This is a genomic window from Sphingomonas sp. Leaf32 (genome assembly GCF_001421765.1).
Classification (GTDB): Bacteria; Pseudomonadota; Alphaproteobacteria; order Sphingomonadales; family Sphingomonadaceae; genus Sphingomonas.
Window position 1 is genome coordinate 1 of sequence record NZ_LMLA01000009.1, and the last position, 230,686, is coordinate 230,686.

199 protein-coding genes, 1 pseudogene and 1 CRISPR repeat array (1 of these 201 cut by a window edge) are annotated in these 230,686 nt (G+C 67.2%); of the genes and pseudogenes, 86 read left to right on the plus strand and 114 right to left on the minus strand.

Annotated features, from left to right (window positions below):
* Positions 1–479: 479 nt before the first annotated feature.
* The 3 genes from ASE83_RS12205 to ASE83_RS12215 are packed head-to-tail and all read right to left on the minus strand — an operon-like array spanning position 480 to position 4,613.
* Positions 480–2,024: a DHA2 family efflux MFS transporter permease subunit gene (locus ASE83_RS12205; protein WP_055790316.1), complete on the minus strand. Its 1,545-nt coding sequence runs from the start codon at positions 2,022–2,024 to the stop codon at positions 480–482.
* Between the two features lie 19 nt (positions 2,025–2,043).
* Entirely contained in the window at positions 2,044–3,207 is a 1,164-nt protein-coding gene (locus tag ASE83_RS12210) for an HlyD family secretion protein (RefSeq protein ID WP_055790319.1), read from the minus strand.
* An 11-nt stretch (positions 3,208–3,218) separates the two neighbouring features.
* Positions 3,219–4,613 (minus strand): efflux transporter outer membrane subunit, encoded by a 1,395-nt coding sequence (locus ASE83_RS12215; RefSeq protein ID WP_055790322.1) that lies wholly within the window; start codon positions 4,611–4,613, stop codon positions 3,219–3,221.
* A 152-nt stretch (positions 4,614–4,765) separates the two neighbouring features.
* Here ASE83_RS12215 and ASE83_RS12220 point away from each other — a divergent pair, with 152 nt between their 5' ends.
* Entirely contained in the window at positions 4,766–5,359 is a 594-nt protein-coding gene (locus ASE83_RS12220; protein ID WP_055790324.1) for a TetR/AcrR family transcriptional regulator, read from the plus strand.
* 195 nt (positions 5,360–5,554) lie between these two features.
* On the opposite strand, the gene ASE83_RS12225 is transcribed toward ASE83_RS12220, so the two are convergent.
* The gene (locus ASE83_RS12225; RefSeq protein WP_200923825.1) at positions 5,555–6,643 is read right to left on the minus strand and encodes an AraC family transcriptional regulator; all 1,089 of its coding nucleotides are present in this window, start codon (positions 6,641–6,643) and stop codon (positions 5,555–5,557) included.
* 62 nt (positions 6,644–6,705) lie between these two features.
* Between ASE83_RS12225 and ASE83_RS12230 the strand changes: the two genes are divergently transcribed.
* The 7 genes from ASE83_RS12230 to ASE83_RS18215 all read left to right on the plus strand — a co-directional run bounded on the left by ASE83_RS12230 (position 6,706) and on the right by ASE83_RS18215 (position 12,947).
* Positions 6,706–7,449 carry an SDR family oxidoreductase gene (locus ASE83_RS12230; RefSeq protein WP_055790327.1) on the plus strand — a complete coding sequence of 248 codons (744 nt, stop codon included), beginning with the start codon at positions 6,706–6,708 and terminating at the stop codon, positions 7,447–7,449.
* Positions 7,450–7,595: 146 nt separating this feature from the next.
* Positions 7,596–8,708 carry an alpha/beta hydrolase gene (locus tag ASE83_RS12235; RefSeq protein ID WP_082443324.1) on the plus strand — a complete coding sequence of 371 codons (1,113 nt, stop codon included), beginning with the start codon at positions 7,596–7,598 and terminating at the stop codon, positions 8,706–8,708.
* 168 nt (positions 8,709–8,876) lie between these two features.
* Entirely contained in the window at positions 8,877–9,425 is a 549-nt protein-coding gene (locus ASE83_RS18210; RefSeq protein ID WP_082443325.1) for a kinase inhibitor, read from the plus strand.
* Between the two features lie 192 nt (positions 9,426–9,617).
* Complete coding sequence (locus ASE83_RS12240; RefSeq protein WP_055790330.1) at positions 9,618–10,385, plus strand: glucose 1-dehydrogenase; 768 nt, start codon at positions 9,618–9,620, stop codon at positions 10,383–10,385.
* An 84-nt stretch (positions 10,386–10,469) separates the two neighbouring features.
* Positions 10,470–10,913, plus strand: a complete 444-nt coding sequence (locus tag ASE83_RS12245) for a VOC family protein (protein WP_055790333.1) — start codon at positions 10,470–10,472, stop codon at positions 10,911–10,913.
* Positions 10,914–11,011: 98 nt separating this feature from the next.
* A complete protein-coding gene (locus ASE83_RS12250) occupies positions 11,012–12,070 on the plus strand; it encodes an aldo/keto reductase (RefSeq protein WP_055790336.1) in 1,059 nt (352 codons plus the stop codon).
* Positions 12,071–12,650: 580 nt separating this feature from the next.
* On the plus strand, positions 12,651–12,947 hold the full coding sequence (locus ASE83_RS18215) for a helix-turn-helix transcriptional regulator (protein WP_082443326.1): 297 nt from the start codon (positions 12,651–12,653) through the stop codon (positions 12,945–12,947).
* On the opposite strand, the gene ASE83_RS12255 is transcribed toward ASE83_RS18215, so the two are convergent.
* The 36 genes from ASE83_RS12255 to ASE83_RS12430 form a co-directional block, all read right to left on the minus strand.
* Positions 12,901–14,157 carry a tyrosine-type recombinase/integrase gene (locus ASE83_RS12255; RefSeq protein WP_055790339.1) on the minus strand — a complete coding sequence of 419 codons (1,257 nt, stop codon included), beginning with the start codon at positions 14,155–14,157 and terminating at the stop codon, positions 12,901–12,903. The genes ASE83_RS18215 and ASE83_RS12255 overlap by 47 nt on opposite strands.
* A gap of 291 nt (positions 14,158–14,448) precedes the next feature.
* Positions 14,449–16,005 carry a glutamine-hydrolyzing GMP synthase gene (guaA, locus tag ASE83_RS12260; protein WP_055790342.1) on the minus strand — a complete coding sequence of 519 codons (1,557 nt, stop codon included), beginning with the start codon at positions 16,003–16,005 and terminating at the stop codon, positions 14,449–14,451.
* Between the two features lie 228 nt (positions 16,006–16,233).
* The gene (locus ASE83_RS12265) at positions 16,234–18,357 is read right to left on the minus strand and encodes a prolyl oligopeptidase family serine peptidase (protein ID WP_055790345.1); all 2,124 of its coding nucleotides are present in this window, start codon (positions 18,355–18,357) and stop codon (positions 16,234–16,236) included.
* A 163-nt stretch (positions 18,358–18,520) separates the two neighbouring features.
* Positions 18,521–18,943: a 50S ribosomal protein L17 gene (rplQ, locus tag ASE83_RS12270; protein WP_055790348.1), complete on the minus strand. Its 423-nt coding sequence runs from the start codon at positions 18,941–18,943 to the stop codon at positions 18,521–18,523.
* A gap of 231 nt (positions 18,944–19,174) precedes the next feature.
* Entirely contained in the window at positions 19,175–20,239 is a 1,065-nt protein-coding gene (locus tag ASE83_RS12275) for a DNA-directed RNA polymerase subunit alpha (RefSeq protein ID WP_055790351.1), read from the minus strand.
* A 93-nt stretch (positions 20,240–20,332) separates the two neighbouring features.
* A complete protein-coding gene (gene rpsK, locus ASE83_RS12280) occupies positions 20,333–20,722 on the minus strand; it encodes a 30S ribosomal protein S11 (protein WP_055763349.1) in 390 nt (129 codons plus the stop codon).
* A gap of 106 nt (positions 20,723–20,828) precedes the next feature.
* Positions 20,829–21,197: a 30S ribosomal protein S13 gene (rpsM, locus tag ASE83_RS12285; RefSeq protein WP_055756875.1), complete on the minus strand. Its 369-nt coding sequence runs from the start codon at positions 21,195–21,197 to the stop codon at positions 20,829–20,831.
* 348 nt (positions 21,198–21,545) lie between these two features.
* Positions 21,546–22,190, minus strand: a complete 645-nt coding sequence (locus tag ASE83_RS12290) for an adenylate kinase (protein WP_055790354.1) — start codon at positions 22,188–22,190, stop codon at positions 21,546–21,548.
* A gap of 25 nt (positions 22,191–22,215) precedes the next feature.
* Positions 22,216–23,583, minus strand: a complete 1,368-nt coding sequence (gene secY, locus ASE83_RS12295; RefSeq protein WP_055790359.1) for a preprotein translocase subunit SecY — start codon at positions 23,581–23,583, stop codon at positions 22,216–22,218.
* A gap of 234 nt (positions 23,584–23,817) precedes the next feature.
* Positions 23,818–24,348: a 50S ribosomal protein L15 gene (gene rplO / locus ASE83_RS12300; RefSeq protein WP_055790363.1), complete on the minus strand. Its 531-nt coding sequence runs from the start codon at positions 24,346–24,348 to the stop codon at positions 23,818–23,820.
* Positions 24,349–24,446: 98 nt separating this feature from the next.
* Positions 24,447–24,623, minus strand: coding sequence for a 50S ribosomal protein L30 (gene rpmD, locus ASE83_RS12305; RefSeq protein ID WP_055790366.1), 177 nt, complete (start codon positions 24,621–24,623; stop codon positions 24,447–24,449).
* Positions 24,624–24,629: 6 nt separating this feature from the next.
* Positions 24,630–25,361: a 30S ribosomal protein S5 gene (rpsE, locus tag ASE83_RS12310; RefSeq protein WP_055790369.1), complete on the minus strand. Its 732-nt coding sequence runs from the start codon at positions 25,359–25,361 to the stop codon at positions 24,630–24,632.
* A 3-nt stretch (positions 25,362–25,364) separates the two neighbouring features.
* On the minus strand, positions 25,365–25,721 hold the full coding sequence (rplR, locus tag ASE83_RS12315; RefSeq protein WP_055790371.1) for a 50S ribosomal protein L18: 357 nt from the start codon (positions 25,719–25,721) through the stop codon (positions 25,365–25,367).
* A complete protein-coding gene (gene rplF, locus ASE83_RS12320) occupies positions 25,721–26,254 on the minus strand; it encodes a 50S ribosomal protein L6 (protein WP_055790375.1) in 534 nt (177 codons plus the stop codon). The genes rplR and rplF overlap by 1 nt, the downstream gene beginning before the upstream one ends.
* Positions 26,254–26,649 (minus strand): 30S ribosomal protein S8, encoded by a 396-nt coding sequence (gene rpsH / locus ASE83_RS12325; RefSeq protein ID WP_033921102.1) that lies wholly within the window; start codon positions 26,647–26,649, stop codon positions 26,254–26,256. The genes rplF and rpsH overlap by 1 nt, the downstream gene beginning before the upstream one ends.
* 12 nt (positions 26,650–26,661) lie before the next feature.
* The gene (gene rpsN / locus ASE83_RS12330; RefSeq protein WP_055790378.1) at positions 26,662–26,967 is read right to left on the minus strand and encodes a 30S ribosomal protein S14; all 306 of its coding nucleotides are present in this window, start codon (positions 26,965–26,967) and stop codon (positions 26,662–26,664) included.
* A gap of 59 nt (positions 26,968–27,026) precedes the next feature.
* Positions 27,027–27,611: a 50S ribosomal protein L5 gene (rplE, locus tag ASE83_RS12335; RefSeq protein ID WP_055790382.1), complete on the minus strand. Its 585-nt coding sequence runs from the start codon at positions 27,609–27,611 to the stop codon at positions 27,027–27,029.
* Entirely contained in the window at positions 27,604–27,918 is a 315-nt protein-coding gene (gene rplX, locus ASE83_RS12340; RefSeq protein WP_055790384.1) for a 50S ribosomal protein L24, read from the minus strand. The genes rplE and rplX overlap by 8 nt, the downstream gene beginning before the upstream one ends.
* Positions 27,918–28,286: a 50S ribosomal protein L14 gene (gene rplN / locus ASE83_RS12345; RefSeq protein ID WP_055790388.1), complete on the minus strand. Its 369-nt coding sequence runs from the start codon at positions 28,284–28,286 to the stop codon at positions 27,918–27,920. The genes rplX and rplN overlap by 1 nt, the downstream gene beginning before the upstream one ends.
* A gap of 214 nt (positions 28,287–28,500) precedes the next feature.
* Positions 28,501–28,773, minus strand: coding sequence for a 30S ribosomal protein S17 (gene rpsQ / locus ASE83_RS12350; RefSeq protein WP_055763313.1), 273 nt, complete (start codon positions 28,771–28,773; stop codon positions 28,501–28,503).
* An 11-nt stretch (positions 28,774–28,784) separates the two neighbouring features.
* Positions 28,785–28,988 (minus strand): 50S ribosomal protein L29, encoded by a 204-nt coding sequence (rpmC, locus tag ASE83_RS12355; protein WP_055790392.1) that lies wholly within the window; start codon positions 28,986–28,988, stop codon positions 28,785–28,787.
* Positions 28,989–28,990: 2 nt separating this feature from the next.
* Positions 28,991–29,422, minus strand: coding sequence for a 50S ribosomal protein L16 (rplP, locus tag ASE83_RS12360; protein WP_055790394.1), 432 nt, complete (start codon positions 29,420–29,422; stop codon positions 28,991–28,993).
* 12 nt (positions 29,423–29,434) lie between these two features.
* A complete protein-coding gene (rpsC, locus tag ASE83_RS12365) occupies positions 29,435–30,145 on the minus strand; it encodes a 30S ribosomal protein S3 (RefSeq protein WP_055790395.1) in 711 nt (236 codons plus the stop codon).
* On the minus strand, positions 30,145–30,522 hold the full coding sequence (gene rplV, locus ASE83_RS12370; RefSeq protein WP_055790398.1) for a 50S ribosomal protein L22: 378 nt from the start codon (positions 30,520–30,522) through the stop codon (positions 30,145–30,147). The genes rpsC and rplV overlap by 1 nt, the downstream gene beginning before the upstream one ends.
* Complete coding sequence (gene rpsS, locus ASE83_RS12375) at positions 30,522–30,800, minus strand: 30S ribosomal protein S19 (protein WP_055763302.1); 279 nt, start codon at positions 30,798–30,800, stop codon at positions 30,522–30,524. Before rpsS ends, rplV begins: the two co-directional genes overlap by 1 nt.
* Before the next feature lie 3 nt (positions 30,801–30,803).
* Positions 30,804–31,655 (minus strand): 50S ribosomal protein L2, encoded by an 852-nt coding sequence (rplB, locus tag ASE83_RS12380; protein ID WP_055763299.1) that lies wholly within the window; start codon positions 31,653–31,655, stop codon positions 30,804–30,806.
* Between the two features lies 1 nt (position 31,656).
* Positions 31,657–31,971 carry a 50S ribosomal protein L23 gene (locus ASE83_RS12385; protein WP_055790401.1) on the minus strand — a complete coding sequence of 105 codons (315 nt, stop codon included), beginning with the start codon at positions 31,969–31,971 and terminating at the stop codon, positions 31,657–31,659.
* Positions 31,964–32,590, minus strand: coding sequence for a 50S ribosomal protein L4 (rplD, locus tag ASE83_RS12390; RefSeq protein ID WP_055790404.1), 627 nt, complete (start codon positions 32,588–32,590; stop codon positions 31,964–31,966). The genes ASE83_RS12385 and rplD overlap by 8 nt, the downstream gene beginning before the upstream one ends.
* Positions 32,591–32,593: 3 nt before the next feature.
* A complete protein-coding gene (gene rplC, locus ASE83_RS12395) occupies positions 32,594–33,319 on the minus strand; it encodes a 50S ribosomal protein L3 (protein ID WP_055790407.1) in 726 nt (241 codons plus the stop codon).
* Positions 33,320–33,641: 322 nt separating this feature from the next.
* Positions 33,642–33,950 carry a 30S ribosomal protein S10 gene (gene rpsJ / locus ASE83_RS12400; RefSeq protein ID WP_033921125.1) on the minus strand — a complete coding sequence of 103 codons (309 nt, stop codon included), beginning with the start codon at positions 33,948–33,950 and terminating at the stop codon, positions 33,642–33,644.
* A 153-nt stretch (positions 33,951–34,103) separates the two neighbouring features.
* A complete protein-coding gene (tuf, locus tag ASE83_RS12405) occupies positions 34,104–35,297 on the minus strand; it encodes an elongation factor Tu (RefSeq protein WP_055790411.1) in 1,194 nt (397 codons plus the stop codon).
* A gap of 204 nt (positions 35,298–35,501) precedes the next feature.
* Positions 35,502–37,595, minus strand: a complete 2,094-nt coding sequence (gene fusA, locus ASE83_RS12410) for an elongation factor G (RefSeq protein WP_055790414.1) — start codon at positions 37,593–37,595, stop codon at positions 35,502–35,504.
* A 95-nt stretch (positions 37,596–37,690) separates the two neighbouring features.
* A complete protein-coding gene (gene rpsG / locus ASE83_RS12415; protein WP_055763657.1) occupies positions 37,691–38,161 on the minus strand; it encodes a 30S ribosomal protein S7 in 471 nt (156 codons plus the stop codon).
* Positions 38,162–38,258: 97 nt separating this feature from the next.
* Complete coding sequence (rpsL, locus tag ASE83_RS12420) at positions 38,259–38,630, minus strand: 30S ribosomal protein S12 (protein WP_055757399.1); 372 nt, start codon at positions 38,628–38,630, stop codon at positions 38,259–38,261.
* Between the two features lie 286 nt (positions 38,631–38,916).
* A complete protein-coding gene (locus ASE83_RS12425) occupies positions 38,917–39,189 on the minus strand; it encodes a hypothetical protein (protein ID WP_055790417.1) in 273 nt (90 codons plus the stop codon).
* A 58-nt stretch (positions 39,190–39,247) separates the two neighbouring features.
* Positions 39,248–39,679, minus strand: a complete 432-nt coding sequence (locus ASE83_RS12430) for an MAPEG family protein (RefSeq protein ID WP_055790421.1) — start codon at positions 39,677–39,679, stop codon at positions 39,248–39,250.
* Between the two features lie 73 nt (positions 39,680–39,752).
* Between ASE83_RS12430 and ASE83_RS12435 the strand changes: the two genes are divergently transcribed.
* Positions 39,753–40,208, plus strand: coding sequence for a GFA family protein (locus ASE83_RS12435; protein WP_055790424.1), 456 nt, complete (start codon positions 39,753–39,755; stop codon positions 40,206–40,208).
* 40 nt (positions 40,209–40,248) lie between these two features.
* Positions 40,249–40,896, plus strand: a complete 648-nt coding sequence (locus ASE83_RS12440) for a peptidylprolyl isomerase (RefSeq protein ID WP_055790428.1) — start codon at positions 40,249–40,251, stop codon at positions 40,894–40,896.
* 130 nt (positions 40,897–41,026) lie between these two features.
* Here ASE83_RS12440 and ASE83_RS12445 read toward each other — a convergent pair whose 3' ends face one another.
* The 4 genes from ASE83_RS12445 to ASE83_RS12460 form a co-directional block, all read right to left on the minus strand.
* Positions 41,027–41,650 (minus strand): glutathione S-transferase family protein, encoded by a 624-nt coding sequence (locus ASE83_RS12445; protein WP_055790431.1) that lies wholly within the window; start codon positions 41,648–41,650, stop codon positions 41,027–41,029.
* 45 nt (positions 41,651–41,695) lie between these two features.
* Positions 41,696–42,574: a dienelactone hydrolase family protein gene (locus tag ASE83_RS12450; protein ID WP_235513235.1), complete on the minus strand. Its 879-nt coding sequence runs from the start codon at positions 42,572–42,574 to the stop codon at positions 41,696–41,698.
* A gap of 108 nt (positions 42,575–42,682) precedes the next feature.
* The gene (locus ASE83_RS12455) at positions 42,683–43,342 is read right to left on the minus strand and encodes a DUF1013 domain-containing protein (RefSeq protein ID WP_200921902.1); all 660 of its coding nucleotides are present in this window, start codon (positions 43,340–43,342) and stop codon (positions 42,683–42,685) included.
* A gap of 127 nt (positions 43,343–43,469) precedes the next feature.
* The gene (locus tag ASE83_RS12460; protein WP_235513236.1) at positions 43,470–44,468 is read right to left on the minus strand and encodes an NAD(P)H-quinone oxidoreductase; all 999 of its coding nucleotides are present in this window, start codon (positions 44,466–44,468) and stop codon (positions 43,470–43,472) included.
* A gap of 65 nt (positions 44,469–44,533) precedes the next feature.
* Between ASE83_RS12460 and ASE83_RS12465 the strand changes: the two genes are divergently transcribed.
* The 3 genes from ASE83_RS12465 to ASE83_RS12475 all read left to right on the plus strand — a co-directional run bounded on the left by ASE83_RS12465 (position 44,534) and on the right by ASE83_RS12475 (position 48,188).
* Positions 44,534–44,731, plus strand: a complete 198-nt coding sequence (locus ASE83_RS12465; RefSeq protein WP_055790440.1) for a DUF1192 domain-containing protein — start codon at positions 44,534–44,536, stop codon at positions 44,729–44,731.
* Between the two features lie 110 nt (positions 44,732–44,841).
* On the plus strand, positions 44,842–47,160 hold the full coding sequence (clpA, locus tag ASE83_RS12470) for an ATP-dependent Clp protease ATP-binding subunit ClpA (protein WP_055790445.1): 2,319 nt from the start codon (positions 44,842–44,844) through the stop codon (positions 47,158–47,160).
* A gap of 122 nt (positions 47,161–47,282) precedes the next feature.
* Positions 47,283–48,188: a GGDEF domain-containing protein gene (locus tag ASE83_RS12475; RefSeq protein WP_200921896.1), complete on the plus strand. Its 906-nt coding sequence runs from the start codon at positions 47,283–47,285 to the stop codon at positions 48,186–48,188.
* A 43-nt stretch (positions 48,189–48,231) separates the two neighbouring features.
* On the opposite strand, the gene pal is transcribed toward ASE83_RS12475, so the two are convergent.
* The 14 genes from pal to ASE83_RS12545 form a co-directional block, all read right to left on the minus strand.
* Positions 48,232–48,759: a peptidoglycan-associated lipoprotein Pal gene (pal, locus tag ASE83_RS12480; RefSeq protein ID WP_055790448.1), complete on the minus strand. Its 528-nt coding sequence runs from the start codon at positions 48,757–48,759 to the stop codon at positions 48,232–48,234.
* 74 nt (positions 48,760–48,833) lie between these two features.
* Positions 48,834–50,156 carry a Tol-Pal system beta propeller repeat protein TolB gene (gene tolB, locus ASE83_RS12485; protein ID WP_082443328.1) on the minus strand — a complete coding sequence of 441 codons (1,323 nt, stop codon included), beginning with the start codon at positions 50,154–50,156 and terminating at the stop codon, positions 48,834–48,836.
* 13 nt (positions 50,157–50,169) lie between these two features.
* The gene (locus tag ASE83_RS12490) at positions 50,170–51,183 is read right to left on the minus strand and encodes a hypothetical protein (protein ID WP_055790455.1); all 1,014 of its coding nucleotides are present in this window, start codon (positions 51,181–51,183) and stop codon (positions 50,170–50,172) included.
* Between the two features lie 4 nt (positions 51,184–51,187).
* Positions 51,188–51,619 carry an ExbD/TolR family protein gene (locus ASE83_RS12495; protein WP_055790458.1) on the minus strand — a complete coding sequence of 144 codons (432 nt, stop codon included), beginning with the start codon at positions 51,617–51,619 and terminating at the stop codon, positions 51,188–51,190.
* Positions 51,620–51,622: 3 nt separating this feature from the next.
* Positions 51,623–52,312 carry a protein TolQ gene (gene tolQ, locus ASE83_RS12500; RefSeq protein WP_443024319.1) on the minus strand — a complete coding sequence of 230 codons (690 nt, stop codon included), beginning with the start codon at positions 52,310–52,312 and terminating at the stop codon, positions 51,623–51,625.
* On the minus strand, positions 52,312–52,770 hold the full coding sequence (gene ybgC / locus ASE83_RS12505; protein WP_055790464.1) for a tol-pal system-associated acyl-CoA thioesterase: 459 nt from the start codon (positions 52,768–52,770) through the stop codon (positions 52,312–52,314). The genes tolQ and ybgC overlap by 1 nt, the downstream gene beginning before the upstream one ends.
* Before the next feature lie 80 nt (positions 52,771–52,850).
* Positions 52,851–53,189, minus strand: coding sequence for a hypothetical protein (locus ASE83_RS12510; RefSeq protein WP_055790467.1), 339 nt, complete (start codon positions 53,187–53,189; stop codon positions 52,851–52,853).
* A complete protein-coding gene (gene ruvB, locus ASE83_RS12515) occupies positions 53,189–54,208 on the minus strand; it encodes a Holliday junction branch migration DNA helicase RuvB (RefSeq protein ID WP_055790472.1) in 1,020 nt (339 codons plus the stop codon). The genes ASE83_RS12510 and ruvB overlap by 1 nt, the downstream gene beginning before the upstream one ends.
* Positions 54,209–54,373: 165 nt before the next feature.
* A complete protein-coding gene (ruvA, locus tag ASE83_RS12520; protein WP_055790475.1) occupies positions 54,374–54,976 on the minus strand; it encodes a Holliday junction branch migration protein RuvA in 603 nt (200 codons plus the stop codon).
* A 169-nt stretch (positions 54,977–55,145) separates the two neighbouring features.
* Entirely contained in the window at positions 55,146–55,661 is a 516-nt protein-coding gene (gene ruvC / locus ASE83_RS12525; protein WP_443024316.1) for a crossover junction endodeoxyribonuclease RuvC, read from the minus strand.
* A 31-nt stretch (positions 55,662–55,692) separates the two neighbouring features.
* Positions 55,693–56,436 (minus strand): YebC/PmpR family DNA-binding transcriptional regulator, encoded by a 744-nt coding sequence (locus ASE83_RS12530; RefSeq protein ID WP_055763231.1) that lies wholly within the window; start codon positions 56,434–56,436, stop codon positions 55,693–55,695.
* A gap of 28 nt (positions 56,437–56,464) precedes the next feature.
* Entirely contained in the window at positions 56,465–56,998 is a 534-nt protein-coding gene (locus ASE83_RS12535; RefSeq protein WP_055790480.1) for a DUF1003 domain-containing protein, read from the minus strand.
* A 24-nt stretch (positions 56,999–57,022) separates the two neighbouring features.
* Complete coding sequence (locus ASE83_RS12540; RefSeq protein ID WP_055790484.1) at positions 57,023–57,259, minus strand: DUF2312 domain-containing protein; 237 nt, start codon at positions 57,257–57,259, stop codon at positions 57,023–57,025.
* A gap of 71 nt (positions 57,260–57,330) precedes the next feature.
* Positions 57,331–57,696, minus strand: coding sequence for a DUF1244 domain-containing protein (locus ASE83_RS12545; RefSeq protein ID WP_055790488.1), 366 nt, complete (start codon positions 57,694–57,696; stop codon positions 57,331–57,333).
* 72 nt (positions 57,697–57,768) lie between these two features.
* Between ASE83_RS12545 and pyk the strand changes: the two genes are divergently transcribed.
* Positions 57,769–59,235: a pyruvate kinase gene (gene pyk, locus ASE83_RS12550; RefSeq protein WP_055790492.1), complete on the plus strand. Its 1,467-nt coding sequence runs from the start codon at positions 57,769–57,771 to the stop codon at positions 59,233–59,235.
* Between the two features lie 123 nt (positions 59,236–59,358).
* Here pyk and ASE83_RS12555 read toward each other — a convergent pair whose 3' ends face one another.
* From ASE83_RS12555 to ASE83_RS12570, 4 genes are all read right to left on the minus strand, one after another.
* Positions 59,359–60,153: a transglutaminase family protein gene (locus ASE83_RS12555; RefSeq protein ID WP_055790496.1), complete on the minus strand. Its 795-nt coding sequence runs from the start codon at positions 60,151–60,153 to the stop codon at positions 59,359–59,361.
* Positions 60,153–61,085, minus strand: a complete 933-nt coding sequence (locus tag ASE83_RS12560) for an alpha-E domain-containing protein (protein WP_200921903.1) — start codon at positions 61,083–61,085, stop codon at positions 60,153–60,155. The genes ASE83_RS12555 and ASE83_RS12560 overlap by 1 nt, the downstream gene beginning before the upstream one ends.
* Before the next feature lie 7 nt (positions 61,086–61,092).
* A complete protein-coding gene (locus ASE83_RS12565; RefSeq protein WP_055790501.1) occupies positions 61,093–62,574 on the minus strand; it encodes a circularly permuted type 2 ATP-grasp protein in 1,482 nt (493 codons plus the stop codon).
* 78 nt (positions 62,575–62,652) lie between these two features.
* Positions 62,653–64,668 carry a protein-disulfide reductase DsbD family protein gene (locus ASE83_RS12570; protein ID WP_055790505.1) on the minus strand — a complete coding sequence of 672 codons (2,016 nt, stop codon included), beginning with the start codon at positions 64,666–64,668 and terminating at the stop codon, positions 62,653–62,655.
* Positions 64,669–64,721: 53 nt separating this feature from the next.
* Between ASE83_RS12570 and ASE83_RS12575 the strand changes: the two genes are divergently transcribed.
* Positions 64,722–66,392 carry an alkaline phosphatase family protein gene (locus tag ASE83_RS12575; RefSeq protein ID WP_055790508.1) on the plus strand — a complete coding sequence of 557 codons (1,671 nt, stop codon included), beginning with the start codon at positions 64,722–64,724 and terminating at the stop codon, positions 66,390–66,392.
* Positions 66,393–66,472: 80 nt separating this feature from the next.
* Here the strand turns inward: ASE83_RS12575 and ASE83_RS12580 are convergent, their stop codons facing one another.
* The 5 genes from ASE83_RS12580 to ASE83_RS12600 form a co-directional block, all read right to left on the minus strand.
* A complete protein-coding gene (locus ASE83_RS12580; protein ID WP_055790511.1) occupies positions 66,473–67,699 on the minus strand; it encodes a hypothetical protein in 1,227 nt (408 codons plus the stop codon).
* A 564-nt stretch (positions 67,700–68,263) separates the two neighbouring features.
* Entirely contained in the window at positions 68,264–69,205 is a 942-nt protein-coding gene (locus ASE83_RS12585) for a right-handed parallel beta-helix repeat-containing protein (protein ID WP_055790514.1), read from the minus strand.
* 88 nt (positions 69,206–69,293) lie between these two features.
* On the minus strand, positions 69,294–69,572 hold the full coding sequence (locus ASE83_RS12590) for an integration host factor subunit beta (RefSeq protein ID WP_055791172.1): 279 nt from the start codon (positions 69,570–69,572) through the stop codon (positions 69,294–69,296).
* Positions 69,573–69,741: 169 nt separating this feature from the next.
* Positions 69,742–71,445, minus strand: a complete 1,704-nt coding sequence (rpsA, locus tag ASE83_RS12595; protein WP_055763195.1) for a 30S ribosomal protein S1 — start codon at positions 71,443–71,445, stop codon at positions 69,742–69,744.
* 505 nt (positions 71,446–71,950) lie between these two features.
* Positions 71,951–73,627, minus strand: coding sequence for a DEAD/DEAH box helicase (locus ASE83_RS12600; protein ID WP_055790519.1), 1,677 nt, complete (start codon positions 73,625–73,627; stop codon positions 71,951–71,953).
* Between the two features lie 166 nt (positions 73,628–73,793).
* Between ASE83_RS12600 and msrB the strand changes: the two genes are divergently transcribed.
* A complete protein-coding gene (msrB, locus tag ASE83_RS12605; RefSeq protein ID WP_082443329.1) occupies positions 73,794–74,279 on the plus strand; it encodes a peptide-methionine (R)-S-oxide reductase MsrB in 486 nt (161 codons plus the stop codon).
* Positions 74,280–74,341: 62 nt separating this feature from the next.
* On the opposite strand, the gene ASE83_RS12610 is transcribed toward msrB, so the two are convergent.
* The gene (locus ASE83_RS12610) at positions 74,342–74,920 is read right to left on the minus strand and encodes a CHAP domain-containing protein (RefSeq protein ID WP_055790522.1); all 579 of its coding nucleotides are present in this window, start codon (positions 74,918–74,920) and stop codon (positions 74,342–74,344) included.
* 340 nt (positions 74,921–75,260) lie between these two features.
* Between ASE83_RS12610 and ASE83_RS12615 the strand changes: the two genes are divergently transcribed.
* Positions 75,261–75,812, plus strand: a complete 552-nt coding sequence (locus tag ASE83_RS12615) for a hypothetical protein (RefSeq protein WP_055790525.1) — start codon at positions 75,261–75,263, stop codon at positions 75,810–75,812.
* Between the two features lie 14 nt (positions 75,813–75,826).
* On the opposite strand, the gene ASE83_RS12620 is transcribed toward ASE83_RS12615, so the two are convergent.
* From ASE83_RS12620 to ASE83_RS12635, 4 genes are read right to left on the minus strand one after another with little or no spacing between them, the layout of a single operon-like run.
* On the minus strand, positions 75,827–76,564 hold the full coding sequence (locus tag ASE83_RS12620) for an extensin-like domain-containing protein (RefSeq protein WP_055790528.1): 738 nt from the start codon (positions 76,562–76,564) through the stop codon (positions 75,827–75,829).
* Entirely contained in the window at positions 76,561–77,274 is a 714-nt protein-coding gene (locus ASE83_RS12625; protein WP_055790530.1) for an NUDIX domain-containing protein, read from the minus strand. Before ASE83_RS12625 ends, ASE83_RS12620 begins: the two co-directional genes overlap by 4 nt.
* A complete protein-coding gene (locus tag ASE83_RS12630; protein WP_055790533.1) occupies positions 77,274–78,509 on the minus strand; it encodes a hypothetical protein in 1,236 nt (411 codons plus the stop codon). The genes ASE83_RS12625 and ASE83_RS12630 overlap by 1 nt, the downstream gene beginning before the upstream one ends.
* 8 nt (positions 78,510–78,517) lie before the next feature.
* Positions 78,518–79,846, minus strand: a complete 1,329-nt coding sequence (locus tag ASE83_RS12635; RefSeq protein ID WP_055790537.1) for an MFS transporter — start codon at positions 79,844–79,846, stop codon at positions 78,518–78,520.
* Positions 79,847–79,979: 133 nt separating this feature from the next.
* Here ASE83_RS12635 and cyoA point away from each other — a divergent pair, with 133 nt between their 5' ends.
* The 10 genes from cyoA (at position 79,980) to ASE83_RS12685 (ending at position 89,569) form a co-directional block, all read left to right on the plus strand.
* Positions 79,980–81,125, plus strand: a complete 1,146-nt coding sequence (gene cyoA / locus ASE83_RS12640; RefSeq protein WP_200921897.1) for a ubiquinol oxidase subunit II — start codon at positions 79,980–79,982, stop codon at positions 81,123–81,125.
* 11 nt (positions 81,126–81,136) lie between these two features.
* The gene (cyoB, locus tag ASE83_RS12645) at positions 81,137–83,137 is read left to right on the plus strand and encodes a cytochrome o ubiquinol oxidase subunit I (RefSeq protein ID WP_055790540.1); all 2,001 of its coding nucleotides are present in this window, start codon (positions 81,137–81,139) and stop codon (positions 83,135–83,137) included.
* Between the two features lie 3 nt (positions 83,138–83,140).
* Complete coding sequence (gene cyoC / locus ASE83_RS12650) at positions 83,141–83,770, plus strand: cytochrome o ubiquinol oxidase subunit III (RefSeq protein WP_055790543.1); 630 nt, start codon at positions 83,141–83,143, stop codon at positions 83,768–83,770.
* A complete protein-coding gene (cyoD, locus tag ASE83_RS12655; RefSeq protein WP_055790546.1) occupies positions 83,770–84,153 on the plus strand; it encodes a cytochrome o ubiquinol oxidase subunit IV in 384 nt (127 codons plus the stop codon). The genes cyoC and cyoD overlap by 1 nt, the downstream gene beginning before the upstream one ends.
* The gene (locus ASE83_RS12660; RefSeq protein ID WP_055790550.1) at positions 84,150–84,848 is read left to right on the plus strand and encodes an SURF1 family protein; all 699 of its coding nucleotides are present in this window, start codon (positions 84,150–84,152) and stop codon (positions 84,846–84,848) included. Before cyoD ends, ASE83_RS12660 begins: the two co-directional genes overlap by 4 nt.
* A 10-nt stretch (positions 84,849–84,858) precedes the next feature.
* The gene (locus ASE83_RS12665) at positions 84,859–86,157 is read left to right on the plus strand and encodes an ATP-binding protein (RefSeq protein ID WP_055791179.1); all 1,299 of its coding nucleotides are present in this window, start codon (positions 84,859–84,861) and stop codon (positions 86,155–86,157) included.
* Positions 86,154–86,684, plus strand: coding sequence for a response regulator transcription factor (locus ASE83_RS12670; RefSeq protein WP_055790553.1), 531 nt, complete (start codon positions 86,154–86,156; stop codon positions 86,682–86,684). Before ASE83_RS12665 ends, ASE83_RS12670 begins: the two co-directional genes overlap by 4 nt.
* A gap of 117 nt (positions 86,685–86,801) precedes the next feature.
* Entirely contained in the window at positions 86,802–88,301 is a 1,500-nt protein-coding gene (locus ASE83_RS12675; protein WP_082443330.1) for a L,D-transpeptidase family protein, read from the plus strand.
* Between the two features lie 10 nt (positions 88,302–88,311).
* On the plus strand, positions 88,312–88,689 hold the full coding sequence (locus tag ASE83_RS12680; RefSeq protein WP_156353096.1) for a hypothetical protein: 378 nt from the start codon (positions 88,312–88,314) through the stop codon (positions 88,687–88,689).
* A gap of 508 nt (positions 88,690–89,197) precedes the next feature.
* A complete protein-coding gene (locus tag ASE83_RS12685) occupies positions 89,198–89,569 on the plus strand; it encodes a DUF6869 domain-containing protein (protein ID WP_055899642.1) in 372 nt (123 codons plus the stop codon).
* A gap of 78 nt (positions 89,570–89,647) precedes the next feature.
* Here the strand turns inward: ASE83_RS12685 and ASE83_RS18820 are convergent, their stop codons facing one another.
* The 5 genes from ASE83_RS18820 to ASE83_RS12705 form a co-directional block, all read right to left on the minus strand.
* Positions 89,648–89,815, minus strand: a complete 168-nt coding sequence (locus ASE83_RS18820) for a hypothetical protein (RefSeq protein ID WP_200921898.1) — start codon at positions 89,813–89,815, stop codon at positions 89,648–89,650.
* 191 nt (positions 89,816–90,006) lie between these two features.
* The gene (locus ASE83_RS12690; protein WP_055790561.1) at positions 90,007–90,270 is read right to left on the minus strand and encodes a hypothetical protein; all 264 of its coding nucleotides are present in this window, start codon (positions 90,268–90,270) and stop codon (positions 90,007–90,009) included.
* Positions 90,271–90,331: 61 nt separating this feature from the next.
* Entirely contained in the window at positions 90,332–91,795 is a 1,464-nt protein-coding gene (locus ASE83_RS12695; RefSeq protein ID WP_443024317.1) for an efflux transporter outer membrane subunit, read from the minus strand.
* 2 nt (positions 91,796–91,797) lie between these two features.
* Positions 91,798–95,001 carry an efflux RND transporter permease subunit gene (locus ASE83_RS12700; RefSeq protein WP_055790566.1) on the minus strand — a complete coding sequence of 1,068 codons (3,204 nt, stop codon included), beginning with the start codon at positions 94,999–95,001 and terminating at the stop codon, positions 91,798–91,800.
* Positions 95,002–95,007: 6 nt separating this feature from the next.
* Positions 95,008–96,195, minus strand: a complete 1,188-nt coding sequence (locus ASE83_RS12705) for an efflux RND transporter periplasmic adaptor subunit (RefSeq protein WP_235515987.1) — start codon at positions 96,193–96,195, stop codon at positions 95,008–95,010.
* A 117-nt stretch (positions 96,196–96,312) separates the two neighbouring features.
* Between ASE83_RS12705 and ASE83_RS12710 the strand changes: the two genes are divergently transcribed.
* Positions 96,313–96,984 (plus strand): TetR/AcrR family transcriptional regulator, encoded by a 672-nt coding sequence (locus ASE83_RS12710; RefSeq protein WP_162236616.1) that lies wholly within the window; start codon positions 96,313–96,315, stop codon positions 96,982–96,984.
* A gap of 80 nt (positions 96,985–97,064) precedes the next feature.
* Here the strand turns inward: ASE83_RS12710 and ASE83_RS12715 are convergent, their stop codons facing one another.
* Genes ASE83_RS12715 through ASE83_RS12730 form a run of 4 tightly spaced genes read right to left on the minus strand, consistent with a single transcriptional unit; the run spans position 97,065 to position 101,759 of the window.
* Positions 97,065–97,580, minus strand: coding sequence for a GNAT family N-acetyltransferase (locus tag ASE83_RS12715; RefSeq protein ID WP_235513237.1), 516 nt, complete (start codon positions 97,578–97,580; stop codon positions 97,065–97,067).
* Positions 97,577–98,935, minus strand: coding sequence for an efflux transporter outer membrane subunit (locus tag ASE83_RS12720; RefSeq protein ID WP_055790579.1), 1,359 nt, complete (start codon positions 98,933–98,935; stop codon positions 97,577–97,579). Before ASE83_RS12720 ends, ASE83_RS12715 begins: the two co-directional genes overlap by 4 nt.
* Positions 98,932–100,080 (minus strand): HlyD family secretion protein, encoded by a 1,149-nt coding sequence (locus ASE83_RS12725; RefSeq protein ID WP_055790582.1) that lies wholly within the window; start codon positions 100,078–100,080, stop codon positions 98,932–98,934. The genes ASE83_RS12720 and ASE83_RS12725 overlap by 4 nt, the downstream gene beginning before the upstream one ends.
* Positions 100,077–101,759 (minus strand): MFS transporter, encoded by a 1,683-nt coding sequence (locus ASE83_RS12730; protein ID WP_055790585.1) that lies wholly within the window; start codon positions 101,757–101,759, stop codon positions 100,077–100,079. Before ASE83_RS12730 ends, ASE83_RS12725 begins: the two co-directional genes overlap by 4 nt.
* A gap of 136 nt (positions 101,760–101,895) precedes the next feature.
* On the opposite strand from ASE83_RS12730, the gene ASE83_RS12735 reads away from it, so the two are divergent.
* From ASE83_RS12735 to ASE83_RS12760, 6 genes are all read left to right on the plus strand, one after another.
* Positions 101,896–103,668, plus strand: a complete 1,773-nt coding sequence (locus ASE83_RS12735) for a M14 family metallopeptidase (RefSeq protein ID WP_082443347.1) — start codon at positions 101,896–101,898, stop codon at positions 103,666–103,668.
* Between the two features lie 204 nt (positions 103,669–103,872).
* Positions 103,873–104,583, plus strand: coding sequence for a response regulator (locus tag ASE83_RS12740; RefSeq protein WP_055763130.1), 711 nt, complete (start codon positions 103,873–103,875; stop codon positions 104,581–104,583).
* A complete protein-coding gene (locus tag ASE83_RS12745) occupies positions 104,580–105,917 on the plus strand; it encodes an ATP-binding protein (protein WP_055790593.1) in 1,338 nt (445 codons plus the stop codon). Before ASE83_RS12740 ends, ASE83_RS12745 begins: the two co-directional genes overlap by 4 nt.
* A gap of 99 nt (positions 105,918–106,016) precedes the next feature.
* Positions 106,017–106,712 (plus strand): carbonic anhydrase, encoded by a 696-nt coding sequence (locus ASE83_RS12750; protein WP_055790598.1) that lies wholly within the window; start codon positions 106,017–106,019, stop codon positions 106,710–106,712.
* Between the two features lie 124 nt (positions 106,713–106,836).
* A complete protein-coding gene (locus ASE83_RS12755) occupies positions 106,837–108,429 on the plus strand; it encodes a SulP family inorganic anion transporter (RefSeq protein WP_055790603.1) in 1,593 nt (530 codons plus the stop codon).
* Positions 108,426–109,061: a carbonic anhydrase gene (locus tag ASE83_RS12760; RefSeq protein ID WP_055790606.1), complete on the plus strand. Its 636-nt coding sequence runs from the start codon at positions 108,426–108,428 to the stop codon at positions 109,059–109,061. Before ASE83_RS12755 ends, ASE83_RS12760 begins: the two co-directional genes overlap by 4 nt.
* A gap of 265 nt (positions 109,062–109,326) precedes the next feature.
* Here ASE83_RS12760 and ASE83_RS12765 read toward each other — a convergent pair whose 3' ends face one another.
* Both ASE83_RS12765 and ASE83_RS12770 read right to left on the minus strand, forming a co-directional pair.
* Positions 109,327–110,130: an SDR family NAD(P)-dependent oxidoreductase gene (locus ASE83_RS12765; RefSeq protein ID WP_055790610.1), complete on the minus strand. Its 804-nt coding sequence runs from the start codon at positions 110,128–110,130 to the stop codon at positions 109,327–109,329.
* Positions 110,131–110,327: 197 nt separating this feature from the next.
* Positions 110,328–112,154, minus strand: a complete 1,827-nt coding sequence (locus ASE83_RS12770; RefSeq protein ID WP_055790613.1) for a glycoside hydrolase family 15 protein — start codon at positions 112,152–112,154, stop codon at positions 110,328–110,330.
* Positions 112,155–112,257: 103 nt separating this feature from the next.
* Here ASE83_RS12770 and ASE83_RS12775 point away from each other — a divergent pair, with 103 nt between their 5' ends.
* Complete coding sequence (locus ASE83_RS12775) at positions 112,258–113,388, plus strand: Gfo/Idh/MocA family protein (RefSeq protein WP_055790616.1); 1,131 nt, start codon at positions 112,258–112,260, stop codon at positions 113,386–113,388.
* A gap of 150 nt (positions 113,389–113,538) precedes the next feature.
* On the opposite strand, the gene ASE83_RS12780 is transcribed toward ASE83_RS12775, so the two are convergent.
* On the minus strand, positions 113,539–114,546 hold the full coding sequence (locus tag ASE83_RS12780) for a zinc-dependent alcohol dehydrogenase family protein (RefSeq protein WP_055790619.1): 1,008 nt from the start codon (positions 114,544–114,546) through the stop codon (positions 113,539–113,541).
* Positions 114,543–115,064: a lactoylglutathione lyase gene (gloA, locus tag ASE83_RS12785; protein ID WP_055790622.1), complete on the minus strand. Its 522-nt coding sequence runs from the start codon at positions 115,062–115,064 to the stop codon at positions 114,543–114,545. The genes ASE83_RS12780 and gloA overlap by 4 nt, the downstream gene beginning before the upstream one ends.
* 138 nt (positions 115,065–115,202) lie before the next feature.
* Here gloA and ASE83_RS12790 point away from each other — a divergent pair, with 138 nt between their 5' ends.
* Positions 115,203–117,593 carry a M1 family metallopeptidase gene (locus ASE83_RS12790; RefSeq protein WP_055790624.1) on the plus strand — a complete coding sequence of 797 codons (2,391 nt, stop codon included), beginning with the start codon at positions 115,203–115,205 and terminating at the stop codon, positions 117,591–117,593.
* Positions 117,590–118,066, plus strand: coding sequence for a DUF6702 family protein (locus ASE83_RS12795; protein ID WP_055790626.1), 477 nt, complete (start codon positions 117,590–117,592; stop codon positions 118,064–118,066). The genes ASE83_RS12790 and ASE83_RS12795 overlap by 4 nt, the downstream gene beginning before the upstream one ends.
* 239 nt (positions 118,067–118,305) lie before the next feature.
* Here the strand turns inward: ASE83_RS12795 and ASE83_RS12800 are convergent, their stop codons facing one another.
* The gene (locus tag ASE83_RS12800; RefSeq protein ID WP_156353102.1) at positions 118,306–118,731 is read right to left on the minus strand and encodes a TlpA family protein disulfide reductase; all 426 of its coding nucleotides are present in this window, start codon (positions 118,729–118,731) and stop codon (positions 118,306–118,308) included.
* Positions 118,732–118,793: 62 nt separating this feature from the next.
* Here ASE83_RS12800 and ASE83_RS12805 point away from each other — a divergent pair, with 62 nt between their 5' ends.
* A complete protein-coding gene (locus ASE83_RS12805; RefSeq protein ID WP_055790632.1) occupies positions 118,794–120,761 on the plus strand; it encodes an energy transducer TonB in 1,968 nt (655 codons plus the stop codon).
* On the opposite strand, the gene ASE83_RS12810 is transcribed toward ASE83_RS12805, so the two are convergent.
* Both ASE83_RS12810 and ASE83_RS12815 read right to left on the minus strand, forming a co-directional pair.
* Positions 120,739–122,100 (minus strand): sensor histidine kinase, encoded by a 1,362-nt coding sequence (locus tag ASE83_RS12810; RefSeq protein WP_235513239.1) that lies wholly within the window; start codon positions 122,098–122,100, stop codon positions 120,739–120,741. The two genes, ASE83_RS12805 and ASE83_RS12810, sit on opposite strands and share 23 nt — an antisense overlap.
* Positions 122,097–122,762, minus strand: a complete 666-nt coding sequence (locus tag ASE83_RS12815) for a response regulator transcription factor (RefSeq protein WP_055790639.1) — start codon at positions 122,760–122,762, stop codon at positions 122,097–122,099. Before ASE83_RS12815 ends, ASE83_RS12810 begins: the two co-directional genes overlap by 4 nt.
* 252 nt (positions 122,763–123,014) lie before the next feature.
* Here ASE83_RS12815 and ASE83_RS18825 point away from each other — a divergent pair, with 252 nt between their 5' ends.
* The gene (locus ASE83_RS18825; protein ID WP_055790642.1) at positions 123,015–123,596 is read left to right on the plus strand and encodes a hypothetical protein; all 582 of its coding nucleotides are present in this window, start codon (positions 123,015–123,017) and stop codon (positions 123,594–123,596) included.
* A 571-nt stretch (positions 123,597–124,167) separates the two neighbouring features.
* Entirely contained in the window at positions 124,168–125,439 is a 1,272-nt protein-coding gene (locus ASE83_RS12825) for an Hsp70 family protein (protein ID WP_055790646.1), read from the plus strand.
* Between the two features lie 172 nt (positions 125,440–125,611).
* Here ASE83_RS12825 and treF read toward each other — a convergent pair whose 3' ends face one another.
* The gene (treF, locus tag ASE83_RS12830; protein ID WP_082443333.1) at positions 125,612–127,183 is read right to left on the minus strand and encodes an alpha,alpha-trehalase TreF; all 1,572 of its coding nucleotides are present in this window, start codon (positions 127,181–127,183) and stop codon (positions 125,612–125,614) included.
* A 60-nt stretch (positions 127,184–127,243) separates the two neighbouring features.
* Positions 127,244–128,245: a fumarylacetoacetate hydrolase family protein gene (locus ASE83_RS12835; RefSeq protein ID WP_055790650.1), complete on the minus strand. Its 1,002-nt coding sequence runs from the start codon at positions 128,243–128,245 to the stop codon at positions 127,244–127,246.
* Positions 128,246–128,369: 124 nt separating this feature from the next.
* Between ASE83_RS12835 and ASE83_RS12840 the strand changes: the two genes are divergently transcribed.
* Complete coding sequence (locus ASE83_RS12840; RefSeq protein ID WP_055790653.1) at positions 128,370–128,819, plus strand: hemerythrin domain-containing protein; 450 nt, start codon at positions 128,370–128,372, stop codon at positions 128,817–128,819.
* A 37-nt stretch (positions 128,820–128,856) separates the two neighbouring features.
* A complete protein-coding gene (locus tag ASE83_RS12845; RefSeq protein ID WP_055791192.1) occupies positions 128,857–130,146 on the plus strand; it encodes an adenylosuccinate synthase in 1,290 nt (429 codons plus the stop codon).
* Positions 130,147–130,448: 302 nt separating this feature from the next.
* On the opposite strand, the gene ASE83_RS12850 is transcribed toward ASE83_RS12845, so the two are convergent.
* From ASE83_RS12850 to ASE83_RS12875, 6 genes are all read right to left on the minus strand, one after another.
* The gene (locus ASE83_RS12850) at positions 130,449–130,751 is read right to left on the minus strand and encodes a hypothetical protein (RefSeq protein ID WP_055790656.1); all 303 of its coding nucleotides are present in this window, start codon (positions 130,749–130,751) and stop codon (positions 130,449–130,451) included.
* Between the two features lie 557 nt (positions 130,752–131,308).
* Positions 131,309–132,376 (minus strand): chorismate synthase, encoded by a 1,068-nt coding sequence (gene aroC / locus ASE83_RS12855; protein WP_055790657.1) that lies wholly within the window; start codon positions 132,374–132,376, stop codon positions 131,309–131,311.
* The gene (locus tag ASE83_RS12860) at positions 132,373–132,888 is read right to left on the minus strand and encodes a GNAT family N-acetyltransferase (protein ID WP_055790660.1); all 516 of its coding nucleotides are present in this window, start codon (positions 132,886–132,888) and stop codon (positions 132,373–132,375) included. Before ASE83_RS12860 ends, aroC begins: the two co-directional genes overlap by 4 nt.
* Positions 132,889–132,893: 5 nt before the next feature.
* Positions 132,894–133,697 (minus strand): enoyl-ACP reductase FabI, encoded by an 804-nt coding sequence (fabI, locus tag ASE83_RS12865; protein WP_055790662.1) that lies wholly within the window; start codon positions 133,695–133,697, stop codon positions 132,894–132,896.
* On the minus strand, positions 133,694–134,635 hold the full coding sequence (locus ASE83_RS12870; RefSeq protein WP_055790665.1) for a YihY/virulence factor BrkB family protein: 942 nt from the start codon (positions 134,633–134,635) through the stop codon (positions 133,694–133,696). Before ASE83_RS12870 ends, fabI begins: the two co-directional genes overlap by 4 nt.
* Before the next feature lie 31 nt (positions 134,636–134,666).
* Positions 134,667–135,611 carry a DnaJ C-terminal domain-containing protein gene (locus tag ASE83_RS12875; protein WP_055790668.1) on the minus strand — a complete coding sequence of 315 codons (945 nt, stop codon included), beginning with the start codon at positions 135,609–135,611 and terminating at the stop codon, positions 134,667–134,669.
* 385 nt (positions 135,612–135,996) lie between these two features.
* Here ASE83_RS12875 and ASE83_RS12880 point away from each other — a divergent pair, with 385 nt between their 5' ends.
* A complete protein-coding gene (locus tag ASE83_RS12880) occupies positions 135,997–136,689 on the plus strand; it encodes a DUF4197 domain-containing protein (protein WP_055790671.1) in 693 nt (230 codons plus the stop codon).
* Between the two features lie 46 nt (positions 136,690–136,735).
* Positions 136,736–138,274: a flavin-containing monooxygenase gene (locus ASE83_RS12885; RefSeq protein WP_055790673.1), complete on the plus strand. Its 1,539-nt coding sequence runs from the start codon at positions 136,736–136,738 to the stop codon at positions 138,272–138,274.
* 132 nt (positions 138,275–138,406) lie between these two features.
* Here ASE83_RS12885 and ASE83_RS12890 read toward each other — a convergent pair whose 3' ends face one another.
* The 4 genes from ASE83_RS12890 to ASE83_RS12905 all read right to left on the minus strand — a co-directional run bounded on the left by ASE83_RS12890 (position 138,407) and on the right by ASE83_RS12905 (position 147,108).
* Entirely contained in the window at positions 138,407–141,439 is a 3,033-nt protein-coding gene (locus tag ASE83_RS12890; protein ID WP_055790676.1) for a ligand-binding sensor domain-containing diguanylate cyclase, read from the minus strand.
* Positions 141,440–141,477: 38 nt separating this feature from the next.
* Positions 141,478–142,353 (minus strand): BadF/BadG/BcrA/BcrD ATPase family protein, encoded by an 876-nt coding sequence (locus ASE83_RS12895; protein WP_055791197.1) that lies wholly within the window; start codon positions 142,351–142,353, stop codon positions 141,478–141,480.
* The gene (gene dld / locus ASE83_RS12900; RefSeq protein ID WP_055790680.1) at positions 142,350–144,044 is read right to left on the minus strand and encodes a D-lactate dehydrogenase; all 1,695 of its coding nucleotides are present in this window, start codon (positions 144,042–144,044) and stop codon (positions 142,350–142,352) included. The genes ASE83_RS12895 and dld overlap by 4 nt, the downstream gene beginning before the upstream one ends.
* Before the next feature lie 148 nt (positions 144,045–144,192).
* Entirely contained in the window at positions 144,193–147,108 is a 2,916-nt protein-coding gene (locus ASE83_RS12905) for a TonB-dependent receptor plug domain-containing protein (protein ID WP_235513240.1), read from the minus strand.
* A 456-nt stretch (positions 147,109–147,564) separates the two neighbouring features.
* Between ASE83_RS12905 and ASE83_RS12910 the strand changes: the two genes are divergently transcribed.
* From ASE83_RS12910 to ASE83_RS12935, 6 genes are all read left to right on the plus strand, one after another.
* Positions 147,565–149,913 carry a penicillin acylase family protein gene (locus ASE83_RS12910; protein ID WP_055791200.1) on the plus strand — a complete coding sequence of 783 codons (2,349 nt, stop codon included), beginning with the start codon at positions 147,565–147,567 and terminating at the stop codon, positions 149,911–149,913.
* Entirely contained in the window at positions 149,910–151,508 is a 1,599-nt protein-coding gene (locus ASE83_RS12915; protein ID WP_055790686.1) for an N-acyl-D-amino-acid deacylase family protein, read from the plus strand. Before ASE83_RS12910 ends, ASE83_RS12915 begins: the two co-directional genes overlap by 4 nt.
* A gap of 350 nt (positions 151,509–151,858) precedes the next feature.
* Positions 151,859–152,896 carry an N-acetyltransferase DgcN gene (gene dgcN, locus ASE83_RS12920; protein ID WP_055790690.1) on the plus strand — a complete coding sequence of 346 codons (1,038 nt, stop codon included), beginning with the start codon at positions 151,859–151,861 and terminating at the stop codon, positions 152,894–152,896.
* The gene (gene dgcA / locus ASE83_RS12925) at positions 152,854–153,840 is read left to right on the plus strand and encodes an N-acetyl-D-Glu racemase DgcA (protein ID WP_055790693.1); all 987 of its coding nucleotides are present in this window, start codon (positions 152,854–152,856) and stop codon (positions 153,838–153,840) included. Before dgcN ends, dgcA begins: the two co-directional genes overlap by 43 nt.
* Positions 153,840–155,078 (plus strand): dicarboxylate/amino acid:cation symporter, encoded by a 1,239-nt coding sequence (locus ASE83_RS12930; RefSeq protein WP_055790697.1) that lies wholly within the window; start codon positions 153,840–153,842, stop codon positions 155,076–155,078. Before dgcA ends, ASE83_RS12930 begins: the two co-directional genes overlap by 1 nt.
* Positions 155,075–155,959 (plus strand): LysR family transcriptional regulator, encoded by an 885-nt coding sequence (locus tag ASE83_RS12935; RefSeq protein WP_055790700.1) that lies wholly within the window; start codon positions 155,075–155,077, stop codon positions 155,957–155,959. Before ASE83_RS12930 ends, ASE83_RS12935 begins: the two co-directional genes overlap by 4 nt.
* Positions 155,960–156,301: 342 nt before the next feature.
* Here the strand turns inward: ASE83_RS12935 and ASE83_RS12940 are convergent, their stop codons facing one another.
* From ASE83_RS12940 to cas3, 3 genes are all read right to left on the minus strand, one after another.
* Positions 156,302–157,315 (minus strand): serine hydrolase domain-containing protein, encoded by a 1,014-nt coding sequence (locus tag ASE83_RS12940; protein ID WP_055790702.1) that lies wholly within the window; start codon positions 157,313–157,315, stop codon positions 156,302–156,304.
* The gene (locus tag ASE83_RS12945) at positions 157,312–158,814 is read right to left on the minus strand and encodes a hypothetical protein (protein WP_055790705.1); all 1,503 of its coding nucleotides are present in this window, start codon (positions 158,812–158,814) and stop codon (positions 157,312–157,314) included. Before ASE83_RS12945 ends, ASE83_RS12940 begins: the two co-directional genes overlap by 4 nt.
* Positions 158,815–158,911: 97 nt before the next feature.
* Complete coding sequence (cas3, locus tag ASE83_RS12950) at positions 158,912–161,449, minus strand: CRISPR-associated helicase Cas3' (RefSeq protein ID WP_162236617.1); 2,538 nt, start codon at positions 161,447–161,449, stop codon at positions 158,912–158,914.
* 267 nt (positions 161,450–161,716) lie between these two features.
* Here cas3 and drmD point away from each other — a divergent pair, with 267 nt between their 5' ends.
* From drmD to cas2e, 11 genes are read left to right on the plus strand one after another with little or no spacing between them, the layout of a single operon-like run.
* Positions 161,717–164,917: a DISARM system SNF2-like helicase DrmD gene (gene drmD, locus ASE83_RS12955; protein WP_055790710.1), complete on the plus strand. Its 3,201-nt coding sequence runs from the start codon at positions 161,717–161,719 to the stop codon at positions 164,915–164,917.
* On the plus strand, positions 164,914–168,750 hold the full coding sequence (locus tag ASE83_RS12960; RefSeq protein ID WP_235513241.1) for an Eco57I restriction-modification methylase domain-containing protein: 3,837 nt from the start codon (positions 164,914–164,916) through the stop codon (positions 168,748–168,750). Before drmD ends, ASE83_RS12960 begins: the two co-directional genes overlap by 4 nt.
* Complete coding sequence (drmA, locus tag ASE83_RS12965; protein WP_055790713.1) at positions 168,747–172,196, plus strand: DISARM system helicase DrmA; 3,450 nt, start codon at positions 168,747–168,749, stop codon at positions 172,194–172,196. Before ASE83_RS12960 ends, drmA begins: the two co-directional genes overlap by 4 nt.
* Positions 172,193–174,061, plus strand: coding sequence for a DUF1998 domain-containing protein (drmB, locus tag ASE83_RS12970; protein ID WP_055790716.1), 1,869 nt, complete (start codon positions 172,193–172,195; stop codon positions 174,059–174,061). The genes drmA and drmB overlap by 4 nt, the downstream gene beginning before the upstream one ends.
* Positions 174,062–174,112: 51 nt before the next feature.
* Positions 174,113–175,603 carry a hypothetical protein gene (locus ASE83_RS12975; protein WP_055790719.1) on the plus strand — a complete coding sequence of 497 codons (1,491 nt, stop codon included), beginning with the start codon at positions 174,113–174,115 and terminating at the stop codon, positions 175,601–175,603.
* Positions 175,593–176,132 carry a type I-E CRISPR-associated protein Cse2/CasB gene (locus tag ASE83_RS12980; RefSeq protein WP_055790723.1) on the plus strand — a complete coding sequence of 180 codons (540 nt, stop codon included), beginning with the start codon at positions 175,593–175,595 and terminating at the stop codon, positions 176,130–176,132. Before ASE83_RS12975 ends, ASE83_RS12980 begins: the two co-directional genes overlap by 11 nt.
* A gap of 11 nt (positions 176,133–176,143) precedes the next feature.
* Positions 176,144–177,358, plus strand: coding sequence for a type I-E CRISPR-associated protein Cas7/Cse4/CasC (cas7e, locus tag ASE83_RS12985; RefSeq protein WP_055790726.1), 1,215 nt, complete (start codon positions 176,144–176,146; stop codon positions 177,356–177,358).
* Entirely contained in the window at positions 177,355–178,086 is a 732-nt protein-coding gene (cas5e, locus tag ASE83_RS12990) for a type I-E CRISPR-associated protein Cas5/CasD (protein WP_200921899.1), read from the plus strand. The genes cas7e and cas5e overlap by 4 nt, the downstream gene beginning before the upstream one ends.
* Entirely contained in the window at positions 178,083–178,853 is a 771-nt protein-coding gene (locus ASE83_RS12995) for a type I-E CRISPR-associated protein Cas6/Cse3/CasE (protein WP_055790731.1), read from the plus strand. The genes cas5e and ASE83_RS12995 overlap by 4 nt, the downstream gene beginning before the upstream one ends.
* On the plus strand, positions 178,854–179,735 hold the full coding sequence (gene cas1e, locus ASE83_RS13000) for a type I-E CRISPR-associated endonuclease Cas1e (protein WP_055790735.1): 882 nt from the start codon (positions 178,854–178,856) through the stop codon (positions 179,733–179,735). It abuts the gene before it with no gap.
* Entirely contained in the window at positions 179,735–180,046 is a 312-nt protein-coding gene (gene cas2e, locus ASE83_RS13005) for a type I-E CRISPR-associated endoribonuclease Cas2e (RefSeq protein ID WP_055790738.1), read from the plus strand. Before cas1e ends, cas2e begins: the two co-directional genes overlap by 1 nt.
* Positions 180,047–180,106: 60 nt before the next feature.
* Positions 180,107–184,771: direct repeats of the CRISPR family, unit length 29 nt; unit sequence GTCTCCCCCGCACCCGCGGGGATCACCCC.
* A gap of 107 nt (positions 184,772–184,878) precedes the next feature.
* Here the strand turns inward: cas2e and ASE83_RS13010 are convergent.
* Positions 184,879–185,958, minus strand: coding sequence for a beta-N-acetylglucosaminidase domain-containing protein (locus ASE83_RS13010; protein ID WP_055790741.1), 1,080 nt, complete (start codon positions 185,956–185,958; stop codon positions 184,879–184,881).
* 283 nt (positions 185,959–186,241) lie between these two features.
* Here ASE83_RS13010 and ASE83_RS13015 point away from each other — a divergent pair, with 283 nt between their 5' ends.
* The 5 genes from ASE83_RS13015 to ASE83_RS13035 all read left to right on the plus strand — a co-directional run bounded on the left by ASE83_RS13015 (position 186,242) and on the right by ASE83_RS13035 (position 192,890).
* Positions 186,242–186,691, plus strand: coding sequence for a hypothetical protein (locus ASE83_RS13015; RefSeq protein ID WP_156353104.1), 450 nt, complete (start codon positions 186,242–186,244; stop codon positions 186,689–186,691).
* 280 nt (positions 186,692–186,971) lie between these two features.
* A complete protein-coding gene (locus ASE83_RS13020) occupies positions 186,972–189,716 on the plus strand; it encodes a TonB-dependent receptor domain-containing protein (RefSeq protein ID WP_055790748.1) in 2,745 nt (914 codons plus the stop codon).
* Positions 189,717–189,721: 5 nt separating this feature from the next.
* On the plus strand, positions 189,722–191,284 hold the full coding sequence (locus ASE83_RS13025) for a sodium:solute symporter (protein WP_055790751.1): 1,563 nt from the start codon (positions 189,722–189,724) through the stop codon (positions 191,282–191,284).
* Entirely contained in the window at positions 191,281–192,162 is an 882-nt protein-coding gene (locus ASE83_RS13030) for an N-acetylmuramic acid 6-phosphate etherase (RefSeq protein ID WP_055790752.1), read from the plus strand. Before ASE83_RS13025 ends, ASE83_RS13030 begins: the two co-directional genes overlap by 4 nt.
* The gene (locus tag ASE83_RS13035; RefSeq protein ID WP_055790756.1) at positions 192,162–192,890 is read left to right on the plus strand and encodes a GntR family transcriptional regulator; all 729 of its coding nucleotides are present in this window, start codon (positions 192,162–192,164) and stop codon (positions 192,888–192,890) included. Before ASE83_RS13030 ends, ASE83_RS13035 begins: the two co-directional genes overlap by 1 nt.
* Before the next feature lie 269 nt (positions 192,891–193,159).
* Here ASE83_RS13035 and ASE83_RS13040 read toward each other — a convergent pair whose 3' ends face one another.
* Positions 193,160–193,870, minus strand: coding sequence for a DUF1826 domain-containing protein (locus ASE83_RS13040; protein ID WP_082443336.1), 711 nt, complete (start codon positions 193,868–193,870; stop codon positions 193,160–193,162).
* 426 nt (positions 193,871–194,296) lie between these two features.
* Here ASE83_RS13040 and ASE83_RS13045 point away from each other — a divergent pair, with 426 nt between their 5' ends.
* The 8 genes and pseudogenes from ASE83_RS13045 to ASE83_RS13075 all read left to right on the plus strand — a co-directional run bounded on the left by ASE83_RS13045 (position 194,297) and on the right by ASE83_RS13075 (position 205,049).
* Complete coding sequence (locus ASE83_RS13045; RefSeq protein WP_055790762.1) at positions 194,297–195,496, plus strand: FAD-dependent oxidoreductase; 1,200 nt, start codon at positions 194,297–194,299, stop codon at positions 195,494–195,496.
* A 91-nt stretch (positions 195,497–195,587) separates the two neighbouring features.
* Positions 195,588–196,484 (plus strand): fatty acid desaturase, encoded by an 897-nt coding sequence (locus ASE83_RS13050; RefSeq protein WP_055790765.1) that lies wholly within the window; start codon positions 195,588–195,590, stop codon positions 196,482–196,484.
* Positions 196,481–197,281, plus strand: coding sequence for a phosphate/phosphite/phosphonate ABC transporter substrate-binding protein (locus tag ASE83_RS13055; protein WP_235513243.1), 801 nt, complete (start codon positions 196,481–196,483; stop codon positions 197,279–197,281). Before ASE83_RS13050 ends, ASE83_RS13055 begins: the two co-directional genes overlap by 4 nt.
* A 175-nt stretch (positions 197,282–197,456) precedes the next feature.
* The gene (gene lldD / locus ASE83_RS13060) at positions 197,457–198,590 is read left to right on the plus strand and encodes an FMN-dependent L-lactate dehydrogenase LldD (RefSeq protein WP_055790768.1); all 1,134 of its coding nucleotides are present in this window, start codon (positions 197,457–197,459) and stop codon (positions 198,588–198,590) included.
* Positions 198,591–199,049: 459 nt separating this feature from the next.
* On the plus strand, positions 199,050–202,079 hold the full coding sequence (locus ASE83_RS13065) for a TonB-dependent receptor domain-containing protein (protein WP_235513244.1): 3,030 nt from the start codon (positions 199,050–199,052) through the stop codon (positions 202,077–202,079).
* A gap of 349 nt (positions 202,080–202,428) precedes the next feature.
* Positions 202,429–203,307: pseudogene (locus tag ASE83_RS13070) on the plus strand (MFS transporter); the annotation flags it as partial.
* A 97-nt stretch (positions 203,308–203,404) separates the two neighbouring features.
* Positions 203,405–203,677, plus strand: a complete 273-nt coding sequence (locus ASE83_RS18965; RefSeq protein WP_235513245.1) for an MFS transporter — start codon at positions 203,405–203,407, stop codon at positions 203,675–203,677.
* A 121-nt stretch (positions 203,678–203,798) separates the two neighbouring features.
* Positions 203,799–205,049, plus strand: a complete 1,251-nt coding sequence (locus tag ASE83_RS13075; protein ID WP_055791213.1) for an arsenic transporter — start codon at positions 203,799–203,801, stop codon at positions 205,047–205,049.
* A 33-nt stretch (positions 205,050–205,082) separates the two neighbouring features.
* Here the strand turns inward: ASE83_RS13075 and ASE83_RS13080 are convergent, their stop codons facing one another.
* The 3 genes from ASE83_RS13080 to ASE83_RS13090 form a co-directional block, all read right to left on the minus strand.
* On the minus strand, positions 205,083–205,700 hold the full coding sequence (locus ASE83_RS13080) for a glutathione S-transferase family protein (protein WP_082443338.1): 618 nt from the start codon (positions 205,698–205,700) through the stop codon (positions 205,083–205,085).
* Positions 205,701–205,726: 26 nt separating this feature from the next.
* Positions 205,727–205,999, minus strand: a complete 273-nt coding sequence (locus ASE83_RS13085; protein ID WP_235513246.1) for a hypothetical protein — start codon at positions 205,997–205,999, stop codon at positions 205,727–205,729.
* Between the two features lie 70 nt (positions 206,000–206,069).
* The gene (locus tag ASE83_RS13090) at positions 206,070–206,390 is read right to left on the minus strand and encodes a hypothetical protein (RefSeq protein ID WP_055790770.1); all 321 of its coding nucleotides are present in this window, start codon (positions 206,388–206,390) and stop codon (positions 206,070–206,072) included.
* A 108-nt stretch (positions 206,391–206,498) separates the two neighbouring features.
* Between ASE83_RS13090 and ASE83_RS13095 the strand changes: the two genes are divergently transcribed.
* A complete protein-coding gene (locus ASE83_RS13095; protein ID WP_443024318.1) occupies positions 206,499–206,912 on the plus strand; it encodes a DUF427 domain-containing protein in 414 nt (137 codons plus the stop codon).
* 424 nt (positions 206,913–207,336) lie between these two features.
* Here the strand turns inward: ASE83_RS13095 and rtcA are convergent, their stop codons facing one another.
* Positions 207,337–208,350 carry an RNA 3'-terminal phosphate cyclase gene (gene rtcA / locus ASE83_RS13100; protein WP_055791224.1) on the minus strand — a complete coding sequence of 338 codons (1,014 nt, stop codon included), beginning with the start codon at positions 208,348–208,350 and terminating at the stop codon, positions 207,337–207,339.
* Positions 208,351–208,377: 27 nt separating this feature from the next.
* Entirely contained in the window at positions 208,378–209,604 is a 1,227-nt protein-coding gene (locus ASE83_RS13105) for an RtcB family protein (protein WP_055790773.1), read from the minus strand.
* 256 nt (positions 209,605–209,860) lie between these two features.
* On the opposite strand from ASE83_RS13105, the gene rtcR reads away from it, so the two are divergent.
* Positions 209,861–211,453, plus strand: a complete 1,593-nt coding sequence (gene rtcR, locus ASE83_RS13110) for an RNA repair transcriptional activator RtcR (RefSeq protein ID WP_055791225.1) — start codon at positions 209,861–209,863, stop codon at positions 211,451–211,453.
* Positions 211,454–211,499: 46 nt separating this feature from the next.
* On the opposite strand, the gene ASE83_RS13115 is transcribed toward rtcR, so the two are convergent.
* Positions 211,500–211,811, minus strand: a complete 312-nt coding sequence (locus tag ASE83_RS13115) for an ArsR/SmtB family transcription factor (protein ID WP_055791228.1) — start codon at positions 211,809–211,811, stop codon at positions 211,500–211,502.
* A gap of 131 nt (positions 211,812–211,942) precedes the next feature.
* On the opposite strand from ASE83_RS13115, the gene ASE83_RS13120 reads away from it, so the two are divergent.
* The 10 genes from ASE83_RS13120 (at position 211,943) to pelF (ending at position 226,935) form a co-directional block, all read left to right on the plus strand.
* A complete protein-coding gene (locus ASE83_RS13120) occupies positions 211,943–212,677 on the plus strand; it encodes an SDR family oxidoreductase (protein WP_055790775.1) in 735 nt (244 codons plus the stop codon).
* A gap of 220 nt (positions 212,678–212,897) precedes the next feature.
* Complete coding sequence (locus ASE83_RS13125; RefSeq protein ID WP_055790778.1) at positions 212,898–214,025, plus strand: metallophosphoesterase; 1,128 nt, start codon at positions 212,898–212,900, stop codon at positions 214,023–214,025.
* Positions 214,026–214,763: 738 nt separating this feature from the next.
* Positions 214,764–218,120 (plus strand): M10 family metallopeptidase C-terminal domain-containing protein, encoded by a 3,357-nt coding sequence (locus ASE83_RS13130; RefSeq protein ID WP_082443339.1) that lies wholly within the window; start codon positions 214,764–214,766, stop codon positions 218,118–218,120.
* Positions 218,121–218,229: 109 nt separating this feature from the next.
* Positions 218,230–219,627, plus strand: a complete 1,398-nt coding sequence (gene pelG / locus ASE83_RS13135; protein WP_055790783.1) for an exopolysaccharide Pel transporter PelG — start codon at positions 218,230–218,232, stop codon at positions 219,625–219,627.
* A 44-nt stretch (positions 219,628–219,671) separates the two neighbouring features.
* Complete coding sequence (locus ASE83_RS13140) at positions 219,672–220,493, plus strand: endo alpha-1,4 polygalactosaminidase (RefSeq protein ID WP_235513247.1); 822 nt, start codon at positions 219,672–219,674, stop codon at positions 220,491–220,493.
* Positions 220,490–222,220 (plus strand): hypothetical protein, encoded by a 1,731-nt coding sequence (locus tag ASE83_RS13145; RefSeq protein ID WP_055790788.1) that lies wholly within the window; start codon positions 220,490–220,492, stop codon positions 222,218–222,220. The genes ASE83_RS13140 and ASE83_RS13145 overlap by 4 nt, the downstream gene beginning before the upstream one ends.
* Entirely contained in the window at positions 222,217–223,695 is a 1,479-nt protein-coding gene (locus ASE83_RS13150; RefSeq protein WP_055790791.1) for a hypothetical protein, read from the plus strand. The genes ASE83_RS13145 and ASE83_RS13150 overlap by 4 nt, the downstream gene beginning before the upstream one ends.
* Positions 223,692–224,633 (plus strand): hypothetical protein, encoded by a 942-nt coding sequence (locus ASE83_RS13155; protein WP_055790794.1) that lies wholly within the window; start codon positions 223,692–223,694, stop codon positions 224,631–224,633. Before ASE83_RS13150 ends, ASE83_RS13155 begins: the two co-directional genes overlap by 4 nt.
* Positions 224,630–225,469: a hypothetical protein gene (locus tag ASE83_RS13160; protein WP_055790796.1), complete on the plus strand. Its 840-nt coding sequence runs from the start codon at positions 224,630–224,632 to the stop codon at positions 225,467–225,469. The genes ASE83_RS13155 and ASE83_RS13160 overlap by 4 nt, the downstream gene beginning before the upstream one ends.
* Positions 225,466–226,935 (plus strand): GT4 family glycosyltransferase PelF, encoded by a 1,470-nt coding sequence (gene pelF / locus ASE83_RS13165; RefSeq protein ID WP_055791232.1) that lies wholly within the window; start codon positions 225,466–225,468, stop codon positions 226,933–226,935. Before ASE83_RS13160 ends, pelF begins: the two co-directional genes overlap by 4 nt.
* 30 nt (positions 226,936–226,965) lie before the next feature.
* Here pelF and ASE83_RS13170 read toward each other — a convergent pair whose 3' ends face one another.
* The 3 genes in view from ASE83_RS13170 to ASE83_RS13180 are tightly spaced (each overlapping or abutting the next) and all read right to left on the minus strand, a layout consistent with a single transcriptional unit that may run on beyond the window.
* The gene (locus ASE83_RS13170) at positions 226,966–228,522 is read right to left on the minus strand and encodes a TolC family outer membrane protein (RefSeq protein ID WP_055790799.1); all 1,557 of its coding nucleotides are present in this window, start codon (positions 228,520–228,522) and stop codon (positions 226,966–226,968) included.
* Complete coding sequence (locus tag ASE83_RS13175; RefSeq protein ID WP_055790802.1) at positions 228,512–229,888, minus strand: HlyD family type I secretion periplasmic adaptor subunit; 1,377 nt, start codon at positions 229,886–229,888, stop codon at positions 228,512–228,514. Before ASE83_RS13175 ends, ASE83_RS13170 begins: the two co-directional genes overlap by 11 nt.
* Positions 229,888–230,686 carry the end of a type I secretion system permease/ATPase gene (locus ASE83_RS13180; RefSeq protein ID WP_055790805.1) on the minus strand. 956 nt of this gene lie beyond the right edge of the window, so only the last 799 of its 1,755 coding nucleotides appear in the window; its start codon lies off the right edge, out of view; it ends in the stop codon at positions 229,888–229,890. The genes ASE83_RS13175 and ASE83_RS13180 overlap by 1 nt, the downstream gene beginning before the upstream one ends.

Sequence of the window (230,686 nt, forward strand, 5' to 3'; positions counted from 1 at the left end):
CCACGCCCAATTGCGGGACGCGCCAGAGGCACGCCTCGAGGTCCAGTCGGTGCACGTCCCGTAGAAACAGGCGTGCTGATTTTGTCCACGCCGCCTAGCGACGACCTTCGCGGGCCTCACCTTCCTCCCGATCGCCGGGGATGAGGACATCGTGCCCTGCACCGCCGTTTGGACCACCAACAATTCAAACCCAGCTCTGCATCGGTTTCTGGAGATCGCGCGCGAGACCGCCACACGGAGCGCCGCCGACGAGCGCAAGCTGCGTTCGGAGTAAACCTGAGGGCGCTCAGCAAACTTACGGCGAACCATTGAGGTCCCCAAATACGGGGTCGCGAGTAGGCCAGTTGCGCCCCAGTAAATCGATTTCGCCTCCATCGCCGCACACCCTTCGGTAAGTTTGATTTCAACGGCCTTCTAGACGCCGACATGCGGTGCGCGTCACCACCGACCCCGCCAAGCGCTGTCTTCGCGCCTTTCGCTCAATGAGCGGCACTGGTGTCAATCGGCCCCTTGGGCTTGGGGGCGAACCAGATGAGCGTCGCCGCCAGAGCAAAGCATAGACCGACGACGGCAAACACATTGAGCGTCGCCAGCATCACGCTCTGCCCCTCTACAATGTTGGTCAGCATGGCAGTCGCCGTCTCCCGAGACATGCCCCCAGAGACCAAGCCGTCGAGCGTTTCCCCACCCTGTGTCATGGCCCCTGCTAGTTCGGCTTGGTTCTCGCGCGCTGCGTGCGCCCAACCGGTTTGCACGAGCGAAGCGGCGAAGGCGCCGGCGATGGTGCGCATGAAGTTGGAAATGCCGGCAGCGTCGGCCTGTTCTTCCGTATTCACGCTGGCCATGCACAGGCCGGTCACGGGAACGAAGAACATCATCATGAACAGGCCGGTCAGCAGCATCGGCCACGCCATTTGCATGAAGGTGATGTCCGGCGTGAAGCCGGTTCGCCAAAGCGATATGCCGGCGAGTCCCATGATCCCGAGAAAGATGATCAAACGAGCGTCGAGCTTGGCGACGACCTGCCCCACGATCGGCGCCGTGAGGACGGCAAGTACGCCCATCAAACCGGTCGCGTAGCCGGCCCAGGTTGCCGTATAGCCCATATTCTGTTGGAGCCAGAGCGGGATGATCACAACCATCGCGAAGAAGGCGCCATAACCCAGCGCGTAGGTGGTCGACCCCGCCGCAAAACCGCGATGTCTGAACACCCGCAGGTTTACTATCGGCTCCTTTTCCGTCAGCTCCCAGATCAGAAATGCAACGAAGCCAACCGCGGCGATGACCGCCAGCCAGCGAATTTCCGCCGCCGCGAACCAGTCGTGATTACGGCCCTCGTCGAGCAGTATCTGGAGAGCGGCGATCCACACGACCAGCAGACCGAGCCCGACCGCATCGATTCGCGCCCTCACGGTAGGCTCTGCGCGACCCCGCAGCAGAACGAGCAGGCCTGCACCGCCCATCGCTGCGAGCGGCACGTTGATGAAAAAGATCCATTCCCAACCGATATTGTCCGAAATGACACCGCCTAGGATCGGCCCTGCGACGGGCGCGATGGTGGTCGTCATCGCCCAGATGATCGTCGCTGTCGTTGCCCTCTCGGACGGGAAGATGCGCAGCAGCAGCGTTTGCGACAACGGCATGATGGTGCCGCCGGCAAAACCCAGCAAAATACGCCCGGCAATCAGCATCCCCAACGATGTCGACAGACCGCACAGAAACGACAGGATTCCAAAGGCCAGATAGGAAACGATGAACACGCGCTGCGCGCCGAAGCGTCGCGCCAGCCAACCAGTCAGCGGCACCGTGATCGCCTCTGCGACCGCATAGGACGTGATCACCCAACTGGCCTGCGACGCCGACACGCCCAGGCCGCCGGCAATATGGGGAATGGAGACGTTGGCGATGGTGGTGTCGAGCACGACGAGGAAATTGCCGAGGCCAATCAGGATCGCGGCCGTGATCAGCTTTGCGCCGGTCAACGGTTGCGCCGCCGCGCCCTGATGCTGGTGAGTATCGGCCATGAGCGATCACTCCAACCGATCAGCGGGAAAGGTCGATATCGGCCGTCATCGACAGGCCGACCCGCAGCGGGTGCTCGGCGAGTTGTCGAGGGTCGAGCCTTATCCGCACAGGCAGACGTTGGACGACCTTGATCCAGTTGCCCGTCGCATTCTGCGCAGGGACGACAGCGAAGGCGGAGCCGGTCCCCCCAGAGAACCCGACAACGGTCCCACGATACTCGACGTCGTCGCCATAGAGATCCGATGTCAATTTGACGGCCTGGCCGGGCCTGACCTTGGCGAGCTGACCTTCTTTGAAATTGGCATCCACGTAAGTGGAGCCGATCGGCACCACCACCATCAGCATTGCGCCCGGCGCGACGCGCTGACCGACCTGCACCTGACGGCGTGAAACGATCCCATCGACCGGTGATCGCAGCACGGTACGGGTCAGGTCCACGCGGGCTTGATCTCGCGTGGCGCGGGCTCCCAACACTTCGGGATTATCGTCGACAGCGGTCTTGTCGATCAACACCCGGTTGGCGTCGCGGCTGCCGATCGCCGAGGTGCGATTGGCGGAAGCCTGGACGCGCGCGGCTCGCGCCGCTTTCACGTTGGCGACGGCCGTACTGTACGCGCCGCGCGCCGAGCTGACCTCCTCGCCCGAGACCGAACCTGAGGCCGCAAGCGCTTCCCGACGGTTGAGATCGATCGACGCCTTCTGCATGTCCGCCATCGCGGCGGAAAGTTGCGCGTCCGCGCGGGTCTCATCGGCCGCCCGTGCATCGATCTGCGCGCTGAGACCGCTATCGTTGGCGATAAGGCCCCGTACCCGCCGTTCGGTTTGCGCCAGGTCCGCCTCGGCTCGCGCCAGTACGAGGCGAGCGTCGGTATCGTCGAGCCGAACCAATATGTCGCCGCGCTTGACCGTCAGCGCATCGTCCACCAGCACCTCACGAACCGCGCCGCCCACCAGCGGCGTCACCTGAGCGACGTTCGCCCCGACATAGGCGTTGTCCGTTTCGATGTGGTCGGCGACAATCAGCCAGTCATAGGCCGTGTACCCCGCCCCTAGAATCGCGACGGTCGCCCCCAGGCCGATGAAGAGGCGTTTGCGCTTACTGTGCCGTTTCGCGTCGGCCGCATCATCTTCGGGGATGGCGACGCGTGTATCTAGCTCGCCGCTGTTGGTCTCGTCTGACATCAGTATCCCTTTCAGGAACGAAAGCCGCCGCCGAGCGCCCGGATCAGCGCGACGTCGAGGGCGAAAGAACGGGTTTTCATGGAGGTGACGCTGCGGCGGGTCGCGATAAGCGCATCTTCGGCGGTGAGTACGTCCAGGTAGGTGGCAAGCCCGCCGCGGTAGCGGTTGGTCGCCACTCGCCAGGCGACGGTAGCGGCACGATCGGCCTCCTCGGCGCGATCGAGCCGCTGCTGGAGCGCCCGGTCGCTTCCGATCGCATCTGCCACTTCGCGCAACGCCTGAGCGAGTGCCCCGTCATATTGCGCGACCGCAGCGTGATAATCCGCTTCGGCTGCGCGGTACTGACCGCGCAAGCGCCCACCGTCGAAGATTGGCAGACTGATCGCGGGACCGACCGTGCCAAATTCCGAGCCTGACTTGAACACATTGCCGATGCCGAGCGCCTGCAGACCGATCACGCCGGCAAGGTTCACGTTCGGGTAAAAGGATGCCTTCGCTTGCTTGATCCGGCTCGCGGCAGCCTCGCTGCGCAGACGCGCCGCAAGCACATCCGGACGCCGCCCGATCAGCTCGGCCGGGAGGTTTGACGGCACGCCCGCATTGGTGGGGATCGTAAGCGACGGTCTGGTGATCTCCATCCCACGATCCGGGCCTGCCCCAATCAGAACAGCGATGCGGTTACGCGAAAGCGTAAGCGCCTCGTCCAGGCTGGCGCGTTCTCCTTGGGCTGTGGCCAATGCCGACTGGGCACGCTCGATGGCGCCATCATGCTCAAGCCCCTGCGTGCGGCGTTCCCGCATCAGCGCCAGCGTCCTGGTCCGCACCTCGATGGCATGTTCAGCGGCATCTCGTTCGGCATAGAGCCCGGCCAGATCCACATAGGCACCAGCGACCCCGGCCGAGACGGCAAGCCGCGCGGCGGCGGCTTCCATCCGCGCCGCCTGAGCTTCGGAACGCGCAGCGGCCAGGGCCGCCCTGTTGCGCCCCCAGAAGTCCAGTTCCCAGTCGAGCCGCAACGAACCCTGCCCGTAGTCGGGCCACCCCTTGGGCGCGAAGGCTTCGGGAACGAGATAATTATAGCTCTGCTTGGTCGCGCCGCCTTCGGCGCTCCCATTCAGGGATGGCAGCAGTACGTTGCGCGTTTGACGGACCAGCGCCTCGGCTCGGGCGTAGCGGGCTTCGGCGACCCGCAGATCGGAAGCCCCTTCCAGTCCTTCTGTAATCAATGCCGTAAGTTGAGGATCGGCGAAGTCCGTCCACCAACCCTCCCCCGGCCATTCTTGTTGTCCCGATGGCGAGCCCAGCATGCGCGCGATGCTCGGCGCGGGGATGACGCGCGGCGCGGGCGCCATTTCGGGAACGGCGGCGCATCCACCCAGCAGCAGACTCGCGATCAAACTGAGCATCGTGGATAGCCCGCTGTATCGCGCTAAGCGATGCAAGAATCTCACAGGAAAACGCGCCTCCGATTAATAACCGTACTGTACGGTCGGTTAAGCGCTTGTGCTTGTCATTGTCAATCCTAAACCGTACAGGTCTGTACAGGCAGGAGGCCGGAATGAGAGTGAAGTCGGACGAGCGCCGCGATGCGATCCTTCGCGCCGCGACAGAGATATTCCTGGATATCGGCTACGCCAACGCCAGCATGGCGATGATCTCTACCCGCATCGGCGGGTCGAAAAGCACGCTGTACGGCTACTTTAAGTCCAAAGAGGAGTTGTTCGCCGCCGCGATGATGGCCGTGATGGAAGAGCAAGCGCAGCAGATCGTTGCTTTGCTCGATATCTCCGAGCCCGATACGCGATTGGCGCTTTGTAGGTTCGGTAAGGCTCTTTTAGCGATGCTCATGGCACCGGATACCGTCGCCATAATGCGCGCAGCGATCGCCGAAGGTGGAAATTCCAAGCTGGGCGCACTGCTATATGAACAGGGCGCGGCTGCCGGATGGAAGGAGATGGCCGCCTACATCGTCCACCTCCAGGAGAGGGGTTCGCTCCGCCCGGCTGATCCGCTGGTTGCGGCAGCCCACCTCAAGGGTCTCCTCGAGACGGGGTTCGTTGACCCATTGTTGTTCGGGGCCGAACCTTGGTTCGAGCCGGACGAGGCAGTGGCTGCCGCCGTCGATGCTTTCCTAAAGATGTATGGAAGCTGATCATTCTGATCGGCTTCGTGTTACGAGTCTAGAGCGGCACTCCCAGGCGTGCTCACTGGCAACTCAATCCCCTACGCTAACCACGCAATGATGCGCTGGTGCCATGCGCGAAAGAGACCGCGCTGAATATCAGCTCGAAGGCTGCGTTGATGGCCTGGCGCCCGGCGGCTAAGATTTGCAAGCGAGCCGCGCGACTCAGTTCGTCATAGCGAGGCGCCGACGCACCTTGCCCGCGCGTTCTCGCAAGGTTCCAATGTCGCGTTTCGGAGGCGCGCCGAAGAGCCGGTTATATTCGCGGCTGAATTGGGACGGGCTCTCATAGCCGACCTGAAATGCGGCGCTGGCTGCGTCTATACCCTCATTCAGCATCATTCGCCGCGCCTCGTTCAGCCGCATCCACTTCTGATATTGCAGCGGGCTCATCGCAGTGAGCTGCCGGAAGTGATGGTGAAGAGTGGATGTACTCATTTGCACATGGGCCGCGAGTCCTTCGATACGCAGCGGCCCAGCATAGTTCACCTTGATCCAGTCGATGGCTCTGGCGATGCGTTGGCTGTGGCTTCCGACCGCTGCGATCTGCAACAGGCGCGGCGCAACATCGCTCTTTAACAGACGAAAATGGATCTCCCGCTCGATGAGCGGCGCGAGAACTGGGATTTCATCTGGCCTATCGAGCAAGGCGAGCAAGCGGTCGAACGGCTCCAGCAACGCCGGGGTGACCGTCCCGAGAGCGGCGCTTCCATCAGTACCGCGATCCCGTGAGGCAGGGAGGCGCACATGCCCCGCAAGCTCGGTAATGACGCGCAGGTCGAGCCGCAGCGCCAAGCCTAAGCAGGGCTTGTCAGGGCTTGCCTGCAGGACCTGTGAGCTTCCGGGCAGATCGAGCGAAGCAATCAGGAAGCGGGCGACGTCGTAGGTATAGGCCTGATCGCCGATCAGCAGTTGTTTGGCGCCCTGGGCGACGAAAACGATGCTAGGCTCGATGAGGCACGGATTGGGTTCAGTGAGCTTCTCGCGTCGGAAAAACGTGAGGTAGGGTATCGCTGTCGCGCAGTCCTCGTTGCCCACGGTCCGGCGCCCGATCACGTCAGCCAACTGGTCCAGAAGAGCGTTCTGTGCGCGCGGCGACACGTCGAACAATTCTTGATCTGACATGGAATCCTCCGGGCGCTTCATGCAGCCCTTGTATTCCAGACTCCTCCTTCTGTCTGGAAGAAAATCGGCGCGCCGGACAATCAGGCAAGAAAATGGCCGGATCGTTCTACCGCACCCGGCATCGACCATGAAAAGATGCAATCTCTGTAGATTTCTGGCGATTGTCGGTCGCCGCACAACGGAGGTTCGAAATGATCAAGGACAAGGTCGTCATTATCACCGGGGCTTCATCGGGTATTGGCGAGGCCACCGCGAAGCTGCTCGCGAGCAAGGGCGCCAAGGTCGTCTTGGGCGCGCGGCGCGACGACAAGCTCAAGCAGATCGTCGCCGAGATCGAAGCAGGCGGCGGCGAGGCGTCCTATCGGGAACTGGACGTGACGAAGCAGGCCGACAACGACGCGATCGTCAGCCTGGCCAAGGAACGCTTCGGTCGGGTGGACGCCATCTTCCTCAACGCCGGCATCATGCCGAATTCGCAGCTCTCCGCGCTCAAGACCGATGACTGGCACCAGATGGTGGATGTCAACATCAAGGGCGTGCTCAACGGCGTCGCGGCGGTATTGCCGACATTCACCGAACAGAAATTCGGTCACGTCATCACGACATCCTCGGTTGCCGGCCTCAAAGCCTACCCGGGCGGCGCAGTCTATGGCGGCACCAAGTGGTTCGTGCGCGACTTCATGGAGGTCCTGCGGATGGAATCGGCCCTCGAGGGGACGAACATCCGCACCGCTACGATCTATCCCGCCGCCATCAACACCGAACTGCTGAATGCGATTAGCGACCAAACTACCGCCGAGGCGGCGCAGAAGGTCTACGCGCAGTACGGGATTTCCCCCGAGCGGATCGCCGACATCGTCGCGTTCGCGATCGACGCGCCTGAAGACACGACGATCAACGAAATCACCGTGGGTCCGGCCAATCAGCCCTGGTGACGGCACAGGACGCCGTCCCGCGGAGCCGGGATATCCCTGTCGGACAACGGCGTGCCTCCATCGCTCATCATGACAAACCGTCAGTTGAGCAAGTTGCAACTCTCAGCCGTCGCAAAGACGTGCAAATGACCAAGAGGTAACTCGGCATGACGCAGCAAAAAGATACCGAAAGAGGCTCGGCTTCTGTCCTCGAAGTGGACGCAGACCGGCGCAACCTGCTGAAGGCAACGGCCGCTGGTGTGACCGCGCTGGGGTTCACGTCAATGTTCAACGTCAGCGATGCGGAGGCACAAGACATGTCGAACGGTGCTGCGAACTTCTACAAGAGCGACACGGCGACGCTTGAGAAGGTCACCTTCAAGAGTGCGTACAATACCAATGTCGTCGCCAATCAGCATGTGGCGAAAACCCTGGACCGGAACGCCAAGCATCCCGCGATCATCGTGAGCCACCCGATGGGCGCTGTGAAAGAGCAGAGCGCCAACCTCTACGCCGCCAAAATGGCGGAGCAGGGCTTCGTCACACTCGCGATCGATCTGCCCTTCTGGGGCGAAAGCGACGGGCAACCGCGTCAGGCCGTCTCCCCGGATTTCTACGCGGAAGCGTATAGCGCCGCTGCGGACTATCTCGGCACTTTACCGTTCGTCGATCGTGAACGCATCGGCGTGATCGGCATCTGCGGCAGTGGCGGTTTTGCGCTGAGCGCGGCCAAGATCGACCCGCGCCTGAAGGCGATCGCTACGGTTAGCATGTACGATCATGGCACGCTGTACCGCAAAGGCCTCGGCGGCAAGCAGACGCCGGAACAGTTTCAGGCGTTTCTCGCCGAGGGCGCTCAGCAACGGGTCGCGGAAGCGGCCGGCGCGCCGGTGCGCTACACAGCCGGAGCTCCGACCGAGCTTACCGGCAACGCCATCGGCGACGAGTTCTACGATTTCTATCGGACGTCACGTGGCGAGGTGACCCCAGCCTACGCATCGCCGAAGACAAGCTCGATGCCGACGATGGTGACGAACGTGAAGTTCGTGAATTTCTATCCGCTCGAAAATCTCGACACGGTGTCGCCTCGGCCCCTGCTTTTCATCGCCGGCGACCAGGCGCATTCGAAGGAATTCAGCGAGCTGGCTTTCGGCAAGGCGGCCGAGCCGAAGGAACTGCATTGGGTCAGGGGTGCCGGGCACGTTGACCTTTATGATCGCGTGAACCTCATCCCCTTCGACAAGCTCAAGTCGTTCTTCGATCAGCACCTGAGCGCCTGAGGAATAGGCCGGCTTTAGCGATCTCCGCCAGAGCCGGCCGAAAGATCGACATGGCGTCGCTGAGATGACCGCAAGCTCTTACGAAGTGGCAGCCGAAACTGTCGTTCAGGCGGTCGGCCCGAATATCGGCTGCCGCCCTGCGGGCCTGACTACCCAAAAGGTGCACAAATGAAAAAACTAGTCCTCAGCGTTGCTGTGTCTCTATTTCCTCTGGCCGTTCAGGCGCAGGAATTCCGGCTTACGAGCAGCGATGTACGTAGCGGCGAACAGATCGCGCATGCCTATGTCCTCAATGGTTCCGGATGTTCCGGTCAGGACATGTCTCCCGAGCTTTCCTGGTCTGGCGAACCCGAGGGCACCAAGAGCTTCGCGGTTACGATGTTCGATTCCGATGCCCCTACCGGAAGCGGCTGGTGGCATTGGACCATGGTGAACATCCCCAGGGGCGTTCACAACCTGCCGACCGATGCAGGCAACAAGAGCGGAACAAATGCACCTCCGGGAGCCGTACAGGGAAGAACGGACTTCGGCGGGCCCGGCTACGGCGGGGCGTGCCCTCCGGCTGGAGACCAAACCCATCACTATCACTTCAAAGTCTGGGCGTTGAAGGTCGAGCAGCTGCCGGTCGATAGCGAGTCTAGCGGGGCGTTGGTAGGTTATATGCTGAATACCAACAGCATCGCGAGTGCCGAACTCGTTCCCGTTTCTACGCGATAGGGATTGTGCGCCGACGCCCGCCCGTGCTTGCGCCCGGTAATATCCGACTCGCCTTCGGGGATGTTCAGCGGGTTGCCCTGGCAGCGCTCGGCAAACTGACAATCGAGGATTTCTCCCTGATCGGCGAGCCCATCAGCGGGAGATGTGGATGTCCGGACGGACGTCCCCCCTTATTTGATAGGATTGAACGACATGAACCCAACCTATGATTTCCAGGGCAAGGTTGCCCTCGTGACGGGCGCCAGTGCCGGCATGGGGCTCGCAACAGCTCGTGCCTTTGCCGAAGCCGGAGCGGCAGTCGTACTGGCCGACATCAGGGAAGAAGGCGTGAGCGCGGCAGCCAGGGTTTTGGTCGCCGCTGGAGGTCGGGCGATAGCGGTGCGCTGCGACACCCGCGACGACGATCAGGTGGCCATGATGGTTGGGCGCGCCGTCAACGAGTTCGGCCGCCTCGACTTCGCCTTCAACAACGCCGGCGTCATGGCAAAGGTGGCCCCGCTGGCAGAAAGCACCCGCGACGATTGGGATCGGGTGATTGGCGTGAATCTGCGCGGCGTTTGGAACTGCATGAAGCATCAGTTGCGCCAGATGCAGCAGCAGGGCGGCGGCGCGATCGTCAACAACGCGTCGGTCGGCGGGGAAAAGGGCGACCCAGGTGTCAGCCCCTACACGGCGTCCAAGCATGGCGTGATCGGCCTGACCCGGACAGCCGCACTCGAATACGTCCGGCTTGGCATCCGCGTGAACGCGGTGAACCCCGGCGTGGTCGACACCCAGATCGCCCGTGATGTCGTCAGGGGCGACGACCAGGCCTACGCAGAGATGGTGGGCAAGGTTCCGATGGGACGCGCCGGCACGTCCGAGGAGATCGCGGCCGCGGTCCTGTGGCTATGCAGCCCAGGCGCCAGCTACGTGGTCGGCCAGGCCGTTACCGTGGACGGCGGACTGACGGTCGGCTGACCGCTTCTGCTTTGCCCACGATCACCGAACACGGATGCCTCTCACCGGAGGGGCGGCATGGCCCGACCATACAGGAGCCCGGACATGATCCACGACTTTCTTCATATCAGTATCACATGCCGCGATCTGGAGCGGACGATCCGTTTCTACGAGGCGCTCGGCCTCAAGACGATCAAGCGGTTCGGCGAAGTCCAGGAGCAGGGAATTGCTGACGCTTTCCGGCTGCCTACCGCGCGTCTGGCCGTCGCCTATCTCGCCGCCTCCACCGAGGAGGGCCGGATGTTCATCGACTTGGTGCAATGGCTCGATCCCGCAGCGGCCGGCGAAGCGTATCCCGCTCTGAACAATGTGGGCCTCAATCGTTTCGCGCTGCGCGTCTCCGACATGGACGCCACTATCGCGGCGGCAAAGGACAGAGGCGTCACTTTCCTTACCGATGAGCCGCAGAGCGTCGGCGACGAAGGAATGCGGTTCATCGTCGCCACTGATCCTGACGGCGTGTTTGTCCAGCTTATTGAGGGCTTCTGAGGGACGCCTGATGTCTTCCCGCGTTTGCACCTGAAAATGCCCCGCAGCTTGTCTGTGCCAATTGTCAGTCCGTCTGACCCACCTGAGGAGAAGTAGACATGCAATATCGCCAGCTTGGCCGTTCAGGCCTGAGAGTATCGACGCTCATTCTCGGAACGATGTCGTTCGGCGGCAAAGGGATGTTCGGGATGGTCGCCGACAACGGGGTCGCAGAAGCCCGCCGCCAGATCGACATGCTGCTCGACGCCGGCGTCAACATGGTCGATACGGCGGACATCTATTCGATGGGCGAGTCCGAGAGAATCGTCGGCGAAGCGCTCAAGGGCAAGCGCGATCAGGTGCTGATCGCCTCGAAGGTCCGGTCCCCGGTCGGCGAAGGGCCGAACGAAGGCGGCCTGTCGCGCCACCATATCAAGCGCGGATGCGAGGCGAGCCTGAAGCGGCTGGGCACCGACCACCTCGATCTCTACTGGGCGCACGAGTGGGACGGCGCCACGCCGCTGGAAGAAACCCTGCGCGCGTTCGAGGACCTCCGGACCGAGGGCAAGATCAACTATTTCGGCATCTCGAACTGGGCCGGATGGCACCTCATGAAGGCGCTCGGCATCTCTGAGCGCGAAGGCCTCATCCGCCCGGTCGCGCAGCAGATCTACTACTCTCTCCAGTCACGCGAGGCCGAATATGAGCTCATGCCGATCAGCGTCGATCAGGACGTCTCGATCGTTGCCTGGTCGCCGCTTGCCGCCGGCCTGCTGGGAGGCAAGTTCACGCGCGACAACCCTAGGCCGGAAGGCACCCGCCAGGTCGCAGGTTGGCCGGAACCTCCAATGCGCGATTGGGAAGCGCTGTGGCGGATCGTCGACGAACTGACCGCGATTGCCAACGAGCGTAAGGCAACCCCGGCGCAAGTCGCGCTGGCTTGGCTGCTGACGCGCCCCGGCGTCGCGGCGTTGGTCATCGGGGCGCGCAATGAGGTGCAGCTTTCCGAAAACCTGGTCGCTGCGGACATCACACTGTCGCCCGAGGAAGTGCGCCGGCTGGAAGAAGTCAGCCGCCCCCCGCTCCTTTATCCATATTGGCACCAGAAGGCGAACGCGACTGAGCGCCTGTCTGCGGCGGATCACGCCCTGCTGGACCAGCATCCTAAACCGTACTGACGAGGCACTAGCCGCCGTCAGCGCTGCGTTCGTGCCAATCGATCAACGGGCGGCACTCGCGTCGATCGGCTGTTGGGCTTGGATGCGAACCAGATCAGGTCGTGACCACGAAATGATGTCCCGCGGAGCACGGGGCGGCTACGGCCTTACTTTTACGTTGAGGGACTCGGCCCGCGACCTCCACGTTGATTGCGGGGACGCTGTAATATCGAAAGTGAATGGCTTAGGCGCGATCACGCGGTCTGCAGCCGAAGGCCGCGCTACGGCGCAGCGCGCTGAACTTCAGCGCTTCTTGAGTGAATGGTGCGGGTGGTCGGAATCGAACCGACACTCCTTGCGGAACCGGATTTTGAAGGGAGTCGCGTTTACAAAAAAGCGGTGCCGTTGCCCTAGTCGGCGCTTCATCAGATCCTGATTTCCGTGATCCACGCACCTGTGCGGCACCTAGTACAACGACGATGTCACCGTCCGATGTGTACGCCATAGCCCTCTATTTCCCGATTGATTGTCGTGAGGGCTTCCACCGTTCGCGACCTATTGCTTTCTATCTCCTCACCCGCACATCAAGAGGAGTTGCAACATGAACGCGACGGCCAACCCACACATCGAAAAAACGATCAGACGACAGCAGTTGGGTGAGATAGTGCCGTTAGCTGACAGCACGATCTACGAAATGGAACAGCGGGGGGAATTTCCGCGACGCTTCGCTTTGACCCCACGATGCGTGGTTTGGGATCTGGGCGAGGTTCAGGCATGGCTCGCGGCCCGTCGCTCAAAACCAATTCTCCGTGCGCCCGGCCCCGACGTGAAACAACGTCGAGCCCGCCCGGTCAAAGAGCAGGATCGGGCGCCAGGATCGGCATCGACGGCGGGATGAGCGTTGGCACGTACTTCTTGCCATCGACCCAGGCGACCAAAATGTCCGACCACTCCTGCATCATGTGCCTTCGCTGTACCTCATACTCGGCTTTGTTGTAGACGCCGCGCGACGAGCGCCCGTCCTCATGCGCCAGGCACTTTTCGATCCAGTCGCTGTTAAAGCCGAGCTCGTTCAGCAGAGTCGAACCTGTCCGCCGCAGATCGTGCACCGTAAACGGCTCCAACGGCAAACCTTCCGCCTTCGCCCGTTCGACAACTGCGTAGGTAACCCGATTGAAGGTGGCGCGCGACATCGGGGCATCTGCGTCGTACCGCGACGGCAGAAGGTATCTTGAATTTCCCGCACAGGTCTTCAGGGCAATCATGATGTCGAGCACTTGGCGCGACAGGTAGACGTTATGCGGTTTCGAGCGCTTCATCCGTTCCTTCGGAATCGTCCAAACCGCATTCTCGAAGTCAACTTCGTCCCAAACCGCGTCCTGCAGTTCGCTCTTCCGCACCATCGTTAGGAGATAGAGCCGCATTCCCAGACGGATCGTAGGAAGCGTGGCGACGTGTTCGAGTTGCTTCAGCATCACCCGAATTTCAGAGGGCGAAAGCGAGCGGTCCTTCGGCACAAAAGTGGCGATTGATGCCGGCCCCACTTCGTCGGCTGGGTTGGCGACCTTTTCACCATGCAGGATCGCGAAGCCGTAGATCTGCTTGAGGATATCTCGCACATGGATAGCCGTCGCCGGGGCACCACGTTCAACGATACCGCCGCAATGGGCTCTTAGATCGTCTGGCGTGATCTCAGTCAGGAGACGATTTCGCCAGACGGGCAAAAGCTCTCGCTCGAAGATGGAACGCCGCATGGCACGCGTGCTGTCTGCCATCGGCGCGGCGGTGAGCCACTTCTCCCCGAACTCTCCGAAGCTCTTGGCCTCTTTCAGGCGGCGCTTATCGCGCTGCTTCTCGATCGCAGGCGATCGCCCTTCGCCGACGGCACGCCTCGCGTCGATACACTTCTCTCGGGCCCGGGCAAGCGAGATGCCGTCGCGCCCGTACCTGCCCAGGTAGACTGTCTCCCGACGGCCGTTGAGCCTGTAGTCTAGGCGAAATGAGATCGCACCACTGGGCATGACACGGACATACATGCCGTCACGGTCAGCAACTTTGTAAATCTTCTCTTTTGGTTTCAATGCCTTAAGGGCGGCGTCCGTCAGCATCCCTACTGCCTCCTGAAAAGTACCGTCAGTACAAATTCGAGGCTCAGAGACGGATATTCACCATTTATTTCAATGTTTAATACGAAAAAAGTACCGTCACGAGCCTCCTTGCCCCTGACGGTACTTTCAAAAACGCGGCTAAGCAATATGCCCGATGTCCGTCAGGCGGACCGCCAACGACAAACTCTACCCACCGATAGCTGCCAATCGTTATCGACAGGAATTATTTTTGTTTTCAGTCACTTAGATCGTATCATGGCGTAGTTTCGGCGGCGTTCGGATAGGCATAAATCATTCCCACTCGATCGTGCCGGGCGGCTTGCTGGTATAGTCGTAGGTGACGCGGTTGATGCCCTTCACCTCGTTGATGATCCGGGTCGCCACGCGCGGCAGGAAGTCGCCGGGGAACTGGAATGCCTGCGCCGTCATGCCGTCGGTCGAGGTGACCGCACGCAGCGCCAGCACATTGTCGTAGGTCCGCCCGTCGCCCATCACGCCGACCGAGCGCACCGGCAACAGCACCGCGAACGCCTGCCAGATCGTGTCGTACAGCCCGGCGGTGCGGATTTCGTCGAGGTAGATCGCGTCCGCCTTGCGCAAGATGTCGCAGCGCTCGCGCGTCACTTCGCCCGGAATACGGATGGCAAGGCCTGGTCCGGGGAACGGGTGGCGACCGACGAACACGTCGGGCAAGCCTAGTTCGCGACCCAGCGCGCGGACCTCATCCTTGAACAGTTCGCGAAGCGGTTCGACCAGCGCCATGTTCATGCGTTCGGGCAGGCCGCCGACATTGTGGTGGCTCTTGATCGTGACCGATGGACCGCCGGTGAAGCTGACGCTCTCGATCACGTCCGGGTACAGCGTGCCTTGCGCTAGGAACTGCGCGCCGCCGATCTTCTTCGCCTCGCCCTCGAACACGTCGATGAAGGTCTTGCCGATGAACTTGCGCTTGGCTTCGGGGTCGGTGACGCCGGCCAGCCCGTCCATGAACAGGTCCTGCGCGTCCACATGGACCAGCGGGATGTTGTAGTGGCCGCGGAACAGGCTGACGACCTGTTCGGCCTCCCCGGCGCGCAGGATGCCGCCATCGACGAAGACGCAGGTCAGCTGATCGCCGATCGCTTCGTGGATTAGCAGCGCGGCGACCGACGAGTCGACCCCGCCCGACAGGCCGCAGATGACCTTGCCGTCGCCGACCTGCGCGCGGATCTCGGCGATCTTGGCGTCGCGGAATTCGGCCATCGTCCAGTCGCCGGCAAGGCCGCAGACGTGGCGGGCGAAGTTTGCGATCAGCTTGCCGCCATCGGGGGTATGGACGACCTCCGGGTGGAACTGCGCGCCATAATAGCGGCGCTCGTCATCGGCGACGATGGCATAGGGCGCGCCCGGGCTGGTCGCGACCGTGCGGAAGCCCGGGGCGAGTTCGGTGACCTTGTCGCCATGGCTCATCCACACCTGATGGCGTTCGGCCTTTTGCCACAGCCCGTCGAACATCGCGCAGTCGTCGCCGACCTCGATATAGGCCTCGCCGAACTCGCCCGAATTGCCCTTCTCGACCTTTCCACCCAACTGCGCGGTCATCACCTGCTGGCCATAGCAGATGCCGAACACCGGCACTCCCGAATCGAAGATCGCCTGCGGTGCGCGGGGGGAACCGTCGTCGCAGACCGATGCCGGACCGCCCGACAGGATCACGCCCTTGGGCTGCATCCGTGCAAAGGCTTCCTCGGCCTTCTGGAACGGGGCGATTTCGGAATAGACGCCGGCCTCGCGTACGCGACGCGCGATCAGCTGCGTCACCTGGCTGCCGAAGTCGACGATCAGGATGGAATCGGGGGTCTCGTTCATGCCCCCCGATAGCAGAGCGTCGCGCGGGTGCCAGCCCCCTGGGTGGCGAGGTTGGAAGAAGGGGTCGGTTTCACGCGAAGGCGCGGAGACGCGGAGTGGTTGCGCTGGTGGCGATCGACCGCGAACGGGAGCCTTAGCGCCTGTCGCCACGGGGTGAAGGCCGCTGAGGCGGCGGGAGGGCGCTTCTATCGCCCCCTCCCGCGCCCCTGCGTAAAAACGACCTTCCCTTTAGCCGATCGGCTTCACCGCCAGCCCGGTCCATTTGGCGATGAACGCCCACAGATCGGCGGTTTCCTCGATCACCTTGTCGGTCGGCTTGCCCGAGCCGTGGCCGGCGCGGGTTTCGATGCGGACCAGATGCGGCTTCGGCCCGATGTCCTTCGCCTGGAGCATCGCGGTGTACTTGAACGTATGGCCCGGCACCACGCGGTCGTCAGTGTCGGCGGTGGTCGCTAGGATCGCCGGATAGGTCACGCCGGCCTTCACATTGTGATAGGGCGAATAGGTCAGCAGGTTGCGGAAATCGGCTTCCTTCGCCGGGACGCCATAATCGTCGACCCAGTAGCGCCCGGCGGTGAACCGGTCGAAGCGCAGCATGTCCATGACACCCACCGCCGGCAGCGCGGCGGCGAACAGGTCGGGGCGCTGGTTGACGACTGCGCCGACCAGCAGGCCGCCGTTCGATCCGCCCTGGATCGCCAGCTGGCCCTTGCCCGTCACCCCCTGCGCGATCAGGTCCTCGCCCGCAGAGATGAAGTCGTCGAAGACATTCTGCTTGTTCAGCAGCTTGCCGCCGTCATGCCATTCCTTGCCATATTCGCTGCCGCCGCGAATGTTCGCGACCGCCAGCACGCCGCCCTGCTCCAGCCACGCGATGCGGCCCGGCGAGAAGCCCGGCAGGATCGGCACGTTGAACCCGCCATAGGCGTAGAGCAGCGTCGGCGCGGGCCTGGTCACGTCCTTGCGCTTGACGATGAACATCGGAACCTTCGTCCCGTCCTTCGACGTGTAGAAGCGCTGGCGGACGTCGTACTGCGCCGGGTCGAACGCGACCTTGGGGCTGGCCCATGGCGTGGCCTGCCGCGTCGCGACGTCGTAGCGATAGATGGTGGTCGGCGTCGCGAAGCTGGAAAAGGCGAAGAAGCCTTCGTTGTTGTCCAGCTCACCGCCAACGCCGCCGACCGTGCCGATGCCGGGCAGTTCGATCGCGCCATCGGGCTTGCCGTCCAGCGTGAAGCGCTTTACCTCGGTCTTCGCATCGACCAGATAGGCCGCCATGATCCGGCCGCCGACCAGCGACGCGCCGTTCAGCACCGCCTTGTCCTGCGCCACCAGTTCCTTTGGCTGCGGGTTCGAAGCAGCCATGTCGAGCGTCACGATGCGCAGGCGCGGGGCGCCCTGCGTCGTGGTCAGGTACAGCGTGCTGTCCTTCGTGCCCACCGTGTTCCAGTCGACATTGTCCGTGTTGACGATCGTGCGGGGCTTGTCATTCGGCTTGGTCAGGTCGGCAACGGCAATCTCGGTATGGTCGCCCGGACCGCTGGTCGAGATGATGAGCCAGCGGCCGTCATCGGTGATGCCCGGATAGAAGGTGAAGCGCGGCTGGTCGGGGCGTTCGTAGATCAGCCGGTCGGCGCTCTGCGGCGTGCCGAGCTTATGGAAATAGATTTTCGCGTTCAGATTTTGGCTTTGGAACTCCTGCCCCTTTTCCGGGGTCGGGAAGCGGGCATAATAAAAGCCTGAGCCGTCCTTCACCCACGACGCCGACAGGCCGTACTTCACCCAGTCGATCTGGTCGTCGAGTACCTTGCCCGTATCGGCGTCGAGCACGCGCAGCTTGCGCCAGTCGCTGCCGCCGTCCTGAATCGAATAGAGCAGCCGCTTGCCGTCCTTCGACGGCGCCCATTCGGCGAGCGCGGTCGCACCGTCCTTCGCCCAGCCATTCGGGTCGATCAGCACCCGCCCCTGCCCGTTCAGGCTGTCGCGGACGTACAGCACCGACTGATTCTGCAGCCCCGAATTGCGGCTGTAGAAATAGCGACCGCCCTCACGATGCGGTACGCCGAAGCGTTCATAGTCGAACAGCCGGGTCAGCCGGTTCTTGAAGATATCGCGGCCGGGCAGCGTCGCCAGATAGGCGTCGGTGACCTTGTTTTCCGCTGCGACCCACGCGGCGACCTCCTGGTCGCCCCGGACGTCGTTCTCCAGCCAGCGATAGGGATCGGCGACCTTCACGCCGAACTGTTCGTCGACCTGGTCGACGGTGCGGGTCTGCGGATAGGCGACGGTCTGGGCAAGGGCAGTCGTGCTGGTCATCAGGCACGCGATCGCGGCAAAGGCATGGCGGTACATCGTTGCTCCATGGGGCTTGCCGGACGGTATCCGGCGTTACCGGTACGATACGCTAGACGTGCGCCCGCGCAACCCCGTGGAGACAATGTTACCCGCCCCCACGCAAAAGGGCGGCCGTACCGAAGTACGACCGCCCTTCCGTGTCACGCGAGCGAAACGCCGATCAGGCGGCTTCGTCGAAATCCTCGTCGTTCAGGACCGGACCCGAGTCCTGGCCCTTGGCCGACACGTCGCGGTCGACGAATTCGATGATCGCCATCGGCGAGGCGTCCGACGCACGGATGCCGGCCTTGATGATGCGGGTATAGCCGCCGTTACGATCGGCATAGCGGGTCGCCAGCACGTCAAACAGCTTCACCAGCTGGACATCGTCGAGCAGACGGGCGTGCGCGAGACGGCGGTTCGACAGACCGCCCTTCTTCGCCAGCGTGATCAGCTTTTCGATGTACGGACGCAGTTCCTTCGCCTTGGCGACGGTGGTGGTGATCTGCTCGTGCTTGATGAGCGCGGCCGACATGTTGCGGAACAGGGCCAGACGATGGGCCGAGGTACGCTGCAGCTTACGGCCGCCGACGCGATGACGCATGGGTATTTCCTTCGTTCGTTAAGGGGCCGTGTCACGGAATCCCCAGAGCTGGTGGCTGTTGGAGGCCGCCACCGGTTCGCCTGTTCGCGGCAAAGTTCACTAAGTTCACACTTGCCGCTATTTCGTTTGCCGGGTCGGACACGGGCAAAGCCCGTGTCGTCGGACGGCCTAGAAGGCCGCCGGCCGGGCTGGTTTTGTCTCCGGGGCAGGCTCGCCTGCCCCGGTGCAAAATCAGCCCATAATTTCCTGTTCGAGCTTCTTCGCCATCTCTTCGATGTTCTCGGGCGGCCATCCGGGGATGTCCATGCCGAGACGAAGGCCCATCGACGACAGCACTTCCTTGATTTCGTTCAGCGACTTGCGGCCGAAATTGGGAGTGCGCAGCATCTCGGCTTCGGTCTTCTGAACCAGATCGCCGATATAGATGATGTTATCGTTCTTGAGGCAGTTGGCCGAACGGACCGAGAGTTCCAGCTCGTCGACCTTCTTGAGCAGGTAGCGGTTGATCTGGGCGGTATCGCCCTGACCTTCGCTCTGCGGTGCTGCGACCTGCGTGCCGGTGGCGGCAGCGCGGGGCAGCGTCGAGTCATCGAAGTGGACGAACAGCGCCAGCTGGTCCTGCAGGATGCGACCGGCATAGGCCAGCGCGTCCTCAGGGGTCACGGTACCGTCGGTTTCGATCGTCAGCGTCAGCTTGTCGTAATCGAGTTCCTGCCCGACGCGGGTGTTCTCGACCTTGTAGCTGACCTGGCGCACCGGCGAATACAGCGCATCGACGGGGATCAGGCCGATCGGCGCATCGGCCGGACGGTTGCCGGCGGCGGGGACATAGCCCTTACCGACGTCCGCGGTCAGTTCCATGTTGAGCGTCGCACCATCGTCGAGATGGCACAGCACCAGTTCCGGATTCATGACTTCGATGTCGCCGGTAACGGCGATGTCGCCGGCCTTCACTTCGGCCGGACCGGTGACGGACAGCTGCAGACGCTTCGGGCCTTCGCCCTGCATCCGCAGCGCGATCTGCTTCACGTTCAGCACCATGTCGGTCACGTCCTCACGGACGCCGGCAAGGCTGGAAAATTCGTGAAGGACGTTCTCGATCTTGATCGAGGTGACGGCGGCGCCCTGCAGCGACGACAGTAGCACGCGGCGCAGCGCGTTGCCGAGCGTCAGGCCAAAGCCCCGCTCCAGCGGTTCGGCCACGAAGGTCGAACGGCGCTTGGGATCGCCGCCCGGCTTCTTCTCGAGGCCGCTCGGCTTCTTGAGTTCCTGCCAGTTCTTAGCGTTGACGGACACGGGCTTCCCCTAGCTTGGCGGCGCGGAAAGGACGGGTCCGCGCCATGAAAGAACGGCCCCGCCGGACGAACCCGGCGGGGCAGCAGGCACGGATCAGACGCGGCGGCGCTTCGACGGGCGCACGCCATTGTGCGGGATCGAGGTCACGTCGCGGATAGACGTGATCTGGAAACCCACCGCCTGCAGTGCGCGCAGTGCCGATTCACGACCCGATCCCGGGCCCTTCACTTCGACTTCGAGGGTGCGCACGCCATGGTCGGCGGCCTTGCGGCCGGCGTCCTCGGCAGCGACCTGCGCGGCGTACGGGGTCGACTTGCGCGAGCCCTTGAAGCCCATCATGCCGGCCGACGACCAGCTGATCGCATTGCCCTGCGCATCGGTGATGGTGATCATGGTGTTGTTGAAGCTGGCGTTCACATGCGCGACGCCGGCGGTGATGTTCTTGCGCTCGCGACGGCGAAGGCGCTGCGGTTCACGTGCCATTTGTGGAAATCCTGACCTGTATAGCGTGGTACGGAGGCCGGGAGGCTGTCAGCCTCGAACCTGCCTCCGGCGGAGAAGAAGAAAAAACGATCCCCCGGATCGTTTTTTACTTCTTCTTACCCGCGATCGGCTTCGCCTTGCCCTTACGGGTGCGCGCATTGGTGTGCGTGCGCTGGCCGCGGACCGGCAGCCCCTTGCGGTGACGCAGGCCACGATAGCAGGCGAGATCCATCAGACGCTTGATGTTCATCGCGGTCTGGCGACGCAGGTCACCTTCCACGGTGTGGCTGGCGTCGATCGCTTCGCGGATCTGGAGGACTTCCTGGTCGCTCAGGTCCTGCACGCGACGCTCGGCGGCGATGCCCAGCTGATCGGTCAACTGCTTGGCCTTGGCCGGACCGATGCCGTGAATGTACTGCAGCGCAATGATGACGCGCTTGTTGGTCGGGATATTAACACCCGCGATACGTGCCATGAACTAAATTCTCCCAGCTCCACGAGGCGCCGCATGGCAGCGGCTCCTCATCTCGTAGCGTTGAAACCCGTCACGCGCGATGGCGGCGAACGCGCAAAAGCGCCGCCGTAACCGGTATGTCGGGGTGGATCGCTGATACGGACCGATTCCCACCCTGTCAACCGGTGGGCGGAACCAAATTCGGGATAAGGCGTGAGCGGGGCCGGCACAGCATGCCCTCTGCCAATATACGTCACCCCAGCGCAGGCTGGGGTCTCCATGGGGCGGGCCGAGCGCTCTCCAACGGGGAGACCCCGGCCTGCGCCGGGGTGACGGGCCTTGGTTGACGGAGCGACACTCGCCCGCCCCTTACTTGTCGAGAATCGCCGCGATCTGCGTCGTGACATCGTCCATGTCGGCCATGCCATCGACCCGGTGGACCAGCCCGCGCGCTTCGTAGAGCGGCAGGATCGGTGCGGTCTTCGCACGATATTCCACCATGCGGGTGCGCACGGTTTCCTCGTTATCGTCGGGACGGCGCTTGAACTCGGTCGCGCCGCACGCATCGCATACGCCGGCAACCGCGGGCTGCTTGAACGTGTCGTGATAGCCTGCACCACAATTGGCGCAGGTGAAGCGGCCGACGATCCGTTCGACCAGCGCATCCTCGTCGACGACCAGCTCGATCACATGCGTCAACTGACGCCCGCGATGTTCGAGCAGAAGGTCGAGCGCGTCGGCCTGTGCGGCGGTGCGCGGATAGCCGTCGAAGATCGCGCCCTGGTCGCCCAGCTGGTCGAGCCGCTCGCCGATCAGCGCGGACACGATCGCGTCGGACACCAGTTCGCCGGCATCCATCACCGCCTTCGCCTGCACGCCCACCGGGCTGCCGGCCTTGACCGCCGCGCGCAGCATGTCGCCCGTCGACAGCTGCACCATGCCACGCGCCGTTTCGAGCCGCGCGGCCTGGGTGCCTTTGCCCGCCCCCGGCGGTCCGAGAAGGATGATATCCATAGCTGCCCCCTTAGTTCCGTTACACTCAGCCGCGCAGGCGTCCGCCCTTCAGCTTCGCCTTCTTGATGAGGTCGCCATACTGGTGCGCCAGCAGGTGCGACTGGATCTGAGTCACCGTGTCCATCGTGACGTTGACCACGATGAGCAGGCTGGTGCCGCCGAGATAGAAGGGAATCGACAGCGCCGATACCAGATATTCGGGCAACAGGCAGATGATGACCAGATACGCCGCGCCGATCACGGTGATGCGGGTCAGGACATAGTCGAAATAATTCTCGGTATTCTTGCCCGGGCGGATGCCGGGGATGAACCCGCCATAGCGCTTCAGATTGTCGGCGGTCTCTTCGGGATTGAAGACGATCGCGGTGTAGAAGAACGAGAAGAAGACGATACCCGCGCCATAGAGCAACATGTAAAGCGGCTGGCCATGCGCCAGATACTGGTTGAGCGACAGGATGAAGTCGCCCCAGCGGCTGTCGCCCGCCGTCGCCTTGCCGGCGAACTGGGTGATGGTCACCGGCATCAGCAGCAGCGACGACGCGAAGATCGGCGGGATGACGCCCGCGGTATTGATCTTCAGCGGCAGGTGGCTGCGATCCGCCTGCACGCCGCGCGCCGTCTGGCGCTTGGGGTACTGGATCAGGATGCGCCGCTGCGCGCGCTCCATAAAGCAGATGAACAGCACAAGGCCGGCGACCGCGACGATGATGCCGATCAGCGTCAGCGGGTTCATCGTACCCGAACGGCTGCCCTCGAATAACTGAAGCAGCGTCGTCGGCAGATGCGCGACGATGCCGGCCATGATGATGAGCGAAATGCCGTTGCCAATGCCGCGGCTGGTGATCTGCTCACCCAGCCACATCAGGAACATCGTGCCGCCGATCAACGAGATGACCGCCGCGACGCGGAAGGTCATGCCCGGTTCGATCACCGCCTGCGCGCCGGCCGAGGCGCCGAACGCCTCCAGCCCGACGGCGATGGTATAGCCCTGGATCGCGGTCAGCAGCACCGTGCCGTAGCGGGTATACTGGTTGAGCTTCTTGCGGCCCGACTCGCCTTCCTTCTTGATGGCGGCGAGCTGCGGGCTGAGCGAGGTCGCGAGCTGCACGACGATCGACGCGGTGATGTAGGGCATGACGCCCAGCGCAACGACCGACATGCGCGTCAGCGCACCGCCCGAAAAGGTGTTGAAAAAGTCGAGAACGCCGCCCTGCGTCTGGTTCGCGAGCAGGCCGAGCTGCGTCGGGTCGATGCCCGGCAGCGGCACATAGCTCAGCATACGGAACACGATCAGTGCCCCAAGCGTAAACCACAGGCGCTTCTTGAGTTCGGTCGCCTGACCGAATTTCGACAGGTTGAGATTGGTCGCAAGACCGTCTGAGGCGGCTGCCATGGATATGTCCCGAATGATGCTGGCGGGCCATCAGCCCACCCCCCGGGCGACCATATAGGGGTTGCAACGGGGATGTCTAAGGGGGAGCGACACCTTGTCGCGCCACCCGTTCATGCCGAGTAGGGACTGAGCGAAATCGAAGGCCCGTATCGAAGTACGCCACCATGGGCGATCCTTCGATACGCCGCTTCGACTTCGCTCAGCAGCGACTCAGGCTGAACGGCAGTCCCGCAATTACGCGTGCGCAGCCTTCTTGGCGGCGAGCGTCTTGCCCTTCTTGGCAGCGGCCTTTTCGTGCGCGGGCACGACTTCGATGACCGACACCGAACCGCCGGCCTTTTCGACCGCTTCGATCGCCGACTTCGACGCACCGGCAACCGTGAAGGTCAGCTTGGCGGTCAGTTCGCCCTTGGCGAGCAGACGCACGCCGTCCTTGCCGCCACGGGCCAGGTTCGCGGCCTTCAGTGCGGCGTGGTCGAGGGTCGCGCCGGCTTCGATCTTGCCGGCGTCGATCGCCTTCTGGATCGCGCCGAGGTTCACTTCGGCATAGTCCTTGGCGAAGATGTTGTTAAAGCCGCGCTTCGGGATGCGCATGTGGAGCGGCATCTGGCCGCCCTCGAACCCGGCGATCGAGACGCCTTCGCGGCTCTTCTGGCCCTTCTGGCCACGGCCGGCGGTCTTGCCCTTGCCCGAGCCGATGCCGCGTCCGACGCGCATCTTGCTCTTGCGGGCGCCGGCATTGTCGCGAATTTCGTTGAGTTTCATGGTCTGCACTCGCTTTCGCTATGTTCGCGCTGAATAAATGAGGAAGGGGGCCGCTTAGCCCCCTTCCCCGCATTTGTCACCGGTAAAGGTAGAGGGCCTCAGCCTTCGACCGACACCATGTGCTGCACCTTGCGGATCATGCCGCGCACCTCGGGGGTGTCGGTCAGCTCCACGGTCTTGTGCATCTTGTTAAGGCCGAGACCGATCAGCGTCGCGCGCTGGTCCTTGGTCCGGCGGATCGGCGACCCGGTCTGGGTGATCTTGACGGTTGCCATCGCTCGTTACTCCACGATCGCCGCGGCGTCAGCCTCGGCGGTCTGCGATCCGCCACGACCCAGCAGGTCGGCGATCTTCTTGCCGCGACGCTGAGCCACCGCCTTCGGCGACGACTGGTCGTTCAGCGCCTCGAAGGTCGCACGGATCATGTTGTACGGGTTCGACGTGCCGACCGACTTGGTCACGACGTCGGCCACGCCCAGCGATTCGAAGATGGCGCGCATCGGGCCACCTGCGATGATGCCGGTACCGGCAGGCGCCGAACGCACCGTCACGCGACCGGCACCGAAGTGGCCGTTGCCGTCGTGATGCAGGGTGCGACCGTCCTTGAGCGGAACGCGGACCATCGCCTTCTTGGCAGCGGCGGTCGCCTTCGAGATGGCTTCCGGCACTTCGCGTGCCTTGCCATGTCCGAAGCCCACGCGACCCTTGCCGTCGCCGACGACGACCAGTGCAGCGAAGCCGAAGCGCTTGCCGCCCTTGACGGTCTTCGACACGCGGTTGATGTGGACGAGCTTTTCGATCAGCTCTTCGCCGCCATCATCCTGGCCGCCACGACGGTCGTCGCGACGTCCGCCACGGTTGCCGTCACGACCACCGCGACCGCCGCCGCCGGGACCACCCGGACCGCCGCGACCGCGACCGCCACGGGGACCACGGCCCTGCGGCTGCTCGCCACCCGGCGCTGCCGACACGTCGGCGGCGGGGGTTTCGGCCTGATTGTTTTCGTCAGCCATGTCTTAGAACTCCAATCCGGCTTCGCGGGCGGCCTCGGCCAGCGCCTTGACGCGGCCGTGGAACAGGAAGCCGCCACGGTCGAACACGACCTGCGTCACGCCGGCGGCCTTCGCCGCTTCCGCAACGCGGGTACCGACGCCCTTTGCGGCATCGACATTCGCGCCCGAGGTGCCACGCACGTCCTTTTCCAGGGTCGATGCCGAAGCAACGGTGCGACCCGCTGCATCGTCGATGACCTGGGCGTAGATGTGCTTGCCCGAACGATGGATCGACAGCCGCGCACGGCCGCCCGAACGCGCCTTCAGCGCGGTGCGATTGCGCCGACGGCGCTTCTCGAAGAGGGAGAGACCCTTGGTCATTACTTCTTCTTCCCTTCCTTGCGGAAGATGAACTCGCCGTCGTACTTGATGCCCTTGCCCTTGTACGGCTCGGGCTTACGCCAACGACGGATCTCGGCAGCGATCTGACCGACCTTCTGCTTGTCGATCCCGCTGATTTCGATCGTGGTCTGGTCCGGCGTCTTGATCTCGATGCCTTCCGGCACGTCGATGTTGACGTCGTGGCTGTATCCGAGCTGCAGCTTCAGGTTCTTGCCCTGCGCCGCGGCACGATAGCCGACACCGGTGATCAGCAGCTTCTTGGTGAAGCCGGTGGTCACGCCGGTGACCAGGTTCTGCACGAGCGTGCGCTGCATCCCCCAGAACGCGCGCGCGCGCTTGGTGTCGTTCGCCGGCTGCACCGAGATGGTGTCGCCTTCGACGGCATAGGCGATGTCGTCCGCCAGCGGCAGCGTCAGCGTGCCCTTGGGACCTTTGACGCTCAGCTCGCGCCCTGCGATGTTGGCGGTGACGCCGGCCGGAACCGGGACTGCCTTCTTACCGATGCGGCTCATCAGAAGACCTCCGCGAGGACTTCGCCACCAACATTCTGTTCGCGCGCTTCTGCGTCGGACAGAACGCCACGCGGCGTCGAAACGATGGTGATGCCAAGGCCGTTGCGCACCTTCGGCAGTTCCTGCGAACCCGAATAGACGCGGCGGCCGGGCTTCGAGACGCGCGCGACGTGCTTGATCGCGGGCTGGCCTTCGAAATACTTCAGCTCGATGCGGATGCCGGCCGCGGGGCCCATCTGCTCTTCGCTGTAGCCACGGATATAGCCCTCGCGCTGCAACACGTCGAGGACACGGGCCCGCAACTTGCTGGCGGGCGTCAAGACGGAGTCCTTGCGCGCGCGCTGGCCGTTGCGGATGCGGGTGAGCATGTCACCCAGGGGATCGGTCAATGCCATGCTGTGTGTTCCTTACCAGCTCGACTTCGTGACGCCGGGGATCAGGCCCTTATTGGCCAGTTCACGCAGCATGACGCGGGCGAGACGGAACTTGCGATAATAGCCGCGGGGACGACCCGTCAGCTCGCAACGGTTGCGGATGCGGGTCGGATTCCCGTTGCGGGGAATCTCGGCCATCTTCAGCCGCGCGATCAGGCGCTCGGTTTCGTCAAGCGACTGGTCGGCTGCGATCGCCTTCAGCTTCGCATATTTGGGCGCGTACTTCTTTACGAGCGCGCGCCGACGCTCGTTCTTGTTCACGGAACTCAGTTTCGCCATGGACTTAAGCTCTCTCTAGTAAAGCATAGACCGCTCCCCGGCGAAGGGGAGCGGGCTGGTTATGCCGCCTTCTTTTCCTCGGCGTCCGCTTCCTGCGGGAAGGGGAAACCGAAGAGCCGCAGAAGCTCGCGAGCCTCGTCATCGGTCTTGGCGGTGGTGGTTACGATCACATCCATGCCGCGCACCTTGTCGATGCGGTCATAGTTGATTTCGGGGAACACGATCTGTTCCTTGATGCCGCAGGCATAGTTGCCACGGCCGTCGAACGACTTCGGGTTCAGGCCACGAAAGTCGCGGACGCGGGGAAGCGCGATGGTGATGAAGCGATCGAGGAACTCGTACATCCGCTGGCGACGCAGCGTGACCTTGCAGCCGATCGCCATGCCTTCGCGCAGCTTGAACTGCGCGATCGACTTCTTAGCCTTGGTGACGACAGGCTTCTGGCCCGCGATCAGCTCCATTTCGGAACTGGCCTGCTCGACCTTCTTCTTGTCCTGCGTCGCTTCGCCCACGCCCATGTTCAGGACGATCTTTTCGATCCGGGGCACTTCGAGCGCGTTCTTGTAACCGAACTTCTCGGTCATCGCCTTCACGATGCGATCGTCATAGATCGACTTCATGCGCGGCGTGTAATTATCAGCCATTGATGACCTCCCCGCCCTTCACGGCGACCCGGACCTTCTTGCCATCGCGCACTTCGAAGCGCACGCGGGTCGGCTTGCCGTCGACGACGTGCGCAACCTTGCTCACGTGCATCGGCGCTTCCGAACGCACCAGACCGCCCTGCGGGTCGGCCTGGTTCGGCTTCTTGTGGCGAACAGCGATGTTGACGCCGGCGACGACGACCTTGCCATCCTTGGGCAGCGACTGAGTGACCTGGCCGGTCTTGCCCTTGTCCTTGCCCGACAGGACGATCACGGTGTCGCCCTTCTTGATCTTTGCGGAAGCCATTACAGCACCTCAGGGGCGAGCGAGATGATCTTCATGAAGCCCTTCGAGCGCAGCTCGCGGACCACCGGGCCAAAGATACGGGTGCCGATCGGCTCCTCGTTCTTGTTGACCAGCACGGCGGCATTGCCGTCGAAGCGGATCACCGAACCGTCGGTACGACGGATGTCCTTGGCGGTGCGAACGATGACGGCGCGGTGCACGTCACCCTTCTTCACGCGGCCGCGCGGAGCGGCTTCCTTGATGCTGACGACGATGACGTCGCCCACACCCGCCACACGGCGCTTGGACCCACCAAGCACCTTGATGCACTGCACCCGCTTCGCGCCGCTGTTGTCAGCGACGTCGAGATTGGATTGCATCTGAATCATGGATGCGATTCCTTACCCTATGGGGCCGATTCCGACCGGACCCCGCCTGCTAAAAATGAACCCCCGGCTGCGGGCGTACCGCGCCGGGGGGAGCGGCCCATTAACCGCCCCATGGCGAAAAGGCAAGCCTTCCCGCGAATGTTCGTACCATCCGGGTCCGACCCCGGAATTGCGTGGGGTGGCGACGCCATAGGCGCCCCACCCCAGCAAAGGCTTACGCCTCGGCTGCGACTTCCGCCGGCGTCGCGTGGGTGTTCACCCGCTCGATCACCTTCCAGGTCTTCAGCTTCGAGATCGGCGCGGTCTCTTCGATGCGCACGGTCTCGCCTTCACGATACTCATTGCCCTCGTCATGGGCATGATACTTCTTCGAACGGCGGATGATCTTGCCATAGAGGGGGTGCTTGACCTTCCGCTCTACCTTCACCACCACCGTCTTGTCGGTCTTGTCCGAGACGATCATCCCGGTCAGCACACGCTTCGGCATGTCTCTCGTCCTTACTTGTCGGACGAGCGCGAACGCTCGCCCTGCAGCGTCTTGATCCGCGCGATGTCGCGACGGACTTCCTTCACGCGGGTCGGCTTTTCCAGCTGGCTGGTCGCCGCCTGGAAACGGAGGTTGAACGCCTCACGCTTCAGGCTGGTCAGTTCCTCGACCAGCTGGTCGTCGCTCTTGGCGCGAAGATCGGTTGCCTTCGTCATTCTCAACCCTCCAGGTGCGAGGTGTCGCCCAGACGGGCAACGACCTTGACCGCGATCGGCAGCTTCATCGCGGCGCGCGAGAACGCCTCCGCAGCGAGCGGGCCGGGCACGCCGTCCAGTTCGAACAGGATGCGACCCGGCTTGACGCGGGCGACCCAGAATTCGGGCGAACCCTTGCCCGAGCCCATGCGGACTTCGGCAGGCTTCGACGACACCGGCAGATCCGGGAAAATCCGGATCCACAAGCGGCCCTGGCGCTTGATGTGACGCGTGATCGCGCGGCGAGCCGCCTCGATCTGGCGGGCGGTGATCCGCTCCGGCTCCATCGCCTTCAGGCCATACGACCCGAAGTTCAGCGACGTACCGCCCTTGGCATCGCCATGGATGCGGCCCTTGAAGGCCTTGCGGAACTTGGTGCGCTTTGGTTGCAGCATCTCAAATCATCCTTAGCGGCGGTGATCGTCGCGCGCGGGGCGCACGCCGGAGGTCTGGGCCTCCATCATCAGCCTGTCCTGCGCCATCGGGTCATGGCCGAGGATCTCACCCTTGAAGATCCAGACCTTGACGCCGCAGACGCCATACGCGGTGTGCGCCTGGGCCTCGGCATAGTCGAGGTTGGCACGCAGCGTGTGGAGCGGAACGCGACCTTCGCGATAGCCTTCCGAACGGGCGATTTCCGCACCGCCCAGACGACCGCCGCAAGCGACGCGGATGCCGTCGGCACCCAGGCGCATCGCCGACTGCACCGCACGCTTCATGGCGCGGCGGAAGGCGATACGACGCTCGAGCTGATCGGCAATACCCTGCGCGACGAGCTTCGCATCGATTTCCGGCTTGCGGATTTCGACGATGTTCAGCGACACTTCGGAACCGGTCATCGAACCCAGCTTCCGACGAAGCTTTTCGATGTCGGTGCCCTTCTTGCCGATGATGACGCCCGGACGAGCCGCGAAGATCGAGATGCGGCACAGCTTCGCCGGACGCTCGATGACCACCTTGGAGATCGCGGCCTGCGGCAGCGTCTTCATGATGTACTGGCGGATCTTCAGATCCTCCAGCAGCAGACGGCCATAGTCGGCGCCTTCGGCATACCAACGGCTGTCCCAGGTGCGGTTGATCTGCAGACGCAGACCGATGGGATTGGACTTGTGACCCATTACGCTTCCTCCACCTCGGACACGACGATGCGCACGCGGCTGAACGGCTTCAGGATGCGCGTCGACTTGCCGCGACCACGGGTCGCGAAACGCTTCATCGTGATCGACTTGCCGACCGAGGCTTCCTTGACGACGAGTGCGTCGACGTCGAGGTTGTGGTTGTTTTCCGCATTCGCGATCGCCGAAGCGAGGCACTTGCGGACATCGACCGCCATCGCCTTCTTCGAGAAGGCAAGGATGTTCATCGCTTCACCGGCCTTGCGGTTGCGGATCAGCGCGGCGACGAGGTTCAGCTTCTGGGCCGAGCCGCGGACCTGAGTCGCGACCGCCAGGGCTTCCTTGTCACCGACGCGGCGGGGTGCTGCCTGCTTGCTCATCAGCGCTTGCCCTTCTTGTCGGCGGCGTGGCCGGGGAAGAAGCGCGTCGGCGCGAACTCGCCGAGCTTCATGCCCACCATGTCTTCGTTGACCGAAACCGGCACGAACTTGCGGCCATTATAGACGTTGAACGTCAGGCCGACGAACTGCGGGAGAATGGTCGAGCGGCGCGACCAGGTCTTGATCGGGCCGGCACGGGTGCCGGCGTCCTGCGCCACTTCCGCCTTCTTCAGCAGATTGAGGTCCACGAACGGACCCTTCCATACGGAACGAGCCATCGCTTAGCCCTTCTTCTTCGCGTGACGGCTACGGATAATCATCTTGTCCGTCGCCTTGTTGTGCCGCGTGCGCGCGCCCTTGGTCGGCTTGCCCCACGGAGTGACCGGATGACGGCCGCCCGAGGTCCGGCCTTCACCACCGCCGTGCGGGTGGTCGACCGGGTTCTTGGCGACACCGCGCGTCAGCGGGCGGATGCCCTTCCAGCGGTTGCGGCCGGCCTTGCCCAGATTCTGGTTCTGATTGTCGGGGTTCGACACCGCACCGATCGTCGCCATGCAGGCGGCGTGGATGTAGCGCTGTTCACCCGAGTTCAGGCGGACAATGACCATGCCCTTGTCGCGGCCGACGACCTGCACGTACGTGCCAGCCGAACGGGCGATCTGACCGCCCTTGCCCGGCTTCATCTCGATGTTGTGGACGATCGTGCCGACCGGCACCTGGCCCAGTTCCATCGCGTTGCCCGGCTTCACGTCGGTCTTCTTGCCCGCGATCACCTTGTCGCCGACGTTCAGACGCTGCGGCGCGATGATGTAGGCGACGCGGTCCTTGCCCGCTTCGTCCGCACCATAGTTGATGAGCGCGATGAAGGCGGTGCGGTTGGGATCATATTCGATCCGGTCCACGGTGCCCTCGACGTCCCACAAGCGACGCTTGAAGTCGATGATGCGGTAGCGCTGCTTGTGACCGCCGGCAATGCCGCGCGAGGTCACATGGCCCTTGTTGTTGCGACCGCCGGTCTTGGTCTTGCCTTCGGTCAGCGCCTTGACCGGACGGCCCTTGTACAGCGCCGAACGGTCGATCAGGACCAGGCCACGCTGCGACGGCGTGGTCGGATTATATTGCTTGAGTGCCATGTTACTTGGCCCCCTCGGTAATGTCGATCGACTGGCCTTCGGCCAGGGTCACGATCGCCTTCTTGAAGTCCGACCGGGTGTAGGGCGCGCCCTTCCACTTCTTGGTCTTGCCCTTGGTCACGATCGTGTTGACGCCGGTGACGGTGACGTTGAACAGCGCTTCGACCGCTGCCTTGATCTCCGGCTTCGACGCCTTGTTCGCGACCTTGAACACGACCGCATTATGCTCGGAGAGCATGGTCGCCTTCTCGGTGATGTGCGGGCTGAGGACAACGTCGTAGTGACGGATGTCGATAGCCGACTGCTGCTTAGCCATGGAAACGGGCCTCCAGCTTTTCGACGGCGGCGCGGGTCAGCACCAGCGTGTCGTGCTTCAGGATGTCATAGACGTTGGCGCCACCGGCGGGCAGGACATTGACCTGACGCAGGTTGCGGGCGGCCAGCGCGAAGCTGTTCTCGACGGCGTCGCCATCGATAACCAGCGACGTCTTGCCGAAGCCGAGCTTCGACAGGTTGCCGAGCAGGACCTGGGTCTTGCCGTCGGCCACCGTCAGCTCGTCCAGAACGACCAGCGAACCCGCCTTGGCATGGCTCGACAGCGCCATCTTCAGGCCCAGTGCGCGAACCTTCTTGTTCAGCCCCGGGTTGAAGTCGCGGACGCGGGCGCCGTGCGCCTTACCACCGCCGATGAACACCGGTGCGCGGCGATCGCCGTGACGGGCGACACCGCCGCCCTTCTGGCGGCCCAGCTTCTTGCCCGAACGGGCGACGTCGGCGCGCTCGCGCGTACCGCGCGCAGTGCCGCGACGCTTTTCGAGCTGCCACGTCACGACCCGGTGCAGGATGTCCGCACGCGGATCGAGGCCGAACACCTCGTCGTTCAGCTCGATATCACCGCTTTCGACGGCGTCGAGGGTCTGTACCTTGACCTTCATGGATCAGCCCTCCTGGCCGTCGGTCGCTGCCGGTGCGGCCGCGTCGTTGCTGTTGGCGCTCTTCAGGCCGGCGGGATACGGCGCGTCGGCATGGCGCGCGACCTTCACCGCGTCCTTGACCGTCAGCCAGCTACCCTTGTGACCGGGGACCGAACCCTTGATGAAGATCAGCCCACGCTCGACGTCGGTCGACACGACCTGCAGATTCTGCTGCGTGCGGTTCCGGTCGCCCATGTGGCCGGCCATCTTCTTGTTCTTGAAGACCTTGCCCGGATCCTGACGCTGACCGGTCGAACCGTGCGAACGGTGCGAGACCGAGACGCCGTGCGTCGCGCGCAGACCGCCGAAGTTCCAACGCTTCATGGCGCCCGCAAAGCCCTTGCCCTGCGTGCGACCCGAAACGTCGACCAGCTGGCCGGCGACATAGTGGTCGGCCGAGATCGTCGCACCGACATCGAGCAGCGCGTCATCATTGACGCGGAACTCGACGACGCGCGCCTTCGGGGTCACTTCGGCCTTGCCGAAATGGCCGCGCTGCGGCTTGGCGACGTTCTTCGCCTTGGCAGTGCCGGCGCCGAGCTGCACCGCGACGTAGCCGTCCCGATCCTTCTCACGACGGGCAACGACCTGCACGTCTTCCAGCTGCAGGACGGTGACGGGCACGTGGCGCCCATCGTCCTGGAACAACCGGGTCATTCCCATTTTCTTCGCGATCACACCAGTACGCATGACCAACTCCTCCAACAGAGGCTCGTCTTGACGACGAGCTTGCCTAACGAAAAAGGCTCCGGTGCGCGGTCACCCGCCTCCGAAGCCCCAGCCCTTGCGATCTGCACGCCCCCGCCAGGGCCAGACATCGCCGATATTCCCCACCGAAGGGTCGCATCGACGATAGCGGGGACGCGGACAACGGCATCTGCCCGGGAGCGTCTTGCCGTTCGGTATCCCTGTGGTTGCTTTCCCGGCCTCTACCGCTGGGGCTCGGAACGAACCGGCGGGAAGCGAAAGCGCGACGCAGGGCGGAATCACCCTACGTCGCGGAAGCCGGCTATTACGCCAGCTTGATCTCTACGTCCACCCCTGCCGCGAGGTCGAGCTTCATGAGCGCGTCGACGGTCTGCGGGGTCGGCTGCACGATGTCGAGCAGACGCTTATAGGTACGGGTCTCGAACTGCTCGCGCGACTTCTTGTCGATGTGCGGGCCGCGGTTGACCGTGAACTTGTCGATGTGCGTGGGCAGCGGAATCGGTCCACGGATCAGGGCGCCGGTGCGACGTGCGGTGTCGGCGATGTCGCCGGCCGCTTGGTCGAGCACGCGATGGTCGAACGCCTTCAGGCGAATACGGATATTGTTGTCCATGGTCCTACCGATGCGAAAGAGCGGGCCGTTGGGACGGCTCTTGATTAACAACGAATGGCTTAGTGGATACCCCAGCTACAAGCGAGGTGCCCTCATTAAATAGCAAATGGCGGCCCCCGTCGCCGGGGACCGCCACCTGTTCGAGTCGCTATATTACTTGTCGATGCCGCTGACAACCCCTGCGCCGACGGTACGACCGCCTTCACGGATGGTGAAGCGCTGGCCGACGTCCATGGCGATCGGTGCGATCAGCTTCACGCCCAGCGCGACTTCGTCGCCCGGCATGACCATTTCGGTGCCTTCCGGCAATTCGATGGTGCCGGTGACGTCCGTGGTGCGGAAGTAGAACTGCGGACGATAGTTGGCGAAGAACGGCGTGTGACGGCCACCTTCGTCCTTCGACAGCACGTACACCGACGACTGGAAGTCGGTGTGCGGCGTGATCGAACCCGGCTTCGCCAGAACCTGGCCACGCTCCACTTCGTCACGGGCGACGCCGCGGATCAGCGCGCCGATGTTGTCGCCGGCCTGACCCTGATCGAGCAGCTTGCGGAACATTTCGACGCCGGTCACGACGGTCTTGCGGACCGATTCGTGGATGCCGACGATTTCGACTTCTTCGCCGACCTTCACGATGCCGGTTTCGACGCGGCCGGTGACCACGGTGCCACGACCCGAGATCGAGAACACGTCTTCGATCGGCATCATGAACGGCTTGTCCAGCGGACGCTCCGGCTGCGGGATCGACTCGTCGACCGCTGCCATCAGCGCGAGAACCGCTTCCTTGCCGAACGTGTCGTTCGAACCCGACAGCGCGCAGGTGGCCGAGCCACGGATGATCGGAATGTTGTCGCCGTCGAATTCACGCTTCGACAGTTCTTCGCGGATTTCCATTTCGACGAGTTCGAGGATTTCCTCGTCGTCGACCAGATCGACCTTGTTCAGGAAGACGACCATGGTGGGAACGCCGACCTGCTTGGCGAGCAGGATGTGCTCCTTGGTCTGCGGCATCGGGCCGTCGGTGGCCGACACGACCAGGATCGCGCCGTCCATCTGCGCCGCGCCCGTGATCATGTTTTTCACATAATCGGCGTGGCCCGGGCAATCGACGTGGGCGTAGTGACGGTTGGCGGTCTCATACTCGACGTGGGCGGTCGAGATGGTGATGCCGCGCTCGCGCTCTTCCGGCGCCTTGTCGATGTTGGCGAAGTCGACGGCGACGCCGCCCGACGTTTCGGCCAGCACCTTCGTGATCGCGGCGGTCAGCGAGGTCTTGCCGTGGTCGACGTGACCGATGGTGCCGATGTTGAGGTGCGGCTTGTTCCGCTCGAATTTTGCCTTAGCCATTTTCCTACCTTCTGATTCGAATTCGGTGCCGCCGGGGCCACGCGAACGCGGCCCTTTAGCGGGTGTTTGGGGGGATTGCCAGCCCCCGTGCGGGGGAGCCGACAAGGGAGTAAATCCCTTGTCGTCGGTCGGGACGGTCTTGCGACCGCCCCGCCGGCCGGCCTTTCGGCGTCTCGGAGCTAAGCTGGCTTAGCTCCGTGCGCCTCAGGCCATCTTCGCCTTGACCTCGTCCGCGACGTTCTGCGGCACTTCATCATAGTGCGAGAACTGCATCGAGTATTGCGCGCGGCCCTGCGTGAACGAGCGGAGCTGGTTCACATAGCCGAACATGTTGGCGAGCGGGACCATCGCTTCGACGGTCTGCGCGTTGCCGCGGCTGTCGGTGCCCTGGATCTGGCCACGACGGCTGTTCATGTCGCCGATGACGTCGCCCAGATAGTCTTCCGGGGTCACGACCTCGACCTTCATGATCGGCTCGAGCAGCTTGATGCCGGCCTTCTGGGCCGCTTCGCGCATCGCGCCACGGGCGCAGATTTCGAAGGCCAGCGCCGACGAGTCGACGTCGTGGTACTTGCCGTCGATCAGGTGCACTTCGAAGTCGATGATCGGGAAGCCGATCAGCGATCCGGTCTGTGCCGTCTCGCGCATACCCTTTTCCACCGACGGGATATATTCGCGCGGGATGTTGCCGCCCTTGATCTCGTCGAAGAACTGGTAGCCCGTGCCGCGCTCGCCCGGAATGACCTTCACCTTCACTTCGCCGAACTGACCAGAGCCACCCGACTGCTTCTTGTGGGTGTAGGTCAGCTCGACCGGCTTGGCGAGATATTCGCGATACGCCACCTGCGGCGCACCGACGTTCGCCTCGACCTTGAATTCGCGCTTCATGCGATCGACGAGGATTTCGAGGTGGAGTTCACCCATGCCCTTGATGATCGTCTGACCCGATTCATGGTCGGTCGACACGCGGAACGAAGGGTCCTCGGCAGCCAGGCGGTTGAGCGCGATGCCCATCTTTTCCTGGTCGGCCTTGGTCTTCGGCTCCACCGACAGCTCGATGACGGGTTCGGGGAACTCCATCCGCTCGAGGATGATCGGGTTCGAAGCGTCGCACAGCGTATCGCCGGTCGTCGTTTCCTTCAGACCCGCGATGGCGACAATGTCACCGGCGCGCGCCTCGTCGATGTCCTCACGCGAGTTCGCGTGCATGAGGAGCATACGGCCGATCTTTTCCTTCTTGTCCTTCACCGAGTTCAGGTAGCCACCCTTGGTGAGGGTACCCGAATAGATGCGGGCGAAGGTGAGCGAGCCGACGAACGGATCGTTCATGATCTTGAACGCCAGCAGCGACATCGGCGCGTCGTCGGCGGCCGGACGCGAGTCCGGGGTCTCGCCGTCGAGCTTCACGCCCTGCACGTCCGGAATGTCCAGCGGCGAAGGCAGATAGTCGACGACGGCGTCGAGCAGCGGCTGCACACCCTTGTTCTTGAACGCCGAGCCGCAGACGATCGGCACGAAGTTCATCGCCAGCGTGCCCTTGCGGATCAGCTTCTTCAGATCGGCGACCGACGGTTCATTGCCTTCGAGATAGGCTTCCATCAGGTCGTCGTCCTGCTCGACGGCCATTTCGATCAGCTCGCTACGATACTTCGCGGCCTTCTCGGCCATGTCGGCCGGAATGTCCTGATATTCGAACTTCGCGCCCAGCGACTCTTCGAGCCAGATGATCGCGCGGTTCTCGACCAGGTCGACGAGGCCCTTGAAGCCGCCTTCGATGCCGATCGGGAGATACAGGACCGCCGGACGCGCACCGAGGCGCTCGATGATCGAGTCGACGCAGAAATAGAAGTCGGCGCCGGTGCGGTCGAGCTTGTTGACGAAGCACATGCGCGGCACGCCGTACTTGTCGGCCTGACGCCACACGGTTTCCGACTGCGGCTCCACGCCGGCAACGCCGTCGAAACAGGCGACCGCACCGTCGAGCACGCGCAGCGAACGCTCGACTTCGATCGTGAAGTCGACGTGGCCGGGGGTGTCGATGATGTTGATGAGGTGCTCTTCACCCTTGCCCTCTTCGGCGCGCCACTTGCAGGTGGTCGCCGCCGAGGTGATGGTGATGCCGCGTTCCTGCTCCTGCTCCATCCAGTCCATGGTGGCGGTGCCTTCGTGCACTTCGCCGATCTTGTAGGACTTGCCGGTGTAGTAAAGAATACGCTCGGTGGTGGTCGTCTTGCCGGCGTCGATGTGCGCCATGATGCCGATGTTACGATACCGTTCGAGCGGATGGCTGCGGGCCATGATCGTGCTTCCTTAGCAATGTGGGGAGCGAGGCATGACGCCCGCTCCCCACGATATAGGCGGTTAGATCAGCGGTGAAAAGCCACCGCCGACGCTTACCAGCGGTAGTGCGAGAAGGCGCGGTTCGCTTCCGCCATGCGGTGCGTGTCTTCGCGCTTCTTCACCGCGTTGCCGCGGTTGTTGGCGGCGTCCATCAGCTCGCCCGACAGGCGCGCCGACATGGTGTTCTCGCTGCGGTTGCGGGCCGAGGCGATCAGCCAGCGGATGGCGAGCGCCTGGGCACGTTCGAAGCGGACTTCGACCGGGACCTGATAGGTCGCACCACCGACGCGGCGCGAACGCACTTCGATGTTCGGCTTCACATTGTTCAGCGCATCGTGGAACACGCCCAGCGGGTCGCGCTTCGCGCGGCTCTCGACGGTTTCGAATGCCGAATAGACGATGCCTTCGGCGACGGACTTCTTGCCGTCCAGCATCACCGAATTCATGAACTTGGTCAGAACCTCATCCCCGTATACGGGATCAGGCAGGATTTCCCGCTTTTCGGGACGACGACGACGAGCCATCAGATATTCCTTCAATCTTCAGCCGGTTCCGGAACCCGTCCGGGGCTTACTGGGGGTAGATGGACCTCAGGCCGCGCAGGTCATGCGCGGCACGGGATCACTTCGGACGCTTGGCGCCGTACTTCGAACGCGACTGGCGGCGATCCTTGACACCCTGCGTATCGAGCACGCCGCGCAGGACGTGGTAGCGAACGCCGGGAAGATCGCGCACACGACCGCCGCGGATCAGCACGACCGAGTGCTCCTGGAGGTTGTGGCCTTCACCCGGAATGTAGCTGATGACTTCGCGCTGGTTGGTCAGGCGAACCTTGGCCACCTTGCGCAGTGCCGAGTTCGGCTTCTTCGGGGTCGTCGTGTAGACGCGGGTGCAGACACCGCGCTTCTGCGGGTTCTGGTCCATCGCAGGGACCTTCGACTTGGCCTTCTGCGGTTCGCGGCCCTTACGGACCAGCTGGTTGATCGTCGGCATGAAGCCCTTCACCTTATCTTGCGGTTACTTTGCCGGAGCCGTTCCTGTCAGAAATGCGCAAAGGCCACGTGGGCGAGAACCCTCGGGGCCGATGTCTCCAGCAATGTTCAGCTCTTTGAACCCACATGCAGGCCGATGACGGCTACGACGCCGACCCAGCGGGACGCGCGGCCTATACCGATACGCCCCCGATTGGTCAATGGCACGGGGCGGACCAGGCGATGCGCAAGCGGGCGACGAGGCCCTGCCCCGCCGCCCGCCCATCTTCCGACGGAGTTGGTCGCGATCAGTTGGCGCTGTTCCCCATCGTGGCGTTCATCGCGTCAGGGGTATTGCCCATCATCGCGTCGCCCGCCGTCGTCACCGAGTTCGCCTCGGTTTCCATCGGGTTGATCGCGATCATTTCGTTGCCGACCTCGCCATCGTTGCGGAAAGCGGCGTTGGCATAAACGTCGTTCGAGACGACGTTGGCGTCGTTGGTCGTCGTGATTTCCTGCCCGCCACAGGCGCCCAGCAACGCGACGAGGGGTAGAGCGGCAGCGGCGGCGAAACGGGTCATGACTTGTCTCCAGCGGTTTGCGACTCCAACGTCGTTCTCGGCACCCCGTTCCGGTCCGTCAGCGCGCCGAAAAACCGATGTCGACCGCGAAGCCGATCCACATCGCGCCCAGCACGGCGTTCGACACGAGAAACAGGACGAAGCGCAGCCGTATCCGCCCGGCAATATGGGCGAGGCTGTGTCCCGCACGCGCCGCGACATAGAACCAGGCGAGCGTGACCTGCGTCAGCGTCGCGAGGCCGGTGACCAGCAGCAGCGGCACCAGCGCGAAATACAGCGCCGGCATCTCGAACAGATTCGCCAGATTGGCGGCGGGCCGCTCGACCGGGCGGAAATAGGCGCGAGTCGCGTCGCAGTCGGCAAGGTCGGCCGCACGGGGCCGTTGCCGCCGCATATGCCCGATCCGCGCCTGCAACAGCGTGATGCCGACCAGGAAGATCAATGCGACCAGCGCGAAGCTGGGCCACAGGATCGCCCGCGTCATCATCATCGCCCGGTCCCTTTTGCCTCGTCTGCGGACTCGTCTATACCCGGAACAGCTTTCCCGCCAACGGAGCCATGCCATGCCCCCTGCCCTGCCGATCGAAGGCGGCTGTCGTTGCGGGCGGGTACGCCTGCGGATCGACGCCGCGCCGATGATGACCATGGCCTGCCATTGTCGCGGGTGCCGGCAGATGTCGGGCAGCGCCTTTTCACTGAACGTCGCCGTCCCGAGCGCCGCGCTGTGCGTCGTCGGCGACACGGTGATCGGCGGACTGCAAGGCGATCAAATCCGTCATCACCATTGCGACCATTGCAAGAGTTGGCTGTTCACCCGCATCGATCCCGATCCGGGCTTTGCCAATGTCCGCGTCGGCGCGCTGGACCGACCGGAAGCTTTTGCCCCGTTCATCGAAACATGGACCGACGAGGCCTTGCTCTGGGCAGGAACGCCGGCACGGCACCGCTATCCGGGGTTTCCGCCGTCCGAGGCGTTCGGACCGCTGCTCGCCGAATATGCCGCGCTCCACGCCGACTGACGCGCTTTCGCCCGGCGGGTTCGGGCGTTAGGAAGCGTCGATGCGTATCCTGTTTGCCCTGTTTATGCTGGCCTTCGCCGTACCGGCATCCGCCCAGTCCGCCACTCGCGCCACGCCCGGCTATGTCCGGGTGAAGATCGACACCAATGTCGGATCGATCATCGTTGCGCTGGACGTCCGGCGCGCCCCCGCGACGTCGAAGAACTTCCTCGCCTATGTCGACGATGGCCGGTTCGACGATACCGATTTCTACCGCTCGGCGCGGCGCAAGGCCGATCCGAAGCTCGGCTTCGTGCAGGGCGGCATCCGCACCGATGCCCGCCGCATCCTGCCGCCCTTCGCGCATGAGCGCACCGACAGGACCGGCGTGAAACATGTCGACGGCGCGATTTCGATGGCGCGGCGGCCCGAGGCCAATTCGGCGGGCGGCAATTTCGTGCTGCTGGTGGGGGCGATGCCCAGCATGGACGCGAAAGGCGACTTTGCCGGCTATGCCGCGTTCGGACGGGTCGTCGGCGGCATGGATGTGGTGAAGCGCATCCTTGCCAAGCCGACCGGCGGCGGATCGGACGCGATGAAGGGACAGATGATCCTTGATCCGATCCGCATCCTCCGCGCCCGCCGCATGGATGGCAAGTCGCAGCCGACCGGCGGGCCGAAAGTGTGGTTGATCGGCGTGCGGCGGTAAGGTTGCTGCCGAAAATCGTCGTTATCCCGGCCTTGGTTCGGGGTCGCGCGGTTCACCGATCCCAGCAAAAGGACAAGCGCGACCGCAGCTCAAGGCCGGGGGTTTGCGGTTCAGGCCCCTCGACGACCCGCTACGCCGCCTGCATCTCCGCCATCGCCGCATCGTCCAGTTCACTTGCCCGGACATGCGCCGGGCGGTCGGCCAGTCGGGCGAGATAGGCCATGAACGCGTCCTGTTTGGGCAACGTCCCGAACTGCATACCCCACATCACATGCGATCCGACATAGACATCGGCGGCAGTGAAGCGATCGCCCGCGATATAGGGATGGGCCGAAACCGCCGCCTCCAGCACCGCGACGACCCGGTCATAATCACCATAGCCGACCATCCGCTGCTGATCCTCGCCGGGAACGACCCCCAGCGACCGGTTGGTGATCGCCTGCTCCAGCGGCCCCGCCGCGAAGAACATCCAGCGATGATAGTCGGCGCGCTCGTCCGCCGTAGGTCCAAGCCCCGCCTCGGGAAAGGCATCCGCCAGATAGGCGCAGATCGCGGCGCATTCGGTGACGACCCGCCCGTCATGGACGATCGCCGGCACCTTCGCCATCGGGTTGATCGCCAGATAGGCATCGGCCTTCATCGAACCGCCATAGCCGAGCATTTCGACGGCGTAATCGGCACCGACCTCCTCCAGCATCCAGCGCGCGATCCGCCCGCGCGACATCGGGTTGGTGTAGAGCGTCAGTCCGGCCATCTTGCTTCTCCCCTCGATTCGTTGGAACAAAGGTGGAACATCCTCCTATTTCGCGTCAAGTTCATGACGCAGGAAAGTTATGGTCCTGTCCCAGGCGAGCGTCGCGGCGGCGGCATTGTAGCGCGCTGCCGAGCTATCGTTGTTGAACGCGTGGTCGACCCCCGGATAGACATGGATGGTCGCCCGCTTACCCGCCTTGCGCAGCGCGTCGCCCCAGGGCAGCGCGGTGGCGTTCACCCGGGCGTCCTTTTCGGCGAGTTGCAGCATCAGCGCGGCGCGGACCTTGGGCGCTTCGGCCGGATCGGGTGCCGGGCCGTAATAGCTGACCCCGGCGGTAAGCGCCGGATCGGCCACCGCCAGTCGGTTGACGAACGCCCCGCCCCAGCAGAAGCCGACCGCGCCAGTGGGCCGGCCCTTGCGCTCGCCCCGCGCCTTGGCAAGGAACGCCTTGGCCTGCGCGAGCGCAAGGTCATAGTCGATCGTGCCGATCATCGCACGCGCCTTGTCCTCGTCGGCCGGAGTGCCGCCCTGCGGCGCGAGCAGATCGGGGGCGATAACGCGGAAACCCGCCAGCGCGACGCGCCGGGCGACATCCTCGATATGCGCGTTCAGCCCGCGATTTTCGTGGATGACCAGCACCAGCGGCAAGTTGCGCTGGCCCTTGGGCGCAGAGAAATAGGCGGTGGCGGGATGGCCAGCTTCGGCACCGCTGACCTTGGCTACATCGAGCCGGGGGTCGTTGGCGGCGACCTGCTGCGCGGCGGCGGGCGATGCGGCGATGCCGGCGATCAGGATTTCGGCGGCGGCGGCCGATCCGGTGAGCGCGACCATCTGCGCCATGAAGGTCCGGCGGTCGTGATGCTCATGCGTGAAGGCGTCGTACAGCGCGATGGCGCTGGCGTTCAGGTCGTCGGACATCGGCATGGCACTCCGCTGTGGAAGTGCGCAGCCTAACCCTTTGCCACCGATACGCAAACGGCCCGGCCACCTTGCGATGGCCGGGCCGGCAATGCGCGAACCGACCTGGCCGGTTCAGCGCTTGAACGGATCGAAGAAGCTCGACGGCTCCGCCGTTTCGCCGCGCTCGGCCAGTTCGGCGTCGCGCGCGGCCTGGGTACGTTCGTTGCGGAGCTGTTCGATCAGCGCCTCGCGATCGCCCTCCAGACGGGTGTCGGTCGGGGCCTCGATACCGGCGGCCTTCGCCGCCTTGCCGACCAGTGCGTCCAGCTCGCGCTGCGAGCACAGGCCCAGCGTCACCGGGTCCTTCGGCGTGATGTTGCCGATGTTCCAGTGCGTCCGGTCGCGGATCGCGGCGATGGTGGTGCGGGTCGTGCCGATCAGCTTGCCGATCGCGCCGTCCGAGATTTCCGGGTGGTTGCGGATGATCCAGGCGATGCCGTCCGGCTTGTCCTGCCGCTTGCTGACCGGCGTATAGCGCGGCCCCTTGGTCCGGCGGACCTGTTCCGGCCCCTTCATCATGATGAGGCGATAGTCGGGGTTCTTCTGCCCCTTCTCGATCTCTTCCATCGTCAGTTCGTGCGCGCGCACCGGATCGCGGCCGGTCAGCTTGGTCGCGGCGGTGTCGTCGGCGATCGCCTGCACCTCGAGGACGTGCAGACCGCAGAAATCGGCGATCTGCGGAAAGGACAAGGCGGTATTGTCGACCAGCCAGGAAGCGGTCGCGTGCGGCATCAGCGGCTGGGCCACGACGGGTCTCCGAAATAGAAAGGGCCGCCCAAACCGGGCGGCCACGTTGGATACGGACTTAGGACAGGTCGTCGCAAAGGGCAAGCGCCGGGGCGCCGGTCGTGTCCGCTTCCTATTCCAGCGTCAGGACGATCTTGCCCACATGGTCGCCCGCTTCCATCCGGCGATGCGCGTCGGCGGCCTGTTCCAGCGGGAAGCAGCGGTCCATCACCGGGCGCAGCCGACCGGCGGCGACATGTGGCCAGACGGTGCGCGACAGTTCGTCGGCGACCATTTCCTTGAACCCCACGTCGCGCGGGCGCAGCGTCGATCCGGTCAGCGTCAGGCGGCGGCGCATGATGTCCCAGATGGGAATAGTGGCGGTCGCCCCGCCCTGGACCGCGATCGACACGTGGCGACCATCTTCGCCCAGGCACTTGATATTCCGCGGCACATAGTCGCCGCCGACCATGTCCAGCACGACGCTGACGCCCTTGCCCTGCGTAATCTCGGCCACCCGCTCGACGAAATCCTCGGTGCGGTAGTTGATGGCCTGCGCCGCGCCCAGATCGCGCGCCGCCTTCGCCTTCGCGTCGCTGCCGACCGTCACGATCACCTCGATACCGAACAGCTTGCCCAGCAGGATCGCCATGGTGCCGATGCCGCTGGTGCCACCATGGACCAGCACGGTGTCGCCCTCCGCCGCATAGCCGCGCTCGAACAAATTGGTCCACACGGTGAACAGCGTCTCGGGCAGCGCGGCCGCCTCCGCCATCGACAGGCCATCGGGCACCGGCAGGCACTGTCCGGCGGATACCGCGACATATTCGGCATAACCACCGCCGGCGAGCAACGCGCACACCGGCTGGCCGATCAGGTGGCCGTCGGCATCGTCGCCGACCGCGACGACATGACCCGCCACCTCCAGGCCGGGGATGCTAGGCGCTCCGGGCGGCGGGGCATAGCCGCCGGTGCGCTGCAGGACGTCGGGGCGATTCACCCCGGCGGCGGCCACGCGGATCAACACTTCGCCCGGCGCAGGGCGAGGCGTCGGCCGCTCGACCACGACCAGCACGTCGGGGCCGCCCGGCTCCGTCGGATCGATCGCACGCATCGCCGCTGGTACGTCCATAACGCTCATCCCCCTGTGTCCGGCGTTATTGACATCGCCAGCGACAGGGTCAACGCTGCATCGCCATGGAACCCGACGAAAATGTTAACCATCTTCGTGGCAACCTGCTGCCCATGTTGCTCGCCGAGGATCTGGACCCGCTGTCGGTCGATGAACTGACGAAGCGTATCGCCGCGCTGGAGGGCGAGATCGCCCGCTGCCGCGCGCGGATCGACCGCGCGAGCAGCCACCGCGCCAGCGCCGACGCGCTGTTCCGGTCATGAGATGTTCCGCCCCGCTTGATGCCGGCGGGCGGCATACCGACATTGGTGGAGACCCGGGTGACCGGGACGCAGGGCCGGCGCGTTCTCGCCGGCCGACCGGAGTGAACTGAATGCCATCCTTCGCATCCGCACTGGAATCCACGCTGCACAAGGCGCTCGAGGCCGCATCCTCGCGCCGGCACGAATATGCGACCCTCGAACATCTGCTGTTCGCGCTGACCGACGATGTCGACGCGGCCAAGGTGATGACCGGGTGCGGCGTCGACCTCGACGAGCTGCGCGCGACCGTCGCTCATTATCTCGACACCGAACTCGACACGTTCAAACTGGACGCCGCGACCGATCCGTCGCCGACCAGCAGCTTCCAGCGGGTCGTGCAGCGCGCGATCCTCCACGTCCAGTCGTCGGGCCGTGACGAGGTTACCGGCGCCAACGTGCTGGTCGCGATGTTCAGCGAGCGCGAGACCTATGCCGTCTATTTCCTGCAACAGCAGGACATGAGCCGCCTCGACGCGGTCAGCTTCATCAGCCACGGCGTCGGCAAGGGCGGATCGACCGCTACCGAAACCCCGGCACCCAAGGGAGCCGAGGAGAAGGAAAGCCCGAAGGCTGCAGACAAGGGCAAGAACGAGAGCGCGCTCAAGCAGTTCTGCGTCGACCTGAACGAAAAGGCCAAGGTCGGAAAGGTCGATCCGCTGATCGGGCGTTCGGCCGAGGTCGACCGCACGGTGCAGATCCTGTGCCGCCGCTCGAAGAACAACCCGCTCTATGTCGGCGATCCCGGCGTCGGCAAGACCGCGATCGCGGAAGGCCTCGCGCGCAAGATCGTCGAGGGCGACGTGCCCGAGGTGCTGTTGCCCGCAGTCATCTATTCGCTCGACATGGGCGCGCTGCTGGCCGGCACCCGCTATCGCGGTGATTTCGAGGAGCGGCTGAAGCAGGTCGTGACCGAGCTGGAAAAGCTGCCCCACGCGGTGCTGTTCATCGATGAAATCCACACCGTCATCGGTGCCGGCGCGACCAGCGGCGGGGCGATGGACGCGTCGAACCTGCTCAAGCCCGCGCTGTCGGGCGGCCAGATTCGCTGCATCGGATCGACCACCTACAAGGAGTTCCGCAACCACTTCGAAAAGGATCGCGCGCTGCTGCGCCGGTTCCAGAAGATCGACGTGAACGAACCCTCGGTCGAGGACACGATCAAGATCCTGACCGGCCTGCGCAGCGCGTTCGAGGAGCATCACAAGGTCAAGTATACCCCTGATTCGATCAAGTCGGCGGTGGAATTGTCCGCACGCTACATCAACGACCGCAAGCTGCCGGACAAGGCGATCGACGTGATCGACGAAGTCGGCGCGATGCAGATGCTGGTGCCCGCGCCGAAGCGGAAGAAGACGATCACGTCGAAGGAGATCGAACAGGTCATCGCGACGATGGCGCGCATCCCGCCGAAGACGGTATCGACCGACGATACGCGCGTGCTCGCCAATCTCGAACTCGACCTGAAGCGGGTGGTGTTCGGGCAGGATGACGCGATCAAGGCGCTGTCCGCGGCGATCAAACTGTCGCGCGCGGGTCTCCGCGATCCCGACAAGCCGATCGGCAACTATCTGTTCACCGGCCCGACCGGCGTCGGCAAGACCGAGGTCGCGCGGCAATTGTCGGAGATCATGGGCATTCCGCTCCAGCGGTTCGACATGTCCGAATATATGGAGCGCCACTCGGTCAGCCGGCTGATCGGTGCCCCCCCGGGCTATGTCGGCTACGACCAGGGCGGTCTGCTGACCGACGCCATCGATCAGCAGCCGCACTGCGTCCTGCTGCTCGACGAGATCGAGAAGGCGCATCCGGACCTGTTCAACATCCTGTTGCAGGTGATGGACAACGGCAAGCTGACCGATCACCACGGCAAGACCGTCGATTTCCGCAACGTCATTCTCATCATGACGACCAATGCGGGTGCGTCGGATATGGCCAAGGAATCGATCGGTTTCGGCCAGATCGACCGCGAGGATGTGCAGGAGGAAGCGGTGAAGAAGCTCTTCACCCCCGAATTCCGCAACCGCCTCGATGCGATCGTGCCGTTCGGTTATCTGCCGCCCGAAGTCGTCGCGCGGGTGGTGGACAAGTTCATCCTCCAGCTCGAACTGCAGCTCGCCGATCGCGGCGTCCATATCCGCCTCGACGAGCCGGCGCGGACGTGGCTGACCGACAAGGGTTATGACAAGCTGTACGGCGCACGCCCGATGGGCCGCCTGATCCAGGACAAGATCAAGCAGCCGCTGGCCGAGGAACTGTTGTTCGGCAAGCTGGTCCATGGCGGCGAAGTGAATGTCGCGTTGAAGGACGGCGCGCTGACCTTCGAGATCACCCCCGCCGCGCCCAAGAAACCGCGCAAGGGTGGCAAGGCCAAGGCGTCGGCCGAAGCCTGATCGATCCTGCACCTGGGGCCGCGACCGTCATGGTCGCGGCCCTTCCTTAATCAATATCTCACGCATTGTGGCATAACGGTCGACACGCGCTTGCGCGCAGTCCCGTCTCTGCCGAAAGCAACATGCCGCCAGCCCTTGCCCGACTGATCGAAACGTTCGACCACGCCGCGGCGATGGTCGCGTTGTACGATCCCGCAGGGCGCATCCTCTTCGCCAACCCGTCCTATCGCCGTGCCTTCTTTCTCGATCCCGACGAGACGCCCGACTGGATCGACCTGATGCGCCGCAACCATGCCCATCGGCGCGGCCCGGTCGTCTCGCACGACGATTTCGAGGCATGGCTGTCGTCGTCGCTGTCGCGGCGGGGCAAGGTGCCGATGCTGTCGATCGAAACCGACATGCACGACGGCAGCTGGCTGCATATCGTCGAACAGACGATGCCCGACGGCCACATTCTGTTCGTCGCACTCGACATCACCCGGATGCGGCAGTCGGAACGCGTGTTGCGACAGGAACGCGACATCGCGCTCAAGAGCGCGTCGACCGATCCGCTGACCGGCATCTCCAATCGCGGGCATATCATGGCCTTGATGGGCGACCGGATCGAACGACGGCGCGCGATACCGCCGCGCAGCACGGTCGCGGTGCTGGTCGATCTCGACCATTTCAAGCGCGTCAACGACCGCTTCGGCCATGTCGGCGGCGATCAGGTGCTGCGTGAATTCGCCCGCATCGTCCGCGCCGATCTGCGCACCTGCGACGGGTTCGGTCGTATCGGGGGCGAGGAATTTCTGATCCTGTTCCCCGGCATGACGATCGCCAAGGCCTGCCGCGCGGTCGACCGACTGCGCGCGCGGATAAGCGACCACATGGTGATCCCGGAAGACGCGGCCTTCCGGATCGATTTTTCCGCCGGGCTGACCGACGTCCGGATCGGCGACACGGTATCCAGCGTCTATAGTCGGGTCGACCGCGCGCTCTACTTCGCCAAGTCCGAAGGACGGGGCACCCTGCGATTGGCAAGCTGACCGCCCGCCCGACCGCGCATCGCGACCGGGCGGGCGCGTGCCGCTACTGCAATACCACCGTCACGGCGCGACGGTTCTGCGCCCAGGCGGCCTCGTCCGATCCCAGCGCCAACGGACGTTCCTTGCCATAGCTGATCGTCGTGATCCGCGACGGCGAGATGCCACGCGTCGCGAGGTAGCTCGACGCGGCATTGGCGCGACGGTCGCCCAGCGCGAGGTTGTACTCGCGGGTGCCGCGTTCGTCGGCATGGCCCTCGATCGTGACGCGGACATTGGGATAACGCGTCAGCCACTGCGCCTGGCTGTCGAGAATCTGCCGCGCGGTTGCGTCGATGTCATACTGGTCGAGGCCGAAATTGATCGTATCGCTGGCAACCGACTGCTGGAAATCGGCACGCGATCCCGGCACGACGCCGTTGGTGCCGGTCCCGGTGCCCGTGCCGCCGGTGCCGGCGTTCGGATCGACGGTCTGCCCCGGTGCGGGGGGCAGTACCGCTGGGCGCTTCTTCGCACAGCCGGCGGTCGCCAGCAGGCCGATAGCGACGAACATCGTCGCGGAAATCTTGGTCATGATAAACCTCCCTTGGTCGTTGCGCCTTCCGCTACAATGCCCCTGTAGCGGAAATGGCCCCCGTTGGTGAAAGGTCAGGGGCGTAGCGGCCCCCAGCTCGGGTCCGATCCGTCGAGCGCGGTCGGAATGCGGCGGATGTTCGCGCCGGTCAGATCGACCGACCAGATCTGTGCCCGGCCCGACCCCTGCGCGCTGCGGAAGAAGGTGAGCACGCGGCCGTTGGGCGACCAGCTCGGCCCTTCGTCACCCCACGCATCGCTCAACAGCTTCTCGCCACTGCCGCCGGGCGACATGATGCCGATGCGGAAAGCTCCGCCACCCTGGCGAGTAAAGGCGATCAGGTCGCCGCGCGGGCTCCAGACCGGCGTCGCATAGCGCCCGCCGCCGAAGCTGATCCGCGTCTGGTTCGATCCGTCGGCATTCATCACGTAGAGCTGCTGCGAGCCTGAGCGATCGCTTTCGAACACGATCTTCGAGCCATCCGGCGAATAGCTGCCGCCGGTGTCGATGCCCGGCGCATTGGTCAGCCGTTGTGGGCTGCCGCCCGATGCGGCCACGCGGTAGATGTCGGTATTGCCCGCCTGCGCCATCGAGAACAGGACATAGCGGCCATCAGGCGAGAAGCGCGGCGCGAAGGTCAGCGACGCATTCTGCACCAGCAACCGCTGCCGCCCGCTGTCGAGGTCGAGGACATAGATCGCCGGCCGCTCGTTGGCGTAGGACATATACACGATCGACTGCTGGTTCGGCGCGAACCGCGGCGTCAGCACGATCGATTGGCCGTTGGTCAGGAAGCGGTGGTTCGCCCCGTCCTGGTCCATGATCGCCAGCCGCTTGATCCGGTTGCCCTTCGGCCCCGTTTCGCTGACATAGACGATGCGGCTGTCGAAATAGGCGCTTTCGCCCGACAGGCGGGTATAGACCGCATCGGCGCATTTGTGCGCGGCGCGACGCCATTCGGCGGGTGCCACGTTGAACCCCTGCCGCGTCAGCTCGGTCCGCCCAAACGTATCGTAGAGATAGCAACCGATGGTCAGCGTGCCGTTCGCTTCGGCGCGGACATAGCCCTGCACCAGCGCCTGCGCGTTGCTCCACGCGGCATAATCGGGCGCCTGCACCTGCGCCATCGCGACCGGCGGCAGGCCGGCGGGGCCGGCGGGCTTGAACAGCCCCGAGTTGCGCAGATCGGTGGCGACGATCTCCGCGAGTTGCCGCCCCAGCGCGTCGGTCGATCCGGCGGGCGTGGACGCCACCTGCGGCGTCGGCATCACCGGCACCGCGATCGGCAGCGGTTCGGAAATGCCGCCCTCGATATCCACCTCGACCTGCGCGAACGCCGCAGGGGCAGCGAGCAGGCTGGCGAGCACCGCCCCCAAGGCCATCGTGACTTTACGCATACATCCCCTCCGGTCAGCCGGGCAGCTTGTAGTTGATGATGATGTCTTTCCACCCGCCGTCATACAGCTCGGCGGGCAGTTCGTACGGCGCGCATTGGGTCAACGCCGCGATCGCCAGTTCGGACACACGCTGCGCATAGCGGCGGTTTTCGTCGTCGATCCCCGTCTGGCCACGCAGTTCGGGCCTGGCGGCAAAGGTGCCGTCCGAGCGCATCTGCAACCGGATGCGCGAGCGGATCTGGTTCGCGCCGGGGCCGGGGTTCGGAATCTTGTTGGCGCAAGGTTGCACCTGCCGCTGGATCGCACTGGCCAGCCCCGCCACCGACTGCGCGCTGACCGCCGTCCCGCGCGGGGTCTGCGCCTTGCCGGGGGCCGGCGTGTCGGCGATGCCCTTCAGGAAATCGTTGCCCAGCCGGCCACCGCGCGGGCGCTGTGCCGTCGCCTGGGCGTTGGCGCCCTCCCCTCGCGTCGTCGCCGGCTTGGCGGCGGGCTTGGCCGGCGCGGCGGCGGGTTTGGCCGGCGCTGCCTTGGGCGGAGCCTTTGCCACGGCGGTCGGCCGCGCCGGCGCCGGACGCGCCGGTTGCCGTGCCGGAGCGGGCCGGGGTTCGGGCTTCGGAGCCGGGGCAGGTTTGGGTGCCGGCTTGGGCACCGGTTTCGGTACGGGCTTCGGCGCGGGCACCGGCTTCGGGGCGGGGCGGGGTTCCGGGCGCGGTGCAGGCTGCGGCCGGGGAGCCGGCGCAGGCGGTGCGGGTTCGGGTTCCGGGGCCGGCTCCGGCTCGCTTGCCGGTTCGCTGGGCGCGGCATCCTCAGGCGGGCCGGTTTCGGGCGCTTGGCTGATCGCGGGGGCGTCGGTCTGTTCCGGCGCGCTCTGTTCGGCCGCCACCTCTTCGGCGAAGCTGACGTCCATCGGCTCGGTCTTGAGCTTCAACGGGTTCGGCGTGGCGAGAAACCCGACCGACAGCAGGCCGAACAGGACGGCATGTCCCGCGACCGCTACGCCAAGCCCGATCTTCTCCGCCTTCTGCATGGGCTTATTGCGCCACGCTGATGAGCGATACGCGGTTCAGCCCGGCACGGTTGAGTTCGCCCAGCACCGCGTTGACCCGACCATAATCGAGGCTGCGGTCGGCGCGCAGCATCACCTGCCGCGGCTCGGTCGCCCCGGCACCCGCGGCTGCGATCTTTTCCAGTTCGCCGGGCAGGTTGTCGGCCGATACTTCGAGATCGTCGATGAAGGTCCGCCCCTCCGCATCCATCGACAGCGTGACCGGCTGCTGCGTCTGTTCGACCGCCTTTGCGCGGCTGTCGGGCAGGTTCACCGGCACGCCGGCGGTCATCAACGGCGCGGTCACCATGAAGATGATGAGCAGCACCAGCATCACGTCGACGAGCGGCGTGACATTGATCTCCGCCATCGGCGCGCGACGCCCTTTTCCCTTTGCCGAGGGCAAGTTGATGCCCATGGCTCAGACGCCTTCGAGCTGGCGCGACAGCGTGGCGTGGAACGCATCGGCGAAGCGGTTCAGCCGCGCCTCGATCCGGTTCACGCGGTGACTGAAGCGGTTATAGGCGATGACCGCGGGGATGGCGGCGAACAGGCCGATGGCGGTCGCGAACAGCGCCTCGGCGATGCCCGGCGCGACGACGGCCAACGAGGTATTCTGCTCGGACGCGATGGCGGTGAACGAGCGCATGATGCCCCAGACGGTGCCGAACAGCCCCACGAACGGCGCGACCGACCCGACCGTCGCCAGCACGTTCAGCCGGTCGGCCAGCGTCTCGCTCTCATCCGCGACGCTCGACGCCATGGCGGTGGCAAGGCGTTCGCGCGTGCCGTCGCGATCGATCTGCTTCGACGCGGTCGACCGGCGCCATTCGCGCACACCGGACGAAAACACGCGGGCGATGGCGGTGTCGCGCGATCCCTGCAACCGGTGGAACGCGTCGATGTCCTCCGCCTGTTCGAACTCGACTTCGAACCGGTCGATGTCGCGGCGGACCTTGCGGGCGCGCACCAGGAAGCCGACGATGATCGCCCAGGTCCAGATGCTCGCCGCCAGCAGGCCCAGCATCACCGCCTTCACCACCCAATCGGCTTGCAGGAAGAGCGCGACCGGCGACATGGTCGCGGCGTCGGTGTTCACGAAAACGTCCATCATGCCCCTTTATCGGTTGCGACCAGCGCGGCGAAGGTGTCGACCCACGCCGCCGGCTGACGACGCGGCCGCCCGTTGGGGGCCACGAACGCGACCTCCACCCGTGCCGACGCCAGTAGAAGATCGTCGCGGATGACTGATTGCTGAATGTCGACCGCCGCCGCCCGCACCCGCTCGACCGTGCTGACCACGACCAGCGCGTCGTTCAGTCGCGCGGGCGCCCGCCAGTCGATCTGCATCGACCGCACGGCATAGGCACCCTCGCCCGCTTCCTGCGCGGCACGCTGATCGATGCCGGCCAGTCGAAGCATGTCGCTGCGCGCCCGTTCGAGGTAACGGAGGTAATTCGCGTGGTAGACGACGCCCGACAGGTCGGTGTCCTCGAAATAAATCCGCAACGGAAAGCGATGCGTGCCGCCGACGAAGCGGCCGCCGGCCGGCTGGTCGGGGTCGGTCATGACCACGGCTTTAACCATTGGCGGCGGTCGGGGAAAGGGGTGACCGGATTAACCCGGAGCTATGGGGTGCGCCGCGCCCATCAGTCGTTGCGGGTAACGGTCACGTTGTTACGCCCCGCCGACCGGATCAACTGCAGGATCGCGCCGACCTGCCGTGCGGACGCCATTGCACCGCCCCGGACGGCCAGCGTCAGCGGCTGGTCATGGTCGGGCAAGGCGCGCAGGGCCGAGACGAAGGCCGAAGCGGCATCGGGCAGGACGAAGGTTTCACCGGTCAGCGTCACCGAACAGCTGGCGTCGGCGGCGAACGCGGCATCGATCACCAGTTGCTCGGCCGGGGCGGCAATCCGCCCCGCCTGTCGCGGACCGATCGCCGCCGATGCCAGCAAATTGCCGCGTTGCCTGCCGTTTCGTTCCATCAATCGAACAACCCATCCTGCACGCCCGCCGGCGGCTCGAACCCCAGATGCTTCCATCCGCCCGCGTTCAGGCAACGGCCGCGCGCGGTGCGGGCGATCATGCCGATCTGGATCAGATACGGCTCGATCACTTCCTCGATCGTGTCGCGCGGTTCGCTGAGGCCCGCCGCCAGCGTCTCCACGCCCACCGGCCCCCCGCGATAGACGTCGGCGATCATCGTCAGGTAGCGGCGATCCATCGCGTCCAGCCCCTTGGCGTCGACCTCCAGCCGGTTGAGCGCGGCGTCGGCGGTGCGGGCATCGACGATCTCGACGCCGGCGACATTCGCGAAATCGCGTACCCGGCGCAGCAGGCGGCCGGCGATGCGCGGCGTGCCGCGCGCACGACGGGCGACTTCGGTCGCGCCGTCCTTGGCGATGCCCAGGCCGAGCAAGCCGGCGGCCCGGCTGACGACGCGGGTGAGTTCGTCGACGGTGTAGAATTGCAGGCGGACCGGAATGCCGAAACGGTCGCGCAACGGCGTGGTCAGCAACCCCTGCCGCGTGGTCGCGCCAACCAGCGTGAAGCGCGGCAGGTCGATGCGGACGCTACGCGCGGACGGCCCCTCCCCGATCATCAGGTCGAGCGCGCGGTCCTCCATCGCCGGATAGAGAACCTCCTCGACCGCGGGATTTAGGCGATGGATTTCGTCGATGAACAACACGTCGCCGTCTTCGAGATTGGTGAGCAGCGCCGCCAGATCCCCCGACTTGGCGATGACCGGGCCGGAGGTGGCGCGGAAGCCCACGCCCATTTCCCGCGCGACGATCTGCGCCAGCGTGGTCTTGCCAAGACCAGGAGGGCCGAAGAACAGCACATGGTCGAGGACATCACCCCGCCCGCGCGCGGCATCGATGAACACGCGCAGATTCTCGCGCGCCGCCTGCTGCCCGACGAATTCGTCGAGCGCTTTCGGGCGGAGCGCAGCGTCGACGTCCTCGGGACGGCGAAGCGGGGTGGTCATACGGTCGTCGGTCACCCGCGTTCCCTAGACGTTCGCGTTCGGCATGGAAAGCGCCTCCCCGGTACGGGGAGCGGGACCAGCGCAGCTGGTGGAGGTGGTGTCCACACACGCAACCGTACCGTATGCGGCTAGCCCGCTCCACCAGCTTCGCTGGTCCCCCTCCCCGTGCCGGGGAGGATGTCAGGTGCGGGACGCCTTGCGCAGCGCCAGCCGCACCAGCGCATCCAAGCCGACGCCCGGCCCCAGTTCCTCGGCCGCCTTGCCGACCGCCGTGGCCGCTTCGGCGGGGCGAAAGCCAAGGTTCAAGAGCGCCGATACCGCGTCGCCTTCCACCCCGTCCCCGCCTGCCGCCGGCGCCACCGCGCCCGGACCGATGGCGATGCCGCCGACTTTGTCCTTCAATTCCATCGCGATGCGCTGCGCCAGCTTCGGGCCGACGCCGTTGGCGCGCGCGATGCTCGCCTTGTCGCCGCGCGCGATCGCCGTGCGGACCTCTTCGGGTGACAGGGTAGACAGGATGCCCAGCGCAACCCGAGCGCCGACGCCCTGCACGCCAGTCAGCAGGCGGAACCAGTCGCGCTCATCCGCGCTCGCGAAGCCGACGAGGCGGATGAAATCCTCCGCGACCAGCATTTCGGTATGAATCGTGACGCTGCCACCGACCGGTCCCAGCGCCTGCAACGTCCGTGACGACGCGCCGACCAGATAGCCGACGCCGTTCACGTCAATGACGGCATGGTCGATGCCGGAGACGGAGAGCGTACCTTTGAGATGGGCGATCATGGTGTGCCTGTCTGAAATGGGTGGCATTGCCGGCGATGCGCTCGCATCTCCATGTCGTCACCCCGGACCTGTTCCGGGGTCCACCGCGGCGCAAATGTCTCCGTCGGTGCGTTCGCGGAACGGTGGACCCCGGAACAGGTCCGGGGTGACGGTAGGGGATGGGGCCGCGTCACGCCCCGATCCCGGTCGAGCGCCGCGCCCTTGCCTGCGCGCTCGCCAGATGGTGCGCGTGAGTGATCGCCACCGCCAGCGCATCGGCGGCATCGGGGCCGGACAGCTTCACGCCGGGCAGCAGGTGGCCGACCATCGCCTGGATTTGTTTCTTGTCCGCGCCGCCGGTGCCGACCACCGCCTTCTTGACGATGCTCGGATGATATTCGCCGATCGCAAGGCCGGCGGTCGAGGCGGATAGGAGCACGACACCACGAGCCTGCCCCAGCTTCAGCGTCGATTGCGCGTTGCTGTTGCCCAACACCTCCTCGACCGCCGCGCCGTCGGGGCGTTCGGTGCGGATCACCTCGCCCAGCGCACCGAACAACAGCGCGAGGCGACGGGGAAGCTGCATCGACGGGTCGGTGCGGATCTGGCCGTTGGCGATATGCGACAACCGGTTGCCATCGGCGCGGATCATGCCCCAGCCGGTCGTGCCGAGACCGGGGTCGAGGCCGAGGATCAGCAAGAGCATCCTCCCCGTGCAGCGGGGAGGAATTGTTCGGTCAACCCAGCTTCTCCATCACTTCGTCGGACACTTCGTAATTGCCCCACACCGTCTGGACGTCGTCATCGTCGTCCAGCGCGTCGAGCAGTTTGAACAGCGTCGCGGCATCGTCCTCGCCGACCGACACCATCGTCTGCGGCCGCCAGGCGAGCTTGGCGCCTTCGGCCTCGCCCAGCACCGGCTCTAGCGCCTTGGCGACTTCGTGCAGGTCGCCCTGTGCGGTCCAGATTTCGTGGCCGTCCTCGCTCGACGTCACGTCCTCGGCGCCGGCTTCCAGCGCGGCCTCGAACACCTTTTCGGCGTCGCCGGCCTTGGCGGGATAGTTGATGAGGCCGACCCGGTCGAACCCGTGGCTGACCGACCCGGCGGTGCCGAGATTGCCGCCGTTCTTCGACACGGCGGTGCGCACGTTGGTCGCGGTGCGGTTGCGGTTGTCGGACAGCGCCTCGATGATGAGCGAAACCCCTGCCGGGCCGAAGCCTTCGTAGCGGATTTCCTCGTAATTCTCCATGTCGCCCTTCGACGCCTTGTCGACCGCGCGCTGGATATTGTCCTTGGGCATCGACTGCGCCTTGGCGGCGTTGATCGCCGCGCGCAGGCGCGGGTTCATGTCGGGATCGGGCAGGCCCATCTTCGCCGCGACGGTGATTTCGCGGCTGAGCTTGCTGAACATGCCCGACCGCTTCTTATCCTGCGCACCCTTGCGGTGCATGATGTTCTTGAATTTGCTATGGCCTGCCATCGGTGCCTCTTTAGGTTCGGGTCCGCTCTTAAGCGGACGGCGCGCGTTGCGCCAGCGCGTCGATCTTCGCCTCCAGCGCCGCCAGCCGGTCGATCACGTCGCTGTCCAGCTTGGCGTGCAACGCGAGGATGTCGATCTCTGCGCGCAAATTGGTTTCATAGTCCAGCCGCGCCGCCAGCCGGTCCTTTTCCGACTGCCGGTTCTGGCTCATCATGATGACCGGTGCCTGGATCGCGGCCAGCGTCGACAGCATCAGGTTGAGAAAGATGTAGGGATAAGGGTCGAACGCCATGCCGAAGTGCGACAGCACGTCGGAATTGAGCAGCATCCACCCCAGCAGTACCGCCGTGAAGGCGATGATGAACCCCCACGACCCGCCGACCGCCGCGACGCGGTCCGCCAGTCGATCGCCATAGGTCGACCGCGCGTCCGATTCGTCGGCGGCGTCGCGGGTGACGGGGGTGCCGCGTTCGATCGCGGACAGGACATGGGCCTCTTCCTCGCCCTGCGGGTCCCCATGCCCTTTCAGCAGGCGGGTCGCGATGTGAAAGACGCTGGCCATGTCCCTGCCCCCGTTGTGTCGGTGTTAGATGCCGAGCGCCTGCTTGTACGTTTCGAGCAGCATGTCCGCTTCGTCGCGGTGATGCTTTTCCATGCGGCGCAGGCGGATGATCGTGCGCATGGTCTTGATGTCGAACCCGGTCGACTTGGCTTCGGCATAGACATCCTTGATGTCGTCGCTGATGCCCTTCTTTTCTTCTTCCAGGCGCTCGATGCGTTCGATGAGCAGGCGGAGCTGTTCCGCCGAGACGTTGTCGGTCATGGATTCCCTTACGATGGTCAAGAATTCGTGAACGGGCGCGCCTAGCCGATCCGGGCGCGCGCCTCAACCGATCAGCGGGGTTCGGTCATCGCCGGTGGGTCGCTGGCCGGGAAGCTGTCGTCCAGTGCCTCGTCCAGCGCGGCGTCGGTCCGGTTCTTCGCCACGCTTTCGTCCATGCGTGCGATCTGTTCGGCGGTCGCGGGCAACTGGTGAGTCGCCTTCCACTGCGCATAGGGCATGCCGTACACCGCCTCGCGGCCCTGCTCCTTCGACAGCCCGGCCGCCTCGCCCAGCCAGTCGCCCAAGCAGTTGCGGCAAAAGCCGGCCAGTCCCATCAGGTCGACATTCTGCGCATCGGTACGATGCTGAAGGTGCCGGATCAGGCGGCGGAAGGCGGCAGCTTGTGCCGCGTCGTCAATTAAATCGATTGTTGCCATCTGATGGCCCTCCAAGGTTGAACCTTTGTGAATAAGCACTAGAGGCAGGCGCGCAACGCCCGGAGAGTGATTATGACCAAGGCCATCAGCCCCCGTTCGCGCAAGGTTCGCGTCCTCGCCACGCTCGGCCCTGCGAGCAACACGTACGAAATGATCGCGAAGCTGTACGAAGCGGGCGCCGATGCGTTCCGCGTCAACATGAGCCATGGCGACCAGCAGTCGAAGGTCGCGGTGATCGAGGCGATTCGCGCGCTGGAAAAGCAATATGGCCGCCCGACGACCATCCTCGCCGATCTGCAGGGCCCGAAGCTGCGCGTCGGTCGCTTCGCCGAAGGGCGCGTGATGCTCGAAGCCGGGCAGCGCTTCACGCTCGACCGGTCGGACGAACCCGGCGATGCGAATCGCGTCCAGTTGCCCCATCCCGAAATCTTTGCCGCGATCGCCCGCGATGCCCGCCTGCTGCTCGACGACGGCAAGCTGGTGCTGCGCGTCCTCGACCATGACGACGACAAGATCGTCACCGAAGTAGTGGTCGGCGGCGCGCTGTCGAATTCGAAGGGGCTGAACGTCCCCGACGTCGTACTGCCGATGGCGGCGTTGACGCCCAAGGATATTTCGGACCTGCACTTCGCGGTCGACCAGGGCGTGGACTGGATCGCGCTGTCGTTCGTGCAGCGCCCGGAGGATCTGGCCGAGGCGCGCAAGCTGATTCAGGGCAAGGCCGCGCTGCTCGCCAAGATCGAGAAGCCGTCGGCCGTCGCACGGCTGGAGGAGATCGTCGAACAGTGCGACGGCGTGATGGTCGCGCGCGGCGATCTGGGCGTCGAACTGCCGCCGCAGTCGGTGCCGCCGTTGCAGAAGCGCATCGTCGAGACTGCCCGTCGCCTCGGCCGCCCGGTGGTGGTCGCGACGCAGATGCTCGAATCGATGATTACCTCGCCCTCGCCGACCCGCGCGGAAGTGTCGGACGTCGCCACCGCCGTCTATGACGGCGCGGACGCGATCATGTTGTCGGCGGAAAGCGCCGCGGGCAGCTGGCCGGTCGAATCGGTCGCGATGATGAACGACATCTCGCACGCCGTGGAGCGCGATCCCGCCCATGGCGACCGCGTCCACTTCACCGTGCTGCGCCCCGACCCCACCACCGCCGACGCGCTGGCCGAAGCCGCCAAGAACATCGCCGCCACGGTCGATGCGAAGGCGATCCTGTGCTTCACCAAGTCGGGCTCGACCGCACGCCGCATCGCGCGCGAGCGTCCCGCCGTGCCGATCATGGTGCTGACGCCGCAGATCGACACCGCCCGCCGCCTCGGCCTGCTGTGGGGCGTCCATGCCGTGCACACCCGCGACGTCGAATCGTTCGAAGAGATGGTGGCAAAGGCCAAGCGCATGGTCCTGCGCCACAACATCGCCTCGCCCGGCGACCGCGTCGTCGTCTGCGCCGGCGTTCCGTTCGGCACGCCGGGTTCGACCAACGTGCTTCACGTCGTGCAGATCGTCGGCGACGAGCTGAAGAACTATCGCGGGCAGGAAGCCTAAGTCCAAAATCCTCCCCGGCACGGGGAGGGGGACCGGCCGCAAGATGGTGGAGGGGGGCTTCCGCAGGCGCTGCGCTCCGCCGCCGCTACGCGGCGGTCCCCCTCCCCGTATCGGGGAGGATTTCTACTCCGCCTCGCTGCCCTCGACCCGGACGTCGACGTCCAGTTCTTCGTCACCCGCGCCCATCCGTACGCCGGCGATCGGCGCCGCACCCGCTGCATCCAGCGCGACCGCCACGCGGATGTGGTCCAGTCCCGACCGCCCGCCCGTCGCCGGATCGAACGCGTACCAGCCGCCCGAAACATATGCCTCGACCCAGGCATGGGGGGCGGCGGTTCGCCGTTCGTCGTCGCCCGACAGGCTGTACCCGGAGACATAGCGGGCCGGCACGCCTCGCGCCCGGGCGGCGGCAAGGAATATCTGCGCCATGTCGCGTGGCCCCAGCCGGGCGTCGCCCACCGCCTCGACCGCCGGACGGATCGTCGGGGTCGGCCGCCGGTCGAGCGGCCAGCGAGCGTGGATCGCGGCGGCCAGCTTGGTCATCGCCGCCAGATCGTCGCCCTGTACCAGTTCCTCGATCACCGCATCGGCGCGGGTCAACGGCGTCACGCGGCGGAACAGTTCAGGCGGAAACGGCTCGTCGGTGCCCTCGATCGGACCGTCGGCTTCGGTCAGCAGCGCTTCGCCCGACACGGTCAGTACCAGCGTCTCGAACGGTCCCTCGGCATAGAGCATCCGGGTGATGTTGCCGTACCCATCGAACCCTTCCCGCAGCCGCGCGTCGCAATCGACGTCGATGCGCCAGTTCACCACCGTCTGGTGGCTGGTGTCGCCCGGAAACAGCCGCAGCAGCTGGACGATACGCGCCTGCGGCTCGGTGAAGCGGTAGCGCGTTTCGTGGTGGACCGACAGCCGCATCAGATGAAGCGGAACTGGCGGGCGATCGCGGCGTCGAGCATCGCATTCTCCCGGATGAAGGCGTTCAGATATTCATGCAGGCCGCTGACGATCACCTCATGCGCGCGCGTCTTCTGCATCCGTGCCAGCCGCGCGCGGGCCATGCGGTCGGCCTCTCCCTGGAACCCGGTGCGCTTGCCGAGCATGTTCAGCATCTCGACCGTTTCGTCGACACAGGCGGCCAGACTGCGTGGCACCTCGCCGCGGGACAGCAGCAGTTCGATGACGTTGGCTGGCTTCAACCCCTCGCTATAGAGCCAGCGATAGGCGGTGACGGCGGACACCGTCTGCAGGATCGTCGTCCATTGATCGCGGTCGATCGCACCGCCGATTCGTTCGCCTTCGGGCAGCAGCAGGTGATATTTGACGTCGATCAGGCGCGCGGTGTTGTCGGCGCGCTCGATCGCCGCGCCCAGTTGCACGAACCACGTCGCCTCGTTCTTCATCATGCGCTGGACCGCGCCTTCGAACCCGCGTGCCTCGGCCTTGATCGCCTCGACCAGGTTGAGGATGTCCTCACCCTCCTCCGCACCCGGCGCGTTGAACACGATCCACGCGCGGTTGATCGCGGTCCATGCGTCGCGGGTCAGCGCGGTGCGCACCGCCTTCGCATTGTTGCGCGCCATGTCGAGGCACCACAGGATCGATCCGGCATGGCTGCGGTCGCAGGTCAGGAAGCGGGCGACCGATGCCTGCCCGACCGCCTGCCCGGTCGCGGCGAAGCTGTCCTCGGTATAGCTGACCGCCAGCGCGCTGGCCCATGCCGCGTCGCCGCCCGGACGCGATGACAGCGCATCCAGCCGCACCGTCGCCTCGACCAGCCGCGCGAGGAAGTCGGCGCGTTCGACGTAGCGACCCAGCCAGTAGAGCGACGCGGCGGTACGCGAGAGCATCGCCATGTCAGCGCCCTCCCTGGCTCTGGGTCATGCCGCCCAGCGATTGCGACTGGACCGGACCGTCGTCCATCAGCACGAAACTGTCCTTGGTCCCGCCGCCCTGGCTGGAATTGACGACCAGCGATCCTTCCTTCAGCGCGACCCGGGTCAGGCCGCCGGGCACCACCTGCACCGTGTCCGCACCGGTCAGCACGAACGGGCGGAAGTCGACATGGCGCGGGGCAAGGCCTGCTTCGGTCAGCGTCGGCACGGTGGACAGCGCAAGAGTGGGCTGCGCGATGTAGCGCTGCGGCTCGGCGATCAGCGCGCGGCGGAAATCCTCGATCTCCGCCTTCGACGCGGTCGGGCCGACCAGCATTCCGTAGCCGCCCGACCCGTCGACCAGCTTCACCACCACCTCGTCCAGATGGTCGAGGACATATTTCAGCGCGTCCGGCTCGCGGCAGCGCCACGTCTCGACATTGGGAAGCAACGGCTCGCTTTCCGAGTAGAAGCGGACGATTTCGGGCATGTAGCTGTAGATCGCCTTGTCGTCGGCGATGCCGTTGCCCGGCGCGTTGACCAGCGCGACATTGCCCGCGCGATAGGCGGCGATCAGCCCCGGCACGCCCAGCAGCGATTCGGGGCGGAACACCACCGGATCGATGAAGTCGTCGTCGATCCGGCGATAGATGACATCGACCCGCACCCGCCCGGCGATGGTCTGCATCCACACCACATCGTCGTCGACCAGCAGATCGGCCGGCTCGACCAGTTCGACGCCCATCGAATCGGCGAGGAAGCTGTGTTCGTAATAGGCCGAATTGAAATGGCCCGGCGTCAGCACGACGCAGGTCGGGTGGGCACCGGCACCCGGCGGGGCGACCGACCGCATCGTTTCCAGCAGCTTGTCGGGGTAGCTGTCGACCGCCGCGACGCGGAAATTGCGGAACAGTTCGGGGCACAGCCGGATCATCGCCTCGCGATTTTCCAGCATGTATGACACGCCCGACGGGGTGCGGGCATTGTCCTCCAGCACATAGAATTCGTCCGGGCCGGTGCGGACCAGATCGATGCCGCAGATATGCGCCCACACCCCATGCGGCGGGCGGATGCCGGCGATTTCCGGCCGGAACTGCGCATTGCCGAAGATCAGGTCGGGCGGCAGCACCCCCGCCTTCAGGATGCGCCGCTCGCCATAAATGTCGTCGAGAAAGGCGTTGATCGCCTGCGTCCGCTGGATCAGCCCCCTGGACAGCCGCGCCCATTCGTCGGCCATGAACACGCGCGGCACGATGTCGAACGGGATGATCCGCTCCGCCGCCTCGCTGTCGCCATAGACGGCAAAGGTGATGCCCAGTTGGCGAAAAGTGGCTTCGGCGGATTGCAGGCGGCGTTTCAACTCGTGGGACGGCACCTCGCGCATCCATCGTGCCAGTGCCGCAAGGTCGGTGCGCGGATGATCCGGCCCGCCATGTCCCCAGATTTCGTCGAACGCCTGCCCCATTCAATCCCCAACGCCGCCTGACGGATAATGGTCCCCATGCTGCGCTGCGAAATCGACACTGGCAAGCGGCTACGCGCGCTATCGTACCAATTCGGTCAAGGTTGCAGGGGTCAACACCTGCGGCAGCACGCGCGCGTCCTGTTTGCCCGGAGCGTACCACAGATATAGCGGCACGCCGGCGCGGTTATGCCTCTCGATGAAGCGACCCAGCGTCGGGTCGCCATCGGTCCAGTCGCCCACCAGCACCTTCACCCCGCCCTTGGCAAAGGCATCGGCGACTGCCTGCGTCTCGATCGCAGCGCGTTCGTTGACCTTGCAGGTCAGGCACCAGTCGGCGGTGAAATAGGCGAAGACCGGCTTGCCCTCCGCGCGCAGCGCCGCCAGTCGCGCCTCGCTGAACGGTTCGGCGCCGGCGATGCCGGTCGGTGCGGCGCCGGCGGGCGGCGCGCGCTGAACCAGCGCCGCACTCGCCACCGCCAGCACCAGCGCGGCGATCCCCGGCCACCATGCCCGGTCGCGCCCGCGCAACTGCCGCCGCCCGGTCCACCACAGCCCCAGTCCGGCGAGCAGCAACGCGCCGAGCCCCAGCGCCATGCCGTCGACGCCCGCCTGCCGCCCCAATATCCACGCCAGCGCCAGCGCGGTCAGAAACATCGGCACCGACAGCCCCTTGCGGAACACATCCATCCACGCACCCGGTTTCGGCAGGCGGCGGCGGAGCGCCGGCACGAAGCCCAACAGCAGGAACGGCAGCGCCAGTCCCAGCCCCAACCCGGCGAACACCGCCATCGCCGCGACCGGCGGCAGCACCAGCGCCGACCCCAGCGCCGCGCCCATGAACGGCCCGGTGCACGGCGTCGCGACGAACGCGGCCAGCGCCCCGGTGGCGAACGCCCCGCCCCGCCCCTTGCGCGTGCCGACCTGCGGCGTGGGCAGTTCGAACAGCCCGGCCAGGTTCAGCGCGATCCCGCCGGTCAGGACCAGCAGCAGCAGCACGACGCGCGGATCGGTCAGCTGGAACGCCCATCCCGCCGCCACGCCCGCGGCGCGGATCGCGAGCAATATGCCGCCCAGCGCCATGCAGGTGACGACCGCCCCGGCGGTATAGGCCACCCCCTCCGCCCGCGCATGGGCCGCCGATTCGCCCGAGCGGGCAAGGCTCAGCGCCTTGAGGCTGAGGATCGGGAAGACGCAGGGCATGATGTTGAGCAGCAACCCGCCCAGCAGCGCCCCGGCAAAGGCGACCATCGCGGCGCGGATCGGGGCCGGTTCGGCAGCGGCGGGCACTACGCCCGGCGTCGCGCGGATCGCGAAGCCCTGCCGCGATCCGGTCGCCAGCACCCCCTCGATCACCGCCGGCTTGCCTATGCCCTTCGTCTCGATGACCAGCGCATCGCCGTCGCGGCGGATGGTCTGCGGAGCGTCGTAATCGATCGCATTTTCGGTCTCGGCGAAGAAATAGGCGTCTCCGACCGCCTGCGACGCCGGGAACGGCACACGCAGCCGCAGCGGCTCACCCGCCTGGAACGATGCCGGCGACCCCAGCGGCCGGGGCAACGCGCGCCGCCAGCGGTCGAACTCGTCGCGGCGTTCCGATGCGATCGCGCCATCGCCGATGGTCAGTTCGGTCGCGAGGTCCGCCTTTTCCGGTACGCAGATTTCGCGGGTGCAGACCAGATAGTCGATCGACAGGCGCACCGGCACTTTGGCTCCCGTCGCCAACCCGGCGGGAAGCTGCAATTCGGTCAGGATCGTCCAGGGCCGCTCATAGACATAGTTGATGATCCCGGCGACGCTCAGCCGCTCGGGCACCGGATAGCGCAAGGTGCCGATCCGCGCCCCCGCCGGCAGGGTCCAGTCGAGCCGCGGCTGGGTGCCTACCGCGCCGGGATTCTTCCAATATCCGTGCCAGCCCGTATCGGGCACCGACACCAGCGCCAGCGCCACGCGCGATCCCGCCGCCGGGGTATCGCTTTCCGCGACGATCCGCATCCGGACGTGCCGCTGCCCCGGCACCTGCGCCGCCACCGGCAGTGCCGCGAGGAATGCCGAAAGGACGGCGATGAGTCGCCATAGCGTTCTTGCCGGTGTCATGTACGGCGGGTAGCGGAGTTTCGAGACGGATGCACCGTCCGCGGAGTTCCTCGATGCGTTTCCTGACCCTTGCCGCGCTGCTGCTCGGCACCGCCGTCCCCGCCATGGCACAGACCACCGCGCCCGCCCCGGCAGCCACCGATATGCCGGTACCGCCGACCTATCCGACGACGGCCCCCAAGCTGATCGTCGCCATCTCGGTCGACCAGTTCTCCGCCGACCTGTTCGCCGAATATCGCGCGCGGTTCACCGGTGGCTTCGTGCGGATGATGCAGGGGGCGGTGTTCCCGTCAGGCTATCAGAGCCATGCCGCGACCGAGACCTGCCCCGGTCATTCGACGATCCTGACCGGCGCACGGCCGGCACGCACCGGCATCATCGCCAACGACTGGATCGACCAGCGCAGCACGACCCGCCCCGACCACAAGGTCTATTGCGCGGAGGATGAACGGGTCAGCGGGTCGACCTTCAAGGACTATACCGTGTCCGACGTCCACCTGATGGTGCCGACGCTCGGCGAGCGGATGAAGGCCGCCGACCCGCGTACCCGCGTCGTCTCGGTCGCGGGCAAGGACCGCGCGGCGGTGATGATGGGCGGACACAAGGTCGACGAACTGTGGTGGTTCGGCAAGGACGGCTTCACCAGCTATGCCGGGCGCACGATGCCGCCGGTGGTCGCGCGCGCCAATGCCGCCGTGGCGAAGCGGATCGCGACCGCCCAGCCGGCGATGACGCTGCCGACCTTCTGCCAGCCGCTCGCGCGGGCGGTATCGGTCGCCGGCAAGACGATCGGCACCGGTCGCTTCGCACGAGAGGCGGGCGACGTGAACAATTTCCGCCGCTCGCCCGAATATGACGCTGCCGTCCTGGCGCTTGCCGCCGGGCTGATTCAGGACATGAAGCTGGGCCAGGGACCGCAAACCGACATCATCTCAATCGGCGCATCGGCGACCGACTATGTCGGGCACGGCTATGGCACCGAAGGCAGCGAGATGTGCCTGCAGCTGACCTCGCTCGACCAGAGTCTGGGTGAGTTCTTCAAGGTGCTCGACGCGACCGGCGTGGATTATCAGGTCGTGCTGACCGCCGACCATGGCGGCAGCGACGCCAGCGAGCGCCATGCGCACCACGCCATCCCCGATGCCGTGCGCCAGGACGGCGAACTGACGGTCGAGGGCGTCGGCAAGGCGATCGGGCAGAAGCTGGGGATCGCCGGCCCGGTCCTGTTCGGCGGGGTGAACGGCGATGTGTGGTATGACATCAAGTTGACCCCGGCGCAGCGCGCGGCGGTGGAGCGCGAGGCGATCGCGATGTTCATGGCGCATCCGCAGACACAGGCGGTCTTCACCCGCGCGCAGGTGACGGCGGCGACCGTGCCGAACACCCCGCCCGAAACCTGGAGCCTGGTAGAGCGTGCGCGTGCGTCCTATTATCCCCCGCGCTCGGGCGACCTACTGGTGGCGATGAAGCCGCGCGTGCTGACGCTGCCGCATCCGGTAGTCGGCAGCGCGGTCGCGACTCACGGCAGCTTCTGGGACTACGACCGGCGTGTGCCGATCCTGTTCTGGCGCAAGGGTGCCGGCGGGTTCGAGGAGCCGTTCGGCGTCGAGACGGTCGACATCCTGCCAACGCTGGCGGCGACGATCGGGCTGGCGGTGCCGAAGGGCGAGATCGACGGCCGCTGCCTCGACCTCAACCCCGGTGACGGATCGACCTGCCGCTGATCCCGCCGTTCGGTCGAGCAGCGTCGAGCAAGATCGAAAAGCGTCCCGTCGAGAACTCCGCTCGACGGGACGTGCCATCCTCAGGGTAGCCGCAGCAACGCCGTCGCCGCCGACGCCGGATCGGCGCGCTCCGCCAGCGAGGTGACGATCGCCGCCGCCGTGCGCGGTACCTTACCCGCAAACGCCACCCGGCCGTTGACCGTCACCCGCACCGGTTTGTCGAGATCGACCAGCCGGTCCGACAGCCGCAGCGTCAGTCCGGCGGGCACCGCACCGTCGATCGTGATCGCCTGCCCCTCGACCCGCGCGTCGACCCGGTCGCCCGCCTTCGCACTCGCCGCGTCGGGAATGTGCAGCCAGTAGAACCGGTCATGGGTCACGTCGTCCTGCACCCACACGATCCGCTTCGGCCACGGGTTGCGGGTGAACTGCGCCATCCACGGCAGCGCCTCGGCATCCTTGCGGTTCATCCAGTGCGGCAGCCCCGGATAGATGCGGGTCATCGACACATAGCCGCCCGGATCGGCGGCGTGCAGCTTCGCCAGTTCGGCGCTCTTTTCCGCCGCGATCCGGTTGCGGTCATAGGCGGCGTCGGCCCCGCCCATGAAGATGCCGAACGGCAGGTTCCGCAGGCCCGCCACGCCCGCCTCATTCGGATGGCCCGCCATCATCGATGCCGCCGCGAAGCGATCCGCCATGCGCGGCGCCAATTGCCATACGCCATCGCCACCCGCCGAATAGCCGAGCAGATAGACCCGGTTCGGATCGACACCATTGATCGCCACCTGCGCATCGATCAGCCGCTGGAACAGTGGGTCGATATGCGCCTCATGCCACAGATTCCACGTATCGGTCGGCGCGCGCGGGGCAAGATAGATGCCCTCGGCCGGTTCGTAGAGCCGGATCTGGTTGCGCCATTGCTGGTCGTTCACCGCCGGCGCGGCATTGCCGCCGCCATGCATCGAAATCCAAAGGCTACGCTTTCCGAACGGTGCGTTACCGAATTGTCGGCTGTCCCAGCGCAAGGTCTTGTCGCCGAGCGTGATCGCCTTGGCGGCAACAGCATCGCGGTCTGCCGCCGCCACCTGCTGCATCCGGTCGGCGGCAAGCAGCGCCAGCACCCGGTCGGCATCCGCGCGGCCGAGCGGCCGGTTCAGGATCGCGGCATCGGCGCGACGGGCACCCGATGGCACGTCGATCCAGCGCGAAACTTCGGTGACGGCACGCGACGGCCGGGCCTGTGGCGCGGCAACCGCCGTGGTGGTGACGGCCAAGGCCGCCAGCGATGTGCTGAAAATGGTGCGCATATGCGAACACGCTAACCGGATCGGCGTGCTGTTCGAAGCGAAATCGTGTCGTGACTGGGACTGACGACCGGAGCGACTCGGGATGGATCGGCATTCAATGTGCGAGTGCGCGATGTTCGCGCGAGGCCGCGAAGTGAAGAAAGAAGATGTTCGCGCGGAGGCGCGGAGGACGCAGAGAACCGCGCGTTACGCAAAGCGGTACTCGCTTCATCGGCGCTACGATATCGGGCCGACCGGTAATCGACCCTGCGATCAGCCCCGTGCGCGATACCTCTGCGTCCTCCGCGCCTCCGCGCGAAAATCCGACTTCCTGGGGTTTCGCGATTGTCGCTTGGACATCTCGCACCGGCGTATAATGTCGATCCGGCCTCGGAGTGATCGACATTCACCGGTCTATCGTCCCCCCGGACTTGTTCCGGGGTCCACGGCGCGGTAATCGGTGCGGCGTGAGCCTCTATCGACCACGACAGCGGCTCGGTGGACCCCGGAACAAGTCCGGGGGGACGGAGAGGCTGGAGGCAGCGATCAGGAACGACACCAGACGTAGCTGAATGTCGACCCGTCCTAGCGCGTTTCGAACTTGCGAACGCCCGGCCCCAGCCGGTTCGCCCCGACCGCTACCCCGTCGCCGGTATAGTCGGCGACGAACGCCGGGCTCTTGTTCATGCCGGGGGCCAGCCGCGCATCGTTGTCCTCGACCCGCAACCCGCGCGCCGGGAAGGTGTGCTTCTCCGCCCCGACGACGATGAAGCCGGTCCAGTTCTCCTTCGCCTTGCCCTGGACGAAGGTATTGCGCGCGATCAGCCCGGTGGCCCCTTCGGGCAGGTCGATCATATAGTTGGTCTTGCTGCCCCGGCTGTCGTCAAAGCTGGAATCGGTGATCTCGATCCGGGGCGCGCGGATCTTGACATAATGACCGCCGGTGCCGCGTTCGAAGCGTGAGCGAGTGATGGTGATCGACCCGTTATTGCCGAGATAAACCGCGTGCGAACAATCGACCGTCTCGTCGCATTGGCCGAGGCCGGCAAAGGTCGACCGGTCGATGCGGATACGCTGCTGCCCGTCGGGATTGCCGCCGAGAATCCCTTCCTGGCTGTCGAGGAAGGTCGAATTGGTGACGGTCAGGTCCCCGATTTCGGTACGGATGCCCGCGCCATTGCCGTCGGGCACGCGGATGCGGCGGAACACGATGCCGTCGACCGTCGATCGCCGCCCGCGCAGGACGAACGTCGCCTTTTCCTCACACGCCCCGCCATCGAAAATGACCGTGCCGGGGGTGCGCGCGCGATAGGTGATGTCGCCGCCGGTCTGGACCGTACAGTCGCGATAGGTGCCCGGCGCGATCAGGATCGTGGCGGTGCCGTCGCGCACCGCACTCACAGCCGCATCGATCGTCGCAAACCCCTCGCCGGTCTGTTCGATCACGAACGGCGCGCCGCGCTGCTGCGCCGGAAGCGGAGCGGCCAACAGCACCATCGCGAGGGGCAGTAAATGGCGAGCGTTCATCGGCCGGTCCTCTATCGGTTCCGGCCCTGACATGCGCCAGCGGGACCCTGCACGGAAGGGGGCAAATCCGTCCCGGTGCGGTACGCCGTCAGACGTTGAGGCGCGCGCGCATTTCCTTACCCGGCTTGAAATAGGGAACGCGCTTCGCATCCACGTCCACCGCCTCGCCGGTGCGCGGGTTGCGACCGGTGCGGGCGTCGCGCGCACGGGTCGAAAAAGCACCGAAGCCGCGGAGTTCGACACGCCCACCGCTGCGCAACTGTTCGGTGATCGCATCGAAGAAGGTCGCGACGATCCGCTCGACATCCCGCAGCGGCAGTTCCGGATTTTCCTGTGCCACGTGCTGAACCAGTTCCGATCGGATCATCATTTCCCCCGGTAATTCAAAACCATGCGCCGGAACGGTCCGTTCCGCGCATTCGGTTTCCCTAACCTATGTCTATCGAGCCCCACAATCCGCCTTTCGAATGAACGCAAAAACGGGGCGCTCCGATCTGGAGCACCCCGTCCCTGATCCCACCAGATGGCGGTTAGGCTTACTTCTGTTCGCCGCGCGCCTTCAGCGCCTCGCCCAGAATGTCGCCCAGCGACGCGCCCGAGTCGGACGAACCGTACTGCGCAACCGCCTGCTTCTCTTCGGCGATCTGCATCGCCTTGATCGAGAAGGTCGGCTTCTTCGAACGATCGAAGCCGGTGACCATCGCGTCGAACTTCTGGCCGACCTGGAAACGCTCCGGACGCTGTTCGTCGCGGTCGCGGCCGAGATCGGTGCGCTTGATGAAGCCGGTCGCGCCATCGTCGCCCTGCTGCACTTCGAGGCCCGCGTCGCGGACTTCGAGCACGGTGACGGTGACGATCGCGTTCTTGTTCAGGCGATCACCCGCCTGCGCCGTGACCGGACCACCACGCTCCAGCTGCTTCATGCCGAGCGAGATGCGCTCCTTGTCCGGCTCGACCGCCAGCACGACGGCCTGAACCGTCTCGCCCTTGCGGTGCAGGTTGAGCGCGTCTTCGCCCGAGATGCCCCATGCGATGTCCGACATGTGGACCATGCCGTCGACGTCGCCGTCCAGGCCGATGAACAGGCCGAATTCGGTGGCGTTCTTGACTTCGCCCTCGACGGTCGAACCGACGGGGTGATCTTCCGCGAACTTCTCCCACGGATTGGCCTGCGCCTGCTTGAGGCCCAGCGAGATGCGGCGCTTGTCCTGATCGACCTCGAGGACGATCACGTCGACTTCCTGCGAGGTCGAGACGATCTTGCCCGGATGGACGTTCTTCTTGGTCCAGCTCATTTCCGATACGTGGACCAGACCTTCGATGCCCGGCTCCAGTTCGACGAACGCACCATATTCGGTGATGTTCGTGACGCGGCCCGACAGCTTCGCGCCGACCGGATACTTGGCGCCGGCGCCATCCCACGGATCGCTCTCAAGCTGCTTCATGCCGAGCGAGATGCGCTGCGTGTCGCGGTTGATGCGGATGATCTGAACGCGGACGGTGTCGCCGATGTTCAGCACTTCCGACGGATGCCCGACGCGCTTGTACGACAGGTCGGTGACGTGCAGCAGGCCGTCGATGCCGCCCAGATCAACGAACGCACCGTAATCGGTGATGTTCTTGACCACGCCGTCGATAACCTGGCCTTCGGCCAGCGACTGGATCAGGCCCGAACGCTGCTCGGCGCGGGTTTCTTCCAGCACGGCGCGGCGCGACACGACGATGTTGCCGCGCTTGCGGTCCATCTTCAGAATCTGGAACGGCTGCGGAATGTCCATCAGCGGGGTGACGTCGCGCACCGGGCGGATGTCGACCTGCGAACCCGGCAGGAACGCCACGGCGCCCGACAGGTCGACGGTGAAGCCGCCCTTCACGCGACCGAAGATCACGCCTTCGACGCGCGCGGTCTTGGCGAATTCGGTTTCCAGCTTGTCCCACGCGGCTTCGCGACGGGCGCGGTCGCGGCTCAGCATCGCTTCGCCGTTCGCATTCTCGACGCGGTCGACATAGACTTCGACTTCGTCGCCGACCTTCAGGTCCGCCTTCTGGCCCGGCGCCGCGAATTCGCGCAGCGGCACGCGGCCTTCCGACTTCAGACCGACGTCGATGACCGCCAGGTCGTTCTCGATGCCGGTGACGGTACCGATGACGACGCGGCCTTCGAAGCTTTCCGAAGCACCGAACATGTCGTCGAGCATCGACGCGAAATCGTCACGGGTGGGATTTGCCATGCTGGCCATATAAATCTTGGTTCCTGAACGTACTGATTTCCGGCCGGCCGGTTGTCTCCGGCGGTCTTTGACCGGGATTGCCGCGCGCGCCGAATACGACACGCGGCATTCGGCGACCCCGTCGTCACGAAAGGCTTGCCCCGGCTATGCGGAATGGGCGCGCAAGCACCCGGCCTTCGCGAGTCTGTGCTCGTCGAACCGGCGCGCCATACGCCTTTTGGGCGGAGGGTGCAACGGTTCGAGGTTCGCGCTCGGGTAGAAGAAGGGATTGGTTCACGCGAAGGCGCGGAGACGCGGAGAAGAAAGTAGAAAGTAGAATTCGCACAGAGGCGCAGGGCGGTTGTGATCCGGGCGACTGTCCCTTCTCCGGCGAAGCCTTTCGGAGTCGCTGCAAAGAGCGATGACGGCCGCTGGCGCGGCGGACCACTGCTAAAGGCGACACCCCTCCGCGCCTCCGCGCAAAATCTAGCTTCTTACTATCTCCGCGCCCCCGCGCCTTCGCGTGAAAACCAGATCACCCGCGACGCTGCGGCCGATACGGCTTGGCCGCATGACGCGGCGGCGCGCCGGTGGTGCGACGCTGCGGAGCAGCGGGCGGACCGGCCATTTGTTCGAACATCAGGTCGTCGTCGGGCGTGGCCGTCCGCTTGACCGATGCGATGAACTTGCCCGCGATCGCCTTCGGAATTTCGAACGCCGACTCGTCGTTGGCGATGCGGATCGCGCCGATCTCGCCCTTGGTGATGTGTCCGCGACGGCACAGCAGCGGCAGCAGCCAGCGCGGGTCGGCATTGTGCCGGCGGCCCACGTTCATGCGGAACCACACCGTGTCCTCGAACCCCGGACGCGGCCCTTCCGGCCGTTCGCGGCGTTCGGGTGCGCCACCGGCCGACAGTTCCTCAGGCGCCGGCAGCTTGGCGCGATAGGCACGCACCAGCAGCGCGGCGATGTCTTCCGGCGTCTTTTCGGTCAGCAAACGCGCGCCCAGCTCGACATCGGCCTCGTCGAACTCGACCGGCTCGGCCAGCTTCGCGAGCAGGCGTTCGCGATCCGCCGCGTGGATTTCCTCCGGCGTCGGGACACCGATCCATTCGGCGTTGATCTTGGCATCGCGCAGCAGCCCTTCGACGCGGCGACGGCGCTGGAACGGCACGATCAGTGCCGCGATCCCCTTCTTGCCCGCACGGCCGGTACGACCCGAACGGTGCTGCAACGCCTCGGCATCGCGCGGCAGTTCGACATGGACGACGAGGCTGAGCGACGGCAGATCGATGCCGCGCGCGGCGACGTCGGTCGCGACGCAGACGCGAGCGCGGCGGTCGCGCAGCGCCTGCAACGCATGGTTGCGTTCCGACTGCGAATGCTCACCCGACAATGCGACGGCATCGAACCCGCGCTCGACCAGGTTGGCGTGCAGGTGGCGCACCGCTTCGCGCGTGGCGCAGAACAGGAAGGCGGTATCCGGCTCGTGCAACCGCAGCAGGTTGACGACCGCGTTCTCGATGTCGTTCGGCGCGACGGTCATCGCCTGATAGCTGATGTCGCCGTGACCGCGCTCCGCCTCGCGCGTGTCGATGCGGAACGCGTCCTTCTGGTAGCGCTTGGCCAGCGCCACGATCGGCTTGGCCAGCGTAGCCGAGAACAACAGCGTGCGGCGCTCGGCCGGCGTCCCGTCGAGAATCCCCTCAAGGTCCTCGCGGAAGCCCATGTCGAGCATTTCGTCGGCTTCGTCGAGGATCGCGACCTTAAGCGCCGACAGGTCGAGCGCACCCCGCTCGAGGTGATCGCGCAGACGGCCGGGCGTGCCGACGACGATATGCGCGCCGTGGCTCAGGTTGCGGCGTTCGCGGGCGGCATCCATCCCGCCGACGCACGACACGATACGCGCACCAGTCGGGCCATAAAGCCACAGTAGTTCGCGCGCGACCTGCAGCGCCAGTTCGCGGGTCGGCGCGATGGCCAGCGCCAGCGGCGTGCCGGCGCGCGGCATCTTGTCGTCGGCGTCGAGCAGGTCGCGTGCCATGGCGAGGCCGAAGGCGACGGTCTTGCCCGAACCGGTCTGCGCGGACACCAGCAGGTCGCGTCCTTCGGCATCGGGCGTGAGGACAGCCGCCTGGACGGCGGTCGGGGCTTCATAACCACGCGCGGAGAGCGCCGCGGCGAGCGGTTCGGGTAACGTCGAAAAAGGCATGGGGTGCCAGATGGCTCCAAATTGCGGCCACGGCAAGGCCAAGCGTATCGTTTACCATGCAACCCGTACGCGAATATGGCAAAAGATTTTCGTTTGTCGGCTTCCGTACCCCGATATTGCCGCCCCGGCACCCTGTTCCCACATCGGGTTCGAAGGGATTCGCGCCATGTCGATCGATCGCCGCCGCCTGCTCGAACTCACCGGAATGTCCGCGCTCGCCGCGCTGATCGGTTGCGCACCCGAAGCCAGCGAGGCCGCACCGGCCTTTCCGTTCAGGCTGAGCGACGCCCAGTGGGAGGCCCGCCTGACCCCGGCGCAATACAATGTGCTGCGGCAGGAAGGGACCGAGCGCCCGTACAGCAGCCCGCTGAACGACGAAAAGCGCAAGGGCGTGTTCGCCTGCGCCGGCTGCAGCCAGCCGCTGTTCCTGTCGTCGACGAAGTTCGAAAGCGGCACCGGCTGGCCCAGCTTCTATGCGCCGCGCTCCGGCGCCGTCGTGAACCGGACCGACCGATCGCTAATGATGACGCGGACCGAAGTGGTGTGCAGCCGCTGTGGCGGGCACCTCGGCCATGTATTCGACGACGGGCCGCCGCCCACCGGCAAGCGCTACTGCATGAACGGCGTTGCGATGACGTTCCGCCCCGCCTGAATGGCAAAAAGCCCGCCACACATCGTGTAGCGTGCCTTTTTACGAGCGCTTGCGGAAAACGATCAGTCGTTGAGCGCGACGACCATCCGCGCCTGCGCCGACTGGCCGCTGGCACCGCCCTGCGTCGGAGCCGGCGGATCGGTCTTCACGATCACCAGCGGCGCGCCCAGTTCGCTGCCGCGCGGCGCGTGCTTGGCATAGATGAAGCCGTTGGCGGGATAGGCCGAGGTGCCGAGGCCACCGAGCGGACCGAACCACACCTTCACTTCGCTCCAGTCGCCCGCCGCCGATACGTCGATCGCTCGGACGTCATGTTCGACGCCGCCGCGGCGCGACCAGTTGGCGTGGGTCAGCAGCACTTCGCGGTCACTGACGACCTTCGACACCATGGCGACATGGCCGAGACGCATCTTCGAGGTTGCAGCGAAGGAGAGGACGGCGCCTTCCTTGGGAGAATGGCCGCGTTCGTACTTGCCGGCGGCCTGACCCCACCAGGTATGGGCGTTACCGAAGATTTCGACGCCCGAAATCTCGCGTGCATAGGGGGCGCATTGCCAGAAGCGGGCCTGGGCCGGAGCCACCATCGCCAGAGCGCACGAAACCACCAGCGCGAAACGCGCTGCCACAGCACCAAACTTCATCTGACCCCCACGGCCCCACGAATGTGTTGAGCGGCATTGAGCAGGGTTTGCAGGCGGCGGAAACCCCACCGGCGACCAAATGGGAACCAATTCCGACGAACCGTGTTTGCGCGGCGATGACCGGCGGATGAACCGAATGCCGCCGGTCGTTTACCTGCCCCCGCCGCCCGATTTCACCGCGATGCCGGATGCGACGAACCGTGTGACACGGATGTTGCATCGCAGCACCGAACCTGTTCCGATGTGTCGTCAGTCGGGATTGCCGTGTTTCGTTCAGCAAGCCGTTAACCATTGTTCGGCAATATCCGGTTGGTTGTAATCTTGGGCGGGGAGTTCAGAGATGGCGATTGCACGCAGGCCGGCCGAAGGCGCGATGACGCTGGCGGAGATGAAAGAGTTCGCGACCTTTTCCTCGGCGACGCAGCGTTATATCCGCCGCTCGCTCGACATCGGGCTGGACCGCGACGACGCGATGCGCCGCTGGTCGCGCGACGTGGTGGAGGCCGCCAGCATCCGCGCGCAGGCCCGCATCTATGATCGTTTGCCCGACATCCGCGCCTGCATTCCCGAAGACAGCGGGCTGGACGCGATCGAGCCGTTCATGACGCCGCTGCTGACCGTCACCGCCTTCGACCTGGGGCAAGGGCGGCTGACGACCTTCGGTGCCTATCGCTTCCTCTATGAACGGCTGGTCGGGCCGGAGTCGCGCCCGTGGCTGCCCGCCGCCTTCTGCGCTTCGGCCGCGCTGCCGCACCTGCACCCCGAATTGCGGCGCAAGCTGCTGCAGTCGCTCAGCGAAGCGGCGGCGACCGCGTCGGGCTGGTCGATGCGGCAACCCGCCTTCTATCCGGCTTGGGTCGAAAAGGTCGAAGCCGGCGCGCCGATGCACTGATCGACCGGGCGGGGTCAGCGACAGGCCCCGCCATAGCCGCGCTTCGCCTGATCGAAGTGGAAATGGTCGCGGTGCGCGGCGTTATAGTCGGGCGACAACACGGTCGAGAACACGCCGCACGCGCCGTCGCGCACCTCGCGCAGGAACGCGGCCCTGGCGGCATCGTCGCGCCCCTGCCCCTCCGTCCAGTCGCCGACGACGCTTACCCGCCGCCCGTCGCGCAGCACGAACGCGGCGATGTCCAGCGCGTTGGCGGTCGCATGTTCGCTGAACGCGCCGGTGTCACGGCCGTAGAGGCGACGGCAGTTATAGCTACCGAAATTCTCGATCGCGGTCACCGGTTCGCCGAAATGCTTTTGCGCGGCGGGCTGCACGACCTGCCACTCCCATAGCGCCATCGCCGTCGCCACCCGGCACGACACGCCGACATCGGGGGTGATGGCGATGCCGCGCGACCCGCCCCCGCGCATCCGCACCGCATCGTCATAGCCGCACTGCCCAGCCCCGTCGCGCGGCGGCAACGCGGTGTAGCGCACGCCTGCCGCATCGAGCAGCGTCCGGCACCCGGCGAAATCCCCCGCCAGATCGCCGATCTTGCTCCGGGTGAACATGCCGATCGGCTGCGACAGGTCGAGCGGCGTCCACGGCACGTCCTGCGGGCGGCTACGGGTAAAGGCATAGAGCGCAAAGGCGATCGCGGCGAGGATGGCCAGCCAGACGAGGGTACGGATGCCGACCGCCAACGCCTTCATCCCCGCACCGCGCGATCCATCGATTCCGCCGTCACCGGATAGCCCAGATCGTCGGGAATGCAGACGAACCGCTCCCCCGCCCGCTCCTCGATCCAGGGCGTGATCGTCCGTACCGGCCAGCGGCGCGCATCGGCCAGCACCCCGGCCACATCGTCCTGCCGTGCCAGTCGCTCCAGCACCCGCCGGGTCGGATACAGCAACGTCGCCTCTGCCCGTTCCGCCGCCTGCAACGCATCGCCGGCGGTGATCCACAGCGTCCGGACATTCTCGGTCGCGTCGACCTGCGCGGGCGGCGCGGCGTCGGGCAGACGTGCGACATAGAACCATGTGTCGAACACGCGCACCGGCACATGGTCCGGCCGCCACCGGGCATAGGGAATCAGCGCGGACGGATCGACCGGGGCGAGGTCGCCGATCGGCGCTCCCCCGGCCAGCGCCGCGCGCATCGTGCCGACATCGCCATCGACTCCGATCGCGATCCCAGCTTCCTCGATCGTCTCGCGGATAGCAGCCAGTCGCGGCGCAAGATCACCGTCGCCCATTACCATCGCCAACGCTTCGTCACCGGGGTCGATCCGCCCGCCGGGAAACACCAGCGCACCGCCAGCAAAGGCCATCGCCGCCGCCCGCTCGACCATCAATATCTCCGGCGGTCCCGCGGCACGGTCGCGCAACAGGATCAGCGTGGCGGCGGGAATGGCGGCGGTCATCACGGAGAGTTGGGAAGCGTCCCCGGGGTTGTGAAGGCGGACGGTGCGCGAACCAGTCGCCAGCCATCGGGCAGATAATCCAGCGACATGTAATAATAGAACACGCACGTCCCGTCCGGTCGATAGCTCGCGCCCTTCAGCAATCCGATGGCGGTCGTGCCGATAAAGACCGGGCCGCCACTGTCGCCACCGCGACACCCCGGCCCCGCCACCGCGACCCAGGTCGGCAGGCAGGGGCCGCCGCACAGATCGCCCGATGGCGCGAAGTCGACCATCTCGACCTCCGCACAGCTATAGCCGCTATGCTCGCCCCGATGGCAGACGATATCGCCGACACGAGTCCTCGCCCGGCTGCGCTGTCCCTCGACCGGGCGCGACACGGTGCGCGCGGCGTCGGAAAAGAAGCGCGGCTGCACGGCTTCCGGACTGGCATTGATCTGCACATCGTGAAAGCCCCAGCCCCATTGCCCGATAAAGGTCAGCGGCGTGCGGGTGCCGTCCTTGGCGACATGCTCCAGCGTGTCCGGGCAATGCGCAGCGGTAACGATGCCGTTCTGGACGCCATCGGTCACGACGAAGCCGGTCGTGCAATAGAAGCGCCGTCCGCTGACCGGATCGGGACCGATCAGCCGCGATCCGCCGACCACCTCCCCCGACAGGTCCAGTTCGGGGCGACCGCTGGTGGCGATGCGGACGGGGACGCCGGTCAGTGCTTCTACCCGTCGCTTGAGCGCCGCGACATCGCCCGCTGCATCGGCCGCGCCGATCAGGATCAGCAGTTCGCCACGCCGCGCGTCGATGCCCAAGGCGGGCGGGCGCTGGACCATTGCCCGGATCGCCGCTTGATGCCGGGTGATCGCCGCCAGCATCTGCACGCGGGTGGCGCCCGCGCCGGTGCGGAAGCGGATCGGGATCGTCAGCCCATCGATCGCGACCTGACCGTCGGACACGGCGCGTGTACCGGTCAGCAGGACGGTAACGCCACCATCGCGCTCGACCACGGTGCCGGCCACCCGGTCGCGATATTCGCCCTCGATCCAGTCGGTCACCGCGACGCTCGCCGCCTGCTTGCGCAGCAGGATCAGCGCGTCGGCCGGGTCGATCCCACGCGTGCGGGCGACTTCGGCGGCGTCCTGCGCCAGTGCGGTGTCGGCGGAAACGACGACGGCGGCGTCCTGTGCCGCGGCGGGAGTTCCCACCGCCAGCGCAAGCGCCGCCGCCCACCATCGAAACATGGACCGGATCAATCGAGCCGGCGTGCCAGTTCCTTGTTCAGCGCCAGCGCCGCCAGCGTGCCGACCGCACCCGACAACAGGTACAGGCCCGACGCGATCAGCCCCAGCTTGCCCGCCAGCGCCAGCGCGACCAAAGGCGCGAAACCGGCACCGAACAGCCAGGCGAGATCGGAGGTCAGCGCCGCGCCGGTATAGCGCGAATCCTTGGCGAAGTTCGCCGCCACCGTCCCCGACGACTGACCGAACGACAGGCCCAACAGGATGAACCCGGTAATCATGAACGCGATCTCACCCGCATCACCGCCGTTCAGCAGCAGCGGCGCAAGGCCGGAAAACAGCGCGATGGCAATCGCGCCGATGCCCAGCAGCGTGCGGCGTCCGACATGGTCGGCCAGCACGCCCGAGATGACGATGGCGAAGATGAAGAAGATCGCGCAGGCCGTCTCGATCCACAGGAAGCGGGCGATTTCCTGGTCGGTGAACAGGAAAATCCACGACAGCGGAAACACGGTGACCATGTGGAACAGCGCAAAGCTTGCCAGCGGCACCAGCGCACCGATCGCGATCGTCCGCCACTCGCGCTTGACGGTCGGCAGCACCGGCGACGCCTTCAACTCGCGATTCTCGAACAGCGCGGTATATTCCGGCGTCACGACGATGCGCAGCCGGGCGAACAGCGCCACGACGTTTAGCGCGAACGCGACGAAGAACGGATAGCGCCAGCCCCAGCTGATGAAATCCTCAGCACTCATATAGGCGGTGAAGAAGGCGAACAGCGCACTCGCCACCATCAGGCCCAGCGGCGCGCCGAGCTGCGGGATCATCGCATACCAGCCGCGCCGGTCCTGCGGCACGTTCAGCGCCAGCAGCGACGCCAGCCCGTCCCACGCGCCGCCGAGCGCAATACCCTGCAGGATGCGCAGCGCCGCCAGCAGTATCGCAGACCATGCCCCGACCTGCGCATAGCCGGGCAGGAAACCCATCGCCACGGTCGACGTGCCGAGCAGGAACAGCGCGATGGTCAGCTTGGTGCCGCGTCCGTGCCGCCGGTCGATCGCCATGAACAACAGCGTGCCCAGCGGCCGCGCGAAGAACGCCAGCGGGAACAAGGCGAACGAATAGAGCGTGCCGGTCAGCCGATCGACATAGGGAAACATCAGTTGCGGGAACACGATCACCGATGCGATCGCATAGACGAAGAAGTCGAAGAATTCCGAGGTACGCCCGATGATGACGCCGATGGCGATCTCTTCGGACTGGACGTTCACCTCGCCATCCCCATGGTTGATGGCGCGAGCGTCGGCCTCGATGTCGCGGGAATGAACGGCCTCGGCCATAGGGACTCCAAGCGTTGCGCGAAACGATGCGCGGGTAGGACTGAATATGCGCCCGTTATCGCAATGCACCAAACGCGGGGATAGGACAAAATGTCCTATCGCAGTGCAGCATCGACAGGCATAGGGCGCGGCCATGATCCTGCCCCGCTCGCTTCCGTGGCACAGGCCACTGCGTTCGCTCCTGCCCCTCGCGGCCCTGCCGCTGCTGGCCGGATGCGACATGGTCGTGCTCAATCCCGCCGGCGACGTTGCGCGCCAGCAGGCCGACGTCCTGATGATCTCGGTCGGCCTGATGTTGCTTATCATCATTCCGGTGATGGCGCTGACCGTCTGGTTCGCGTGGAAATACCGCGCGAGCAACGAGAAGGCGACGTACAAGCCCGACTGGGACCATTCGACTGCACTCGAACTGGTCATCTGGTCCGGCCCGTTGCTGATCGTCATCGCGCTGGGCGCGCTGACGTGGATCAGCACCCACCTGCTCGACCCTTATCGCCCGATCGGGCAGATTTCGGCGGGCAAGCCTGTGCCGCAAGACCAGCAGCCGCTGGAGATCCAGGTCGTCTCGCTCGACTGGAAATGGCTGTTCATCTATCCCGAACAGGGGATCGCGACGGTCAACCGCCTCGTCGTGCCGGTCGATCGCCAGGTGCGATTCCGCCTGTCGTCGTCGTCGGTGATGAACACCTTCTACGTCCCCGCGATGGCCGGCATGATCTATACGATGCCGGGCATGGAGACGAAGCTGCACGCCGTGCTGAATCGTCCGGGCACGTTCGAGGGCATGTCGGCGCATTATAGCGGTGCCGGCTTCTCCTACATGAACTTCAAGACGACCAGCACCGACGCTGCCGGATTCGACAAGTTCGTCGCGGGTGTGCGGGCGATGCCGAACCGGCTGAACACCGCGCGCTACCTCGAACTGGAAAAGCCCAGCGAGAAGGTGCCGCCGATGGGCTTTGGCGGCGTGGAGAATGGGCTGTTCACCCGCATCGTGCAGATGTGCGTGAAGCCCGGCACGCCGTGCATGACCGAAAGCATGGGTCATGGCGGCCATGGTGGCGCGACCAACAACCGACTGCCCGAAGGGGAGCGTACCAAGGGCGCGCTGGAAAAGGCACCATCGGATTATGGTGTCAGCCCGCACAGCAGCGGCGACGCGCCGCAAGGGTCGTCCGCCGCCCCCGGTGCCGCCGATCCGGGCAGTGATGCCAACCGCAACATGACCCGCATCGCGCCGCCCGCGATCCCGGGCCGCAACGCTCCGGCACTTGGCTGAGACAAGCAATCATGTCCGATACCCTGACCAAGCTGATATTCGGGCGCCTGACGCTCGAAAGCTTCCCGATCCACGAACCGATCATCGTCATGACCTTCATCGCGGTCGCCATCGGCGGCGCGGCGGTGCTGGCGGCGCTGACCTATTTCAAACTGTGGGGCTATCTCTGGAAGGAGTGGTTCACCACGGTCGATCACAAGCGGATCGGGATCATGTACATGATCCTGGGCATCGTCATGCTGCTGCGCGGCTTCGCCGACGCGGTGATGATGCGCGCGCAGCAATCGATGGCGTTCGGCCAGAACGAGGGGTTTCTGAACGCGCATCACTATGACCAGGTGTTCACCGCCCACGGCGTCATCATGATCTTCTTCGTGGCGATGCCGCTGGTCACCGGGCTGATGAACTACATCGTCCCGCTCCAGATCGGTGCGCGCGACGTGTCCTTCCCGTTCCTGAACAATTTCAGCTTCTGGATGACCGCGTCCGGCGTCGTGATCGTCATGGCCAGCCTGTTCGTCGGCGAATTCGCGCGCACCGGCTGGCTGGCGTTCGCGCCGTTGTCCGGGCTGGATTATTCGCCGGACGTCGGGGTCGACTATTATATCTGGGCGCTGCAGCTGGCGGGCGTTGGGACATTGTTGTCGGGCGTCAACCTGATCGCGACCATCGTCAAGATGCGCGCGCCGGGCATGGGCCTGATGAAGATGCCGATCTTCACCTGGTCGGCGCTGGTCACCAACATCCTGATCGTCGCCGCTTTCCCGGTGCTGACCGCCGTGCTCGCGCTGCTGTCGCTCGACCGCTATGTCGGCACCAATTTCTTCACGAACACGCTGGGCGGCAACCCGATGATGTACGTGAACATGATCTGGATCTGGGGCCACCCGGAAGTCTACATCCTGATCCTGCCGGCGTTCGGCGTGTTCTCGGAAATCGTATCGACCTTTTCGGGCAAGCGGCTGTTCGGCTATACGTCGATGGTCTACGCGCTGCTGGTCATCACCATCCTGTCGTACCTGGTGTGGCTGCACCACTTCTTCACCATGGGGTCGGGGGCGAGCGTCAATTCGTTCTTCGGCATCACCACGATGATTATCTCGATCCCGACGGGCGCGAAGATCTTCAACTGGCTGTTCACCATGTATCGCGGTCGCATCCGCTACGAACTGCCGATGCTGTGGGCGATCGCCTTCATGCTGACCTTCACCATCGGTGGCATGACCGGCGTGTTGCTCGCGGTGCCGCCTGCCGACTTCGTGCTGCACAACTCGCTGTTCCTCGTCGCCCACTTCCACAACGTCATCATCGGCGGCGTGGTGTTCGGGATGTTCGCCGGCATCAACTACTGGTTCCCCAAGGCGTTCGGCTTCAAGCTGGACAAGAAATGGGGCTTGGTCAGCTTCTGGTGCTGGTTCGTCGGCTTCTGGGTCGCGTTCACCCCGCTCTATGTGCTGGGCCTGATGGGCATCACCCGTCGCCTGCGCCACTTCGACGATCCGAGCCTGCAGATCTGGTTCGTGATTGCCGCCGTCGGCGCCGCGATCATCGCGGTCGGCATCGCCGCTTTCCTGGTGCAGATCGCCGTCAGCATCATGAACCGCGACAAGCTGCGCGACTTCACCGGTGATCCGTGGGGCGGTCGCAGCCTCGAATGGGCGACCTCATCGCCGCCGCCGGACTATAACTTCGCGTTCACACCCGTCGTCCACGACATGGACGCGTGGTACGACATGAAGCAGCATAAGTATGCGCGTCCCACGGAAGGCTTCACCGCCATCCACATGCCCAGCAACACTTGGGCGGGGATCGTGCTGGCCGGCATCTCGACCGTCTTCGGTTTGGCGATGGTCTGGTACATCTGGTGGCTGGCGGCATTGTCGTTCGTCGCGGTGATCGGTGTCGCGATCTTCCACACCTTCAACTATCATCGCGACTTCCACATTCCGGTCGAGGAAGTCATCGAGACGGAGCGGCAGCGCACTGCCGACCTCCAGGCCGCGGGGGCGTAAAGCATGGGTTCGTCGGTACAAATCCCCGCAGGCGCATCGGAACGCGCCTATCATCTGGCGGAGGAGCATGAGCATGAAGCCGGGTCGAGCACCATGCTCGGCTTCTGGCTCTACCTGATGAGCGACTGTCTCATCTTCGCCATGCTCTTCGCCGCCTATGGCGTCTATTCGGGCAGCACCGCGGGTGGCCCGGACGCCAAGGAACTGTTCGACCTGCCGCTCGTCGCGCTCAACACCGCGATGCTGCTGTTCTCTTCGATCACCTATGGCTTCGCGATGATCGCCGCCGAACAGGGAAAGAAGGGTGCGACGCTCCGCTGGCTCGCCATCACCGGCGTGTTCGGCCTCTGCTTCCTCGGCATCGAACTCTATGAGTTCAGCCACCTGATCCACGAAGGCGCCGGACCGCAGCGCAGCGCGTTCCTGTCCAGCTTCTTCACGCTGGTCGGCACCCACGGGCTGCACGTCACCTTTGGCTCCGTCTGGCTGGTCACGCTGATGGTGCAGGTCGCCAAATACGGCCTCGGCGCGGCGAACATGCGCCGGCTGATGTGCCTGTCGCTGTTCTGGCACTTCCTCGACGTCATCTGGATCGGCGTCTTCACCTTCGTCTATCTGCTGGGAGTCCTCTAATGGCTGGCCACGCCCATCACGACGCGCACGGCCATGGCGGTCACGGCGACGCGCCCGCGCACGGGTCGCGCAAGGACTATGTCATCGGCTTCCTGCTGTCGGTGCTGTTGACCGCGATCCCCTTCGCACTCGTCATGACCAACGCCTTTGCCGATACGCGGATCACCGCCGGCATCGTCATGGTCTGCGCGGTCGTGCAGATCGTCGTGCACATGATCTACTTCCTGCACATGAACACCAAGTCGGAAAGCGGCTGGACGCTGATGGCGCTGATCTTCACCGTCGTGCTGGTGGTGATCGTGCTGTCCGGATCGCTGTGGGTCATGTACCATATGAACGTGAACATGATGCCGCAGATGTCCGGGGACATGAGCGCGATGTGACGAAGGGCCGGTCGATCCGACGCATCCTGATCGTCATCACGATCGGATGCGTCGTCGCCGGCCTGATCGGGCTGGGCGTGTGGCAGCTGCAGCGGCGGGTGTGGAAGCTGGACCTGATCCAGCGCACCGAAGCGATGCTGCGCTCCCCGCCCGTCCCCGCCCCGCCGCCTGCGGCATGGGCCGCGATCGCGAAGGACGACGCCTATCGCCCTGTCATCGCCACCGGGCGCTATCGACCCGACGCCGATACCTATACCCAGGCCGCGACTGCCCTTGGCGGCGGTTTCTGGGTCCTGACCCCGCTCGACACCGGGCGCTTTACCCTTCTCGTCAATCGCGGCTTCGTAACCCCGGAGCGTCGCGGGAAGGTCGCCGCCCCCACCGGCACCGTCACCGTACGCGGCCTGTTGCGGATCACCGAGCCGGACGGCGGCTTCTTGCGCAGCAACATGCCCAGCGAAGACCGCTGGTACTCGCGCGATGTCGCGGCGATCGCTGAAAAGCGCGGGCTGACCAACGTCGCCCCCTATTTCATCGACGCCGTGGCCGACCGACAGGTCGAATGGCCGCGCGGCGGGCTGACCGTCGTCACCTTCCGCAACAATCACCTCGTCTATGCGCTGACCTGGTTCGGCCTCGCCCTGCTGTTGGCCGGCATGACATGGTGGGTCGCCCGGCGCGAACCACGGGCGTAACATGCGCCCGATGCAGCCCGCCGCCCCTGCCCCGACTCCGCGCCTGCCCGCGTCCGATGGCGTCGGCCGCAACATGCTGCTGCTCGTCCAGTTGCGGTGGCTGGCGGTCGGCGGGCAGCTGGGTACGATCCTCGTGGTCGACGGACTGCTCGGCATCCGCCTGCCGCTGATCCCGATGGCCAGCGTGCTGGCGGCTCTGGTCCTGCTCAACCTCGTCACCCTTGCCCGCCGGTCACGGTGGAGCGATACCAACCTGCCGCTGTTCGCCGCGTTGGTCCTCGACGTCGCGGCACTGACCGCGCAACTCTATCTGTCGGGCGGCGCGCGCAATCCGTTCGTGTCGCTCTATCTGTTGCAGGTCGTGATCGGCGCGATCCTGCTGAAGGTCTGGTCGAGCTGGGCGCTGGTCGCAATCACCAGCGGGGCGTTCGCGCTGCTCGGGCCGTTCCACCGGCGGCTCGACCTGCCGCCCGCCTATGCCAGCAGCCTGTCCGACGCCTATCTGATCGGCAACTGGATCAATTTCGTGCTGGCGGCAACGCTGCTGGTTGCCTTCGTCACGCGCATCGCCGCCAATCTGCGCGACCGCGATACCAAGGTCGCCCGGCTGCACCAGCGCGCGGTGGAGGAGGAGCATATCGTCCGCATGGGCCTGCTCGCCAGCGGTGCGGCGCATGAACTGGGCACGCCGCTGTCGTCCATTTCGGTGCTGCTCGGCGACTGGAAGAACGAACCGGCGATCCGCCGCGATCCGCGCTTCGTGGCGGAGGTCGACGACATGCGGGCGGAAGTCATGCGCTGCAAGGAGATCGTGTCGGGCATCCTGTTCGCGGCGGGCGAGGTGACCGGCGAAGCGCCGACCCGTACGACGCTGCGCACTTTCCTCAACGACACGCTCGACCGCTGGCGCGGCAACGATCCCGCGCGGGCCGTGTTCGAGGATCGTCTTGGTCCCGACGTACCGATTGTCGCCGACCGCGCGTTGTCGCAGGCACTGACCAACCTGCTCGACAATGCGGTGGAGGCGGGCGGACGCAACATCGCGTTACTGGCGCTGCGCGACGGATCGACGCTGCGCCTGACGGTGCGTGACGACGGCAACGGCTTTTCGGACCGCATTCTCTCGCAGCTCGGTAAGCCCTATAATACCAGCAAGGACCGGCAGGGAGCGGGCCTGGGCCTCTATCTCGCTACCAACGTGCTGCGCCCGCTGGGTGGTACGATCGAGGCATTGAACCGCGACGGCGGGGGAGCGGAGACGACGCTGATCCTGCCGATCGATTCGCTGGCGCTGGAGAAGACGCGATGACCGGGCGCCGATTGCTGATCGTCGAGGACGACGCCACCTTTGCCCGCACGCTCTGCCGTTCGTTCGAACGGCGCGGCTATGCGGTGGAGGTGACCGGCGGCCCCGACCGGCTGGAGGAACTGGCGCGCGACTTCGCCCCCGACCATGCGGTGGTCGACCTGCGGCTGGGCGGGGCATCGGGGCTGGCGTGCGTATCGGTGCTGTCGGCGATCGATCCGGCGATGCGGATCGTCGTGCTGACCGGCTTCGCCAGCATCGCGACGGCGGTGGAGGCGATCAAGCTGGGCGCCACCAACTATCTGACCAAGCCGGCCAACACCGACGAAATCGAGGCGGCGTTCGCGCGGGTGGAGGGCAATGCGGATGCCGACCTGACCGCCGCCCCGACCTCGATCAAGACGCTGGAATGGGAACATATCCACCAGACGCTGGCCGACACCGGTTTCAACATCTCCGAAGCGGCCCGCCGCCTGGGGATGCATCGCCGGACGCTGGCGCGAAAGCTCGACAAACGCCATCTTTCTTAGATGCCGGGGGTTCGAAACCACCCCGCCCCTGTGGTATCGGACGTCAAAGGGGAACGGTTCATCGTGCGGCAGGTTCGAATGCGATACAGCCTGCGTGCCGCACCGGAAGAGTATAGGATGAAGAGCATTACCGACCACCGCCATCGTTTCGATCGCCTTGCACGCCGCGTGCTGCTGGCCGGCATCGCCATGACCGGCGCGACCGGTGCCATGGCGCAGGTGACGCCGCCGCCGGTCGTGCCGACGCTGCCGACGACCCCGTCGCTGGTGCAGCCGATCCCGGCACCCGCCCCGCTGCCGACGCTGACGGCGGCGCAGGAGAGCGAACTGGCACGGTTGCTGGCGCGCGACGCGGTGGCGCAGGGGTTGAAGGACCGCGAACCGTCGCTGACCGGCCTGACCGGCCCCGCGCTGGTCCGGGCCGCGCTCGACCATGCCCATGCGGTGCGCGCCGGCCGGCTGGACAATAGCGATTTCCAGAAGGATTGGGCGATGCGCCCGCAGGCGTTCGATCCGCTGCCGTCGTTCCACGATGCGGTGGCGAAGGATCGGCTGGCGGCGTGGATCGCCTCGCTTCCGCCTCCTTATGCAGGCTACGACACGCTCGTCGCCGGTCTTGCCCGCTATCGCAAGATCGCCGCGAACGGTGGTTGGCCGGTCATCGGTGCAGGTTCCGAAATGCGGCTCGGCGGTCGGGGGCCGCAGGTCGCCGCGCTGCGCAAGCGGCTGGCGATCGAGGATAGCGATGTGTCGGCGAACGGCGATACGTTCGACCAGTCGCTGCTCGACGCCGTACGCCGCGCCCAGCGCCGCTATGGCCTGAACCCCGCCGGACAGGTCGGCGCGCAGACCGTCGCGTCGCTGAACGTGCCGGTCGGCGAGCGGGTCAAGCAGATCAAGGCGAATATGGAGCGGTGGCGCTGGCTGCCGACCGAGCTGGAAAAGAACCGCATCCAGGTCAACATCGCCGCCGCCGTGCTGACGGTGTTCGACGGCGACCAGCCGGTGACGTCGATGAAGGCGGTGACGGGCCGTCCGGGCGACGAGACGCCGATGCTGACCTCCACGATCCATTCGATCGTGCTCAATCCGCCATGGAACGTGCCGTCGTCGATCGCCGATAAGGAATTGTGGCCGAAGGAGCGGGCGAATCCCGGCTATCTGAAGCGCAACGGCTTTCGCGTGATCGAGATGGAGGGTGGCGGGCGGCGGCTGCAACAGGCGTCGGAGAACAGCGCGCTCGGCCGGTTCAAGTTCGATTTCGACAATCCGTTCGCGGTGTATCTGCACGATACGCCGGCGCAGGCGGGGTTCGCCAAGTTCGACCGGTTGGCCAGCCATGGCTGCGTCCGCCTCGAAAAGCCCGAGGATCTGGCGCGCCTGTTGCTGCGCACGACCCCCGAATGGCCGGCGGAACAGATCGACACGACGCTGGCGTCGGGCAAGACGGTGCGCGCCAAGGTCGCCGATCCGGTGAAGGTGTATCTCCTGTACTGGACTGCCTTCGCCACGCCGAACGGCACGATGAGCTTCCGCGAGGATCCGTATAAATGGGACGGCGTGCTGGCGAACAAGATCGCCGCGCGCGCCGAAGCCAGCCAGTTGGCGGCACGATAAGGGGATGGTGATGAAGAACGGATGGCGCGCGGCGCTGCTGGCTGGCAGCGGCCTGTTGCTGGCGACCGGTATGGCGGGATGCTCGAACGACAATGTCGACGAGGCTCCGATAGAAAACAGCGCGTTCGACGAGGACGCACCGCCCCCGACCCCGCTGCCGATGGAAAATTACGAGGCGGCACCGACGATCACCGAGAACCTGTCGGCCCCGGCACCGGCCGAAGACCTGCCCCCGCCCCCGCCGGTCGCACCCGACCAGCAGGTGCTGGACGACGCCTCCGCGACCGGCATGACCTCGCGCTCGACGCGCAGGCAGGACAGCAGCGACGATGCACCGGTCGACGACACGATGTCGAACCAGCAGGAAGCCGACGCCCCGAACGGTTAGGGGAATCGACATTCAGCTACGCCCGGTGTCGTTCCTGATCGCAGCCTCCAGCCTCTCCGCCACCCTGGACTTGTTCCGGGGTCCACGGCGGGGCTATCGGTACGGCGTGAGCCTCTAGCGACCGCAATTGCGGCTCGGTGGACCCCGGAACAAGTCCGGGGTGACGGAATGTCGATCGGTCCTAGCGGGAATTCCTTGGCCTGTATCGCCACCTGCCCTGCGGGGTGGCGGCGGGCCATTTTGGTATCGGTGCAATCGACACCATTGGTGCCAGCGGCAAACGCCACTTCGTCAGGCATTTCCTGTTGCACGCCCGCCAAGCACTTCCAGGGCGGATCGACCTTCAGCCAATCCGAGGGTGATCGCTGAGCGACGTACGATCCTTCCGCCACCCCGGGCTTGTTCCGGGGTCCACGGTGCGGCGATCGGTGCGACCAGTGCTTCTCAGGACAAGGTGAGCGGCGAAGTAGACCCCGGAACAAGTCCGGGGGTGACGATAGCCCGGTGAATGCCGATCCATCTTTGTGTTTTGATCACATCCCGTTTGAAACAGGCGTCATCGCCCAATGAAACGGATGAGGGCATCGGCGACATCCTGTCATGCCATCACGACGATCCCGACCGAGCGCTCGCCTATGTCATCCTCGGTGCTACCCGCTCGGACGATCCCGGGTTTTTGACAGGTCTCGGCTGCGGTCCACTGGAGGACGTCCTCCGGAACCCATCGAACGATCTGCTTGCGGGGGTCGTGGCGGAAGCCCGCAGATCGGCTGGTTTCCGGTGGCTGCTCGGTTGCCCCTTCCAAGCCGCCATCGCGGCCAAGGCCTGGGACGCTTTCAGGAAGTTTCACATGACCGGACCACACGCACAGCCCGACTGAGACCGGCTACCGCCCCGAGCGTGAGCCACCGCACAGGATCGGCAAGGGCGCAACACGATTTCTGCCGTGCGGCGGAGATCATGCGGCCTGTGCAGTCCCCTCGACGGGAACGACCGGAATTACCGGCGCATAGGCGCGATCGAGATACAGGTTCGCCAGTTCGTAATGCGCACTGACCACCTGTTCATGGTCAGCCCGTTGCGCGAATTCCAGCTGCTGTTCGGCACGACGTACGAAGTAGGACATTTCGTCCGGACCAATCGAAGACACGACAACCTCTCAAGGGCGTTTCATCGCCCGTTTATGCTACTCGCCCGGCCAACCGGACGTGCAGTAAACGCATGACCGTTGACCGGGATGCGTGTCGTCGCAAATTCTGACGCCGTGATGACACCGCCCGCCGCACGTAGAGGATGCGGCAAGCGGCGTCCAACCCATTACATACGACGGTGTTTTCCGCCATAGCGCCCGCCGATATAGGCCCCCAGCCGGTGCATCTCGCTGGCCGCGCCGATCGCCGCGTCGCTCTGGCACGGCAGCGGATCATGGTCGCGGTCCGCCGCGCGGCTGGCGACCTTCGCCGCCAGCTCCTCGATGTCCGCCCGCGACAGCAGGTTCTTCTCGCGCAACAGGCAGAGCAGGCTTTGCAGGATCACCATGCTCTTCTCGCCGGCGGCATCGCACGGTTCGATCGGATTCATCGTTCCTCTCCTTATGGTTATAATGGAGAGCATATGCCGATCGTACCGGTACGCAAGGGGCCTAGTTCAGCCCGCCCCCGAGCGTCCGGTACAGCGTCACCAGGTTCGACGCCCGTGCCAGCCGGGTCTGCACCAGCGCCTGCCGCGCGGTGTAGCTGGTGCGCTGCGCGTCGAGCGTGTTCAGGAACGAATCGATCCCGGCGCGGTAGCGCGCGTCCGACAGCCGCTGGGCGGTCGCCGCCGACGTGGCCTTGGCGGTCTGCGCCGACAGCTGCTCGTCGATCGTGCCACGCGTCGCCAGCGCATCGGCCACTTCCTTGAACGCCGTCTGCAACGTGCCTTCATAGGTCGCGACCGCCGCCAGCTGCTGCGCACGTGCGACCTCGACATTGCCGCGCCGCTGGCCACCGTCGAACAGCGGCAGTGCGACCGCCGGAGCGACCGAGAATTGCTGCGTCCCCGATCCGAACAGGCCACCCAAGGCGGTGCTTATCGTCCCCAGCGTCGCGGTCAGCGAGATGGTCGGGAACAGCGCCGCACGCGCCGCGCCGATATTGGCGTTGGCGGCATAGAGGCGGCGTTCGGCCTGCAGCACGTCGGGCCGGCGCAGCAGCACCGTCGACGATATGCCGGTCGGCAGGTTCGACAGGATCGGGTCGCGCTCGCCCAGTTCGGTCGGCAGTTGTTCAACCGGGACCGTGGTGCCCGCCAGCAGGTTGATCGCATTCTGGTCCTGCGCGATCTGCGCGGTCAGGGCGGCGATGTCGTTGCGGGCCTGCTGATAGCTGGTTTCCGCCTGCTGCACCTCCAGTTCGGAGATGACGCCGACGCGGAACTGCGCACGGGTCAGTTCCAGCGTGCGGCCGAAGCTGGTCAGCGTCTCACGCGACAGGCGCAGCTGGTCCTGATCCGCCGCCATGGTCAGCCACGCGGTCGCGACTTCACCGATCAGGGCAATGCGCGCGGCGCGCTGCGCCTCTTCGGTCGCGAAATATTCCTGCAGCCCGGCCTGGCTCAGATTACGCACCCGCCCGAACAGGTCGAGTTCGAACGCGGAAAATCCGACCGACGCCTGATAGATTTCGAGATTGCCGGTCTGGGCGGGAACGCCGCCCGCACCACCGGCACCCCCTGCCCCCCCGGCACCGCCCAGCGCGCCGAACGGGTTGTTGGTATAGGTGACGCCGCCATTGGCCGAGGTAGTCGGCACCTGACTGGAGCGGGTCACGCGATACTGGGCGCGGGCGACCAGCACATTGGCCGCCGTCACGCGGTAATCGCGGTTGTTGTCCAGCGCGGTCGCGATCACCGCCTGCAAGCGCGGATCGACGAAGAAGTCGCGATAGCCGATCCGGGTCATGTCGACCTGCTCGGCCCCCAGTGCCGGGTAAGGACCGCCTTGCGGCAGGGTCAGCGGGATCGCCCCTTCCGGCCGGACATTCTTGGGCGCCAGATTGCACCCTGCCAACGCGGTGGTGGCGATCAGGAGGGTCAGACTACGCAGCGTCATGGCGTTGTTGCTCATGTTCATGCTCCCTGCGGCGCGGGTTCGCCGTCGTCGGTGGAGCGATTGCCATCCTGCGGGTCGTGATCCCGCGTGTCGGCAGGGGTGTTCTTGCCGCCGTGCCCGAACAGGCGCAGCACGACGACGAAGAACATCGGTACGAAGAAGATCGCGAGGATCGTCGCCGACAACATGCCGCCGACCACCGCCCGGCCGATCGCGTTCTGGCCACCCGCCCCGGCACCGGTGCTGATCGCCAATGGCAACACGCCGAACACGAACGCCAGCGACGTCATCAGGATCGGGCGCAACCGCAGCCGCGCCGCCTCCACCGCCGCCTCGACCGCGCCCATGCCGTCCGCCATCCGCTCTTCGGCGAACTCCACGATCAGGATCGCGTTCTTCGCCGACACGCCGATGGTCGTGATGAGGCCGACCTGCAGGTAGATGTCGTTGTTCAGCCCGGTCAGCCACGCCGCCAGCAGCGCGCCCAGGATGCCCAGCGGCACGACCAGCAGCACCGAAATCGGTACCGACCAGCTTTCGTACAGCGCGGCAAGGCACAGGAACACGATCAGCAGCGACAGGCCATAAAGCGCAGGCGCCTGACCACCCGACAGCCGTTCCTCGAACGACAGCCCGGTCCATTCGAGCGCGGTACCCGGCGGCAGCTTGGCATGGATTTCCTCCATCGCCTGCATCGCTGCGCCGGTGCTGAGGCCCGGTCCGGGCGCACCCTGCAGCTGCATCGCCGACTGGCCGTTATAGCGGGTCAGCGACACCGGCGCATTGGCCCATTCGAGCGTCGAGAAGGCGGTGAACGGCACCATCTGCCCGGTCGCGCCGCGCACATACAGGTCGCCGACATCCTCCGGCGCGAGCCGGTAGGGCGCATCGGCCTGTACATAGACGCGCTTCACGCGGCCGCGATCGATGAAGTCGTTGATATAGCCGCCGCCCCATGCGGTCGCGATCGTCGAGTTGACGTCCGCCAGGTCCAGCCCCAGCGCGCGCGCCTTGTCCTCGTCGATCTTGACCTTGAGCTGCGGTGCGTCGTCGAGGCTGAGCGGCCGGACCTGCGCCACGCGCGGGTCCTGCGACGCCATGCCCAGCATCATGTTGCGCGCCTGCAACAACCGTTCGTGGCCGATGCCGCCGGTGTCCACCAGCTGCACATCGAACCCGGTGGCGTTGCCCAGTTCCTGCACGGCCGGCGGCACCAGCGCGAAGATCATGCCGTCCTTATACTGGCTGAACGCCCCCATCGCCCGGCCGACGATCGCCTGCGCCTTGTTCTCGGCGCCGCCGCGATCCTCCCACGGCTTCAGGTTGACGAACACCAGACCGGCATTCTGTCCCTGCCCCGCGAAACTGAAGCCGTTGACGGTGAAGACGCCCGCGACATTGGCCGATTCCTGCTTCAGGAAATGGTCGCGAACCACGTTCAGGCCCTTTTCGGTGCGGCTGCTCGTCGATCCTGCCGGCCCCTGTACCAGCGCCAGCACGGTGCCCTGATCCTCGTCGGGCAGGAAGCCCGAGGGCAGGCGCGTGAAGACGAAGACCATGCCCGCCACGATCAGCAGATAGACGAGCATCGACCGTTTCCAGCTGCGCGTGGTGCGACGTACCCCGCCCTCATATTTCTGCTGGCCGCGTTCGAACCGGTCGTTGAACCAGCGGAAAAAGCGCGCGAGCAGGCCGTTGCCCTTCTCGTGCTTGTGCGGATCGTGCGGCTTCAGGATCGTGGCGCAGAGCGCCGGCGTCAGGATCAGCGCGACCAGCACCGACAGCACCATCGCCGAGACGATCGTGATCGAGAACTGGCGATAGATGACGCCGGTCGACCCGCCGAAGAACGCCATCGGCAGGAACACCGCCGACAGGACTAGGCCGATGCCCACCAGCGCGCTGGTGATCTCGTCCATCGACTTGCGCGCAGCTTCCCTGGGGGACAGCCCCTCGGTCTGGATCAGGCGTTCGACGTTCTCGACGACGACGATCGCGTCGTCGACCAGCAGGCCGATCGCCAGCACCATGCCGAACAGCGTCAGCGTGTTGATGGTGAAGCCAGCGACCGCCATCACCGCGAAGGTGCCGAGCAGCACCACCGGCACCGCGATGGTCGGGATGATCGTCGCACGCCAGTTCTGCAGGAACAGGAACATGACGAGGAAGACCAGCACCACCGCCTCGATCAGCGTGTGGATGACCTGTTCGACCGACAGGCGGACGAACGGCGTGGTGTCGTACGGATAGATGACCTTCACGTCGCCCGGCAGGCTGCGTCCGATCTCCTGCGCGCGCGCCTTGACCAGTTCCACCGTGTCGAGCGCGTTGGCACCGGCGGCAAGGCGGACGCCGAAGCCCGAAGCGGGCTTGCCGTTATACTGGACGTCGAAGCCGTAATTCTCGGCCCCCAGCTCGACCCGCGCGACATCGCCCAGCCGGACGACCGCGCCATCGGCGTTGGTCTTCAGGCGGATATTGGCGAATTGCTCGGGCGTTTGCAGGCGCGACTGGACGCTGACCGTGGCGTTCAGCATCTGCTCCTTGGGTGCCGGCAGCGCGCCGATCTGGCCGGCCGAGACCTGCGCGTTTTGCGCCTGCACGGCCGACGTCACATCGGCGACGGTCAGCTGATAGCTGTTGAGCTTGATCGGATCGAGCCAGATGCGCATCGCATATTGCGCGCCGAACACCTGCAACTCACCCACGCCGCTGACGCGGCTGATCGGGTCCTGGAACTGCGACACGACCATGTCGGACAGGTCGTTGTTGGTATGCGATCCGTCGGTCGACACGAGGCCGACGACCAGCAGGAAGCTGGCGGCGGACTTGGTAACCTGAATGCCTTGGCGCTGGACCTCCTGCGGCAGCAGCGGGGTCGCCGCCTGCAGCTTGTTCTGCACCTGCACCTGCGCGATGTCGGGATCGGTGCCCTGTTCGAAGGTCAGGGTGATCGTCACCGTCCCCGCCGAGGAGGACGAGGACGAGAAATAGCGCAGATTGTCGATGCCCTTGAGCTGCTGCTCGATGATCTGGGTCGTCGTGCGCTCCAGCGTTTCGGCATCGGCACCCGGATAGGTCGCGGTGATCGCGACCGCGGGCGGCGCGATCTCGGGGAACTGCGCGATCGGCAGGCTGCGGATCGCGATGGCGCCGGCCAGCATCATCACGACGGCGATGACCCATGCGAAGATGGGTCGGTCGATGAAATAGCGTGACATGGCCCGTTACTTCGCCTGTGCCTGGGAGCCGCCGGCCCCGGCGGGGGCGGCACCCTGCGGCGCCTGCCCTTCCGGCTGCGGCTTCCACGGATAGCCCTTTACCGGCGTACCGGGCTGCAGCATCTGCGCGCCCTCCACGACGATCTTGTCGCCCGCGTTCAGCCCGCCGGTCACCAGCCAGGCGTCGCCGACCGTACGCTTCGTCTGCAACGGACGCGGTGCCAGCTTGCCGTCCGGCCCGATGACGAGAACGGTCGCCGCCCCCTTCGGATCGCGCGTCACCGCCCGCTGCGGCACCAGGATGCCGTTCGCCTGCGTGCCCTCGACCAGCTCGGCGCGGACATACATGCCCGGCAGCAACAGCCCGCGCGGGTTGGAGAAGACGGCGCGGATCGCCTGCGTCCCGGTCGCCGGATCGACGGTGACGTCGGTGAACTTCAGCGTACCCTCGATCGGATAGGTGCTGCCATCCTCCAGCTTCAGCCGGACGCGCGCGGCACCTGCGCCGCGCGACAGGTCGCCGCCCATGATCTGCTGACGCAGCTTCAACAGGTCGGCGCTCGACTGCTGGATGTCGACATAGATCGGGTCGAGCCGCTGGATCGTCGCCAGCGCATTGGTCTGCGCGGCCGATACCAGCGCGCCCGTCGTGAATACCGACCGACCGATCCGGCCGGAGATCGGCGCGGTGATGGTGGTGCGCGACAGGTCGATCTGCGCCTGACGCAGTGCAGCGCGCTGGGCGGCGATGTCCGCCTCGGCCTGCTGCGCGCCGGTCACCGCATTCTCATATTCCTGGCGGCTGATCGCGTTGATCTTGACCAGTTCGCCATAGCGGCGCGCCAGGTTGCGGGTCGATGCGATCGACGCCTGCGCCCGGGACAGCGCCGCACGCGCGCTGGCGACCGCCGCCTGATAGGGCGACGGATCGATGCGATAGAGCGGCTGCCCCTGCCGCACATAGTCGCCTTCCTGGAACAGCCGGGCAAGGATCAGCCCGTTGACCTGCGGCCGGACGTCCGACGTCTCATAGGGCGCGGTACGGCCGGGAAGCTCGGTGGTGAGCGTCACCGGTTGCGGCTGGACGGTCACGAATCCGACCTGCGGCGGCCCCTGGGGCGCCCCCTGCTGCTGCTGCGACTCGCCGCCGCCCCCGCAAGCCGAGAGAAGGAGCGCCAGTGCCAATGGGGCCATGCGATTTTTCATGAACGTCCTCGACGGATGTGCTAAACGTGAGTGATCGATCACTCACACTTTTCGGCGGGTACGCCGGTAAAGTGCAAGTGGCAAGAGGGTACAGGTGAACGGCAAGTGAATTTGTTGCAGTGCGGAGAGGCAAGGCGCGCCAGCCGGGCGGCGGCGCGTCGCGAACAACTGGTCAGCGTGGCCCGGCGACTGTTCGCCGAACAGGGATTCCACGGCACCGGGGTCGCGCAGCTCGCCGCCGAGTCGGGGATCAAGGTCGGGCAGATCTATCGCGATTTCGCCGACAAGGAGTCGATCGTCGCCGCGATCGTCGAAAGCGACCTGGCCGTGTTCCTGAACGATCAGGACATGACGCGCGCCATCGAAACCCGCGACGTACCTGCGTTGCGGGAATGGCTGCGCGAGTTTCTGCGCTGCGGCAGCGACGGCGAACCCGACCCGTTGTTCGCCGAAATCATGGCGGAGGCGGCGCGCAACGAACGTATCCGCGCCATCTCCCACTCGATCAACCGCAGCGTGTCGGAAGCGTTGATGCGGGTCCTCGCTGCCCTCGCCCCGGCCGAATCGCAGGCCGAGGAACGGTCGCTGTTGTGCGACATGATCCTGACGATGAGCGCGGGCGTCCTGTACCGCCGGATCGGCGACCCGGATTTCAAAGAAGCCGTGACCTTCCGCCGGCTGATCGCCGTCCTCGACGCGCATGTCGACGAACTGATCGCGCCAAAACCAGACCCGATCTTCGAAAACAACCATTGCGGATTTGTGACGCCGCGATAGGGTTACGACGCGCACTCCCTTGCGCGGTCGTCGCAGGCCCTGTCCGGACCCCCGGGCGGGGCTTGTCGTTTCAGCCTCCATCACACCAGCCCCCGCGCCAGCACGACGAACGACAGTGTTGTTCTCGGCAATCCGAAGCGGGGATCATCCATCGGAAAAGGCCGGACTTCTCCGGTGCGGGCATAGCCCTGGCGTTCGTACCACGCGATCAATTCGCGCCGCACGGCGATGACCGTCATCTCCATCGACGCCGCGCCGTGATGGTCGCGCGCATGGCTCTCCGCTGCCGTGACGAGTCGCCGTCCGAGTCCTTCCGCCTGCCGATCCGGGCGGACCGATAACAGCCCCAGCGCCGAGCGTCCCGTTCCGGCACGCTTCACCTCGACACAGCCGATCGCATCGTCGCCAGCGAATGCGATCAGGATCGTCCGGTCAGGATCGCCGATCGCCTCGGCCAGCGCGGCGGGGTCGGTACGCTGGCCGTCCAGCAGGTCCGCCTCATGCGTCCACCCGCCCCGCGCGCTGTCGCCGCGAAAGGCCGATTCCACCAGTGCGTGCAGCACGGGAATGTCCGCCGATGTCGCAGGCCGGATCATCCGCCCCATCCCCCGCCCATCGCCTGATACAGCGCGACCAGCGCGTTCAACTGGTCGGCGCGAACCTGTTCCAACGACAATTCGGCGCTGAACAGGGCACGCTGCGCATCGAGCTGCTCCAGATACGGACTGTAGCCCGCGCGATAGCGATTGGTCGCATGGCGCAGCGCCTCCGCCGTCGCGGTCCGTTGCGTTTCCAGCGCGCGGCGCTGCGCGGCCAACCGGTCGACCCCGGCCAGCGCGTCCTCGATCTCGCGGAACGCGGTCAGCACACTGCGCTGATAGCCGAAGGCCGCCTGATCGCGCCGCGCAGTCGCGCCGTCATAATTGCCGCGCAGCTGCCCGCCCCGGAACAGCGGCGCCAGCACGCTCGCCCCGATCGACCAGATACCGACCGGATTGGGCAAGGCGCTCGACAAGACTTCGCCGGTCGATCCGGTCAGGCGCAATTGCGGCAGGAACTGCGCGCGCGCCGCCGCCAGCGATGCATCGCTCGCCGCCAGCGTCGCCTCGGCTTGCGCGATGTCGGGGCGGCGGCGCAGCAGGTCGCTGGGCAGCCCCGCCGGGATCGGCGGCGGCACCAGTGCCGCCAGCGCCCGCCCCCGCGCGATGGGGCGCGGCGGCGTACCGGTCAGCAATGCCAGCGCATTTTCCTGTCGCCGCGCCAGCAGCTCCAGCTGCGGCAGCGTCTGCGTCACCGCCGCATATTCCGCCTCCGCCTGGCGCAGTTCGAGCTGCGAGGTATAGCCGACCTCCGCCCGCGACCGGGCGATGCGGAGCGCCTCGCCGCGCGACGCGATCGTCGCCCGCACCGTTTCGATCCGCGCGTCCAGCCCGCGCAGCGTGATATAGCCGCTGGCGGTGGCGGCGGCGACCGACAGGCGCGCGGTGTCGGCGGCGGCGGCGGCGGCAGCGCCGGTCAGCCGCGCGGCATCGATCGTCGACCCGATCCGCCCGAACAGATCGACCTCATAGGCCGACTGGAACACCGGTTGCAGCGAGGTGCCGGTGCTGGCCGTGCCGAAGGCGTTGAGCGCGCGCTGTTCGATCAGCCCGACACCGGCATCCAGCGTCGGAAACCGCGCCGCCCGCGCCACGCGCTCGGCGGCCCGCGCCTCCGCCACCCGCGCGACCGCGACGGCGATGTCGGGATTGTTGGCCAGCGCCGCCGTCACCAGCCGGGTCAGTTCGGGATCGCCGAACCCCTCCCACCAATGCGCCGCGATCGGCGCAGAGCCGGGCAGGGTCGTGCGCCACGCGGGCGGCGGCGTGACGTTCGCCGCCACCGGACGCGGCCGCTGCGCCGGGGTACAGGCCCCCAGCACCGCGACCGACAGGAGCAGGACGCGCCTCATCGCAGTGCCGGCGACACGCCGCCATGCGTATCCACCCGCGCCTCGACCGACATGCCGGGGCGCAGCCGCGGGAACAGCGGATCGTTCCGGTCGATCGCGATGCGCACCGGAATGCGCTGTGCCACCTTCACGAAATTGCCGGTCGCATTGTCGGCACGGATCACGGCGAACTCATTGGCGGCGGCGGGAGCGATCCGCTCGACCCGGCCATGCAGTTCGGCGCGGTCGAGGGCGTCGACCCGAACGGTCGCGGGCTGACCCGGCGCCATCCGTGCGGTCTGCGCTTCCTTGAAATTGGCGGTGACCCACACCGTCGGCGGCACCAGGAACATCATCTGCGTGCCCGCCGTCACATATTGGCCCAGCCGCACCCCGACCTCGCCCAGCCGTCCGCCCTGCGGCGCGCGGATGACGGTGTTCGCTAGGTCGATCTCGGCCAGCCGGACGGCGGCGCGCGCATTCTCGACCGCCGCGTTCAGCCCACCGCGCCCGACGGTGACCGTACGTACCTGCTCCTGCGCGACGCTGCGTTGCGCCTGTGCCTGCGCCACTCCGGCTTCGGCCGCGCGCAGGGCGGCCAAGGTCTGGTCCCGCTCGCGCAACGACACCGACCCTTCGCGGACCAGATCGTTGACGCGCGCCATATCCGCCTGCGCCCGCGCCAGCTGCGCGCGCGCATTCTGCACCGCCGCGGCCTGTCCACCGAGGCTGGCTTCGCTCGACCGCTCGCTCTGTTGCGAATTGGCAAGGTTAGCCTGTTGCGCCGCCAGTTGCGCCCGCGCCTGTTCGACCCGCTGGCGATAGATGCGGTCGTCGATCCGGGCGAGCACCTGTCCGCCCTTCACGTCCTGAAAGTCGCGGACCAGCACCTCGGTGACATAGCCGTTGACCTGCGGCGCGATGATCGTCGTCTGCCCCCGGACATAGGCATTGTCGGTCGCCTGAATCGCGCTGCCGAACGGCCACAGACCCCATGCGTAGAGCGCCAGCGCGACACCGCCCAGCAGCAGCGCGACGAAGCCGATCGTCGATTTCAGCCCACCACGCGGCGGCGCCCAGCCGCGTGCGCGCACCGGTTCCTGCGGCACCTCGACCGGGTCGGCCAGCCGTTCCGCTTCATCTCGGGATAATCGGGAATCGGTCATGACATCTGTTTCTGTCGCATCTGCTGCACGGCGGCGAGATCGGCGGCCAGCGGGTTCTGTCCGCGCAACCGGAAGCGCAGCCACAGCGCCCCCAGCCACAGGACGACCGCCGCCGACAGCACCGCGACGCCGAGGAACACGTCGTTATAGGCAAGGATGTTGGCTTCGCGCGTCACCTGCTGCCCCAGCAGCCCCGCGCCCGATGCCTGCCGCAGCGTGGCATCGCCCAGCACGCGCGCATAGGCACCGCCCAGTTGCTGGATACGCTGCACCACCTGCGGATCGGTGGCGGTCAGCGTCTGGGTCAGTTCGAACGCGTGGTATTTTTCCCGCACGATCTGGAACGATCCCAGCAGCGCGGTCCCGGCAAGGCCGCCCAGCGTCTGGGTGATGCTGAAGATCGCCGAAAAGCTGATGATATGGCTCGGCCCCCGCGCCAGCGCACGGAAGATGCCGATCATCACCATCGGTCCCAGGAAATAGAGCGCGGCGAAGGCGATGATCCCCTGGCTGAGATACAGGCTGGACGGACGCGTCAGGTTGGTCGAATCCGAATCCATCCACGCACCGATCCCGATCAGCGCGACCGCGATCACGACCGGCTTGTACAGGTCCTGCATGTTCAGCGTCTTGAGGCCGACGACGATCCCGGCGATCGAGGCCAGCGTCATGACCAGGCTGAGCGTCACCAACTGATCGTTGCCCATGCCGACGACGGTCAGCAGCCCGACCGCGCCGAAGCTCTGTTCGGACAGCAGGATGCGGAGTGACGCGGCCACGACCGCGAACCGGATGATGTTGCGGCCCAGCATCCAGCGGGTGTTGAGCAGCGGGTTGGCGCGGTTATGCTCGATCAGCAGCGCGCCGCCGATCAGCGGGATGGCGGCGGCGGTGGCATAGCCCAGCCACGGGGTCGACCACCACTGGATACGTCCCTGCACCAGCACGGCGCACAGCAGCGCGATGCCGGGCGCGAACAGCGCGAAGGTCAGGAAATCGATCCGCTCGAACGCCGGCGTGCGCTCGGACGGGGGCAGGCGCAGCAGCGCGACCGACCCCAGGCACATCAGCGTCAGCCCCAGTTCGAACCAGAACAGCGCCTCGATCCGCCCATCGGCCAGCAGCAGCGGCGACAGGGTGCGCGCCAGCGGCAGCGCCACCTGCGACGCGCCGAAGCCGATAATCATGCCTGACAGGCGCGCGGCGGCGGGCAGCGACTGCATGATGTAGAGGAAGCACAAGGTCGTCAGCGCGCTGGCCGCGATCCCCGATGCGCCGCGGACGATCAACTGCACGCCATAGCTGTGCACGACGAGCTGCAACATGTTCAGGATCAGGAACGCGACCAGGAACACGCGGGTAAAGCGCTGCATTCCGAATTGCTGGCGGAACTTGATGAGCAGCATCGACATGCAGACGCTGGTCATCGACGAAATCGCCGTCAGCCAGCCGCCCTCGACCGGGGTCAGGCCCAGCGCGCCCTGAATCTGCGGCAGATTGGCGATCAGCAGCCCGTTGTTGAACCCGCCGGTTACGCCCAGCAGGATGCCGATCGCGAAATAACCGACCCTCCGCCCGAACGGATGGTCGGGCGTCGCGGGGGAACCGGGCAGGAACGGCCGCTCGTGCGGCTTGAATTCATACGCCGGGGCGATCGCCTTGGCTCCATATGGGGGTATTGACCTAGCAACAACTTGTTACGGAACGGATCGTTCCGGCTGGGCAATGGATACGCCGGTTCCGTTGCTCGCAAGCCACACGTCACCCTGGCACGGTATGACTGGCATCGCCGGTAACATCCGCTACGATCGTCCCATGCGTCTCCTGATCCTCGCCGCCGGCCTGCTCGCCGCTCCCCTAGCCGCCCAGACATCGCTCGAAGCACCGCTGCCCCCGGTCCGCCCATGGCACGGCGCCAGCGAAAAGCTGGTCGTGAAGCCGGGCGATCCGTGGATCACCCCGGCGGAGGCGAGCGGCTTCGTCACCACGCCCGATTATGCCGCGACCCGGGCCTGGATCGACCGGCTGGTCGCCGCATCCCCGCTGCTGTCGATCGAGACGTTCGGGAAAAGCCCGCAGGGTCGCGACCTCTATGCGGTGCGCGCGCACAAGGGCACGACCCCTAAGCCCGTCGTGCTGGTGCAGGCCGGCATCCATTCGGGCGAGATCGAGGGCAAGGATGCCGGGCTGATGCTGCTGCGCGACATCGCGCTCCGGGGCAAGGACCGGTTGCTCGACCGGGTCGATCTGGTGTTCGTGCCGATCTACAATGTCGACGGGCACGAACGTTCTTCGCCGTTCAACCGCCCGAACCAGCGGGGGCCGAAGGACATGGGCTGGCGCACTACCGCGCAGAACCTGAACCTCAACCGCGATTACCTGAAGGCCGACGCGCCGGAGACACAGGCGATGATCGGCCTGATCCGCCGGGTCGATCCGATCCTGTATCTCGACCTGCACGTCACCGACGGCATCGACCATCGCTACGACGTGACCTATGCATTTTCAGGCTGGCGAGGCTATTATGCGCGCTCGGCGGCAATCGGGCGGTTCCTCGACACGCGGCTGCGGCCGGCGATGGATGCGGCGCTGAGGCGGAACGGCCATATCCCCGGCTATTATGTCAGCACGCTCGACAACCGCGCGCCGGAGAAGGGCATGACGCAGGATGTCGACACGCCGCGTTTCTCGACCGGCTATGGCGACGTCGCGCACATCCCGACCGTGCTGGTCGAGACGCATTCGCTCAAACCCTATCGCCAGCGCGTGCTCGGAACCTATGTCTTCGTCGAGGAATCGCTACGCCTTGCCGGGGAACGCGCGGTCGAACTGCGCGCCGCGATCGATGCCGACCGGGCATCGCGCCCGATAACCGTCACGACATCGTGGAAACAGACGCCCGATCCGATCTACAGCGTCGACTTTCTCGGCCTCGCCCACGACACCTATCGCTCGCCCGCCTCTGGCCGCGACGAACTGCGCTGGCTGCCCAAACCTATAACTTTCAAAATGCCGGTCTATGGCAGCAATCCCGAGAAGACGGTGACGCTGCCGAAGGCGTGGTGGGTGCCCGCCACCCTTCCCCATGTCATCGACCTGCTGAAGCTGCACGGCGTGACCGTCCAGCCAATCGGCACCCCGCAGACGCTCGACCTCGACATGGCGCGCGCGACCGATCCAAAGCTGAAAGCGGCCAATGAAGGCCATATCCCGCTGGAGGCGACGATCGTTCATGAACGCCGCCGCGAAACCATGCCCGCCGGGTCGGTCCGCGTGCCCGCCGACCAGCCGCTCGGCCTGCTCGCCGCCTTCCTGCTCGAACCCGAAAGCGAAGACGGCGTGCTGGCATGGAACCTGGCGCCGGGAATGCTGCAACGGACCGAATATATCGAAGGATACGCCATCGCGCCGCTGGCCGACCGGATGCTGGCGACCGATGCGAAGCTCAAGGCGGAGTTCGACGCGAAGGTCGCCGCCGACCCGACGTTTGCCGCCGATCCGACCGCCCGGTTGCAGTGGTTCTATGCCCGCACGCGCTATTATGACGAACGGTTCCTGCTGTACCCGATCGGGCGCGAGGTGAATTGACCGAATACCGGGTGCGGTGGACATTCCGGTAAAATTGAACGAACCCTGCCCCCAAATCTCCGTCATCCCTGCGCAGGCGGGGATCCATAGACGCCACGGTCTCGGATCGGACCGCAGCGGTTGCGTCTATGGATCCCCGCCTGCGCGGGAATGACGGGCCGAACCGATTGGCCGCCAGAAGAACGCGATGGAGAGCCTGACCCCATGACCGCCCCTTCGATCATCGTCGTCGAGGACGATCCCGCGCTGCGCACCCTGACCGCCCGCGCGTTGCAGGAAAACGGCTATCACGTCCGCACCTGTTCGGCCGCGCCCGAAATGTGGCTGGCGCTGGAACAGGGGCCGGTCGACCTGATCCTGCTCGACATCATGCTGCCGGGCACCAGCGGCATCGACCTGTGCCGCCAGATCCGCCAGAACAGCGCGGTGCCGATCATCTTCGTATCGGCCAAGGGCAGCGAGGTCGACCGCGTGATCGGCCTCGAACTCGGTGCCGACGACTATCTGCCCAAGCCGTTCGGCACGCGCGAGCTGATCGCCCGCGTCCGCGCCGTGCTGCGCCGGGGCGAGCTGAACGCCCAGGCCGCACAGCGCGAAGAGGGCATCTACAGCTTCGAAGGCTGGACGGCGAACGTGCCGCGTCGCGAACTGACCTCGCCCACCGGTGCGCAGGTCGACCTGACCGGTGCGGAATTCGACCTGCTGGTCGTGCTGCTCGACCATGCCCAGCGCGTCATCGCCCGTGAACGCCTGATCGAGCTGTCGCGCACCCGGCTGGGTGACAGTTCGGATCGCAGCATCGACGTCCTTATCAGCCGGTTGCGCCGCAAGCTGTCGACCGCCGGCGGCACCCCGCCGATCGTCACCGTGCGCGGTGTCGGCTATATGCTGAACGTGCCGGTGGAACGCCGTTGAAGCGGTTGCCGGCATTGCCGGTTGGGCTGATCGGCCGGATCGTCGCGATCCTGCTGCTGACCATCGTCATTGAATTCGGCGTGTCGGTGCTGCTGTACGAACGCGCCAGCCAGTTTTCGGTGCGCGACGACGAAGCCCGTCGCCTGGCCGAACACCTCGTCATCGCGAGGCGCATCGTCGAGGAACGCCCAGTCGACCAGCGCGCCGGCATGGCGACCGAGTTGACGACCGAACGCTATGCCGTGCAGTGGCGTGGCTCCGCCCCCGAACTGCCCGCCAGCGGCACCGAACTGCGCGAGATGGAGCAGCAGATTCTGGCGTGGGAGCCGAGCCTGGCCCCCACCGGCCTGCACCTGACGCTGATCGGTCAGGGGCGGCGATCGGTGGTCAGCGGAGCGCTGCGGCTGGAGGATGGCAGCTGGCTGTATTTCCGCACGCTCGAACCGCTGCGCGCGTTCGACCTGGCGATCGGTCGCATCCTGCTGGCGCTGATCCCCGCCATCGCGCTGATGGTGGTCGGCGGCCTGCTGATCCGCCGGACGCTGCGCCCGATGCGCCAACTGGCCGATGCGGTCGACCGCTTCGGCCCCGGCGGCGGGTCGACCCTGCCGACGATCGAGGAAGCAGGGCCGGGCGAGGTCCGCCGCCTCGTCGTCGCATTCAACGGGTTGCAGGCGCGCATCCATCGGCTGATCGACGAACGGACCCGCGCGCTCGCCGCCGTCGGCCATGACCTGCGCACGCCGCTCGCCCGGCTGCGGCTGCGCACCGACGCGATCCCCGACCGTGACCTGCGCGACACGGTGCAGAACGACTTGGCCGAAATGGAAGCGATGGTCACCTCGCTCCTCGCCTTTCTGGGCGGGGAGAGCGAGCCGGAGCGCGCCGTGCTGGTCGACATCGCGGTGCTGTGCGCCAGCATCGTCGACGATGCCGCCGACCATGGCCACGAAGCGACCTATGTCGGCCCCGACCATTTCGAACGCGCGGTGCGCCGGTCGAACTTCCGCCGCGCCGTCACCAACCTGGTCGAAAACGCGATCCATTATGGCGGTGGCGCGACGCTGACCCTGGGGATCGAGGATGGCGCGACCGTGATCCGGGTGGAGGATGACGGCCCCGGCATTCCCCCCGAATCGCTGGCCGACGTCCTCGAACCGTTCGTGCGGCTCGACACCGCGCGCAAACGCGACACGGTGGGATTCGGCCTCGGCCTCTCGATCGTGCAGCGCGCGGCGGAGGCGGAGGGTGGCCGGCTGGAGCTGCGTAATCGCGACGGCGGCGGCCTGTGCGCCGCGATCGTCCTGCCTGCACCTTTCGCACCGCAGCAATAATTCGTTACACGGCCGCCGAACGTAGCAAGATTGCGGCGTCTATATCGTATCCACGAACCGGTGGCCCTGCGCCGCTGTCATGGTTTGGAGGGAGAAACGATGAACGACGTGATCGGCCGGGTATTCGGCTTTGAAAAGGATGTGTTTGGCAGCGATGCCGACCTGTATTCGAAGCTGGCGACCGATGGGCAAAGCCCGAAGGTCCTGATGATTTCCTGCTCGGACTCGCGCGTCGTCCCTGAACATATCCTGCAGGCGAAGCCCGGCGACGTGTTCGTCATCCGCAACGCCGGCAACATCGTCCCCCCCTTCACCCAGCAGAATGGCGGCACGACCTCCACGGTCGAATATGCCGTCGCAGTGCTGGGCGTCACCGACATCATCGTGTCGGGCCATTCGGGTTGCGGCGCGATGGGCGCGCTGATGAAGCCCGATACGCTCGCTGGCCTGCCCAGCGTCGCCGCGTGGCTGCGTCACAGCCATGCCGCGCATTCGGTGGTCGAAAACAGCTATCCCGATCTCGACGATGCCGCCGCCGTCCGCGCCGCCAGCCTCGAGAACGTCGTGGTCCAGATTTCGCACCTGCGCACCCATCCGGCGGTCGCGTCGCGCATCGCCAAGGGCGAGTTGACGCTGCACGGCTGGTTCGTCGACATTCACGCGGGCACGATCCTCGCGCTGGACGGCACGACCGGCCGCTTCGCACCGATCAACGAGGATCGCCCACTGCCGGTGGCCCTGCCCGCCGCCAAGCGCCTCGCTGCGGATTTCGTGACGGCGGAAGCCGCCGAATAACCAGTTCCTGCGGGTTGGCGGGGCGAATCTTCCCTCCCCCGTTCCGCCGGCCGTGGGTTCCGCGCCGGGCGTGCTTCCCCCAAAGCACGTCCGGCGCACCCTGTTTCAAAGGCTATCGACCGCCATGTCGTCGCAACCCTCTCTGATCGCCAATCTGCGACAGGATATTCCCGCCTCGATCGTGGTGGCGCTCGTCGCGCTGCCGCTGTGCCTCGGCGTCGCGCTCGCCTCCGGCGCCCCGCTGTTTTCCGGGCTGATCGCCGGCATCGTCGGCGGCATCGTCGTCGGTTCGCTCAGCAAGTCTCCACTGTCGGTCAGTGGCCCCGCCGCCGGGCTGACCGTGATCGTGCTCGACGCGATCACCAAGCTGCCGAGCTTCGAGGCGTTCCTGCTCGCCGTGTTCCTGGCGGGCTGTATGCAGATCCTGCTGTCCTTTTCGCGTTCGGGCGTGCTGGGCGAATTCGTGCCCTCGTCGGTCATCACCGGTATGCTGGCCGCGATCGGCCTGATCCTGATCCTGAAGCAGGTGCCGCACGCCATCGGCTATGACGGCGATCCGGCGGGCGATTTCCGGTTCAGCCAAGGCGATGGCCTCAACACCTTCAACACCATCCTGTTCGTGCTGCGCGAGCAGGTCGTGTGGGGGGCGGCGATCATCGCGGCGGTCAGCATCGCGTTCCTGTTCTGGTGGGACAAGAACAAGCCCAAGGACGGCCCGTTGCGCTTCGTGCCGGGGCCGCTGGTCGTCGTCGTCGGGTCGATCGCGATGAATGCGCTGTTCGGTGCGGTGGCACCTGCGATCCAGGTGAAGCCGAGCCATCTGGTCAGCGTGCCGATCGCCGATGGCCTGGGCGGCTTCGTCAAGCTGTTCAGCCTGCCCGACTTCGGCCAGATCGGCAACGCGACCGTGTGGACCGTCGCCGTCACCCTCGCCATCGTCGCCAGCCTCGAATCGCTGCTGTCGGTGAAGGCGGTCGACGAACTCGACCCCAAGCGCCGCGTGACCAACAAGAACCACGAACTACTGGCGCAGGGCGGCGGCAACATCCTGTCGGGGCTGATCGGCGGCCTGCCCGTCACCTCGGTCATCGTGCGGTCGTCGGCGAATGTCGATGCCAATGCCGCGTCCAAGATGTCGACGATCCTGCACGGCACCTGGCTGCTGCTCAGCGTCCTGCTGGTCCCGACATTGCTCAACCTGATCCCGCTATCGGCGCTGGCCGCGGTGCTGATCCAGACCGGCTACAAGCTGACCAAGCCCGAACTGTTCACCAAACGGTGGAAGCAGGGCATGACCCAGTTCGTGCCGTTCGTCGTCACCATCGCCGCGATCCTGTTCACCGATCTGCTCAAGGGCATCGTCGTCGGGCTGGTGGTCGGTTTCGTGTTCGTCATCGCCCGCAATTTCCGCCCGGCGGTGACGTTCGTGCAGGACGGCGAAGGCCCCGGCGCCAGCTGCATGGTGCGCGCAAAGCGCAACCTGTATTTCATCCACAAGGTCGAACTGACCAGGGAACTGGAGAAGGTGCCGGACGACTGCACCGTAGTGATCGATCTGTCGGCGACCAGCTATGTCGACCTCGACAATATCGACATCATCAACGGGTTCATCAAGAACGCGGGATATCGGGGCATCAACGTACTGGTGCGCGGCGACATCGCCGACAAGACCGCGCCGCAGATCAAGGCGCCGCGCAAGGAGGTCGCCTACGCATGAGGGAATACAAGCACCTGCTCCTCGCCAACAAGGCATGGGCCGCCGAGCGGCTGGAGGACAATCCCGATTATTTCGCGCGGCAGACCGCCGGTCAGCAGCCCGAATTCCTGTGGATCGGCTGTTCCGACAGTCGGGTCGCGCCGGACCAGTTGACCAATACCGAACCGGGCGGCATGTTCATCCACCGCAACATCGCCAATCTGGTCGATCCGGGCGACCAGAACCTGATGTCGGTCGTGCAGTTCGCCGTGGAAGTGCTGAAGGTCGGCCACATCATCGTGTGCGGCCATTATGCCTGTGGCGGCATCCAGGCGGCATTGCAGGGCGGGGTCGACGGCCATGTCCATGACTGGCTGGCGATCGCGCGCGAGGTTGTCGCCAATCACCGCGACGAACTCGACGCCCTGCCCGAGGATCAGCGCGCCAATCGGCTGGTCGAACTGAACGTCCACGACCAGCTCGTCCAGCTCGCTCGCACTGACGTGGTGCAAAAGGCGTTCGCCGCCGGCCAGCCGCTCGAACTCCATGGCTGGGTCTATGACCTGCGCGACGGGTTGCTCAAGCCGCTAATGGAGATCGACGCCGGCACGCCGCTGGGCGAGGTGCAGAAGCCGGAGAAGGTGCTGGTCTGACCCCCAACCCCTACACGTCACCCCGGGCTTGACCCGGGGTCCCGCTTCTTCTCGTGTAACCGCGACCCAAGCCGCGCCACGTCCCGTACCCGGCGAAGGCCGGGTACGGGACGTCTGCGATATGCGGAGAGGCCCTCCCGACTGGACCCCGGCCTTCGCCGGGGTACGACATCGCGTCCTGATGCAAACGGGCGTCCAAGGACACAGCCTCCACCGCCAACAACCCCGGATCGCCTCCAGAGTTATACGGCGGTCAGGCGCCCCCTCACCCCGCCATCGTCATCACCGACCCCGAATCCACTCGCAGATTCGCGCCATTCACGAAGCTCGCGGGCTTCGACACCAGAAACAGGATCGCCGCCGCGACCTCTTCCGCCGTGCCGCGCCGGCCCAGCGTCATGCCGGGACGCTCTTCCTTCAGGAAACTCTTGATCGCGCCATCGCGGTCGGTGCCCTGTTCCTCGGCGCGCTTGTCCATCATTGCATCGGTCATCGGCGTCGCGATGAACGCGGGCGACACACTGTTCACCAGCACATTGTCGCAGCCATAGGCCTTGGACAGCCCCTTCGCCAAGTTCAGCACCCCGGCCTTCGACGCGCAATAGGCCAGTTCGTCGACATAGGGCTGCACCGCATCTTCCGACGCGATCAGCACGATCCGGCCGCCACCGCCCTTGCGCATCGCCGGGATCGCCTCGCGCGTCACCCGCACCGCACCCATCAGATTGATGTCCAGTGTCGACTGCCATCCGGCATCGTCGACGTCGAGGAAATCGCCGGTCGCGCCGGTCACGCCCGCCGCATGGACCAAAATCGTCGGATCGCCCAGTTTCCCACGCACCTGCTCGAACAGCGCCTGCACGCTCGACAGGTCGGTCACGTCGGCGGCGACCGCCACCACCTCGCCATGATCGGCCAGCTCGGCGCGGACCTGTTCCAGTGAGTCCGCATCCTTGTCGCTGATCGCGACCCTGGCGCCCTCCTGCAACAACATCCGCGCCGTTTCGCGCCCGATGCCGCTATCCGCGCCCGTCACCAGCGCCAGCGCGCCGCCCAGTCCGTAATCCATGTCACTCTCCCGTCAGGAAACCGACCAAGCTATTGAAACGCCGCCCGGTTCCCTGCCCGATGGGGACCCAGCCCTACCCGTTGCCGGAAACGTCATACCAGCGAAGGCTGGGATCTCCCGCTGACAGCACGGGACAGGAGCCGCCTGAAGCCCCAGCCTGCGCTGGGGCGACGGCGGTGTCGGGGCAAAGTCGGAACCTACAACTCCGCCCCACCCAGCGTCGCGATCGCCTGGATCAGCGCCAGATGACTCAATCCCTGCGGCAGATTGCCCAGATAGTCGCCGGTCTTGGGATCGATCATCTCCGGCAAAATCCCGGTGCCGTGCGCCAGCCCCGCCATCGCCGCCGCGAACGCCGTCTCCGCCCGGTCGTGCTGCCCCAGCATCGCCCGCGCCTCGACCATCCAGAAGGTGCAGGCGAGGAAACACCCCTCCTCCTGCTCCATGCCGGTATAGCGATAATGGAACGCGCCCGCGCCCAGTTCCCGGTCGATCGCGTCCAGCGTCCGCGCCAGCCGGTCCTGCCCGTCGAAGCGGAACCGCACCGCCAGCGCCAGCGACGCATCCAGTCCGTCCGCACCGGGATAACAGAGATACGCCCCGCGTTCCTCGTCCCAGCAATGCTCGCCGATCCAGTCCATGATCCGGTCGCGTTCGCGTGCCCAGCGGTCGCGGCAGGTCGTCGGAATCTGCCCGGCATCGGCCAGCTCGACCGCGCGCTGCAGCGCCTGCCAGCAGCTGATCTTCGACATGGTATAGTGCTGCACCTCGGGCAGTTCCCAGATGCCGGCATCCTTCTGCCGCCAGCGATCGGCGCACAGGTCGGCCAGATGCGACAGCGTCGCCGCGCTCTGCCCGTCGAGGATGTTGCCGCACGCCACGAACCGCTCGGCGGTTTCGAAGATGTCGCCATAGATGCCGTGCTGATGCTGGTCGGTCGCCAGATTACCGGTCACCACCGGTTTCGATCCGCGATAGCCCGGAATATCGATCTCGCGCACCTCGGGCACCGGATCGCCACCCAGCGTGTAGCAGACCTTCGGCACCCCGTGGCCCAGCCGCTTGAGCAGCCAAGTGAACCCTGCCTTCGCCTCGGCCTGCGCCCCGATGCGCAGGAACGCCTTGATCGTGTACCCCGCGTCCCTGATCCACGCATAGCGATAGTCCCAGTTCTTCGGCCCGCCGACCTTTTCGGGCAGCGAGGTCGTCGCCGCCGCGACGATCGCTCCGGTCGGCGAATAGAGCAGCAGCTTCAGCGCCAGCGCGCTGCGGATCGCCAGTGCCCGGCGCGCGCCGTCGCAATGCAGCTGCCCCGACCAGTCGAGCGCCTGTGTCCAGTCGCGCCACTCGCGGTCGGACAGGTCGATCCGCGCGTCGATCACCTCGATCGTCGGCACCACCAGCGGTTCGTCGGCACCAGCGACGATCGCCACCGTCGCCCGCTCCCCCTGCGCCACCGCGATCTGGCCGTCGATGCCGTCGTCGTCCTGCCGCTCTATCCGCACATTGTCGCTGCACCGGACCAGCCCCAGCACCGCGCCGACATGGAACACGTCATGCCCACCGGCCCGCGCGAAATAGGGGCTGACGGTATCCGCCCGCCGCCCGAAGCGCAGCGTCAGCACGAACGCGACATGCCCGTCCAGCCCCTCGACCCGCCGCGCCAGTTCGGCCCAGGGCAGCCGCCCCGCCGTGCCACTGTTCAAACTCTCGGTCAGCTTCGCGCGGCCGCTCGCGGTGGTGAACACCGTCTCCAGCACGTTGCTGTCGTCGCGATAGCGCTGCTCGCTGGTGAACGGCTCGGTCGGGGTGATCGCGAAATAGCCGCCCAGCGTCCCGTCGAGCAGCCGGTCGAACAGCGCGGGCGAATCCATGTTCGGCACGCACCACCAGTCGATCGACCCGTCCGCCCCCGACAGCACCACCGCGCGCCCGTCGCCCAGCGCGCCATAGCGGGCTAGCGGCAGATAACCTTCCGCATCGCGGAGCAGGGTGGGATCGGCGGCGCGGGGGCGAAACAACATGCTGCCGATAACTTATGATCGGGCGCAAATGTCCGAACGGGCGGGAGAATGTCGCGACGGCGTGCGTTGGCGCTCCATTCCCATCCCCACGGAGAACCGCTTCATGAGCATCGCTTCCGCCTTCGGGCTAGGCAAGAAGGTCCGCTACGCCGTCGTCGGCGCGGGCGACATCACCCAGCGGTCGATGCTGCCCGGCATCAAGCATACCGGCAATTCGAAGCTGGTCGCGATCGTCACCGGCGACGCGGACAAGGCGGCGGCATTGGCCGAGATGTACGGCGTCGACGCGACCTATGGTTACGACCAGTTTCACGAACTGCTCGCATCGGGCACGATCGATGCGATCTATCTCGGCACGCCCAACTGGCGCCATGCGGAGTTCGCCATCCCTGCACTCGCCGCCGGCATCCATGTCCTGTGCGAAAAGCCGCTGGAAATCTCGGTCGAGCAGGGCCGCGCCATCGCCGCGGCGCAGGCCGCATCGTCGGCCAAGCTGATGACCGCCTATCGACTGCATTTCGAACCCGGCACGCTGTCGGCAATCGACATGGTGCGCGACGGAAAGCTCGGCGACCTCGTCACCTTCTCCGCGACCTTCAGCCAGTCGCTCGACCCCGACAACCACCGCGCCAAGCACGGCATCGTCGCGGGGCCGCTGTTCGACATGGGGCCGTATCCGATCAACGCCATCCGCTATCTGTTCGGCGAGGAACCGGTCGCGGTCGAATCGGCGGTGGCGACGCGGCAGGCCGGCGCGGGCTTCGGCGATCTCGACGATACGTTCGCGGTCGTGTTGCGGATGCCGGGTGACCGACTGGCGAGCTTCACCGTCAGCTATTATGCCGGCAATGTCGACCATCTGACCGTCGCCGGTACGAAGGGGAGCATCCATATCGACCCCGCCTTCGGCTATGGCGATACGCAGCACCAGACGATCACCATCGGCACCGACAAGCGCGAGGAAAAGTTCAAGCCGACCGACCAGTTCGGCGGCGAGATGAAGTACTTCTCCGACTGCATCCTGAACGGCGACGATCCCGAACCCGATGCGGAGGAAGGCATCGCCGACCTGCGCGTGGTCGAGGGGATCGTCGAGGCGCTGAAGACCGGCCGTCGCGTCGACCTGCCCCCCTTCGAACGCCGCCGCCGCATCAACACCGCGACGCAGAAGCAGACCCTGTCGCCGATCACCCCGCCGGAAACGATCAAGGCGAAGACACCCAGCGGGAATTGAGGGCCACAGTGAAAGGGAGTGTGGGACCGCCCCGCACTCCCTTCGTCATCCCCGCGCAGGCGGGGATCCCTATACGCAATGGCCGATGATAGATCGCGAACGTCGGTGGCTATGGATTCCCGCCTTCGCGGGAATGACGACCGGGTGGTGCTACCACCCCACCCCGATCTTCCCGAAATGGTCGCCGCCTTCCTGAAACCGGAACGCCTCGGCCAGTTCCCGCAGCGCGAACCGCCGATCCACTACCGGCCGGATGCCCGTCGCCTCCAGCGCCCACACGAACTCCTGCTGCTGACGCCGGCTGCCGACGATCAGCCCCTGCAACCGCGCCTGTTTCGCCATCAGTGCCGCGGTCGGCACCTCGCCGCCGCGCCCGGTCAGCACGCCGATCAACGAGATATGCCCGCCGACCCGCACCGCCGCGATCGACTGCGCTAGCGTCGCCGGGCCGCCAACCTCGACCACATGATCGACGCCGCGCCCATCGGCCCAGTTCGCCACGGTCGCGCCCCAGTCGCTGTCGCTGCGGTAATTGACGGTGAAGTCCGCCCCCAGCGCCTCTGCCCGCGCGAGCTTGTCGTCGCTGGACGAAGTGATGGCTACCATCGCTCCCATCGCCTTGGTGATCTGCAACGCCCAGATCGACACGCCGCCGGTGCCGAGCAGCAGCACCCGGTCGCCCGCCTTCAGCCCGCCATCGACTACCAGCGCCCGCCACGCGGTCAGGCCCGCCGTGGTGATCGTCGCCGCCTCGACTGCGTCCCATCCCTTGGGCGCCAGCGTGAAGGCGGTGGCGGGCAGCACAACGATTTCCTGCGCGAAGCCATCGATCCCGTCGCCCGGCGTCCGGCTGAAATCACCAACGGTCGGCCCGCCATCCTGCCAGTCGGGAAAGAAGCACGACACCACCATGTCGCCGACCGCGAAGTCGGTGACGCCCGCCCCCAGCGCCTCTACCGTACCGGCACCATCCGCCATCGGCACCCGGCCATCCGCCGCCGGTGACTTGCCGCTCGCCACCATGTAATCGTGAAAGTTGAGCGAGCTGCCATGCAGCGCCACGCGAATTTTGCCCGGCCCCGGCTGCCCCGGATCGGGCCGCTCGACCCATTCCAGCCGGTCCAGCCCGCCGGGACTGCGCAGGATCACCGCCTTCATGCCGCATCCCCCGCGTCCGTCACCGCCTGCGTCATGCCGTTCGGCGACAGGATTTCGATCCAATAGCCATCGGGATCGGTGATGAAGGCGATGTCCTTCATCCGCCCCTCGTCTGGTCGCTTGCGGAACGTGACGCCCAGTTCCTCGAACCGTGCGCACGCCGCCGCCACATCGGGCACGCTGATCCCGATATGGCCGAAGCCACGCGGGTCGTCGTTGCCGCTGTGATAGCCGGCGAAATCGGGATCGTCCTCGGTCCCCCAGTTATGCGTCAGCTCCAGCGTCGTCTCACGCGTGAACACGAACCGCGCGCGCTCTTTCGGGTCGCCCGGCACGCTTTCCCCGTCGCGCAGGAACCCCAGAAAATAGAGCGAGAACGCCGCCTTCTCGAAATCCAGCTTCTGCAACAACGTCATGCCCAGCACGTCCTGATAAAAGGCCAGGCTGGCACTGGGATCGCGGACGCGCAGCATCGTCTGGTTCAGCGCGAAGCCTTCGGTGCCGGTCGGTCGGGTCATGGCAATTTCCTTGGTTCTTTCGCCGCCGCAAACGCATGGAGCGCGATTTCGCCGCCTCCCGCGCCGATGCTTATGGTTGACGCGCCCGGTATCCCGCGTAACGATCACGCCAGATTTACGTCCGAAAGGCCCGCCCGCTTGTCCGCTACCCCCCGTCTCGCGCTGATCGCGCTGTTGCTCGGCACCACCCCGGCCCTTGCCGACCCGATCCGCCAGACCAAGGGCGACTGGCAGGACAAGTTCCGCCAGCTGGAAGGGGAGGATTGGCCGACCCCGACCGATTATCGCAACGCATCGGGCGCACCGGGCTATCGCTATTGGCAGCAAAAGGTCGATTACGACGTCAAGGTGGCGCTGAACGAAACGACCAAGGTCGTGACGGGGACGGAGACGATCCGCTACCGCAACAATTCGCCCGACGCGCTGCCCTATCTCTGGCTGCTGCTCGACCAGAATCATTACAAGCGCAACTCGATCGCATCGCTCAGCGCGACCGTGCCCGACGCCCATTCGATCAGCATCGGCGAAATCCGGCGGCAGGAAGCGCTCAAGACGTGGGATGGCGGTTTCACCATTGCGGCGGTGCGTGGTCCCGATGGCCAGCCGCTGGCCCACCGCGTCACCGACACACTGCTGCGCATCGAACTGCCACAGCCGGTCGCGGGCAATGGCGGGGAGGTCGTGCTGTCGATCGACTGGTCGTTCCCGATGGCGGAACAGAAGGTCGTCGACGGCCGCTCGGGCTATGAATGCTTCACGCAGAAGGGCGAGGACGGCAACTGCATCTTCGAAGGGGCGCAGTGGTTCCCGCGCCTCGCCGTCTATTCGGACTATGAGGGCTGGCATAACAAGGCGTTCCTCGACGCGGGCGAATTCACGCTGGAATTCGGCGATTACAAGGTCGCGCTGACCGTCCCCGCCGATCACGTCGTCTCGGCCACCGGCGTGTTGCAGAACGCCGATCAGGTGCTGACCGCGACCCAGCGCCAGCGTCTGGAAGCGGCGAAGTCGGCCACCGCGCCGATGTACATCGTCACCCCCGACGAAGCGCTCGCCGCCGAACGCGGCCGCGCCTCGGGCACCAAGACCTGGACCTTCGCCGCGCAGAATGTCCGCGACTTCGGCTGGGCATCGTCGCGCAAGTTCGCATGGGACGCGATGAACGTGCGGCAGGACTATGCCGCCAACCCGAACGTGATGGCGATGTCCTTCTACCCGAAGGAAGCACGCCCGCTCTGGGACGCGTACTCGACCAAGGCGATCGCCCACACGATCGACGTGTACGGCAAGTTCGCCTTCCCCTACCCCTATCCGGTGGCGCAGTCGGTCAACGGACCCGTCGGCGGCATGGAATATCCGATGATAACCTTCAACGGGCCGCGCCCGGTGAAGGACGCCAAGACCGGCCAGCTGACCTATACCGAACGCGCCAAGACTGGGCTGATCGGCGTGGTGATCCACGAGGTCGGGCACGACTGGTTCCCGATGATCGTCAACAGCGACGAACGCCAATGGACGTGGATGGACGAAGGGCTGAACACCTTCCTCCAGTTCCAGGCCGAAAAGCTGTGGGACAAGGACTTCCCGTCACGGCGCGGCGAGCCGAAGGATATCGCCGAGTATATGCTGTCGGACAATCAGGTCCCCCTGATGACCCAGTCGGATTCGGTGCTGCAGTTCGGTGCCAACGGGTACGGCAAACCGGCGACCGCGCTCACCATCCTGCGCGAAACGGTGCTCGGCCGCGAGCTGTTCGACCGCGCCTTCCGCGAATATGCCACGCGCTGGCGCTTCAAGCGGCCGACGCCCTACGACTTCTTCCGCACGATGGAGGAAAGCTCCGGGGTCGATCTCGACTGGTTCTGGCGCGGCTGGTTCTATTCGACCGATCATGTCGACATCGCGCTGGACAAGGTGGTCGAGGGCCGCATCGCCGGCGGCGATCTGGACGCCAATGCCCGCGAACGCCGCGCGCTGGCCGATGCGGAAAACACCTCGCTGACCGTGAAGGGCAACGCCGGGCAGAAGACCGTCACCGAACGCGATCCGTCGACCCGTGACTTCTACGACCGGCAGGACCGCTTCGCCGTCAGCCCGCAGCAGCGCCGCGACCTGGCCGAAAAGCTCGAAAAGCTGACGCCCGAGGAACGCGCCGCCTTCCAGGTGAAGGACAAATTCTACCGCTTCTCGTTCCGCAACATCGGCGGCCTCGTCATGCCGATCCCGCTGAAGCTGACCTATAGCGACGGCACGAACGAGATCGTTCGCTTGCCCGCAGAAGTGTGGCGCTACAATCCGAAGGCGGTGACGTGGCAATATGTCACGGGCAAGACGATCACCGGGGCGGAGGTCGATCCGCTGCTGGAAATCGCCGATGCCGACCGGTCGAACAATGTCTATCGCGGCGCCATCCGCCCGGTCGTACTGGAGATCGAGGATGTCCAGGACCTCGAAAACCGCATGAAGGACTTCGACGTGCAGGTGAAGCCCGGCTCGCTCCAGACCTATCCCGCGCCGGTGGCGAAGTGAGGGCGGCGCTCGCCCTTCTCGCCGCCGTGGCGGTGATCGCCCCGGCACAGGCGCATCGCGGGCATGACTCGCTGGCGGTGGTGACGCTGGCCGATGGCAAGGTCACCGTGTCGCACCGGTTCGAGGCGCACGACATCGAACCGGCGCTGTCGAAGATCGCCCCGGACGCGCAGGTCAGCCTCGACGATCCGAAGGCGGTCGCCGCGCTCCAGGCCTATGTACTGGGCCACTTCAAGCTGACGATCGACGGCAAGCCGGTGGCGCTGACCCATGTATCGACCGACCTGACCCATTCGCAGGTCCGCATTGAGTATGTCGGCAAGGCCCCACGCAAGCCGAAGACGGTCGCGGTCCGCTCGACCGTCCTGACCGACGTGTACCGCGCGCAGGTCAACCAGGTGAACGTGCGTCAGGGCAACGTCGTCAAATCGCTGACCTTACGCGGCGGCACCGGCGGCAGCGTGACGCTGTAACCACGGGATCACCTCGTAGCCAAGAACGTCACCCCAGCGAAGGCTTGGGTCTCCCGGTAAGGTTCGGTCCGCCTGCCGCAAGAGACCCCAGCCTGCGCTGGGTTGACGCCATTGAAGAGAAAGCAACACGCCCCAACGTCACCCCGGGCTTGACCCGGGGTCCCGCTTCTTCTTCTGCATCCGGCGACGTAAAAAAGCGGGACCCCGGATCAAGTCCGGGGTGACGAAGACGATGCCAATCACCCCCCACACCCCGCCCGCAATGCCGACACCCGCGCCGCGCTCAACACCCCGCGGTGCGCGCCACAGGGCCGCCCGTCGCCACCGACCGCCACGCTGAACGGCAACCCCGCCGTACCCCCGAACAAATCCTCGCGCATCGCCGCCATCTGCGCCGCATCCGGCAGCCAGCGCTGCGCCGCCGGCACCGCTTGCAGCATCGCCGCCGTCGCCCGCCCGCGATCGACCGGCACCACCAGCACCCGCCACGGCCCAGCCGCCTCGCTCAGCCGGGGGAGTGCCGCGATCTCGCCATGGCAGGGCGCACACCATGACGCGACGAACAACAGGATGGTGCGCGCCGGATAGGCCGGTGCCGCGGATACGGGTGTCGCCGACAGCAACAGCGCCGCTGCCCAGCCGCAAATCCCCGCCCAACGCTTCATCGCATCCCCCATCGACCCTGTAACATAGCCGTGCTTTGTTGGCGCAAGACAAGGGGGGAACGATGCTCGATCCGATTCTGTACGGCCTGATGGCGCTGGCTCAGGCAACGACACCGGCCCAGCCGGCCGCCCCCGCGAAGCCACAGACGTTGCAGGCACAGTTCGACGCCGCGAACGCCGCCTATTCCACCCGCAACTGTGCCGAGGCGCTGAAACTCTACGAAGCGCTCGAACGGCGGACCGCGACCAGCAAGAACCCGCTGCTGACCGGCGCGATCGCGCTGCGCAGCGGCATCTGCCGGGTCCGTCAGGGCGAGCGGGAGGCCGGCGTCGCCGCGATCCGGCGCGGCCTGCCCGCGCTCGCCAGCCGGCCCGACGAGTTTCGCGCCGATCTGGGCGCAGCGCATCTGGCGCTCGGCGAGGCGGCCTATGACGCGTTCGACTATGATGCGGCCGCCGCCTCGTTCAAGTCAGCGCTGGACCTGGCGAAGGGGATCGACCGCGTGGTCCCCCTGCTCGCGCTCGCCCGTACCCTGTCGTTCGACCATGACGGCCGTGCGCTGGCCTATGCGGAGGAGGCGCGGAAGCTGACCGAATCCGAACCGAACATCGACAAGGCGACCGTCGCGGCGGTGCAGACCCGCTATGCCCGCGTGCTACTCAACGAAGGGCGCACCGCCGATGCGTACACGGTGCTGAAGGATTCGCTGAAGAAACAGGGCGGCCTCGACGACCGGGTCAACCTGTCGGAGGTGGCGACCCGTGCCGATCTGGCGCAGGCGGCACTGCTGAACGGCGACCGCGAACGCGCCCGCACCTATCTCGCCTATACCGGTGCCGGTCGGCTGGAAAAGGCGCCCTTTGCCGGCGCGCGGCAGATGGATCTGCCCGCCTGCGGTGCCGCCACCGGCCTGAAGCCCGCCGAAGTCGCGGTGGTCGAGTTTTCGCTGGGCGACGACGGCATCGTCCGCAACGTCGCGCCGATCTATACCACCGGCAATCGGGCGGCGGCCCTGGCCTTCGCGCGCGCCGTGGGCGACTGGTCGTGGCAGCCCGAGGACGCGACCGCGATCCCCGCCTTCTGGCGGCAATCGGCGCGGGTCGAGCTGCGCTGTTCGACCGCCGCCGAACGCCCCTCCATCACCCAGCCGATCGACGACGCGTTCGACGCGTGGCTGACGTCGAAGGGGGCACCCGCCTTCGCCTGGGAAGAACAGCCCGCCGCCCGCGCTTTGCCGCTGGCGCGTGCCGAGGTGCAGCGCGCCCGCGCAGCCGGCGACCGCATCGCCGAACTGCGCGCCCTTGGCTGGATGTTCGATTCGCGACTGGTCAACGCAGAAGAAGCGCGCCCGCTGGTCGCCGAAGCGCTGACGCTCGCCCAGGCGACGGGCGCCCCGGCCGCGGTCGCCACCCGCTTCCGGATCAGCGACGCCTATGTCGCGGCGAAGGAATATGGGCAGGTCCTTGACGGGTTTCGCGCGGTCCTGCGCCGTCCGGAGGTCGCGGCCGATCCGCTGTCGGCGGCGACGGTGCGGATGATGCTGGCCACGGGCGGGTCGCAGGTCCGCACCGCCGAGCGCACCCAGCTGACCGACGCCGTACTCGCCTCGCCGCTGCCCGACACCCATCCGCTGAAGGTCGCGGCGCTGCTGAACCGCGCCGACCTGTCGGCACAAAGCGGCGACACCGCCGCCGCGCAGGCGGCGTTCGACCGCACGGGTCTCAGCAGCGATCAATGCGCGTTGATCGCCCCGACCCCGGCCATCGCCAAATCGGGCGCGACCAGCAGCCGCTATCCACAGGAAGCGTTGCAGATGGGCTTCGAAGGATGGGCCAAGGTGGAGTTCGACATCGCCGCCGACGGCCATACCCTGACCCCGCGCACCGTCGCCGCCTATCCCCCGTTCGTGTTCGGCGACGCGGCGCAGAAGATGGTGACCGCCACCCGCTTTCGCAGCAGCTTCCGCCCCGACAACAACACCGCCTGCACCGGTAACACGCAGCGCTTCATGTTCCAGTTGCCACGCTGAGCGGCAGCGTGACGGCGGCGACCAGCCCGCCGCCGTCCGCTTCGCCCAGTTCCAGCCGCCCGCCGTACAGCGCCGCCAGGTCGCGGACGATGGCGAGGCCGAAGCCATGCCCGTCGCCGCGCTCGTCCAGCCGTACGCCCGGATCGGTCGCCCGCGCCCGGTCGGCGGCAGGAATGCCGGGACCGTCGTCGCTGACCGACAGGCGCACCATCGCCCCCGCCCGCACCGCCTCCACCACCACCCGCGACCGGGCATGACGCGCGGCATTGTCGATCAGGTTGCCCGCCAGTTCGTCCAGATCCGCCGCATCGACCGCCACCGTCAACCCGGCGATGTCAGCCGCGATCGTCACCCCGCCGCCCTGGTGCAGCGCCCGCACCACGCCGACTAGCGCCTCGATCGCCGGTTTCAGCGCCGTCGCCGCCCGCCGGTCGACCGCCCCGCCCCGCGCACGCGACAGATGGTGGCGGATGGTCGCATCGATCCGGGCCACCTGGCTCCCACGCGGATCGTCGCCCAGGTCGATCGCCAGCGTAGCCACCGGCGTCTTGAGCGCATGGGCAAGGTTCGCCGCCGACGCCCGCGCCGCCGCCAGCGCCGCATCATTGTCGCGGACCAGCGCGTTCAGCTCGACCGCCAGCGGCCGCAATTCGTCCGGCTGATCCTCCGGCACGTCGCGCGCCGCACCCGTGCGCACCGCCGCCACCCGATCCCGCAGGACGCGCAAGGGCCGCAGCCCCAACCGCAGCTGCACCAGCGTCGCCACCGCCAGCACCAGCGCGACGATGGCCAGCGTCGCCAGCAGCGGCAGCATCGCGCCGCGCAACGGCTGTTCGATCTCGCGCCGCGGCACCGCCACCGCCACGCGGATCGGCCCGGCGTCGGACGGTATCTCCGCCATCAACCCGTGGACGCGGGTCGCATCGGGCAGGGTGACGTCGAACGGCTCCCCGCCCGGCATTGTCGGTCCGGGGACGGGATGCGGCGCACCATCGGGACGTCGACCGTGATGACGATCGCCCGGCAGGCCCGGCGTCGCGTCGATCCTCGGCAATCCGCCCGCGATCGTGCCGTCCGGCGCATCGATCCGCCATACCGCATCGGCCCCGATCGCCGCCGCCACCCCGGCGCGGTTCAGCAGGGCGCGGTCGATCGTCCCGTCCGCGCGCACCACCGCGCGCAGCAGCGCCAGACGATCGCCCAGCCGTTCATCGACGTTGCGCGTCACGAAATGTTCGAGCACGCCACCGATCGCCACCCCCGCCACCGGCAGCGCAACCAACGTCGTCGCGACCGACAGCGCCAGCATCCGGGCGTGGATCGACCGGGGCAGCCTCATTGCCCGCCCGCCGTCAGTCGGTATCCCCGCCCGCGCACCGTTTCGATCAGCGATGCGCCGATCTTCTTGCGCAGCCGCCCGATAATGACCTCCAAGCTGTTCGAATCGACATCGGCATCGCCCTCATAAACCCGCTCCATCAGGTCCAGCCGCTCGATCACCGCCTCCTTCGCCAGCATCAGCGCGGCCAGCACCCGGTGTTCCAGCGCGGTCAGCTTGATCGGCAGCCCGTCCAGCTCGAACACCCCGGTCTGCGTCTCGTACGCCAGCGGCCCGCAGACGATCCGCGTCGCGCCATGCCCGGCCGATCGCCGCACCAATGCACGCAGCCGCATCATCAGTTCCTCGATGCGGAACGGCTTGGTCAGGAAATCGTCCGCGCCCGCCTTGAACCCGGCCACCTTGTCCGACCATCCATCGCGTGCGGTCAGCACCAGCACCGGCAGGGTGCGCCCACCCTCGCGCCACCCTTTAAGCACCGCCGTCCCCTCGCGGTCGGGCAGGCCGAGGTCCAGCACCGCCACGTCATAGCGTTCGGTCTCGCCCAGATGCTGCGCGTCGATGCCGCTCGGCACCAGATCGACCGCGCACTGCTCCGCCCGCAGCGCCCGCGCAATGGCGGGGCCGAGATCGGGATCGTCCTCGACTAACAAGATGCGCATTTCCGTCCACTTTCCTCGCCGGCACCACCCCGTTCGTGCTGAGTAGGGGCTGAGCTTGTCGAAGACCCGTATCGAAGCACTTCGCCTCAAGCGGTCCTTCGATACGCCATTTCGACAGGCTCAATGGCTACTCAGGACGAACGGGGGAGCCAATGCCAATCGTGGCTAAACCGAAACTGAACCGCCGGGTTCAGCGTGGCGGGGGGACGAATCGCTAGAACGGCTTCATCGAACAACGAAGGAGTGAAGCATATGGCGAAACTATCCCTGGGCAGCCCGGCCAAGCTGGGCCTTGGCGTGGCGATCGGCCTCGCCATCGGCGCGGCGGGCGGGGCCGGCGCGGTGTCGCTGACCCGGCCCGGCGTAGAAATGGCCCCGACCGTGGCGACCCCGGTCGCGCGGTTGGCAAGCAGCAGCGGCGTGGTGACGGTCAAGGGCCGCGTCGCCGAAGTCTATGGCGACCGCTTCGTCGTACAGGATGGCAGCGGCAAGGCGATGGTCGATGGCGGCCGCGACGCGAACGTGACGAAGGGCGCACCGGTGCAGGTGCAGGGCCGCTATGACGACGGACAGCTCCGCGCCTCCTATGTCGTCGACGCGGCCGGCAAGGTCACGCCGGTCGGCCCGCCGCCGCGCCGCGGCCACGGCCCCGAAGGTCGCGGCCCCGGCCCGCACGGTCCGGGTGGTCCGGGCGGCCCCGAAGCACGCGGTCCCGGCGGCCCCGGCGGTCCGGGTTGCGCACCCGGCGCGATGCCCCCGCCCCCGCCTCCCGCCGACGGCGCACCACCGGTAGCCAATGCGTCGGCACCGGCAGGCGTACGGGCAACCCGCTAACCCCAAGCGCCAACCGTACCCCGGCAGAAGCCGGGGTCCAGTTACGGAACGCCGGTGGCCATCCACCAGCGTCTCCCAACTGGACCCCGGCCTTCGCCGGGGTACGTCCATTTGGAGGAAGCACCCCATCCAGCCAGACACCGCACCCCCGCGCAGGCGGGGGTCCAGGGCCACGCAAGCAACGGCATCCTCCGGAACTCCGGATTCCCGCTCGCGCGGACGTACACTCTTGGCAAAGGCCAGCTCGCACCAACGCCACCAAGATCGTTTCACGCGAAGGCACAAAGAAGAAAGCTGGTTCACGCGGAGGCGCGGAGGCGCGGAGAGTCCGCTCGTGGCAAGCCTTCGCTGCACCGGCAGCCCTCTCGTTCCGCTGCAACAAGCGCAACGGCTTCGCCGGAAAACCGCGACCGCCCTGCCACACCCTCTCTGCGCCTCCGCGCCTCCGCGCGAAATCTACTCTTCTTTCAATCTCCCTCTCCGCCGCGCGAACCAGTCCTCCTGCCCAACACCCCCAAGACAAACCCGAACAACCGGTGTAGGGCGTCCCGCCGCTGCCCGGAGCCTCCCCATGTCCCTCGGCCTAGATTTCGGCACCACCAATTCCGTCCTCGCCCGCGCCGATGCCGATGGCGCGACCCTCGTGCCGCTCGACGGACCGGACGGGCCGGACGCGGTGTTCCGATCGGCGCTGTGCTTCTGGCAGGACGACGTTCCCGGCGGCATCGCGGTGGAGGCCGGCCCATGGGCGATCGACGAATATCTCCACTATCCAGAGGGTTGCCGCTTTCTCCAGTCGTTCAAGTCGGTCGCCGCCAGCCCCAGCTTCGACACCGCGCCGATCTTCACCAAACGCTACCGGTTCGAAGACCTCGGCCGCGCCTTTCTCGACCGGCTCGCCGCCCGCGCGCACGGCGTCCTGAATGGCGCGAAGCGGATCGTCGTCGGCCGCCCGATCACCTATGCCGGCCACCGCCCCGACGAAGCGCTTGCCCGTCAGCGCTACGATGCGATGTTCGCCGCCCTGGGCGCTGAGATCGTCTATGTCTACGAACCGCTCGGCGCGGCGTTCAGCCATGCGGCGACGCTCAGCGACACCGCGACCATCCTCGTCGCCGATTTCGGCGGCGGCACCAGCGACTTTTCGGTCGTCCGATTGGAAGCCCCTGGCAGCGAGCGCCGCGCCCGGCCCTTGGGTCACGCCGGCATCGGCATCGCCGGCGACCAGTTCGACCGCCGCATCCTCGACAAGCTGGTCCTGCCGCTGCTCGGCAAGGGCGGCACCTATCGATCGTTCGACAAGGTGCTGGAGATTCCCGCCGGCCACTTCACCGACTTCACCGACTGGTCGCGCCTCGCCCTGATGCGCAACCGCAAGACGATGGCCGAACTCGACAAATTGCGCCGCGCCGCGACCGATCCAGCGGCGATCGAACGGATGATCGCGGTGATCGAGGGCGAACAGGGCTATCCGCTCTACGACGCGGTCGGGCAGGTGAAGCGCGCCTTGTCGCAGGGCGACGAAGCCACCTTCGCTTTCGACGGCGGCGGCATCGCCATCGAGGCTCAGGTAACGCGCAACCAGTTCGAGGCGTGGATCGCCGACGACCTCGCCCGGATCATGGCGACCGTCGACCGCGCGCTGGACTCGGCCGGGCTGGACACCGCCGGCATCGACCGCGTGTTCCTGACCGGCGGAACCTCGCTCACCCCCGCCATCCGCCGCGCCTTCGCCGACCGGTTCGGGCAGGACCGGTTGGCCTCGGGCAACGAACTCACCTCGGTCGCCCACGGCCTCGCGCTGATCGGGCAGCAGGATGACGTCGCGGCGTGGACGGCATAGGCTTTCCTACAGCCGCGCGGGGTGCCATCCTCGCCGACGCTCCTTGAACCGTCCGCCCCAACCCCACTCCCGCGCAGGCAGGGGTACGATGAAGACAGAACTACAAAGGCCCGAACGCAACACCGCGACAAACCGCGCACGAGTGTGAACTTTGTGAACTTTGGCCGCGCGATTACCGCCCACCGCGCTTCATCAGCGCGCGCGTGACGCCGTTGGTCCACCCGAACCCGTCCTGCAACGGATACTCGCCGCCGCCGCCGGGCTTCACCTGCTCGACGTCATATTTTTCGACCAGTTTGCCCGACGCGGCATATTCGCGCTCGACCGTCGCGAGGAAGCGGGTGGCGATCTTGTCCGCCAGCGCGCGGTTGCCCGTCCGGTCCAGCCCGGCCACCGCGATCCATTGCAGCGGCGCCCAGCCATTGGGCTTGTCCCATTGCTGCCCGGTATCGACCGCCGTCGTGCGCAAGCCCCCCGGCGCCAGCAACTGCCGCTCAATGGTCGCGGCCACCCGTGTCGCGCGTGGCGCGGTCGTCAGCCCGACGAACAACGGATAGGCGGTCGCCGCCGTCACCCCCTTGCGCAGCACCTGCCGCCTGACGTCGTAATCGCCATAACGTCCCTCGGCCTCGCTCCACAGCCAGCGATCGATCGCCGCGCCGCGCTTCGTCGCCCGGTCGGCAAAGTCGCGCGCCGTCGCAAGGTCACCCGCCGCCGCCGCGCCCTCGGCAATCGCCCGCTCCATGCCCCATAGCAGGCTGTTGAGGTCGGCGGGCAGGATATTGGTCGTGTCGATCGTCGCCAGCGTGCGGCCATCGGCCAGCCAGCGCGACGAATAATCCCAGCCGCTCTCCGCCCCGGCACGCAGGTCGCCATAGGTGCCGCGCGCCGGTCGCCCGGCGACATTCGCCGTCTCGACATCCTCGCGCCACGATTCGTCGCGGGGGCTGGTCCGCGCGTCCCAATAATGTTGCAACACCGCTCCGTCGGTCAGCCTCACCGACCGTTCGGGCGATGTGAAGAACGCATATTCCCGCCGCAGCGCCGCCAGCCGCCGCGTCGCAACCTTCGGATCGCGGTTCTGCGACAGCCCCATCATCAGGTACAGGAACGGCGGCTGCGACCGACTGAGATAATAGCTCCGCGTGCCGTTGGGCACATGGCCGTAGCGCTCGACCAGATCGACGAACCCGTCCAGCATCGATTCGACCAGGTCCTTCCGCCCATCGGCGACCAGCCCCAGCATCGTGAAATAGCTGTCCCAGTAATAGAGTTCGCGAAACCGCCCGCCCGGCACCACGAACCGGTCCTTGACCGCCAGCGCACTCGATCCCGCGGGCGGCGTCACCGGATCGCGCGTCAGATGCGGCCAGAGTTCGGCGATATGCCGTTCGATCGGCAGGCGCGGGCCATGGTCGGACTCGGGCACCGGGTCCAGTCCGGGCACGTCGAAATTGGCGAGGACGAAAGCCTTCAGCCCGGCATCGTCGAAATTGCCCTTGCGGAAATCGGCCAGGAGCGCGGCATCCGCTCGCTTCGGCACCGCATCCACGAACGTCTTTCCGTCGGGAAAGATACGCCGCATCTGCACCGCTTCGAACAGCGGGCCGAACCGGTCCGCCGGGGTCGCCACGCTCGCGGCGGGAAGGGCGGCAACCGTCCCCACCGGACGCGGACCATCGACGCTCGTACATCCCGCCAGCAAGGCCGGCATCAGCCAGCGACAGCTTCGAACGATCGTCATGACACCCCCGGACAGTTGCGATACCGGTTCAATCCGCAACCGCCGGGGGCGTTCCGTGGGTTATGCCACCGTCTGCTCGATCACGCCGAAGATCGGGTGATGCCGGTCGTCCTCGGCCCAGATGCGCACCGTGTCGCCGCTTTGCAGGAACGGCGTCTCCGCCTTGCCGCCCCGGATCGTCTCGACCGTGCGGATTTCGGCGAGGCAGGAATAGCCGACGCCTCCGTCCGCCACCGGCTTGCCCGGACCGCCATCGCCGTCCCGGTTCGACACCGTGCCCGATCCGATGATCGTGCCCGCGCCCAGCGCCCGCGTCTTCGCGGCATGGGCGATCAACGTGCCGAAATCGAACGTCATGTCCTCACCCGCCTCGGCACGTCCGAACGGTTTGCCGTTCAGGTCGACGCACATCCGCCGGTGCAGCTTGCCGTCCCGCCACCAATCGCCCAGCGCGTCCGGGGTTACGAAGACGGGGGAGAAGGCCGACGCCGGCTTCGACTGGAAGAATCCGAACCCCTTGGCCAGTTCACCTGGGATCAGCCCGCGCAGCGACACGTCGTTGGTCAACCCGACCAGCCGCACCGCCGCCAGCGCCTCCTCGCGCGATGCGCCCTGCGCCACGTCACCGGTCACGACCACGACCTCGGCCTCGAAATCGCAGCCCCATGCCGCATCGCCCGGCGGGATCGGATCGCGCGGCCCCAGGAACCCGTCGGACCCGCCCTGGTACATCAGCGGGTCGTGCCAGAAGCTGTCGGGCATCTCCGCCCCGCGCGCCTGCCGCACCAGCGCGACATGGTTCACATAAGCCGACCCGTCCGCCCATTGATAGGCGCGGGGCAGCGGCGACGCGGCGTCACGCTCATGGAAACGCTCCTTGGGGATCACGTCATGATCGAGATCGGTGGCGAGGTTGCGCAGGTCGCCTTCGTGCGCGTCCCAGTCGTCCAGCGCCGCCTGCAGCGTGGGCACGATCCCGCTGGCATCCGCATACCAGGCCAGATCGGTGGAAACGACGACCAACCGGCCATCCCGGCCGTGCTTGAGGCTGGCGAGTTTCATGCGGCACACTCTCCTTCACTGTTCTGCCCCCGGTTTGCGCGTCGTCGCGCATAATGTCGAGCCGCCGTCTACATCGTTCGTTAGGACGTGCCGTCGCAGGGTCCGACGCCGAAGGGAACATCCCATGCAGCTCGAACGCAAGACACTGGTCGCGGAGCATGTCGAACTGGGCGCGGTGATCGGCGACCTGTTGCACCACGCCGCCCGGCGCCCCCCGCCCATCGCCGACATCGCGCAGCTACGCTGGCGGATGAGCCGCCTGCTGCTCGCCCATCTGGCAAAGGAGGATCGACTGCTCCACCCGATGCTCCAGCGTAGCGGCGATCCCGCCGTCGCCGCGCTATCGCGCCGGTTCGAGGCGGAGATGGGCGGCCTGTCCGACGGCTTCAAAGCCTATATGCAGGATTGGGACGCAGGGCGGATCGAGGCGCGGCCCGATGCCTTCGAAGCGGCGTCCAGGGCGCTGGCGGCGGCGCTGGCCGACCGCATCCGTCGCGAGGAAACGCAACTCTATCGTCACATTCCGGGTGACCGGACCGCCGGCGAGGTGGACGCGGACGTCGTACGGCCCTAGTGGATCGCGGAAACGCGCATTGCATGAGGGTATGGACGTGGCGAACGTAGCGGTGATCGGCGCCCAATGGGGTGACGAGGGCAAGGGCAAGATCGTCGACTGGCTGGCGGAACGCGCCGACATGGTCGTCCGGTTCCAGGGCGGTCACAATGCCGGCCACACGCTGGTCGTCGGCGGCACGACCTACAAGCTGTCGCTGCTCCCCTCGGGCATCGTGCGCGGCACGCCGTCGGTGGTCGGCAACGGCGTGGTGCTCGACCCTTGGGCGCTGAAGGCGGAGGTCGAACGGCTGCGCGACCAGGGCGTCTCGGTCACGCCCGACACCCTGATGATCGCCGAGACCTGCGCGCTGATCCTCCCCTTCCACCGCGACCTCGACGGCCTGCGCGAGGACGCCAGCGGCGCCGGCAAGATCGGCACCACCCGGCGCGGCATCGGTCCGGCGTACGAGGATAAGGTTGGCCGCCGCGCGATCCGCGTCTGCGACCTCGCCCATCTCGACCAGCTGGAACCGCAGCTCGACCGGCTGACCGCGCATCACGACGCGCTGCGCGCCGGCTTCAACGAACCGGCGATCGACCGCGCGGCCCTCGTCGCCGAACTGCGCGAGATCGCCGATTTCGTCCTGCCCTATGCCCAGCCGGTGTGGCGTGTGCTGGCGCAGGCCAAGGCGACCGGCAAGCGCATCCTGTTCGAAGGCGCGCAGGGCGTGCTGCTCGACATCGACCACGGCACCTATCCGTTCGTCACCTCGTCCAACACCATCGCCGGCACGGCGGCGGGCGGTTCGGGCATGGGTCCGGGTGCGGTCGGCTTCGTGCTGGGCATCGCCAAGGCGTACACCACCCGCGTCGGCTCCGGCCCCTTCCCGACCGAGCTGGAGAATGAAACCGGCGAGCGGCTGGGCGTGCGCGGGCATGAGTTCGGCACCGTCACCGGTCGCAAGCGCCGCTGCGGCTGGTTCGACAGCGTGCTGGTGCGACAGGCGGCGGCGGTCGGCGGCATCACCGGCATCGCCCTGACCAAGATCGACGTACTCGACGGGTTCGAGGAAGTGGCGATCTGCACCGGCTATCGCCTCGGCGATCAGGTGCTCGACTATTTCCCCGCCCATGCCGCCGATCAGGCGGGCGTGGAGCCGATCTACGAAACCATGCCCGGCTGGTCGGAGTCGACCGCCGGCGCGCGTAGCTGGGCCGAACTGCCCGCACAGGCGATCAAATATATCCGCCGGATCGAAGAGCTGATCCAGTGCCCGGTGACGCTGGTATCGACCAGCCCCGAGCGCGACGACACGATCCTCGTGCGCGATCCCTTCGCGGATTGAGGGAACGCTCCCGCCCTGTTCGCGTCGAGCAGAGGCGCATCTCCTCCATCCGTTCGTGCTGAGTAGGGGCTGAGCTTGTCGAGGATGATTGGGTCGGATCGTCCCCCGGACGATCCTGAACCATGCGGGGCATGGTTCACCCAATCATTATCGAAGCACTTGGCTGGAGGCGGTCCTTCGATACGCCATTTCGACAAGCTCAATGGCTACTCAGGACGAACGGAGTGGGTGGAAGTCGTCCGACTCTATGAAACGAAAAGGCCCGCCCGGATCGCTCCGGGCGGGCCTTTGCAGTTAACCGCTTATCGCGGCGTGCCGGTGGTCGGCGGAGTAGTCGGCGTGCTGCCCGTCGTGGCGGGCGGCGTCGTATCGTCCGTCGTGGTGTCGTCGGTCTTCGTTTCGCCCGGCCGGTTGGGATCGGTCGGCGCGTCTACCGGATTGGTGGGGCCGGTCGTCTGCGGTGCGGGCTGGGTCGGCCGCATCGGGTCCGGCGTGCCCTGCGTCGTCGTCGGCTGGGTCGGCTGGGTCTGGGTCGGTGCCACCTGCGCGACGGCCGCGGTCGAACCGCACAGGATCAGCAGGCTCGTGACAATGGTCTTGCGCATCGAAATTCTCCTTGCATCAAGCAATGGGTTCAATGCCTTGGCCCGGTAGAAGGGTCCGCCGGTTCCGATCGGCTCATCGCGCGGGAGGGTCGGAACGGGGTCGGGCCGTGGCACGACGACGACCGGTCGCCCCGCCCTTGGCCCGATCGTTGCCTTGCGGGGGTGCGGCATCCCGTTGTGGAACGCTGTGTATCCAAGTGGACGCTCTCGGCCTGCATTGGGATGACGCTTGCGGCTTCCGGTTGGACCGGTAGCTTGGGACGACACCGGCAGTGGCTCATTAGTACGGATCGACATGCAGCGGCCGATCGTCACCCCGGACTTGTTTCGGGGTCCACGGTGCAGCGATCGGTGCAGCCAGCGTTTCTCAGGACAGCGCAAGCAGCGAAGTGGACCCCGGAACACGTCCGGGGTGACGAAGGGATTGTGCGTCGCTCAGCGATCACCCTCGGATCGGCTGAACGTCGATCGGCCCTGGAACCCTCAGCACGTCACCCCGGACTCGATCCGGGGTCCCGCTTCCTGTTCTATTCGCCGGATGCCATGGCCAGTCGAGCCTATCCCACCTGTCCGCGATGCCGCAGCTTCTGGTCGGCCAGCACCAGCGCGACCATCGCCTCGACCACCGGCACGCCGCGAATGCCGACACAGGGGTCGTGCCGGCCCTTGGTAGCGATCGTCGTCGCCTGCCCGTCCGGCCCGATCGTCTCGACCGGGGTCAGGATCGAACTCGTCGGCTTGAATGCTACCCGCAACGTCACCGGCTGCCCGGTCGAGATACCCCCAGCAATCCCGCCGGCATGGTTCGCCAGGAACTCGACACCGCCCGCCCCCGGTCGCATCGGATCGGCATTCGCTTCACCCGATAGCGCCGCCGCCGCGAAGCCGTCGCCGATCTCGACGCCCTTCACCGCGTTGATCGACATGGCGGCGCTCGCCAGTTCAGCGTCGAGCTTGGCATAGAGCGGCGCGCCCCAGCCGGCCGGCACGCCCTCCGCCCGACACGCGACGACCGCCCCCAGCGACGACCCTGCCTTGCGCGCGCCGTCGACCAGCGCTTCCCACCGCGCCGCCGCCGCCGCATCGGGGCAGAAGAACGGGTTGCGGCCGATCTCCGCCGCGTCGAACGCCGCCGGATCGATCGCATCGCCGCCGATCGATTCGACCCAGGCGGTGATCGTCACCTCCGGGATCACCAGCCGCGCCACCGCGCCGGCCGCCACCCGCGCCGCCGTCTCGCGCGCCGACGACCGTCCGCCGCCACGATAGTCGCGAAAGCCGTATTTCGCGTCATAGGCATAATCGGCATGGCCGGGACGATAGGCCTTCGCGACGTCCGAATAATCCTTCGACCGCTGGTCGACATTCTCGATCATCAGGCTGATCGGCGTGCCGGTCGTGCGCCCGTCGAACACGCCCGACAGGATGCGCACCGCATCCGGCTCGCGCCGCTGCGTCGTGAAGCGACTGGTGCCCGGCCGCCGCGCGTCGAGGAACGGCTGGATGTCCGCCGCGCTGAGCGTCAGTCCCGGCGGACACCCGTCGACCACCGCGCCCAGCGCCGGCCCATGGCTCTCGCCCCAGGTCGTGAAGCGAAACAGATGCCCGAAGCTGTTGTGGCTCATGCGTCCTCCCCCAATGCCGCAAAGGCGCGGGCATGGCTCGCCGCGCCGGGTGTGTGGACGCACGGTCCGTCGTTCAGGCGGATGCCCAGCAGATACTCACCGGCATAGGGACTGTCGAACCCGCGCGCCGTGGCCGCCTCGAACCCGAAGCGGCCATAATAAGCCGGATCGCCCAGCACGAAGCCCAGCTCCACGCCGGCACTACGCAGATGCGCGATGGCGGCGGCGACCAGCGCCTCGCCGACGCCCTGCCCCCGCGCTCCCTTCGCCACCGCCAGCGGGGCAACGGCGACCGCCGCGATCTCGCGCGTATCGGCGGTGACCTGCATCCGGCTGGCGGCAATCATCCCGACCACCACGCCCGCATCCTCGGCGACCAGCACCAGCACCAGATCGCCGTCGATCGCCAATTGCTGGACCAGCCGCGCCTCTTCTTCACGCGGGAAACAGGCGCGCAGCAACGCATCGACCGCCGGCGCGTCCGCGCCGGTCGCCGCCCGGATGACGCTCATGGGCGTCAGGCCAGCGCGATGTCAGGCGCGTCCTCGGCCTTCATGCCGATGACGTTGTAGCCGGCGTCGACATGGTGGATCTCGCCGGTCACGCCGCTCGACAGGTCGCTCAGCAGATACAGCCCCGCCCCGCCGACATCGTCGATCGTGACGTTGCGGCGCAGCGGCGAGTTCAGTTCGTTCCACTTCAGGATGTAGCGGAAATCGCCGATACCGCTGGCAGCCAACGTCTTGATCGGACCGGCCGAAATCGCGTTCACCCGGATATTCTCCGGCCCCATGTCCATCGCGAGGTACTTGACCGACATGTCGAGCGCCGCCTTGGCGACACCCATGACGTTGTAATGCGGCACGACCTTTTCCGACCCGTAATAGGTCAGCGTCAGCAGCGATCCGCCATTGGGCATCAGCGCGCGGGCGCGCCTGGCGACGGCGGTGAAGGAATAGACGCTGATGTTCATCGTCATCAGGAAATTGTCGAGGCTGGTGTCGTAATAATGCCCGCGCAGCTCGTTCTTGTCCGAAAAGCCGATGGCATGGACCACGAAATCGATCGTCGGCCAGCGCGCGGCGATCGTATCGAACGCGGTGTCGAGCGCGCCCATGTCGGACACGTCGCATTCGATCAGGAAGTCGGCGCCCAGTTCGGTGGCCAGCGGCCGCACGCGGCGCTCCAGCGCCTCACCCTGATAAGTGAAGGCCAGTTCGGCCCCCTGCGCGGCAAGCTGCTTGGCGATGCCCCAGGCCAGCGACCGATCGTTGGCGAGGCCCATGATGACCCCCCGCTTGCCCTGCATCAAACCGTTCACGCGACTTTCCCTTTTTCGTCTGGTACGGCACCCTCTAGCGCAGGGTCGGGCGTTTCCGCCAGCGCCGCGTTCAATTCGCCGCCGATCACCACGCCCAACCCCACGATATAGAAGAAGAACAGCGCGATCATCACCCCGGCCAGGCTACCATAGGTGCGGTCATATCCGCCCAGCGCATCGATCGCCAGCGGCAGGAGCTGCGTGGTGCCGATCCACACCGTCGTCGTCGCCACCGCGCCCGGCCATTTCGGGCAGTTCGACGCGCGATATTTCTTCGGACTGAGCGAATAGAACAACGTGTAGAGCGCGACGAACAGCGCCAGCGCCGGAAACAGCTTCGCGATCGACAGATAGGCGGCATAGGGCTGCAGGAACGGCAGCGCACGATAGATCAGCTGCTCCACGCCGACCAGCACGACCTGAAGGCTGAACGCAATCATTAGCATCACCACCGACCCGACGATCAGCCCGATCGATCCCAGCCGATATTCCCAGAACGGCCGCGAGAACGGAATGCCATAGGCCTGCCGCAGGATCGACCGCACCGTTTCGATGAAGCCGGTGGTCGTCCACAGCCCGACCAGCGCGCCCAGCCACAGCAGCGACCCCGACCGTGCCTGCAACACGTCGAGGATCGGTTGCTCCAGCACCACCGCCACGTCGCGCGGCACGGTTTCCAGAAAGGCGGTGACCGCGTGGATGCTGTCGCCGCTGCGCCCCACCGCGCGCGCGATCGCCGCCGCGACGATGAAGAAGGGAAACAGCGTCAGCAGCGAGAGATAGGCAAGGTTGCCGGCATGGGTGAAGCCGTCGTTGAACGTGCCGATCGCGACGCGCTTCATCACCTCGATCGCCCGCGCGGACGGGCGCAGGCGGGCCAGCGCCGGGCGGCCTTCACGGTGCCGGGCCTCGGGACTGGTCGGGGACGGCTCGGTCATGCGGTTCGTTTCGGCTGGTTTGGCAGGCGGATCAAACGCCCAGCTTCGCCCTCGGGTCCGTGTCCGCGCCGCGCCAACCCTCCACGAACGCCGTGAGGTCGGCGTCGTCGGCGGGAACATCGACCATCAGCGTGACGAGCTGATCTCCGCGCGTGCCGTCTTTCCGATGGAATCCCCGTCCCTTGAGCCGCAGCGTCTTGCCCGAGGTCGCCCCCTTGGGCACGCTCAGCATCACCGCGCCCTCGACGGTCGGCACGCGCACTTTTCCGCCCAGCACCGCTTCGGCCAGGTTGATCGGCAGGTCGATCCGCACATCGTCACCGTCGCGGGTATAGAAACGGTGCGGCTGCACCTCGACCGTCACGATCGCGTCGCCCGCACCACCGGGACCGGCATCGCCCTTGCCCGTCAGGCGCATCTGCGTACCCGTGTCGACACCGGCCGGCAGCTTCAGGTCGATGGTCTTGCCATCGGCCAGCGTGATGCGCTGCGGGCTGAGCGTCGCCGCATCCTCGAACGGCACCTTCAGCCGATAGGCGACGTTGCCGCCCTTGGGCTGCGGCCGCCGACCGAAACCGCTGGCGAATCCGCCGCCGGCACCGCCGCCGCCGCGACCGCCAAACAGCCCTTCGAAAATATCCGAAAAGTCGCCGCCCTGCCCCTCGGGTCCCATGTCGAACCCGCCGCGTCCGCCCGGCCCCGGACGAAAGCCACCGGTGCCGCCCCCGGCCCCGAAGCCGAAGGGCGACGCCGGATTGCCGTCGCCATCGATCTCGCCCCGGTCGAACCGCGCACGCTTGTCCTTGTCGGTCAGCAGGTCATAGGCCTGCGTGACCTTGCCGAACCGGTCGGACGCGGCCTTGTTGTCCTTGTTCCGGTCGGGGTGCAGCTCCTTGGCGAGCTTGCGATACGCCTTCTTGATGTCCGCTTCGGTCGCACCACGCGCGACGCCCAGAGTTGCATAGGGATCAGCCATGGTTCGGTAGTAGGGTCCAAGCCCAGTCAGAACAAGGTCGGGACGGAGCCTATTCTGGTGCCAGGCCAGGACCGGATGACATTCAGTTCGTCAGGCGCGCGTTGCCGCCCTGCTACTCCCCATCGTCACTCCCGCGCAGGCGGGAGTCCATATGTGCCGACGTTGCGAATTCAGCGGAAACGTCAGCGGCGATGGATTCCCGCCTGCGTGGGAATGACCAGAATGGGCTGCGAGGAACCTCGACGCCGCACGGCACCAAAACCCGCCCGCCGCTGCGCAGTCGGCCAAGGAAGGCCGTCCGGTTCAACGTCGGTTCACGGCGGACAGGGCACCGGAGGCCATCGCCTGCGTTGGCAGCGCAATCGCACCTCCGGAGAAGCCCGTCATGATCCACGCCCCGCTGTCGCAACCGCTGTCGCGTCGCCGCATTCTCGGTGCCGCCGCCCTGATCCTTCCCGTTGCCGTCCTTGGCGGCTGCGCCACCCCGCTCGGCAGCTATAGCGTCGAGGAAGGCGTCCGCCGCCTGCTCACCCTGTCGAGCCAGCGGGCGTTCGAACGGCTGATCCGTCCGGGCGGCTTCTATGACGACCAGCTGACCCGGCTGACGCTGCCCGACACCGGCGGGCAGAACAACGTGCTGGCGGCGGTGCTGCGGACCAATGCGGTGCGCGGGCGGATCGCGATGGCGCTGAACGACATCGCGGTCGATGCCGCCGACCGCGCGACCCCGGTCGTGCTTGATTCGATCCGCGGGCTGACGCTGGCCGATGCGGTTGCCGTCCTGCGCGGCGGGCCGACTGCCGCCACCGACCTGTTGGCCCGGTCCGCGCGCGGTGCGGTGATCGAGGCGATGCTCCCCGAATTTTCCAGCGGGCTGCGCTCGGACGCGACCGAAATCCTGTCGGCGATCGTCACCGCGCAGACCGGCATCGACTATACCGCCATCGCCCGCAGCGCCGCCGATCAGGCGGGGAACGCCATCTTCCGCGCGATCGGGCGGGAGGAAGCGGCGATCCGCGCCGATCCGCGCCGCACCGGCGATCCGGTGCTGACCGCGCTGCTGCTCGGCACGCGCTGACGCAGGCGGGCTTGGCAAGGGAGCCGGGCGCGGGGATAAGCCCGCCATGCCGACCCCATCCCCCGCCGATCCGCAGGACACCGAACTCGACGTCGCCATCATCGGTGCCGGGCTGTCCGGCATCGACGCCGCATGGCATCTGCAACATCGCTGCCCCGACCGGCGCTACGCGATCTTCGAGGCGCGCGACGCGATCGGCGGGACGTGGGACCTGTTCCGCTATCCCGGCGTCCGGTCGGATTCGGACATGCACACGTTGGGCTTTCCGTTCCGCCCTTGGCGGGGGGACAAGGTGATCGCCGATGGCGGCGACATTCGCGACTATATCGCGGATACGGCGCGGGCCTTCGGCATCGACCGCCGCATCCGCTTCCGCCACCGCATCCTGTCCGCCGACTGGTCGTCCGAAACGGCGCGCTGGACGCTGACCTGCGACGTCGATGGCGACGTATCGACCATCACCTGCCGCTTCCTGTTCATGGGCTGCGGCTATTACGACTATGCCCGCGGCCATGCCCCCGATTTCGCGGGACAGGCGGATTTCGCCGGGCCGATCGTCCACCCGCAGCACTGGCCGCAGGACCTGAACGTCGCGGGCAAACGCGTGGCGGTGATCGGTAGCGGCGCCACCGCCGTGACGCTGGTCCCCGCCCTTGCCGCGCAGGGCGCGCAGGTGACGATGGTGCAGCGCTCGCCCAGCCATATCGTGTCGCAGCCTTCGCAGGATCGCGTCGCCCGGCTGCTCTATCGCCTCCTGCCCGAACGACTGGCCGGACGCATTGCCCGGTGGAAAAGCGCGGCGCTGGGCCTGGTCGCCTTTCAGTTCGCCCGCCGGTTTCCGCGCCGGATGCAGGCGTTGATCCTGCGCGGCGTGCGGGCGGAGCTGCCCGGCATGACGGATGTCAACCGCCACTTCACCCCGCGCTACGACCCGTGGGACCAGCGACTGTGCCTGGTCCCCGACGCCGATCTGTTCGCCGCGCTGCGCGACGGAACGGCGACGATCGCAACCGACACCATCCGCCGCTTCACGCCCGGCGGCATCGAACTGGGATCGGGCGCGCGTGTCGATGCGGACATCATCGTCACCGCGACGGGGCTGAAGCTGCATCTGCTGGGCGGCATCCGGCTGCGGATCGACGGCAGGCCCTTCGTCCCCGCCGATCACCTGATCTATCGCGGGATGATGGCGTCGGGCGTGCCCAATCTGGTGCTGGCGCTGGGCTATACCAATGCGTCGTGGACGCTGAAGATCGACCTGGTATCGCGGCGGATGTGCCGGATGCTGAACCATATGCGGCGGCACGGCCATGACATCTGCCTGCCCGCCCCGCCCGGACCGGAGGTGGAGCGTCGCCCGCTGCTCGATTTCAGCTCGGGCTATGTCGTGCGGGCGGCGTCCGTCGCCCCGGCGCAGGGTTCGCGCGCACCATGGCGGTTGCGCCAGAATTATTTCCTCGACTACGCCACCCTGCGCTTCGGCACGCTCGCCGACGGGGTGTTGCGGTTCGCGCGGGCGGGCAAGGGCCTAGAGCGGTTTCCGACCAGATTGAACCACCGTCATCGCCCTGCGGGCGACCGCTGACGCGGCGGGCCGCTTTCGGCTCGGGGCAGCGTTGCTCGTCGGCCACGATGCCGTTGCATCGCGGCCTCCTCTCGCCTCGCCCCAAGCCGAAATCGCCTCCGTGCCGGTGATCCAATCTGATCGGAAACCGCTCTAATCCGCGACTGATCCCGTGGCCTCGGCCAGTTCGTCGAGGACCACGCGGTCGCGCCCGTCGCGCTTGGCCCGGTACAGCGCCACATCGGCCCGGTGCAGCAGTTCGGCCGGGGACGTGTCCCCCGTCGCCACGGCGATCCCGCCGCTGACGGTCACCGCGACCTCGACGCCGTTCGCCACGATCGGACGGTCGGCGACGGCGGCCCGGACCCGTTCGGCGGTCGCCATGGCTTCCGCCGGCGACACGTCCGCAAACAGGATAGCGATCTCTTCGCCGCCATAACGCGCCACGACATCGACTGCGCGCACCGACCCGGCGATCCGCCCCGCGACCGCCTCGATCACCCTGTCGCCCACCTGATGGCCGTGCGCGTCGTTGATCCGCTTGAACCGGTCGATGTCGAGCATCGCGACGACATAAGTGCTGCCGCTGCGCAACGCCGTCTCCCGCGCGGCATCGAGCATCGCGATCATCGTGCGCCGGTTGGCAAGGCCGGTCAGCGGATCGGTACTGGCCAGCAGTTCCAGCCGGGCATTGGCCGCGCGCAGTTCGTGCGTCCGCTGTTCGATCAGGGTTTCCAGCGCGCGGGTCCGGCGGCGCAGCACCACCGTCCGCAACTGGACGATGCCGATGATCGCCAGAACGGCGATCAGGATCAGCGCCACCCGGACGAACCATCGTTCATGCCACGCCTGCGCGACGATCAGGTCGCGTTCGCTGGTGACGACGCGCGGATGGACGCCCGGAATCTGCGCCTGCAGTTCGAGGACGTATCGACCACCGGGCAGGTTGGTATAGATCGCAGTCGCCGGGCTGGCCGGCGGGATCGCGACCCAATTCTCGTCGAACCCGCGCAGGCGATAGCGATAGCGAATCTCTTCGGGCGCGGCATAGTCGCTGAGCGAAAAGGCGATGCGAATGCCATGGCCATCGGATCGGATCGTCCGGTACCCGGTGCGCGAATCATACGGGATGATCCGGCCGCTCTCCTCCACCTCGCTGGGCGCCAGCGCCGGGATGGCGACCGGATGCGCGGCGAGCATCTGGTCCGGCCGCAGCACCAGCAACCCGCCGGTGCCCCCGAACAGCAGGTCGCCCGCGCGCGTGATCGCGCTGACCCGCTGGCTGAACGAATCGGAGGTCAGCCCGTCGCGGCGACCGACCGCCACGACCGTTTCCCGCTCGGGATCGATCAGCGAGATGCCACTGGCCCCGGTCGACCACAGGCGGCCGGCACGATCGATCTGCACCGCCGCGACATTATCATTGGCTAGGCCTCGCGCCTCGGTGATGGCATGGAACCGCCAGCGCTGCGCCGTTCGGGTGCCATGCGCGACCCCGCCATAGGTCCCGACCCACAGCGAATTGCCGGCAGGGACGATCGACCCGGTATAATTCTGCGGCAGGCTGGCCGGATCGCGCGGGTCGTTGCGATAGGTGACGAAGCGCCCAGCGGCCGGATCGAACCGGTTGATCCCGCGCGGCGTCGCGATCCATGCCCCGCCGCCCGATGCCGCGACGATGTTGATGACCTCGTTATTGGCCAGCGATGCATCGTCGCCCGGCACATGCAGGTAGCGCTGCACCCGCCGCGTCCGGTCGTCGCGCACGAACAGCCCCTTGTAGGTGCCGATCAGCAGCCGATGGTCGAGGTGCAGCAGGGAGATGACCGGCAGGTCGCCCAGCTCGGCCATGGGCAGCGACGCCATGCGCAGCGTGTCCGGGTCGATCATCACGATCCCGCGTCCGCCCGCCAGGATCGTGCCGTCGGCGCGCTCGGCAAAGGCCTTGATGTCCTGCCCCGCATGGGTGCCGTCCAGCCGCAGGTGGCGCACCACGCCCTCCGCCCGGTCGATACGGTCGATCAGCCCGTTGCTCATGCCGACCCAGATCCGGTCGCGCCGGTCGACCAGGATACCGCGCACGTTGCGATCGGCCAGCGAATGCCGCGGGTCGGGCATGGCGTTGCCGATGGTGAAGATCGCCTTCAGCGACGGGTCGGTATGCGACGCCCCGACCTCCGTCGCGGCCCATAGCCGTCCGTTGCGGTCGATCGTCAGCGCGCGAACGGTATCGCCCGACAGTGAACCGCGATCGGCGGGACTGTTGCGCACCGACCGGACGGAGAACACGCCCTGCGTCGCGATACGCAACATGCCGAATCCGTCGGTCCCGACCCACACCTCGCCCCGGCTCCCGATCGCGAAGGCACGGATCGTCCGGTGCCCGATCTGGGGCGCCGCGCCCGACAGCGCCGCCGGCTGGACGAAGCGACCGGTGCGCAGCTGGACGAAGATGCCGTGCGAACCGGTCCCGACCCACAACCGCCCCGCCGTGTCGCGGGCGATCGCCCACACGTCGCCGATCGCCGGCGTCGCGACGCGCGCGAACTGCCGGGTGCCCGGGTGGCGGACGAACAATCCGGTGTCGCCACCGGCATAGAGCGTCCCGTCCCGGTCATGGTGCACGGCAAAGGCGCCACCGGCCAGCGCATTGCCCTGCCCCGCGACGGGCTCGATCCGGTCGCGCCGCGCGTCGTAGCGGAACACGCCCCGGTCCGACGCGACGAAAGCCCCGCCCTGTCCATCCGACGCGATCGACATGATGCGCGTACCCGCCCCCACGCCCCTGACGCCGGGGATCGAGACGAAGCTGCTGGACGTGGCGTCGAACCGCACCAGCCCGCCGACATTGGTCCCGACCAGCACGCCGCCATGGGACAGGGGCAGGAGCGAGCGGATATAATTGTCCGGCAATCCGCCCGACGCGCCGCCGGCCTGACGAAACACCTTCAACCGCTGTCCGTCATACCGGGCCAGTCCGCCGCGCGTGCCGATCCACATCAACCCGTCGCTGCTCTGCACGATCGCGGTGGTGGTGGCGTGCGGCAGCCCGACACTGCCGTCCAGCGTCTGGAACAGCGGCGTGCGCCATGCCGACCACGCATCCGGGGTCGACGCCGCCGCGGCCATGGCCGGAAGCATTGCCGCCAGCGACAGGATCAGGAGGACAAGACGACGCAGGATCATTTCACGCGCCACCCTGCCCAAAGATGGTTTACACCGATTTAACGGACGGCACGGTCGGGCGCGAAAGTAAGCCCGGCCAGCCGCAATGCCCCGTCCAGCGGATCGCCCAGCGGCGGGCACAGATGCGCCACGGTCCGCACCCGCAGCCACGGCCGCAATCGGGGGGCCAATCCGCCGACCAGCGTGCAGCGCACCACGCCGCGCGCCACGATCGTCTCGACGAACCGCTCGACATGGCCGGCGGCATCCTCGACGATCGACCGCGCGATCGGGTCGTTCGCATCGGCATGGTCCATGACGATCGGCGCCAGCGCGCCGTAGTCGCGTGGTGTCGCCTGCGCCATCCACGCGACCGCCCGGATCGTGTCATGGTCGAACCGCGCCGAGATCGCGTCGGCCAGCGGCGTCCACTGCGTCCGCCCGTCGAGCGCGCGCAGCGCATGGCGCACCGCGCTCAGCCCCAGCGCCGCGCCGCTCCCCTCATCGGACACCGGAAAGCCATAGCCGCCCAGCGCCACCTCCTGCCCTTCGATCCGCAGCAACGCGGCGCTGCCGGTGCCGAGGATCAGGATCGCGCCATCGCCGCCGCCATGCGCGCCCAGATGCGCGATCTGCGCATCGCTCGCCAGCGTCACCGATCCGACACCGAAGTCGCTCTGCGCCAGCGCGGCGCGGATGCCGGGGCGGCGGATGCCGGCGATGCCCATGCCGACACGCACCTGCGCCCGCTCCGCCGGTGACAGCATCGCCACCGCCTGCCCGATCACGTCGGACAGCACGGCCCGCAGCGCCTCCACGCCGATCCCCGCATTGGCCGCGCCGGCCTGCCCCGTGCCGATGTCCCGGCCGGACGCATCGACCAGCCTCGCCCGGCAATGGCTGCCGCCAGCATCGATGCCCAGATAGAAGGTCACGCCTCCGCCCCCCACGCCCGGGCCTTGGGCGTCTGGCCGATGCCGGGGTTCAGCTGGTTGCGCGGGTCGAGCTGGCGATAGAAGCCGGCCAGTTCGGGCTTTGCCGGATAGAGGTGCCCGACATTATGCTCGGCCGGATATTGCGCGCCGACCGCATCCAGCCGCTTCCACAGCACGTGTTCGAACGCCAACGGGTCGACGCCTTTCCGCACGATATAGTCGCGGTGGAACACGTGGCAGAAGAAATGCCCGTAATAGAGCGTGTCGACGACCTGATCCGCCAGATCGTCCGGCAGCACCTCTGCCCAATCACGCGTGTTGCGCGGCAGTGCCACGTCGAGCGCGACGATGTCCTCCACCGTGTCGGCATGGACCGCGCGGTAGCGGACCGCCGCCCCTGCCGCGACGAAGCGGTGCAGGAACGCCTTGCCCGCCTCGTCCGCCGAACATTCGAACCAGCCGCCCGGCAGCAGCGTATCGAGCAACGCGGCGGTCGCCTCTGCGTCGCCACGCGGCATCTTGAGCAAAAGGTGATGTTCGAACCGCTGGCGGAAATCGCGCATCCGCGCCGGCAGGTGATCGCCCAGCAACGCCCCGGCCCGTTGCAGCACCCGGTCGCTCAGGTTGCGCACGAACCGTTCGGCAATGCCGTCGACCCATGCCTTCGCCGCGAACAGGCGCGGCAACCGGTCGGTCCCCAGCCGCTCGATCGCGCGGAACGTATCGCGGCCATAACGATCGGCGATGTCGAACGCGCCGCGATGCATATACTCGCCCGCGATCGGCAGTTCGGCGAAATCGCTGAGCATCGTCCGCCGCAATGCGGTCAACCGGTCCGGGTCGTTGGTCCCGATATAGAAGGTGACCGTCGCGTCGTCGCGCGCGAAGGTATCGAGCCGTACCGCGAACACGATCAGCTTGCCGGCACTCCCCGCCGCCTCGAACAGGCAGCGCGGATCGGCGTTGAACCGCGCGGGCACGTCGCTGTCGATGTCGCGGACATGGGTAACGTAGCGATGGTCGTGCGCCGGCCGGTCCTGCGCGGGATCGACATCGGCGGCGGTGAAATTGCCCCGGTCCAGCCTGCCGAGGATTGCCTCCGGATCATCGCCCAATTCGATGCCCAGATGGTTGACCAGCCGCAGCGTGCCGTCCGCCCCCACGCTGCCGAACAGCGCCAGTTCGGTATAGGCCGGACCCCGCCGGATCAGCGATCCCCCCGAATTGTTGCAGACCCCGCCGACCACCGACGCGCCCAGGCACGACGACCCGATCACCGAATGCGGCTCGCGCCCCAGCGGCCTGAGTGCCGCTTCCAGCCGGTAGAGCGTCGTGCCGGGCAGGCACACGACCTGCTCGCCCCCGCCCAGCACATGCAGCCGGTCGAGCCGCGTCGTACTGATGACGACCAGCCCGCCGGGATAGTCGTCGCCATGCGGTGTCGACCCGCCGGTCAGCCCGGTGTTCGACGCCTGCATCAGAATGGAAACGTCGGCCGCGACGCATGCCTGCACCACCCGCCACAATTCGACCAGCGACGCCGGCCGCACCACCGCCAGCGCCGCGCCCTCGCCCGTGCGGTATCCGCGCCGGAACCGCGCGGTCCGGCGCGGATCGGTCAGCACCTGCCGCCGCCCGACCGCCGCGCGGAGTTGGGCGATAAGTTGTCCGGTTGCCGAGTTATCCGTCATTACGCCTGCCACTCCGGCCCCTACCCGCCCCACCGTACCTCCGCGCAGGCGGGGGTCCAGAGCCAAGCAACGCACCCTTGGCGTTCGGGACCCTGGACCCCCGCCTGCGCGGGGGTACGACATCATCAAGGACGAATCGGCTATCCGCTCACCGCGTCTGCATCCGGATGCCGATGCGGAACGACCGGCCCAGCAGGTCCGAATAGGTGCTGTTCGCCGCCAGCCCGGTTTCGGGCAACAGGATCGGTTCGCGGTTGAACAGGTTGGTGACGTTCAGGAACAGCTCCGCCTTCGCACCGGTACCCATGTCGACCTTGCCGGTCAGGTTCAGGTCGAAATAGGTGGCGCCGTCGATCCTGTTGCTGTCGATCGTCGGGAATTGCGACACGATCCCCGCCGGACGCCCGACCGGGCAGTTGGTCGAACACACGATATAGTTGTTCGAATAGGTGCCCCCGGCGACCCCGCGCGCGGTGCCGGTGATGGCGAAGCTGTCGGTGTCGTAGGTCGCGTTGAAGCGATAGATCCAGCTCGGCAGGCTCGCGCCGCCCAGCTGCCCGACGATATCGACCGGCACGACGTTCGGCACGCCGGTATCGGTGATATTGTCGATATAGCGCGTCGCCAGCGCCTTCAGCGTCACATTGCCCGGCGCGCTGTCGACCACATCGGCCAACGGCACCCGGTACGTCGCATCGAAGTCCAGCCCGCGCACCGTCTGCCGCGCGAAGTTGAACGGGCTGGCGCGGAAGAAGAATTCGCGGTCACCCAGCGGATCGGCCCCGTACGCCGCGCAGAACTCCGTCCGCCCCTCGAAGCAGCGGTTGATGATGTCCTGTGCGAAGAACTGCCCGATCGCATCCTGCAGCTTGATGAGGAACCCGTCGGCCGAGAAGGAAAAGCCGGGAATGAAGCGCGGCTGCAACACCACGCCGACACTGGTCGAATCGGCGATCTCGGGCTTCAGGTTCAGGTTGCCGGTCGTCGTTTCGCGGAAGGTCACGCCGGTCCGCCCGGTGAACGGATCGGTCAGCGTGTTGGTGCGCGACGTGCCCGCCTGGAACAGCTCGTTGAGGTTGGGCGCGCGGATGTCGCGCGACCGGGTGACGCGGAAGCGGATGTCCTCGATCGGGGCCCAAGTCGTCCCGACCTTCCACGTGGTGACATAGCCCGAGGTCGAATAATCGGTCGCGCGCACGGCGCCGTTGAACTCGACCCCCGACCCCAGCGGGACCACGGTTTCGAGATAGGCTTCCTTCACGTTGTAGCTGCCGAAGGTGGGCAGGAAGTTGCCGACCGACCATCCGGTCTGGAACTCGGTCGGGACGGCGCCCGACACCTCTTCCTTGCGATATTCGCCGCCCACCGCGACGCTGACGTCGCCGGCCCAGGTGGCGAACGGCACGACCGACAGGTTGATGCCCGCCACCGTCTGCTTCAGCTTCTGGTCGCGATACGGATCGCCCAGCGCATAGTCGATCGCCCCCTGGCTGGTGACGCCGATCCCCAGCCGGTTCATCGGCACGCAGCCATTGGTCGGCGCGGTCAGGGTCGACCGGCACACGATCGTCCCCGCCGCTACGCCCAGCGCATTGCCCGCCGGCGCGAACACCGCGTCGGTGGCGTTGGCCATGCGCGTGACGTTCATGATGTCGCGCAACTGCTCGCGGGCGTTGGTCTCGCCATATTGGCCATAGGCGCTCCACACCGCCTTGTTGCCGAACAGCTGAAAATCGCCCTCCGCGCCGATCGCATAGCGCTGCACGTCGCGCGAACTGTTGTTCTTGCGGTACGGCAGGTCGACGGCGGTGGTGCCGAGCGTAACCGACGTGATGCCCGCCAGCCGCGCCGCGCCCAGCGTATTGATGAGATACGCATTGTCGCTGCGCAGCGTCGTGGTCGTCGACAGCTGGGGTCCGGCGTTGAACAGCGTCTTCTGCCAGTTGTACGACGCTTCCCCGAACACCGTGATCCAGTCGGCCAGTTCATAGCTGACCCGCCCGAACACGCCATGCCGGTCGTCATCGGCGTCGAGACCGATGTTGCGCCCCTGATCGTTCAGCTGCCAGTCGCCGCCCTGCGTCCGGGTCGGCGCGGTGCTGCCGCCCAGATTGGGCGAATTGAAGCTGCCATAGTTGAACTGGTTCACCGACCCGCCGGCACCGAAATAGATGCCCCGCAACCGGTTGGCGACGCCGCCCGCCGAATTGAGAATGATCCCGCCCGGCGTAGCATTGGCGACCCCGATCCGGTCGAGCGTCAGGAACTGCGGCACGCCGTTGCTATTGGTGTAGGCGGGGTTGGTGACGACCACCCGCCCGCGCGCATTCCAGTCGCGATCGACCTGGAAGATGCCGTCGCGATGCGCGACCTCGCCGCTCAGCAGCACATGCCCGCGTCCGCCGGCAAAGCTGGTGCCGCCCGCCACGCTGAACGAATAGTTGAAGCCGTCGCCATATTCGGTGATGCCGCTGTCGGCGGAAACCTTCAGCCCTTCATAGGTCTTGTCGAGCGCGAAGTTGACGACGCCCGCCACCGCGTCCGACCCGTATGCCGCCGACGCACCGCCGGTCACGATCTCGACGCTCTTCACCAGCGCCTGGGGAAAGGTGTTGATGTCTACCAGCCCGGTGACGCTCGACCCGACCGAGCGCCGCCCGTCGAGCAGCACCAGCGTGCGGATTTCGCCCAGCGCGCGCAGGTTCAGCGCGTTGATCCCGGCGAGCCCCGAACTGATCGCCAGGCGCGAATTGGCCGGGCGAAGGCTGCCCGCCACCGCCGGAATCTGGTTGACGAAATCGGCGAGGTTGTTGGTCGGCGAGCTGTTCTGGATCTCCTGCTGGGTCAGCACGGTCAGCGGCGTCGGCGACTGGAACCCGTCGCGCACCACGCGCGATCCGGTGACGAGGATTTCGCCGTCGGCCTGCGTCGCGGGATCGGCGGCCTGTTCGGTCGGCACAGGCGCATCCTGCGCGAAGACCGGCGTGGCGATGCACAAGGCGGCCAGGCTGGTCGCGCGGGCCAGTGCCGGGAGATACCGCCGGAAGGGCATGGATGTCGTCATGGATTGCTCCCCTTCGCCCGTTGGTCGGGCTGCATTTGTGACCGTGTCGGTTCCTGCGGCATCGCCGAACTGGTCGTCGCCGCTGTCGCGCCGTCGCCGTTCGTGTCGAACCCGAAAGCTGCGCGGCGAGGGGGACATGCGTCAAGCGACGCGCGGCTATTATCGCTTCGCCAAGCCATAGCCGCAGATTATGGGCGCCGGCCATAAACGCGCCCTATGGGCCGGGGCGCGGTTGTCATACCTTTTGCGGGCAGGCTGTCCGTAGAGTGCGGCAACTTCAGCCCCACCCGTTCGTGCTGAGTAGAGGCTGAGCCTGTCGAAGCCTCGTATCGAAGCACTTGGTAAGCGGTCCTTCGATACGCTGTTTCGACTACGCTCAACAGCTACTCAGGACGAACGTGTATCTTTTCTGCGATGTCGAGCGCCGCATCGCATGACCAGCAAGGGATGCCGCCGATGATCCACCGCCGCGCCTTTCTCTCCGGGTCGGTCGCCGCGCTGGCACTCGCGCCGTTCGCGGCGGACGCTCGCGCATTCGCCCCGAGCGGCGAAACCCTCACCGCCCCGATCGAGATCATCGACGACGTCTACGGCGTGCCGCATATCCGCGCCGCGACCATCCCCGACGCCTTCTACGGACAGGGCTATGTCGTCGCGCGCGACCGGCTGTTCCAGGTCGACCTCGGCCACCGGCGGGAACTTGGCCGGCTGGCCGAAGCATTTGGCGCGGACTTCGCGAAGCACGACGCCGCCGCGCGCCTGTTCCACTATCGCGGCGACCTGAGCGCCGAACTGCGCCGGGTGCCCGCTGACGTGCTGGCGTGCACCCGCGCCTATATCGCCGGCATCAACGCGCGCATCGACGAGGTGCTGGCCGACCCCACCCTGCTGCCGCCCGAATATGCGATCCTCGGCGTCCAGCCGATCAAATGGGCCGTCGAGGATTTCGTCCTCGCCCGCGGCGGCGCGATTGGCAATGCCGACGACGAAATCCGCCGGGCGCAGCTCGCCGCGATCGGCCTGCTCGACCTCGACGCGATCGTCGCACCGTTGCGGCCGAACTGGCAGATGCGCGTGCCCGACGGCCTCGACACCGCCGCCGTCTCTCCCGCCGACCTCGGCGTGTTGCGCCAGGGCGGCCTGCCCTTCGGTCCCGACACCCCCACCCGCGATCCCGCCGAAGGACCGATGGAGCGCGCCAATGCCGGCAGCAACGCATGGACCGTCGCCGGCAGCCGTACCGCGACCGGCCGCCCGATCCTCGCCAACGATCCGCATCTGGGCATCGGCGGCTTCGGCCCGCGCCACGTCGCCCACCTGACCGCCCCCGGCCTCGACGTCATTGGCGGCGGTGCGCCGGGCCTGCCGGGCATCATGCAGGGCCATACCGACCGCTTCGCCTTTGGCCGCACCAACTTCCATATCGACCAGCAGGACCTGTTCATCCTCGAACTCGATCCCGCCGATCCCGAACGCTACCGCCACAATGGCGGCTGGAAGCGTTTTACGAAGATCGACATCGCCATCCCGGTAAAGGACACCGCCCCCTATGTCGCGACCCTGCGCTATTCGGTGCAGGGTCCGGTCGTATCGCACGATCCGGCGAAGCGCCGCGCCAGCGTGTTGGCCTCGATCGCGATGCAGCCGGGCGGCGGCGGCGCCTTTGCCATGGTCGCGATCAACCTCGCCCGCGACTGGGCCTCGCTGCGCAAGGCGTTCCGCCTCCACCCCTCCCCCACCAATTTCCACTATGCCGATACGCAGGGCAATACCGGGTGGCAGGTGATCGGCTTCGCACCGGTGCGGAAAGCGGGCGACGGGCTGCTACCGGTGCCGGGCGACGGGCGCTACGACTGGACGGGGATGCGCGACTTCGCGTCGCTGCCCAGCGACTACAACCCGAAGAAAGGCTGGTTCGCGTCGGCCAACCAGAACAACCTGCCCGCCGACTGGCCGCGCGACCGCATTCCCGCCTTCTCGTTCCGCGCGCCCTATCGCTACGAACGCATCGCCGACGTGCTGGCCTCCCAGCCCAAGCACAGCATCGCCGACAGCGTGGCGTTGCAGTTCGACACGGTATCCACCCCCGCCCGCCAGCTCGTCGCACTGCTGCCCGCCACCCCCTCACCCGCCGGTGACATGCTGCGTCGCTGGGACGGCCGCCTGACCGCCGATAGCGGCCCAGCCGCCTTGTTCGAAATCCTCTGGCGCGATCTGGGCAAGCGGATGCTGACCGCGATCGTGCCCGCACAGGCCAAGGCGCTGGTGACCGAGATCGACCCGTCGGTCCTGCTCGGCCTGCTCGCCCGGCCCGACGCCCGCCTGCCCGTCACCACCCGCGACGCGATGCTGCGCGACGCCCTTGCCTCGGCATGGACCAGCGCGCAATCGCTGCTCGGCCCCGACCCGACAAAGTGGCGCTGGGGCAGTCTGCATCAGGTCCGCATCGCCCATCCGCTGTCGCGCATTCCCGCCATCGCCGCCGCCTTTCCGCCGATCGAGGGCAGCGGATCGGGCGGCGATTCCTACACCGTCATGGCACGCTGGCTGGGCGACGGTCCCGGCTGGCGGGTCGGTGGCGGGGCCAGCTATCTGCAGGTGATCGATGTCGGCGCGTGGGACAATTCGGTGTTCCTGAACCTGCCCGGCCAGTCGAACGACCCGCGCAGTCCCCATTATCGCGACCAATACGCACCGTGGATCGCCGGACAGACCCTGCCGCTGCTGTTCAGCCGAACGGCGGTGGATGGCAAGGCCGCCCGCCGTGCTACGCTGACACCCCCAGTCCGAAGGAATCGTCGATGAAGCGCCTGCCCCTGATCGCCCTGCTCGCCGCCCTCGCCGGCCCGGCCGTCGCGGCAGCACCGAAGGTCGACATCGTAATCCGGGGCGGCACCGTCTATAGCGGCGCGAATGCCGAACCCATCACGGGCGATGTCGAGATCGCCGGCGACCGCATCGTCTATGTCGGTCCCACCCGCCGGACCAATGCCGCGCAGGTAATCGACGCACGCGGACAGATCGTCGCCCCCGGCTTCATCGACGCGCACACCCACCCCGACAGCTATATCCGCTCCGACGATCCCACGGCGCGGCTCAACCTGCCCTGGCTGGCGCAGGGCGTGTCGACCATCGTCATCGGCGTCGACGGATACGGCACGCCCGATGTCGCCGAAGATGCGCGCAAGCTGATGGCCGGCGGCATCGGCACCAATGTCGCGCCCTTCGTCGGCTTCGGCGCGGTGCGCGGCCGCGTGCTGGGCCAGGACGACCGCGCCCCCACCCCGGCCGAACTCGCCCGGGAAAAGGCGCTGGTGGCCAAGGCGATGTGCGAAGGCGCCTATGGCTTTTCGACCGGCCTGTTCTACGCCCCGCAGAGTTTCGCCAAGACCGACGAAGTGGTCGCCATCGCCCGCGAGGCGGCGATCCGCGGCGGCATGTACGACACGCATCAGCGCGACGAATCCAACTACAGCATCGGCCTTATCAACTCGACGAAAGAGGTGATCGCAATCGGGCGACAGGCGAAGATGCCGGTGCACATCGCCCACCTGAAGGCGCTGGGCGTCGATGTGCAGGGCAAGGCCCCCGAACTGATCGCGGTGATCGACGCCGCGCGCAAGGCGGGACAGAATGTAACCGCCGACCAATATCCGTGGCTGGCATCCGGCTCCAGCGTCGATGCCTCGCTCGTGCCCCGCTGGGCGAATGACGGCGGCTATCCCCGCCTGATCCAGCGGTTCGACGATCCGGCGACACTCGCCAAGATCAAGGTTGAAATGGCCGAGAATCTGCGCCGGCGCGGCGGCAAGGGATCGCTGCTGCTGACCAGCGCCGGGATGCCGTGGACCGGCAAGACGCTGGGTCAGATGGCGGATCAATGGGGGATCGACCCCATCGACGCCGCGATCAAGATCCTGCGCGTCGCCGATGCCAGCGGCAAGGAACCGGCGGGCGTATCGGTCGCCAGCTTCAACATGATCGACGCCGACGCCGACCTCATCATGCAGCAGCCCTGGGTCGTGACCAGCTCCGACGGATCGAACGGCCACCCGCGCCAGTACGCGACCTTCCCGCGCAAGTACCAGACCTATGTCCGCGAGCGGAAGGTCATCACGATGCGCGACTTCATCCACCGCTCGACCGGTGCCACCGCCGACATGTACCGCATGGACCATCGCGGCTATCTGAAGCCCGGCTATTATGCCGATGTCGTCGTGTTCGATCCCGTGAACTACGCCCCCCGCGCTACCTATGTGAACCCGCGCGTACCCAGTGTCGGGGTGAAGGCGCTGTTCGTGAACGGCAAACTGGCGCTGAAGGACGGCGCCACCACCGGCGCCGCCCCCGGCCGCGCGCTCCTGCGGCCGACGCCGGCCCGGTGTCCGGCCGCCACCTGAACCCCACCCACGCCGTCACCCCGGGCTTGACCCGGGGTCCCGCTTCTCCTTCTCCAACGGCCAATGAAACAGCGGGACCCCGGATCAAGTCCGGGGTGACGATGGGTTGGGGAGGGTGCCGCCAACCAAACAGGCCGGGCATAGGGATGCTGTCGCCCCAGCGCAGGCTGGGGCCTCCTGCGGCCAGGCGCGCGCTCCATTACCGAGAGATCCCAGCCTGCGCCGGGATGACGATCGTGGCGGCAAAGCCCACCCCATAACCCGCCGCTATACCTCGCCGCGACAGCATGATTGGGCGCAGCGCCACGCCCCGCCCTATCCCGGTGTCCCGACAGCCAGCAGGGTGCGCGATGATCCCCGGTCCCTTCCTCCTTTACCTCGGCCATTCCGACGACGCGGTCGGTATCAAGACCTCGCGCGGCGTCGCCACCTTTCGTCCGGACGAATGCGTCGGCGAATGGCGGCACGACGATTGTCCGCTCACCCTCGGCCTGCCGCGCATGGACGCGGCGGAGGGCCGCGCAGCCGGGGCGAACACCCTGATCCTCGGCATCGCCAATGCCGGCGGCCGCATGGGCGACGCGCTGATCGACGATGCGCTGGCGGCGATCGCGACCGGCATGAACGTCGCCTCCGGCCTCCACCAGCGGCTGCGCGACGTGCCCCGGATCGCACAGGCCGCGCAGGACGCCGGCGTCCGGCTGTTCGACGTGCGCGACCCGCCCGCCGACCTCCCCGTCGGCAATGGCCGGCGGCGCGCGGGCAACCGGCTGCTGACCGTCGGCACCGATTGTTCGGTCGGCAAGATGTATACGACGCTGGCGCTGCGCGACGCGATGGTCGCGCGCGGCATCGCCGCCGATTTCCGCGCGACCGGCCAGACCGGCATCCTGATCGCCGGCTCCGGCGTTCCCGTCGACGCGGTGGTCGCCGACTTCATCTCCGGCGCGATCGAGACGATCACCCCGGCGCGCACCGATAATGGCTGGGACCTGATCGAGGGGCAGGGTTCGCTGTTCCACCCGTCCTTCGCCGGGGTATCGACCGGCCTGCTCCACGGTGCCCAGCCGCGTGCGATCGTGATGTGCCACGATCCGGCGCGCGACCATATGCGCGGCCTGCCGCACTATGCCGTGCCGGACATCGCCGACTGTATCGCCGCCAACCTGTCGGTCGCGCGGCTGACCAGCCCCGACGTGCAGGCGGTCGGCATCGCGCTCAACACGGTGAAGCTCGCCGAGGACGAAGCCCGCCGCCTGTGCGCGCGGACTGCCGACGCGCACGGCCTGCCCTGCACCGATCCCTATCGCTTCGGCGCGGACCCGATCATCGACTGGATGCAGACATGCTTCGACATCTCGACGTCGCCCATGACCGTTTCGGCCTGAGCACCCCTTTCCGCATCTCGCGCGGGGTCAAGACGGCGGCCGACGTCGTCACGGTGACGATCACGCAGGGCGACGTCGCCGGCCGGGGCGAGGCGGTGCCCTATGCCCGCTATGGCGAGGGCATCGACGACACGCTGGCCGCGATCCGCGCCATCGCGCCGGCCATCGCGCAAGGAGCCACCCGCGCCGACCTCGCCACGCTGCTGCCCGCCGGCGCCGCCCGCAACGCAGTCGACTGCGCGCTGTGGGACCTCGAAGCCCGGCTCGCCGGTACCTCGGTCGCCGCCCTCACCGGCCTCACCGAACCGGTCGCGCTGGCATCGGCGATCACCATCGGCCTCGACACCCCCGACGCCATGGCCCGCGCGGCGGCACGGGTCGCGACCGTTCCGCTGCTCAAGATCAAGGTCGACCGCAGCGACCCCGCCGCGCAGATCGCCGCCGTCCGCGCCGCCGCCCCCCTGCCCCGCCTGATCGTCGATCCCAATGAAAGCTGGACGATCGACACGCTGGCAGCCCTCAAACCCCACCTCGCCGAGTGGCGCGTCGACCTGCTCGAACAACCGCTGCCGGCGGGGGAAGACGGCGCGCTCGCGACCGTCGACAGCCCGGTACCGATCTGCGCCGATGAATCGCTGCACACCGCCGCCGACCTCGACAGCCTTGCCGGCCGCTACGACGTGGTGAACATCAAGCTCGACAAGACCGGCGGCCTGACCGAAGCACTGATCCTTGCGCAGACGGCGCGCGCGAAGGGGTTCGGGTTGATGGTCGGGTGCATGGTCTGTTCGTCGCTGGGCATCGCGCCCGCCATGCTGCTCGGCGGTGAGGCCGCGTTCGTCGATCTCGACGGACCGCTCTGGCTCAGCGAGGACCGCCCCGGCGGCGTCACCGACCATGATGGCATGTTGTCGCCCCCCGCCCCCGGCTTCTGGGGCAACTGATGCGCCGCTGGTTCGCGATTCCCCTGTGGCAGCGGGTCGTCGCCGCGCTGTTCCTCGGCGTCGCGATCGGGCTGCTGTGGCCGGACGGTGCCGCCGCGATCAAGATCATCGGCGACCTCTTCGTCCGCTGCATCAAGATGCTGGTCGTGCCGGTGGTCCTCATCACCATCGCCGCCGGCATCGCGTCCTTGGGCGATCCGCGCCGTCTGGGCGGGATCGGCGGGCGGACGGTCGCGCTGTTCGCCTTCACCACGCTCATCGCGGTGACGGTCGGCATGGCGCTGGGCCTGTTGCTCCAACCGGGCAGCGGCATTGCGCTGGCCGGCGTCGCGCCGCATGTGCTCGGCCCCCCGGTCACCCCCGCCGATCAGTTGCTCGGCATCGTGCCGCTCAACATCGTCGACGCGCTGGCGAAGGGCGACATGCTCGCGATCATCTTCGTCGCCGTCCTGCTCGGCATCGCCAGCGTCGTGTCGGGCGAAGCGGGCAAGCCGGTCGTGGCGCTGTTGCAGGGGCTGTCCGCCGTCCTGCTCCACCTCGTCCGCATCGTCATGGAGGTCACCCCCTTCGGCGTCCTCGCCCTCATCGCCAATGCCGTTGCGGGCAATGGCTTGGCCGTTTTTGTCAATGTCGGCTGGCTGGCGCTGTGCGTGATCCTCGGCACGCTGGCCCAGATGGCGTTCCATGCCGGGCTGCTGCGCTTCGTCGCGAAGCTGCCGGTGGTGCGCTTCTTTCGCGGGATCGTCGATGCGCTGATCGTCGCCTTCTCAACCGCCTCCTCCTCCGCCACGCTGCCGGTAGCGCTGCGCGTCAGCCAAGACAATCTCGGCATCGCCCGCCCGATCGCCTCGACCGTCCTCCCGCTGGGCGCCAGCATCGGCAAGGACGGGACGGCGATGTATGTCGGGCTGCTCGGCCAGTTCGCGTTGCAGGCGCTGGGCATCGTGCCCGATGGCTGGATGCTGGGCGTGATGCTGGCCACCGGCGCGCTCGCCGCGTTCGGCACCGCGCCGGTCCCGTCCGCCTCGCTGTTCATGCTGGCGGCGATGCTCGGCGCGGTCGGGGTCGGCGCGGAACAGACCGCTTTGGTCGTCGGCCTCGTCCTGCCGTTCGACCGGCTGCTCGACATGACGCGCACCGTCGCCTCAGCCAGCGCCAACCTGACCGTCGCGACGCTGGTGGCGCGCGCCGAGGACGGGCTGGACGAGGCGCGCTATCGGGGCCAAACGGCGACATGAACCTGCGCCACATCGAGATTTTCCACGCCGTCTACGTCAACGGATCGGTCAGCGCCGCCGCCCGCGCGCTCAACATCTCGCAGCCCTCCGTCTCGAAAACGCTGCGCCATGCCGAGACGCTGCTCGGCTTCGAACTGTTCCAGCGCACCAACAGCCGCCTCGTCCCCACCGAAGACGCCCACGCCCTGTTCGGCGACGTGGCCGACATTCAGGAACGCGTCCGGGCGCTCCGCGAAGCCGGCCGCAACCTGCGCAGCGGCGGCGGCGCGACCCTGCGCATCTCGGCCCTCCCCAGCCTCGCCCTCGGCGCCCTACCGACCGCCGTCGCGCGCTTCATGGCACGGCGCCCCGACGTCCGTTTCGACCTGCAGACCGTCCATCATGACGACCTGCTGCGCAAACTCTACGAGCGCGAAACCGACATCGCCATCGCCGCCGAAGTCCCGCGCGGCGCGCCGCTGGGGAAGGTTTGGCTGGGCGAGGGCGAACTGGTCGTCCTCTACCGCGACGCCGACTTGCCCCAGGCGGCGCAGCGGATCGAACTGCCGCAACTGGTCGGCCACCCCTTCATCACCCTCGCCGCCAGCGGCCCCATCGGCCAGCTCTTCGCGCAGGAGCAGGAACGCCTCGGCATCGAATTGCAGGAGGTCGCCTCGGCCCGCACCTTCTACATCGCCGCCGCGCTGGTCCGCGCGGGCGTCGGCTTGAGCGTCGTCGACAATTTCACCGCCGAAGCCTCGCTGGCCGACGGCCTCGCGATGCGCCCGCTCAAGCCCTCGCTGACCTTCGACGTCCATGCCATGCACCTGCTCGACCGTCCGCCCAGCGCGCTGGCCAGCGAGTTTCTCGGCGTGCTGCGCGAGGTGATCGAGGCGCCTTGAGGGTCGGGCGACCGTCGCCACCCCTCAATGACCACATTTTTCCTATCAGAACCGTTCGTGCTGAGTAGGGGCTGAGCTTGTCGAAGACCCGTATCGAAGCATTCTGCCGCAAGCGGTCCTTCGATACGCCGCTTCGACAAGCTCAGCGGCTACTCAGGATGAACGATTGTGGCGTTAACCGGGATCTGGAGACCGACGGCCTAGTCGACGCGCTTTCCTACAAACCAGCGCCCCGCTACCTTGGCTCAGCTCTTTCCCATCGCCGCAACCCGCCCCGCGCCAAACGCCACACGAAAACGTGGCAAGTGTGAACTTAGTGAACTTTGGAACCGGCCTGACCGGCTAACCTATTGATCTATCATCAAACTCCGCCACCACCGCATCCCCGGTCGCCGGCCGCAGCTCGAAAATCCCGCTGTCGAAATGCCGCGTCGGATGCACCCGGTTGGTGAGCAGCGTCCACGCCAGCCCCCGCTCGAAATCGACCCACAGCCCGGTTCCGGTAAAGCCGGTATGCCCGATCGTCCCCGCCGAACACGCCTGCCCCCCCGACCATCCGGGAAAACGGATTTCCCACCCCGCCGTGCGATGCCCCTCGACCGGCGTCCGGATCGCCGCCAGCATCGCCGCCGACGCACCCGTCCCATCCAGCAGCCCCAATGCGAAATCCAGCACGCCATCGACCGTCCCGAACAGCCCGGCATGGCCGGTCCGCCCGCCCATCGCCGAACAATTCTCGTCATGCACCTCGCCCACCAGCACCCGCCCGCGCCACTGGCAATGCTCGGTCGCGACCGCCGGCCCCGGCGGCGGTCCCCAGCTCAGGCCCGGCCCCAGCGGTAGCGCGTCCAGCCCGGCGCCGATGATCCGCTCGACCGCGATCCCCAGCAGGATGAAATTGATGTCCGAATAGACCGGCGGCCCGTGCCGCCACTCCCGCTGCAACACGAACGCCCGCAGCCGCGCCGGATCGTCGCCATAGGTATAGATCGGCTCGACCGCCGGCAGGAAGGTGCGGTGGACCAGACAGTCGCGAAACGTCAGCCGCCGCTCCGCCGCGCCCGCCACGTCATATTGCCGCAGATCGGGGATCGCATCGGTCAGCGGCCGGTCGAGGTCGATCCGCCCCGCCTCCGCCAGTTGCAGCACGAACCGGGTGGTCGCGATCACCTTGCTGACCGACGCCAGGTCGAACCAATGCTCGCGCGTCAGCGGCCGCTCCTCGGGCACCCGCTGCGCCAGCCCGGCGACCCGCACCTCCCGCACACCATCGGCGGTGACGATTCCCAGCGTCGCACCGGGTATCCGCCCTTGCGCGACATACCGCGCGGCTTCGGCAAAGGCCCGGTCGATCATGCATCATCCTCCCGCGCCCGGATCTTCGACAGCGCGGGCAGCAGCGGGATCGCCGCCAGGCTGACCGCGCCCGACAGCAGGAAGAACCCGTCATAGCCGATCACCCCGACCATCGATCCGCCAGCCCCGGCCAGCATTCGCGGCAACAGAAACGCAAAGCCGGTCAGGAACGCATATTGCGCGCCCGGATAGCGCGGGTTCACCAGCAGCGAGAGGTAGACGACGAACACCGCCCCCGCAAAGCCGTTGCCGAACTGATCCAGCGCGGTGGCGACATACAGCGTCGCCTCGCTCACCGGCTGATGCGCCAGCCACACGAACCCGAAATTACCGACCGCCGCGACCACCGCGCCGACCGCCAGCGCCCACAGCATCGGCCGGCGCGTGACCATCCATCCGCCCAAGCCAACGCCGACCATGCTCGCCGCCAGCGCCACGACGCCGTCTGCCCGCCCGATCTGGCTGAGCGTATAGCCCAGCCCCTTTATCATCGGCTTGGACAAGTTGAGCGCCAGCACGTCGCCCATCCGATAGAGCGAGACGAATACCATCAGCAGGATCGCCGCATACTGAAACCGCCAGAAGAAATCGACATACGGCCCGATGGCGGTCGACGTACGGATCGGCGCGGTCGGCGGTGCTTTCCGGATCCACGGCAGCGCCGCCGCCATGCCGACGAACGGCACCATGCACAGCCCCAGCACCCATGGCGTGACGTTGCTCTTCGCATCGATCCCGATCCCTGCCGCCGCCGACAGCAGGATATAGCCGACGCCCGCCGTCACCGCGCACGCGATGCCCAGGATCACCGCCCCGCCGCCAACCCCGGTCAGCAGCGCCACCATCCGCCCGCCGCCCCGGCCCGCTTCCGGCCGCATCGCCGCCAGGATCGGGAACGGCAGGAACGCGGCTACCGCGACCAGCAGATACGCCAGCGTCCATCCGCCATTGTCCGCCAGCAACAGCGCGCCGCTGCCCGCCGCGACCATCGCCGTGCGATACCCCCACAGGTTCGCCGCGACGATCGGCCCCTGCTGATCCTGTGTCGGAAACAGCTCGATCCGCCACGCGTCGGCGGCGACCTCCAGCGTCGTGGTCCAGAAGGCGAGCAGCACCGCGAACAGCGCGGTGACCGGCAGCGACGCATCGTCTGCCGTCCACGCCATCGCCCCCATCGCGGTGACGATGCCCAGCTGCGCCAGCATGATCCACCCGCGCCGTTTGCCCCAGAAGCGGCCGAACCCCGGCACGTCATACCGGTCGAGCAGCGGCGCCCACACGAACTTCAGCGTCGGCAGCAGTTGCACCCACGCAAAGAAGCCCAGCACGGTCAGAGCGACGCCATGCGCCTGCAACCGCAGCGCCAGCACGGTCGAAAACATGTAGAAGGGCAGCCCGGCGGCAAAGCCCAGCAGTCCGTACAACAGCATCGCGCTGCGGCCCGGATGGGTGGCGGCGTCGGCGGCGGGCGGGACCGCAGCGGCGGCGGATGCGGTCATGGCTACTCCGGACACGGCAAAGCGCGAACCTCAAGCGATCCGGCCCCCACGTCAACCGGCCCATGGCCGCCGGTTATACCCGCCCTCCGTTTTTGCGTCAGGCGCGGTCCAGCCCCCATTGGTCATAGCGGAAGCGATGCCCGCCCAGCGCGAACTGCCGCCCGTCGATCCGCTCCACCTTCGCAGCTTCGGCCCCTTGCGCCATCCATGCCGGGATCGCGATCCGGTCGACCGTTTCGCCGAATGCCCCGGTGAGCGGCTCGGGCAGGTCGACCAGCAGGTCGCGCGCGCCCAGCCGCGTCGCGACCGCCTCGCTCCCGTCGAACGGCGGCAATTCGGTGAAGCGACAGGACAGGTTCAGCGCGACCTGCCCCGCCGCCTGCCCATCGACCGCCGCCCCGCCGCTGCGTTCGCTACGGTGGTTCCGCCATGCCGTTCCCAGTCGCTCGGCCAGTTCGTCCAGCACCACCGGATGCAGCGCGCGTTCGACCAACAGGCGGTTGTCGCGCGGGATGACGATGGTCGGCATCGCCTCCAGCAGCGCCAGCGTCGCCTCGACCGGCAGCAGGTCGGGATAGGGCGCGACCCGCTTCGCCCCGCCCAGCCCGTGCAGCGCCCGCCCTGTCAGCAGCGACGTCATGTCGCGCTCCGCCGGTCGCAGCACGATCACGCGCGCTTCCGCGAACCCGCCCCGCGCCCGCCCGGCATGGCGATGCAGCCGCCCGATGCGCTGCAGCAGCACGTCGACCGGCGCTAGGTCGGTAATCAGCAGGTCGGCATCGATGTCGAGCGACTGTTCCAGCGTCTGCGTCCCCACCAGCACCCGCCCGCCAGCCCCGCGCCCCTTGCCGAACAGCGACGTCACTGCATCGTCCAGCTTCTCGCGGTCCGCCGCCGCGAACCGGCCGTGGTGGACCGTCGGCACCTCGTTCACCGCAAAGGCGAGGTCTGGGGCCATTTCCGCCACCGCCTGCGCCACGGCGACCGCGCCGGCCACGCTGTTGCGCACCACCAGCACCGCCGCCCCGGCCCGCGCCGCCTCGACCGCCCGCATCGTGATCGCACGCGGGTCTTCCAGGATCGGCGCGACCTCGACCGTCACGGCCTTGTGCCGACCCACCGCCCCCTCCGCCGCCCGAAGCGGCACGCCGCGTCCCGACAGCGCCGGATAGGGCACCGCCTCCGCTTCTTCGGGCGACGGACAGGGCTGGCGCAACAGCTTCGCCCGCGCCGCCGCGCCCAGCGTCGCCGACAACAGCAACGCCTGCCCGCCCGCTGCAATATGCTGGTCGAGCAACCGGTCGAGCAGCCCGGTCATATAGGCGTCCGACGCATGGACCTCGTCGACCACCAGCAGGCTGCGCGCCAGCACGCTCGACCGGAACAGCGCGTGCTTGACCGGCAGCGCGCCCAACAGCGCCTGATCGATCGTCCCCACCGCGACCCGCGCCGCCAGAAACCGATTGGCCCGCTCCGCCGCCCAGCGTTCCTCGCCCTTGGCCCCGTCGTCCCAGCGCACGGCATAACCCGGCAACGCCTGCCCGCTCGCCTCGCCCGCCTTCAGATAGCCCGGCACTGCCAGCACCGCGCGGGGACCATCCGCCCCCCACACCCGCCGGAGCATCGCATCGACCCGCGCGTGCAGCTGCACCGCCGCCGACCGCGTGGGCAACGCGAAGAACAGTCCGTCGACCAGCCCCCGCCGCCGCAATTCCAGCCAGCGCCACAGCGCCGCCTCGGTCTTGCCCGACCCCGTCTCCGCCTCGATCAGCGCCACCGCCCCCAGATCGCCGGCGGCGGCCTGCTGGAAATCGAACGGCGCATGACCGAACGCCGCGACGAAATCACCCGGTGGGGTATCGAGCGGCCGGAACCCCCGCGCCTCCGCCGCCGCCAGCGCCGCTTCGGCCCGCATCGCCACCCGCGCCGCCCCCCGCGGTCCGTCGACCGGAAAGCGCTGCGTATCCGACCCCAGCCAGTCGGCCAGCGTCACCAGCCCGGCGAACAACGCGACGAAGCGCGGCGCGGACGGCAGCCGCTCCCCCGCTTCCCACGCCAGCGGCCAGCGCGCCCGCACCGCGTCGATCAGCGGCAGGACGTCGGCGGCCGGATCGCCATCGGCCTTGGGCCACCAAAGTCCGTTATGCTTGCCCCAATCCAGCGAGGTCGCCGCTTCGTGAAATTCGGCCAGCGGCCTGCCATGATGCGCCATCACCGCCGCGAAATGCTGTTCCGCTCCCCACGCGTCGATCATCGCCAACAGGGCGGCCGCAGCCGGCGTCTGCCGCAACTTCGAATGGTTCAGCAGCGCCGCGACCGGTCCGGTATGGCCGATCTTCTCCCGAACCTTCGGATCGATCCGCGCCTGAAACCCGCGATTGGCCTTGCCCAGATCGTGTAGCGCCATCAGCACCACCAGCCGCGCGACATCCTGCTCGGTCAGCGCCCGCCCCGCCGCCGCCGTCAGCGGAGCCATCCATCCCCGCACGACGATCTCCGCCACCGCCCCGACATCGAGGCAATGGTCGATCAGCGACAGCGCGGCGACCGCCACCTTGTCGTCGTCGCGCAACAGCTTGGCCCAGGGACCATCGAGTTCGAGCATCGGCCGCATCTCCATACCTGCATCGTCCACGCGTGCGGACAGCAGGGCAAGGCGATTGATCCGAAATGGAGCTTGTCGGCGAACGACCATCTTGACTCCCCTCCCTGACAGGGAGGGGTCGGGGGTGGGTCGGCCCGTTGCGGCGCGGGCACCTTTCCTCACAAACCAACCCACCCCCAACCCCTCCCTTGTGAGGGAGGGGAGCAGGTCCAGCCAATCGAGACAGGATTGGAGCCATCGCGGATTGGCAGCGCCACACCCCCTCCCCCACCCTCATCGGCGAGAGGGGGAAGCGTCATGGCCAGCCACAGCGGCGTTCGCACAGCCCAGCCGGGTGTCGGCCAGTTCGTGTCGCTGCGCGGGCGGCTGTGGATGGTCGAGACGCAGCCCGACGGCCCGTTCGACGGCCACCGCCTCGCCTGTATCGACGACGATGCCAGCGGCGAGGATGCCCGCGTGCTGTGGAGCGCGGAGGTCGACGCCCGGCTGCACGACGAAGAGGCATGGGCGTCGCTCGGTCGCGAAGGCGGGATTGGCGGAGGCGATGCCGCCAGCTTCTCCGCCTATCTGCGCACCGTCCGCTGGCGCACCGCGACGGCGGCCGAACGCGACCTGTTCCAGGCGCCGTTCCGCGCCGGCATCCGGCTCGACCCGTATCAGCTGCTGCCCTTGCGCAAGGCGTTGCGCCTGCCCCGCGTCAACCTGCTGATCGCCGATGATGTCGGGCTGGGCAAGACGGTAGAGGCCGGGCTGGTGCTGCGCGAGCTGCTGCTGCGACGCCGCGTCGACTATACCGTGGTGCTGGCCCCGGCGGCGATGACCGGCCAGTGGCGCGACGAATTGCAGAGCAAGTTCGGCCTCGCCTTCGAGATCGTCGATGCCCGCCATCTGGAGGCGCTGCGCCGTCGGCGCGGCTATGGCGCGAACCCGTGGGCGGCGGGATCGCGCTTCATCCTGTCGCACCGGCTGCTCGGCGACGAAGCCTATGTCGCCGGCTTACGCGACATATTGGAGGATTTCCGCGCGCGCTCGCTGCTGATCCTCGACGAAGCGCATCACGCCGCACCGGCGGGCGGCGGGCGCTACGCGATCGAAAGCCAGTTCACCCGCTCCCTGCGCGACCTGTCCGACCGGTTCGAACATCGCCTGTTCCTGTCCGCCACGCCGCATAACGGCCATCCCAACAGCTTCGCGACCTTGCTCGAACTACTCGATCCGCAGCGATTCACGCGCGGTGTCGCCGTGCGGCCCGCCGATCTCGAACCGGTCATGGTCCGCCGGCTGAAAAGCGACCTCAGGGCGCTGGGCGAACGCTTCCCCGAACGAGTCGTGGCACCGATCGTGATCGACGGCCTGCCCGACGACGCGCCCGAACTGGTGCTGGCCGCCATGCTCGCCGACTATCGCCGCCTGCGTGAGGCACGGATCGCCGCCCTGCCGCCAGCACGCCGCGCGCAGGCGCGACTGGGCTTCGTCGGGCTGCAACAACGGCTGCTCTCCTCGATCCCGGCCTTCGCCCGCACGCTGAAGGTCCATATCGACGGCCTCGACCGCGCCATCGCCGGCGCGGCGGCGACCATGGTTGCCGAGGATGTCGAACCCGACGCCCCCGACCTCGCGGCGCAGGAGGATGCCGCGCTCGACCTGCTCGACCGCAGTGACGAAGCCCGCGCCCGTGCCGACGCGCTGGCGGGTGCCCAAGATGCCTCGTCGGGCCAGCTCGCCGCCGAACGCGCCCATGCCGCCGCGATGCTGGCGCTGGCGGAAACCGCGCGCGGCAGCCCCGATGCCCGCGTGCGCTGGCTCCTCGACTGGGCGCGCGACCACCTGCTCGACGCGACCGGCAACTGGCGCGATCGGCGGCTGATCCTGTTCACCGAATATGAGGATACGCGCCGCTGGCTCCAGCGCCAGCTCTCGGTCCTCACCGATCCCGCCGATGCCCACGAAGCCGACCGGATCGACAGCTTCACCGGCATCACCTCCACCGAACGGCGCGACGCGATCAAGCGCGCGTTCAACGATCCCGCCAGCCCCTTGCGCATCCTGATCTGCACCGATGCCGCGCGCGAAGGCATCAACCTGCAATCGCAATGCCACGACCTGATCCATGTCGATCTGCCATGGAACCCGTCGCGGCTGGAACAGCGTAACGGGCGGATCGACCGCAAGCTGCAACCCGCCGACACGGTGACCTGCCGCTACTTCACCTATGCCCAGCGGCCCGAGGACGTCGTGCTCGACGCGCTGGTGCGCAAGACCGAAGCGATCCGGCGGCAACTGGGGTCGGCGGGCCAGGTGCTGGGCGACCGCATTGCCGAGAGTTTCCGCAGCGGCATCGACCGCACGCAGGCGCGCGACCTTGCCAGCCGCATCCGCGACGCGGAGGCCGATGCCCGCGTCGCCGCCGCCGTCCGCGACCTGGACGACGGCGCCGACGCACGCCTCGCCCGGCTGCGGCGCGAACAGGCCGATCTCGCCGCCGCGCTGGACAAGGCACGGGCGCGGGTCGGCGTGGACCCGGACGAATTGCAGTCGGTGGTGGAACTGGCACTCACCCGATCGGGCGGGGCGTGGACCATGCCCGGTGCGGTCGGCGACGTACCCGTCTTCGCGCTCGACGAACCCCGGCTGGCGGGCGACCCGAGCTGGACGCCGCTGATCGACGAACTGCGCGGCCGCCCCGCCAAGCCCGGCGAGCGTCCCGGCGAATGGCGCGCCAGCCCCGACGCCGCCGTCCGCCGCGTCAGCTTCGCGCCCGCGATCCTCGACGACGGGCGCGATGCCGGTGACGTGGTGCAGCTGCATCTGGAACACCGGCTGGTGCGGCGGCTGCTCGGCCGGTTCCTGTCGGCGGGGTTCCGGCAGGGGCTGGAGCGGTGCTGCGTCATCCGCACCGCCACCACCGCATCCCCGCGCGTCGTGCTGCTCGGGCGGCTGGCGCTCTACGGCGAACAGGCGGCGCGGCTGCACGAAGAGGTGTTGAGCGTCGCCGCCGACTGGCGGGACGACACGCCCCTGCGCGCGCTGGCCGAGGGGCGCGAGGCGGAGGCGCGGGTGCTGGACGAACTGCTCGCCGCTTTGCGCGATGCGCAGGATGCCGATCCCGCCACGGTGCGCCTCGCCACGACCGGCGCGGCGAACGACGTCGCCGCCCTGCGCCCGGTGCTGATCGAACGCGCCGATGCCCGTGCCGCGCGGGTGGCACAGGAACTGACCCGCCGCGCCACCGCCGAGGCGCAGGGGCTGGAAACCCTGCTCAAACAGCGCATCGCCCGCGTCCTGCGCGAACGTGGGCTGGACACCGGACAACTCGACCTGCTGCTCGACCCGGCCGAGGCGCGGCAGCGCGCCGCCGACCGCCGGTCATGGGATCGCGCCGCCACCCGGCTGGACGACGAACTGGTCCGCGAACCCGAACGCCTGCGCGCCGCCGCCCGCGTCCACGCCACCCGGCTGGAACCGATCGGGCTGGTCTATCTGTGGCCGGCGGCATGAGCGCAGGCAGCGGCCCGCATGACTGGATCGGTTATCTGCAACCGGTCGGGCTGGTCGTTGCTCCCGCCGCACTCAGCCGGATCGGGGCGTGGGTCACGCCGCAGGATGCCGCCGACAGCGCGGGCGTGGCGGCGGCGCTGGCGGATTTCAACGCCGATCCCTGGCCCTTCTTCCGCGACATTCTCGGCTGGCCGGCGGCGCGGGTCGCGGGGGTGCCGGGTGGCCCGCCCCTGCCCGATACGCTCAGCATCGCCTTTCCCGAACTCGACGTCCTGCTCGAACCGCATTGGGCGGTGCTGGCGGCAGACGGCACGCCGCAACTGCTGGTCCGGATCGAGGCACCGGGGCTGCTGCTCGACCGGCGCGGCACCCTCGACGGGTGGGAGGCAACCGCGCAGCAACGCTTCGAACGGCTGCTGCGCGAAACCGGCATCGGCGCGGGGCTGATCGTCGGCGCGCGCGAGACCGGCCGGCGCGAAGGGGCAACGACCGAAACCGTCCTGCGCCTGGTCGTCACCCCGCGCGGCGAGGTGTCGGGGCATATGAGCTGGCCGCTCCCCGCGCTGGCGGAGGTTGCCGGGCGCGGGATGCTGGGCGGGCTGAAGCTGCTGCTCGACGCCCATGCGCTGTTCACCGGGCCGCCCTCGCACCGCCTCCCGGCACTCCTCGCCGAAAGCCGCGCGGCGCAGGCCGATGTGTCGACCCGGCTCGCCGGACAGGTCCTCGCCAGCCTGCACGAACTGCTGCGCGGGCTGGACGCCGCCGATCCGGCGCGGGTGCGCGCGCTGGCACAGGCGCGACCGCAGCATCTGTACGAAGGGCTGCTGACCGTCCTGCTGCGGCTGATCTTCATCCTCTATGCCGAGGATCGCCAGCTGATGCCCTCGACGCCCGGCGGGGCGGCGGCGGCGCTGTATGAACAGGGCTATGCGCTGGGCGCGCTGCACCTGCGGCTGCGCGACGACGCCGCGCTCTATCCCGACATCATGGACGAACGGAGGGGGAGCTGGGGGCAATTGATCGCGCTGTTCCGGCTGGTCGGACGGGGCGACCCGTCGGGCTTCATGCAGGCGCGCGGCGGCAAGCTGTTCGACGAGGCCGCCTTTCCCTTCCTGCTCGGCCGCGACGCGCCCCATGATCCGGAAACGGTGCTGCCGGTCGGCGACGGCTGCGTGCTGCGGGTGCTCGACGGGCTGCTGATCGACCGGGGGGAACGCATCGCATATCGCGCGCTCAGCGTCGAACAGATCGGATCGGTCTATGAGACGGTAATGGGCTTCACCGCCCAGTGCGCGCGCGCGCCGATGCTGGCGATCCGCGCGGGCAAGGCGAACCGCGTGCCGGTCTGGGTCGACCTCGCCGCGCTCACCGCCCTGCCCGGCGGCGAGCGCGAGAAATCGCTGAAGTCGACCACCGGGCGCGGCGCATGGCCCACCCCCGTGTCGCGCGCCCTGCGCTCCGCCACCGACACCACAACGCTGGCGGCCGCCCTCGCACCCGTGGCCGACCACCGTGCCTCGCCGCGCGGCCAGCCGGTCGCGGCGGGCACCCCGATCCTGCAACCGACTGACGAACGCCGCCGCACCGGCAGCCATTACACCCCGCCCAGCCTGACCGGCCCGATCGTCGCCCATGCCCTCGCCCCCGCCTTCGCCCGGATCGGTCCCGACGCCGGCCCGTCGGACGTGCTGGACCTGAAGGTCTGCGACCCCGCCGCCGGGTCGGGCGCGTTCCTGGTCGAGGCGTGCCGGCAACTGGGCGAACGGCTGGTCGCCGCCTGGACCCGCTGGCCGGCGCAGCGCCCGACCATCCCGGCGGACGAAGACGAACTGCTCCACGCCAAGCGGCTGGTGGCGCAGCATTGCCTGCGCGGCGTCGACCGTAACCCGCTCGCCATCGACCTTGCCAAGCTGTCGCTATGGCTGGAAACGCTGGCCAGCGCGCACGAGTTCACTTTCCTCGACGCGGTGCTGCGCAGCGGGGACAGCCTGGTCGGGTTGCCCAATCCCAAGATCGTCGCGGTGACCTGGGACCGGGTGTCGCGGCAACATGGCTTTGTCGAGACGATCGTGCGCGACGGCATCGACGCCGCCGCCGAACTGCGCCGGCTGATGCGGCAGGAGGCGGAGATCGCGCCCTATGCCGCACAGGAACGCCGCCACCTGGCCGCCACCACCGCGCTTACCCGCGCGCATCTGGTCGCCGATGCGATCCTCTGGTCCTATTTCTCCGCCGAAAAGGCGCGCGACCGCGCCGCGCGGCTGGCCGAGGTGCAGCAATGCGTCCTCGCTCCCACCCCGGAAAGCTGGGCGCAACTGGCGGCATGGCAGGCGGAGTTGCGCGCTCCCCCGATCGGGATCGAGAGCTTCCACTGGGAATTGGCGTTCGAGGACGTGTTCCGCCGTCCCGATCCCGGCTTCGACGCGATCATCGGCAACCCGCCCTTCGCCGGCAAGAACACCATCGCCGCCGGCCACGCCGCCGCCTATCCCGACTGGCTCAAAACGCTGCACGAAGGCGCGCACGGCAATGCCGATCTGGCGGCGCATTTCTTCCGCCGCGCCTTCAGCCTGTTGCGTGTCGGCGGCGCGTTCGGCCTGATCGCGACCAACACCATCCGCCAGGGCGACACCCGCGACACCGGTCTCACCCGCATCCTGTCCGACGGCGGCACCATCACCCGCGCCGTCAGCCGCCACGTCTGGGAAGGCGAAGCGGCGGTCGTCGTCGCGCAGGTCTTCGTCCGGCGAGGGCCGGACGACAGCGCGCCGATCCTCGACGGCCGCCCCGTACGCCGCATCTCGGCCTATCTGATGGAGGGCGACCTTGACGGATCGCCGGCGACGCTGAAGGCCAACCGAAAGAAGGCGTTCGAAGGTTCGAAGCTGTACGGAAACGGCTTTGCATTTCGGGACGATCGCCCGGCAAGCCCACTCCATACGACGTCGTCGATGCGGGACGTCATCGATGCCAATCCTACCGATGGCCGTCGAATACATCCGCTATTGGGTGGCGAGGATCTGAACAATCACCCCCGGCAAAAAACGTCGCGGTTTGCCATGGACTTTTCGGGCCTTACGGAGAAGCAGGTTCGGGACGAGCATCCCGTGCTCTATCGGCTTTGTCGGGACACGGTGAAACCCGATCGCGACAAGGTGACGAATCCCACTACTCGGGATCGCTGGTGGCTGTACGAGCGTCAACGCCCTGAACTTTACGAAGCCGTTCGCAAACTTGAGACGGTCTTTTCGTTGTGTCGGGTCAGTCCGCATCTCTCCATCGCCCGCGTCGATGCCAGACAGGTTTTCGGTGAATCCGTCGATGTCTTCGCGTTCGAATCGATGGCCGTCTTCGCCACGCTCCAGTCCCGCGTCCACGAAGTCTGGGCGCGCACCTTTGCGTCCTCGATGAAGGACGACCTGCGCTACACCCCGTCCGACTGTTTCGAAACCTTCCCCCTGCCCCCTGCCTTCGACACCGCCCCCACCCTCGAAGCCGCCGGCCAACATTACCACGACCACCGCGCGCAACTGATGGTCGCGCGCGATCAGGGCATGACCCCGACCTATAACCGCTTCCACCGGGCCGCCGACACCGATCCCGACATCACGGGGCTGCGCGACCTGCACGCCGCGATGGATCGCGCGGTGCTGTCGGCCTATGGCTGGGACGACCTCGCCGCGCAGGCCGCACCGGTCTTCCTCGATCCCGATACCGAAGACGACCACCGCTATCGCGGCCGGCTGTTCTGGAGCGCGCCGTTTCGCGACGCGGTGCTGGCGCGGCTGCTGCGGCTGAACGAGGAACGCGCGAAAATGGAGCGGATGGCATGAACGCAGGCGAAGTGCGCAGCGAACTGGTCGCGCGGCTGCGGCGCAACCTGATCGGCCCCGGCGAGGCGGAGGACGCCGACCTCGCCGCCGAACGCCTGCCGCCGGGCGAAAGCCCGTCGCGCTGGTATCTGTCGGGCTATATCGCCCCGTCGGGTGAACTGACCGCCGACACCACCGACACGCCCGACGCCGAATGGGACGAGATCGACGGCCTGCTCCCCGACGAAGGCTTCGGCGCGGGCGGCGCGGCGGGCGACCATGACGAACCGGAGGCGCCAGCGGCCCGCCGCCGCTTCCTGCCCAGCACCATCGGCCTGTCTACCATGGTCGATCGCGCGGTCGAAACGCTGACGGTGACGATCGACTGGGGCGACTATGCCCCTGAACCGCCGCTGCCGCCCGAACTGCTCGAAAGCGGCGGCGAACCGCATGGGCAACCGGTCGGCTGGCGGCGCATCCCGCGCCATGCCACCGAAACGCTGCGCATCCCGCGCGAGGCGGACGGGATCGCGCGCGTTCCGGTCGTCGGATCGGCCGCCACCGCGCGGCCCGGCGGCGCGCTGGAACTCGCCATCCGCGCCCGCCCTTTCGCACTGCGCCGCGCCGACGGCACCCTGCGCGACGTGCAGGTCGTGACGATATTCCTCGTCAACAAACGGCTGGAGCCGCCCTCACGCTACCGCGACCTCGCCTATGCCTATCAGGTCCGCCTGACGCTGAAATGCGCGAACGGCTTCGTTGCGCAGCACGACCTGTCGCGCATCGCCCGCGACGATTGGGACGACCAGCTCGCCGACCTGCACTATCGCGACAGCGCCGCCTATGCGGTCGGCCTCGGCTGTGCCACCGGCCACGTCGCCGACGAAGACGGCCAGGTGCGCAGCGTCCACACCACCCACCTGCCACACGCGGCGGTCGAGCGGACCGTCGCGGCCCCCGTCGCCGACGTCACCTTCGCCATGGACGACCTGTCCGACCTTGCCGGCGGCGACGGCACCGCCCTGGCCGATGCGCTGCACCCGCTCGTCACCGCCTATCGCGCATGGTCCACCGACCAGCACGCGGCGGCGACCGCACCCGACATCGCCACCGCCCCGCAGCGCGTCCGCACCGCGACCCGGTTGATCGCGGAACAGGCGGAGGCGTGCGACCGCATCGCCGCCGGCATCGCGCTGCTGGGGCGGGACGCCACCGCGCGCCGCGCCTTCGCCATCGCCAATCGTGCGGTCGCCGACGCCACTCGCGCCCGCCGCCCGTCCGACACCCGCCCGGCATGGCGACCGTTCCAGCTCGCCTTCATCCTCCTGAACCTCTCGGCCATGGCCGATCCACGCCACCCCGATCGCGACACCGCCGACCTGCTGTTCTTCCCGACCGGCGGCGGCAAGACCGAGGCGTATCTGGGCCTCGCCGCCTTCACCATCGCGCTCCGGCGACTGGGGGCCAGCGGCCTGCTCGGCGCGGGGGTCGCGGTCATCATGCGCTATACGCTGCGGCTGCTGACGCTCGACCAGCTCGGCCGCGCGGCGGGCCTTGTCTGCGCGCTCGAACTGCTGCGAACCGGGCCGGACCATCGCGACGAAGCCGGACGCCCGCTGCTGGGCGACTGGCCGATCGAGATCGGGCTGTGGGTCGGATCGGACGCCAGCCCCAACTGGCTGGGCGGCAAGGGCGACAAGCGCGACGGCACCGCCGTCAAGCGCGTGCGCGCCTATACCACCGGCCGCGACAGCCGCGCCCCGGCCCCGATCAAGGCCTGTCCCTGGTGCAACACGCCCTTCACCAGACAGAGCTTTCGCTGCGTGCCCAATGCCGACGCGCCGACCAACCTCGAACTGCGCTGCGTGAACGACGCCTGCGCCTTTACCGGCGACCGCGCGCTGCCGGTGGTGACGGTGGATCAGGCGATCTATCGCCGTCTCCCCGCCTTCCTGATCGCCACGGTCGACAAGTTCGCCGCGTTGCCGTGGAACGGCGCGGCGGGCGCATTCTTCGGCCATGTCGACCGCGCCGACGACACCGGCTTCTACGGCGCGGCGGAACCGGGTAAGGGCCGCGCACTCGACAACGGCCATTTTCTCGCCCCGCCCGACCTGGTGGTGCAGGACGAACTGCACCTGATCTCCGGGCCACTTGGCACCGTGGCGGGCCTGTACGAAGCGGCGATCGACCGCCTCGCCTCGCGCACGCTCGACGGGCATCGGGTCCGGCCGAAGATCGTCGCCTCGACCGCCACCGTGCGTCGCGCCCGCGATCAGATCCGCGCGCTGTTCGACCGCCACGACACCCGCATCTTCCCCCCACCCGGCCTCGACCGGCGCGACAGCTTCTTCGCGCTGACCAGGCCGGAAAGCGCCGACGACCCCGCGCGCTGGTATGTCGGCATCGCGGCGGCGGGGCGCGGGCCGAAGCTGGTGTTCCTGCAAACGCTGGTGACATTGCTCGGCGCGGCGCAGGGGCTGGCGGATGCCGGGGGCGACGCCGATGCCTATCGCACCGCGCTGTGCTATTTCAACGCGCTGCGCGAACTGGGCGGCGCGCGGCGGATCGTCGAGGACGAGGTCGCCAATCGCCTGACCGACTATGGCGACCGCCGCCGCCGGATCGAACCGGTCGACCACCCCTTCGGCAACCGCAGCTTGGGTGAACCGGTCGAACTCACCTCGCGCGTATCGACCGATCAGGTCGCGGCGGCCAAGGCGCGGCTGGAAACCGGCTTCGATGCCGCGGGCGAACCGGTCGACGTGGCGCTGGCGACCAACATGATCTCGGTCGGCCTCGACATCGACCGTCTGGGCCTGATGCTGGTGCAGGGACAGCCCAAGACGGCAGCGGAATATATCCAGGCCACCAGCCGCGTCGGCCGCAATCCCGCCCGCCCCGGCCTGGTCGCCGTCGTGTTGAACATCCACCGCCCCCGCGACCGAATGCACTTCGAACAATTCCGTCATTTCCACGACACTTTCTACCGCGCGGTGGAGGCGACCAGCGTCACGCCATGGTCGGCCCGTGCGCTCGACCGGTCGCTGGCGGCAGTCGTGGTGGCGATCGCCCGGCATCTCGATCCGACGCTCACACCCTCCAGCGCGGTCGCGGCACTTGCCAACGCGCCCGACATCCGCGCGGCGGTGATCGCGCATCTGGTCGATCGCGCGCCCGACACGATCGATGGCGGGCGCGACCGGCTGGCAGCGACCATCGCCGGCCTGCTCGACGACTGGATGATGCTGGCCGACGAAGGGACGATGGCCGGCGGGCGGTTCAGCTATGACGACCGGCCGCACCGGCTGCTCCATCCGCCGCTCGACCCGGCGCTCACCAATTTGTCGCCCGCGCACGGGCGGTTTCAGGCAGGCTATAGTATGCGCGACGTCGAACCCGGCGTGCTGGTCAAACCGCGCGGGCCGAACGGCGAGCGCGTGAGCGGTGCGGGAGACATGGCATGAGCGGCAAGCGCATCACCCTGCGCCAGTCGCAGCTGGTGTTCGGCTTCGGTCCCGGCGCGATGGTCGACCTGCCGACCCGGTCGGTCGTGATCGGCGGGCTGGACCTGTGGCACATGCGCGAACGCGGCAGTTGGCGGCCGGTCCACGAACCGCGCGCGACCGCCGTCCTCGAAACGCTGCTGCGCGCGACCGGGCGCCTGGCCGACGACGTGCAGCTCACCTTGCGCACGCCGCCCGCCGATGACGAGGGGCGCAGTGGTTCGGCCGAGCCGCCGGGGATCGAGGCGCGCATCTTTCCCGCATGGTTCGTCGCGCGCGATGCGGAGACGGCGGGCGATGTCCGCCGCCGCCGCCTGGTCCGCTGGCAGGATCTCAATCCGCGCGGGCGGGCCGACTTCATCGACGATGACGGCCGGCGGGTGGCCGTCACGCCGATCCGCTTCGTCGCCGGCTGTCACAAGGGGCATTTGCAGGACATCGACTGGTCCTACGCCGTGCACGTCGACCAGCCCGGCCGCTGCGTGCAGCCGCTGTGGCTGGAGGAGCGCGGCACGTCGGGCGACCCCGCCTCGACCCGCATCACCTGCGGCTGCGGCGCCGCGCTGTCGCTGCGCGATGCGCAGGCCGATGGCCGGTTCGGCAAGTGTCGCGGGCGGCGGCCGTGGCTGAACAAGGACGAACCGACCGATTGCGGCGAGAACCTGCGCTTCCTCACCCGTACCGCGACCAACGCCTATTTCCCGCAGGTGCTGACCGTCATCTCGCTACCCGCTGCCGAGGACGAACTGACCCGGCTGGTGGAGGGGCAGATGGACGCGATCGACTGGGTGACGACCGAGGCGGAAATGGCGATCGCCCGCCGCGCCAACCCGTCGCTGCGCGCCGCGCTGGAGGGGTGGAGCGACGCCGAGATCGTCGCCCGCGTGGCGCAACTGCGCGCCACCGGCCACCAGAATCTGGCCAAAGCACCCAAGGTCGCCGAATTCGACCTCCTCGCCTCCGGCCTTGCCGAAATCGGCACCGACGCCCCCGACGCCCGCCTCCACGCCCGCACCCTGACGCGCGACCAGTGGGACGGCGACCGCCCCCGCCTGTCGCCCATCGCCTCGGTCGTCGCGGTGCACAGGTTGCGCGAGGTCGCCTGCCTCTATGGCTTCACCCGCTTCGAAGCCGCCCCGACCGCGATCGACGGCGACCTGGAAGAACTGCACATCGCGGTCGAAGGCGCGGCGCTCGCCAACGACCTCGACTGGCTGCCTGCGGTCGAACAACTGGGCGAAGGCATCTTCCTGCGCTTCGACGCGGAGGCCATCGCCGACTGGCTCGCCCGCCCCGCCGTCATGGCCCGCCACGAAGCATTGTGGAGCGGCTGGGAACGCTGGCGCGGCGGACAGGCGTATGGCGACAAGCTGCGCTTCCCGAACCTCGCCTATTACGCCATGCACGGGTTCAGCCACGCGCTGATGAACGAGATCGCGCTCGACTGCGGCTATCCCGCCACCGCGCTCAAGGAACGGCTATATGCGGTGCTGGAGGAGGACGGCCCGCGCTACGGCCTGCTGCTCTACACCGCCTCGACCGGCGCGCAGGGGACGCTCGGCGGCCTCGTCGCCGTCCTCCCCCGGCTGGGTGCCATCGCCGAGCGCGCGCTCGACCGGCTGGCGCTGTGTTCGGGCGACCCGATCTGCGCCGAACACGACCCCGACCACCACCAAGACGAACGCGCGTTGAGCGGTGCCGCCTGCCACAGCTGCCTGCTGGTCGCCGAAACGTCCTGCGAGGCCCGCAACCTTTACCTCGACCGCGCCCTCACCGCCCCCACGGTGCTGACGGCCGAAACGGCGCTGTTCCGTGGACAGGCGTAAAGGCTTGACGAAGCCGCATGATCCGGCTCCTTTCACCCCAGCGGAGGGCATATGATCGGTTGGCGGGACGAACACGGCGACACGCATCGCGGCAGCCTGTTCGCGACATTCGCGGCGCTGGCCGATGGGCAGGCATGGAGCTTCCCCGCGCTCCGCCCGCACCAGCGCGAGCCGTGGCATGCCTTCACCGTGCAGGTCGCCGCGCTCGCGCTGATCCATGCCGGCACCGACACGCCACCCACCACCGAGGCGGCATGGCGCGACCTGTTGCTGGCCCTCACCCCCGACCAGCCCGAGGCATGGGAACTGGTCGTCGACGACTGGTCGAAGCCCGCGCTGCTCCAGCCGCCGACCGTGCAGCCGTCCGACCGCGCGGCGTACAAGAACCGCATCCCCACGCCCGACGCGCTCGACATGCTCGTCACCGCCAAGAATCATGATTTGAAGCAGGAGCGGATGATCGCGGCCAGCGACGAGGACTGGCTGTTCGCCCTCGTCACGCTGCAGACGACTGAAGGCTTTCTCGGCGCAGGCAACTACGGCATCTCCCGCATGAATGGCGGCTTCGCATCGCGCATGAGCCTCGGCATCCGTCCGGCAGGCGGTGCGGGCCGGGCGTTCCGGCGCGACGTTGACCGCCTCGTCGCCGACGCCCGCGCCCGGCCCGACCGGCGCACCGGCACCGCGTTACTGTGGACCGTGCCGTGGGACGGCACGCTGTCGCTCGACTATAACAAGCTCGACGAACTCTATGTCGAAATCTGCCGCCGCGTCCGGCTGCGGCGCAACGGGGACGCGATCGAGGCGCTGGCCGCCGGATCGAAATGCGCCCGCGTCGCCGCATCCGAACTGAAGGGCAATACGCTCGACCCGTGGGCACCGATGAAGGCGGACGGATCGACCAGCCACACCCCCACCGGCGCTGGCTTTGGTTATCGCCAGATGGCGACATTGCTCGACAAAAAGAAGATCACCCTCCCCCATCTCGCCCGGCCCGACCCCGCCGACGACCGTGAGGAGTTGGTGATCGTCGCCGCCGCACTGGTGCGCGGACAGGGCAAGACCGAGGGGTTGCACCGCCGCATCATCCGCACGCCGGGCGCGCTGCGCGACGCCGATGGCCAGCGACTTCCGCTCGACCGGATCGGCGAGGTCGCGGGCAAGCGCGCCGAGGAAGGGTTCCAGGCCAGCCGCCGCCTCAGCCGCGCGCTGATCTCGCTGGTGCAGGGCGGGCCGGAGCGCGCGCGGCTGGACGATGATTCCGCCAAGAAGAAGATCGAGCGCTGGATGACCCGCTTCAACGAAGCGGTCGACGGCATCTTCTTCGACCCGCCCTTCTGGGAAGAGGTCGCCGGCACCGCCGACAATCCCCGCATGGCGTGGCGCGTGACGCTGCGCGACATCGCGACCGATACCTTCGCCATCGCCGCCGAAGCCGCGCCCGGCACCGAAGTCCGCCGCGTTCCGGCCCGCGCCCGCGCCGGATCGCTGCTGCATTACGAAATGAAGAAATGGGTCGAGGAGGCCGAATATGGCGAGTAACCCCGCCGCCGCGAATACTGCGCCGGCGACCGCTGCCCCGCCGGACGACTGGATGCGGGCCATCTCGCGCCATGTGCACGGCATGTCGAGCGGCGACCGCGCGGCGCTGCGCCGGATGGAACTGACGAAATCGCCGGCGGCCGATGCCGTCGCGATCAAGACGCTGCTGCGCGCGCAGGTTCCGGAATCGCGGATCAAGGACGACTGGACCCGATTGCGGCTGATCGGCCATTTCGCCGGGCTGTTGTCGGGCACCGCCGCGCTCTATCCGCATGACGAACATCGCGGCGTCGGCGCCGCGCTGTTCGAGGCGAATGTTTCCGAAAAGCGCCTGCTGCGCCTCCTCGCCAGCCGGGGGGAGGCGCTGGGCGATCAACTCGCGCTCGCCGTCCGCATCCTGTCACGGGAACGCAAGCCCGTGAACCTGTGGGACATCTATCACCTGCTGGGCGACGATCCGGTCAAGTCGGACGCCGCCCGGCTGCGCATGGCGCGGCAGTTTTACGCCGCGCAGGCCAAATCGAACTGAGGGGATTCCGCATGACGACCACCGCAACCGACGGCATCGTGCCGAAATTCATCCAGATCCACTTCCTTGCCGCCTGGCCCGGCGCGCTCCTCAACCGCGACGATGCCGGGCTTGCCAAGCGCCTGCCCTTCGGCACCGCCACCCGGACGCGGGTATCGTCGCAATGCCTGAAACGCCACTGGCGGATGGCCGACGACCCCCGCGCGCTGCACGAACTGGCGAAGCAGAATGGCGTGGAGGGCGTCCGCTCCAAACAGGCGATCGAACGCGACGTCACCGGCCCCTTACGCGCCCGGTTCGACAAGGACATGGTCGATGCGGTGGAGGAAGCCTTCATCACCAAATTCTATGGCAAGAACGCCAAGGACAAGCAGCAGCGTCAGGCCCTGCTGTTCGGCCGCCCCGAACTGGCATGGCTGGCCTCGGAGGCCGAACGCCTGCTCGCCGAAAGCGCCAGCGCGGCCGGTGTGAAGGCGGCGGCCGAAATCTGGGTCAAGGAACAGAAGAACAATCTGAACCAGCTGCGCGACCAGAATCTGCTCGCCGCCTCGCTGGAGGCGGCGCTGTTCGGCCGCATGGTGACCAGCGATACGAAGGCCAATCGCGATGCGGCGATCCATGTCGCCCATGCCTTCACCGTCCATGCGATGCAGACCGAAACCGACTATTTCACCGTCGTCGACGACCTCAGCGACCGCGAACAGGGCGACGATGCCGGCGCGGCGGGCGTGTTCGACACCGAACTGACCTCGGGCCTGTATTACGGCTATGTCGTGGTCGACGTGCCGCTGCTCGTCTCCAACCTGACCGGCTGCGACCGCCGCGACTGGACCGGCGACCACGACCGCGCACTCGCCGCGCAGGTGGTCGAACATCTGGTCCACCTCGTCGCCGAAATCTCTCCCGGCGCGAAAAAGGGGTCGACCGCGCCCTACAGCCGTGCCGAACTGGTGCTGGTGGAAGCGGGCGACCGCCAGCCGCGTACCCTCGCCAATGCCTTTCGCGACGCCATCGCGACCGAGGATCGCAAATCGAACCATTCGCTCGGTCACCGCACGGCGCAGGCGATGGCCGGCCATCTGACCGACCTCGACCGGATGTACGAAACCGGTGAGGCCCGTCGCCTCGCCGCCCTCCCCGACCTCGCCGTGCCGGAAGTCGCCAATGGCAGCTTGCGCGAACTGGCGGCATGGGCCGGCGCGATCGTGCGGGACGCCCGCGCGTGAAACACCTGCTGCTGGATTGCGACGCGCCGCTCATGAGCTTCGGCGGCGATCTGGTCGATGCCTATGGCGTGGTGCGCGATTTTCCGGCCAAGTCGATGGTCGCCGGGCTGTTCGCCAATGCCCTCGGCTGGGAACGCTTCGATGTCGACGCCCATGCCGCATTGCAGGCGCGGCTGGTGATCGGATCGGCCCGCGTGGCCGAGGGGCGGCGCGAACGCGAGTTCCAGACTGCGCAGTTGGGCGCGAACGATCGCGGCTGGACCACGCGCGGCCGGGTGGAGGGGCGCGCGGGCGGTGCCGATACCTATAAATCGCCGCACATCCGCTATCGCGACATGGACGCCGATGCACGTGTCCTGATCGCCTGCCGGCTCGAACCGGCCGACGCCGCGCCCGATCTCGACGCGCTGGCGGCGGCGCTGGCCCGGCCCGAACGCCCGCTGTTCATCGGCCGCAAACCGTTCCTGCCATCGCGTCCGCTGCTGCTGGGGCTGGTCGGGGCCGACACGATCCTCGACGCGCTGGCGCTGGGGTTCGAACGTATCGGTCTCGCCCGCCCCGCCGCGATCCGCGCGCAATGGCCGCATGGCGAACCGACCGGCGCGGTGGTGACGCACGGCGCGCAAACGGGGGAACTGACCGACGAACGCCACTGGCCCGCCGGGGTCCATGCCGGGTTGCGCCGGGTGGTCCATGGCCGGCTCGACTGGCCGCAGGTGACGCCATGACGCTGCACCTGGTCCGCATCGGTATCCATGTCCCCGCGCTGGCATCCTTCGCGGTGGCGCGGCGGCTGAGCGACGAGGATTTCGGCTATGCCCTCCACGCCGCGCTTACCGCCCGCTTCGGCGATGCCGCGCCGCGCCCGTTTCGCTTCCTGCCCGACCATGAATCGGGGCCGCATCTGCTGGGCTATGTGCAGGATCGTGCCGCGTTCGACGAGGCCGCCGCGCTGCCGCCGGCCGATGCGGCAATGGATGCCGTGTTCGGCGGCGAACCCGGGCTACGCACCATGCCGGAAACCTGGCGCGAGGGCGCGCGCTATGGTTTCGAGGTGCGGGTGCGCCCCGTCGTCCGCTTCGGCAAGAGCGTGCGCGCCGCGCGCAACGACCGTGCCGGCGGCTGGCTGCAACGCGCCGGAGAGATCGACGCCCACACCGCCGCGCGCGAACGGGCTGAGCGCGCGGGCGGCGATCCCGATCTGGTCGACCGGGCGGCGGTCTATATCGACTGGCTGGCGGGCCGTCTGGCGGGGGCCGCCACGCTCGACCATGCCGACCTGCGCCATTTCCGCCGCACCCGCACCCTGCGCAACACGCACCGCAGCGAAGGACGGCGTACCCACCGGGTCGAGGGGCCGGACGCGCTGATCGGCGGCACGCTGACCGTCGCCGATCCGGACGCTTTCGCCGCGCTGCTGGCAAAGGGAATCGGGCGCCATGCCGCGTTCGGCTATGGCATGGTGCTGCTCGCACCTCCGGGTCGGGCCGGATAGATGCTTTCGGGTCGTCTCGGACTGGAAAAGGCGCGCATCCCCCATGCCGACCGGCAGGGGCTGGTGTGGCTCGATCGCGGGCGGCTGGAGGTGGAGGACGGGTGTCTCCGCTTCGTGACGGCGGGTGGCGGCGCGCTGGTCGCGGGTGATTACCAGATCCCCTATCACGCCATCTCGATCGTGCTGCTGGGTCCGGGGTCCAGCGTCACGCACGACGCGCTGCGGCTGCTGGCGCGGCATGGCTGTGCGCTGGCGGCGATCGGCGACGGCGCGGTCCGCTTCTACACCGCGCCGCCGTTGATGCCCGACAGTTCGGCGCTGGCGCGCGCGCAGGTCCGCCGCTGGGCCGATCCGAAGCTGCGCATGGAAACCGCGCGGGCGATGTACGCGATGCGCTTTGGCGAGATCGTGCGGACCCGCGACATCACCGTGCTGCGCGGGCAGGAGGGCGCGCGGATCAAGCGCGCCTATGTCCTCGCCGCCGAACGCCATGGCATCGCGTGGAACGGCCGCCGCTACGACCGGGAGAACCCGGAGGCTGGCGACCTCGCGAACCAGGCGATCAACCATGCCGGGTCGGCGATGACCGCTGCGGCGGCGGTCGCGGTGGCATCGACCGGCGCGATCCCGCAACTGGGCTTCGTGCATGAGGATTCGGGGCAGAGCTTCGTGCTCGACATCGCCGACCTGTATCGTCACGACGTATTGCTCGACATCGCGTTCGGCGCGGTGCGGGAAGCGCGGGCGCATGGTGCGGCTCCCATCGAACGGCTGGTGCGCAAACGCGCCGCGCTGCTGTTTCGCCAGCGCAGCCTGATTCCGGGCATGATCGACCGGATCAAGGCGCTGATCCTGGCCGAACCGGCTTCGGCAACGACCTGATGCCGCTGACGGTGGTCATCACTCGCGATGTCGAGGACCGCTATCGCGGCTTTCTCGGCTCGGCGATGCTGGAACTGGCGCCGGGTGTCTATGCCCAGCCGCGCATGAGCGCCGGCGTGCGCGGCCGCATCTGGACCGTGGTGGAGGAATGGCACGGGCGGTTGCGGCGCGGCAGCATCGTGATGTGCTGGGCCGAACCCTCGTCCGCCGGTGGTCTCGGCCTGTCGGTGCTGGGCGAACCGCCCAAGGACGTGGTCTCGCACGACGGCATCCTCCTGGTCCGCCGCGCGCTCGGCTCCCGCACCCTGTAAAACCCGTTTTGCAAGACGCTCTTTGACATAGTAAACAACTTCCGTAACTTATGGCCTAGAGTCTCCCCCGCACCCGCGGGGATCACCCCTATTGACGGTGATTTTGTCCGTCGTGATCGCAGTCTCCCCCGCACCCGCGGGGATCACCCCTTCTGTAGAAGCGCCGTTGCCGATCGCGACGAGTCTCCCCCGCACCCGCGGGGATCACCCCCGGCCGAGGACGTCGGGGGCGTACTGCTCGATGTCTCCCCCGCACCCGCGGGGATCACCCCCGAATGGCTTCGACTGGGAAGGATGCGCTGACGTCTCCCCCGCACCCGCGGGGATCACCCCCGCTCGGCTTCTTCGGGCTCGATGGTTCGGACGTCTCCCCCGCACCCGCGGGGATCACCCCTCTCCGGGGTCCACAAGGGCTCCGGGGGTCTCGTCTCCCCCGCACCCGCGGGGATCACCCCTCGATCAGCTTCGTTCCGACGACGAGTCGTTCGTCTCCCCCGCACCCGCGGGGATCACCCCCGCGCCTTCAACATGCTGGAGGCGGATAAGGGGTCTCCCCCGCACCCGCGGGGATCACCCCACGGCCGGAAATCGGTCATCTGGACTATCTTCGTCTCCCCCGCACCCGCGGGGATCACCCCACGATCGGAAAGCCAGTCGGGGTGTCAGCCGAGTCTCCCCCGCACCCGCGGGGATCACCCCACGCCCGGCTCTGCATCCGAGAGCCCGATCGCGTCTCCCCCGCACCCGCGGGGATCACCCCTTCTCGACGAGCGCTGCCAAGGCGCACGCGCTGTCTCCCCCGCACCCGCGGGGATCACCCCCATGTGGCATCGCCCGCCAGCACGCCGGCCGGGTCTCCCCCGCACCCGCGGGGATCACCCCAGGTCGAGCAGCTTAGGACGCCTCACCTCCCCGTCTCCCCCGCACCCGCGGGGATCACCCCGGAATGCCGCTGTCGAGACCGATCGCCTTGAGGTCTCCCCCGCACCCGCGGGGATCACCCCCAAGCATGAGCGCGCAGGCTGAATGGCCCAGCGTCTCCCCCGCACCCGCGGGGATCACCCCCGCGCGGCGATTACCGGGCAACCGACGAAGGTGTCTCCCCCGCACCCGCGGGGATCACCCCACACGGATGGGATGGAGGCATGGCACCCCATCGTCTCCCCCGCACCCGCGGGGATCACCCCTTTGCAGGCCCACGCCGGGCCCGCAGGCCGAAGTCTCCCCCGCACCCGCGGGGATCACCCCCGCTCGAGGCCGGACGCGCGCAGCACGCCCGTGTCTCCCCCGCACCCGCGGGGATCACCCCCGAGCTGCGCCGCCAGGACGTCGACCGGCGTCGTCTCCCCCGCACCCGCGGGGATCACCCCACGTCCCAACGGGTCGCCCAAGTCGGGGGATCGTCTCCCCCGCACCCGCGGGGATCACCCCGACAGCTTCGGTCGGTTCGGCCAGAACGGGGTGTCTCCCCCGCACCCGCGGGGATCACCCCAACATGCGGCTGCGCCTGAACCAGGTGAAGCCGTCTCCCCCGCACCCGCGGGGATCACCCCCATCGGTGATTGGAACGGGGAAGCGCCATACGGTCTCCCCCGCACCCGCGGGGATCACCCCAGCTACTACGTCACCGACAGCGTTGCGATTACGTCTCCCCCGCACCCGCGGGGATCACCCCACGATCGCAGCGAACCCGGAAGCGGGTGAAATGTCTCCCCCGCACCCGCGGGGATCACCCCCCGCCATCGCTGACGGTGACTGCTGCCGATCTGTCTCCCCCGCACCCGCGGGGATCACCCCCCCATCGCGCAGGCCCGCAACTTCCGCGACAGGTCTCCCCCGCACCCGCGGGGATCACCCCATCGACGCCGCCGGCACAGACGAAGCGCGCCGGTCTCCCCCGCACCCGCGGGGATCACCCCGCACTGGCGGCGGGTCATGTCCGCTTCAATCGGTCTCCCCCGCACCCGCGGGGATCACCCCAGGTCAGGGGCCGGCAGATCGTCGTAGGACATGTCTCCCCCGCACCCGCGGGGATCACCCGCTGGCCGATGGTGGCGGCCTCTATCTATGGGTGTCTCCCCCGCACCCGCGGGGATCACCCCGGCTCCTACGACGATTGCAGCGGTGCGGAGCGGTCTCCCCCGCACCCGCGGGGATCACCCCCCGCGCAGCGCGTCGTTGCGGTGCTTGCGCCAGTCTCCCCCGCACCCGCGGGGATCACCCCCCGACGGCGAGATCGAGGATGTCGATCCCGGCGTCTCCCCCGCACCCGCGGGGATCACCCTTGGCCAACCCGCGCGGCGCTGGGCGGGCGTCGGTCTCCCCCGCACCCGCGGGGATCACCCCTCGTCAAATACTGTTATTAGCCTCCCGTTTTCGTCTCCCCCGCACCCGCGGGGATCACCCCTCCATTGGTGATATGCGTTACGCAACCGACGCGTCTCCCCCGCACCCGCGGGGATCACCCCAGGCTGCCCGTTCTTATCCATTGCAATCTGATGTCTCCCCCGCACCCGCGGGGATCACCCCCCTGAACGTCACGACCAACGCAAACGCCGCTAGTCTCCCCCGCACCCGCGGGGATCACCCCTCGAGCGCCCGCGGCGTCCTGTCGATGCCGGCGTCTCCCCCGCACCCGCGGGGATCACCCCCCATCCCCGGCAGGCGCGGAGGCGAGGGCGGCGTCTCCCCCGCACCCGCGGGGATCACCCCCGATCTCGAACAGCGGCAGGCTATCGCACAAGGTCTCCCCCGCACCCGCGGGGATCACCCCTGATTGAGCGCCCCGCCGAGGGCGACGATATCGTCTCCCCCGCACCCGCGGGGATCACCCCCTAACCGACACGCTTCTAGCCGTGACCAACGCGTCTCCCCCGCACCCGCGGGGATCACCCCCGGCAATAACGTCTTCTTGAACCCCTTGGCGTGTCTCCCCCGCACCCGCGGGGATCACCCCGGGACGGGCGAAAGGTTCGGCGGCGAGCATGCGTCTCCCCCGCACCCGCGGGGATCACCCCCTGGTGCGGTGGCGCCGGGTCGGTCGGCCGCAGTCTCCCCCGCACCCGCGGGGATCACCCCCTTGCCGCTGCCGGAGCGCCGCCGTCAATGGCGTCTCCCCCGCACCCGCGGGGATCACCCCAATATGGTCGGCACCGGCATCACGTTTCAGGTGTCTCCCCCGCACCCGCGGGGATCACCCCGACTTGCCGGGCGCGATCAGCGCTGTCGGATCGTCTCCCCCGCACCCGCGGGGATCACCCCTCGACGTCCTCGAAGAGCGGATCAAGGCGGACGTCTCCCCCGCACCCGCGGGGATCACCCCCTGCTCAAGCCCAAAATCCAGCTGGAAATCGAGTCTCCCCCGCACCCGCGGGGATCACCCCCTCATGGCCGTGTGGTGGCCGTTCCAGAAGGCGTCTCCCCCGCACCCGCGGGGATCACCCCGCGACCGAGCAGCAGGCGCTCGACCGGTTCATGTCTCCCCCGCACCCGCGGGGATCACCCCAGCATTACATCCGCCTCCCGACAAACACGACCGTCTCCCCCGCACCCGCGGGGATCACCCTTCATCCGGGGCGTGCTGTCGCGCTACACGGTCGTCTCCCCCGCACCCGCGGGGATCACCCCCCCGACGGCTATGCCGACCACATCATTTCGTCGTCTCCCCCGCACCCGCGGGGATCACCCCGACACCCGGAAAGCTATCAAAGACCTTCCTCAGTCTCCCCCGCACCCGCGGGGATCACCCATCAGGTTGCCGCGTTCCGTAAGGCTGGCGAGTGTCTCCCCCGCACCCGCGGGGATCACCCCTTGACGGCGTGTGTCGTGCTTTCGGGCGCGTCGTCTCCCCCGCACCCGCGGGGATCACCCCGCACTGCGCAAGCCCAACAAGGCGATCACGCAGTCTCCCCCGCACCCGCGGGGATCACCCCCGGATAGCTGCCGAAAGGCTTGGTAGCCACATGTCTCCCCCGCACCCGCGGGGATCACCCCGGTATCACTGGCCTCCGTGCCGTCGATCCGCAGTCTCCCCCGCACCCGCGGGGATCACCCCGTCATCGACTATGCGTTCGTCGCGCGGGACGTGTCTCCCCCGCACCCGCGGGGATCACCCCCAGCGTAAGACGTGGGCGGCGCGTCCGTACACGTCTCCCCCGCACCCGCGGGGATCACCCCCGACGGAAGACCGGCTCACACGCGCGGTAGTGGTCTCCCCCGCACCCGCGGGGATCACCCCTATTCCGCGACGGCAAGATAACGCTTCGCGACGTCTCCCCCGCACCCGCGGGGATCACCCCTTGACGCCTTGCGCCCGCAATACCTGGCCAATGTCTCCCCCGCACCCGCGGGGATCACCCCCGGCTTCTTGCCGATGGCTTCTTGTGCCCGCTGTCTCCCCCGCACCCGCGGGGATCACCCCAACGGTTGCGTCAGGTCATCCGAACGGTAAGTGTCTCCCCCGCACCCGCGGGGATCACCCCCGGGCGCGTTTCGCCAAGGTGCTTTTCTAGCAGTCTCCCCCGCACCCGCGGGGATCACCCCTGCACTGAAAGGAGGTCGGATATGCCTAGCGCGTCTCCCCCGCACCCGCGGGGATCACCCCGTCTCCATGCCGCCATTGGCAATGGCGCGGGTGTCTCCCCCGCACCCGCGGGGATCAACCCGGAGCGGACCTGCTGACGTTGCTGGCCGAACAGTCTCCCCCGCACCCGCGGGGATCAACCTTACCCCGACCCTTTTGTCGTGCTGCGCCTAGCGTCTCCACGTACAATCGCGAGAATTACTTCAGCCACCGATCTCCTTCAGCAAAGCAAATGACTCCATCCGCCCTACTACGTCTGCACCTCGGCATCGGTCATCAAATCGTGCCCGGCCAACCATCGCACCACCTCCCCCGCGGCAGGGTGGTGGAGGGGGGTGTATTGGGATTGGAGGGTTGGGATGCGGATGTTCAAGCGGTCGTGGCCGGTGTCCTGCAGGGTCAGCAGGTCAGCCTGCAGCATCGCCGCCAGTTCCCGGCCCAGCAATGTCGTTGCCGCTTCGATAAAGGCGATGGCGTAGGCGTAGTCCGGACCCTGGCGGTACAGCATCGGCAGGGTCAGGGCGGAGATGCAGGTCAGATGCGCCTGGATCGCCGGGTTGATCGCATGGCCGGTCAGCCACGGCGCGATGCCCGCGCTGCGGCCGGTGAACGCGCGCAGGTGGAGGTGGCGCGACATGCGGACGCCGTCGTTGACCGGGTAATTGTCCCACAGACACACCCGCCGCCCGAGCGCTTCGGCGACGCGGCGGAGGTGGCCGACGCCGATCTCGCGCGCGCAGACTTCCTCCCCGGTCCAGTAGACCTGCACCGCCGGGTCGAGCATCCGCCCAAGATCGCCGAGATAGTCCGCAGGACGCGCACCGAACACGCGGTCGAGGACCGGATCGTCGGAATAATAGGTCGGGCACATATAGACCCGCGTCGCCCGCGTGATCCCGCCACAGAAATTGACCACCTCCGCCTGCCGCGCCGCCAGTTCGGGCAGGTCGCCGCGCAGGTCGTCGAACAGGATGGCGAGGTCGTCGATGCCGATCGCGTCGAGATCGGCGATCCGCCGGGTGAGGTCGGCGCGGACGGCATCGTCGAAGGGATGGGTCGAGCCGATCGGGGTCAGCGCCATGCCGAAACGCATCCCCGCCGCGCGGACCTCCGCCGACAGTTGTGCCAATGTCTCGGTCTGCGCGGGGTCGTGGGCGGTGCGCCAGGTGCGGCGGAGCGCCGCGTCCGCCTTCGGTCCGTAATGATAGAAGCTGTAGCCGGCGGCAGCGAGCGTGTGGACGACATAGCCGCGTTCATCGGGGGTCCAGAGGCGGCCGAACCGGCCCTCGATCATGCCGAGGTCGGGGAGTGGCGATGCTGGTTCGGTCATCGGCGGACTAGATACCAGTCGACCGAATGTGACAAGTGGCGTTGGACTGGTTTTAGCGGGACACCACTCGGTTCAGTTTGCCGAATGCTCAATGGAAGGCGACGACACATTGATGCTCGGCTGCGGTACTTTGGCGGTTTCTACTGCCGTGCCTGCACTGGACGATACGCCTTGGCGAACGTCGGACATTGGTGGGACGCGGTCGTTGACAGCTGAATGAAAGAGCCTGAAAAAGTCCCTGCGAAAAGTAGTGCTATGCTGGTGCGGCGCGCGAGGGATACGCATGGGCACGCTTAGCATTTGGTATGAACCGGAAGATGACTTTCTTGGCCTACTTACTGCGCAAGCGCGAAGTGGAAAGTTCGCCGGGCAAGGTAGCGCATGGTTCAATCGTTCCGAACTGATGGAGTTCGCGAGCCGCTTAGCTACCTATCCTCTGCCGTGGGGCACGGAGGTAACCTTACAGGGAGGCTACTGGGGCGCGGCTGCCAATGACGGGCTAACCCAAATCCACTTGCGCGTCGCTTTTAAGCCGCACGACCGCACGGGGCGCATACGCGTTAGTACGATCCTCACGGACCCCTATGAGGACATGCAAGCAGACGAACTTGCACACTCAACAAACCTCTATTTTCTCACCACCTACAATCACGTCAGCACCTTTCGGCAGGAGCTACTGGCGCTGATCAGCGACCAAGGAGGCGTTGCTCAACTTCAAGGTGGCGAGGAATAGCGAACGACCGCAATTGGGCGAATAGCGGACGCGTCCGCCGTGGATCGTCCTCGGCACGTTGCATTCGGGGAAAGAAGCGGGACCCCGGATCAAGTCCGGGTGACGATGGGTTGGGGTGGCGGCCGATACGGCCTTGCCGTCGCGTATTCACGCCAGTACATACCAGATTGATACCACCTCTTTACACCACACCTATAGGTATACATACTCCCGGTCGACCGCGATGCGCGGGGGGAGGCATTGGCCGGGCTAATCGGCGGTGCGGCAGAGGGAGCAGAGCATGGTATCATCGTTCCGGCATTCGACCGCGCTGGCGGCGCTGGCCTTTGCGCTGACGCAGTTGCCGGGGGTGGCGATGGCGCAGACCGATCCTGCCCCGACGACCGCCGCCACCCCCGCCGACGAACAGGGCGAGGGCGAGATCGTCGTCACGGGCACGCGCATCCCGACGCCGGGGCTGGTGTCGAGCAGCCCGGTCGCTTCGACCAGCGAGCAGCAGATCCGGCTGCAGTCGGCGCTGACGATCGAGGATTTCTCCACCAAGCTGCCGCAATTGTCGGGCGGTGTGCGGCAGGGGTCGCAGGGGAGCGATGCGTTCGGGGCGCAGGTGCTGGAACTGCGCAATTTCGGACAGAGCCGCTCGCTGGTGCTGATCGACGGCACCCGCGCCGCGCCGTTCAGCTTTCGCAATTCGGTGGACGTCAACGCCATCCCCGCCTCGCTCATCAAGCGGGTCGACGTGCTAACCGGCGGCGCCGCCGCCGTCTATGGCGCGGATGCGGTGGCGGGCGTCGTCAACTTCATCCTGAACGACGAATTCGAAGGGGTACGCGGCACCGCCGCCAGCCGATTGTCGGTGCGCGGCGGCGCGCAATATGGCGGGTCGGTGATGCTGGGGCTGGGCGTGGGGACACGTGGCAATCTGGTGTTCGCGGCCGATTATACCCAGCGCGACGGCATCCTCGCGCGGCAGCGCGACTGGGCGGCGACGCCGAACCAGACCGTGCCCAGCATCGGCGGCGTGTTCACCGATGTCGCGAGCGGGCGGCGGTTCGGCTTTACCGATGCCGGGGCGTTCACGACCAGTCCGTCGGCGACGTCGAACATTTCGGGCAGCTATCCGCTGGTATCGCCGCTGAAGCGCATCAATCTGGCCGCGCTGTACAAATATGAAATCACCCCAGCGGTGGAGATTTACGGCCGGGCGATGTTCACCAATGCCCGGACCGAAGAGACCGGCACGCCCGGCGCGCAGCCGGCCAGCGTCAGCCGCACCGTCGGCATCAATGCGACCAATCCGTTCCTGACCGATGCGATCCGCAGCCAGCTGACCTTCGTGAATGGCGTGGCGCAGGTGAATGTCAGCCGCTCGCTCGCCGAACTGGGCCTCATCACCTATCGCACCGAACGCGATACGTTGCAGTTGCAGTCGGGGCTGCGCGGCCCGATCACCGGGGCACTGCAATGGAATGTCTATGCCCAATATGGCCGGTCGATCGAAAATTCGCTGATCGGCGGCGACGGGCTGGTCGCCAATGCCAGCGGCGCGAACAACTTCGCGTCGATCGTCAACACGGTCGACATCTTCGGCCCGAACCGGCCGGGCATCGCAGCGGCGCTGGGCAGCCCGATCAACGGTTTCAACCGCAAGCGCGACCAGTTCGTGACGGCGGCGACGGTCAGCGGAACGCTGGACGATCTGTTCACCCTGCCCGCCGGTCCGATCGGTTTTGCGGCGGGTGTCGAATATCGGCGGGAGACGGCGAGCATCCAGCAGGACAGTGCGCTGTTGTCGGGCAACACGTACCGGCAAGGGGTGCAGGCCGCCTATACCGGCACGTTCGACGTGAAGGAGCTGTACGGCGAGCTGCGCGTGCCGCTGATCCACAATACGCCGTTCATCCGCCAGTTCAATGTCGGCGGTGCGTATCGCCTGTCTGATTACGACCTGTTCGGCACGCATGGGACGTGGAAGGTCGAGGCGAACTGGGCGGTCGACCGCAATTTGCGGCTGCGCGGCACCTATCAGCGCGTGCTGCGCACCCCCAATTTCGGCGAGTTCGCCGCCAGCACCTCGTCGCTACCGTTCAGCAGCCTTGTCACCGTCGACCGGTTGCGCCCACGCTATGGCGGCGATCCGTGCGTGATCGGCACCGGCAACCGGGCGCAGTGCGACCGGCTGGGCGCGCCGGCGCAGGGGTCGGCCAATTCGACCGCCGCCAGCTATCTGACCGGCAATTACTTCTATGGCGGCAATCCGGACATCCAGCCCGAAACCGGCTTTACCAAGACGATCGGCGGCGTGCTGACGCCGACGTTCCTGCCCGGCCTGAACGCGACGGTCGACTGGTATGAGCTGGACCTGCGCGGCGCGGTGGGCGTGATCCAGCCGATCGCGGCGATCACCAGCTGCTACATCACCAATCCGACGGCGGGCAATCCGCTGTGCAATCTGGTGACGCGCAACGCCAACGGGACGTTCAAGGACGCGTTCGTCAACAACCAGAATCTGGGTCGGCTGCTGCAACGCGGGCTGGACGTCGCGGCCAGCTATACGCTGCGCCCCGAATGGATGAACGGCATCGGCCTGCGTGCCAGCTATCAGGGCAATATCGTCACCTCCTACCTGATCCAGGCGAACCCGACGGTGAACGCGGTGCAGTGCAAGGGCACGTTCGGGGCGACCTGTTCGAGCGACGGCACGACGCTGGTCCAGCCCGATTATCGCCACACCGCCGGGATCGGCATCCTGTTCGACCATGGCGTGATCCAGTTCGACTGGCAGCGGATCGGGGCGGTGAAGTCGAGCGCTTCGGGGTCGAGCGAGACGATCGGCGCGCAGGACACGTTCGACCTGTCGGCATCGCGCGACTTCACGCCGGCGATCACGATGAGCGCAGGGGTCTACAATCTGCTCGATCGTCGTCCGCCGCGCGTGTCGGCGGGCGGGGTCTTCAACACCTTCCCCGATACCTATGACATATTGGGCCGCACTATCGGGTTCACCCTGACGGCGAAGATGTAAGGGCGATGCACCTGCCCTTTTCGCTGGCGGACTGGCTGGTCATCGCCGCCTATCTGTTGCTGCTGGTCGCCGGGGGGTGGATCTTCACCCCCCGCAACACCGCATCGGCGCATGATTATTTCCTTGCCGGGGGCAATGTGCCGGCGTGGCTGGCGGCGGTGTCGGTGCTGTCGGCGACGCAATCGGCGGCGACGTTCCTCGGCGGGCCGGACTATGGCTATGGCGCGGACCTCACCTATCTGACCGGCAATATCGGCGGGTTGCTGGGCGCGATGTTCGTCGCGCATGTGATGATCCCGCGCTTCTACGCGATCCGCGCGACGACGGCGTACGAGCTGTTGACGATGCGCTTCGGCATTCGTGCGACGCGCTGGGCCGGGGGCATGTTCCTGGTCGGGCGGGTGTTTGCCGGCGGCGCGCGGGTGTATCTGGCGGCGATCGCGCTGGCGATGGTTATCACCGGGTCGGTCGATGCGACGGGCATCCTCATCGCCGCCGCGCTGCTGGTGGTGGCGAGCGTGTTGTTCACCTTTGTCGGCGGGCTGAAGTCGGTCCTGTGGAACGACCTGATCCAGTTCGTCGTGTATCTGGGGTCGGCGATCGCGGTGCTGGTGTTCCTGCGGCTGTCGATTCCGGCGTCGAACGAGGCGATCGTCGATGCGCTGCGCAATGCACCGGGCGGGGTCGACAAGCTGCGGCTGTTCGATCTGTCGATCGACCTGTCGCGGCCCTTTTCGCTGCTGGCGATCGTGACCGGCATCACCCTGCTCTACATCGCCAATGCCGGCATGGATCAGGACACGACGCAGCGGCTGCTGGCGTGCAAGGATGCGAAGACCGGTGCCAAGGGGCTGTATCTGTCGGTGTTCGCGACGATCCCGACGGTCGGGCTGTTCATCGTCATCGGATTGTTACTGCATGTCTTCTATAACCGCCCCGACCTGATGGGTGGCAGTGCCGCGACCGCGGGTCAGGCGTTCGGGGGCGAGAAGATCAGCATCTTCATGCACTATATCCTGACCCAGTTGCCCGGCGGTTTGCGCGGGCTGGTGACGATCGGCATCTGCGCGGCGGCGGTCGCCACGACCAATTCGGCGCTGAACGCCATGTCGTCGGTGCTGGTGCAGGACTTCTATCGCCCGTGGCGCGAGCGGCGGGGTGCGGTGGCGGAGCGGCATTACGTCACCGCCGGACGCGCGGGCATGGGAGTGATCGGGCTGGCCATGCTGGTGATGGCGGTCGCGTCCTATTATTGGCAGCGGCATAGCGCCATGGGGCTGCTGGAGTTCGCGTTGCAGGTGATGGTGTTCACCTATGCCGGGCTGCTGGGGGTGTATTTCACCGCGTTGTTCACCAAGCGGGGGACCAGCGGGTCGGTGGTCGCCGCGTTGCTGGTCGGGTTCGCGGTGATCGTGCTGCTGCAACCCGGCATCGCGCGGGCGGTGTCGCTGCCCGGGGCGCTTACCGGTCTCGCCTTTCCCTTTCAGCTGTGCATCGGCACACTCGTCGCGTTCCTCGTCTGCGCTGCGCCGACGGGGCGTGGCCCATCGGATGGACTCTCCACATGAATACCGAAACGCTGGACCCCCGCTATCGGGGCGTCGAACACTGGCCGACGCAGTGCGCGGTCGAGGCGATGCTGGAGGGGCAGATGGCGGCGATCGCCGCGCTCCAGACGCAGACCGCCGCCATCGCCGCCGCCGCGGACGCCGCCGCCGTGCGGCTGGAGACGGCCGGGCGGCTGGTGTTCGTCGGGGCGGGCACGTCGGGGCGGCTGGCGGTGCAGGACGGGACCGAACTGCACCCGACCTTCGGCTGGCCGGGCGAGCGGATGCTGTTCCTGATGGCGGGCGGTGCCGGTGCCCTGACCCAGGCGCGCGAAGGGGCGGAGGATGACGCCGACGCCGCCCGCGCCGAGGTCGCCGCCGCCGGGATCGGTGCGGGCGACGTGATGATCGGCGTGGCGGCGAGCGGGCGCACGCCCTTCACCGTCGCCGCGATCGAAGCGGCACGGGCAGCGGGCGCGCTGACCATCGGCATCGCCAACAACCCCGAAACCCCGCTGACGCAGGCCGCCGAGCATGTCGTCGTCGCCGCGACGGGGAGCGAGATCATCGCCGGGTCGACCCGGATGAAGGCCGGCACCGCGCAAAAGGCCGCGCTGAACCTGCTGTCGACCACGATCATGATCCGGCTGGGGCTGGTCCATGACGGGCGGATGGTGGCGATGCGGGTGTCGAACGCCAAGCTGCTGCGCCGCGCGCGGGCGATGGTGCAGGACCTGACCGGGGTCGAACCGCACATCGCCGCCGATGCGCTGGAGCGCGGCGGCAACGACATTCGCCGCGCGGTGCTGATCGCACGCGGATCAACGCCGGAGGACGCGGCGGCGCTGCTCGATACCCATCACGGGCGGCTGGATGCCGCCATCGCGGCGGCGGGCTGATGCGCGAGATCGCCTGGCCGCGCGGCGACGCGGATACGCCGCTCTACCTCCAGCTCGCCCGCAGCCTGCGCGATCATATCAGCGACGGCGGGATCGTGCCGGGCGGCGCCCTGCCCTCCGAACGCGACCTGAGCGAGATGGCCGGGCTGTCGCGCGTGACGGTGCGCAAGGGCATCCAGCAGCTGATCGACGAGGGCATCGTCGTGCGCAAACAGGGGTCGGGCACCTTCGTCGCTCCCCGGATCGAGGCGCGCGGCGCACGGCTGACCAGCTTCAGCGACGATGCCCGGTCGCGCGGCGAGGCGCCGGGGGTCGTATGGATCTACAAGAGCTACGCGCTGCCGACCGAGGAGGAGGCCGCCGCGCTGGAGGTCGCGCCCGATACCCGCGTCGCCCGGCTGGGGCGCGTCCGCCTGTCGGGCGGCGATCCGCTGGCGATCGAACATGCGGTGGTGCCGGCCGAATTCATGCCCGACCTCGCCCGGTTGCAGGATTCGCTGTACGAAGCGCTGGAGGCCCATGGCTTCCGCCCGGTCGGGGGAACGCAGCGGGTGCGCGCCTCGCTCGCCACCGCGACCGAGGCCGGCATCCTGTCGATCGAGCAATTGTCCGAAGTGCTGCGCATCGAACGCCGCACCCGCCTGTCCGACGGGCGGATCGTGGAGTTCACCCGGTCGGTCTATCGCGGCGACCGCTATGAGTTCGTCACCGAGCTGAACGAGGTTTAGCGGTTTCCGATCGATGCCGTCTGCAAGGCGCAGCATGAACTGCGGGAGGCCCCAACCTTCACCGGGGCGACGTTGCTAGGACCGATCGACGTTCGGCCGATCTCAAGGTAATCGTTGAGCGACGCACGATCCCTTCGTCACCCCGGACTTGTCCGGGGTCCACGGTGCGGCGATCGGTGCGGCAGGCGCCTCTAGCGACCGCGATTGCGGCTCGGTGGACCCCGGAACAAGTGCGGGGTGACGAAATTGGATGTGAAGGTCGATCTGACCTAGGACGGGTCGGCAGCGGGTGCCGGGTCGATCACCAGCAGCAGGCGGCGTTCCCCGGTGGTGAGGATCGGTGGCGAGCGATGGACGATCGGGGCGTCCGGCGACCACAGCCAGCCCTTGAACAGCCCGACATCGCCGGTGGCGAGCGACCGGATCGTCAGCGTGTCGACGTCCGCCCCCTCACCCAGCGCCGCCGCATCGATCGTGTCGAGCCATTGCGTTCCCGGCCCGACATAGGTGCAGATCAGCCGGGCGGTGACATAGTCGGCGTGGAACCGGCGGCACGCATCGGTTTCCACCACGTCCAGCCGGATCGACACGCGCGTCGCCCCGACGATGCGCGCGAAGGCGTCGGCCAGCGTGGCGACATCGGCGCCGAGCAACGCGGCGGTCGCGTCCGGATAGCCCGCCGTCCGGAGATCGGCCGGCAGCATCGTGGCGAGCAGGTCGATCGGCCGCACGATGGCAAGGTCGTCGACCGCATCCAGCATGGCTTCGTTCAGCGTTACCGGGGGCGAACGCCGCCATATCGCCAGATTGACGTCCGCCGACCGGATTGCGCGCAGGTCGTCGTTCGTCTCGCCGATGCGAACGTGCGATGGTGTTCCCGAAGTTGGATCGGACAGCAGTGGCGAAGGGTTGGCCAGAACTTGTGATGTGTTATGTAATAACATATTATTTCTGTAAGCGATCGGTTTCCGCGCGTCCATCGCGAAGTAGCACGTTGGTCCGCTCGACAGCGCGACCCATGTCGGGGCGGACGGTGCAGATGCCCTGTCGCTTACAGCGCGGACTTGGCTCGGGGTCCTACTTTTCGCGGCGAAAAATCACCGGGTCGGACCGGCATTCAGCGCCGCCGAGGAACCTTCGTCATTCCCGCGCAGGCGGGAATCCATCGACGCTAACGGTTCGCTGCTGTCCGCAAGGTTGGCGCATATGGACTCCCGCCTGCGCGGGAGTGGCGATACGGAGGCGGCCGGGGCGCCCCCGTAAGTGCGGAACAACCTTCCTGGCGGAACCTTGACCTCCGTCAGGGTACGGCAGGAATACAAGACTTGCACGGAGGGCCTTTTCCAAGCCGGGAGTAACGGTTTCTTCCGCTGGGATTGCGTGCCGATCGGTCCTAGACGGGTCCGATGCAGCGCCTGAACATCGCCATCGCCGGGTGCGGCCCGGCCGGTCTTGCCTCCGCATTGCTGCTCCATCGCGACGGCCACCATGTGACGCTGTTCGAGCGGTTCGACGCGCCGCGTCCGGTCGGATCGGGACTGATGATCCAGCCAACCGGCTTTGCCGTGCTGCGCGAACTGGGGCTGGACGGCGCGCTGCTCGACCATGGCGCGCGGGTCGACCGGCTGCATGGCGAGGCGGGCAGCAGCGGTCGCGTGGTGCTCGACGTGCGCTATGCGGCGCTGGGCAAGCGGGCGGCGTTCGGTGTCGGGGTGCATCGCGCGGCGCTGTTCACGCTGCTGCACCAGGCGGTCGCCGCCGAAGGCATCGCGATCGAGACCGGCTGTGCCGTGGCGGGGAGCGAAGCCGGTGCCGGCGACCGCCGCGCGCTGGTGCAGGAGGGCGGACGCCAGATCGGGCCGTTCGACCTGATCGTCGACGCGCTGGGCACGCGCACCCCGCTGGCGCCGCCGTGCGGACGGACGCTTGCCTATGGCGCGCTGTGGGGAACGCTCGACTGGCCGGAGAATGCGGGCTTCGATCCCGCCGCGCTGGAACAACGCTATCGCCGGGCGAACGTTATGGTCGGCGTGCTGCCGGTCGGGCGGTTTCCGGAGGAAGCGCGCCGGCAGGCGGCGTTGTTCTGGTCGCTGCGCGCCGACCGGCTGGAGGCATGGCGCGCGGCCGGGCTGGACGCGTGGAAGGCGGAGGTCGCCGCGCTGTGGCCCGCGACGCGCGCGCTGCTCGACCAGATCCACTCGGCCGACCAGCTGACCTTTGCCCGCTATGCCCATCGCACGCTGCGCACCCCGGCGGAGACGGGCATGATCCATATCGGCGATGCGTGGCATTCGGCCAGCCCGCAGCTGGGCCAAGGCGCGAACATGGCGCTGCTCGACGCCCATGCGCTGGCCCAGGCATTGCGACAGGCACCGGATGTCGCCACCGCGCTGTCCGACGCGATCGCGATGCGGCGGCGGCATGTCCATCTGTATCAGGCGCTGACCGCGCTGTTCACGCCGGTCTATCAATCCGACAGCCACATCCTGCCGTTCGTCCGCGACCGGATCGTCGGCCCCCTGTCGAAACTGTGGCCCGCGACCCGCATCCAGGCGGCGATGGTCAGCGGGCTGATCGGCGATCCGATGCGACCGCTGTTCGGCTGACGGGCGGCGGCGGAGGCGTGGTGAAGCGCAGCTTTACGCCGGTGGCGTAAAGATCGTCGCGCATATCCTACTTTTATGGTAGGATATGCGGATGGAAGAGGTTTCCCGTGACCGCCCGACGTCCCAGGCCGCGATCGAATGGCCGACCGTCCTGCTCGCCATCGTGATCTATGGCGGCTGGGTCGCGCTGCTGCTGGTCCATCGCCTGTTGCCGCTGCCGGTCGTCATGCTCGCCGGTGCCGTGCTGATCGCGTGGCACGGGTCGTTGCAGCATGAGACGATCCATGGCCACCCGACCCGCAGCCGGATCGTCAACACGCTGATCGGTGCGGTCCCGCTGTCGCTGTGGATACCCTATGGCGTCTATCGCGACAGCCATATCGCCCATCACCGCAGCCCGCACATCACCGAGCCGGACCATGATCCGGAGTCGCGCTATGTCGGCCGCGATGGCCGGGGTCGCGTGGCGGCGCGGTTGCAGGCGACGCTGGCCGGGCGACTGCTCCTTGGGCCTCCGCTGGGCGTCCTCGCCCTCGCGCGCGACGAAGCGCGGCGGTTCGGCACGCAGCCCGGTCATGTGATGCGCGACTGGGTGCCGCACCTGATCGCCGTCGCCGGGATCGTCGCCTGTCTGGAGGCGTCGGGCTTCGGCACGTTGCGCTACATTCTCCTCGTCGTCTGGCCGGGCACGTCGCTCACCCTGCTGCGTTCCTTTGCCGAACACCGCGCCGACCTGCCCGGTCCGGCGCGGGCGGCGACGGTGGAGCGGGGCGGATTGCTGGGGCTGCTGTACCTCAACAACCATCTGCACACCGCGCATCACGACCGGCCCGACCTTGCCTGGTATCGGTTGCCCGCCCATCACCGCCGGCATCGGGCGCGGCTGCTGGCCCAGGCCGGGCGCGCGCATCGCAGCTATGGCGAGATCGTGCGTCGCTTCGCCTTTCGGCCGCACGATCGCCTGCTCCATCCGGGGCGTGAGCGATGAGCGTCGCCTCGCTCGGCATGTATGACCATCCCGCGCAACGGGCGGCGAACGATGCACTGTGGGCCGCCGTGGCGCACGACCTGCACGCGCAGGGTATCGACGCACCGGCCCGGCTCGACCGCGACCGGCCGGTCGAGGCGATCTGGCGCGATCCCGCGCTGCTGCTGGCGCAGGCGTGCGGCTTTCCGCTGGTCGCCGATCCCGACCTCGACCTGCGGGTGATCGCGGTGCCGAGCTATGCCGTGACGGATTGCGCGCCGGGCCGGCATTGCAGCCGGATCGTGGTGCGGGCGGAGCATGGGGCCGGATCGCTTGCCGACCTGCGCGGATCGGTCGCCGCGATCAATGCGCCGCTGTCGAACACCGGGGCCAATCTGTTGCGGGCGAGCGTGGCGCCGCTGGCGAAGGGGCAGGCATTTTTCGACGGGATCATCGTCACCGGATCGCACCGCGACAGCGTGCGGGCCGTGGCGGCGGGTCGCGCCGACGTGGCCGCGATCGACGCGGTGACCTTCGCGGCGATCGAACGGTTCGAACCGGGTGCCGTCGCCGGACTGCGCAGCATCGGCACGACCCGATCCACCCCCGCCCTGCCCCTCGTCACCGCCCGCGCGACGCCGCCGGCGGTGTGCGAGGCGCTTGGTTCGGCCCTTGCCGCCGCGCTGCGCGATCCGGCGCTTTCCGCCGCGCGCGAAGCCCTGTTCCTGGCCGACATCCTGCCAGGCGATTCCGATCGCTACCATGAGGTGCGCGATATCCGGCGCGAGGCGGCCACGACCCTCTGGCCCTGCGCCTAGACCTGCATCGCATCGACGAAAGCGCGCATTGCCGGGCGAAGGATGCCGGAGGCGCGCGGACGGATGTTCGGTCGGCCGTTGAAAAGCCTTCCGCTCCCGATCTATGCCGACCGGACCGGGCGCAGCATCGCCGCGCGCAACGCCGACCCTTCGCTGTAGATTTGGGAACGATCCGATGATCATCTCCGCCACCACCGACTATCGCGAAGCCGCGCGGCGCCGCCTGCCGCCCTTCCTGTTCCACTATATCGACGGCGGGGCCTATGCCGAACATACGCTTGGCCGCAACATGTCCGACCTGTCCGACGTGGCGCTGCGCCAGCGGGTGCTGCGCGACGTCGCCGACATTGATACCGGCACGACGTTGTTCGGCCGGTCGGTCGGGATGCCGGTGGTGCTGGCGCCGGTCGGGCTGACCGGCATGTATGCCCGCCGGGGCGAGGTGCAGGCGGCGCGCGCGGCCGCGAGCAAGCAGGTCCCGTTCACCCTGTCGACCGTATCGGTATGCGCGATCGACGAGGTGCAGCGCCAGTCGCCGGCCCCGATCTGGTTCCAGCTCTATGTGCTGAAGGATCGCGGGTTCATGCGCGACGCGCTGGAGCGCGCACAGGCGGCGGGGGTGGAGACGCTGGTCTTCACGGTCGACATGCCGGTGCCGGGCGCGCGGTACCGCGACGCCCATTCGGGCATGTCCGGCCCCCATGCCGCGTGGCGGCGCATGGTGCAGGCGGTCACCCATCCGCGCTGGGCATGGGATGTCGGCATCCATGGGCGGCCGCACGACCTGGGCAATATCTCGGCCTATCGCGGCGCGGCCACCGGGCTGGCAGACTATATCGGGTGGCTCGGCGCCAATTTCGATCCGTCGATCGGCTGGCACGACCTGCAATGGATGCGCGATGTCTGGAAGGGAGCGATCGTCATCAAGGGCATCCTCGACGTCGAGGACGCGCGGGAGGCGGTGCGGTTCGGTGCGCAGGGCATCGTCGTGTCCAACCATGGCGGGCGGCAGCTCGACGGCGTGCTGTCGTCGGCCCGCGCGCTGCCGGCCATTGCCGACGCGGTGAAGGGACAGGTCACGATCCTCGCCGATTCGGGCGTGCGGTCGGGGCTGGACGTGGTGCGGATGCTGGCGCTGGGCGCCGATGCCGCGATGCTCGGGCGGGCGTTCATCTATGCGCTGGCCGCAGCGGGCGAGGCGGGGGTCGCCAATCTGCTCGACCTGTTCGAGCGGGAGATGCGGGTGGCGATGGCGCTGACCGGGGTGCGGACGATCGCGGCGATCGATTCGACGATCCTCGCGCGCTGAGGCCGGCCGGGCCGTAAATATAGCGCGCCGGGTTTCGGGCAGCGGACGATCCGATGGCACGTAAGGAGAACCGGCCGCAGTGTCCGCTCTGACGCGGCACGCCCGGGCGACGCAATGCCCGCAAGTCACCGCTTCGCCCGCGATGATATCGAGTAGAACCGTTCGTGCTGAGTAGGGACTGAGCTTGTCGAAGGACCGTATCGAAGCACCTGCCCCGGTCCTTCGATACGCCGCTTCGACAAGCTCAGCGGCTACTCAGGACGAACGGTTTTGTGGAGGTCATCAGGCTCTAGCCCCAAAGCTTCCGAAATCCGGCACCCTCGACAATCGCCGCCACAATTTTTCGCGTCCTTAATAGCCCGGTAACCCCCGCGGCAATAACGCCTGCCACGCATCGTCCACGGGCGACGCATGGGGGACTGGCGATACCGATCGCCGCGTAATTTTGGGGAACTCTGGGTGATTCTGACGAATTCGGCAGCGGGTACGCTGCGTCTGGGCATTTCAACGGCAGCCTTGCTGGCGGCGACCGCATTCCCGGCGTACGCGCAGGAGGCGGTGGCGGCACCGGTCGTCGCCACTGCCGAACAGGAGGCAACCCCGTTCGCGCCGGAAGCGGCGGCCGTACCGCAGGTGGAAAAGCCCGCGGCAACCGCCGATGCCGGCCAGCCGGCGACCATCGTCGTCACCGGTACGCTGTTCCGCGATTCGAACGCCAGCTCGATCTCACCGGTGACCGTGCTGACGTCCGAAACGTTGCAGCGCGCGAACATCACCACGGTGCAGGACGCGATCCGGTCGGTTTCCGCCGATAGCGCCGGTTCGATCTCGACCGGCTTCCGCAACGGCTTTTCGGCCGGCGGCGCGGCGGTTTCGCTGCGCGGCCTGGGCGTTTCGTCGACAGTGGTGCTGATCGACGGGCTGCGCTCGGCGAACTTCCCGCTCAACGACGATGGCCACAACGCCTATGTCGACCTGAACTCGATCCCGTTCAGCGTCGTCGAGCGTGTCGAAGTGCTGAAGGACGGCGCGTCGTCCACCTATGGCGCCGACGCGATCGGCGGCGTCGTGAACCTCATCAGCAAGAAGAATTTCCAGGGCATCGAAGGATCGGTGCAGGGCGGCACCACCGAAAAGGCCGATGGCTCGCGCTATCGCGCGACGCTGACCGCCGGCTATGGCGACTATCGCGAGCAGGGCTTCAATTTCTACCTGAACGGCGAATATACCTACGACGCGTTCATCACGAACAACTCGCGCGGCTATCCGTTCAACACGCTGGACCTGCGGCCGAGCGGCCTGAGCGACCGCAACCTGAACGACGAATCGCTGACCGCGCAGAACCCGCAGGCGGTCGTCGTCCGCGTCAGCCAGAGCGACCTGAACAACCCGCTGTCGGGCAAGATCGGCGCGCCGCTCACCAACCAGTATCAGCTGCTCGATCCCGGTTCGTGCCCGTTCGGCACCTATACGGTGAACACGACGGCGGCGCGCGGAACCGCCTGCGCCCACAACATCCCCGGCGAATATTCGATCATCCAGCCGCAGCAGCAGCGCTATTCGACCACCGGTCGCCTGAGCATCCGGCTGAGCGACAATCTGGAAGCGTTCGCCAGCGGCAGCTATTCGCATTCCGAAGTCGACATCAAGGGCGCGCCGACCGGCATCCGCCAGACCCAGCCCTTCGGCGGTTCGGCGGCGCTCGCCTCCAGCAGCCCGGGGATCGTGCTGCCGGTCTATGTCTGCGCGGCCGGTACCAACTGTGCGACGGCGGCCGACCGGCAGCTGAACCCCAACAACCCCTATGCCGCCGCCTTCGCCAACAATCCGGGGCAAGGCGCGGCGCGCATCTACTATTCGTTCGGCGACATCCCGGCCAACAGCCACCGCTATGTCGACGTGTTCCGCACCACGGCGGGCATTTCGGGCGATCTGGGCGCCGGCTTCAAATTCCGTCTGAACGGCGTCTATGCCCGTGACAATTTCAGCGTCACCCAGCGCGGTTTCCTGAACATCCAGGGGCTGCTGAACGCGATCAACACCGGCGCGTACAACTTCGTCAATCCGCAGGCGAACACAGCGGCGGTGCGCGCGCAGATCTCGCCGGATCGCACCACGCCGTCCTATTCGACGGTCGCCACGATCGGCGGTTCGCTGCTCAAGAAGCTGCTGCTGCTGCCCGGCGGCGACCTCAATGTCGGTGCCGGGTTCCAGCTCCGCCGCGAGACGCTGATGAACCGCAACCAGAACCGCGACCTCAGCTATTACGGGCTGAACACGTCGTCGGCGCGGGGCGCGCAGACGGTGACCGCCGGCTTCTTCGAAATCGACGCCCCGTTCGCGCGCGAATTCGACCTGAACGTGTCGGGCCGCTACGACAGCTATTCGCAGGGCTATAGCCGCTTCTCGCCGAAGGTCGGCATGAAGTTCATGCCGATCGACCAGCTCTCGCTGCGGGCGACCTATTCGAAGGGGTTCCGCGCGCCGACCTTTGCCGAAAACAACCCGGCCAGCAGCTATTCGGGCTTCTCGTCGTTCACGCCGCCGGCCAGCTTCGTCGCGGCGCATCCCGGCAATGCCGCCTATACCAACACCTACAATATCGGCAGCGGCGCGACCGGTAATGCCGACATCCTGCCCGAAGTCTCGCGCAGCTTCTCGGCCGGTGCCATCTTCAAGCCGGTGCGCTGGTTCAACCTGACCGTCGACTATTACAACATAAAGAAGTCGAACCTGATCGTCACCGGTCCGCGCCGCGCCGACGCAATTGCCGCTTATTATGCGCAAACCAATTCGACCGCCGGCTGTGCCGCGCTCGCAGCGGTCGGCGAAGGCTATCGCTGCAACGTCATCGATGCGCCCGATCCCGACAACCCGGGCGCCCTGCCCCGTCTGCTCGTGTTCGACGTGCCCTATGTCAACGCGAACTATCAGGTCAGCTCGGGCGTCGACATGCAGGCGAACCTGAACGTGCCCGTGTCGGACCAGCTGCGCATCATCAGCCGGCTCGACATCACGCAGGTCATCAACCTCGACCTGGTGACCCCGGACGGCGTTGTGCAGAAATATGCCGGTACGCTGGGGCCGTACCAGCTGTCGTCGGGTGGCGGCACGCCGCGCACGCGTGGCAACTGGCAGAACTCGGTCGAAGTCGGCAACTTCGCGCTGACCGCGACGACCTATTATGTCGGTCGGATCAAGCAGGTCGCCGCGGACAATATCACGCCGGTCAACGGGGTGATCGACCTGTCGTGCAGCAAGGCGCTGACCGCGCAATGCTATATCCGGCCGTTCATCTATGCCGACCTGAACGCCGCGGTGGAGGTGAACGACCAGTTCCGCTTCTTCGTGAACGTGCAGAACGTGACCAACGCCCGCGCTCCGCTGGCCTCGGGCGCCTATACCAGCAATCCGAACTATCTGAGCAGCTGGCATTATGCCGGACTGGTCGGCCGTAGCTTCAGCGCGGGTGCGAACTTCCGCTTCTGATCCGAACGACAAAAAAGAACCGCCTCGGGACGATGCGCCGCATTGTTCCGGGGCGGTTTTCCCATACTAGACAAGACAAACCGCACCAGAGTCCGGAAGATCGGAAGACGATCGTCCAACATTTCCGACAAGTAATTAACATTATTGCTGTATTGTATCGGAACCGATGCTGCCCGTTGCTCGATTAGCCGCACGGAAACCGGACCGCGACGTTTCTAGATAGGACGACCCCCGGCTTTCCTGCGAAGGCCGGTCCGAACATCTTCCAACCGCGCGGTCCGGTCGGCTTGGGTGGCGCTTCCCCGGAGGTGTTGCTTGCGCCGATGCTCGGACAGATCGGATGGACGGTATGGCAACGGGGACTGTCCCATCGGGCAAGGCGCGGGCGGCACCCGGCAGGACGCCGAACGGTACGCTCGACGCCCTCAACTTCTTCCTTGCCGATGTGCGCGACGGGTTGGGGCCGTATCTGGCGATCTATCTGCTGGTCGTGCGCGGTCCGTCGCACGGCTGGAACGAAGCGACGGTCGGGCTGGTCCTAACCATCGCCGGAATCGTCGGCCTGTTGTCGCAGACGCCGGCAGGCGGGCTGATCGACCGTGCCAGGAACAAGCAGCGCATCGTCATCGTCGCCGCGCTGCTGGTGACGGCCAGCAGCCTGTCGCTGCCGATCGTGTCGGGCTTCACGATGGTGACGATCACCCAGTCGATCGCGGCGGCGGCGGGTGCGGTGTTCGCGCCCGCGATCTCCGGGATCACGCTGGGGCTGGTCGGCCCCAAGCTCTTCGCCAAGCGCGTCGGGCGGAACGAAGCGTTCAACCATGCCGGCAATGCCGTTTCGGCCGCGCTGGCCGGCGTTCTCGCCTGGTCGTTCGGGCCGGTCGTCGTCTTCTGGCTGATGGCCGCGCTGACCGTCGCCAGCGTCGTCGTCGCCGCGCGACTGAACAACGACGACATCGACAATGCCGTCGCCCGCGGCCTCGACTGCGAACCCGATGCGGATTGCGAGGAGGCGAGCGGATGGCGGACGCTGGTCGAAAACCGCCCGCTGCTGATCTTCGCGCTGGCCGCCTTCACCTTCCACCTCGCCAATGCGGCGATGCTGACCTCGGTCAGCCAATTGCTGGGCCGTACCGTCGGGACCGACAAGGCGACATCGCTGACCGCCGCCTGCATCGTCGCCGCGCAATTGGTGATGGTGCCGGTCGCGATCGTGGTCGGGCGCAACACCGAACGCTGGGGGACCAAGCCGATGTTCCTCGTCGCGTTCGGATTTCTCGCGATCCGGGGCGCGCTACACCGTGTCGAACGATCCATGGTGGCTGGTGGGTGTACAGGCGCTCGACGGGATCGGCGCCGGCATTTTCGGCGCGCTGTTCCCGGTGATCGTCGCCGATCTGACCAAGGGGTCCGGCCGGTTCAATGTCAGCCAGGGCGTGGTGTCGAGCGTCTTCGGCCTGGGCGCAGCGCTGTCGGCGACGCTCGCCGGATCGATCATCGTGTGGGCGGGATATAGCGCCGGCTTCCTGACGCTGGCGGGCATCGCGGCCATCGGGTTCGTTCTGTACCTGTTCGCCATGCCGGAAACGCACAAATGACCCGGCCGGGTATGCGACGGAACGCGGTCGCCGCCGATCATCACGTCCATCCCATCGACGCATGGTCCGTCCACGGCATTTGGGCTACCCAGCTCCGTTCCGACAAAAATGGACGACAGTGGTGATCCTTGCGACCGGAGCGACCTGGGGCATCTGCGCAGCCGCGACGGCGGCGGTGATCGCGCGGCCGTTCCGCTGGCCGGAGGCGATCTGGGCGCTGGCGGGAGCCGCGCTGCTGCTGCTGCTGGGCCTCATCCCGGTGTCGGCGGCGCTGGGCGCGGTGGCGAAGGGCGGCGATGTCTACCTGTTCCTGATCGGCATGATGTTGCTGAGCGAGGTCGCCCGCGCCGAAGGGCTGTTCGACTGGGTGGCGGCAACGGCCGCGATCCATGCGCGCGGATCGCCCCCGCGCCTGTTCGCGCTGGTCTATGTCACCGGTATCGTGACCACCACCTTCCTGTCGAACGACGCGACCGCCGTCGTGGTGACGCCAGCGGTCTACGCCGCCGCGCGAAAGGCGAAGGCCGATCCCTTGCCCCTGCTGTTCGCCTGCGCGCTGATCGCCAATGCCGCCAGCTTCGTCCTGCCGATCTCCAATCCCGCCAACTTGGTACTGTACGGGGGCAAGATGCCGCCGCTCGGCCAATGGTTCGCGTCGTTCGCCCTCCCCTCGCTGGCGGCGATCGTGGTGACGTTCGTCGTGCTGCGCTGGCTGGAGCGTGATCGGTTGGCGGGGACGTGCGTCAGCACCGTCGAACGCACGCCGCTGACGACCGGCGGCAAGGCGGCGTTCGCCGGCATCGTCGCCACGGCGGCGGTGCTGCTGGTCGTGTCGGCGCGCGACATCGAACTGGGGCTGCCGACCGCGATCGCCGGCATCGCTACGACGCTGGTCGTCTGCGCCATTGCGCGATCGTCGCCCGTCACGCTGCTGCAGGGCGTGTCGTGGAGCGTCCTGCCGCTGGTCGCCGGGCTGTTCGTGCTGGTCGAGGCGCTGGACCTGACCGGGGTGATCGGACAGGTCGCCGCAGCTCTCCGCACGGCATCGGCCGATCCGGTGCCGGCGGCGGCGGCGTCGGGAACGATCCTGGCGTTCGCGTCGAACCTGATGAACAACCTGCCCGCCGGGCTGGTCGCCAGTACCGCCGTCGCGCAGGCGCAGCCGCCGCAACTGGTGGTCGATGCGCTGCTGATCGGGGTCGACCTGGGTCCCAATCTGTCGATCACCGGCAGTCTGGCGACGATCCTGTGGTTGCAGGCGATCCGGCGGGAGGGCGAGGATGTCGGGTTCTGGCGCTTTCTGAAGATCGGCGCCATCGCCATGCCGCTGGCGCTGGTCGCGGCGCTGGGGACCCGAATCGCGCTGGGATAGCGTGCAATCGCCATTGGGCGGGCGAGACAGCCATCAATCGACAGTCAGCCGGTTGTGCGCCATCACCGCCACCAGCCGCGGATCGCGCCGCATCAGCCCGGCGGCAGCACATAGTCGCGGCGTGTTTTCGGCGAACCATGCGCGGCCCGGCCGCCAGTCGATCATCACCGCCGCATAGCAGTCCAGCGCGGACGGCTGCTCGCCCAGCACATAGGGTCCGACGACCTGCTCCTCGAGCCACCGGTAGAGGCGCTGGCGATGGGCATTGGTGGCATCGACCAGTTCGTCCGGTGCGGAGGGCGCCCAGCGCTCCGGATAATCGCCATAGGTGAAGGTCGGATAGACGTTCGCCACGATCCAGATCAGCAGGCGCAGGAAGCGGCGATGGTCGGTGGTTCCCGCCGGAGGTGCCAGTGCCGCGTGCCGATCCGCCAGCCACAGCGCGATCGCGGCGGTTTCGGTCAGCACCTCGCCATCGTCCAGCACCAGCGTGGGAACCTGCCGCAACGGATTTACCGCCGCGAGCCTGTCTCGGGCCTCACCCGGACGATCGAAGCCTTCGACGTCGACGAACGCATAGGGCTGGCCGACCAGTGCCAGCATCGCCTCGACGATGGCCGATCCCCATTGCGGCACCCCGTACACCTTCACGTGAGTTCCTCCTGCGGCGCATCGGCCTACAGGCCGGCCTGGTCGATCCTTTGCGCGATGTCGCTGGGCAATTCGGCTTCCGACTTCGGCAGCAGGCGATGGAGCGCCGTCTGCACGCGTTTGCGCGCGACCTGATACGCCTTGTGGCGGATGACCCGCATCGCGTTGGTCCGCCACGACGGGCTTTCGCCGAGCCGCGCTTCCCATTTCGCCTCCTCCGCCTCGAGGATCGACAGCGCGAGGCGCAAGCCATCGCGTCGCCCGCGGGCATAGTCGTCGGAGATCGGGGATGTCTTCATCTCGCGCCGAAGTTGGCCCGCGCCACCGTTCGTGACAAGGCGAATCCCCGGCCCGTAGCCGCCGCGCTGCTCAATTGCCCTCGGCGTCGACCATGATCGCCACCGGCCGGCCCCGCGACAGCGGCTCCCAGCCGGCCGACAGCGCCGAGCGCACGCACCGCGTGATCGTCGCGTCGTCAAGCTGGAGCCGACCGCGCGGCAATCCCTTCAACAGCCGCTTGGGTGGTGGAAATTCGACCAGTGCCTCGCGCTTGGCGTCCTGCTGGAGCAGCGCGATCGTCATGCCCTTCCACCCTTCGTCATCCGATTGATGGGGTTCGCTGCACAGGTGCCAATCATAGGCGACGCCATCGACGGTAACCGTGCCGGCGTTCGTGTGGGATTTCGACATGGCCGGGGCTGTAGCACAGCAAATCCGTACAGGTACAAATCCGCGTGCCGGCTTTTGTCGTTGTGGGGAATGTTCTGAACGGGAGAAAAGGGGCTGCTGTCGCGTACGATGGTCGGATCGACCGACCTTGAGCCGTTGAAGCGCCTGTCTGGCACGGTGCCCGGCACCGAAATCTCGCCGATCGTGCCCTTGCAGGGCGTCGAGCGAATGCCGACCTTCTTCGGTATCGGGAGACCCAGGATGGTAGAAGCACGATGGAACGGCGTACGCATTGCCCATAGCGACGATACGGTCGTCGTCGAGGACAACCATTATTTCCCCGAGCACAGCATAGATGCCGCGCTCTTGCGACCGAGCGATACGACGACAATCTGCCCCTGGAAGGGAACGGCGCACTATTACAGCCTGCACGTCGCGGGCGCCGACAACCCTGACGCCGCCTGGTATTACCCCGATCCCAAACCCGAGGCGGAGGCCATTCGCGGGCGCATCGCCTTCTGGAAGGGTGTGGCGGTCGGCTGACCCCGACGACGAAGCCATCCTTTGGCCTGAGAAGACGATACTCTTCAGCCATATCGATATTCACGTTTTCATTTCGTCACCCCGGACTTGTTCCGGGGTCCACGGCGCGGCAACCGTTGCGGGGGGAGCCTCTATCGACCGCGATTGCGGCGCGGTGGACCCCGGAACAAGTCCGGGGTGACGATAAGCTGGGGGCGTCGATTACGAACGACACCGGGCTTAGAGCTTGATGACATAAGTTAGAACCGTTCGTCCTGAGGTGCCGCTGAGCTTGTCGAAGCGGCGTATCGAAGGACCGTGGTGGAAGTGCTTCGATACGGGCCTTCGACAAGCTCAGTCCCTACTCAGCACGAACGGTTCTACCGGATGTCATCACGTTCGAACTGAAAGTCGATCGGCCTTGGGTCGCCACGCTCGCTATCCGTTAGGCGATCGTCACGAGATGGGCGCCGCCTGCCTGCTGCTCGAACCGGGTACGCCGCCCGGTGAAGCGCTCGATCACCGTCGCCGCCGTGCGGGCATGGTCGCTCGGTTTGACGGTGATGAACGTGCCGCCGCCCGCCAGGGCCATCGGCAACAGCAACTGGTCCGCCAGATACGGCCCGGCAAAGGCGTCGCATCCCAGATAGCCGCGCATCCGGCCGACCGCCGTCTTCGCGACCCGCTCCGCCGTCGTGCCCAGTTGCGCGAAGCCGCTGACGATCTCGGTGACATGCTCGAACCGTGCTTCCAGCAGCAGGATGTTGCCCGGTCCCTGATCGACCGGCAGTTCGCGCAGGAAACATTCGCGCTCCGACCAGTCGAACGCCTTGCGGACCACGGCGATCTCCCGCTCGGCGATCGACATCGGCAACCCGGCGAACAGGGCGCAGGCCGACACGCCCAGCGCCGCCCCCCGCGTCAGGCATTCGATCGGCCGGAGCGGACCCGGGGTGATGTCCACCTCGATCCGCCCGCCGCCGCGCGGGTAGAAGCCGTGCCGGACCAGCCGCGCGTCGACCTGTCCGCCCATCCGCCGGACGACGGACAAGAAGCAGCGATCGAGGAACTCGAACGGCGGGGCCAGCGTGTTGTGGGTGCCGCCTTCCAGCACCAGCCGCGACGGACCATCGGCGAGCAGCAGCGGCATCAGCACCGTCTGAAGGACGAGGCCGGTCGAGCCAGCCGTACCGACCGAGAAGCGATAATCGCCCGCCGTCACCCGACCGGGGCGGAAGGTCAGGTCGGACGACCCGACGACCAGCCCCTCGCAGGTCGCGCCACCGATGGCGCAGGCCGCCTCGACCGCGGTGACGTGCTGGCGCATCAGCCCCGGCTTCGACCGCCTGGCACGGACGTTCGTAATGCGGACCGGCTCCCCGGTGACGAGCGACAGCGCGCACGCATTGCGCACCACCTGTCCGCCGCCTTCGCCCTCCGCTCCATCGATCTCGATCATGATTTCCACTCTGATCGGTGGTGTGCATCAGCCTTTGACGCACACCACCTGCTTCAAGGTATGGACGATCTCCACCAGATCGGCCTGCGCGGCCATCACGGCTTCGATCGGCTTATAGGCCCTGGGCGTCTCGTCGATCACGCCTTCGTCCTTGCGGCATTCGACGCCCGCCGTATCGGCGATATGTTCGTCGAGCGTCACCAGCTTCTTGGCGGCGGTCCGGCTCATCACCCGGCCCGCGCCGTGCGAGCAGCTGTCGAACGATTCCGGGTTGCCCAAGCCCCGGACGATGAACGATTTGGCGCCCATCGATCCGGGGATGATCCCCATCACGCCCTTCGCCGCGCGCACCGCGCCCTTGCGGGTCACCAGAACATTTTCACCGAAGTGGTTCTCGCGCGTGACGTAATTGTGGTGGCAGTTCACCGCCTCCAGTTCCGCCTCGAACGGCTTGGTAATGACCCGGCGCAGCGCGGCAATAACGTTGGTCATCATCATCCGCCGGTTGAGCGCAGCATAATCCTGCGCCCAGCCGACCGCCTCGACATAATCGTCGAAGTGATCGGTACCTTCCGGAAAGTACGCCAGATCCTCGTCGGGCAGGTTCAGATGCCATTTGCGCATGTCCTGCTTGGCGAGTTCGATGAAGAAGGTGCCGATGGCATTACCGACGCCCCGCGACCCCGAATGCAGCATCACCCAGACCGCGCCGACTTCGTCGAGGCACAGCTCGATAAAGTGGTTGCCGGTGCCCAGCGTCCCCAGATGCACCAGGTTGTTCGTGTTCCTGAGACGCGGATGCTTGTCGCACAGCCGGTCGAACCGCTGGACCAGCGTGGACCACGCCGCGACGATCGCGGGCGGGGGCGAACCCCAGCTGCCAGTGTCCCGCTTGCTACGGCCGACGCTGCGGCCGTGCGGCACCGCCTGTTCGATCGCCGAACGGACACCGTCCAGCGTGTCGGGCAGGTCGCTCGCCATCAGCGAGGTGCGCGCCGCCATCATCCCGCAGCCGATGTCGACCCCGACCGCCGCCGGAATCACCGCGCCCTTGGTCGGGATCACCGACCCCACGGTCGCGCCGATACCGATATGGACGTCGGGCATGACCGCGACGTGCTTGAAGATGAACGGCATCTGCGCCGCGCGTGCCAGCTGCGCCCGCGCGCCATCCTCGACCGGCACGCCCCGCGTCCAGGCCTTGATCGGCACGCCGCCGGGGACGTCGGTATATTCGTAAGCAGTGGCGGTCATCGTCTAACTCCTCGGACTTACCTTTGAGGCGGCCGGCCTATTCCGGCCGCCTCTGCCGCGTGTCGGACCGTTCGATATCATGCGATCCGACGAAGACTGCTCTGCGAGGAGCGTGCCAGATGCGATCCATCGGGTGCGAGAACCGATCATCCCGCTCTTAAACAAGGATTTTATCAGAGTTTCGGTCAGACGTCCCGAAGGACCCGATCCGTTATAGACGATCGACATGGATCGTATCTTATCCTATCGTATCGTCATGAAGCCTGTCGTCGCCATCGGTTTTCTCGGCTCGACCCTCGATGCCGGCAAGTTCGATACCCAGCGCTGGAACCGCTGGCGGCCGACGGTTGGCCTGACGATGCACGAGGATTTGCGGATCGACCGGCTCGTCCTGATCCACGGCACGCAGCACGCGCGCCTTGCCGCGTTCGTCGAAACCGACATCGCGTCGGTATCGCCCGAAACGCAGGTCGAAATGCAGGCGATGGACTTTGCCGACGCATGGGATTTCGAGGAAGTCTACGGCAAGCTGCTCGACTTCGCGCGCGCCTACCCGTTCGATCCGGATGCGGAAGACTATCTGGTCCACATCACGACCGGCACCCACGTCGCGCAGATCTGCCTCTTCCTGCTGACCGAGGCGCATTATCTGCCCGGCCGACTGCTCCAGACGCAGCCGGTACGGGGGCCGGGCGGTGCCGCAGGCACGTGGAACATCATCGACCTCGACCTGTCGCGCTATGACAGCATCGCCACCCGCTTTGCCGCAGACAGCGCGGAGAGCACCAGTTTCCTGAAATCGGGAATCGACACGCGCAACGCTGCCTTTAACGCGATGATCGACGAGATCGAGCAGGTGGCGGTCCGCAGCCGCGCGCCGTTGCTGCTGATGGGACCGACCGGCGCCGGCAAGAGCCAGCTTGCCCGGCGGATTTACGAATTGAAGCGGATCAAGCGGCAGGTGAAGGGGCCGCTGGTCGAGGTGAATTGCGCGACGCTGAAAGGCGACGGCGCGATGTCGGCGCTGTTCGGTCACCGCAAGGGGGCGTTCACCGGCGCCGCCGCCGACCGCGCCGGACTGTTGCGCACTGCCGATACCGGCGTGCTGTTCCTCGACGAGATCGGCGAGCTGGGCCTCGACGAACAGGCGATGATCCTGCGCGCGATCGAGGACAGGCGCTTCCTGCCGGTCGGCGCCGACCGCGAAGTCGAAAGCGATTTCCAGCTTATCGCCGGCACCAATCGCGACCTTGCCGCCTGCGTCGCGGCGGGCACGTTCCGCGACGACCTGTATGCGCGGCTCAATCTCTGGACCTTCACGCTGCCGGGCCTCGCCGAGCGTCGCGAGGATATTGCGCCCAATCTGGACTATGAACTCGATCGCCATGCGGAGCGCGAGGGTGACCGCATCACGTTCAACAAGGAAGCGCGCGACCGCTATCTCGGCTTCGCGACCAGCGCCGAGGCCCGCTGGCCCGGCAATTTTCGCGATCTGGCCGCCAGCGTCACGCGGATGGCGACGTTCAGCCCCTCCGGCCGGATCAACGTCGAATGCGTCACGGGCGAAATCGCCCGGCTCAAGCGGCTGTGGACCGGCGGCTCAGGCCCGCCCGATCCGCTCGCGAGGCTGATGTGGCCCGATCAGCTGGACGGACTGGACCCCTTCGACCGGGTGCAACTCGCGCATGTCGTCGCGACGTGTCGGACCAGCCGTTCGCTGTCCGACGCCGGCCGCGCCCTGTTCGCCGCCTCCCGCCGCCAACGCACGTCGACCAACGACGCGGATCGCCTGCGCAAATATCTGGCGCGGTTCGACCTGAACTGGGCGGACGTGATCGGCGACCACTGACCCCGGCGGCGTGAGGGACGGCGCGGGTCGACGCGATCGGCCGGTATCAGGCCGACCGGTTGGCAAGTACCACGTCGAGCAGCCCCGGAAAGCGCCGGTCGAAATCGTCCCGCCGCAGCGTGTTTATCATCTCACGCCCGGCCTGCGTCGTCTCGATCAGCCCGGCCGCGCGCAGCAGCTTCAAATGGTTGGACAACGTGCTCTTGGGGATGGAATCGCACGGCGCCGCGTCGGTGCAGCTCAGCCGCTCGGTCGCGGCCAGCCGCGCCACCATGGCCAGCCGATTGGGATCGGCCAGCGCGTGCAGCGCCAGATCGAGCGGAACGTCCTCCAGCCGGGGATGGGTGAAGCGGGGCATGTGACGGATATAGGCGATCGCCACAAATTTAATAGTTCGGGAATATTGAACTGTCGAAGCATTCCCCCATCTTCACGCCTGCCGACAGCGCACGACGCCGTGATCGCGGGCCAGATTTTTGGAGAATGCACATGTCCCTTGCACACAAGACAGCGCTCGTCACCGGCGGATCGCGCGGTATCGGTTCGGCGATCGCCAAGCGGCTGGCGGCCGACGGCGCGGCGGTGGCGATCACCTATGCCGGCAACAAGGCCGCAGCCGACGCCACGGTGGCGGCGATCGAGAGCGCGGGCGGCACCGCCTTCGCCTTCCAGGCCGATGCCGCCGACCCGGCCTCGCAGCGGGCGGGCGTCGAGCAGGCCGCCGCTGCCCTGGGCGGGATCGACATTCTGGTCCACAATGCCGGTGTGGCCGAGTTTTCCGCCGTCGCCGAGGATACCGACGAAATCTATGACCGCCAGTTCGGCGTCAACGTGAAGGGCCTGCACGTCGGCACCCGCGCGGCCTTGCCGCATCTTCGCGACGGTGGCCGCATCATCCTGATCGGCAGCATCTCGGGCGAGATGGCCTTCCCCGCGACCACGGTCTACAGCGCGACCAAGGCAGCGGTGGCAGCACTGGCGCGCGGTTGGGCCAAGGATCTCGCCCCGCGCAACATCCTGGTCAACACCGTGCAGCCGGGGCCGATCGACACCGACATGAATCCCGCCGATAGCGAATTCGCAGGGCAGATGCTGGGCGCCATCCCCCTTGGCCGTTATGGCAAGGTCGAGGAAATCGCCGGCGCGGTGGCGTTCCTTGCCGGACCCGATGCCAGCTACATCACCGGCACCACGCTCAACATCGACGGCGGCATAACCGCGTAAGACGCCGGGTCGGCCCCTTCCGTTGGTGGAATGAGCCGATCCTGCTCGCGCGAATTTATCGCGAACGCCTGACGGCCATGCGCACCCGCCTGCCGCATAGCTGTCGTGAAACCAAGGCGGCGCGGACCGAAACGATGTCCAGGCATCCTCATGCGTGGCATAGGCCGGACACCAGCGGCATATGCCTCGTTTACGGGTGGCATCGCATATAACAGCCGGAGTGCGTCCCATCTTCAATGTCGTGTTTGCCGTACCGGCGCTGTTCGTCCTCGCACGCTGGCTGTGGCCCTTGCCGCTGCCGATCTGGGCCAAGATACCCGCCGGGGTGCTGATGCTGGCGGCGTCGCAGTTCCACTTGTGGAGCCGGCTGTCGTCGGGTTCGGTGTTCGCGCCCGAATTCCCGCGCATGGTCGTGATCCTGTTCAACTGGGCCTTCGGCGCATTGGTCCTGCTGGCCGTGTTCCAACTGGTCATCGACCTGGGGGCGCTGCTGACGATGCTCGTTCGCCGGGAGGTGATTCGGGAACCGGCCGCGCTGCGCTATGCCATTGCCGGGCTGGCGGCGGTGCTGGCCGGGATCGGGGTCGCCAACGCGCTGCGCGTTCCGTCGATCAAGGACGTGACGGTGGCGATCCGAAACCTTCCGCCATCGTTCGACGGCTACCGGATCGTTCAGCTTACCGATCTGCATATCAGCCGGCTCTTCACCGCCAGATGGGCGCAGGCGGTCGTCGAGCGCGCCAACGCATCCGGTGCCGACCTGATCGTGGTGACCGGCGACTTCATCGACGGGTCGGTCGCCATGCGGCGCGACGACGTGGCGCCCTTGCAGCGGTTGCGCGCGCCGGACGGAGTCTATGCCATTCCGGGCAATCACGAATATTTCTTCGATTACGGCGCATGGATGCGGCATTTGTCGGGCATGGGTTTCCGGATGCTGCCGAATGCGCATGAGGTGATCGAGCGCGGCGGTGACCGCCTGGTCGTCGCCGGGGTCACCGACCTTTCGGCTCCGAGCGTTGGCGAGGCCGGCCCCGACCTCCCGCTTGCCCTGCGCGGTGCGCGCGCCGACGCGCCGGTCATTCTGCTCGACCATCAGCCGCGCATGGCACGCGACGCTGCCGCGCGCGGGGTCGCGCTTCAATTGTCCGGACACACCCATGGCGGCATGATCGTCGGGCTGGACCGGCTCGTTGCGCGCGGCAATGCCGGGTTCGTGTCGGGACGGTACGACGTCGGCGGCATGACGCTCTATGTCAGCAACGGCACCGGACTGTGGCCGGGCTTCGCACTGCGGCTGGGCGTGCCGTCCGAGATCACGCGGTTCACGTTGCGACCGATGGCATAGCGCGACGATCGCCATACGGCTTCACGCTTCGGTCAGGCGGCAATGAAGCGGATTGTCTCCGAGGCGTAAGATTATCGGCCCAGACGCGAACCGCGTCAAAGGAAGGATGTGAGCTGGCTTCGCGACGTCCGACCCGAACGGCGCGTACACTACGCCGCAGACGACGGCACCGCGGCAGGTCTTCGCTACCCTGCGCTACCACCGCTGAACCGGGCGGCGTCGATGGTCACAATGTCATCAGCCGATACCGGACCTACGGCTTCCGCAGTCAAGGCGGGTCCGGCGTTCCGATCTGATCCGCCGCCATGACCGCGCCGTCGGTTTGATGGGACGCCCGGATCAGGACCGATCGACCTTTACCAGTTTATCGTCACCCCGGACTTGTTCCGGGGTCCACAGCGCGCCAATCGGTGCGGCGTGCGCCTCTATCGACCACGATCGCGGCTCGGTGGACCCCGGAACAAGTCCGGGGTGACGAAATAGAATGTCAATATCGATCGGCCCTGGGATCATTCGCCGCCATACGGCATCCGAATCCGGTCGCGACGCTTGCCCGGTTCCAACCGCTGCAAGCCGGATCGCCGTTCCCGAAACTCCCGTTCACCATGAAATCGCGACGCCCGTACCGTCCTGATACGAATTAACCAGATCTGCGATTTGTAACCATCGAATAGATGATTGCGACGGACTGCCGACGGTGCGAAGCGCGCCCCCGACAACCCTATGGGACGACTGGCGATGGCGAATACGACCCCGATCATGCTCGACGGGAATCTGAACGACTGGAACCAGGCGGACCGGATCGATCGGGGGCTGGGCGAAGGCTATGGCATCTATGCCAGAAGCGACGGCGATGCCTTTGCCTTTGCGCTGAAGGCCCCCGGCGCGATCGGCGCCAACACCACGGCATGGCTCAACACCGATCGCAACGCGGCGACCGGGTATCAGGTCTTCGGCTTTGCCGGCGGTGCCGAATACAACGTCAATTTCAACGCCGACGGCACGGTGTCGCTCTATTCCGGCGGTGCCGGCGAAAAGCTCGTGCTGGCGAACCTGCAGGCGGTGTGGTCGGCCGATCGCACCACCGTCGAGTTCCGCGTGCCCAAGGCGGCGATCGGCAATCCGCAGGCGATCGACACGCTGTACGACGTGAACGACAGCGTGTTCCTGCCGGGCAATTATTCGGCCAATCCCTTCACGGTGTTCAACGACACCGGCGCGACCGCCGATCCGGCGCACCGCATCGCGATCGTGTGGTCGGATTCGACCGCCAACGCCTATTTCAGCAAGACCGCCTATTCGCAGCTGTTCATGGCCGCGCAGAGCCAGGCGATGCAGGCCGGCGTCCCGTTCGACATCCTGACCGAAAGCGACCTGACCAGCCTGTCGACGCTCGCGAAATATGACAGCATCGTCTTCCCCTCGTTCCGCAACGTCGATGCGAGCAAGGCCGACCTGATCGCGCAGACGCTGGAACAGGCGACCAAGCAGTTCGGCATCGGCCTGATCGCCGCCGGCGAATTCATGACCAACGATCAGGCAGGAAACGCGCTGGCGGGCGACAGCTACAGCCGGATGAAGCTGCTGTTCGACGCGACCCGCGTGACCGGCGGCTTCCCCGCCGACCTGACCATCCGCGCGACCGACGCGAACGGCACCGTGCTCGACGGCTATACCGATGGACAGGTCGTTCACGAATATAAGGGCGTCGGCTGGAACGCGTTCAAGAGCGAGAGCGGCACCGGGCAGACGATCGCGACCGGAACCGTGAACGGCGAAACCTATTCGGCGGCGATCGCGACGCAGACCGGCGGCCGCAACGTCATCTTCTCGTCGGAAGCGGTGATGGCCGACGAGAACCTGTTGCAGAAGGCGATCGACTATTCGGTTCATGGCAGCGGCCTGTCGGTCGGGCTGCAGATGACGCGGCAGAGCGGCCTGTTCGCATCGCGCGTCGACATGGACCAGAGCCAGGAACGCGACGAGGTGAACCCGGAAGGGACCACGCCCGGTATCTATGACAAGCTGATCCCGCTGCTGGCCGAGTGGAAGGAAAAGTATAATTTCCTCGGCAGCTATTACGTCAATATCGGCAACAGCCCGGCCACCGGCCAGGCGACCGACTGGGCGGCGTCGCTGCCGGCCTACAAGGCGCTGCTCGACATGGGCAACGAGATCGGCACCCACAGCTATACCCACCCGCACGACACCAACGTCCTGACGCCCGAACAGATCGCCTATGAATTCGGGCAGAGCCGCGCCGAACTGCAAAAGCAGATCAGCGATTATATCGGCCGCGATGCGAAGGTGATCGGTGCGGCGGTGCCCGGCGCCCCCGAACAGATCGCGACGTCGCAGGAAATCCTGAAATACGTGCAGTATCTCTCGGGCGGCTATTCGGGCGTCGGGGCGGGCTATCCCAACGCCATCGGGTTCATGAACCCGGCCAATGCGGCGTCGGGCCAGGTCTATATCGCGCCCAACACCTCGTTCGACTTCTCGCTGATCGAATTCCAGAAGAAGACCGTCGCCGAGGCACAGGCGATCTGGGCCAAGGAATTCGCCACGCTCACCGCCAATGCCGATGCGCCGGTGGTGGTGTGGCCGTGGCATGATTACGGCCCGACCATGTGGTCGGCCGATGGCCTGGCCAGCGCCTATACCCAGGCGATGTTCACCGAATTCGTGGCGATGGCGGCGAAGACCGGGATCGAATTCGTGACGCTCGCCGATCTCGCCGCGCGCGTCCAGGCGTTCGACCAGTCGAAGATCGTCACCAGCGTCATCGGCAACACGATCAACGCCACCGTCACCTCGCCGCTGGGCACCGGCCTGTTCGCGCTCGACGTCGATGGGCAGAAGACCGGTCAGGTGATCCAGAGCGTCACGGGCTGGTATGCCTATAATGCCGACAAGGTGTTCCTGCCGACCACCGGCGGCAGCTTCGAGATCAAGATGGGCGCGCAAGCCGACGATGTGACCCATATCGTCGAACTGCCGATGCGCGCCTCGCTGCAATCGGTGTCGGGCGACGGTCGCGACCTGTCGTTCACGGTCGAAGGCGAAGGCAAGGTCAAGATCGACCTGAAGGCGCCGGGCACCAGCTGGCTTTCGGTCGAGGGCGGCAAGCTGGAGTCGCTGATCGGTGAAGTCGCGACGATCGATATCGGCGCGATCGGCGCCCATGCGGTCAAGGTGCAGCAGGTCGCCAATACCGGGCCGACCATCGGTTCGTTCGGCGGCGCCGACACCGGCGCGCTGTCGACGGCGGAAAATTCGATCGCGGCGCTCACCACGATCACCGCGACCGACGCGAACATCAAGTTCGGCGACTCGATCAAATTCTCGATCGCGGCCACGGCCGATGGGGACAAGTTCACCATCGATCCGACCAGCGGCGTCCTGAAGTTCATCGCCGGACCCGATTTCGAAAATCCGACCGATGCCAATCGCGACAATATCTATTCCGTCACGGTCGTCGCCACCGACGCGCGCGGCGCGACCGACACGCAGACCCTGTCGGTGGCGGTCACCGACGTGGTGGGCATTACCAAGACCGGCACCATCCTGTCGGAAACGATCAACGGCACCGGCGAACAGGACGTGCTCGACGGCAGCTGGGGCAACGACGTGTTGAACGGGCTTGGCGGGAACGATCGCCTGATCGGCGGCCTTGGAAGGGATACGCTGAACGGCGGCGACGGGAACGACATCCTGATCGGCGGCGATGGCCGGGACGTTCTGACCGGCGGGGCCGGGAACGACGTGTTCCGCTTCGAGCGGTCGGGCGACACTTCCACGCTGTCGTCGCTGCGCGATGTCATCACCGATTTCCGGTCGGGCGAGGACAAGATCGACCTGTCGGCGATCGATGCCAACACGTCACTGCTCGCCCGCGGCGATCAGGCGTTCAACCTGCTCGCCACGCCCGGTGCGAAGTTCACCGGCGCAGCGCAACTGCGCTTCAGCTTCCAGATGATCGACGGCAAGGAATATACCGTCGTCGAGGGGAACACCGGGATCGGCTCCATCGCGGACTTCTCGGTCGCGCTGCTCGGCCACCACAATCTGACGACGAACGACTTCTTCCTGTAAGGGACCGTTACGAAACCCGCGCTATAGGTCCGATCCGGCAGGCGATGCCCGGAGCCATCGCCTGTTGTTTTAAGGATCAGGACCCGCATCCGGGTTTTCGAGGGTATTGATGGCGGGCATCGGGTTTCAACTGGCGCGGGTGGCACGCGAAGGCGGCGTGGGCGGGATCGCCGCAGCCGCCGTGCATGGCGCGGTCATCAGTTCGGGGCCGTGGCTGTTGACCGCCGCGGGCATGATCCTGCTGGAACGCTGGACGGCGCACCATCTGCACGGCGATGCCGCGCATCTCGTTCAGACCGTGCTGATCTATGCGTTCAGCCTGTCGGCTCTGGCGGCCGCACCGATCGGCATCGTCGCGACCCGGCTGGTCGCCGACCGCCTGTTCGCGCGCGACAGCGCGGCGATTCCGGGGATCCTGCTCACCGCGCTGGCGGCCGGAGGCGCGATCGGCCTGACGGTCGGCCTTGCGCTGTTCGCCGGTCTGGGCAGGTTGCCGCCGGCAACGGCGCTGCTCTCGGCAGTGACGCTGGCATGGCTGACGCAGATCTGGATCGCGGCACCGATGCTGACGACGCTCGACCGGTTCCGTGCAGTGCCCGCAGCCTATCTGCTCGGTATCCTCGTGGCGACCGGAACGCTGCTGCTGCGGCCGCACGCCGGGGCGACGAGCGTGCTGGCGGTCGTCGGCATCGGCGTCGGCACGACGCTGGCCGCGATCCTGATGCTGCTGCGCCGGCATTTCACCGGCGACGCCGTGCTGCCCGCCCCCGACGCGATGCCGCGCCGATTGGCGACGATCATCTCGCTTGCCGGCATCGCCGGGGTGACCGCCATCTGGATCGACAAATGGATCCTGTGGTTCGGGCCGGAAAGCGGCCGGGCGCTCGGGCTGCTCCGGCTCAACCCGATCAACGACGAAGGCAGTTTCCTAGGGCTGCTGACGATCGTGCCGGGACTGACCCTGCTGCTGATCGTCACCGAAACGCGGTTCGACCGCGCGTTCGGCAGCATGTTGGCGCGGTGCACCGGCACGTCGACGATGGAACGGATCGAGGAAGCGCGCACCGACCTTATCCGCGTGATGCTCAACGGCATCCGCCTGCTGATACTGGTGCAGTTGCTGGTCGCGGCGCTGGCCTGGGTATTGGCGGTCCCGCTGTTCGACCTGATCGGGGCCGATGTTCGCGCGATCTTCGCATTTCGCCAGACCTCGGCCGGGGTCGTGTTTCACCTGATCGCGATCGCGACGACCGTCGTGCTCGCCTATTACGACCTGTTCGGCCGGATTCTGGCGACCTGGGCGGGGTTCGCGATCGGCAGCGCGATCGCGACCTGGTTGCAGTTCGATGCGGGACTGGCGGCTTTCGGCTGGGGCTATATGGCGGGCGCGGTGGTCGGTGCCTCGGTCGGTATCGCCATGGTGGCGGAGGCGAGCGTGAACCTGACCTATCTGTTGTTCGTCGGCAATAATCCCGCGGTCGTCGGCAATGGCGGACGCTGGCTGTGACGATGATCGGGCGGCGGCGGTTGATGGGATTGGGCGCGGGGACAATGGCACTGACCCTCGCGCTGCGCCGCCGGGCGGACGGCAGCCCACCGATCCGCACGCGCTGGGCGATCGACTATGGCGCGGCGAGCGTGCCGGCCATCGCCCGGACCTTTGACCTCTTGGTCCTCGAACCGCATCATGCTCGCCCGATCGCGCCGCTGCGCGGTCCGGCCGCGCGGCTGCTCGGCTATGTCAGCTTCGGCGAGGTCGAACGGCAACGGCCCTATTTCGCCGATCTGGATAAGGCCGGCGCGCTCGGTGCGCCCAATCCCAACTGGCCCGACGCGCGGTTCGTCGACCTGCGCCATCCGGCATGGACCAAAGCGATCGTCGAGACGATCGTCCCGCAAATTCTGGCAAAGGGCTATGACGGAATCTTCATCGATACGATGGATAACGCCGAAGCGATGGAACGGCAGAATCCGATCGGCAACAAGGGCATGGTGCAGGCAGGCGCGGCGTTGATCGCGGCGGTCCGCGCCCGGTTCCCCACGATCCGCATCATGCTGAACCGGGGCTATGCCCTGCTCGACACCGTGGCCCCCAGGATCGACCATGTGCTGGGCGAAGCGATGGCGACCCGGTGGAACTTCGCGACAAAGACCTATGAAGCGCTGTCCGACAGCGATTGGCAGTGGCAGGCCGATCGGTTGCGTCGCGCCCGTACGATCCATCCCGCCTTGGCGCTGCATACGCTGGATTACTGGGACCCCGCCGATACGAAGGCGGTCGCCGCGCTGTATGACCGGGAACGCGCCGGCGGTTTTCTGCCCTATGTGTCGACCCTGGCGCTCGATCGACTGTGGCAGGAACCGCGCCGATGAGGGCTTCGCCCGACCGATGGCTGGCGATCGGCGTGCCGGCGCTCGTGGGCGGCGCGACGCTCGCTGCCGCGCTGATGCTCCTGCCGGGGCAGCTCGAGGTACGCCACGCCAAGCGACGCGCGCATTCGCCGCCGCCGACCGCATCGGTGGCCGTACCGCCGCCGACGGTTCCCCTGTCGGTGATCCCGGCCGATCGCCCGCCGACCCTGCCCCAGATCGCCGCCACCATCCGCACCGCAGATGCGGCCGCGCTTGCCGCGCTGACCCAGAAGTTGATCGACGCGGGTGAGCGCGTGACGACGATGCAGGTCGCCTACGACCTTGCCGCCGCCGGGCGCGGCCCCGTCGCCCTCGCCTTTCTTGCCGCGCGGCCCGATGGCGACAGTGCGGAAAGCTGGCCGCTGCGGATGGATTTGCTGGCCAAGGCCGGGCGTCGGGCGGAGGCGACCGCGCTGCTGGCGCGGACCGTCACCACGCCGGGGGCGGTTCCCGCTCCGGCGATCGTCGCGGCGGCCTATGCGCTCGACCGGCCGGACCTGCTGGTGACCGCCGCCGTGCGCGGCGCGATCCCCCGCCCCGATCCGGCGCTGACGCTCGATCTGGTCCGGCGACTGGCCGCCAACGGACGATACGACCTGATCGCCACGCTGGACCGGGTGGGCAGCGACTGGCGGCGGGGCGATCCGTGGACCGCGATCCGCGTCGCGCAGGCGCGTGGCGACGCCGATGGCGCGCTGGCGGCGGCGGCCCTGCTGCCGGCGGGGCAGGTCGACGCGGCGCGCGAAGCGATTCTGGCGCAGGCAGGCGATACGGCGGGATTGCGGCGGCAGCTCCTCGCGCGGGCGGATGGTGCCGGCGCCGACTTGCCGGGCCTCGCCGAGCGGCTGATCGCGCTCGGCGCGCGCGACGACGCCGCCGCGCTGCTGAAGCGCGCGGCGGCGAGCGGCGGGACCGACACCGCGCCCGCCCGCCGGCTGCTCTACCTGCTCGGTCCCCGGCCCGGCGAGGGCGATCTGGCATGGCTGCGACAGCGCGCATCGTCGGGCAGCGCCGACGAACAGCGCCAGTGGCTGACCGCTTATGCCGAACGCGACCGCCCGGCCAATGCGCTGGCGTTTCTCGGCCGTCACCCGCTGGCCGATCGGACCGAGACGCTGCTGACCCAGCTGACGCTCGCCAATGCGGCAGGCGACGGGGCGGCGGGGCGCGGCCTGCTCGCACGGCTGCTCGACGGGCGGGCGCTGTCGGTTGAGCAACTGCGCGCCGTCAGCGCGGCGACCCCGCGTCGCGTCGATCCGGCACAGGCCGCCGCCCTCGCGCGCGCGCGGATCGCGGCGGGCATTGCTGGCCCACGCGACCGGATGGACCTCGCGTGGAGCGCGTGGAATGGCGGCGATGCGGCCCGGACCATCGCGGTGCTGCGCGAACATCTGGACGATGCGCCCGGCGACGTGGCCGCGCTGCGGCTGATGGCCGATGCGCAGGCGAAGGCGCATGGTGCCACGGCGGCACGGCCATGGCTCGAACGGGCGCTGGCAGCGACGCCCGAGAGCGGACGGAACCGTGCCGAACTGCTCGATCGCCTCGGCCGTACCCGCGAGGCGGTGGCGATGGTCGAACGGCTGCGCGCGGCCGATCCCGGCGACCGGGCGCTCGCCAACCTCTACACCCGCCTGTTGATCGCGCGCGGCGAACCCGGTCGCGCGCGGATGGTCCCGGCACCATGATCGTCCTCGCCCTCCTGGCCGCCGCAGCCGCGCCGACGCTGCGCGTTCCGCCCGCACTGCTTCAGGATACGCAGGTCGCGGGCGGTGGTGCCCAGCTGGTCTGGCTGCCGGGCACGACGGTCATGGCCGAAGAGCAGGAACGCGAACTCGTCGTCCGCTTCGACCGGCCGATCGACGACGCGACGATCGACGCCTTCCGCCGGGCCGGCGGCGCGGCGATCGGCGATTTGCGGTGGAACGACGCCAGCCTCGTCCTGCGCCCGGCCATCGGCTGGGACATGGCGTGGACGCAGGACGGGCAAGTGATCGCGGTCGATTTCGCGGCCCATGGCGACGACATCGTCGTCGATGCGCCCACCCGGCCCGTCGACCTCGACAGCCGGCTGCTCGCGATCGAGGCGGATGTCGCGGCGGGCTATCCGGACCAGGGACGCCGCGCGGCCGAGGCGCTGGCACGGTCGCAGCCCGACGACCCGCGCGTCGGGCGCATCCTGGCCGATGCGCGGGGCGCCGATGGGGATGTGCGCGGCGCGGCGGCCGCCTATCGCCGGATCGGCGCGACCGATCCTGTCGCGCGCCGGGCGCTGGCCTTCGCTCCCGGCACGGCCAGCATCGGGACGACGCTGCGCAGCGGTGGCGACCTGTCGCAAATCGAAACCGCGGCACGGGTCGATGCCGCGCTGGGCGACCGGCTGACGCTGGGCGGCGGGGTGCGGGCGGTGGCGAGCCGGGTCGATACGGGCACGGAAACGCAGCGTCATACCGATCCCATCGTCGATCTGACGGCGACCGTGCGGATCAGCGATGCCACGCGGATGCAGGCGGTGCTGGCCGGCGCGCTGGACAGCGGCGTGACCGGCGGCGGAATACGGTTGGTCGCCGGATCGGCGGAGGCACAATGGCGTGCCGGGCTGTTGCTGCACCAGCCCGATTATTCGACCGTCGAACAGGCGATCGGCGGCGGATACCTGTCGCGCATCACCGCCGGCGGCAGCTATCGCATCGCGCCGGGCCTCGTCGGCCAGATCGACATCGGCGGCAATCGCTACGGCCTTGCCGGGCTGGACGGGGCCAGCGACACGCTGACGCTGGCCGGCGGACTCGACTATATCGTCCGGCGCGGCGGGCTGGCGTTCGGCCTGACGTACCGGCTGGAGGGCGAATATGTCCAGCGGCTGGGCCGGGCGGCGAACGGGCGCGTGGTCGTCGATCTGGTGGATCGCGAAAACCATACGCTGCAGGGATTGGTCAGCGGATCGATGGGCGAAGCGCAGTTGACCGGGCTGGCGGGCTGGACGGTCGACCGTTTCGGCGGTAACGGCCCCAGCGCCAGCCTCGGGCTCAACCTTCCGGTTGCGACGGCGTGGCGGATCGAAGCCAGCGGCGGGATCAGCTCGATCGCGCGGCCGGGGTTTCCGGGGCAACAGATTTACGCACGCGCGCTACTCAGCCGCGGCCTAGGGAGTGCACGATGACCGGTGGGGTCCCACGCATCGCGCGGATCGCGGCCGAAATGGCGGTCGGGTTCGGGGCGCTGATCCTGATCGACCGGCTTGTTGGCACGGGTGATGCCTTTGCCGACATCCAGCCCAATCCGTTGTGGCTGCCGGTCCTGGTCATGGCGCTGGCCTATGGCACGCTGCCCGCGCTGGCGGCGGCGGGGATCGCATCGGGCCTGTGGCTGCTCCATGCCGTTCCGGGCGGCGGCGAGCGCGACTATCTCGATCACCTGCTTCACCTGTCGCTGCCGCCGCTCCTGTGGTTCGTCGCGGCGGTTACGGTCGGCGAGGTGACGATCCTGCGCGTTGGGCGGTATCGCCTGCTCGACCGGCGCGCCGGGATCGCGCAGCGCAACGTCGCGCGCCTGACCGAAGCGTTCCACCAGCTGGCGCACACCAACCGTGCGCTGCAGGTCGAGGTGGCGACCGATGCCCGTACCCTGGGCCATGTCGTGGCGACCGCCACCCGCCTGACCGCGATCGATCCGACCGAGCGTCGGGCGGCGCTGGCGGCGCTGATCGCCATGGCCGCCCGCAGCGAGGATTTCACCTGCTACCGCTTCGCCGGTTCGGAAGCCCGCGCGTGGCTGCGCGGTGCGACCGCGACGGCCCGCCCCGACATCCTGCCCGACGCGCTCGCCATGCTGTCGCGGCGGCGAAGCGAACCGATCCATGTCGGCCGGCGTGGCGATCGCGTCGTATTGGACGGGATCGGCGTCATCGCCATTCCGCTGGCCGAGCGTGACGGCGGATCGGTCGTCGGTTGCCTGGTGATCCATGGCCTCCCCTTCGCCTCACTCAACGCCAATGCCCTGGCAGAAATGGCCGAAATCGGTGGTTGGCTGGCCCCGTTGATCGCCGTGCGGGAACATGCCGCGGCAACCATGGTGACGCCCCCGGGCCGGGCCGCATGAAGCCGGCGCTACCGATCGCGGCGGCAATCGATGTCGCGGTCGTCGGTATTGCCCTCGGCAACGGCGAGGCGGTGCTGCTGCTGGTCCATGTTGTGCTGGTCGCGCTGGGCTATGCGCTGTGGCTGCGGCAGGGTCGCGCCATCGGATTCGCCGCTGCGATGGCGGGCATCTTCGGCCCGGCTGCACTGCTGCTGGTCGGCGGGATCGTCGCCCGCCTGCCGCGCGCGACCCGCCCACCGCTGCCGCTACCCGATCGCGTGATCCGCGCGCGGCCTGCACGAAAGGGTGCCAGCCTCGCCGTGGCGCGAATGCTCGACGGGCGGATACTCCACGCCGAACCGGACACGCTCCATTCGCTGGTGACGGTCATGCGCCACGGCGATGTCGCCGATCGTCGACGCGCGTTGGAAACGGTCGTCCGATCGTTCCAGCCCTCGCTCTCGCCGCTGATCGCGCTGGCATTGACCGACAGCGACCAAACGATCCGGGCGCTGGCCGCCGCCGCGTCGGCGCGGGTGGTGCAGAACCTGTCCGACGGTCGCACCACGCTGGAGGAGAAGGGCGCGGATGGCGAAGCGCGCGCGACGCTGATCGCGCTGCTCGCCGACCATGCGCGGGCCAATCTCCTGCTGTCCGATTCGCAGCGGGCGCATCTGCGCGAGGACGCACTGGCACTGCTGGACGACGACACGTCCGACGCGGTGCGGATCGAAGCGCTGTGGGCCGCTGGCGATTATGCCGCGATCGACGCGCTGCTCGCGGCGCACGGGACACCGGTCGATGGCGGCCGGATGGCGCAGGCGACGGCGTGGTGGCGGGACAACGCGGCGGCATGAGCGCGCCGGACGATGCCGACATCTGCCTGATCGTCGAAGGGGCCTATCCCTATGTCGTCGGCGGCGTGTCGGGATGGTTGCAGGACCTGATCGCAAGCCTGCCCGACATCCGCTTCGCGATCGTCGCGATCAAGCCGTCGGCCGGCCCCCTGCCCTTTCGGCTCACACCCCCGCCCAACGTCGTCAAGGTGGTCGAGATCGCGCTGGCCCCCGAAACCGCAATGCCGCGCGGGTTGCCGCGCGGACGCGCCACCGCGATAGCCGACGCGCTGATCGAATTCGTCGGGGTCGGCGGCGGTGAGGCGCTGGCAAGGCTCATCGACCTGCTCGACGAAGGCTCCCAGCGACCGACGCCGGGCGACATTCTGGCCCATCCGGCATGTTTTGCCCGGCTGAACCGGCATTATCAGGCGCTGCTGCCCAAGGCGTCGTTCCACCATTATTTCTGGGCGATGCGGGTGCTGCTCGGCGGGTTGCTCGCGGTGCTGACGGCCCCCCTGCCCCGCGCGCGGGCATATCACACGATCTCGACCGGGTTCGCCGGGCTGCTGGCGGCGCGCGCGGCGAAGGAAACCGGGCGACCGGCATTCATCACCGAACATGGCATCTATCTGCTCGAACGCCAGATCGAGGTGATGATGGCCGAATGGATCGGCGATCAGGTCGACACCGGGCTGGACATGGATCGCAGCGTCCGCGACCTGCGCGACCTGTGGGTGCGCGCCTTCACCAGCTATGCCACCGCCTGTTACGACGCCTGCGACCCGATCGTGGCGCTTTATGGCGAAAACAACGCGGTGCAACGCCGACTGGGCGCGGCGGTGGACCGGGTGCAGGTGATCCCGAACGGTATCGACGCGCGGCGCTTCGCGCATCTGGCCGACGCGCGCGACCCGGCGCACCCGCTGGTCGCGCTGCTCGGCCGGGTGGTGCCGATCAAGGACATCAAGACCTTCATCCGCGCTTGCGCCATCGCCCATGCGCAAAAGCCGCATCTGCGCTTCGTCGTGCTGGGGCCGGAGGACGAGGACCCCGAATATGCCGCCGAATGCACGCGGCTGGTCGCCGACCTGCAACTGGGCGAGGTGCTGACCTTTGCCGGGCGGGTGAAGATCGAGGACTGGATGAACCGCATCGACCTACTGGTACTGACCAGCCTGTCGGAGGCGCAGCCGCTGGTCATCCTCGAAGGGGGAGCGTGTGGCATCCCGGTCGTCGCCCCCGATGTCGGCAGCTGCCGCGAGATGATCGAGGGGCGCGGACCGCATGATCCGGGGCATGGCGGGATCGTGACCCCGCTGGTCAATCCGCAGGCGACGGCGGCGGGCATCTGTGCGATCGCCGGCGAACCCGCCGTCCGCCGCGACATGGGGGAGGCGATGCGTCGCCGGGTGCTGCGCGATTACGACCACCCGACCATTATCGGCGCGTATCGCGATCTCTACGCCGAACTCGCGGCGCGGTAGCACCCATCCATCGCGCCGCCGCCGGAGGTGTTATCCGGTAACCGCCGTATCGTTCAGCTCCGCAATGACCGGGTTGGGCAGCAGCGGCAGCTTGTCGCCGAGGCTGCCCTGCGGCGGCGGGGTCGTGGCCGGGCGCAGGACCGGGGTGGTCGCGACCGGCAGCGGCGGTTGCGGGGTAAAGGCGCTACGGGGCATTTGCGCCCGATCGATCGCCGCCAGCACTGGATCGATCGGCCCGATCAGGGTATTCCTGGCCGCGCGCGCGGGCACGGTGGGATCGTAGGTCGGCAGCCCCTGTGCCAGCAGCGCCGCCTGCAACCGGCCCAGCGTCGCGAGCAACCGCGCCTGCGCGGCGTAGGCGGAATAGGTCGCGTTGGTCAGCACGAGTTGCGCGTTCAGCAACCGCTGCTCCGAATCCAGCACCTCGAAATTCGAACGAAACCCTTCGGCGAAACCGCGCTGCACGCCCGTCAACGCCTCCTGCGCCGATTGCGTCGCGATCCGGCCGGCCGCCGCCGCGCTGGCCGCTGCCAGCGACTGATTCCACGCATCCTGCGTCTGGGCCAGCGCCTGACGCCGGGTGCTCTCGACCTCGAATCCCAGCCTTTCGCGGTCGGCCTGTGCCGCGCGGATCCTCGACCCGATCACCCCGCCGGCGATCAGCGGCATGGTGAGCGTTACTCCGCCGCTCGCCTGCGCGCCCAGGTCGCGGGTCTGGAAACTGCCCGCCGTGCGATAGCCATAGCCACCCGACAGCGCGACCACGGGCGCGCGTTCGGCCCGTTCGGCAGAGATTCGCGCATCGCCTGCCCGCGCCGACAGCAATGCTTCGCCGATCGCCGGGCTTTCGCGCTGGGCGATGGCGAAGGCGGCGTCCAGCGACAGCGGCACCCCGTTCAGCACCGGCGGTTCGGCGAGCGTCCCCGGCATCCGCCCGACGACCGTGGCAAAGCGGGCGCGGCTGACCTGCAGATTGGCCTGGCTCTGCGCCAGTTGCGCGCGGATGATCTCCGCCTGCGCGCGGGCCTGGGCGATGTCGGTGCGGGTCAGGTCACCGCCGCGTTCGCGGGCGATCGCCTGCGCGACCTGCCGGTCATAGCTGTCCAGCGAGCGACTCTGGATCGCGACCAGATCGCTGTCGCGCCGGACGGCGACATAGGAATCGACGACTTCCAGCAGGATCGCATTCTCGACCAGTCGCAACCGCTCGCGCGCGGCCAGCACCCGCGCCTCGGCAATGGACACCTGCGCGGCGGTGCGCCCGCCGTTCAACAGGATCTGCTGCGCGCTCAGCGTCGCCGCCATCGTGCGGCTGCGGTTGGTAACGAAATCGTCGAACAGGTTGCGCTGATCGGCCGAGCGATATTGCAGTTCCATATTCAGCCCGATGGTCGGGCGATACGGCGCGCCTGCCTGCAAGATCGTCTCGTCCAGGCTGCGCAATTCGGCGCGTTGCGCGTCCAGCGTCGGGTTGCTGCGATAGGCATCGGCGATGGCCTCGACCAGAACATCCTGCGCCTGGGCCTGTGCCGTGGGGGCGAGGAACATCGCCGCCGCCAGCGGCATCGCGCGAAGATCAGCGTTCATGGAGCGACCTCGAAAAGGCTTCGGTCAGCGGATCGAGCAGATATTGCAGCGCGGTGCGTGCGCGCAGCTTGACGGTCGCCTGCACCGGCACGCCCGGGCGAATGCCGGTATCACGCCCACGCACCGCCTCGATCCGGGCGATCTGGCTGCGGGGCACGGTGATCTCCGCGCTGAAATAGCTGCGCCCGCTCGCCTCGTCGCGCAGGGCATCGGCGGATACGGTGGCGACGGTGCCCAGCAGGATCGGCAGGTCGCGTTCGTGCAGCGACAGGAACTTCAACTCCGCCTCGCGCCCCGGCACCACCCCGTCGATGTCGGTCGGCAGGAAAGTCGCACGGATGACCAGCGGCGCGGCATCGGGCACGATGTCGAGGATGGGCTGCCCCGCCTGGATAACGCCACCGACCGAGAATACTCGCAATCCTACCACCCGCCCGCCGACCGGCGCGCGGATTTCGGTACGCGCCAGTTGTTCGCGCGCCGCCGCCCATTTGGGCAGCGCCTCGTTCAGCTGGAACTGGGTATCGCGCAGCAGCGCCGCCGAATCCTCGACATAGCGCCGGCGGGACTGCACCTGTTCGGCGCGCGCCTGTCCGATCTGTTCGCGCGCGGCGGCCACGCGGGACGCATAGTCGCCATCGGCCCCGTCGAGCTGCTGGATCGACCGTTCGATCGCCCGCACCGTGTTGCGCGAGACATAGCCCTGGTCGGCCAGCTGCCGCGTGCTTTCCAGCTGCTGCTGGAGCGACTGGCGCTGGCGTTCGGTCGCGCGCGCCTGTGCGGCGAACCCGCCCGACTGTTGCGCGACGCCCGCTGCCTGCTGCTGCAACACCGCGCCATTGGCGGCGAGCGCGGAGGCACGGGCGGCGGCCTGCGCGATCTGAAGCGACTTGGCGCGCTCGACCAGTCGTCGGTCGTCGCCGGTCGCACGGTCGAAGTCGGCGGGCCAGCGGATGGCCCCGCCGCGTACATCCGCCTCGAGCCGCGCCCGTTGCGCCTGAAGATCGATGACGCTGGCGGCCAGCGCCCGTTCGGTCGCGGCGACCTCTGCGCCCTCGAGCCGGAACAGCAGCTGCCCGGCGGCGACATGCTGTCCGTCGCGCACGTTCATCGCCCGAACGATCCCGCCGTCGCGGTGCTGGACGGTCTGCCGGTTGCCGGCAACGACGACCTGTCCCTCCCCCGCCGCCGCCGCGTCCAGCCGGGCAAACGCCGCCCAGCCCAGCCCGACGACGAAGAACAGGATCGAGACGATCACGCCGATCCGAACGGCATGTCGGGGCGAATCGTCGAGCGCGAGGTCCTGCGCGATCCGGGCACGGACCGCATCCTGACGACGATCGGCCGGAATGATCGTGCCGTCCATCAGCCGGCTCCCCCGGCGGTCATCGGGGGTGGTACGACACCCTGTGCCGGGGCGGGGCCGCGGATCACGCGGTCGCGATCGTCGAACAACTGGATTCGTCCGTTCTTAAGCAGCAATATCTTGTCGACCGCCTGCAACAGCCCGGTCCGGTGGGTCGACACCACGACGGTCGCCCGGCGCGCGCGCAACGATTCGATCGTCTGCACCAGTCGCGCCTCACCTTCGCTGTCCAGATGGGCATTGGGTTCGTCGAGGAACAGGATCGCCGGGTCGCCATATAGCGCGCGGGCCAGCGCCACCGCCTGCCCCTGTCCTGCCGACAGCCCGGCCCCGTCCGCCATCGTCAGCATCGTGCCATATCCCGACGGCAATCCCAGGATCAGGGGATGCGCGCCCGCGTGCATCGCCGCTGCGACCACGCGGTCGTCGATCTCGGGGCCATCGCCCGCCAGCACCGCCTGAAACCGGGAGATATTGGCATGTACCGTCGTCGGAAACAGCGAAGGCGACTGCGGCATATAGCCCAGATGCCGGCCGAGCTGTTCGCGATTCCAGTCCGGCAGACTGGCCCCGTCGATCCGCACGTCGCCGCTGTCGGGCGACAAGGCGCCGGCCAGCGCGCGCAACAGCGTCGACTTGCCCGCCCCGCTGGGTCCCACCAGCGCGACGACCTGTCCCGGCTCGATCGTAAAGCTGATGTCGGACAGGATCTCGCGGTCGCTGTCGGGTGCGCTGACGGTCAGCGCGCGCACCTCGATCCGTCCCTCGGGCACCGGCAGCTTCGTCGCGGTCGTGCCC

Excerpts from the sequence above, each read along its gene's own strand:
- ASE83_RS12205 (WP_055790316.1), bottom strand. The coding sequence starts at position 2,024 with ATGGCCGATACTCACCAGCATCAGGGCGCGGCGGCGCAACCGTTGACC.
- ASE83_RS12210 (WP_055790319.1), bottom strand. The coding sequence starts at position 3,207 with ATGTCAGACGAGACCAACAGCGGCGAGCTAGATACACGCGTCGCCATC.
- ASE83_RS12215 (WP_055790322.1), bottom strand. The coding sequence starts at position 4,613 with ATGCTCAGTTTGATCGCGAGTCTGCTGCTGGGTGGATGCGCCGCCGTT.
- ASE83_RS12220 (WP_055790324.1), top strand. The coding sequence starts at position 4,766 with ATGAGAGTGAAGTCGGACGAGCGCCGCGATGCGATCCTTCGCGCCGCG.
- ASE83_RS12225 (WP_200923825.1), bottom strand. The coding sequence starts at position 6,643 with ATGGTCGATGCCGGGTGCGGTAGAACGATCCGGCCATTTTCTTGCCTG.
- ASE83_RS12230 (WP_055790327.1), top strand. The coding sequence starts at position 6,706 with ATGATCAAGGACAAGGTCGTCATTATCACCGGGGCTTCATCGGGTATT.
- ASE83_RS12235 (WP_082443324.1), top strand. The coding sequence starts at position 7,596 with ATGACGCAGCAAAAAGATACCGAAAGAGGCTCGGCTTCTGTCCTCGAA.
- ASE83_RS18210 (WP_082443325.1), top strand. The coding sequence starts at position 8,877 with ATGAAAAAACTAGTCCTCAGCGTTGCTGTGTCTCTATTTCCTCTGGCC.
- ASE83_RS12240 (WP_055790330.1), top strand. The coding sequence starts at position 9,618 with ATGAACCCAACCTATGATTTCCAGGGCAAGGTTGCCCTCGTGACGGGC.
- ASE83_RS12245 (WP_055790333.1), top strand. The coding sequence starts at position 10,470 with ATGATCCACGACTTTCTTCATATCAGTATCACATGCCGCGATCTGGAG.
- ASE83_RS12250 (WP_055790336.1), top strand. The coding sequence starts at position 11,012 with ATGCAATATCGCCAGCTTGGCCGTTCAGGCCTGAGAGTATCGACGCTC.
- ASE83_RS18215 (WP_082443326.1), top strand. The coding sequence starts at position 12,651 with ATGAACGCGACGGCCAACCCACACATCGAAAAAACGATCAGACGACAG.
- ASE83_RS12255 (WP_055790339.1), bottom strand. The coding sequence starts at position 14,157 with ATGCTGACGGACGCCGCCCTTAAGGCATTGAAACCAAAAGAGAAGATT.
- guaA (WP_055790342.1), bottom strand. The coding sequence starts at position 16,005 with ATGAACGAGACCCCCGATTCCATCCTGATCGTCGACTTCGGCAGCCAG.
- ASE83_RS12265 (WP_055790345.1), bottom strand. The coding sequence starts at position 18,357 with ATGTACCGCCATGCCTTTGCCGCGATCGCGTGCCTGATGACCAGCACG.
- rplQ (WP_055790348.1), bottom strand. The coding sequence starts at position 18,943 with ATGCGTCATCGCGTCGGCGGCCGTAAGCTGCAGCGTACCTCGGCCCAT.
- rpsK (WP_055763349.1), bottom strand. The coding sequence starts at position 20,722 with ATGGCACGTGAACCGCAGCGCCTTCGCCGTCGCGAGCGCAAGAACATC.
- rpsM (WP_055756875.1), bottom strand. The coding sequence starts at position 21,197 with ATGGCACGTATCGCGGGTGTTAATATCCCGACCAACAAGCGCGTCATC.
- ASE83_RS12290 (WP_055790354.1), bottom strand. The coding sequence starts at position 22,190 with ATGGATATCATCCTTCTCGGACCGCCGGGGGCGGGCAAAGGCACCCAG.
- secY (WP_055790359.1), bottom strand. The coding sequence starts at position 23,583 with ATGGCAGCCGCCTCAGACGGTCTTGCGACCAATCTCAACCTGTCGAAA.
- rplO (WP_055790363.1), bottom strand. The coding sequence starts at position 24,348 with ATGAAACTCAACGAAATTCGCGACAATGCCGGCGCCCGCAAGAGCAAG.
- rpmD (WP_055790366.1), bottom strand. The coding sequence starts at position 24,623 with ATGGCAACCGTCAAGATCACCCAGACCGGGTCGCCGATCCGCCGGACC.
- rpsE (WP_055790369.1), bottom strand. The coding sequence starts at position 25,361 with ATGGCTGACGAAAACAATCAGGCCGAAACCCCCGCCGCCGACGTGTCG.
- rplR (WP_055790371.1), bottom strand. The coding sequence starts at position 25,721 with ATGACCAAGGGTCTCTCCCTCTTCGAGAAGCGCCGTCGGCGCAATCGC.
- rplF (WP_055790375.1), bottom strand. The coding sequence starts at position 26,254 with ATGAGCCGCATCGGTAAGAAGGCAGTCCCGGTTCCGGCCGGCGTCACC.
- rpsH (WP_033921102.1), bottom strand. The coding sequence starts at position 26,649 with ATGGCATTGACCGATCCCCTGGGTGACATGCTCACCCGCATCCGCAAC.
- rpsN (WP_055790378.1), bottom strand. The coding sequence starts at position 26,967 with ATGGCGAAACTGAGTTCCGTGAACAAGAACGAGCGTCGGCGCGCGCTC.
- rplE (WP_055790382.1), bottom strand. The coding sequence starts at position 27,611 with ATGGCTGATAATTACACGCCGCGCATGAAGTCGATCTATGACGATCGC.
- rplX (WP_055790384.1), bottom strand. The coding sequence starts at position 27,918 with ATGGCTTCCGCAAAGATCAAGAAGGGCGACACCGTGATCGTCCTGTCG.
- rplN (WP_055790388.1), bottom strand. The coding sequence starts at position 28,286 with ATGATTCAGATGCAATCCAATCTCGACGTCGCTGACAACAGCGGCGCG.
- rpsQ (WP_055763313.1), bottom strand. The coding sequence starts at position 28,773 with ATGCCGAAGCGTGTGCTGACCGGGATGATCGTCTCGGACAAGACCGAC.
- rpmC (WP_055790392.1), bottom strand. The coding sequence starts at position 28,988 with ATGACGAAGGCAACCGATCTTCGCGCCAAGAGCGACGACCAGCTGGTC.
- rplP (WP_055790394.1), bottom strand. The coding sequence starts at position 29,422 with ATGCTGCAACCAAAGCGCACCAAGTTCCGCAAGGCCTTCAAGGGCCGC.
- rpsC (WP_055790395.1), bottom strand. The coding sequence starts at position 30,145 with ATGGGTCACAAGTCCAATCCCATCGGTCTGCGTCTGCAGATCAACCGC.
- rplV (WP_055790398.1), bottom strand. The coding sequence starts at position 30,522 with ATGAGCAAGCAGGCAGCACCCCGCCGCGTCGGTGACAAGGAAGCCCTG.
- rpsS (WP_055763302.1), bottom strand. The coding sequence starts at position 30,800 with ATGGCTCGTTCCGTATGGAAGGGTCCGTTCGTGGACCTCAATCTGCTG.
- rplB (WP_055763299.1), bottom strand. The coding sequence starts at position 31,655 with ATGGCACTCAAGCAATATAATCCGACCACGCCGTCGCAGCGTGGCCTG.
- ASE83_RS12385 (WP_055790401.1), bottom strand. The coding sequence starts at position 31,971 with ATGGCTAAGCAGCAGTCGGCTATCGACATCCGTCACTACGACGTTGTC.
- rplD (WP_055790404.1), bottom strand. The coding sequence starts at position 32,590 with ATGAAGGTCAAGGTACAGACCCTCGACGCCGTCGAAAGCGGTGATATC.
- rplC (WP_055790407.1), bottom strand. The coding sequence starts at position 33,319 with ATGCGTACTGGTGTGATCGCGAAGAAAATGGGAATGACCCGGTTGTTC.
- rpsJ (WP_033921125.1), bottom strand. The coding sequence starts at position 33,950 with ATGGACAACAATATCCGTATTCGCCTGAAGGCGTTCGACCATCGCGTG.
- tuf (WP_055790411.1), bottom strand. The coding sequence starts at position 35,297 with ATGGCTAAGGCAAAATTCGAGCGGAACAAGCCGCACCTCAACATCGGC.
- fusA (WP_055790414.1), bottom strand. The coding sequence starts at position 37,595 with ATGGCCCGCAGCCATCCGCTCGAACGGTATCGTAACATCGGCATCATG.
- rpsG (WP_055763657.1), bottom strand. The coding sequence starts at position 38,161 with ATGGCTCGTCGTCGTCGTCCCGAAAAGCGGGAAATCCTGCCTGATCCC.
- rpsL (WP_055757399.1), bottom strand. The coding sequence starts at position 38,630 with ATGCCGACGATCAACCAGCTGGTCCGTAAGGGCCGCGAACCGCAGAAG.
- ASE83_RS12425 (WP_055790417.1), bottom strand. The coding sequence starts at position 39,189 with ATGACCCGTTTCGCCGCCGCTGCCGCTCTACCCCTCGTCGCGTTGCTG.
- ASE83_RS12430 (WP_055790421.1), bottom strand. The coding sequence starts at position 39,679 with ATGATGATGACGCGGGCGATCCTGTGGCCCAGCTTCGCGCTGGTCGCA.
- ASE83_RS12435 (WP_055790424.1), top strand. The coding sequence starts at position 39,753 with ATGCCCCCTGCCCTGCCGATCGAAGGCGGCTGTCGTTGCGGGCGGGTA.
- ASE83_RS12440 (WP_055790428.1), top strand. The coding sequence starts at position 40,249 with ATGCGTATCCTGTTTGCCCTGTTTATGCTGGCCTTCGCCGTACCGGCA.
- ASE83_RS12445 (WP_055790431.1), bottom strand. The coding sequence starts at position 41,650 with ATGGCCGGACTGACGCTCTACACCAACCCGATGTCGCGCGGGCGGATC.
- ASE83_RS12450 (WP_235513235.1), bottom strand. The coding sequence starts at position 42,574 with ATGCCGATGTCCGACGACCTGAACGCCAGCGCCATCGCGCTGTACGAC.
- ASE83_RS12455 (WP_200921902.1), bottom strand. The coding sequence starts at position 43,342 with ATGCCGCACGCGACCGCTTCCTGGCTGGTCGACAATACCGCCTTGTCC.
- ASE83_RS12460 (WP_235513236.1), bottom strand. The coding sequence starts at position 44,468 with ATGGACGTACCAGCGGCGATGCGTGCGATCGATCCGACGGAGCCGGGC.
- ASE83_RS12465 (WP_055790440.1), top strand. The coding sequence starts at position 44,534 with ATGGAACCCGACGAAAATGTTAACCATCTTCGTGGCAACCTGCTGCCC.
- clpA (WP_055790445.1), top strand. The coding sequence starts at position 44,842 with ATGCCATCCTTCGCATCCGCACTGGAATCCACGCTGCACAAGGCGCTC.
- ASE83_RS12475 (WP_200921896.1), top strand. The coding sequence starts at position 47,283 with ATGCCGCCAGCCCTTGCCCGACTGATCGAAACGTTCGACCACGCCGCG.
- pal (WP_055790448.1), bottom strand. The coding sequence starts at position 48,759 with ATGACCAAGATTTCCGCGACGATGTTCGTCGCTATCGGCCTGCTGGCG.
- tolB (WP_082443328.1), bottom strand. The coding sequence starts at position 50,156 with ATGCGTAAAGTCACGATGGCCTTGGGGGCGGTGCTCGCCAGCCTGCTC.
- ASE83_RS12490 (WP_055790455.1), bottom strand. The coding sequence starts at position 51,183 with ATGCAGAAGGCGGAGAAGATCGGGCTTGGCGTAGCGGTCGCGGGACAT.
- ASE83_RS12495 (WP_055790458.1), bottom strand. The coding sequence starts at position 51,619 with ATGGGCATCAACTTGCCCTCGGCAAAGGGAAAAGGGCGTCGCGCGCCG.
- tolQ (WP_443024319.1), bottom strand. The coding sequence starts at position 52,312 with ATGGACGTTTTCGTGAACACCGACGCCGCGACCATGTCGCCGGTCGCG.
- ybgC (WP_055790464.1), bottom strand. The coding sequence starts at position 52,770 with ATGACCGACCCCGACCAGCCGGCCGGCGGCCGCTTCGTCGGCGGCACG.
- ASE83_RS12510 (WP_055790467.1), bottom strand. The coding sequence starts at position 53,189 with ATGGAACGAAACGGCAGGCAACGCGGCAATTTGCTGGCATCGGCGGCG.
- ruvA (WP_055790475.1), bottom strand. The coding sequence starts at position 54,976 with ATGATCGCCCATCTCAAAGGTACGCTCTCCGTCTCCGGCATCGACCAT.
- ruvC (WP_443024316.1), bottom strand. The coding sequence starts at position 55,661 with ATGCTCTTGCTGATCCTCGGCCTCGACCCCGGTCTCGGCACGACCGGC.
- ASE83_RS12530 (WP_055763231.1), bottom strand. The coding sequence starts at position 56,436 with ATGGCAGGCCATAGCAAATTCAAGAACATCATGCACCGCAAGGGTGCG.
- ASE83_RS12535 (WP_055790480.1), bottom strand. The coding sequence starts at position 56,998 with ATGGCCAGCGTCTTTCACATCGCGACCCGCCTGCTGAAAGGGCATGGG.
- ASE83_RS12540 (WP_055790484.1), bottom strand. The coding sequence starts at position 57,259 with ATGACCGACAACGTCTCGGCGGAACAGCTCCGCCTGCTCATCGAACGC.
- ASE83_RS12545 (WP_055790488.1), bottom strand. The coding sequence starts at position 57,696 with ATGGCAACAATCGATTTAATTGACGACGCGGCACAAGCTGCCGCCTTC.
- pyk (WP_055790492.1), top strand. The coding sequence starts at position 57,769 with ATGACCAAGGCCATCAGCCCCCGTTCGCGCAAGGTTCGCGTCCTCGCC.
- ASE83_RS12555 (WP_055790496.1), bottom strand. The coding sequence starts at position 60,153 with ATGCGGCTGTCGGTCCACCACGAAACGCGCTACCGCTTCACCGAGCCG.
- ASE83_RS12560 (WP_200921903.1), bottom strand. The coding sequence starts at position 61,085 with ATGCTCTCGCGTACCGCCGCGTCGCTCTACTGGCTGGGTCGCTACGTC.
- ASE83_RS12565 (WP_055790501.1), bottom strand. The coding sequence starts at position 62,574 with ATGGGGCAGGCGTTCGACGAAATCTGGGGACATGGCGGGCCGGATCAT.
- ASE83_RS12570 (WP_055790505.1), bottom strand. The coding sequence starts at position 64,668 with ATGACACCGGCAAGAACGCTATGGCGACTCATCGCCGTCCTTTCGGCA.
- ASE83_RS12575 (WP_055790508.1), top strand. The coding sequence starts at position 64,722 with ATGCGTTTCCTGACCCTTGCCGCGCTGCTGCTCGGCACCGCCGTCCCC.
- ASE83_RS12580 (WP_055790511.1), bottom strand. The coding sequence starts at position 67,699 with ATGCGCACCATTTTCAGCACATCGCTGGCGGCCTTGGCCGTCACCACC.
- ASE83_RS12585 (WP_055790514.1), bottom strand. The coding sequence starts at position 69,205 with ATGAACGCTCGCCATTTACTGCCCCTCGCGATGGTGCTGTTGGCCGCT.
- ASE83_RS12590 (WP_055791172.1), bottom strand. The coding sequence starts at position 69,572 with ATGATCCGATCGGAACTGGTTCAGCACGTGGCACAGGAAAATCCGGAA.
- rpsA (WP_055763195.1), bottom strand. The coding sequence starts at position 71,445 with ATGGCCAGCATGGCAAATCCCACCCGTGACGATTTCGCGTCGATGCTC.
- ASE83_RS12600 (WP_055790519.1), bottom strand. The coding sequence starts at position 73,627 with ATGCCTTTTTCGACGTTACCCGAACCGCTCGCCGCGGCGCTCTCCGCG.
- msrB (WP_082443329.1), top strand. The coding sequence starts at position 73,794 with ATGTCGATCGATCGCCGCCGCCTGCTCGAACTCACCGGAATGTCCGCG.
- ASE83_RS12610 (WP_055790522.1), bottom strand. The coding sequence starts at position 74,920 with ATGAAGTTTGGTGCTGTGGCAGCGCGTTTCGCGCTGGTGGTTTCGTGC.
- ASE83_RS12615 (WP_055790525.1), top strand. The coding sequence starts at position 75,261 with ATGGCGATTGCACGCAGGCCGGCCGAAGGCGCGATGACGCTGGCGGAG.
- ASE83_RS12620 (WP_055790528.1), bottom strand. The coding sequence starts at position 76,564 with ATGAAGGCGTTGGCGGTCGGCATCCGTACCCTCGTCTGGCTGGCCATC.
- ASE83_RS12625 (WP_055790530.1), bottom strand. The coding sequence starts at position 77,274 with ATGACCGCCGCCATTCCCGCCGCCACGCTGATCCTGTTGCGCGACCGT.
- ASE83_RS12630 (WP_055790533.1), bottom strand. The coding sequence starts at position 78,509 with ATGTTTCGATGGTGGGCGGCGGCGCTTGCGCTGGCGGTGGGAACTCCC.
- ASE83_RS12635 (WP_055790537.1), bottom strand. The coding sequence starts at position 79,846 with ATGGCCGAGGCCGTTCATTCCCGCGACATCGAGGCCGACGCTCGCGCC.
- cyoA (WP_200921897.1), top strand. The coding sequence starts at position 79,980 with ATGATCCTGCCCCGCTCGCTTCCGTGGCACAGGCCACTGCGTTCGCTC.
- cyoB (WP_055790540.1), top strand. The coding sequence starts at position 81,137 with ATGTCCGATACCCTGACCAAGCTGATATTCGGGCGCCTGACGCTCGAA.
- cyoC (WP_055790543.1), top strand. The coding sequence starts at position 83,141 with ATGGGTTCGTCGGTACAAATCCCCGCAGGCGCATCGGAACGCGCCTAT.
- cyoD (WP_055790546.1), top strand. The coding sequence starts at position 83,770 with ATGGCTGGCCACGCCCATCACGACGCGCACGGCCATGGCGGTCACGGC.
- ASE83_RS12665 (WP_055791179.1), top strand. The coding sequence starts at position 84,859 with ATGCAGCCCGCCGCCCCTGCCCCGACTCCGCGCCTGCCCGCGTCCGAT.
- ASE83_RS12670 (WP_055790553.1), top strand. The coding sequence starts at position 86,154 with ATGACCGGGCGCCGATTGCTGATCGTCGAGGACGACGCCACCTTTGCC.
- ASE83_RS12675 (WP_082443330.1), top strand. The coding sequence starts at position 86,802 with ATGAAGAGCATTACCGACCACCGCCATCGTTTCGATCGCCTTGCACGC.
- ASE83_RS12680 (WP_156353096.1), top strand. The coding sequence starts at position 88,312 with ATGAAGAACGGATGGCGCGCGGCGCTGCTGGCTGGCAGCGGCCTGTTG.
- ASE83_RS12685 (WP_055899642.1), top strand. The coding sequence starts at position 89,198 with ATGCCGATCCATCTTTGTGTTTTGATCACATCCCGTTTGAAACAGGCG.
- ASE83_RS18820 (WP_200921898.1), bottom strand. The coding sequence starts at position 89,815 with ATGTCCTACTTCGTACGTCGTGCCGAACAGCAGCTGGAATTCGCGCAA.
- ASE83_RS12690 (WP_055790561.1), bottom strand. The coding sequence starts at position 90,270 with ATGAATCCGATCGAACCGTGCGATGCCGCCGGCGAGAAGAGCATGGTG.
- ASE83_RS12695 (WP_443024317.1), bottom strand. The coding sequence starts at position 91,795 with ATGAGCAACAACGCCATGACGCTGCGTAGTCTGACCCTCCTGATCGCC.
- ASE83_RS12700 (WP_055790566.1), bottom strand. The coding sequence starts at position 95,001 with ATGTCACGCTATTTCATCGACCGACCCATCTTCGCATGGGTCATCGCC.
- ASE83_RS12705 (WP_235515987.1), bottom strand. The coding sequence starts at position 96,195 with ATGGCCCCATTGGCACTGGCGCTCCTTCTCTCGGCTTGCGGGGGCGGC.
- ASE83_RS12715 (WP_235513237.1), bottom strand. The coding sequence starts at position 97,580 with ATGATCCGGCCTGCGACATCGGCGGACATTCCCGTGCTGCACGCACTG.
- ASE83_RS12720 (WP_055790579.1), bottom strand. The coding sequence starts at position 98,935 with ATGAGGCGCGTCCTGCTCCTGTCGGTCGCGGTGCTGGGGGCCTGTACC.
- ASE83_RS12725 (WP_055790582.1), bottom strand. The coding sequence starts at position 100,080 with ATGACCGATTCCCGATTATCCCGAGATGAAGCGGAACGGCTGGCCGAC.
- ASE83_RS12735 (WP_082443347.1), top strand. The coding sequence starts at position 101,896 with ATGCGTCTCCTGATCCTCGCCGCCGGCCTGCTCGCCGCTCCCCTAGCC.
- ASE83_RS12740 (WP_055763130.1), top strand. The coding sequence starts at position 103,873 with ATGACCGCCCCTTCGATCATCGTCGTCGAGGACGATCCCGCGCTGCGC.
- ASE83_RS12750 (WP_055790598.1), top strand. The coding sequence starts at position 106,017 with ATGAACGACGTGATCGGCCGGGTATTCGGCTTTGAAAAGGATGTGTTT.
- ASE83_RS12755 (WP_055790603.1), top strand. The coding sequence starts at position 106,837 with ATGTCGTCGCAACCCTCTCTGATCGCCAATCTGCGACAGGATATTCCC.
- ASE83_RS12760 (WP_055790606.1), top strand. The coding sequence starts at position 108,426 with ATGAGGGAATACAAGCACCTGCTCCTCGCCAACAAGGCATGGGCCGCC.
- ASE83_RS12765 (WP_055790610.1), bottom strand. The coding sequence starts at position 110,130 with ATGGATTACGGACTGGGCGGCGCGCTGGCGCTGGTGACGGGCGCGGAT.
- ASE83_RS12770 (WP_055790613.1), bottom strand. The coding sequence starts at position 112,154 with ATGTTGTTTCGCCCCCGCGCCGCCGATCCCACCCTGCTCCGCGATGCG.
- ASE83_RS12775 (WP_055790616.1), top strand. The coding sequence starts at position 112,258 with ATGAGCATCGCTTCCGCCTTCGGGCTAGGCAAGAAGGTCCGCTACGCC.
- ASE83_RS12780 (WP_055790619.1), bottom strand. The coding sequence starts at position 114,546 with ATGAAGGCGGTGATCCTGCGCAGTCCCGGCGGGCTGGACCGGCTGGAA.
- gloA (WP_055790622.1), bottom strand. The coding sequence starts at position 115,064 with ATGACCCGACCGACCGGCACCGAAGGCTTCGCGCTGAACCAGACGATG.
- ASE83_RS12800 (WP_156353102.1), bottom strand. The coding sequence starts at position 118,731 with ATGAAGCGTTGGGCGGGGATTTGCGGCTGGGCAGCGGCGCTGTTGCTG.
- ASE83_RS12805 (WP_055790632.1), top strand. The coding sequence starts at position 118,794 with ATGCTCGATCCGATTCTGTACGGCCTGATGGCGCTGGCTCAGGCAACG.
- ASE83_RS12810 (WP_235513239.1), bottom strand. The coding sequence starts at position 122,100 with ATGAGGCTGCCCCGGTCGATCCACGCCCGGATGCTGGCGCTGTCGGTC.
- ASE83_RS12815 (WP_055790639.1), bottom strand. The coding sequence starts at position 122,762 with ATGCGCATCTTGTTAGTCGAGGACGATCCCGATCTCGGCCCCGCCATT.
- ASE83_RS18825 (WP_055790642.1), top strand. The coding sequence starts at position 123,015 with ATGGCGAAACTATCCCTGGGCAGCCCGGCCAAGCTGGGCCTTGGCGTG.
- ASE83_RS12825 (WP_055790646.1), top strand. The coding sequence starts at position 124,168 with ATGTCCCTCGGCCTAGATTTCGGCACCACCAATTCCGTCCTCGCCCGC.
- treF (WP_082443333.1), bottom strand. The coding sequence starts at position 127,183 with ATGACGATCGTTCGAAGCTGTCGCTGGCTGATGCCGGCCTTGCTGGCG.
- ASE83_RS12835 (WP_055790650.1), bottom strand. The coding sequence starts at position 128,245 with ATGAAACTCGCCAGCCTCAAGCACGGCCGGGATGGCCGGTTGGTCGTC.
- ASE83_RS12840 (WP_055790653.1), top strand. The coding sequence starts at position 128,370 with ATGCAGCTCGAACGCAAGACACTGGTCGCGGAGCATGTCGAACTGGGC.
- ASE83_RS12850 (WP_055790656.1), bottom strand. The coding sequence starts at position 130,751 with ATGCGCAAGACCATTGTCACGAGCCTGCTGATCCTGTGCGGTTCGACC.
- aroC (WP_055790657.1), bottom strand. The coding sequence starts at position 132,376 with ATGAGCCACAACAGCTTCGGGCATCTGTTTCGCTTCACGACCTGGGGC.
- ASE83_RS12860 (WP_055790660.1), bottom strand. The coding sequence starts at position 132,888 with ATGAGCGTCATCCGGGCGGCGACCGGCGCGGACGCGCCGGCGGTCGAT.
- ASE83_RS12870 (WP_055790665.1), bottom strand. The coding sequence starts at position 134,635 with ATGACCGAGCCGTCCCCGACCAGTCCCGAGGCCCGGCACCGTGAAGGC.
- ASE83_RS12875 (WP_055790668.1), bottom strand. The coding sequence starts at position 135,611 with ATGGCTGATCCCTATGCAACTCTGGGCGTCGCGCGTGGTGCGACCGAA.
- ASE83_RS12880 (WP_055790671.1), top strand. The coding sequence starts at position 135,997 with ATGATCCACGCCCCGCTGTCGCAACCGCTGTCGCGTCGCCGCATTCTC.
- ASE83_RS12885 (WP_055790673.1), top strand. The coding sequence starts at position 136,736 with ATGCCGACCCCATCCCCCGCCGATCCGCAGGACACCGAACTCGACGTC.
- ASE83_RS12890 (WP_055790676.1), bottom strand. The coding sequence starts at position 141,439 with ATGATCCTGCGTCGTCTTGTCCTCCTGATCCTGTCGCTGGCGGCAATG.
- dld (WP_055790680.1), bottom strand. The coding sequence starts at position 144,044 with ATGACGGATAACTCGGCAACCGGACAACTTATCGCCCAACTCCGCGCG.
- ASE83_RS12905 (WP_235513240.1), bottom strand. The coding sequence starts at position 147,108 with ATGACGACATCCATGCCCTTCCGGCGGTATCTCCCGGCACTGGCCCGC.
- ASE83_RS12910 (WP_055791200.1), top strand. The coding sequence starts at position 147,565 with ATGATCCACCGCCGCGCCTTTCTCTCCGGGTCGGTCGCCGCGCTGGCA.
- ASE83_RS12915 (WP_055790686.1), top strand. The coding sequence starts at position 149,910 with ATGAAGCGCCTGCCCCTGATCGCCCTGCTCGCCGCCCTCGCCGGCCCG.
- dgcN (WP_055790690.1), top strand. The coding sequence starts at position 151,859 with ATGATCCCCGGTCCCTTCCTCCTTTACCTCGGCCATTCCGACGACGCG.
- dgcA (WP_055790693.1), top strand. The coding sequence starts at position 152,854 with ATGCTTCGACATCTCGACGTCGCCCATGACCGTTTCGGCCTGAGCACC.
- ASE83_RS12930 (WP_055790697.1), top strand. The coding sequence starts at position 153,840 with ATGCGCCGCTGGTTCGCGATTCCCCTGTGGCAGCGGGTCGTCGCCGCG.
- ASE83_RS12935 (WP_055790700.1), top strand. The coding sequence starts at position 155,075 with ATGAACCTGCGCCACATCGAGATTTTCCACGCCGTCTACGTCAACGGA.
- ASE83_RS12940 (WP_055790702.1), bottom strand. The coding sequence starts at position 157,315 with ATGATCGACCGGGCCTTTGCCGAAGCCGCGCGGTATGTCGCGCAAGGG.
- ASE83_RS12945 (WP_055790705.1), bottom strand. The coding sequence starts at position 158,814 with ATGACCGCATCCGCCGCCGCTGCGGTCCCGCCCGCCGCCGACGCCGCC.
- drmD (WP_055790710.1), top strand. The coding sequence starts at position 161,717 with ATGGCCAGCCACAGCGGCGTTCGCACAGCCCAGCCGGGTGTCGGCCAG.
- ASE83_RS12960 (WP_235513241.1), top strand. The coding sequence starts at position 164,914 with ATGAGCGCAGGCAGCGGCCCGCATGACTGGATCGGTTATCTGCAACCG.
- drmA (WP_055790713.1), top strand. The coding sequence starts at position 168,747 with ATGAACGCAGGCGAAGTGCGCAGCGAACTGGTCGCGCGGCTGCGGCGC.
- drmB (WP_055790716.1), top strand. The coding sequence starts at position 172,193 with ATGAGCGGCAAGCGCATCACCCTGCGCCAGTCGCAGCTGGTGTTCGGC.
- ASE83_RS12975 (WP_055790719.1), top strand. The coding sequence starts at position 174,113 with ATGATCGGTTGGCGGGACGAACACGGCGACACGCATCGCGGCAGCCTG.
- ASE83_RS12980 (WP_055790723.1), top strand. The coding sequence starts at position 175,593 with ATGGCGAGTAACCCCGCCGCCGCGAATACTGCGCCGGCGACCGCTGCC.
- cas7e (WP_055790726.1), top strand. The coding sequence starts at position 176,144 with ATGACGACCACCGCAACCGACGGCATCGTGCCGAAATTCATCCAGATC.
- ASE83_RS12995 (WP_055790731.1), top strand. The coding sequence starts at position 178,083 with ATGACGCTGCACCTGGTCCGCATCGGTATCCATGTCCCCGCGCTGGCA.
- cas1e (WP_055790735.1), top strand. The coding sequence starts at position 178,854 with ATGCTTTCGGGTCGTCTCGGACTGGAAAAGGCGCGCATCCCCCATGCC.
- cas2e (WP_055790738.1), top strand. The coding sequence starts at position 179,735 with ATGCCGCTGACGGTGGTCATCACTCGCGATGTCGAGGACCGCTATCGC.
- ASE83_RS13010 (WP_055790741.1), bottom strand. The coding sequence starts at position 185,958 with ATGACCGAACCAGCATCGCCACTCCCCGACCTCGGCATGATCGAGGGC.
- ASE83_RS13015 (WP_156353104.1), top strand. The coding sequence starts at position 186,242 with ATGGGCACGCTTAGCATTTGGTATGAACCGGAAGATGACTTTCTTGGC.
- ASE83_RS13020 (WP_055790748.1), top strand. The coding sequence starts at position 186,972 with ATGGTATCATCGTTCCGGCATTCGACCGCGCTGGCGGCGCTGGCCTTT.
- ASE83_RS13025 (WP_055790751.1), top strand. The coding sequence starts at position 189,722 with ATGCACCTGCCCTTTTCGCTGGCGGACTGGCTGGTCATCGCCGCCTAT.
- ASE83_RS13030 (WP_055790752.1), top strand. The coding sequence starts at position 191,281 with ATGAATACCGAAACGCTGGACCCCCGCTATCGGGGCGTCGAACACTGG.
- ASE83_RS13035 (WP_055790756.1), top strand. The coding sequence starts at position 192,162 with ATGCGCGAGATCGCCTGGCCGCGCGGCGACGCGGATACGCCGCTCTAC.
- ASE83_RS13040 (WP_082443336.1), bottom strand. The coding sequence starts at position 193,870 with ATGGACGCGCGGAAACCGATCGCTTACAGAAATAATATGTTATTACAT.
- ASE83_RS13045 (WP_055790762.1), top strand. The coding sequence starts at position 194,297 with ATGCAGCGCCTGAACATCGCCATCGCCGGGTGCGGCCCGGCCGGTCTT.
- ASE83_RS13050 (WP_055790765.1), top strand. The coding sequence starts at position 195,588 with ATGGAAGAGGTTTCCCGTGACCGCCCGACGTCCCAGGCCGCGATCGAA.
- ASE83_RS13055 (WP_235513243.1), top strand. The coding sequence starts at position 196,481 with ATGAGCGTCGCCTCGCTCGGCATGTATGACCATCCCGCGCAACGGGCG.
- lldD (WP_055790768.1), top strand. The coding sequence starts at position 197,457 with ATGATCATCTCCGCCACCACCGACTATCGCGAAGCCGCGCGGCGCCGC.
- ASE83_RS13085 (WP_235513246.1), bottom strand. The coding sequence starts at position 205,999 with ATGAAGACATCCCCGATCTCCGACGACTATGCCCGCGGGCGACGCGAT.
- ASE83_RS13090 (WP_055790770.1), bottom strand. The coding sequence starts at position 206,390 with ATGTCGAAATCCCACACGAACGCCGGCACGGTTACCGTCGATGGCGTC.
- ASE83_RS13095 (WP_443024318.1), top strand. The coding sequence starts at position 206,499 with ATGGTCGGATCGACCGACCTTGAGCCGTTGAAGCGCCTGTCTGGCACG.
- rtcA (WP_055791224.1), bottom strand. The coding sequence starts at position 208,350 with ATGATCGAGATCGATGGAGCGGAGGGCGAAGGCGGCGGACAGGTGGTG.
- ASE83_RS13105 (WP_055790773.1), bottom strand. The coding sequence starts at position 209,604 with ATGACCGCCACTGCTTACGAATATACCGACGTCCCCGGCGGCGTGCCG.
- rtcR (WP_055791225.1), top strand. The coding sequence starts at position 209,861 with ATGAAGCCTGTCGTCGCCATCGGTTTTCTCGGCTCGACCCTCGATGCC.
- ASE83_RS13115 (WP_055791228.1), bottom strand. The coding sequence starts at position 211,811 with ATGCCCCGCTTCACCCATCCCCGGCTGGAGGACGTTCCGCTCGATCTG.
- ASE83_RS13120 (WP_055790775.1), top strand. The coding sequence starts at position 211,943 with ATGTCCCTTGCACACAAGACAGCGCTCGTCACCGGCGGATCGCGCGGT.
- ASE83_RS13130 (WP_082443339.1), top strand. The coding sequence starts at position 214,764 with ATGGCGAATACGACCCCGATCATGCTCGACGGGAATCTGAACGACTGG.
- pelG (WP_055790783.1), top strand. The coding sequence starts at position 218,230 with ATGGCGGGCATCGGGTTTCAACTGGCGCGGGTGGCACGCGAAGGCGGC.
- ASE83_RS13140 (WP_235513247.1), top strand. The coding sequence starts at position 219,672 with ATGGCACTGACCCTCGCGCTGCGCCGCCGGGCGGACGGCAGCCCACCG.
- ASE83_RS13145 (WP_055790788.1), top strand. The coding sequence starts at position 220,490 with ATGAGGGCTTCGCCCGACCGATGGCTGGCGATCGGCGTGCCGGCGCTC.
- ASE83_RS13150 (WP_055790791.1), top strand. The coding sequence starts at position 222,217 with ATGATCGTCCTCGCCCTCCTGGCCGCCGCAGCCGCGCCGACGCTGCGC.
- ASE83_RS13155 (WP_055790794.1), top strand. The coding sequence starts at position 223,692 with ATGACCGGTGGGGTCCCACGCATCGCGCGGATCGCGGCCGAAATGGCG.
- ASE83_RS13160 (WP_055790796.1), top strand. The coding sequence starts at position 224,630 with ATGAAGCCGGCGCTACCGATCGCGGCGGCAATCGATGTCGCGGTCGTC.
- pelF (WP_055791232.1), top strand. The coding sequence starts at position 225,466 with ATGAGCGCGCCGGACGATGCCGACATCTGCCTGATCGTCGAAGGGGCC.
- ASE83_RS13170 (WP_055790799.1), bottom strand. The coding sequence starts at position 228,522 with ATGAACGCTGATCTTCGCGCGATGCCGCTGGCGGCGGCGATGTTCCTC.
- ASE83_RS13175 (WP_055790802.1), bottom strand. The coding sequence starts at position 229,888 with ATGGACGGCACGATCATTCCGGCCGATCGTCGTCAGGATGCGGTCCGT.